The sequence below is a fragment of the Mycolicibacterium madagascariense genome (assembly GCF_010729665.1).
GTDB lineage: Bacteria > Actinomycetota > Actinomycetes > Mycobacteriales > Mycobacteriaceae > Mycobacterium > Mycobacterium madagascariense.
Genome location: NZ_AP022610.1, coordinates 1824762 through 2049775, shown reverse-complemented (window position 1 = coordinate 2049775; position 225014 = coordinate 1824762). Strand labels below are relative to the sequence as shown.

The following is a 225014-nucleotide window of genomic DNA, read 5'->3' as shown; positions in this document are numbered from 1 at the left end:
GGAGACCAGTCTGACCAGGGGTCGCAGGCCCAGTGCCGCGGCCTTCTCGGGGGTGGTGACGATGCACGCCGACGCCGCGTCGTTCTGCCCGCTGGCGTTGCCCGCCGTGACCGTGGCCGCTGAATCCTGCTTTCCGAGAATGGGTTTGAGCTGACCGAGCGATTCGACGGTGGTGTCGGCCCTGGGGTGCTCGTCGACGGTGATCACCTCCTCACCGCCGCGTGTGGTCACGGTGACCGGCACGATCTCCTCGTCGAGGATGCCGTTCTTCTGGGCGGCCACGGCACGTTCGTGCGACGCCGCGGCCAGCTCGTCCTGTTCGGCCCGCGAGATGCCGTACTGCCGGCGCAGGTTCTCGGCGGTCTCGATCATCCCGCCGGGCACCGGGTAGTCGCGCCCGCCGGCAGTCGTCCGCCCGCGGTTCAGCGCGTCGTGCACGGTCACCCCGGTGCGCGCCCCGCCCCAGCGCATGTCGGTGGAGTGAAACACGACGTTGCTCATCGATTCGGCCCCACCGGCGACGACGAGCTCGTGCTGACCCGAGCCCACCTGCAGGCACGCCTGGATCACGGCCTGCAGACCCGATCCGCAGCGCCGGTCGAGCTGCATGCCCGGTACGGTCACGGGCAGGCCCGCGTCCAGTGCGACGACGCGGCCGATCGCCGGGGCCTCCATGCTTGGATAGCAGTGCCCGAGGATGACGTCCTCGACGTCGTCGGGCCCAATTCCGGTGCGCGCCAACAGTCCTCGCAGCGCTGCCACACCGAGCTCGACCGCGGTGAGCGTCGTGAACATCCCGCCGTAGCGACCGATGGGCGTGCGGACCGGCTCGCAGATGACGACGTCCGACATCAGATGTGCCGTCCGCCGGTCACTTCGAGCACGGTGCCCGTCATGTAGGACGAGAGGTCCGATGCGAGGAACAGGGCCACCTTGGCGACCTCGTCGGGCTCACCGGCTCGGGCCATGGGGATCTCGGCGAGCTTCTCGTCCCAAATGCGTTGCGGCATGGCCTCGGTCATCGCCGAGCGGATGAGCCCGGGCTGAATCGCATTGATCCGCACCCCGAGGTGGGCGACCTCCTTGGCGGCGGCCTTGGTCAGACCGACGATGCCGGCCTTGGCGGCCGAGTAGTTCGTCTGGCCGATCAGACCCACCTTGCCGGAGATCGACGAGATGTTGACGATCGCGCCGCGCCCGTTCTCGCGCATGATGCCCGCGGCCAGGCGGGTGCCGTTCCACGTGCCCTTGAGATGGACCGAGATCACCTGGTCGAACTGCTCCTCGGTCATCTTGCGCATGGTGGCGTCGCGGGTGATGCCCGCGTTGTTCACCATGACGTCCAGACTCCCGAACGTGTCGACCGCCGCGGTGACGAGCGCCTGAACCTGCGCCGCGTCGGTCACGTCGCAGCGCACCGCGGTCGCGACGTCACGCCCACCGAGTTTCTTGACCGCCGCCTCGGTCGCGGCCAGGTCGAGGTCGCCGAGTACGACGCGCGCACCCTCGGTGGCATAGCGCTGCGCGATCGCGAAGCCGATCCCCTGGGCGCCGCCGGTGACCACCGCGGTTCGTCCCTCGAGCAATGCCATGTGCGGCCGTCCCTTCTCGTCGTTCCCCCGGTCTGCGATCAAACATAAAATATGATGTCGCTGCAACCCACCCCCAGCAGTCAGGAGAAGCGCCCCATGACGGCGTCCACGGTCAGCTCAGCGGTCGGCGAACAGGACTTCCGGGAGATCCTGGCCGCGACGCGCGACTTCGTCCGGTCGGCGGTCGTCCCCCGCGAGTCGGAGATCATGAACGGCGACCGGGTGCCCGACGACATCCGCGCACGGGCCGCGTCGATGGGCCTGTTCGGCTACGCCATCCCGCAGGAGTGGGGCGGTCTGGGCCTCGACATCGCCCAGGACGTCGAGATGGCGATGGAGCTCGGCTACACCACGCTCGCGCTGCGGTCCATGTTCGGGACGAACAACGGCATCGCCGGCCAGGTCCTCGTCGGCTTCGGCACCGACGGGCAGAAGGCCCGCTGGCTCGAGGGCATCGCCTCCGGAGACGTGGTCGCCTCGTTCGCGTTGACCGAGCCCGGCGCCGGATCGAACCCTGCGGGCTTGCGCACCAAGGCCGTTCGCGACGCCGCCGACGGAACCTGGGTGATCACGGGCCGCAAGCAGTACATCACCAACGCGCCGACGGCGAATCTGTTCGTCGTGTTCGCGCGCACCCGGCCCGCGGACGACGACGGTCCCGGCATCGCCGTGTTCCTCGTGCCTGCCGACGCGCACGGCGTCGAGGTCGGCGCCAAGGACGCCAAGATGGGCCAGGAGGGCGCGTGGACGGCCGACGTCGTCCTCGACGGGGTGCGGGTGGGCGACGACGCTCTGATCGGCGGCGCGCAGGACATCGGCTACCGGGCCGCCATGACGTCGCTCGCAAGGGGTCGCATCCACATCGCGGCACTGTCCGTCGGGGCCGCGCAGCGCGCGCTCGACGAGTCGGTCGCCTACGCCGCCACCACCACGCAGGGCGGGACGCCCATCGGCGAATTCCAGCTCGTGCAGGCGATGCTGGCCGACATGCAGGCCGGGGTCATGGCGGGCCGGGCGCTGGTCCGCGACACCGCGCGACTGTGGCTGACCGGGGAGGACCGCAGGATCGCGCCGTCCACGGCCAAGCTGTTCTGCACCGAGATGGTCGGCAAGGTCGCCGATCTCGCCGTGCAGGTGCACGGCGGGGCCGGCTACATGCGCGACGTCCCCGTGGAACGGATCTATCGCGAGGTCCGGTTGCTGCGTCTGTACGAGGGCACCAGCGAGATCCAGCGCCTCATCGTCGGCGGCGGCCTGGTCAAGGCCGCTCAGCGGCGGGCTGGGTCCACCTAGGTCCGGCTAGGCGATGTAGCGAACGATCGACTGGACGACGGCGGCGGGCTTCGCCGAGTCCTCGATTTCCACGGTGATCGTCGTGGTGGCCTGCACGGCGCCGTCCAGCTGGGTGACGGTGGAGATTTCGCCCCGGGCCCGGATCTTCGCGCCCACCTTCACCGGGCTGACGAAGCGCACCTTGTCGTACCCGTAGTTGACCGCCAGGGAGATCCCGTCGACGCGGTAGAGCTGCTGGGAGAAGTGGGGCAGCAGCGACAGCGTCAGCAGCCCGTGCGCGATGGTGCCGCCGAACGGACCGTCGGCCGCGCGTTGGGGGTCGACGTGAATCCACTGGTGGTCGTCGGTCGCATCGGCGAAGAGGTTGACGCGGTCCTGGTCGATCTCCAGCCACTCGGTGGGTCCGAGTTGGCTGCCTTGGGCCGCCGCAAACTCGTTCAGATCGTTGAAGACTTTCACGCCAGCTCCTCTATCGGGGGTTGCGACCGCATGTCGCGAAGGATATTACTTCTCGTCTTCCGGACGGCCAAAACGTAACGATAACAATCGTATTTATTTGCCAACCACAAACGAGCTAGGTGCACTTTCGATATTCCGCAATGGCCGAACAGGGCTTATTGACGATAGCGAAATCAGCACAAACCGAACGTAATTAGCCGGTAATGACGCCTGTTGACGGGTCACCATCACCGCCCCGACGAGCACCTCAGATGACGGCTGGAGTCCGGTGATGGCGGCATTGATACTGATTTTGCGATTGGTTTCACCCCCTTGTAATTGACCGCAGTCATCGGTGACTTCGCCACCTCACTGACTGCCCGACGAATTGGATCAAGAATGCGCCTCCAGCCCCTCGAATTGGGTTTCTCCGACCGCCCCTTCACCGACGACATCAGTTGGTGGGACCCGGACGCCGAGTGCACGACGGTGATCGCTCAGCCCGCCTCCAACCCGGACCTGTGGGAGGAATATCTGCGTGGCGCCGAGCGCAGCTATCGACACCACGGCGTCGCGCACGCACTGGACGTCGACGCGATCCGCGACGGCTCGGACACCGCGATGTTCTGGGCGACCGTCGACACCGCGGGTCGGGTGATCGGCGGCGTGCGGGCCAAGGGTCCGCTGCGGTCGGCGGACGACTCCCACGCCACGGTCGAATGGGCCGGCCAGCCCGGTTTGCCCGCGGTGCGCAAGATGATCGACGACCGCGTGCCGTTCGGCGTCCTGGAGATGAAGGCCGCCTGGATCACCGACGACAGGGAGACCGCACGCCGGTTGTCCCGGGCATTGGCGCGCAGTGGGTTTCACGCAATGGCCCTGATGGGAATACAGTTCTGCATGGCGACCTCCGCCCCGTACATCCTCGACAGCTGGCGGACGTCGGGAGGGGTCGTCGCACCGATCGCGGCGACGCCGTACCCCGACGAGAGATACCGGACCAAGATGATGTGGTGGGATCAGCGCACGTTCGCCAAACACGCCGACCCCGAGCAGGTTTCGCGCATTCTGCTCGAGATGGAGATGGCGTCGAACCAGCAGACCGCTCAGCTCTCGGGCCGGACCATGGCACGGTGAGCGAGCTCGACTCGGCCCGCCTCCTCGACGAGGGCGACGACGGCGACGCGCGCCTGCTGTCCGCACTCCGCGCCGATCCCACGGTCGAGTTCCTCGATACGTGGGACGCACAGAGTGCCGCGCTGCGACGGCTCGGTCCGACGCTCGACCCCGAACTCCTCGACGAGCGTGCGCGGTTCGCCCACTACCCGTGGCGCCGCATCGTGGTGAAGGTGCTCGGGCCCCGCTCGTTTCGACGACTTCGGTTGGACCGCAACCGGAATCTGATCACCAGCGAGGAGCAGGACCGGCTGGGTCGGCTGCGCATCGGCGTCGTCGGGTTGAGTTCGGGACACGTCATCGCGCACACCCTGGCCATGCAGGGGGTGTGCGGTGAACTGCGACTGGCCGACTTCGACGAGCTCGAGCTGTCCAACCTCAACAGGGTGCCCGGCAGCGTGTTCGACCTCGGCCTGAACAAGACCAGCGTGGCTGCCCGCAGGATCGCCGAACTCGACCCCTACCTGACGGTGCGGACGGTGCCCGCCGGGGTGACGGCCGAGGACGTCAACGGCTTCCTCGAGGGCCTCGACGTGGTGGTCGAGGAATGCGACTCACTCGACGTGAAGGCGCTGGTGCGGGCCGAGGCCAGGGCGCGTGGACTGCCCGTCGTGATGGCCACCAGCGACCGCGGGATGGTCGACGTCGAGCGGTTCGACCTCGAGCCCGACCGTCCGCTGTTCCACGGGATGCTCGGCGACCTGGACCCCGCCACGCTGGCCGGTCTCAGCGGTCCGGAGAAGGTCCCCTACGTCATGCGGCTGATCGAGGTCGGCGGTCTCACGGCGCGAGCCGCCGCCTCCCTGCTGGAGGTGGGCCATACGCTCTCGACGTGGCCCCAACTGGCCGGTGACGTCACCCTCGGCGCGGGTGCGGTCGTCGAGGCGGTGCGCAGAATCGGCCTGGGCGAACCACTTTCGTCGGGACGCGTCAGCCTCGACGTCGGCGCCCTGTTCGACCACATGCGAGCACCGACGCCCCCTCCGGCCGAAGAGCGTTGGGAGACAACCGAACCCGAGGATCAGCCCGATGATCTCGTCGAGAGCGTCGTGGCCGCCGCCGTCCGCGCGCCGTCGGGGGGCAACGTGCAGCCGTGGACCATCGTCGCCGGACCTGACGCCGTCACCGTCCGTCTGGCCCCCGAGTACACGACGACCATCGACGTCGGATTGCGCGGCAGTGCGGTCGCGGTGGGTGCCGCGGTCTACAACGCCCGTGTCGCGGCAGCCGCCGGTGGCGCCGTCGGCCGGGTCGACTACGCCGAGTCCCCCGAGGCGCCATGGCTGCAGGCGAAGATCGACCTCGTCGAGGGCGTCGACGACGACCGGGCCGGTCTCTATCCGGCGGTGCTCGAACGCGAGACCAATCGCAACCACGGCAATGGTGCCGAGCTGCCCGACGCGGTGCGCGCCGAGTTGGTCGCCGCGGCCGAGGCCTAGGGTGCCGGGTTGCAGATGCTGTCCTCCCGCCAGTCCATCGACGAGATGGCAGCCATTTGCGCCGCCGCCGACCGCATCCGGTTCCTGACGCCCCGCCTGCACGCCGAGATGACCTCCGAACTCCGGTGGCCCGGCGACCCCGACCCGGACGCGGGCATCGACGTGCGCAGCCTCGAATTGGGCCCCGGCGGCGATCTCGCGCTGACCATCCTGCGCCGACCCGAGGTGATGGCCGATCTCGCGGCGTGGGACGCCGGGGGCATGCTGGGAGCGGAGACCAGTGCGCGCATCAAGAGCAGTAGCGCGCTCGTGGTGGTGACCGCTCGGGGCCACGCCTTGACCGACTACGCCCGAGGCGGGTCGGCCGCCGAGGCCGTCTGGGTCCTCGCCCAGTCGCACGGGCTGGCGGTTCAGCCGATTTCACCGTCGTTCCTCTACGTCGTCGACGAGCGGGAGCTGCAGGACGTGGCGCCCGACCACGTCGGCGAACTGACCGAGCTGCGATCACGGTTCCTGCGCGCCGCGGGTCTGGACACGGCGGCGGGCGAGGTGCCGATCCTCGTGCTGCGGCTCGCCTATGCGGCACCGGCTTCGGTGCGTAGCCGCCGACGGCCCCTCGCCGTCGACGCGCCGCAGCTACGCTAAGGCAGTGTCCGCCGATTCCCCGCCGATCAGCCTCGACAGGCTGGTGACCACCGTCGCCGCGCGACTCATGGCGGCGAACGCGGCGACGTCGGTGGTGGTGTCCCAGGAGGTGTTGGCCGTTCTCGTCGAGTACTTCGACGTGGACTTCAGTTTCCTGCGTCACAACGACCACTCCGTCAGGGCGTCGGTCCTGATTGCGGAGTGGCCCCTGCGACCGGACGTGCCCGACCCCGATCCCCTGAAGGTCGTCTACTTCGCCGACGCCGACCCGGTGTTCGCGCAGGCCGAGCACGCCAAGACGCCAACCGTGTTCCGGCCCGACGACGACGACTACCAGAAACGCATCGCAGAGGGGCGCAGCCTTCCGCAGACCTCGATGGCCGCCGCGCCGCTGGTGTCGGGCGACGTGACGACGGGCGTGCTCGGCTTCGTCAAGATCGGCGACCGGGAGTGGAAGCCCGAGGAGATCAACGCGCTGGAGGCCATCGCGTCGCTGTTCGCCCAGGTTCAGGCCAGGGTGGCGGCCGAGGAACGGCTGCGCTATCTGGCCGAGCACGACGACCTCACGGGGCTGCACAACCGCAGGGCGCTCATCGAGCACCTCGACGAGAGGCTCGCCGAGGGACGGCCGGGCCCCGTGGCGGCGCTCTACGTCGACCTCGACCGGTTGAAGACGATCAACGACTACCTGGGCCACAGCGCAGGTGACTGGTTCATCCGCGTCCTCGCCGAACGTCTGCGCGAGGCCACCGAGACGAGCATGATCGCCAGGCTCGGCGGCGACGAGTTCGTCGTGGTGCCCGCGGCGCCGACCTCCGCCGAGGAGGCCGAACGCCTCGCCGGACGACTGTGTGCGCTGTTGCGCCAGCGGGTGTCCGTGGACGGGGAGATGCTCACCAGGACGGCCAGCATCGGGGTCGCCCTCGGCTCCCCCGGCCGCGACAGCACCTCCGATCTGCTGCGCCACGCCGACCAGGCCGTCCTCACGGCCAAGGGAGCCGGCGGCAATCAGGTGGCGGTGTTCTCCGACGAGATGTCGCTGCGCACCGACTACCGCAACGACATCGAGCTGCATCTGCAGGACGTCATCGAGAACGGTGCGCTCTTCCTGCAGTACCTTCCCGAGGTCGACATGCGCACGGGAGAGGTCCTCGCGACCGAGGCACTGGTGCGGTGGAACCATCCGACCCGCGGCCTGCTCTCCCCCGCCTCGTTCATCGCGGTCGCCGAGTCGATCAACCTCGCGGGCGACCTCGGGCGCTGGGTGCTGCGCACGGCGTGTGCCGAGTTCGCGCGGTGGCGGGCCCTTGGAGTGGCCGAGGGAATCGTGTTGCGCGTCAACGTATCTCCCGTGCAGCTCGTCACCGACGGCTTCGCCGCGTCGGTCGCCGACGTCCTGCGCGAGTTCGATCTCAACCGTGGCTCGGTGTGCCTGGAGATCACCGAGAGCGTCGTCGTTCAGGACATGGAGATGACGAGCGTGACGCTGGCCGGCCTACGGGACGCCGGGGTGCTGGTGGCGATCGACGACTTCGGCACCGGCTTCAGCGTGCTGTCACACCTCAAGTCGCTGCCGGTGGACGTGTTGAAGATCGACCGCGGGTTCGTCGCCGATCTCGGCACCAACCCCGACGATCTGGCGATCGTCCGCGCGGTGATCGCCCTGGCCGAGGCGTTCGAGCTGGAACTGGTCGCCGAGGGTGTGGAGACCGAGGTGGCGGCGCGGACGCTACTGCACCACGGGTGTCACCGGGCGCAGGGCTTCCTGCTGTCGCGGCCGCTGAGCGGCGACGACATGGCAGCGCTACTAGCCAAGGGCCGGGTAGCCGTGCACTACTCCGCATCGCCATCCGTCTAGGGACTGCTGCCGCGCGTCGTGCAGGCCGTCACGCAGCTGCCTGCGCGAACCCGTGCAGACGGGGCGCGACGGCGCTGCGGGTTCGGTAGCGAGCAACTCGACCCGTCCGTACCGGCTCGCGGTGCGGCCCACCAGGCAGACGTGCAGGCGGTCACTGGCGCCGAGATCCACGGCGCCGCTCTCGTCGCCATCCTGGTCCGCCGGCGCCAGGCAGATTCCGGCGCGGGTACGCACCGCCCACGGTCCGTTCGGCGTCGACAGCACGATCCCGACGATCACGCCCTCTTCGAAGACGATCCGGTCCAGCGTGGTGGACCGTTGCACCTCGATGTCGCGGTCGTCGGCCTGCGCGGCCAGCCACTGGTGCAGATCGCGTTCGCCGAAACCGGGGGCCCAGTCGATGGCACCGACAGAGCACACCTCAATCGACTCGCCATTGCCGGACCGCATCGTCGTCGTCGACCAGTCCCGCATGCTGGTGTACATCAACCCGTAGGGCGACGTGATGCATTGTTCGGCCCACGAGTTCAACCGCGACCCGAAGAAGGGCTCGACCGTTCCGAAGGCTTCCTCGGACGAGAGGTTGCGCGCGTTGCGGCGGGGCACCGAGGCCTCGCCCGACGGGTGCGGCAGCTGCGGGATTCCCTCGGACACGGCAGCGAAGTACTCGTTGGTCTCGCAGTCGACGGTCTCGGGGAGCAACGACCGGGAACGGACCTCGACCCGCTCGCGCAGTACCCCGGGGTGGCTGCCGCCGAAGGCGCGCGGACGGGCGTCGGCGACGAGCACGTCGCCACCTGCATCTACGGCCGCAATGGCGTTGGCGAGCCCACCGATACCGGCGCCGACCACTGCGACATCGACCTCTTCATCCCACATGCGTCTGATTACTCCGCGTTAGCTCGTTGTATGAATGATGCATTGCCAGGGCAGGTAAGAACTTCGCCTCCGAAGCGGTTCCGCAGCGGAGACATTTGGTACAGCTTCGCACGTCGAGGCACATTCTCACGGAATGTACCGCATCTGGAGCGCGTCGTCGCCGGTACTGATATTGACGTTGCTGTAGTAGCCGTGAGGGAAACGTGACGTTTGCCACTCATGGGGCTGACGAGGTTCCGGCCGCCGCGGGCACCAGCACCCGACGGCGACGTGCACCACGCCGCCGGTGCGCCTGCACCGAGCAGCGCAGGACGCGCCTGCTTCAGACCGGAAGTCGCCACGTCGGTCACTTTACATACTTTTGGAATGAACTGCAGCCCTAGATTTGACGAATAGTCTGGAGCAAAATTGGTCACGGGCGCGCCCAATGGGCGTGGCAACCATGACGTAGGAGCAGTGAACGCACCCGACGGGGGTAGCGGGGTGTGAGACGGGACACCCTCGGGGTAGCCGTCAGAGGAGGCCGGGATGCGCGCTCGCGTGTCCACCACGACAGACGACAAGAGGCGATCCGGTGTCCGTACTCGCCGATGAAAGAGGTGACGCCGCGCGGCGGCAAATTCTGCGAGCCGCAGCGCGGCAGTTCGCCAGCATGCCCTACAGCCAGGTCAACCTGGACGACATCGTGTCCATTGCCGTGGTCAGCAAGGGCGTGCTGTACACCCACTTCCGATCCAAGATGGCGCTGGCAACGGCGCTGGTCGAGCACCACCTGGAAGTGTCCTGGCAGCTCTCGGCCGAGCGGATCACCGTCGGCCTCGACGGCCTGGAGGCACTCATCGACTACGCCTACTCCATCGCCGTCGACGACGTCAGCCATCCCCTGACCCGGGCGGCGTTCAACCTCTTCGAATCGGTCGGCCGGTTCGACGGCTTGCAGGCCAGGGTCTCCGACAGGTGGGTCCACACCTTCGCCGACATCGCGCGGCGCGCCGTCGACGGGGGCGACATCCGCAGTGACTGCGACACCGAGCAGGTCGCACGACTGCTGACCTCCCTTTACCTCGGCCTGCGGCAGACGAGTAATCTCGACGACGCCGAGCAGTTCATTGGGGACTTCGAGGCCGTTCTACTGCTCGCCCTCCGGGGCTTCGCACAACCAGATCGAGTCCCGTACTTGACGGATTTCGTCAAGCGCCGCACGGCACTCGCCACAAGGAATGCGGCGCCCCTGGGTGCGGACGAACTATGATCCCGTCCTACGACCGCCGCGCGGATGGATCGATGGAGGTGCTGGAAAATGGTGCGCCAGGCTCGATCCGAGGCGACACGTAGGAAGATCATCGACTCCGCGGTCGATCTGATCAACGAGATCGGCTATCCGGCCGCCGGGCTCGGCGACATCATCGAACGCGCCGAACTGACGAAGGGTGCGCTGTACTACCACTTCGACTCCAAGGAAGCCCTGGCGACCGCGATCATCGAAGAGGGTTCGGAGACGCTGCTGGAGGCATTCCGAGCAGCGGGGCGGGCCAGCTCCCCCGCCATGGAGAACATCCTCCACGGCTCCTTCGTCGTGACCGACGTGCTGGCCAGCGACCGGGTCGCCCGGGCGGGCGCTCGGCTACTTCGCACCTTTGGCGCCTTCAATCCTGCAGCAAAGCGCACCGTCGAGATTTTGGTGAATGAGTTGGTCGAGCGGATCAAGACCGCGACCGCCGAGGGCGACCTGCGGCCCACCCTCGATGCCGAGACGGCGGGTGCGTCGATTCTGGCGGGCATGCTGGGCAGTGAGTTGCTATCGAGCACGCTCGCCGAGGGCAGCGACCTCCGCGCCCGCTTCGCACGGACCTGGGAACTGCTGCTTCCGGCCATCATCGCCGACGAGTCGCTGAACTACTACCGGGAGTTCCTGGCCCGTCAGGCGACGCGTCCGACTTCCCCCGGATAGCTCTCGCCCCGGGTCCCCGTCGACGTCGCGGGGCGCGACGGGGCCCGTGCCAACCGGCGGCGAGCGATCGCACCGGGAACCGCTGAACGCGTCGCGGTGGACACCTGTCCGTTCTGAGCGGGATCATGCGCGTGACGCCGCGTCCGCCGAGCTCTGGATCGAGCACGCCGATCGAGAAACCGTTGTCGCCGAACGTCGCAACGACACGATTGCCAACGCCTACTCCCTCCGATAAGTTGGACACATGTCCAGCGGGCTGCGGGGTGAGGCCGCGATCGTCGGATTCACCGAGCTGCCGGCGACGCGGCGACCGACGGGACCGCCGGAATTCAACCTCGAACAGTGGGCCAGGCTGGCGGCCGCGACACTGGCCGACGCCGGTGTGCCGGCCACCGAGGTGGACGGCATCTGCGCCGGATACCTGCAGGAGTCGATGATCTTCGTCCCGTCGACGATCATCGAATACCTGGGCATCCGCGCCAACTTCGCGGAGATGGTCGACCTCGGCGGGGCCAGCTCGGCGGCGATGGTGTGGCGCGCGGCCGCCGCGATCGAACTCGGCATCTGCAATGCGGTGCTGTGCGTGGTGCCGGCCGCCCAGCTCACGCCGGTGTCGGACAAGAAGCCCGTCGACTTCGGCGACATGCTGTACTTCGGTGCCTCCAGCAATCGCTACGGATCGCCGCAGGCCGAGTTCGAGATCCCGTACGGCAACCTCGGCCAGAACGGTCCCTACGGCCAGGTCGCCACCCTGTACGCCGCCACCTACGGCTACGACGAACGCGCCATGGCCAAGATCGCCGTCGATCAGCGCGTCAACGCCAATCACACGCCGGGAGCGGTCTTCTCGGACAAGCCGCTGACCGTCGACGACGTGCTCGCCAGCCCGATGATCGCCTCGCCGCTGCACATGCTCGAGATCGTCATGCCGGTGCTGGGCGGGGCGGCCGTGCTGGTCACCAACGCCGACCTGGCCCGCCGCAGCCGCCACCGCCCGGTCTGGGTCAAGGGGTTCGGCGAACGGGTGCCCTACAAGACCCCGACCTACGCCGAGGACCTGCTGCAGACGCCGATGGTGAAGGCCGCGGAGTCGGCGTTCGGGATGGCCGGGTTGGGCCCCGCCGACATGGACATGGTGTCGATCTATGACTGCTACACGATCACCGCGCTGCTCAGCCTCGAGGACGCCGGCTTCTGCGCCAAGGGCACCGGGTTGGACTTCGTCGCCGAACACGACCTGACCTTCCGCGGCGACTTTCCGATGAACACCGCGGGCGGGCAACTCGGCTACGGCCAGGCCGGAACCGCGGGCGGCATGCACCACGTGTGCGACGCCACCCGGCAGATCATGGGACGCGCCGCGGACGCCCAGGTGCCCGATTGCCACCGGGCATTCGTGTCGGGCAACGGTGGCATCCTCTCCGAGCAGACCACCCTCGTCCTGGAGGGCGACTGACCGATGACGGCCATGGCCAAGCCGATGCCGGTGCCGACGCCCACCACCCAGCCGTTCTGGGATGCGTTGCGCGAGCACCGAATTCGGATTCAATACTCCCCCTCGACGGGACGCTACGTCTTCTATCCCCGGATCCTCGCGCCCGGCACGCTCGCCGACGATCTGCAGTGGCGCGAGATCAGCGGTGCGGGCTCGCTGTACACGTTCACCGTCAGCCATCGCCCGGTGTCCCCACACTTCGCCGACGACGTGCCGCAGCTCCTCGCCGTCGTGCAGTGGGACGAGGGTCCGCGATTCTCGACCGAGATCGTCGAGGCAGACCCCGGTGCACTGCGGGTGGGCATGCGGGTGCGGCCGGTGTTCTTCGACTACCCCGCCGACGGGGTCACCATGCTGCGCTACGCGCCCGCGGAGTGACTCACCGCACGTAAAGTGTGACGTCGCAGCATGATTCAGTTCCTGCGATGAGGTCGGCGTTGGGCTGATCGACGACATCCACCCACTTCGCGGCGTCGCAGGGGGTGCGCCCACCGGCGACGTGGCGCGCGATCAACCGCTCTCGACGCACCTCCGGCGGCCCACCCAGGTAGTACAGCCGGTCGATCTCGCCGCGGACCGAACCCCAGGCACCGTCGGCGAGTGCGAGGTAGTTGCCCTCGGTGATCACCAGCCGAGCCTCGGCGGGAACGACGAGACCGGCGGCGACCGGCTCGTCGAGCCTGCGGTCGAAGTCGGGGACGTAGACGTCCCGGTCGGCGGCCGCCGCCCTGCGCAGCGTGGCGAGGTACCCGTCGACGTCGAAGGTGTCCGGCGCGCCCTTGCGGTCCCGCCGACCCAGCCGCTCGAGTTGTCGATTGGACAGGTGGAAGCCATCCATCGGCACGAACGCCGCGGTGGACCCGATGGTCCGCAGCAGGAATTGCGCGAACGTCGACTTCCCGGTGCCCGGCGGGCCGGTGATGCCGACGATCAGCCGATTCGCTGACCGCTCGAGTCGTTCGGTCACCTCGGCCGTCACCACGTCCAGCGCCTCGCGGTCGGTCAGCACGTGCGGCATCCATGGAATGTAGCGGGCACGGCGATCACAGCGTGCCGGGCTCGGCCACCCAGCGATGTGCGAAGTTCAGCAAGGTCGCCGCCGTGTCGAAGTCACCGTCGTAGTGGACCACCGTCAACCGGTTGGCCGCGGCGACCGCTGCGGTCAGCAGGTCTGCGACGCCCACCGATCGGTGCGCTGGTGTCGACGAGGAAACGCGCCGTCATCCCCATACGTCGTCCCTCGCAGCACGGTCCGCCATCTCGGCCATCCCTCCGGCCGCAAGCCATTCGAACTCTCTGATCCGCGCCGAACGCGTCGCGGCGAGTTCGAGGGCGGAACGCACGGTGTCGGCGATCCCGGAGGTGTCGAGCTCCCGTCGCGCTGACTCCAGGAGCTCGTCGTCGATCTCGATGAGGCGTGTGGTCACGTTCGTCACCGTATAGACCTCGGGCTGCGTTCGTACATACCGCGAGCTGGCTGGCGCACGCTCGAGTCGCCGTTCTCCACGACCACCATGTTGGCGCGATTGCCCATCTCGATCTCCTCGTCGTAGTTCTACGACGACGATCACCGAGGGGTCCGACACTTCGCGCCGACCACCTCCCGCTCATCCACAGAGAGGATTCGATCCACAGGCCGAGCGCGGGCGTCAGGCCTTGGCGAGCTGCTTCTCCTGGTAGATCCGCGCCCACTCCTTGCGTGGCCGGATGGACACGTCGACGTCGGCGCCCTTGGCGCGCAACGCCCCGACCTTCGCCTCATCCTTCGGGGTGAGCTTGAAGGGGTCCCAGCCGAAGAACCGGCACGAGTTCTGCCAGGTGATCTTGTCGATGTCGGAGTCGTCGGCGCCCGCGCCGTTCAACTCGGCCAGCACTTGCTCGGGAGCGTCGGGCCAGAAGCAGTCCGAGTGCGGGTAGTCGCACTCCCAGGCGATGTTGTCGATGCCGATCTCGTGGCGCAGGCGCAACGACGTCTTGTCGGTGACGTAGCAGGCCAGTGAGTGCTCGCGGAACACGTCGCTCGGCAGCTTGTCGCCGAAGTCGCGCCGCAGCCACTTCTGATTCGTGTAGTGGCGGTCGCTGCGATCGAGGTAGAAGGGAATCCAGCCGATGCCACCCTCGGAGAAGGCGAACTTCAGGTCCGGGTAGTTGCGCATCGCGGGTCCCCACAGCAGATCCTGCGCGCACATCGCCGAGACCTGGGTGGCCAGGATGATGAGGTTGTCGATGGGCGCGTTCGGCGCCATGCTGATCGCGCCGAACCCGGTGCCGATGTGCAGGCACATCACCACGTTCTCCTCGGACAGCGTGCGGAAGACCGGGCCCCAGTAGTCGTCGTCGTGATAGCTCGGCAGCCCCTCCAGATGCGGCAGCTCCGGCATCGTCACCGCGCGGCAGCCCTTGGCCGCGACGCGGCGGATCTCGGCGCACATCGCCTCGGGGTTCCACGTCGGCAACACCGCGATCGGGATGAAGCGGTCGGGGTAGGAGCCCGCCCACTCGTCGATGTGCCAGTCGTTGTAGGCCGACACCATGACCAGCGTGACGTCTTCGCGGTGCATGTTGAGGTGGCGGGCGGAGAAGCCGGTGAACGTCGGGAAGCACATCGACGCGAGGATCCCGTTGCGGTTCATGTCGCGCACGCGCTCGTGGACGTCGTACACGCCGGGCCGCATCTCGGCGAACCCCGCGGGGTCTCGGCCCCACTCCTCGGCCGGCCAGGACACCACCGCGTTCAACCCGCTGACACCCTGCGGCCTGCCCTGATACATCCACTGATCGACGCCCTTGTCGTCGGTGACGACGACGGGGGCCTCCGACTTGTACTTGGCGGGCACGTGGTTGAGGAACATGTCCGGCGGTTCCACGACGTGGTCGTCGATGCTGACGAGGATGAGGTCATTGGTCTGCATGCTCAACTAGTACCCTCGGAAACCGTGACCGTCTCCGCGCTATCGGACAAGGGTTTAGCCGAACCGGCCAAGATCCCCCGGCCCGTCATCGAGCTGCGCCGCGGCGGCCGCGCGACGGCCGGCAGCTACCTCTACGAGGGCGAGGGCCTCATCACCGGCTGGCACTCCCACGAGGTGCACCAGATCGAGTACGCCATGCACGGCGTCGTCGAGGTCGAGACGGATTCTGCGCACTACCTCCTGCCCCCGCAGCAGGCGGCGTGGATTCCCGTCGGCCTCGAGCACCAGGCCGTGATGAGCCCGGACGTCAAGACCGTCGCGGTGATGTTCGATCCGGAACTCATCCCCGACGCCGGTGGACGGGCGCGAATCATCGCGGTGTCACCGCTGATTCGGGAGATGATGATCTACGCGCTGCGGTGGCCCATGAACCGCGCGTCCGGAGATCCCGTGTCCGACGGCTTCTTTCGCACGCTGGCCCAGCTGGTGTCCGAGGCCCTCGACCACGAGGCGCCCCTGAGTCTGCCGACGTCCGCGCACCCCATCGTGGCCGCGGCGCTGGCCTACACCAAGCAGCATCTCGACGGCGTCACCGCCGAGGAGGTGAGCCGCGCGGTCGCGGTGTCCGAGCGGACGCTGCGCCGCCTGTTCCAGGACACCCTCGGATTCTCTTGGCGCACATACCTTCTGCACGCTCGCATGCTGCGCGCGATGGCGCTGCTCGCGGCTCCGGGACAGTCGGTCCAGGCGACGTCGTCGGCCGTCGGATTCGAGAGCCTCAGCTCGTTCACCCGCTGCTTCACCCAGTTCTGCGGTGAGACGCCGAGCGCCTACCGCAAGAGGGTGGCCGGAGGACGCGGGTGAGCGGCGCCCGCATCGACCTCGTCCACGAACTGGTGTCGGCCGCGGCGGCCGCCGTCCCCGACCGCCCCGCCATCGTCACGGCCGACGGTGCCGCGATCACGTTCGCCGAGTTCGATCGCCAGGTCGGTTCGGTCGCCGGTTGGGTGGCCGAGCGAACCCGACGTGGGGACCGCGTCGCCGTCATCGCCGACAACGGCGCCTCCTACGCCCGGCTCTACTACGGCGTCCCCCGCTGCGGCCGCGTGCTGACGCTGATCAACCAGCGGCTGAGTCCCGGTGAGCAGATCGCACAGTTGACGACCGCCGCGCCGACGGTCCTCGTCGGGGACGCGCGGTATCTGCATGCGCTGCCCGACGTCGGGCGGGCCGTCCCGCCACTGCGGCACGTGCTGGCCTTCGACGACCCGCAATGGCAACGCGCAGAACGTGATTCGCCCCCCTACACCGGGCCGGTCGACCCCGACGGACCCGCGTGGCTGCTGTTCACCAGCGGGTCGACCGGCACCCCGAAGGGCGTCCTGCACACCCACCGTTCCCTCACCACCGCGGTCCGCGGCACCGTGGCGGGGCGCTCGGTGCGCCCCGGCGGGGTGTACCTGCTGCCGTTCCCGATGTGCCACGTCGCGGGGTACAACCTGATGGTCCAGCACCACGCCCGCAATACGGTGCTGCCGGTCGCGGCGTTCCGGCCCGACGCGTTCGTCGCCGCCGTCCTCGCCCACGGCGTGACGTCGTGCTCGCTGGCGCCGACCATGCTGCACGCCCTGCTCGATCACCTCGAGGACACCGGGACCGAGTTGCCGACCCTGCGCGACGTCGCCTACGGATCGGCGGCGATCCCCGCCGACCTGCTGCGGCGGGCGCTGGCCCGGCTCGACGTCGAATTCCATCAGGGATACGGCATGACCGAGACCGGTGGCAACGTCACGTTCCTCGGACCGGCCGAGCATGGCGCCGGCGCGGACGGCGACCCCGCCCTGCTGCGGACGGCGGGCCGACCGCACGGCGAGGTCGAGGTGCGCATCGACGGCACCGGCGAGATCCTGATCCGCGGTGAGCAGGTCGCCACGGCGTACTGGCCGGATCGCGCCGCGACGACCGACGGGTGGCTGCACACCGGCGACGTCGGTCGCATCGACGACGCCGGCCGGTTGGTCGTCATCGACCGGCGCAAGGACGTCATCATCTCCGGCGGGGAGAACGTGTCCTCGCGCGAGGTCGAGGACGTGCTGTCGACCCACCCCGACGTCGACCAGGTCGCCGTGGTCGGCGTGCCCGACGAGTACTGGGGTGAGGCCATCTGCGCCGTCGTCGTCGCGCGAGCCGGAAGCAATCCGTTGGAGGAGGACCTGGTGCAGCACGTCCGTGCGCACCTCGCCGCCTTCAAGCGGCCCCGGCTCGTCGTCTTCATCGACGCGCTACCCCTGACGAGCAACGGCAAGGTCGCCAAGGAGTCGGTGCGGCGACTCGCGGCCGCTCACGCCTCCAGTGCGACGGGGAACACCTCGTAGCTGCCGGTAAAACCCTTGAACTCGACGATCTCCGCGTCGGTCACCTCGAGCCCCGGCACGCTCCCGATCGCCTCGCGCACGGCGTCGCTGACGAGGATCTCACCGCCGTCCGCGTGACCCGCGATGCGCGCCGCCATCGCGACGTTGAGACCGAACAGGTCGTCGCCGCGTCGCACCGACGGCCCCATGTGAATTCCCATGCGCACCTTGATGTCCTGCCAGCGCCGGGGATGGCCGGTGAGCTCGCGCTGCACGTCCACACAGCACCGCAGCGCGCCGACGGGATCTGCGAACGCCAGCATGAACCCGTCGCCCTGGTTCTTGACGACCTGGCCGTGGTGCTGCTGCACCGAGGACCGGACGAGCTGCTCGTGCCGTTGCAGCAACCGCACCCAGTCGCGGTCGCCCAGTTCTTCGTTGCGCCGGGTGGACCCCTCGATGTCGGAGAACACCACGACGACGTCACCGTCGGCGGTCAGCCTCGCCAGATCCGGCCGCTCGACGCTCGCCCAGCCGGCCAGGTCTTCGATCGAGTTGCGGACGGTGGCGCCAATTCCCTTGGTGCGCACCATCTCTGCGGTCTTCAACGTCGTCCTGACCGCGAACGGGGCCAGGCCGCGACGCCGGCGACGGCGGCGCGGTTGCGCCTCCCGGGCGCGTTCCAGCTGCCGCCGAGCAGCCGACAGCTTGTTCGACGTGACGATGAGCAGGACGGCCAGGGTGATGACGGCGACGACCGCGACTCCGAGCAGGATCGACAGTACGAGTGACGTCACCCGCGCGATCGTAGCCGCGAGTTAGGACGAGACGGCACAACTCCCGCGGTCGGCCCGCACCGGACCCGAGGCCGACGGCCGGATGTCGACGTCGAAGATCGCGGTCGGCAGGTACAGCGAGCAGCAGGCATTGGGGATGTCGACCACGCCGCTGACCCGACCCTCGATGGGCGCCGCGCCGAGCAGCAGATAGGCCTGGGGGCCCGAGTAGCCGAACTTCTGCAGGTATGTCACCGCGTTGAGGCAGGCGTTGCGGTAGGCGACGGTGGCGTCGTTGTACAGCTGCGTGTCGGTCTCGTGGTCGACGCCGATGCCGATGAAGGTGACGAACTCGGTGTAGCGGGGTTCGACGTTGCCCGGCATGAAGATTGGATTCGTCGTCACGCCGAAGGTCTGCATGCCGCCCTTGATGAGGTCGACGTGGAAGTCGATGAAGCCACCCATCTCGATCGCCCCGCAGAAGGTGATCTCGCCGTCGCCCTGGCTGAAGTGCAGGTCACCGCCGGAGAACAGCGCACCCGGGACGTGGACGGGGTAGAACACCCGCGATCCCCTGGTGAAGTTCTTGATGTCGTGGTTGCCGCCGTTCTCGCGGGCGGGCACGGTACGCGCACCGTCCCTGCCGATCGCCGCGAGCGTGTCGCCGGTCGCGGTCCCCCCGAGCACCGACTCCTCCAGCGGCGGCAGCGCCAGGGCGGGAACCCGGTCGGGATCGGTGGCGATGAGGGCACGCTCGCGAGAGTTCCAGCGCGCCAACAGTTCTGGTGACGGCGCGGTGCCGAACAGGCCCGGGTGCGTGATGCCGGTGAACTCGACACCGGGCAGGTGTCGCGAGGTGCACTTCTGCCCGGAGAAGTCCCAGATCGCCTTGTACGCATCGGGGAAGTGGTCGGTCAGGAAGCCGCCACCGTTCTCCTTGGCGAAGATGCCGGTGTATCCCCAGCCCTGGCCGGGCAGGTCACCGACCTCCTGCGGCACGGGCCCGAGGTCGAGGATGTCGACGACGAGCAGGTCGCCCGGTTCGGCGCCGTCGACGTAGATCGGTCCGGAGAGCATGTGCGCGTGGGACAGGTCGACGTCGCGGACGTCGTTGGCGGAGTCGTTGTTGCCGATCTGGCCGTCGGTCCACTCCCGACACTCCACCCGGATCGACTGTCCCGGCTTCACGTGCACCGCGGGCGGGATGTCGGGATGCCAGCGGTTGTGACCGGGCACTGCCTGGTCGCGCATCGAGCGGGCCTGGTCGACCGTGAACACGACGTCGGGCATGGCGAACTCCTTTGGCGGTCAGGGGCGGGGCAGTCGGGCGTGCCGCGGATCCCGGGTGACCGGCGTCGGCCTGCGAGACCGGCCGGGCACGCTCGAGACGACCGCTGGCTGCTCGGCACTCTTGGCGCTGGCGTCCAACGCACGCCGCACGTCGGGGTTCAGCGTGCGCAGCCCGGGCGAGCCGAAGATCCGGCGGGCCACGCCGCCGCATTGGGGGCAGGCGGCCGTCGCCGTCGCGTCGGCCATCGGTCGCATCTCGTCGAACGCGCCGCAGGGCCGGCACTCGTAGCCGTACGTGGGCACGAATCACACCTCCGTGGGGTCGGCTCCATTGCAGCACGGCACCTCCCCCGACGCATCCCGACGCGACCCCTGCCCGCGGCGCGCTCCACGACGGCGATACTGGCAGCGTGCTCATCGGTGTGATTGCCGCGTTGCTGGCGTGCTTCGGCTATGGAACGGCCTCCGTGCTGCAGTCCTACGGTGCACGCAAGGCCGCCGCCGCGGAGGGGCCGGGTGACGGCGCGACACCCGCCGACGACGCCCCGTCGCTGACCGAAACCGTCAGGGCCGCAATGACGCCCGCGTTCCTCGCCGGCATGGCGCTCGACGGTCTCGGCTTCCTCGGCAGCGTCGTGTCGGCCCGGCTGATCCCCCTCTTCCTGGCGCAGACCATCATGAGCGCCAACCTGGTCGTCACCGCGGTGCTCGGCGTGGCCGTCCTCGGCCTGCGCCTGCGAGTTCGCGACTGGGTGGCCATCGTCCTCGTCGTCATATCGCTGTGCGTGCTCGGCGTCACCGCGGGCTCGGTCGGCACCGACACCTCGTCGACCGTCGTCCACTGGGGGGTATTGGGATTCTCGGTGGTGTTCGTCCTGCTGGGCCTCGGGCTCATCCACCTGCTCGGGGGCAGGGCGGCGGTCGCCGCCGGTCTGGTCGCGGGTGTCCTGTTCGGAGCCATGGCCGTCGCGGTCCGGGTGGTGCACGGGATCGATCCGCTGCGCCCCGCCGTACTCGTCGCCGATCCAGCGGCGTGGGCGGTTGCCGTCGCCGGGATCGGGGGCTTCTACCTGTTCACGGTGGCGCTGCAGATCGGTTCGGTGACCGGGGCTTCGGCCGCCCTGGTCGCCGGCGAGACGGTGGTGCCCGGCATCGTCGGAGTAGTGCTGCTCGGTGACACGTCGGCGCCCGGACTTGCCTGGTTGGTGGCTTTGGCGTTCGTCACCGCGGTCGGGGGCGCGGTGGCGGTGGCGCTGTTCGGGGCGGCCGAGAACGCCCAGCCCGCCGACGCCTCGGCACGCTGACACGACAGCGCCCGCGGCGAACGGTGAGTTCGCCGCGGGCGCGGTGTCGTCGGGCCGGGTGTTAGCCGGGCAGGCCCTGCTCCTCGGTCGGCAGCGGCGCGGGCCCGGTGATCTGCGGAGCCGCAGACTCCTCCGAAATGGTGCTGGGCGCGGCCGACTGCGTGATCGTGGCGCCGGTCTCCATGTCACCGGCGACCGAACCGGATGCCGGTCCCTGCAGGAGCGCCACGCCGAGCGCACCCGCTGTGACTGCCGCGCTGGCGCCGACGACGGCGAAGACCTTGATGTCCTTGACCTTCATGATTCCCCATATCCTCGAAGTGATCGGGCTCCGTTTCGTTACCCTAGGTAACCTAATTCCACGTCGACGGCATCTTCAAACCAACTTGACGGAAATCCTTCAGCTTCACCGTCGCGCGTGGTGGGCACGGAGGCAAGGGAATACGCCGGCCCCCTCCCCCGCTGACCATGCCGAGCGATTCGCCGACGAGTCAGGAGACCACCCATGAGCGAGGCCATCGACTTCGACGAGATGAATCGACGGGTCATCAGCGAGTTCCGCGAGAGCGGCGGCAAGGCGGGTGGCATGTTCGAGGGCAAGCCGCTGGTGCTGGTCCACCACGTCGGAGCGAAGTCGGGAACGGAGCGGATAGCGCCCCTGGTGCCGCTGCTCGACGGGAGCCGCGTCTTCATCTTCGCCAGCAAGGGCGGCGCCGACACCAACCCCGACTGGTACCACAACCTCGTCGCCCACCCCGAGACCGTCGTCGAATTGGGCAGCGAGACGTTCCCCGTCACCGCCCGCCTGCTCTCGGGCGCCGAACGCGACGAGATCTATGCCAAGCAGGTCGAGGCCCAGCCCCAGTTCGGGGAGTATCAGCGCAAGACGACGCGCGTCATCCCCGTCTTCGAACTCCAGCGCAAGGGCTGACGTTCAGTACAGGGTGTAGCCGCCGTCGATGACGACGACCGATCCGGTCATGAACGCCGACGCGTCGGAGGCCATGTACACCACGGTCGGGGCGATCTCCTCGGGCAGCGCATACCGTTTCATGGGCGCGTCCTCGATCCAGTGCCGACGGAACCGTGGTTCGTCGACCGGCGCCATCTCCGTCTTGACGTAGCCGGGCGCGATGGCGTTGACCCTGATGCCGTAGGGCGCCCACTCCGCCGCCAGCGATTTCGTCAGCTGGTGCACGGCGGCCTTCGAGGCGTTGTAGGACGGCTGCCACTGCGGCCGGTTCACGATGAGCGAGCTGATCGAGCCGACGTTGAGGATGTTGCCGCGGCCATGATCCCTCATGTGGGCGCCCGCGCTCCGGCTCAACCGCCATAGCGAGCGGGTGTTGACGTCGAACACGCGATCCCACTCCTCGTCGGTGATCTCCAACGCGGGCTTGTGGATCGCCAGTCCCGCGTTGTTGAGCAGGAGATCCAGTCCGCCCAGCCGGTCGAGCGCGCCGTCGATCGCGGCGTCGGGACCGTCGGACGCCGTGACGTCGACCTCGAAGGCGCTCGTGGTGAGGCCCTCCTGCGCCAGCGCGGCGACGGCTGCCGCGTTGCGTTCGGCGTCGCGCGAGACGAAGACGACGTCGGCACCGGCCTCGGCGAGACCCCTGACGAACGCCAACCCCAGCCCGCGGTTGCCTCCGGTTACCAAGGCGCGCTTGCCCTTCAGCATGAAGGCGTCGAGGACGGTCATGGGTCTCCACTTCGTCGAGAGCTAGTCACCGCCGCGGAAGCGGCGGGTGGTGAATCCGTTCAGCAGGGCCGACAGGACGAGGACGGCGCCGAGCGCGAGCAGTTGGAACTGAGTGCCGGTGTTGCCCTCGAAGTACAGGATGATTCCGGCGTCGAGCCACACGATGAGGAGTGCGGCGAGCAGGACGCCGGCCAGCCGCCCGATGCCCCCGGTGATGGCCACTCCCCCAAGCACGGCGATCGTGATCGCCGGCAGCGCCAGACCGTTTCCGGAGGTGCCCGCGTCGGGCCGGGCCGACGCGAACTCCGCGGTGACGTAGACCGCGACCACACCCGAGAGCACCCCGGACAGCACGTAGGCCCGCATCCGGGTGCCGGCGACGTCGATGCCGGCCCACCGCGCCGCGACGTCGTTCGTCCCGACGGCGTAGAGCCGGCGCCCAAAGGTGCCGCGCCCCAGGGCAAGCCACAGCAGCACCAGCGCGGGGACCAGGAAGGTGAACACCCCGAGTGGGACGTCGGGGATGTAGTCACCGATGATCGGCACGCGCACCGAGCCCGTCAGCGGGTAGAGGTTCTGGATCTGCGGGCTGTTGATCGGCTTCTGGTCGTTGACGACCAGGGCGATCGACCGGTAGGCGTAGTAGGTGGCCAGGGTCGCGATGAGGGCGGGGAATCCGATTCTGGCGATGAGGAATCCGTTGATCGCCCCCAGCAGACCGCCGACGACGACGGCCACCACGATCGCGGCCGGCAGCGGCCAGTTCCAGGTGCCGTGGGCGAAGCCGAACACCATGCCCACCAGCGACACCATCGCGCCGACCGACAGATCGATGCCGCCGCGGCCCGACACGATGACGACCAGCTCGGCGAAACCCAGCAGCGCCAGCGGAACGGCGTCGATGAGACTGGCCGACAGGTAGTCGAAGTCGTAGTCGCCACTGAGATATCCATTGGCGCTCAAGTACATCAGCCATCCGACCACCACGACGATCAGCACGGCCAGCAGCACGATCCGCTGGGTCAGCACCGCCTCCCAGACCCGGTCGACGCGGCGGCGGCCGGCCGGTGCCGTAGCGGGCGGGGCGGGGGTCTCGACGCTCACGGGTTCCTCCTCGCACGCCGTCGCAACAGATCCGTTCCCACGGCGACGACGATGAAGACACCGACGAACAGATCGGACAGCTGAGACGGCCAGCCGAGCTGTGTCACACCGGATTTCACGGTTTGGACGAGCAGCGCTCCGAGTACGGTGCCGAACACCGAGCCGCGTCCACCCATGATCGACGTACCGCCGATCACCACCGCCGCGATGACGGCGAGCTCCTGGCCCGACCCCACGGACTGGTCGAGGCTCGAGGTCCCCTTGGCCAGGGTGAAGATCGCGCCCAGGCCGACGAGGACACCGGTGATGACATAGGCGATCAGGATGCGACGCTGCACCCGAATGCCGGCGAGACGGGCGGCCAACGGATCGCCACCGACGGCGAAGAAGTGCCGCCCGCCGGGAGTGAGGCGCAGATACCACCACGCGAGCGCCGCGAGCACGACGGTGATGGCGAAGCTGTGCGGCACCCCCAGCGTGCGGCCGTCGACGCCACGACCGAACCAGGACAACGTGTTCGGCATGCCGCTGATCGGTTGGGAGGCGAAGATCTGCAGGCCGACGAACAGGAACAGGTTCGCGGTGCCGAACGTGATGATGATGGCGTGCACGCGCCCGTAGGCGATGAGTGCGCCGTTGACCGCTCCCAGTACCGCGCCCGTCGCGACCGCCACGAGCACGCACCACACCATCGGCAGGGACTGATCCCGCATGAGCTTGGCCGTGACGACCGCACACACCATGATGGCGCCACCGACGGAGACGTCGATGCCTCCGGTGACGATCACGAACGTCATGCCGATGCCGATCAACGCGACCGGGGAGAACTCGACGAGCAACGGGACGATCGAGCCCGCGCTGAGGAATGCCGGCGTCGCGAAGGCCAGCGCGATCCACAGCACGACGAGCACCGCGATCAACGCAATCTCGGCGGGCGTCACCGGTGCGGGCAGCACCCGGGCCCGCGTACGCACCGAGGCGGCGATGGATTCCGCCGTGGCGCTCACGTCCCCACCCCTTCCCGGTCTCCCGCGGCGGCGGCCAGGACGTCGACCTGCCGGGCGTCCGGACCGAACTCCGCGGCGACGGTGCCCGCGCGGATGACGAGCAACCGGTCGGTGATACGCAGTGCCTCCTGCAGATCCGACGTCACGACGAGGACTGCGGTGCCGCTGTCGGCGAGATCGGTGACGATGCGGTGGATCTCCTCCTTGGCCCCGATGTCGACGCCCTGCGTGGGCTCGGCCAGGAGCAGCAGCGTGGGCCGCTCGACGAGCTGGCGGGCCAGCATCACCTTCTGCGCATTGCCACCGGAAAGCGTTCCCACGGGCTGGTCTTCGTCCTGGGCACGTACCGACAGGCGCTTCATCAGCTCCTTGACGACCGACCGTTCACGGCGCCGGTCCACGAACGCCCGCCCGCGTGACAACCGGTCCAGGTGTCCGATCGAGACGTTGAACGCGATGGACTGAAACGAGAACATGCCCTCGGTCTTGCGATTGGCGGGCAGCAGCGCGATCCCGGCCCGCTCGGCCTCCCGTGGTGAGCGCGGCGCGATCACGCGTCCCCGGATCACGATGTCGCCCGAGCTGGTCTTCGCCAAACCGTGGACGCACTCGGCGATCTCCGCGACGCCGGACCCGACGAGCCCGTAGAGACCGAGGATCTCACCGGACCTCAGCGTCAGGCTCACGTCGTGGAAGGCCCCCGTCCTGGCCAGCGAGCGGAGCTCGAGGACGGGTTCGCCCGTCGACACCGCACGTGGCCCGGCGTGTTCTAGAAGAGCTTCTCCCACCATGAGTTCGGCCATCCGGCGCACCGTCATCTCGGCGATCGGATGGGTGCCGATGGTGCTGCCGTCCCGCATGACCGTGACCTGGTCGGCGATCGTGACGACCTCGTCGAGCCGATGGGAGATGTAGACGATCGCCACACCGTCGGCGGCAAGACGGCGAATGATGCCGAACAGCACCTCGATCTCGGCGTCGGTCAGGATCGCCGAGGGCTCGTCGAGGATGAGGATGCCGCACTTGCCCGCCAGCGCCTTGGCGATCGACACCTGCTGCTGGGTCGCGACCGAGAGCATCCCGACGGTGGCCGTCGCCAGCGTGGCGGGCAGGTCGAGGGCGGCGAGCAGGTCGACGACCCGGTCGTTCTGCGCGGCCCAGTCGACGCGCCCCCGGCTGACGAGTTCGCGTCCCATGAACACGTTCTCGGCGACGGTGAGTTCGGCGAACAGCTGCGGTTCCTGGTACACGGTCGCGATGCCGAGGGCGATCGCGTCGACCGTCGAGGTGATGGACACCGGCCGACCGTCGTACCTGACGGTGCCCGCGTCGGGCATCGTCGCACCGGAGATGATCTTGATCAGCGTCGACTTGCCTGCGCCGTTCTCACCGACCAGCGCGTGCACCTGCCCCGCGCGCAGCTCGAGGTCGGCATGCCTGATCGCGGACACTGCGCCGTAGCTCTTGACCACCCCCGCGAGGGTCAGTCGCGGCTCGTCCGGCATCGCGGTCAGTAGTCGAACTGGTCGACGTTCTGGGTGGTGATCAGCAGCGGATCACCGAGCACCAGGGTCTTGGTGGCCTCGTCCCACTTCACCTGTGGCAGTTGAGCATTGACCGCATTGGTGGCTTGGAACGCCTTGCCCGTCGCGAGCTGCTCGCCGGCCCACGCCGTGAGGTAGCCGAGATTCTGGACGTTCCACAGGATCGAGCCGGACGACGAGCCGTCGGTCAGATACGGCTTCATCGACTTCGGGGTGCCGATCCCGACGGTGAAGACCTGACCGATCTTGCCCGCGTCCTTGACGGCCTGCGCGACGCCGACGGCCGAGGTCGTGCACTGTCCCAGCAGGCCCTTCAGATCCGGGTGGGCACTCATCAGATCAGTCGACATCTGGGTGCCCTTGGCCTGGTCCTCACCGGAGTAGACCACGTCGACGAGCTGCGCCTCCGGGTACTTGGCCGACACGTAGGCCTTCTCGGCGGCGATCCACGAGTTGAGGTTCTCGGCGGTCTCACCGCAGGACACGATGGCCCACTTGCCCTTTCCGCCCATCGCCTTCATCAGGGTCTCGGCGGTGGTGGTGCCGATGCCCTCGGCGGTGGCCTGGTTGACGAAGGCCTCGCGGACCGAGTTGGGCGCGTCGGTGTCGGCGGTCAGGACCTTGATGCCGGCATCCTGCGCCTGCTTCATGAGCGGCGCCATGGAATCGGGATCATTGGGAGCGATCACCAGCGCGTCGACCTTCTGCTGGATGAAGGACCGGACGATCTGCGCCTGCGCCGCGGCGTCGGCGGACGTCGGCCCCTGGTAGAGCCATTCCACGTTGCCGAGAGCGGTCGCGGCCTGCTTGGCTCCGGTGTCCATGGCCTCGAAGTAGGGCGAGCCCTGCAGTTTGGGGACGAACGCCACCTTGACCTTGCCGCCGGAGGCGCCCTGCGAGGCGCTCGAGCCCCCGCCCGCCGAGGGGGTGTTCTCGTTCTTCTTGGTGCATCCACCGGTCACCATCGCGATGGCCAGGACCACGCTGATCGCACCGACGACACGCTGGGAAATCGCCATCGACTTCTCCTTCGACATGAGCTGCGGACCGCGTATCGACACGCGCGGCACTCGGCGCCGCGTTTCATATGTCGTACTCAGCGTCGAGTGATGAAACACACAGTAAGCACGCAGGTGAGACGTTGTCAACAACGCCGGTTGCTCTTGCCTTGCGGCCGAACACTTCCCGCTCGGGGCACCGAACTCGACGGTTAGCCTGCGTCGTCTACGCTGAGCCGGTGCCGGACCCATTGGCGGGGGCCAGTGATCATCGGGAACGGGAGCGCGTCCCCGCGCTGGCTCGCGCGGCCACCGTCCTTCGGCTGGTGAGCGACGCCGAGCGCCCGCTGGCCCTGGCCGACCTGACGCATCGCAGCAGCCTGCCCAAGAGCAGCGTCATGGGCATCTGCCATGCCCTCACGGCGGAGGGCCTCCTCGCCAGGGGCGTCGACGGCACCTACGTGCTCGGGTCGCGCGTCTACGAACTCGCCTCTGCGGCAAGGGCGCAACGCTGGCCGGTGCACGACATCGGTTTCAGCTACCCCCTCGACGAGAGCTTCTTCCTCGCCGAGATCGCCGCCCTCCGCGCCGAGGCCGACACGCTCGGCGCGCGCCTGCGGGTGCACAGCGCGAGGGAGGACAGGGCGACGCAGTCGCGCCAGATCCTCGACTTCGTCGACGCGGGACTCGACCTCATCCTCGTCGAACCCGTCGCGACCGAAGGCTTGGAGGAGGCCTGCGCCCGCGCCCGGGCGGCCCGAATACCCGTCGTCGCCATCGGTTCGGCGGTCAGCGGCGCCGACGCCGTCGTCGCGACCGACAACACGAAGGCCGGCTTCCTGGCGGGGTCGGCCTTGGTGAGGGCGTTAGGGGGTCGGGGTCGGGTCGCGATGGTGGGTGGCATTGCGATCACCGCCAACTCCGACCGCGTCGCCGGCTTCTTCGCGGCGATCGCCCCGCACCCCGGGTTGACGGTCGTCGCGACCAGCTATGGCGAGCTCGATGCCCACTCGGGGGAACGTGCCGCACGCGAGATCCTGGCGGGCGACTCCACCGTGGACGGCTTCTTCGCGAGCAATGACCAGATCGCCATTGGCATCTCGCGGGTGCTGCGCGCCCGCGGCATCGCGGTGCCGATCGTGGGGGTCGACGGAGCGAGGAACGCGATCGAGGAGATCCGCTCGGGGGGACCGATCGTCGCCACGGCGACGCAGGACCCGGCGGCCCTGGTGCGCGCGGCGATGGACATCGGTAGCGCCCTGCACGGCGGTGGCCGCGTCGCCCCGCCGTCGCGGTACCTCGCCCCCCGGCTGATCGACGCCGACACCGTCGGGGAGTATCGACCGTGGGGGTAGCCGGACCGCGCAGCCCCGCCGTGCACCGGGGTGCCCGCGTCCTGGAGGCGATCGCCTCGGGCGCCGCGAGCACCCCGGCCGCCCTGGGCGGGCTGCTCGGACTGCCCACGAGCTCGATCGCCGACCTGCTGAGCACCATGGGCGACGCGGGCCTGATCGCCCGCGATCACGACGGGACCCTGCACACCGGCCCCCGCTGGTCCGAGCTCTCCGACCCCGGCGGCATCGCGCATCGTCTCTTTCGCGCTTGTGCCACAACAGATCTCGACGGTCACACCGTCTCGCTGGCACGGCTGTTCGGCGACCAGATCATCGTCGTCGACGTGCGCCTCGGCAGACATCCGTTGCCGCTCACCCCCCGCCCGGGCCAGCGCCAGCGCGCGACCGACGGGGCTGCGGCGGCGGCCATCCTCTCGTCGATGACGCGCGCCGAGGCGGCCGGCGCCGTCGCCGTCGCCGCCGCGCATCTCGGGCTCACCGACGACGCGATGGACGCGACCCTGGCCCTGCGGGTCACGCGGCGGCGCAAGGTCTACGAGTCGCTCTCACCTCTCGTCGGGCGCCAACTCGCGTGCGCCGTGCGCGACGATTCATCGGCCTGCCGCCAGGCCCTCGTGCTGCACGTCCCCGAGCGCTGGGGGAACGCCCGCAGGGCGGCCGCCGCCTTGCACGCCGCAGCCAACGACTACTGAGCTGCACCGTCCTCGGGACGGTTCTCGCCGTGATCGTCGAAGTGCACGCTGATCCGCTGAAAGCTCTTGGCGCGCTGCGCCTTTGCCTGTGCGGTGTAGGTGCGGCGGTCACCGCCGGTGAGGTGGACGTCGTCGGTGAACTGGGTGAGCAGGGCCCGCGGATGCAGGCGGTCGACGGCCACCACGTTCGCCGTCGCACACAGCAGCAGGGCGGTCGCGATCAGGTACAGGAACGCGAGAAGTCCCAGCACCAAGGCGAACACGCTGTTGGTCTCGCTGGCACTCTTCACCACGTGGGACACGTAGATCGCCCCGAACCATTGCAGCAGCTGCCACATCACCGCCGCCGCGATGGCCCCCGGTGCGATCTGGCGGTAGGTCACGTCGCGCGCCGTCGCGACCCGGAACGCGATCAGGGCCACGACCGAGTTGAGCGCGACCGCGGCGACGACCGAACCCGCAGTGCTGAAGAATCCCAACGACTTCGACGCGTGCGCCACCGCCGACAGCGCCGTCGAGGCCAGCAGTCCCCCGCCGAGCGCGACCAACATGAGCAAGCTGCGCAGCCGAGACCGCAGCGGATCGGGTCGGTCGTTGCGCGGCACCGCCCACAGCGTGTCGAGGGCGTTCTGGACCGCCTGGCCCACGCCGAGCCCGCCGTAGATCGCGACCACGATGCCGATGGCGACGCCGGCGGGTCCGCCACTGAGTCCCTGCGGGCGGTACAGCTGACCGCCGATCACCGGGAACTGCGCGACGGCCGAGTGCAGCACCTGCTGCTGCAACTGCGGGTGCCCCACCAGGATCACGCCCAGCACGGTGGTTAGGAGCAGCAAGGCGGGAAACAGCGACAGGAACGCGTAGTACGTAATCAGGGCAGCGAGGTAGCTACCCTGCTCGTCCACGTATTTGTAGATGACGGCCACCACGAAGCCGACAGCGCGGTGGCGGCGCTGGAAATCATCCAGCCATGCCCACATCACATCCTCCGCGGCTCGGGTAGGGGAACGACGAATGCAGCGTCAATACCCTGGCACGGCCAATGCCAATCGCCGGAGTTCGGTGACGCACAATCGACCGATGCAACGGGCATCGCTGGCCAGCACGACGCGACTGCTGGTCATGGCCGATCCCGGCCGCGTCCGGCTGCGCACCGCGGCGACGACGACGCTGTCCCTGGTCGTCGCGCTGGTCGCCATGCTCGCGTTCACCAGGGCCGCGAACCAGCCGGTCACCGTCGCCATGCTCGGCACGATCGTCGCGATGCAGTCCTCGGCCGCGGTGAAGGACCGCCTGCAGCGCGACCGCATCGTCACCATGGGGTTGCTGTTCTTTCCCGCCGTCGGGGCGGTGACGTTGGCCGCGCTGCTGTCCCCGCTGGGCAAGATCGCCGACGTCGGTTTCATCGTCGTCCTGTTCTGCGCCGTCTGGGTCCGCCGGTTCGGCCCGAGGGGCAACGCGCTGGGCATGATCGCCTTCATCTGCTACTTCTTCTCGCTCTTCCTGCGGGCGACCCCGGCTCAGATCCCCGTGCTGGCCGTCGCGGTGCTCGTCGGCCTGAGCGCCTCCCTGGCGGTGCGGTTGCTGGTGTTCCCCGACCGTCCGCGCGTGGAGGTGCGCCGCCTGCTGCGCGCGCTGCGTGGCGTCTCGGTGGCGCTGCTGGAGGTGGCGACGAGACCCGACGTGTACGACGTCACCGTCCTGCGCAGGCGACTCGACCAGCTGGGTGACACGGCACTGTTGATCGACGACTGGCTGGATCGCCACGACGCGGCTCAACTGCTCAGCATCACCAACCAGGACCTGGCGTTGCGGGTCTTCGACGCCCAGATCGCGCTGGAGCAGCTCGCGAGGATGCTGTGGACCCTCGACGCCGACGAGGAATGGCCCACCGGGCTCGCCGACGCGCTCACGGCGCTGGGAACCTGCCTGCGGAACCATCCCACCGAGGGCGAGTTGCGGGCGGCCCGCAAGTCGGCTGCCGCCGCCGCCGACCGTGCCGACCCGTCGGCCACGAGCGGCATCGCCACCGTGATCGCCTACCGCACCGTGCAGGCCCACCTGGCGATCCACCACATCACCACCCACGCCCTCGGTGCCGTCGCCAATCCCGCACCGGACCCGGACCCCGACGAGGACGACGACGCCCAGGGCGAGGGCGGGCTCAATCCCAGCACCAAGGCGGCGATCCAGGTGGCCGTCGCCACCAGCGCAGCGACCATCCTGGGCGAGCTGATCTCCCCCGACCGCTGGTACTGGGCCGTGCTGACCGCCTTCCTGGTGTTCACCGGGGTGTCCACGCGCGGGGAGATCCTCACCAAGGTCGGCCATCGCATCGTGGGCACCATCGCCGGCGTCGTGGCGGGCGTGCTGCTGGCCGCCCTCGTCGGGCACGATCCCCCGCTGCAGATCATCCTGCTGGTCGTCTGCGTGTTCTGTGCGTTCTATCTCGTCACGGTCGCCTACGCGTGGCTGACGTTCTTCGTCACCGTCCTGCTCGCGATGCTCTACGGCCTGCTCGGCGACTTCAGCATCCACGTGCTCGAACTGCGCATCGCCGAGACCGCCGCGGGCGGCACCGTCGGCATCGCGTCCGCGTACTTCGTCCTCTCGACGGGGACCCGCGCGACACTCGTCGCCAAGGTCGACGACTACCTGGAGCAGATGTCCGAATTAGTCTGCGCTGCAATCGATTCGGTGCTCGTCCCGGGAACGGAGACCGATCTGGTCGCCAAGACGCGTCGGCTCGACAACACGCTGCAGGACGTCGCCACCGCGGCCAAGCCGCTCGCGATGGGGCTCACCTCGCGCAGCAGGCGGGGCGTGCAGCGGCTCATGCGCGGACTGCGCGCCAGCAACCGGTCGGCGCATGCGTTGGCGCGCGCGGGCGTCAACGCCGCCAACGCCGAGTCGGGGACCGCCCCGCCGGAGGACACCGCCGCCGCGCTGCGCGATGCCGCCGGACACGTCCGCGCGACGATCGACGGCGTCAAGGCCCTCGTCGCGGGCACCGATGCCGATCCGCCGCAGACGTCGACGGACTCGATGGTGCTCGACGTCATGCAGTCCTCGACGATTCCCCCGGGACCGGTGCGCGCGGCCGTGCGTGCTCTCAACACCCTCGAGCGCGCGCTGCTCGAGGTCTCGACGCGGGTCTGACCGAGGGGCTCGACCGCATCGGTCGCACACTCGGCCTCGAGGAGTCCCGGCTCGGGATCCGACCTCCCGCCATGACTAGGGTCGGACCCGACGAGGAAGGGAGCACGGCATGCGAAGCGCCGTCACCGTCGCGGCCGCCGCGGCCGTACTCGCGCTGGCGTCGGGCCTGACACCGCTGACGGCGGCGCCGGTCGCGCTGGCCGATCAGACCACGGCCGTCGGGCCGCCCGCCGACCCCGGTGACGGTTCGCTGCCGAACGGCGGCACGCTCTCGCCGTTCGACGTGGGCGATCCCGCGATCGGACGGCTCGACCCGCAGTTGCGCAGCGCCATCCAGGACGCCGCCACCGCCGCCCGCGCGGACGGGGTCACGATGACGATCACCTCGGGCTGGCGCTCTGCCGAGTTTCAGCAGCGACTCCTCGACGACGCGGTGCACACCTACGGCAGCTTGGCCGTCGCGCGCGAATACGTCGAGACGCCAGAGCATTCCAAGCACGTCATCGGCGAGGCCGTCGACGTCGGGGGAACCGGCGCCGATCAGTGGCTCATTGCCCACGGCGCCCGGTTCGGGCTGTGTCAGATCTACGCCAACGAACTCTGGCACTTCGAGCTGGCGACGGACGCCGCGGGAGCCTGTCCCCCGCTGCGGCCCAACGCCGCATAGTGACGGCTCAGTCGTCGTCGCAACCGAAGAAGCCGATCCCGAAGCAGAACTCGGGCACCACCCTGACCACGTTGCCAGGTCCGGAATCGTTGCGCGCGTTGGGATTTCCGGTGCAGGTGTCAACCTCGACGCCGGCCTGCACGCTCGGCCGGCAGATGGCGGGCCCGTGCCCGGGGTCGGCCGCGGCACTCGGGGCGCTCGCCAGGGCGGCAGCCACGGCAAGGACGGTCAACGCGATCGACGAACGACCGGGACGCAACGAGTCGGACATGGCGGCTTCTCTTCGGCAGGGGCTCCCACCGAGGGTACGCGCCGGGTCAGCCCACGACCTCGGCGTCGACCCAATCCTGTGATCCGGCAGCCTCTCTCATCTGACCCAGGACGCGGTTCACGACCTGCGCGGCCAGCCACAGCGCGAGCTGATCGTCGGGGGACACCGCGGGCAGCAGCGCCGCGATGCGCTGTCGGCGCAGCGCCGCACGCGCCTCCCAGTTCGCGAGGCCGGCGTCGCCGAGCATGACGAGGGACGCGCGTCCGTCGTCGGGATCGCTCCACCGCTCCAGCAGACCCTGCCGTTCCATCCGCTGGACGAGCTGGGTCATGCCCGACTGGCTGGCGCCCTCGGCCTCGGCCAGCGCGGTCAGACGCATCGGGCCCTCCCGGTAGAGCCGGTTGATCACCAGCGCAGCGCTCGCACTCAGGGTGTCGCGGTCGATCAGATACCGCCACATCAGGTCGGTCTCCAGCTCGATCATCTCTGCGATGGCGTCAACGCTGTCGGCGACCGCTCGTTTCATGACGGCTTTATATCATCGAAGTGATGCAACCGTGGCGCACCGCGACGGGCGGCCCTTCCGGCCGTGATCCATTGTCGGTGACGCACTCGTCGAAAGTACCTGTATCGACGGATCAGTCGGCCTACTGATGTGCTGTGGGGTTGCTGGGAAAGCTGCCAGGAATCTTCCCCCGGTTGAGCCATTCATCGTGTATGGGATATAAATCGCTGCATGGCGTTGGAGATCGCGTGAGTCCACGGTCCCGGGGCAGGACGATCCTGGCAAGGGTCTGGTTGCCCCTGGTGGTGGTCGTGGCACTCGCCGTCGGCGGGCTGGGCATGTACAAGGCGCACCAGTCCTCGCAGCCCGGACCGGTCATGGCCGTGCCCCCGCCGCAGGCGCCGGAGGAATTCACGCCCAAGCACATGACGTACGAACTGTTCGGTGACGTCGGCAGCGGCGGGATGTTGTCCTACATCGACATCAACGGCTATCCCCACGAGGTCAACCTGACCGACCTGCCGTGGTCGCACGTCGAGACCACCAACCTCAGCGTGGTGTCGGGCAGCATCTCCGCTCAGGTGCACGGCGGCGAACTGGGGTGTCGGATGCTGGTCGACGACGTCGTCCGCGACGAGCACACCGCGACCCGCCAGGACGCCGACGTCACCTGCCGCGTGAAGTCCGCGTGAGCGCCCATCAGGCCAAGCGGCCGTTCTTCCCCAGAACGGTGCGCATGCTGGCCATTCCGATCATCATCTTCTGGGCGCTGTTCGCGGTCACCACCAACACCTTCGTCCCCAAGGTCGAGGACGTCGCCACCGAGCTGGCAGGCCCGGAGGTCCCGACCTATGCGCCGTCGCAGTACGCCCTGCTGCACATCGGCGCGAAGTTCCAGGAGTCCAACTCCACCAGCCTGACGATGGTCGTGCTGGAGGCGGACAAGTCCCTCAACGAGGCCGACCATCAGTACTACACCGACCTGGTCACCCGGCTGAAGAACGACAGGGAGCACGTCCAGTACGCGATGGATCTGTGGGGCAGCCCAGTGACGGCCGCCGGCGCGCAGAGCATCGACGGCAAGGCGACCTACCTCCTGCTCCGCCTCGCGGGCAACGTCGGCCAGATTCAGGCCAACGAGTCGGTCGACGCGGTGCGCACCATCATCAAGAACGACCCCCCACCGCAGGGTCTGAAGGTCTACGTCAGCGGGTCGGCGCCGATGGCGTCGGACACCCTGTCGATTGCCAATAACAGCCTCAACAACATCACCATCGTCACGATCATCTTGATCCTGGTGATGCTGCTGCTGGTCTACCGGTCGCTGAGCAACGTGGCCGTGCCCATGTACAGCGTGTTGTTCGAGATCCTGATCGCCAAGGGCGTCGTGTCGACCCTCGGGCACTACGGGTACATCCCGATGTCGTCGTTCGCCGTCAACATCGTGGTGTCCCTGACCCTGGGCGCGGGCACCGACTACGGCATCTTCCTGATGGGCCGCTATCACGAGGCCCGACAGCTCGGCGAGAGCCGCGAGGAGGCCTACTACACCGCCTATCGGGGGGTGTCGCCGATCATCATCGGCTCCGGTCTGACGATCGCCGGGTCGTGCTTCTGTCTGACGTTCGCGCGGCTGGACTACTTCCACACCATGGGCCCCGCCGTAGCGATCAGCATGCTGTTCACCATCGCCGCGGCACTGACGCTGGCGCCGGCGTTGCTGACCCTGGGCAGCCTGTTCGGGCTCTTCGATCCCAAGCAGGCGCACCGCGGCCGGCTCTACCGACGGATCGGCGCGAGCGTCGTGCGCTGGCCGGTGCCCATCCTGGTCGCCAGCATGGTGGTGGTCCTGATCGGCGCCATCTTCGTGCCCACCTACAGCGTCAGCTACGACGATCGGGCGTATCAACCACCGACCGGGCAGGCGAATCAGGGATTCGAGGCCTCGGATCGCCACTTCTCCCAGAGCAAGCTCTTCACCGAGATGATGATGGTCGAGTCCGACCACGACATGCGCAACTCGGCGGACTTCATCTCCCTCGACCGCGTGGCCAAGGAGCTCGAACGACTGCCGGGGGTCGCGATGGTGCAGAGCGTGACCCGGCCCCTGGGCCGACCGCTGGACCACGCCAACGTGCCGTATCTGTTCACCGTGCAGGGCGGCGCCTCGGGCCAGCAGTTGCCGTTCAATCAGCACAACAACGACAACACCGATTCCCAGGCGCAGGTCCAGGCCGAGACGGTGGCCACCCTGGGCAAGACCATCGACCTGACCCAGAAGCTCGCCGACGATCTGCACACCACCGTGTTGACGTTGGAGAACCTGCAGGCCGTCACCGACGAGGTCAACCAGGACATCTCCAATCTCGACGACACGTTCCGCCCGTTGAAGGCGTACTTCTACTACGAGCCGCACTGCTTCGACATCCCGGTGTGCGACGCGATGCGATCGCTGTTCGACTCCCTCGACGGCATCGACGCCCTCGACGAACAGATCCACAACGCCGTCACCGACTTTCAGGCCGTGGATGCGCTGATGCCCCAGATGGTCGCCCAGCTCAAGATCAACCGCGACGAGACGCAGGCACTGCAGACCATCATCGTCAACACCTACGGTCCGGCGCACCTGCAGGCCACCCAGACCGACCAGACCTACTACGACCAGGTCAACGTCGGCAATGACTTCGACATCTCTCGCAGCGACGACTACTTCTACATGCCGCGGGAGGGCTTCGACAACGAGGACGTCAAGACCGACGAGCGGCTCATGATGTCCCCCGACGGCAAGGCCGCCCGCTTCGTCATCACCCACGAGGGCAATGCCATGGCACCGGAGGGCATCACCCACGTCAACCAGTTCCCGGACGCGGTGAAGGCCGCGCTGAAGGAGACTTCGCTCGCGGGCTCGCGGATCTACATTGGCGGCGCGGCGTCGCAGAACAAGGACATCCAGGAGTACGCGGCCTCCGACCTGACGATCGTGGCGATCGCGGCCTTCGTGCTGATCTTCCTGATCATGTTGGTCCTGACCCGCTCCCTGATGGCCGCGCTCGTCATTCCCGGCACGGTCGCGTTCTCCTTCGCCGGAGCATTTGGGCTATCAATCCTGGTGTGGCAGCACCTGATTGGGCTACACCTGCACTGGCTGGTGCTGCCAATCACCTTCGTCATTTTGGTCGCGGTCGGATCGGACTACAACCTGCTGCTGATCGCCAGGGTCAGGGAGGAGATCGGCGCGGGCGTGCAGACCACCGGACTGCACACCGGTCTCATTCGCGCCCTCGGCAGCACCGGCGGCGTGGTGACCTCGGCGGGTCTGGTCTTCGCGTTCACGATGCTGGCGATGCTCACCAGCAACCTGCACACCATTGCTCAGGTCGGCTCGACCGTCTGCATCGGCCTGCTGCTGGACACGCTGATCGTTCGCTCGTTCATCGTGCCCTGCCTCATCCGACTGCTCGGACCCTGGTTCTGGTGGCCGGTGCTGGTGCGGTCGCGGCCCCGCCGACTCAGTGAGCCCACCGACTTCCCCGGAGTGACCCGATGACGTTCGACACCAGTACGCACACCACGGGTCTCGGGCTGTGGGGCCTGTTGATGTTCGTCGCCCTCGGCGTCGAGGCGCTGCTCGCCACGTGTGCTTTCATCTACGTCCGACGCCTACTCGCACTGCGGGCGCTGCCGGGCGCCGACGAGCTCAACAGCTACCAGAAGGCGTTGCGCAAACTGCGCAAGGACGAGCCGATGACCCGGGACGAGCACGCCCTCGCCGAGCGCATCATCGACATCCGCCGATCGCCGTTGGCCTTGACCGTGCCCTTCTGCTTCATGGGCATGGGCATCTTCTACGTGCTGGGCAGCCTGGAGTACCTGCACGGTCACACCCCGTCGGAGCGCACCTTCCTGGGCGTCATCCCGATGTTCACCGCCACCAACCTGATCCTTCAGATGCGCAAGACGGCGCGGATGCGCAAGCGCCTGCCGCACGCCACGATCGTCGAGGAGCGCGACGTCGACACCGCTCCGGTCCCGACGTCGAACGCCTGAATCCCTCGACGGCCGGCACCGTCCGTCGTCGTCACATCAGCCTCGTGCGCCTCGTACGACTCATGAGTCACATTTGCCACAATTGCCCGTGATTCATCACATGTCACTTTGGACTCTCAAATCACAGAACGATGAACTGTGGCGGCAAATGGTGTGCACGAGAATGCATTTCTCTTAATTTGTGTTGCCGTTCGAATGACACGATTGACATTTACCACTAAATGCGGTTGACCGGTGCCGACACGTCGCCTGAGCAGTGCCAACGCGCCCCACAGGCACCACGGAAAACAGCAGTATTAAACAGACTCAGAGAAACCACTGAGACTCATCCGTGGCTCTGTTCAACTCTGGCCCCATCCGTAAACTCATGATCACGATTTGAGCAATGGATCGCGTCGCCAAAATGCGGCTGCGCCTCACGATTCGCGCGAAGGGTTCGACATGGGTTTGCGCAACACCGCCGCCGTCCTCGGCACGGTCGGTGTGGTCACCGTGGGACAGATGACCGTCGCCGCGCCGTCGGCTTGGGCCGATCCGAATTGGGATGCGATGGCTCAGTGCGAGTCGGGCGGCAACTGGGGCGCCAACACCGGCAACGGCTTCTACGGCGGGCTCCAATTCACCCCGGCGACGTGGGCCGCCAACGGCGGCTCCGGCTCCCCTGCGGCCGCCAGCCGCGAAGAACAGATCCGCGTCGCCCGCAACGTCCTGCGCACCCAGGGCATCGGTGCCTGGCCCGTGTGCGGCGGGCCCATCGGCCAGGCCGCGCAAGCTTGTCGCCTGCTGGTGGGCTGGATCCCGCTCGGCAACCTGCCCCATCTGTGCTCGCTCGTCCTCAATCCGTTCGCGTAGGGCGCTGGACCGCGGTTCCGTGACGCACGCCCCGACGGCCCCTGACGCCCGTCGCACGTGCACGCGATAGATTCGCTGGTACCGGGTACTCCCGGTTGCGGTCTGCACCGACGGGCCGTCGAGAATCGGAGGTTGCACAGTGAAGTTGGCGCTCAGTGACGCCGAAGCCGCCTTTCGCGACGACTTGCGAGAGTTCTTCACCACCAAGATCCCGCAGGACATCCGCGACCGCGTGCGCGACGGCGAGATTCGCTTCCCCGACGACGTCGTGACGGCGCAGCGGTTGATGAACGAGCGCGGCGTGGCAGTGCCGAACTGGCCGGTGGAATGGGGCGGTCAGGACTGGACGCCGCTGCAGCGGCAGATCTGGTCCGACGAGCTGCGCCTGGCGTGCGTGCCCGAACCGCTGGCGTTCAACGCCAGCATGGTGGGCCCCGTCATCGCCCGCTTCGGCTCGCAAGCCCTCAAGGAACGGTTCCTGCCGAAGACCGCCAATCTCGACATCTGGTGGTGCCAGGGCTTCTCCGAACCGGAGGCCGGCTCGGATCTCGCGTCGTTGCGCACCACCGCCGTGCGCGACGGCGACTCCTACGTCGTCAACGGCCAGAAGACGTGGACCACCCTCGGCCAGTACGCGGATTGGATCTTCCTGCTCGCGCGCACCAATCCGAATGCGCCGAAGCGGCAGGCGGGCATCTCCTTCCTCCTCGCCGAGATGTCCACGCCGGGCATCACGTTGCGACCCATCAAGCTGATCGACGGCGGCGTCGAGGTCAACGAGGTCTTCTTCGAAGACGTCCGCATTCCCGCCGACCAACTCGTCGGCGAGGAGAACAACGGCTGGACCTACGCCAAGTTCCTGCTGAGCAACGAGCGCACCGGCATCGCGCGGATCGGCACCACCAAGGTGTGGCTCGCGCAGGTCAAGGAGCGGGCCGCCCAGACTCCGACCGGGCAGGGCACGCTGCTACAGGATCCCCTCTTCGCCGCCCGCGTCGCGGAGCTGGAGAACGAACTGCTGGCGCTGGAGCTCACGCAGCTGCGCGTCAGTGGTTCAGAAGCCGACGGCAAGCCCAACCCGGCGTCGTCGATCCTCAAACTCAAGGGCAGTCAACTGCAGCAGGCCGTCACGGAACTGGGCGTCGACGTCGCCGGTCCGGACGCCCTGCCCTTCGACGGGGGCGAGGACGTCGCGTCGCCGTCGTGGGCGCAGCACGCCGCGCCGAAGTACCTCAACTACCGCAAGACCTCGATCTACGGCGGTACCAACGAGATTCAGCGCACCATCATCGCCTCGACCATTCTCGGACTGTGAGGACACCATGGACTTCGCTCTGACCGAAGAGCAGACCCTGCTGGGTGACGTCACCCGGGAGATCCTGACCCGCACCTACGACATCGAGACCCGTCTGAAGACCATCGACGGCGATCTCGGCTGGAGTCGTGACGTGTGGTCCCAGTTGGCCGAAACCGGCATCCTCGCACTGGGTTTCGATCCGGAGGAGGCCGGCCAGATCGAGCTGATGGTCGTCATGACCGAGGTCGGTCGGCGGCTGGCGCCCGAACCGATCGTGCATGCCGCGTTGATCCCCGGGGCCCTGGTCGCCGAGCTCGGCGACGACGGGCAGCGGGCCCTGCTCGACGACGTCGGCGAAGGCCGCACCCTGCTGGTGCTCGCCCACCAGGAACCCGGCATGCGGGGCACCTCGGTCGCCGCCACCACGAAGGCCGATCGGGACGGTGACACCTGGACCCTCACCGGGGTGAAGAACCCGGTGCTCTTCGGCGACAGCGCGGACGTGTTCCTCGTCAGTGCCCAGCTGCCCGGCGGCGGACTGGGTCTCTTCGTCGTCGCGGCCGAGGACGTCAGCCGTCACGGCTACCGCACCTTCGACGGGCAGCGGGCCGCGCAGCTGACGCTGGATTCGGTTGCGGCGCAACCACTTGGCGCCGGCGGCGACGTCACCCCCGCAGTGGGCAAGGCGCTCGTCCGCTACCAGTCGGCGCAGTGCGCGGAGGCGGTCGGGGCCATGGAGGAGGCCCTGCGGCTGACCACCGAGTACCTCACCAGTCGCAAGCAGTTCGGCGTACCGCTGAGCAACTTCCAGGCGCTGACGCAGCGGGCCGCGGACATGTACGTGTCCCTCGAACTGGCTCGCAGCATGAACTTCTACGCGGCGATGTCGATCGCCGACGGCAACGTCAGTCCCGTGATCGCCGCGCGTGCCAAGCTGCAGATCGTCCGGTCCGGCCGACACATCGCGCAGGAGGCCATTCAGCTGCACGGTGGCATCGGCGTGACGGCGGAGTATCCCGTCGGACACTACGCCGCGCGGCTCACCGCCATCGGTCAGACACTGGGCTCGGCCGACGACCAGCTGCGCACCCTGATCGACGGCATCGACGCCTACACGACGGTGTCGTTGTAGCCGACGGTTGCACCGGCGGGGTGGCGCGCGGATGCTGGAGTCATGGGATGTCTTGGTCGATCGTTTGCGGTCGCGCTGCTCCTGACGGGCGCCGCGGCGTCGGCGACCGTTGCCGCCCCACTCGCGGCGGCCAGCGGCGCCGACACCGTCATCTCCGACCTCGAGGCGCAGGGCTACCTGGTCAACGTCAACTACGTCAACGGCGCGAGCAAGGCGCTGTCGCAGTGTTCGGTGACCAACGTCAACAACCCCTCCAGCTCGCCGAAGCCGGGTGACACCGTCTACGTCGACGTCACGTGCCCGAACCACGACGACGACGGCGGCGGGTTCGGCATCGGAGTCGGGATCGGCTGAGCCGTCGGCCGCCATCGCTGTTGATCTTCGCGCACCTCTGATAGGCAGGTAGGCGCGCCGACGTGTGGGCGGCCACCAGCCGAGGGGGATGCATGCGACGCGCAGCGCGGAACACGATCATCGCTGCGGCGGCAGTGCTGCTCGCGGTGTTGCTGACGAGTTTGTCGACGGTGACGGCGGCGGTGACGATGGCTGCGACCACGGCCCTCGTCATGGGCGGCAGCGGTCTCGGCAATCCGGTGGTGACCACAGACGCCGGCATCTCCATTCCGATTCCGAACTATCTGCCGAACGTCGAGAAGTACTACATCGCACCTAATTCGACGTGCCAGCCGTCGACCTGTCGACTCGTCCCCGTCATCACGCCGGAGGGGCTGTTACCGCCGATCATCGGGCCGATCACCTACGACCAGTCGGTGGCAGAAGGCGTCACCGACCTCGCGACGGCGTTGCAGACCCAGCTCGCGAGTCACCCCCGCGATCAGGTCGTCATCTTCGGGTACTCGCAGAGCGGCGACATCATCACCAAGACGAAGCGCACCTTCGCAGACAATCCCTCGGGAGCGCCGTCCACCAGTCAGGTGTCGTTCGTCGTGGCCGGCAATACGAACCGCCCCAACGGCGGCATCCTGGCACGGTTCCCGGGAGTCCACATCCCCGGCCTGAACATCACCTTCGACGGTGCCGCACCCACCGATACGGGTTATCGAACGACGGACATCGCCTTCGAGTACGACCCGGTGGCCGACTTTCCGGAATACCCCATCAACCTCCTCGCGGACATCAATTCACTGGCCGGGGCCCTCGGGGTCCATGCGACGTATCCGAACCCGTATCTCCCCATACCCCCGGGCGTCCCGTTCTTTCCGACCGCGCTGCCCGACGGCTACAGCCCTGCCGAACTGCAGCAGGCCATGAGCGACCCCGCGAACCGCCAGACCACCGGTGACACCACCTACATCACCATCCCCACCAAGAATTTGCCCCTGCTGCAACCCCTGCTCGACATCGGTGCCGACACCCACACCAGCTTCGTGATCAAACCAATCGTCGATCTCGTCCAACCGACGTTGCGGGTGCTGGTCGACCTGGGATACGACCGCACCACGCCGTACGGTGTGCCGACTCCGGCCCGACTGCTACCCACCATCGACCCGGGCACCCTCGCCGCCCATCTGGCGCAGGCGGTCGGCCAAGGCGTCCGCCAGGCGCTCACCGACGTCGGCGTGCCCACCGGTGCCACCCGAAAGGCCAAGACTCCCATCACCTCCGCGGTGTCGGTCACGTCGGCCAGCGTGGCATCGGCGGCACCGGACGCACCAGCGAGGGCCTCGGCGGTATCGGCGGCGTCGGGCCCACCGGCGACCGCGGAATCGGCGAACGCCACCGCGCACAAGACCACCCACCGTGCGCTGGTCGCGGCCAAGGCAGGCGATCCCCCGACCCCGAGCACGCGCACGTCTCGTCCGCACCGCTGCGCGCACGCCGACTCCGCGAAACACACTCAGCGGCTCCCGGCCACCCCGCGGGCGTCGTCCACGGACGGCACTTACACCGCCGGCGCGAGCAAGCACGCGAAAGATCGTTGAGCCCACGAGGAGCCAATCCTCGTTTGCGCGTTGATGTCTCGCGCGGCGTAAGTGACTATCTGACGGGATCTAGGTCCGCACCGGCCGACGGTAGGTGAGCTTGTCGAGTTCGCGGCCATATTCGTCGATCGCCACGACGTCCATCTCGCTGACGAGTGTCCCGGGACGCACGTCGACCCGGACGAACGCGTAGCCGCGATACCGGACCCGTGACCAGCCGACGGCCTCGGCCTGCTTGCCGCCGTCGGAGGTCCACACGTAGCTGTTCGGGACGAACGTGTCCGGTGCGACGTTGCCGCGGTAGCTCTCGCGTTCATCGGGCTGGAATTCGTAGCGCGGCCGCCCGCCGCATCCGACGGTGTAGTAGACGGTGCCGTCCGTCTCCGGGTCGACCACGCCGTTGTCGGCGGCGACGGTTGTTGGCGCGTTGGCCCGGATCGGGTCGGTGCGCTCGAAGACGTGGTTGTGCCCCTGGAGCACCAGGTCGACCTGATGTTGATCGAAGAGCGCCGTCCATGCCGCGCGGACCCCGCCGTCGCTGGCGTGGGCGGCCGTCGTCGAGTACGCGCAGTGGTGGAAGAAGCACACGATGAAGTCGACGTTCGGGTCGGCGCGGTAGGCGGCCAATGTCCTTGCGGCCCAACGGTCTTGGTTGCCATGCGAGTAACCGGTGTTGGCCGTGATCTCATAGGACACGTCGTTGGCGTCCAGCGACAGGACCGCCACGTTGCCGTAGACGAACGAGTACGCCGACGGGCAACCCGCCGGACCGTTGCCGGGAAAGTCCAGCCGCGCCTGGTGGCCGCCGTAGCCGTGGTTGGCGTAGGCGGCCTCCATGTCGTGGTTGCCGGTGGCGAACATCCACGGCGTGGTCGACGCGCTGGCTTCGATCGAGCCGAGGTACACGTCCCACACGAACGGATTGAACTTGTCGAAGCCGGTGGCGAGCTTGCCGCCGGAGGGCACGAACGTCGCCGGCTTGCCCGCGCCGGAGGGATCGGCGTAGGCGATGTCGCCTGCGAGGACGTGGAAGTCGGGATTGGCCGCGATGATCTGGTTCAGCACGTTGGCCGTGTGCGGGGCGCTCGGGTCGTCGTCGGACTTGTAGTAGGAGTCGTCGTAGTCGCCGGGCGCCAGGCCGGGCGGGAGCACGGGGGTGTCGTCGGTGCCCTGGTCGCCGATCATCGTGAACCTGAAGGGCGCCATGGCTTCTCGGCTCCGCGGCATCGCCGTGGCCACCGATCGGACGTCGGTGGTGAAGCCGTCGTCGGTGCGCCACCGGTAGTAGTGCGGTGTGCGCGCCGCCAGTCCGTCCACGGGTACGTGGGCGTAGAACTGCTCGGCCGACAGCACGCCACCGCCGCTGGCGGGGAAATGCGTGAGTAGATTGCGCACCTCGGCCTGCGTGGTGGCACCCAGGGCCGGGGTCGGACCGTGGTCGAGGAAGATCTTGCCGGCGCGCGGGTTTCGCGAGAGCTGGGCCGACAGACGCAGTTGACTGGCGGCGTCACCGCCGTACCCGACGTGGCGGTTCGCCACCGACAGGGGCGCATCCTGCGCGTAGGCGCGTCGACCGAACGGCGAGACGCCCACCGCGGCCACTGCGGCCGCCGCGGCCGACCCGGCCAGGAAACTCCGTCGCGTCACGCGGTGCCGCCGGAGGTTGTCACGGTGCCAGTCGTACTGCTCGGCCATGGTCATCTCGGCCGCGATGGCCGCGGGGATGCCGGTGTCGGGGAGGTCTCCAGGTTTGGCTGCCACGCAGACGATGCTCTCCGAGACCGGGCCGGACCGTCACCCCGGGGCCGACATTGCACGGTGAACATTCGGCTAACAGCCCGTGCGCCGGACCCCGCGCCGACCCGGACGTGACTGACATCACACGATGTCATATTCTGTCGCGGTCGTGGAGCTACCCCGCGACCGAGTGTCGAAGGGGACGTCGATGACGGCGCATGCTGCTGAATGGCCGACCCGACGCCGTCTTCTGGTGGTCGTCGCGATGGCCCTGGGCATCGCAGCCGCGTCGGCACCCGGAGTGGCGTGGGCCGCGCCCGAGTCGTCGGGGTCGTCCGCGTCCGAGTCGTCGGGGTCGTCCGAGTCGTCGGGGTCGTCCGCGTCCGGCACCTCGCATCCGTCCGCGGATGCGACGCAGCACCGTCGGCGTGCGTCGCGCGACGCCGCGTCGGCGGCCGGTTCCGGGAAGACGGGAGCCGCCTCGGATCGACCGGCGAAGCCCCCGATCGGCGCCGGGGCCGATGATGCGTCGAGCGCGCAGCCCGCAGGTACCGCCCACACCGGTACGACGGAGGTCGGCACGGCCGGCGCGGGCTCGACCCCCGACGCCGGGACCACGGTCCGGCCGAAGAACTCCACTTCGCGAAAGAGCCTGCGCAGCAACGACATCGGACCAAAGACCGCCGCAGCCTCGTCGACCGCGGATGAGCCGCAAGGCCCCACCGTCAAGAAGAACACGGTCACCAAGGACATCGTCACCAAGAACACGGTCACGCAGGGCACGGTCACCACGGCCGCCGTCACCACGGCCACCGTCACCGCGGCCGCCGTCACCAAGACCACCGTCACGACACCGACTCCACCGGGGCCGCTGTCCCCGATCGCGACGCTGATGGCCCTGCCGGGCCGCATCGTCGACACCGTGCTGCAGGCGCTGGATCTGACCGTCTCGGCGAGCGGGCCCAAGAGTCCATTGAACTTCGCCCCCATCGACGAGATGTTGTTCGCGGCGTTCCGCGGCGTCGAGGAGGCACTCGGACTGCGCCGGACCCCTGCCGTCGTACCGGTCGTGGCGACTCAGACCTACACCGGAGCGACGACGGCGCTCACGCCGACGGTGACGCAGTTCCTCGATGCCGCGGCCGCCGAGTACGTATTGGGCGGGGTGCCAGGAGGTCTGGTGCCGTTCACGGTCGACGGTGTGCAGATGACGTCGACGAACCTGTTGTCCGGCGAGGCCGCAAAGGCGTGGGTGACTCCGCAGCAGCAGATCGTCATCGCCTACCAGGGGACGACGGGCGGCACCAACCTGCTGTTCGATCCGCTGATCGCCATCTCGCAGATCGTCGCCGACGCGCAGGTCATCTTCACCGATACGACGCCCTCGGCGTTCGCGGACTCGCTGACCTTCGCGCAGCGCGTTCAGACCCAGGCCGCGCTGCAGGGCTACGACGCCGACGACGTCTTCGTCACGGGTCATTCGCTGGGCGGCTGGGAGGCCGAATACGTCGCGCAGCAGACGGGCCTGGGTGGGATCGGCTTCGAAAGCCCCGGCCTCAACACCGTCGTCGCGGGCAATGGCAACGGCTCCGGCTTCGTCAACGTCGAGACCTACGGCGACACGGCGGCCTACCTGGCCACGGATCTGCCTGCGCTGCAACCGTTCTTCCCCGCCTACGTGCCGGGCGGTGGAAGCAAGCCGCACTTCGGCTCCCTGGTGATGATCGGCGACCCCACGGCCACCAACCCCCTCGTCAACGCGGCAGCGCTCTGGGGTCCCAACCTCATCGGTGACGCCATCTTCGCCGTGGACGTATTCGGCAACTTCTTCGAGCATCACCTACCCGGGATGCAGGCCTACAACCTCGGCATTAGCCCCGATCCCGGGGTGGTCCCCTGGCTGGGCGCCCCGATGGGTCCGATCGACGCCGGCTGGGGCGCACTCACGATCTCCCAGTTGCAGCTGGCCGCGTCGATGGCAGGCACGCTGATCAAGGCCTAGGCCAGCTTGGCAGGATATTGCCGGACCGAGTCGCCTCTGCCACTGTTGGCAGTGCTTTGCCCATCGCACAATTACTGCCATGACCTACCTCGCGAATCTGCTCCTGATCGTCACCGTCATGTCCGCGCCCTACCTCGTCGCCGCCGGGTTGACGGCGGCCTTCCCGAATCTGCGACGCGGCGCCGGTCACCTCCCCCGCACCGGCGAGGTCGGCGCACGGTTCTTCGACGGCCGCGCCGACGAGAACGCCGGCCGCGACCCACGCAGGGTGGACGCGGCCGGCGCTCGCTGACGTGCGGTTACTTGGCAGGTGCCGTCAGGTCGTACACGGTGTCAGAACCGATCTGCTTCGGCGTGAAGGTCGCGGCCACCCAGTCGCCGATGTCGGAGTGCTGATTGCCGCCGTGCCCACCACCGTTCTGGTTCGGCGCGATGTAGTAGGTGACCTGATGGTTGGCCACGTACTGCTGGAACTGGCTCAGCGTCGGGACGGGGTCGGATCCGGTGAACCCGCCGATGGCCATGACCGCGGTGTTGGTGGACAGTTCGAGACCCGCGGCCGTCGACGATCCGTCGACCGCTGCCGACCACTCGGTGAGCGTGCCGTCCAGTTTGGCGTCGAGCGCGGCGTTGTCCGCACTCTGTCCCCACATGCCGTGACCCGCCTGAGCCGGCGCCGCCGGACCCACGTTGGCGTTGCCGCCGCCATGGGGCTGACCGATGGTGGCCACCGCGTAGGCAGCCGACCCCGCGAGTGCCACGGTCACGCCGAGGAGCAACGCTCCCGCGGCGAGGCGTCGGCGCGTCGGGGCCGAGGGCAGCAGTAGTCCGACGAACGCGACGACGCTGAGAACCAGGATGGCCCAGCGCAATTCGGGCAGCCACTGCGCATTGCGAGCGAGGATCCACCAGCTCCACACCCCGGTGCCCCCCACCAGCGTCGCCAACCCGAGGCGACCGAGCCACGACGACCGCTGCATCCACATCTCGTGGACGCCGATCGCGAACGTTCCCGCGACGGCGGGCGCCAGGGACAGGTCGTAGTACGGGTGGATCATGCCGCTCATGTAGCTCAGCACCAGCCCGTCGACCAGCATCCACCCGCCGAACAGCAGCACGCCTGCCCGGGCCAGGTCCGTTCGAGGCGCACGGCGCCGGGCGATCAGCACCAGCACCACCGCGAGCAGGGCGGCAGGCAGCAGCCAGCCGATCTCGAAGCCGAACTCACCGGAGAAGAGTCGGGCCAGCCCCGCCGCCTGGCGCCCCGGTCCGCCGAACCCACCGTGGTGGGCGGCCATGTCGACCGGCGCATGGCCCGTCGGCGCGTGTCCGCCGCCACCGTGGTTGCGGCCGAGGACGCGGGCGAATCCGTTGTAGCCGAGGACCAGGTTCATGAAGTTGTTGTCCGTCGACCCCGCGATGTAGGGCCGCGACGAGGCCGGCCACAGCAGCGTCAGCGCGACGAACCACCCCGCGGAGACCAGGAACGCCGCCGCGGCGCCGACGAGCTGCAACAGCCTGCGACGGACCGAGGTGGGGGCGGCGATCAGGTAGACCAGGCCGATCGCGGGCAGCACCATGATGCCCTCGAGCATCTTGGCCAGGAAGGCGAAGCCGAGCGCGACGCCCGCCAACGCAATCCAGGTCGTGCTGGCGCGCTCGAGCGCACGGACGGTGCAGTAGGCGGCCGCCATCATCAGCAGCACCATCACCGCGTCGGGGTTGTTGTAGCGAAACATCAACGCCGCCACCGGCATCAGCGCCAGTGCCGCGCCCGCCAGCAGCGCCGCACGCGGCCCGCTGATGCGGCGCACCGCGCCGTAGAGCAGCGCCACCGCGGCGACCGCCATGAGGGCCTCCGGAATGAGCATGCTGGCGCTGCTGAAGCCGAAGATCTGGCCGGACAGGCCCATCACCCATTGCGACACCGGGGGCTTGTCGACGGTGATGAAGTTGTTCGGGTCGAGCGACCCGAACAGCAGGGCCTCCCAGTTGCGCGAACCGGCCTGCGCCGCACCGGCGTAGAACTGGTTGCCCATCCCGTTGATGGTGATGTTCCACAGGTACATCACCGCCGTGGCCACCAGCAGCGTGCCGTAGCCGAGCCGGTCCCAGAACCGAGCCGTGAACCGAGCCCGCCGGTTCGATGCATCGTCATCCGCGCTGGGCGCCGGCGCGGGAGCTTCCAAGATTGCAGTCATGACACCATTGGGCCACCGCAGCTGATGCACGCTCTTTGAGTTGGTTTTGGATTGGCTATGAAAGCCGCCGTGCGGTCCGCGACGTCGCCAGTCAGAATCACTGTCGTCGGACGGGAGCGTGCCGCCCATCAGGACGCCGAGGCGTGACGTGCTCATTCCCCCGGCGCGAAGCGGAGGTCATCGTGGCAGACCGATCGGAGCCCAGCGGCGAGGTCGACGTCGTGGTGGTTGGCGGTGGCCAGGCCGGGCTCGCGATGAGCGAACATCTCGGCGCGTGCGGCGTGCCACACGTGATCCTCGAACGCCACCGCATCGCCGAGCGCTGGCGTTCGGAACGCTGGGACTCCCTCGTCGCCAACGGGCCGGCCTGGCACGACCGCTTCCCCAACCTGGAATTCGTCGACGTCGCCCCCGACGGCTTCGCCGGCAAGGACCGCGTCGCCGACTACTTCGTCGCCTACGCCGAGAAGATCGACGCCCCGATCCGGTGCGGCGTCGAGGTGACGTCGGTGACCAGACACGTCGGTCGCCCCGGCTTCGAGGTGCAGACGACCGACGGCGTCATCGACGCCCGCGTCGTCGTCGCGGCGACAGGACCGTTTCAGCGGCCCGTCCACCCCGCGATCATCCCCGACGGCGCCGTGCCCCTGCAGCTTCACTCCAGCGGCTACCGCAACCCTGGACAGTTGCCCGACGGCGCCGTCCTGGTGGTCGGCTCCGGATCGTCCGGCGTGCAGATCGCCGACGAACTCCGCCGGTCGGGTCGGCGGGTGTTCCTATCGGTCGGGCCGCACGATCGTCCGCCGCGGCGCTATCGCGGCCGCGACTTCTGTTGGTGGCTGGGCGTTCTCGGGCTGTGGGATGCCGAGACGCCGCCGCGGGGCGCCGAGCACGTCACGATCGCGGTCAGCGGCGCCCACGGCGGTCACACCGTCGACTTCCGCGAACTGGCCCAGCGGGGCATCCAGCTGGTGGGCAGGACGTCGACCTTCGACGACGGCGTCCTGCACTTCGCACCCGACCTCGGCACGAACATCGCCAACGGTGACGCCAGCTACCTGTCGCTACTCGACCAGGCCGACGCCTACGTCGCACGCAACGGGCTCGACCTGCCCGCCGATCCGCAGGCGCGGGCGCTGGGTCCCGTCCCCGACGCGGTCACCGACCCCGTGCTCGAACTCGATCTCGCGGACGCCGGGGTCTCCTCGGTCGTCTGGGCGACCGGGTACGCGACCGACTACCGCTGGCTACGGGTCGACGCGCTCGACGAGCACGGCCGACCGCGGCACCGCCGCGGGGTGTCCTCCGAACCCGGCGTGTACTTCGTTGGCCTGCCATGGCTTTCGCGACGCGGGTCGAGTTTCATCTGGGGCGTATGGCATGACGCCAAGTACCTCGCCGACCACATCAGCACCCAGCGCGGCTACCTCGCCCAGCTGACGGAGCGCGGTCACGGGTCGCCCGGGACGCCGTAGGAGGGTGCGACGGTGGGGTCCAGCCCGCGGGTGCGGTAGTCCCGTTTCTGGGGTTCCCACACGTCCCAGAGCCGTCGCAGTTCGGTGACGGGATCGTCGTGCCAGTCGACCCGCAGGTCGGTGACGGGCCACGGCACGTCCTCGACGACCTGCAGGCCCGCGCTGCGCACCGGCCCGGCCTCGCCGCCCGCCGCGGCGGCCGCGACCAGACCGTCCAGCAGGCGGGCCTCCAGCGTCGCCGCCGCCGAGTCGACGTATCCCGCGAGCAGCGCCTCGACGACCGCGGCGTCGCGCAGCATGTTGCCCGCCGCGGCCGCGCCCGTCGTCTGCGCGTGGTGGTTGATGCCGAGCGCGTGCGTCCCGGTGTGCACGGCGGTGCCGCCGCGGCCGTCGACGATCACGACCTGCCGATGGTCACGGTGGGGTTCGGACGCCAGCGTCGTCGCCAGCGCGCCGGCCGCATCCCGCCCATCGGCCAGCGCGTCCAGGGCGACGACGCCCAGCTGGGGATTGGTGACGTTCTGACTGCAGACGGCACCGACACCGGTGCGCAGATGCGCGCACCGCGCGGCGACCGCCGGGCTCGAGGAGCTGATGACGATGCCGAAGGCTCCCGACCCGTCGCGTGCGACGAGGGAGAACGTCACGCCGGGCTCCCCGGCTCGGAGAGCACGGCCGTGGCATCGATCTCCACGAGCCATTCGGGCCTGGCGAGGGCGCTCACCACGAGCCCGGTGGAGACCGGATGCACGCCCTTGAGCCACCGGCCCATCACGCGGTACACCGGCTCGCGGTACCGGATGTCGACGAGGTAGACCGTCACCTTCACGACGTCCTGCAGCGAGCTGCCCGCCTCGTCGAGCAGCATGGCGATGTTCGCCATGGCCTTCTCGGCCTGCGCCTCGACGTCGCCGATGCCGACCGATTCCCTGGTGTCGAGGTCCTGGCCGATCTGACCGCGTAGGTACACCACGCCCCCGGCCACGACTGCCTGGGCGAGGTCGTTGTCCAGGTTCTGCTCGGGATAGGTGTCGCGCGTGTTGAACGGCCGGATTCGGATGTGGTGCGCCATGGCGTCCATCGTGGGCTGCTACCGGCAGCCGTACAACGCGGACGGCCGACACTTTCGCGCGAGGGGCGGTGGGGTTACGTGGCGGCGTCGGCGAAGACCGTCCTGGCGGCCTCGTCGACCCGACCGTTCCTGCGGGCGCGGGGGGCGCGGGGCACGTAGTCGGTCGTGATCGATCCGAGCGGCAAACGGTAGGCCAGTTCGAGGGCGCGCAGCACCTCCGATGACGCCCCGCGGTGGCCGTTCTCGATAGCGCTGATCGACCCCCGTGAGTACGTCCGTCCGGTCTGCTGGTGAATGCGCGCGATCACCGCATCGATGGAGAGGTTGGCCGCCAACCTGATGTACTTGATGGGCACGCGAGGGGGATCCTTGGCTCCCCGCCGCGGGACGGGCTTGGCCGATGCTTGGGTCACACACCGATTCTATTTGGCTTCCAAGCGTCGACGAAGCACCTCTTCGCGGAAAACCAAGGTCATGCGCTCGCACGCTGGCGTACCGGCGACAGCCGCGATGGTCGTGCGCAAGCCGGTTTGCGGGACCGCGCTTGGGTTTGCCTAAGAAAATTGCGACGCTATGGCCATGCCTCAGTGGAGCCAGGACGCGGTCGACGCCCTCGCCACCGCAGTCAGCGAACGTCGGCGTTACCTCGGCCGGTCGCAGCTCGAGGTGTGGCACGACGGCGGACCGGCCAACAGCACCATGACGAGCCTGGAGGCCGCCGCGTCGCAGTCGGTGACCCGGTCCACGCTCACCAAGCTCGACATCGGCCTGGCATGGGTCCCCGACACCGCGGCGAAGGTCGTCCGCGGCGAGATCACCGCGACCGCGGCGGTGCGCGATCCGCGCTTCGACGCGCGGCCGAAGTCCGATGAGGAGCCGGTGGCGACGGACGGGGCGGCCGCCGCGATTCACGACGACGTCGCCGCACTGGTCGCCGCTCTTGCGGTGGACGCCGACGACGTCCGGTTGTCCGCACGCGCCGTCGACACCGACGTCGACGCGGCGGTTCCAGAGCAGGTGCAGTCGTTCCTGTCCCGGGTGCACGACGTCCTCGGGGACGTCGACGACCTCGCCGGGGCCGTGGACGAGGTCGCGCGGGCGGTGTTCGGCGGTGACACCGAGCGCCTCAGGAGGATGAAGCGCGAGACGAAGCGTCTGCGACGAATGAGGGTCGCGAGTGGCAACGGTACCGCCGCCGGCATCGGCCATGGTCCGCCAGGGCAGGACACCCTGCGGGCCGCGCGTACGGCACCGCCCGGCTACCAACCCGGCCGACCGGACCAGGACGACGCGGACGCCGGCACCGCCGACGGAGGCTGAGCACGGGACCACTCTGTCGTACCCCGTTCGTAGGCTCCCCGGCATGGGGAAAGGGCCTTGGCACCCCTGGCGGGTGCTGCGCGACCATTACGGCGACGTCGTCGTGTCCTGCCGGTACGGGCTGCCGGACCGGATCATGGGACTACAGCTGGACGATCGAATCTGGTTGTCCCGCATATTGACTCAGGCCGAACGGCGGTGCACGCTCACCCACGAACTCGTCCATCGTGAGCGCGGCCCGGTGCCGCTGGATCCGATCGCCGCGGCCCGCGAGGAGCGGGTGGTCGAGGAGATCTCGGCGCGCAGGCTCATCACCGTCGACGCGCTCGTCGACGGGTTGCGCTGGACGCGACAGCCGCGCGAACTGGCCGAGCGACTCTGGGTCGACGAGCCGACTCTGGACGTGCGCCTCAGCACCCTCGGGGACATCGAAGCCGCAGAGGTCTCCGAACTGCTTCGCGACGACTGTCTGTGGACGCCCTGACCCGCGACCACGCCGTGCAAACGCAGCGTTTGAGCGGTTGGACACGCTGGCGTTCGCTCAGCCGCCAAGGGAGTTCGCCCCGTCGATGATGAGCGTGGTGCCGGTGACGTAGGACGCCCCCGGCGTTGCCAGGAATGCCACGCCCGCGGCCACCTCGGCGGCATCCGCCGAGCGGCCCACCGGGGTGGCGTTGCCCGCTTCGACCTCGGAGGGCAGCTGCGCCGCCGTCGCGATCCACCCCGGTAGGACCAGGTTGGCCGTCACCCCGCTTTTGGCGAAGTCCACGGCGACCGAACGCGTCATCCCCAGCATCGCCGCCTTGGCCGTGTGGTACCCGACGTCGCCGGTGTAGGCCGTCAGCACCCCTGCGGTCGAGCCGACGTTGACGATGCGACCGTAGCCGCGATCGACCATCCCCGGCAGCACCGCGCGCGTCACGAAGAATGCGCTGTCGAGATTGCGCCGCAACACCAGTGACCACTCCTCGTCGGTCATGGCGTTCGCCGGATTGGGCTGCTCGGGACTGTTTACCGACGCCAGCCCGGCGTTGTTGACCAGCACGTCGACCTTGCCGAACGCCGACTCGGTCGCGTCGACCAAGCCGCGGGCCGCGTCGGGGTCCATCAGATCGGCCACGTGGGACTCGGCCGAGATCCCCTCCGCCCGAAGCTCGTCGGCGCGCAGGGCGGCGCGGTCCGTGGTTCCCGTGACCATGACCGAGGCGCCCAACTGACCCAGCAGTCGCGCCGAGGCGAACCCGATGCCGATGTCACTGCTCGACCCGGTGATCAGCGCGACGTGTCCGCTGAGGTCGAAGGCTGCCGGTACCGCACTGGGCATTGCGTTCCATCCGTTCACGTTTGGGCGAGGAGAGCGACGTCGGACGGTGTCCGTGGCTGAACCCTAGAACGGCTTTCCCACGATTTCCCGGTCGATCGTCCAAATCTTGGTCGTTCGTACAAACTGGTAACGGCCGCGTCACGTGCGCGAAATGCGATGTGGCGAAACTCGACACGTCGCCAAGCCCAGGAGTCCTCGATGCCACGCACGACCGGGCTCGCCGCCCTCGCCGCCACCCTGCTGCTGTTGTCGAGCACCGCGTGTTCGGGGTCGGCCCACGACGGGGCCGGCAGCGCAGCGCTCACGTCATCGGTGCGGACCCCGCTATTGAGCGATCCACCGCCGTTGGATCCCGACACGTTCTATCAACCCGAGGGCCTACTCATCATGACCTCCGCCTATCAGGGGTTGGTCCACTACGCGCCAGGGTCGACGACCATCCAAGGCCTCCTCGCGACCGGGTGGACGGTCTCCCCCGACGGACTGACCTACACCTTCGCGCTCCGACCCGGCGTGAAATTCGCGGACGGCACCCCATTCGATGCGGCCGCCGCGAAAGCCAGCTTCCAACGTCGCATCGACATGGCGGGCGGACCGTCCTACATGCTCGCCGAGGTCGCCGACATGCAGAGCCCCAACCCGCTGACGTTCGTCGTCACGTTGAAGAAACCCGTGGCGCCGTTCCTGGACTACCTCGCCTCCCCGTACGGTCCGCTGATGACGAGCCCGACCGCGGTGGCGCAGCACACCGCGGGCGGCGATCACGCCACGGCCTGGCTCGCCGCCCACACCGCGGGCACCGGGCCCTACGAGCTGACCGAGGCCATTCCCGCCGACCACTACACACTGAAGGCCAACGCGAACTACTGGGGCATCGCACCCCGGATCACGACCGTCACCCTGCCGGTGATCTCGGCGACCGCGGTCCAGCGTCTGCAACTCGATCAGGGCCAGCTCGACATGATCCTGCACGGGTTGTCGAAGGGCGACTACGAGGCCGTGGCGTCGGCATCCAATACCGAAGTGCTGCAACAGAATGCATTGGTCAAGGCCATGGTCATGGTGAATCCGGCTTCACCGGTGTTCGGCCCGGTTCCCGCACGGGCGGCGCTCAGCGCCGGACTCGATCAGACGGCCCTGACCACGGACGTCTTCGGTCAGCAGGGTGCCCCGTCAACGCAGTTCTACCCCAGCGGCATGCTGCCGGACGGCGCGGTCCCCGACCGCCATCAGTACGACCCCGCCGCACTGAACACGCTGGGGAGCAGGGGCGGCGCGGTGTCCATCGGCTACCCGACGGGCGACAGCACGCTGCAGGATCTGGCCAACCACGTCCAGGTCATCCTCCAGCAGGCCGGGTTCACCCCCACCGTCCGAGACTTCCCGTCGGGACAGTTCTTCGCCCTCAACGAGCACCCCGAACAGCGTCCCGATCTCCTGCTCGCCTCGTTCAATCCCGATGCGGCCCACCCTGATACCTGGTCGCGCATCTACCAATACACCAACGCGCCGGTAAATCTGCAGGGCTGCTCGGTGCCCGCCGCCGACGCGCTGTTGGACCAGGGCAGCGCCGAGCCCGATCAGGCACGCTCGCGCGCCCTGTACGTCGAGGCCGCCAAGGCCTACCGCGATTCGCTGTGCTGGGTGAACCTGGCCGACCTGCACAATTCGATCGCCACCCGCAAGGGCTACTCGAATTGGCAGAGTCAGCCCGCCTGGATGTGGGACACCGACTTCTCCACCCTCACGTTCGCGGGATGACGGGCACCACGGCACGCGGAGCCGCGCGGCGCGTCGAGATCATCGACGCCGCCATCGAAGTCATGGCCCGGGTTGGACTGGCCGGGCTGTCGATGCGCACGGTGGCCAGCCAGGCTCGGATTCAGCTCGGCGCGCTGAGCTACTACTTCGAGGACAAGTCCGACCTCATCGCCCAAGCCTTCCAACAGCTCTCCGATCGCGAGATCGAACGGGTGGTCAGGACCGCGGAACGCCTCGATCCCACCATGACCGCTGAGCAACTCGCAGACCTGTTCGCCGACATGATCATCGACGGTTTCACCTCACCCCAGGGTGCGATCGTCACCCGCTACGAACTCGTCACCGAAGCGAGCCGCGACGAACGGCTGCGACCCATGTTCGAGGCGTGGTACGCGGCGATGGTCCCCGCGCTCAGCCGACTCTTTCGCGAACTCGGTTCGCACTACCCCGAATTGGACTCCCGCACCGTGATGGCGGTCATGGCGGGCTTGGAGATCGACAACCTCTACCGACCCCTGGGCCCGGTGGACAAGCGGCGGATCCGCGCGACACTGCGCCACGCGTTTCGCGCCGTCACCGCCCTGCACCGCAACCCGTGAACGATCGACGAGAGGCTTGAGCACATGGTAGGCAGCGCATTTGGTCCCGACATCACGTTCCTGGGGGTGGATCGGTGCGACCTCGCCGATCGGGCGTCCTACGCCGACGCCGACGTCGTGATCCTCGGCGCCCCGCTCGACGGCGGCACCAATTACCGGTCGGGCGCGCGCTTCGGTCCGTCGGCTCTGCGCCAAGCGTGCTATCTGCCCCAGGACGGTTCGCGGCCCAGCCTGGCGCTGCGCGTCGACGGTCTGAAGGATCTGCGGGTCTACGACGCCGGCGACGTGCCGCTGTACAACGGCGACATCGCCCAGGCGGTCCGGCTCATCGAGGAGGACGTGTACGCGATCGCGTCGTCGGGTGCGATCCCCATCGTCCTCGGAGGCGATCACACCATCGCCTGGCCGGACCACACCGGCGTCGCCAGGCACCTGGGCTTCGGCAAGGTTTCGATGATCCACTTCGACGCGCACGCCGACACGGGAGACATCAGCAACGGATCCCTCATCGGGCACGGCACGCCGATGCGACGGCTCATCGAATCCGGCGCCCTGCGCGGGGACCGGTTCCTGCAACTGGGACTGCGCGGCTACTGGCCCGACGAGCCGGTGCTGCAGTGGATGGCCGCCCAGGGGCTCCGTTCTTACGAGATGACCGAGATCGTCGCCCGCGGTTTGCCAACCTGTCTCACCGAGGCCTTCGGCATCGCCACCGACGAGTGCACGGGCGTGTTCCTGTCGGTGGACATCGACGTCTGCGATCCCGGGCACGCTCCCGGCACGGGAACGCCTGAGCCAGGCGGCTTCTCGGCTCGGGAGCTGCTGGATGCGGTGCGGCGCATCTGCTATGAGCTGCCCGTCGTCGGCGTCGACGTCGTCGAGGTGTCCCCGCCCTACGATCACGCCGACATCACCGCGCTGCTGGGCAACCGCGTCATTCTTGAGGTCCTCTCAGCCATCGCGCGGCGCCGCAGGGACCTGGCCTCGGGCACCACCTGGGACCCGAGTCAGCCGCTGCTGGAGGGCCGCGAGGCCGACGAACAGTTGCGCCTCATCGCCGAAGGCGAGCAAGCCAGGCGCCGCGGCGAGGGTGTGCCGCGCCCGCACCAGCACTGAGGATCCGGTCCGCCCCTTCGAGGGTTGATCGACGCGCCGTGGGGGTAACCGCGGTGCGACGACGCGACGACGCTGCGGAGGAGGAGTCCTGACCATGCTCACGAAAACAACGGCGGTCACGGAAACCACGGCACACCCCACGTGCTGCCCGAGCTGTCAGGGCGCCTTCGAGTACCGGCTGGACGTCAACCCCGGCGGCGGCCTTCGGTACGAGGTGTCGTGCTCGGCGTGCGGTGAGGTCTACTACGACACCTCGTCGGCTCCCCTGACGAGCGTCCCGCTCGCCGCCTGATTCACGCGCTAAGCTGGACACGTGTCCAGCAAAAGCCCGGCCGACGTCACGGATCTCTCGGTCCAACGTCGCAGGAAGTCCCTCGCCGACGCCTCGGCCAGGCTGCTCGACACCACCGTCGAAGTCCTTCGCGACACCCCGTTCGATGCCCTGACGGTCGACCAGGTGGCCGCTCGCGCGCACGTGCCACCCGCCACCGCGGCGGACCTGTTCGCCTCCACCAGCGACCTCATCGTCGAAGTCTGTCTGCGCCGCATCCGCGGCATCGACGTCAGCACGGGGGCGAACTGCGGCTCGACCGCGAGGGTCGCCGGGCAACTGAGCCGAATGATGCTGGTGGTCGCCGAGGAACCCGCGATCGCCGCGGCGTGTGCGGCGGTGTTCCTCGACAGCGGCCCCACCGCCGACCGCGCCCACGAACAGATCGGCCTGCACATCCACCAGCTCATCGCCTCGGCCGTCGGGCCGGGATCGTGGCCGGAGGTCATCACGACACTGGAATTGGTGTTCTCCGGGGCGCTCATCCAAGCGGCGGCGGGCACGATGACCTTCCAGCAGGCGGCCGACCGGGTCGAGACGGCGGTCAGCCTCATCCTCGAGGACGCGCCACCGCGCTGAAGCGGGCGTCCGGTCGCACACCATGCCGGCTTTTCATGCGAACGCCGCGCCCGGTAGCTCACCCGGGCGCGGCGGTCGACGAACGTGTCAGGCCTTGGTGGCCCGCTGTTCCTGACGCTTGTCCTTCTCCTCTTCGGCCAACTGCTTCACCCGATCGGCCTGGGCCCGCTTCTCATCGGCTGCACGCTGCTTGGCGGTGGCGTCGTCGAGTTTCGCACTGGCCGCCTCGGTGGCCTTCTTCTCGGCGGCCTCGATGCGCTGGTCCTCGCGCTTCTTCGCAGCCTCCACCGACTCCGTGCGCTGCGCGGCGATCTCGTCGGCGTGCTTCTTGGCGGCCGCGGCGCGTTCCTGGGCTGCCGCGTCGGCCGAGCGCTTGCGTTCGGCTGCAGCACTATTCGCGTCGGCGACCGCCTGCTCCTTGTTCGTCCGCGCCGCGTTCTGCTCGTCGACGGCCTCCTGTCGGCGCGCCTTCAGGTCGGCATCGGCTTGCTGCTGCTTCATCTTGGCGGCCGCGTCCAGCGCCGCGGCACGTCCCCGGTCCTGACTGCGTTCGGCGAGCGCGGTGCCACGGCGTCTGAGCCTGGGATCACCCAGGGCGCTGCCCACGGTCGCGTCGAGTACGCCCAGCGAGCGTTCGTAGATGAGTCGGGCGGGCGCTTCGGTGTCCATCCGCGCCACGAAGCGATCCTCGATGAGCGCGAGTGGCACCCGGATGAATTGATATTGGAACCGCAGGATGGAACGCGGGACGGTCGTGATGTTCATGCTGAACTCCTCGATGGTGCGTGGGCCTGGCGCAATGCTCAGGACAGGTCGGCTTGGTCGGACACCTTGTCGGCGCGGGCCCGCAGCTCGTCGGCCTTGGCCTCGTCGTCGGCAGCGTCCTGCACCGCGGCCCGATGGTCGTCCGCGGCGTCGACGACCTCACTCACGGCCGACCGCACGTCGACGCGTTCCTGGCTCTCTGCGCGCTGCACGTCGCGTTGGGCGGCGTCGTCGGCCGCAGCCTTGGCCTGGGCGGCTTCCTGCTGGGCGGCCCGTTCTGCCGTGACCTTCTGAGCGTCCTGCTGCGCTTCGACGACGTTCTCGGCCGCCGCCGTGCGTGCGTTCTGCGCGATGCGCTCGCGTGCGCCTTCGGCTCTCGCGTCGGCCGCTTCGGTACGGGCCTGCTGGGCCTCGGCATCGGCGACGGCCTCCACGCTGTTCGCCTCCCTGCGCTCCTGCGCCTGGGTCTGCTCGAGCTGTCCCTCGGCGGTCAGCGAGTCGTTCCCGAGCACCGCGCCCGCGACTTCCTTCGCCTTGCCCTTGATCGAGTCGACGAGACCCTGACGGGCCTGGTCGGACTTTTCGTGTTCGGTCATGCATTCACTCCAATGTCGTTGTCGCGCAAGCGGGATGAGGGTTTGGTGATCAGTCGCGGACGCGCTGCGCCAGCGTGGTGCCGAGTCCGGCGATGATCTGGCTGGGACGCTGCTGCTCGCCCTGCTGGGCACCGAGGACGACGATGGCACCGGTCAATACCGGCAGCGCCCACTGCAGGTAGCGCAGCTTCTGCTGGGCGGCGGCGACGTCACTGGGCGTGCCGGCCGAGGGATCGGTCGCGCCGTCCACCGAATGTCCGTCTCCCTGAGCGGTCTTCGCGCCCAGGGCGCCGCTGTAGGCGGTCGCGCCCAGCGCTGCGGCCGTGAGCGCGATCTTCACGACGGTGTTGGACCGCACCCCGGCCTGGTGCACGGCGCGACCGCGGTTGGCGTAGAGGATGCCGCCGCCCCCGACGAGGTGCGCGCCGATGGCCACGGCATTGACCGGAGCCCACTTCGCCCATCCCATGGCCGCGACGCGGGCGCGGTCCTTCGGGTCGCGAACGGCGTCTGCTGCACCGTTGACACCGACGGCACCCATCAGCGATCCGCCGAACCAGGCAGCGGCACCGAGATCGTGCAGGGAGCGGATGACCGTATTGCGTGAAGACATAGAGATCCTTCGATGTGCGTCGTGAAGTGAGGCCGAGTTGCCCGCGTCCGTGGAAGACAGACGCCCAACGACAGGATGCTCGCCGTGGCCCATCTGAAACCCGTTCCGCCGCGCGCATTTCACATCGAGTCGACCCGACCGGCCGCCATCGCCCCCTGACCCCGGCGTGGCGTCGCGACGAGAGACGAGAGTGCTGCCTCTAGAAGGGCAGGTCGACCTCGCCGTTGGCGGTGACGCCGTTGTCATGGTCGCGGTCGACGTAACCCGGCGTGACCGGTGGCTGCGGATCGGTGCCGAACGGCACCAGAGGATCGGCGCCGAATGTGGCATCGCCCAGTGGAGCGCCGGTCTTGCCCGAGATCGGGGCCGCGGGATCCGTCGCCGTCGTCACGGGTCCGTCCGCCAACGGCACCGCGACCGCTCCGGCCAGCGATCCACCGACGATTCCTGCCGTGAGCAGGCAGCCGACGAACAGTCGGGCCGCCGGCGCAGTGATCGTGATCATGTTCTCTCCTGACCTGTGGTCGATCATCGACACCATCGATGATGTCCGTCGCGGCTGGTGAATTCACGGTGAACGGCCACCAAAGTGCTGATGACGCAATCGATGTCGAACCGACCGGGAACGCAGCGGCGGGGACGTCGCCGGCGGGTGGTCCCGGGCACCGATGTCGTGGGGCCGGGCGGCCCGTGTGAGACACGGCGGCTTGGGTATATCTGGGACCGTGCCCCACCTCCTGCGTCCTCGTGCGCTCGTGCCAGGTCCCCTCGTCGCGCTCCTCACGGTCGGAAACCGCTGGTGACGCAGTCGCCGTTGCCCGACGACCTTCGCCGACTGGCCGCGGAGTACGGGGTCGCGACCACCTACCGCAACGAGCGGCGCGAGCCGGTCCACGTCGACCCCGAGGTCGTGATCCGGGTGCTCGGGCTCCTCGACATCGCGGCGGACACCGAGGCCGACCGCGCCCGCGCGCTGGACGGCATTGCCGAGCGTCGCCGCGCCGGGGTGGTGGCGCCCACCATGGCCGTGCGCGTGGACGGCCGGTCCCGCCCGCTTCCCGGTGCGGTCGCGTTGATCGACGAGGCGGGCGACCGGATCGACGTACGCGACGAACTGCCCGGCGACCTCGCGCCCGGGTGGTACCGCCTGCAGTTCGGTGACGGACAGGAGACCACCCTGGTCGCCGCGCCGCCGCAGGTGCCCCAAACCCCAGTGACCTGGGGCTGGATGCTGCAGCTCTACGCGCTGCGTTCGGCCCGTTCGTGGGGTATCGGCGATCTTGGCGACCTCAGGGAGTTCGTGGACTGGACCGCCCGCGAGCACGGCGCGGGTGCGGTGCTGCTCAATCCGCTGCACGCGCCGGGTCCGACGCATCCGGTGCAACCCTCGCCGTACACCCCGTCGAGCCGGCGCTTCGCCAATCCACTGGCGTTGCGCATCGAAGACCTCGACGCCTACCGCGCCGCCGACGCGGACACCCGTGCGGAGGTCGACGCGCTGCGCGTGTCGGCAAGCACGCCGCGCATCGACCACGATCTGGTGTGGGCGGCCAAACGCGATGCGCTGGAACTGCTGTGGCGTTCCGAAGGTCGGCCCGACCGGGCGGATACGCGGACCGACGCACTGCGCGACTGGGCCACCTACTGCGCGCTGGCCGAGCGGCACGGCGGCCGCTGGAGCCGCTGGCCGGAAGACCTGCGCGACGTGTCCGGGCCCGCGGTGGCGGCCGCACGACGAGAGTTGGCTCCCCGGGTGGCATTTCACGCCTGGGTGCAGGAGCGGTGCGCCGAGCAGCTCGGGGCCGTGCGGACCGCCGCGCGCGACGCGGGCATGGCGCTGGGCGTGCTGCACGACCTTGCGGTGGGGGTCGATCCCGACGGCGCGGACGCCTGGGCACTGGCCGACGTACTCGCGACCGGGGTCAGCGTGGGGGCGCCGCCGGACAACTTCACCCCGCGCGGCCAGAACTGGGGACTGCCCCCCTTCCGGCCCGACCGCCTCGCCGCGACGGGGTATGCCGCACTGCGCGACATGCTGCGCGCCGTCCTGGCCCACGCCGACGGACTGCGCATCGACCACGTCGCGGGGTTGTGGCGGCTGTGGTGGGTACCGCCGGGTGAGGGCCCCGACCGGGGTACCTACGTGCACTATGACGCCGACGTGATGCTCGCCGTCCTGGCGCTGGAAGCGCACCGGGCGGGCGCCATCGTCGTGGGAGAAGACCTCGGAACCGTCGAGCCCGAGGTCACCGAGGCGCTGGCCAGCAGCGGCATGCTCGGATGCGCGGTGGCGTGGTTCACCCGTGACGAGTCCGCCCCCAATGAGCCGCTCCTCCCGTCGGCGGCCTGGCCCGAACGCGCGGTGGCCAGCCTGTCGACCCACGACTTGCCCACGGCAGCAGGCTATTTCGCCGGTGAACACGTCCGGGTGCGGGCCGAGCTCGGTCTGCTCGACGACGTCCCGGCGGAGGAGGCCGCCGCGGCCGAGGAGCGCGCCGAGTGGCTGGCGCTACTGAGGGCGGAGGATCTGCTGCCGCCCGAGCCGGACGATCCCGACGAGTCGGCGATCGTGCTGGCCATTCACCGATTCCTGGCCGCCACGCCCAGCCAGCTGACGCTGATCTCGCCCTACGACGTGATCGCCGAGCGGCGACAGCCGAACCTGCCGGGCACGGTCGACGAATATCCGAACTGGCGACTGCCGCTGCCCGAGACGCTGGAAGAGTTGCGCCAGGACCCCAGGGTCGCTCGGATCACCGCCGCACTGTCCGCCGCGTCAGCGCGAGAAGAGGCGTGACACCGCGCGATTCACCTGTCGCCGTGGCCAACCGGTGACGCCGTCGGCGGCGAGTGCCGCGCGGGCGGCGTTGCGGCCGCAGACGCCGTGTACCCCGCCGCCCGGCGAGGCGCCCGCACTGCCGAGGAACACGTTCGGCACGGGCGTCTCGGCGCGGCCGAACCCCGGTGCCGGACGAAAGATCAACTGCTGGAACAACTGTGACGTGCCGCCGTTGACGGCGCCGGTGTGCAGGTTCGCGTCGTCGACCTCCAGGTCCGACGGCCGCTGGACGGTCTTGCCGACGAGCTGGGACGCGAAGCCGGGAGCGTGGGCCTCCAGCACCTCGTCCACCCGCTCGGCGAGCGCGTCGGCGGATGCGTCGTCGGCCAGCCCGCGCGGCAGATGGGTGTAGGCCCAGGCACTCTCGGTTCCCTCGGGGGATCGCGTGGGGTCCGAGGTGGTCATCTGACCGAAGAGCAGGAACGGGTGGGTGGGCAGGGTCGCGGTGTTGAGGTCGGCCATCCAGCGGATCAACCCGTCCCGATCGGCCCCCAGGTGCACGGTCCCCGCTTCGGCCAGATTCTTCGAGCGCCATGGGATCGGCGCGTCGAGGGCGTAGTTGACCTTCAGCACGGGGGTGTCCCACACGAACCGGTCCAACCCACCGCGCAGCGCCGACGGCAGCGCGTCGGCGGGCAGCAGACGCTGGTAGAGCTGCGGGGCCGAGGTGTCGGCGATGACGGCCCGCCGGCATCGCACGGTGGTCCCGTCCGCGGTCCGCACCGCCGTGGCCCGGCCACCGCTCACCACGATGGAGTCCACGGCCCGTCCACACTCCACCCGGGCGCCCGCCGCCTCGGCGCGGCGGACCAGTGCGGCGGTCAGCTCGCCCGCGCCCCCGACGGGGACGGGGAAGCCGCCGCCCTGGGCCATCATGACCAGCAGGTAGCCCATGACCCCGCTGCCGGGGGCGTCGATTGGCACGTCGGCGTGCATCGCGTTGCCGAGCAGCAGCAGGCGCGCGGCCTCCCCCTCGAAGAGGTTCTCGGCCATCACGCTCGCGGGCATCAGCATCAGCTGGGCCAGGCGCAGCGCCTCGGCGGTACCGAGTCCGCGCAGCAGTCCCACGGGCCCGCGCAGCGGAGGAAACGGCGCGAACAGGGTCTGCAGCAGGGGATCTCCGATGCGCTCCCACTGCTCGAAGAGGTCGCACCACCGTCGACCGTCACCGCGGGCAAGTCGATCCAATTCACTTGCCGTGCGGTCGATCTCGGGATAGAGGACGGCGGCGTCCTCGTCGTCGGCGGATCGGGGGTGCCCGACGACGGCCGGGGCATGGGACCACCGCAGGCCGTGATCCTCCAAGTGCAGGTCCCGCAACGCCGGCGACGCCACCGACAGCGGGTAGAACGCGCTGTAGAGATCGCTGACGTACCCCGGTATCAGTTCGGCGCTCTTCACGGCACCGCCGGGGACGTCCTGCGATTCGCACACGATGACGTCCCAGCCCGCGTCGGCGAGCGTGGCCGCGGCGACCAAGCCATTGTGACCGGCGCCGATCACCACCGCGTCGGCGCTGTCGTCCGCCATCGAGCTAGTCACCGGCCTCGGGCACCCGGCGTTCGGCCAGAGCCGCCAACCGCCACGTGCACTCCCGGTTGCGAGGGACCGCGGCGGCCAGCGCCAGACGTTTCGGCACCCATCCCATCGGTATGCCCACGGGCACCTCGGCCATCTCGATCCGACATCCTCCGTCATCGAGATCGAGGAGCCGCAACGTGATTCGCGCCTTGCCCAGCGGACGACCCTTGGCGAGCAGCACCAGCCGTTCCAGCGGACGGCACTCCAGCACGACCGTCACGTCGTCGAGCACCAGCGGCCAGATGCCGACCGAATGCCGAATCGTGGCGCCCACCTGGGGCCAGTGTGCATCGACGGCGCGCATGCGGCTGTTGCCGACGACCCACTGCGAATAGGTCCAGCCGTCGGCGATCACCGCCCACACCTGGGCTCGTGAGGCAGCCGTCTCCCGCCTGACGACCAGCGAGCTGTCGACTTCTCCCGGATGTTCCGGCACGCTCCACCTCCTCGTCGTTCGGTTGGTCCTACCCGGGGTCGACGGGGCCAAACCTGGCCCGCCGCTCTCGGCGGCCAAGGCATAATGAGCGGCGTCGAGCAACGACGAGAGCAACGATGAGAAAGGCAAACGCACCGTTCATGACACCCTTCGCTGACCGCGAACTCGCCGTCCGCATGGCGGAGATGGCCAGAACGCTGGCAGGAGAGCGTAGCCTCGACGCGGTTCTGGCGGAGGTCACGTCCGCCGCCGTGGAGCTCATCCCCGGCGTCGACACCGCGGGCATCCTCCTGATCAAGAAGCGCGGCGAGTTCGAGTCGCTGGCCACGACGTCGGAGCTGCCCCACCAGCTCGACATCCTCCAGATGACGTTCGACGAGGGGCCCTGCGTGCAGGCCGCGCTGGCCGACACCGTCGTGCGGACCGAGGACTTCCGCACCGAGACGCGGTGGCCGAAGTACTCCCCCGCCGTCGTCGAGATCGGCGTGCTCAGCGGCATCTCGTTCAAGTTGTACACCGGTGACCGAACCGCCGGCGCGCTCAACCTGTTCGGCTTTGCGACCAGGGACTGGACCGCCGACGACGAGTCGACCGGCACGGTGCTCGCCGCGCACGCCGCAGCGGCGATCATCGCCACTCAGCAGGAGCAACAGCTCAAGGCCGCGCTCCTGTCGCGCGACCGCATCGGGCAGGCCAAGGGCGTCATCATGGAGCGTTTCGGCGTCGACGACGTGCGCGCATTCGAGATGTTGCGCCAGCTCAGCCAGGAGGCCAACACCAAGCTGATCGACGTGGCCGAGCGCGTGATCAGCACCCGGCCCAACGGTGCGACGAGCTAGCCCGTCAGACCCGATCCGCCCGGACGACGACGAGGCGCTCCTCGCGCCTGCCCGCCTCGAGCAGACCCACCCGTTCCAGCCAGTGCGCCCTGGCGGTCAGCACCGGACCGAACGGAATCCACTGTTCGGCAACGACTTCGGCGTGTAGACCACCGGCGCGCAGGCCGCCGACGGTGCGGTCGGCATCGGCGAACTCGGAGTGCACGATGAACATCGTTCCGCCAGCGGCCAATAGGTCCGGAGCGCTCTCGCACAGGGGGTCGAGCACCTGGCGTCCGTCACGACCGGCGTTCCATGCGGTGTCGGGTCCGGCCGCACGCGGGATCTGACGATCGTCGGCATCCTCGGCGAAGGGAACGTACGGCGGATTGCAGGTGATCACGTCGAACGGGGCGAATTCGGCTGCGCGGGTCCACGATCCGCGGTGAACGCGGACGTTGGCTCCGGCCGCGGCGGCGTTGGCCCGCGCACACATGACGGCCCGCGGGCTGCGTTCGAAGGCGGCCACCGAGGCAGCGCCCTGGGCGGCTGCGGCCAGCGCGACGACGCCGCTTCCCGAGCAGAGGTCGGCGACACGACTGCCCTCGGCGCGTCCCGCGTCGAGCAGCGTGTCGATGAGGAGAGCCGAATCCTCTTGCGGGCGATAGACGCCGTCCGCGACGCTGATGGCCGCGGGGCCGTCGCTTGCCTCGGTACGAGCGAACGCGTCGTCGGTGTAGACGCCAGGAAGGACTGTGGTCACTGCGGTGCTCCGTCGTGTGTGAGTAGCTGTCCTCGCACACATGCCCCGTAACCCAACCGTCGAACCACCGAAACGCAGACGAATCAATACCGGCGGCTAAAGCTGTTCGCGCAGTTGCCGAAGCGTCCGTTCCAGGATCCGCGAGACGTGCATCTGGGAGACCCCGATCTGCTCGGCGATCTGACTCTGCGTCAGCGAGTCGAAGAAGCGCAGGTAGAGCACCGTCTTCTCGCGCTCGGGAAGCGCCGCCAGCAGTGGCCGGACGGTTTCGAGGTCACAGATCCTGTCGAAGCCCGCGTCGACCGAGCCCATGGTGTCGGAGACCATCCGCGGCGCGGAGTCTCCTCCGGAGAGCGGGGCATCGATCGAATGCACCCGGTACGCCTCGGCCGCCAGCATGCTGTCGACGATGTCCTCGCGGCTCAGCCCGAGGACTTCGGCGAGTTGGCCGGCACTGGGCGCCCGACCCAGCGTCTGGGTCAGGTCCACGGTCGCCCTGGCGATGTCGCCGTGGCGGTCCTTGAGCCGGCGTGGGACGTGCATCGACCAACCGTGGTCGCGGAAGTGCCGTCGCACCTCGCCCATCATGGTGGGAATGGCGAAGGCGACGAAGTGCGAACCCTTGGCGGGATCGAATCGGTTGACCGCCTTCACCAGTCCGAGCCGGGCCACCTGGGTGAGGTCCTCGATGTCCTCGCCCCGCCCGCCGTAGTGGCGGGCGATGCGGTCGGCCAGAGCCAGGCAGCGGTCGAAGATGAGCTCGCGTTGGCGCTGAACCTCGCGCGATTCGGGGATGTCGCAGTGCAGTCCCGCGAACATGTCCATGACGTCGGCGAATTCGTCGTTGACATAGCCGGGGCGGGTTGTCGTGGTGGTCGAAAGAGCATTCACGGAGGACCCCTCACAGGCGTCCGGGGGCACGTCGAACGAGCGACGTGCCAATCCGCCGTAGGACGGAACCGGCGATTTGCCGTAGCGCGCAACACCAGAAGCGTTGCGGTGCCTTGAATCCGCTTTGCACTAAACGGCGTGTCCAGACTGGACGGTTCCCACCCTACCCCCTCCGAGTGGCGTCGAGAAGGCGATCCGTGGGGCCGCTTCCGTCAGCTGCCGGACGTCAGCCGGATCGCGCCGTCGACGACCTCGACCGGATGGGTGCTCAGGGTGAACCGGTTGGCGACCGCGCGGACGGCCTTCGAGTACGGTGCGATGCCGAAGAGCAGGCCCTTGGGGCCGCTGCGCATGGTGCCGTCCTCGACGTCGAAATGTGCTCGGTGCCAAGGACACTCGAGACATCCGTCGTCGGTGACCCGGCCGCGGCCGAGCCTGGCGAATTGGTGGCGGCAGACGTCGCCCACGGCGAACGGGACGCCCTGCGGCGTCATGCCGACCGCCAGGATCCCGTGCTCGGCCGTGTGCACCTCGACCACGCCGCGCGCTCCGAGCGCGGCGACGTCGACCAGGTGGTCACCGCGCGCCTCGATCACGTCGGCGGGGAGCACCGGTGGCAGCCAGCCGGTGTGGCCGCCGGCTGCTGCGCTGTCGTCAGGGGATGCCGTCATCGTGACACTGACCTACCCGCAGACGGTCCGGATAAACGGCCGACGCCCGCGGGCATCGGACAACCGCCCGATCACGTCCGCGGTGGTCGCCAGATCCATGCACTCGTCAGTCACCGACTGCCCGTAGCGCAGCTCGCCGCCGAGCGGCTGCGACCCGGCGACCAGGAAGCTCTCCAGCATCAGCCCGGCGATGCCGCGCTCCCCCGCCGCGATCCTGGCAGCGAGCTGGTCGGCGACGTCCGCTTGGCGGCGGTGATCCTTGCCGGAATTGGCGTGCGAGCAGTCGACGACGAGACGTCCCGGCAACCCGGCGGCGCTCAGCCGTCCGACGGCGGCGGCGACGGACGCCGGATCGTGGTTGGGACCGGTCGAGCCGCCCCGCAGGATCACGTGGCAGTCGGGGTTGCCCGCGGTGCGCACGGCGGTGCCCCGGCCCTGATCGTCGATGCCGAAGAACACGTGCCCGGCGGCTGCTGCCGTGACGCCGTCGATGGCGACCCCGACGCTGCCGTCGGTGCCATTCTTGAATCCGACGGGCATGGACAGCCCCGACGCGAGTTGCCGGTGCACCTGCGACTCGGTGGTACGGGCCCCGATGGCGCCCCACGCGACGGTGTCGGCGATGTACTGCGGGCTGGTCGGTTCGAGGAATTCGCATCCGACGGCAAGGCCCAGCGCGCCGATGTCCAGCAGCAGACGCCGCGCGGTGCGCAGCCCACGCTCGACGTCGAAGCTGCCGTCCATCCCGGGGTCGTTGATGAGTCCCTTCCACCCGACCGTCGTGCGCGGCTTCTCGAAGTACACCCGCATGACGATCTTGAGCCGGTCGGCGTGGGCCTCGGCCAGCGGAGCCAGCCGTCGTGCGTAGTCCATGGCCGCGACGGGATCGTGCACCGAGCACGGCCCGACGATCAGGAGGAGACGGTCGTCCGCGCCCGAGAGGATGGCGCCGCACGTCGTCCGCGGCCGCGGCGGACAGCGGGAGTTCGGCGCGGATCCGCGCCGGGGTGGGCAACGGTCGCAAGGACACGATGCGCTGGTCGCGGGTCGGTTCGACGCCGGTGGGTTCGACGACGTCGGGATGCTGGGTGATGGTCACGATGGATGCGGGCTCTCTGTCTCCGAGGGGTGCTCAGGACAGCCGCGCCGGATGCCCTGAAATGACGAAAGCAGTGACCTGGTGGTCACTGCTGGGCTCCGGGTGGGGGTGGTGGCGTGCTGGCTACTGCGCCTCGTCCGCGGCTCCGCCCGGAGCCGGGATAAAGCGCCACATGCCGCGCGCACCGATGTTCACGGCACACACCATACGCCCCGCCGGTGCCATCGCCGAACCTCGGGCGCGCACCCCGGGGGTGGGGCGACGCCTACGCGGTGACGGCGACGAGTCGCGACAGGAACGTCTTCAGCACCGGAGAGGTATTGGTTCGGTGATACCCCACCGCGACGTCGATCGTGGGTGGCTGACCTACCAGTGGGCGGCTGACGACGGCGTGCGGGAGGAGGTTCAGGGCATAGGCGGGCATGAGTGCCAGGCCGCGGGTCGACGCGACCAGCGACAGGGCCATGGCGATGTTGTCCACGCCGTGGTCCAGGCTGACGTCCACCCCGCAGCGGCGCAGATAGTCCTCGGTGACCGTCCGCAACACGCCGGCCTTGTTCGCCCCGCCGATGAAGGTCTCCCCCGCCAGTTCCTCGGGGGCGATCGCGTCACACGCGGTGAGGCGGTGATCGCGCGGCATCAGCACGACGAGCGGCTCGCGGTCCACCACGACGTACTCCAGCGGATAGTCCGGCTCGGGGCGCATGAAGGCCACGTCCATCCGGCCACGGGTGAGTGCCTCGCCGAGGCGGGGTGAGTAGTCGCTGGACACCGCGACCTGGATGTCGGGCAACTGATCCTGCAGCGCGCGCATCGCCAGGGGCAACCACGTCACCTCCAGTCCGGTCAGGAAGCCCATGCCGAAGCTCCGCCGGACCGGGTGCGCGGCGGCGCGCGCCGCCTGGACTCCCGCGTCGACCTGAACCAGTACCGCCCGCGCGTGATCCAGGAAGACCCGTCCCGCTTCCGTCACCTCGACCCCACGTGCGCTGCGGCTGAGCAGCTCGACTCCCACCTGACGCTCGAGGTCGCGGATCTGGCGACTGAGTGAGGGTTGCGAGGTGTGCAGACGTCGTTGCGCGGCCTCGGTGAGGCTGCCCGTCTCGGCGACCGCGACGAAGTAGCGAAGGTGTCGCAGCTCCACGGCTCCCATGCCTCCAAGATATGCCCCCAGCCTCGAAAGACCTTGTCGCAGCCCGTGGGGGCACCTAGCGTCATGTCGAGCACCCCTCAGCCACCCGTCACCGAGTTACGGAGGACCGCCATGCCCGACCTGACCGGCAAGGTCGCCCTCGTCACGGGGGCCTCGCGCGGGATCGGCGCGGCCATCGCCGTGCGTCTCGCCGCCGACGGCGCCAGTGTCGCGATCACCTACTCGAAGGGCGCCCAGGACGCTGCTCGCGTCGTCGAGACCATCGAGGCGGCAGGCGGACGGGCCGTCGCGTTCCAGGCCGACGCCACCGATCCCGCTGCCGTGCGATCCGCGGTCGACGGCGTGGTCGACGCCTACGGACGGCTCGACATCCTGGTCAACAACGCGGGCACTGCCATCCCAAAACCGTTCGAGCAGACGACGATCGAGGAGATCGACCTGGTTCTCGACCTCAACGTCCGTGGCCTGTTCGTCACCACCCAGGCGGCACTTCGGCACCTACCCGATGGGGGGCGCATCATCTCGATCGGATCGTGCGTCGGCGAGCGGATGCTGACACCCGGCCTCGTCACCTACTCGGCGACGAAGGGTGCGGTGAAGATGTTCACCCAGGGGTTGGCTCGTGAAGTGGGACCGCGGGGCATCACCGTCAACAACGTGCAGCCCGGCCCGATCGACACCGACCTCAATCCCGCCGACGACGAGTGGGCGGAACCGCAATTGGCGGCAACCGCGCTCAAGCGCTACGGCCACGTCGAGGACATCGCCCCGATGGTGGCGTTCCTCGCGGGTCCGGAGGCCGGGTACATCACCGGTGCGAGCCTCACCGTCGACGGCGGCACCAACGCCTGACGGTCCCGCGACGCATGTCGCACCCGTGGGCGCGTTGCTACCGTCGAAGGCCATGGACCTTCGCCTGCTGAGGTACTTCGTGGCCGTGGCGGAGGAACGACACGTCGGGCGCGCAGCAAGCCGGCTGCACATGACGCAGCCCCCGCTGAGTCGCGCCATCCGCCAACTCGAGGAGCACCTCGGCGTCGTCCTGATGGAACGCACGCTCCGCGGAATCACGCTGACCGCGGCGGGAACCACCCTGTACGACGGCGCTCGCGCGGTGCTGGAGCAGGTCGACCGTCTCGAGCACCAGGTGCTGGCCGCCGCTGGAGCGCGCCATCTGGTCGTGGGCACGTTGGCCGACGCCGCCGAACGGCTCGGTCGCGTCCTGGTCGACGAGTTCCGACGACGTCACCCGGAGATCGGCATCTCCATCCACGAAGTCGACCTCGGCGACCCCTCCGCCGGACTGCGATCCCACCTCGTGGACGTCGCGGTGACGCGAACGCCGTTCGCGGACAACGGGATCAGTACCCATCGGCTGCGCACCGAAGCGGTGGGCATGGTCGTGCGCGACGACGATCCGCTGGCCGGGCGCGAGTCCGTGCGCGTGGCCGAACTGGCCGACCGCACCTGGGTCCGGCTGCCGACCGGCACCGACGACCTGTGGTGCCGGTACTGGACGGTCGCCCCGGACGCGACGGCGGGCCCGGTCATGCGCACCATCCAGGAATGCCTGCAGTCGGTGATGTGGAACGGGACCTACGCCCTGGCGCCGCTCGATCAACAGCTGCCCGAGGGACTCACCCTGCTGCCGGTCGACGATCGCCCACCGAGCCACCTCGTGGTGGCCTGGAGGACCCCGATGCACGATCCCGCGATCCAGGCGTTCATCGACGTGGCGTCCGACGTCTTCTCCGACGAGCGGTGACGACTCGACCCTGTCACCAGTGTCGATGCCGACGCGGTATCGGCCCGTCCCAACCGGTCTTGGCGCCGGGCTGCGCTTACCCACGACGATGAACGCACGGCCGGTGACGACGGAAGGGCGTGCCATGAACCACACACTCGACATCGCATTCTGGGACTACGACCGGACGCAGGCCCTGGTCGACGGCTCCGTGCAGATCGACGGCGTCGACGCCCGGTTTCACGGCGGGCGAATCGTGACCGACGTCTTCGAGGCGATGATCCGCGACCGGGCCTACGACGTCTCGGAACTGGGCATGACCTACTTCCTACGCTTGATGGAGGTCGACGATCCGCCGTTCCTGGCGATCCCGGTGTTCCCCGTACGCGCATTTCGACATTCGGCCATCTTCGTCAACGCGCACAATGGAATTCGGCGTCCGCAGGATCTGGCCGGCAAGACCGTCGGGGAGTTGGCCGTCTACGGACACGACGCCGGAATCATGGCCAAGGGCATCCTCTCCGACGAGTTCGGCCTGACCCCGGACCAATGCCGCTGGGTCGTCGGCGGTATCGACTTTCCGCTGAACCCCATCGACTTCGTCGCCACCCCTCATCCAGCCGAGGTCGACGTCCGCCAAGCCGGTCCCGACGAGGATCTCGGACGGATGCTGGAGTCCGGTGCCATCGACGCGCTGATGTCCGCCGACGTCCCCGAGTGCGTCCTGCGGGGGTCTCCCCACGTGCGACGGCTCTTCGAGGACTACGACGACGTCGAACGCGAATACCACCGGCGCACCGGCATCTTCCCGATCATGCACGCGGTCGTCGTCCGCCGCGAGCTCGCCGTCGACCATCCCGACGTGGTCCGCGCCGTCTACCGCGGGTTCTGCTCGGCCAAGGACGCGGCGGCAGAGCGGCTGATCCGCGGGATGACGTTCAACAACATGCAGACGATGATCCCCTGGCTGAGCAAGCTGCTCGCCGACGACCGCAGGGCGCTGGGGCAAGACTGGTGGCCCTACGGCATCGCGGCGAATCGCGCTGCGCTGCAGGCGATCTTGCGTTACCACCACGAACAGGGCATCACCACGCGGGAGTTCGCGGTCGAGGACGTGTTCGTCGACTGTCTGGCCGACACCTAGGGCGGAAGCGGGGTACGTTGAGTCGATGACCAAAGGCTTGCGATGACTGCGAAGCCTCCCGACGAGGAGACCCGCGACGAGGCCAGCCCGCCGCCTTCTCGCAACTGGAGGAAGACCCTCAACAGGGTGCTGCTGGGCGTTGGGCGTGCCGACACGGCCGAGGATCGGGCGCGGCGATGGCAGCGCTTCAGGGAGGACGTTGCCGAGGTGGCGTCCTCGTTGCGGCCCTGGACGTAGTCCTGGGCCGCGCACCGTTTCCCGCAAGGGTCAGACCGAGAACTCCTGCCTTGCAGGGTCAATCGTGGTGCAGGTGCAGAGCAGCGTCCAGGGTGGGGTACATGTCCAGCAGATCGTCGATGCCCAAGAGCTGCATGGGACGTGCGGTCATCGGGCCGGTGGCGACGACCCGTAGTTGGACGTCGAATTCCTGGCTGCGGTACTGCGCCTGCATGAGGATGCTCATCCCGGCGGTGGTCAGAAAGTTCACCTTGCTCAGATCGATGATGAACACCGCAGGGCGCCGACGCAGGACCGTCCCCACCTGCCTGGCGAGGGCCGGTGCTGCCGCCATGTCCACGTTGCCACCCACGCTCAGGATCGTGGCGTCGCCGTCGTCGCGCTCGCTGATCGCCACGCCGCGAGGATCGTCCTCGGTGGCCGCCGGACCCGTCATCGGTACGAATCCGACGCGGTACACGGCGGTGGGAAGAGGTGCGCTGGAATGATCATGCGGTGGCTTCGGCGTCGGTGAGGCGCAGCGCGGGGCAGCGGTGGAAGTGCAGGCACACCGTGGTTCCGTCGTCGCGACCGTCGACGGTGAAGTCGTCGGCGAGTGCCCTCATCAGGATCATGCCCCGGCCGCGGCTGGTGGCGAGGACGGCGGGGTCGATCCAGCGGCCCTCGTCGGTGACGCAGATCCGCACCACTCCCTCCCCGCCGTCGTGGCTGACGCGCAGCGTCATGGTGCCCCGGGTGGCGTGGTCGCGGTAGGCGTGATCTGCGCAGTTGGAGAGAGCCTCGTAGGTGGCCAGGGCGATGTCGGCGTGGCGTTCGGCGTCGATGCGCACCGTGTCCGCCAGCCATCGGCGGGTCGACTCGGTGAGGGCGCCGACCGCCTCCGGGGTGGCCTGCGTCGTTTGACAGAGGTCACCGCGGCGAGCGGTGTGGGTGGTGTGCGCCGACATGATGTTCCTCGTAGTACCCGGCTGGCGGGTGTTTGAAGCACCCCGCCGGACCCCCTGGTGGTCCGGCGGGCCGAGCGGCGTTGGAAGCGCCAGGTCCAGTACGGCTAATCACGTTGCACGCCAACATGATTGGCGCGCTACGTCAATTCGCGTTCACTGCTCCCGCCAGTTGCGCGACCGGCGTGGATTCACGTCCGCGACCGTCGGCGCGCCCCAGCTTGCCGACGACGAAGTCGGCGGCCTGGTCGGTCATGCCATTGACCTTGTACGCGCTGTGGGCCGCCCGGTCGGTGCCGCCCGGGGCGCAGATGGGATCGCCGTCGGCGCAGTACTGCACGGTCTTGCCCACGAAGGTCGACCCGATCGTCAGGGGCGGCGCATCGTGGTCGAGCAGTCCGAGGACCCCAGGCGACGGTGTGCCGAACAGCGTCACCGCCGCGATGTGCCGTGCGAGTTCCGGCGCCAACGGAGTGGTCATGCCATCGGGCGCGACGTACCCGTCCGGCACCGCATCGGCGGTGACGTACCCCGCCACCGCGGCGCCTTGGGAGTACCCCCCGAGGACGATCGCGGTGTGTGGGCAGCGAGCGACGGTGGACTGGATGACGTTGCGCGCGTTGAGAACTCCGTCAGCGGCGCGGGCGAAGTCGAGGGAGGCGGGATAGTCGACCGGCTGCACCTGCAGCGTGCGGTCGCCGAGGCGGCCGGTCAGCGACTGGGTGAGGGCATCCCCCACGGCGCCCGCGCCGGGCGCCTCGAAGGTGCCGCGCGCGAAGACGAGCGTGACGTCGGAGCAACCCGTGTCCGCGTCTGCGCGCGCGGACGGGGCGGTGAGCCCCGTCCACGCCGCGCCGGTGGACACCAGTACTGCCGCCGACAGTGCTGCCCACACCCGCGAACTCATGTTCTTACAGGCCATTTCCGCCGACCGGGGCGGTGTCACCGGCGGGGCCGTAGGGGCCGTTCTGCGCGCCGTCGCCGACCTGGGGCGGCGTGGCCACGATGGCGGCACTGCCGTCGGACTGACACACCGTCGCGGTGTTGTCGACGGCGCAGTTCGAGTCGTCGGCGGCGGCCATCGGCGCGGCGACGAGGGGTGTGATGGCCACGGTCGCCGCGGCGGCAGCGGTCCACCAAAACTTTGCAGACATTGTTGCTCCTGAGTGAAATGCATTGGTAGTCGATGAATTCGGCAGTTCTCTTAGTTGCCGACGACAAGAGTTAGATAGCCCGACTCGACGTCACCCAAACCATTCACGTGCGCCGGATCTGAATCACACCCGCGGCGCACGTCCTCGGCTAGCGTGATCCCGTGCGCTGCACCGAACGTCGCCGTCCAAACCGTGGTCCCGTTGACGCCAGCGTCACGGACGCTGGGCGGTCGGCGTCATGGTGAGCAACGCCGAGCCCATCCTGGGCCCGGGTCTGGTCATCGTCTGCGTCGTGATGGTCGTCGCGGCGGCCCTGGTCTCGCGCTTCCCCTTGCGGGGCTCGTGGTGGCCCGCTCCGGTGGCCGCGGTGCGGGCGGCGATCCAGCTGGCGGCGGTCGCGACCGTGCTGGCTGTCGCGTTGTCCCGATTGTGGTCGTCGCTGCTGGTACTGGCCGTGATGTTCGCGGTGGCGTCGGTGACCGCGGCCCGCCGCAGCGAGGCCACCCGCGGCTCTGCCTGGTTGGCACTGTCCGTGGCGGCCGGCATGGCCGCGGTCATCCCGTTGCTCCTGCTGTCGGGCGTGGTGCCGCTGACCGGCGTCGCCCTCGTTCCGGTCTTCGGCATCGTGCTGGGCGGGACGATGACGGCCTCCTCCGTGTCCGCGCGGCGCGCCCTCGACGCGCTGAGCCTGCGTGCTGGCGAGGTCGAGGCGGCGCTGAGTCTTGGCCTCTCCGAACGAGACTCGCGCATGGAGGTCATGGAGCGACCGCTCTCGGACTCCCTGCTCCCCAACCTGGATCAGACGCGCACTGCGGGTCTGGTCACGTTGCCGGGCGCGTTCGTCGGGGTGCTGCTGGCCACCGGTTCCGCCGCGCAGGCCGGGGCAGTCCAAGTCCTGGTGCTCATTTCGCTGCTGCTGTCCCAGGCGTGCGGGGTCGCGGTGACGGGTGAGCTGGTGTCGCGTGGTCGCATCGTGCGGGTCGAGAGGCAGGCGCCCCGGGATGCGCGTGCGACCGCGATGCGAAAGCTCTTGCGGCGGCGCTAGTGCCGATGTCGGCCGGGGTCGGGCAGGGCACCGAAGCGGGTGGTGTCGTCGGTGAACGGCGCCCTTAGGGTGGGCAGCAGATGGCGGCGATTCACGACGAGGGCGCCCAGAGCGATCGCAGTATAGAGCCCGCAGAGGATCAATCGTCCGGTGGTGGAGGTGATCGGGAACTGAACGACGAACAGGGTCAGCAGGGCCCAGGCGGCGTAGCGGTGAAAGCTCAGCGCCAAGATCATCGCGACGCCCATCAGGGTCTGCGTCGCGGTCAGCAGCATCTCCTCGACCTGGCGTTGGTCCAGCACCAGCGAGGTGCCACCGCCGCCGGCGAGATGCGCCAGCGGCAGGGATCCGACGAGCAGCGTCCACTGGTTGACCTTCGAGGAGATCAACGTGGCGATCGCGTTGGTGCCCTTGCCGCGCGCGGCGAAGATGATGGCGATGATGAATTCGGGAGCCTCCGAAGCGAGCGGCGCGAGCCACTGCACGAGGAGGAACTGGTCGATGCCCAACTGGGTGCCCGCGGCGATGAGGCTGTTGGCGAACGGTTCGGCGCACAGCAGGATCACCGCTGCCGCCGCGACGAACATCGTCACCACGGTGAAGCGACGGGCCCGCCGTGGCAGGCCGCCGATGGCAGCCGCAGCACCGATGAGGTCGGGTTCTTCGACGTCGCCTCGGGTGAGTTTGAACAGGTAGAAGCCGAACCAGGCCAGCAGAGCCACGCCGAAGATCAGGTGGATGCGGCCGGTGGCGGGGATCAGGAACGCGGCCATTCCGGCGACGAGCAGGAAGCCAAGTTCCACGCGATTGCTCTGCTCGAGGGTGAGCCTGCGGACGCTCGTACCCGTTGCCTTGGTTGCCACGGCGACGGCGATGAGGACCACGACCGGCCAGCCCAGGCCCATCAGCAGCCGATTGGAACCGGTCATGTTGGCCGCGGCGAACTGGACGTAGGCGGCGTCGTGACCAGAGGTGTAGGCGTAGTACAGGTCCACGGCGTATTCGGGGAGGACGGCGATCAGCGCGAGGACGGCGATGGCCAAGCCACCGGACACGTCGATCTGGGCGGCCTCGGCGGCCCACGCCAGCAGGAAGCTGGCACCGACGACCGCAGCCCCGTAGATCAGCAGGGACAGCAGCGGCGTGGGATGAAAGCCGATGCCGCGCACCACCAGAGCCGGAATGATGCAGACCAGTGCGATGCCCACCGAGCGCGCCAGGATCAGCCATGGCGACGAATCGCTGGTCGACGTCGCGCTGCTGTCGTGTGCCGTCACCGGACGTTCTCCTCGTGCAGGTCGGGCCACCGCCCGAAGTGGAACGGGCCGAACGACGTTGGGTGGGCCCGTCATGACGAGGCGCGGCGACGCTGTACGTCATGGCGTGGACGTGTACCAGGAACACGGTACGCACCATCCGGGCAGCGTATTTCGTCGCACTGTCCTGACATCTGCGTTCGGACAGTCGAATTCGAGGAGTTAGGCACCCCGAACATCGAGGTCGGGATCCTCGACATCGGTTGGCGGGCCGCACGACGCGGTGACGGGCGTGGGGCTGCTAGGTCACCGAGATGAGCAGGATGCCCGCGATCATCACGGCCGCACCCATCAGGCGCTGAGGTCCCGCCCTGACCTTCTTCATGCCGAGCCAGCCGAAGTGGTCGAGGATGATCGACGCCAGCAGGTTGGCGGTGATCAGGAGGCCGTTGAAGGCCCCGGCCCCCACCTTGTCGACGAGCAGGAGACCGGCGAATACCGCGACGCCGCCGGCGATTCCGGCCAGCGGCATCCACCAGCGGACCCCCTCGACGTCGTCTCGACGCGGCAGTGGAGTGGGACGGAGGATGAACATCAGCGCCATGATGAAGGTCACCGGGAGGAACGACGCCGTCGACGCGAGCCACGGGTTGACCAGCGCGCCACGCAATTCGGCGTTGAGCACCGCTCCCAGTGCCTGGCAGGCACCGGCCACCAGGATGAACGGATAGAGCGCCGTGGCACCGAGCCCGCCGCCGCGGTCCTGCGACCTCGTGCCACTCGATCGGGCGACGAGGACGACGCCCACCACCATGAGGAGGCCGCCGAGCCAGGACATCGCCTTGAAACCCGAACGGTGCAAACCGAATACGCCGAACGCATCCATCGCCAGTGAGGTCAGGATGTTGCCCGTGATGGCCAGCCCGTTGAACGGGCCGGCGCCCACCCTGTCCACGAACAGGAGCCCGCCGAACACCGCCACCGCACCGGCGACGCCGCCGAGGGCCGAATACCAGTGCATTCCGCGAATCGACTCCGCGTTCGGCAGCGGCGTCGGCAGCGCGATGAACAGGGTGGCGAACAGGAAGACCACCGGGAGGAAGGACGCCGTGGCCGCCAACCACGGATTGACCAGCCGGTCGCGCAACCGTGCATTCATCGAATTGCCCAGTGCCTGAAGCACTCCGGCGACGAGGATAAACGGATAGAGCAGCGAGGCCGTCACGAACGCCTCCTCAGTGCGCGAGTATCGAGGGTAGGAGCAGAGCGCCCAGGGCCGTGATGAGCGCCGGCGGCATCACCAGGGCACCGATCTTCAAGAACTGCCACGCGCTGACGTCGAGCCCCTCCCGCCGGATCGCGGTGAGCCAGAGAATGGTGGCCAGTGAGCCCGTGACGGACAGGTTGGGTCCGAGGTCGACGCCGATCATGATGGCGCCGGACACCTTCTCCGAGACCTGCGCGCCGTGTACCGCGGCCCCGGCGATGAGACCGGCGGGCAGGTTGTTCACGAGGTTCGACGACACCGCCACCACGGCCCCCGCAGCCCAGGCGGCCGCGGTGACACTGGCGGCGGCCGCATGCTGCAGGACGTCGGCCAGGCTCTGCAGGACGCCGGTCTTCTCGAGCGCTTCGACCAGCACGAACAGCCCCGCCACGAGGGGAAGGACGCTCCAGGAGACGTCCTTGACGATCTCGACGGCGCCGCCGCGCTTCACCAGCAGCACGGCAACCGTCGTCGCGAGGCCGGCGACGAAGGTGGGCAAACCGAGGTCGAGTCCGAGCGCCGAGGCGGTGATGAGGACGCCGCCGGTCGCCACGATGCCGAAGCCGGCGAGCATGCCGGTGCGAGAGAGGGTCCGGAGTTCGACCGTCGTCGCCACGGTTTCGTCGTTCAACGCGCTCCGCTGGGTCAGGCGCAGCACGGCAAAGGTCACGACGATCGCCAGCACCGAGGGCAGGCCGAAGATCGCGAGCCAACGGGTCAGGGGCGGCATGTTCTGCGCAAAGACCACCAGGTTCGCGGGATTCGAGATCGGCAGCACGAAGCTCGCGGCATTGGCGATGAACGCGCACACCAGCAGGTAGGGCAGCGGATTCTGCACCTTCGCGGCTCTGGTCGCGTAGTACACCGCAGGCGTCAAGACGACGGCGCACGCGTCGTTGGACAGAAAGACCGTGACGACCGTGCCCACGACGTAGACCAGCAGGAACAGCCGCGTGGGCGAGCCACGCGCGGCCCGCACGGCGATGGCCGCCAGCCAGTCGAACAACCCCTCCTTCCTGGCGACCTCCGACATCAGCATCATGCCGATCAGGAAGAGGTAGACGTCGCTGCCCTTCAGCACGCCCGCCCACGCGTCGCCGACGGGCAGCAGCCGACACACCACCAGCGCCAGGGCCCCCGCCACCGCCCAGATCGCCTCCGGCCAGCCGCGCGGCCGCAGGATCACGCCCAGTGTCGCCACGGCCGCGATGCCCCACACCAGCCAGTTGTGTATCAAGGTCGATCCGATCGTGGTGCGGACAATGCAGCGGGCAGCGCCCTGCCCAGGGGAAACGACGTCCTGATGCCGTCGTCAGCCGACCGGGCTGGGCGAGGACTCGGCGTCGACGGTCTCCGGTGGCTCCTGGGCGGGTGTCCGCGTCTCGGGAACAGTGAACACCAATAGGCCCAACGCGACGATCGCGATCGCCGTGAGCGACAGCATCGCGGTGGTGTAACCGAACGCCTGGTCGATCGCCCCGGCGAGAGCCGGGCTGAAGGTTCCACCGATGCCCTGCACCATCGTGGCCGCGCCGAAGGCGACGTTGAAGCGTCCGCTGCCGCGGGTCAGGTCGGCGACCATGATCGCGAAGAGCGCACCCTGCAGACCCGCGCCGATGCCGTCGAGAGCCTGCACCGCGATGACCTCCCCCGGGTTGGAGGCCAGCACGAAGAGCACCCCGCGGATGGGTAGGACCAGGAATGCCGCCACCATCAACGGCTTTCGGCCCCACTGGTCGCCCCGCTTCGAGACGAGCAGAGCCATCGGGATCATCACGACCTGGGCGACGATGATGAGCGCGGCCTGATAGAGGGCGCCGTCACCGGTGTTGCCGACCGCGAGCTTCTGACCGGTGATCGGCAGCATCGCAGCGTTGGCCAGCTGCCACAGCCCGACGACCGCCGCCAGGAGCAGCAGGGGGCGGTTGCGCAGCAGCATCCGGAACCCCGAGGGCTTGTCGTCGCCGCCGTCGTCCTTGGGTTGCAGACCGCGGGCCACGTCGTCGTCGATGAGGTTCGACTTGATCAGCATGGTCGCCAGCACGACGAAGATGCCGAACAGGCTCGCCAGCCAGAAGCCCATCTTGAGGCTGATGAGGTAGCCCGCCAACCCCGCCACCGCCGAGCCCATCACGTTGCCCGCGTGGTTGAAGGCCTGCATGCGGCCGGTTTGCGACGCGTAGCGCTTGGGTCCAACCATGCCCAGGGCGATGGCCGCGATCACCGGGCCGAGCACCACCCCGGCGATCCCCGTAAGCAGCTGAGCGGCGGTCACGATGGCGAACGTCGGCTTCAACGTGACGATGAACGTGCCGAAGGACGTCAGCGCCGCCGCCCCGGCGAGCAGGGCGCGCTTGTGCCGGGTGGCGTCGATCAACGCGCCGGCCGGGGCGTTGAGCAGCAGGCCGACGGCCCCGCCGAGGGTCAGGATGAGCCCGATGTTCGCCGGGTTCCACGTCTCCTTGTTGATGAGGTAGACCCCGAGGAACGGCCCGAGGCCGGCTTGGACGTCGGCGAGGAAGAAGTTGACCCCGTCCAGGGCCCACAGCGAGCGCTTCAGCTCCGGGCTGTCGGTCGTCGTCATCGCCGACCGCCGGTGAGCGTCCAGGAACCGTAGCGGGTGGTGCAGGTGCCGTTCGGGCTCATTCCGAACAGGGCGAGATCGGTCAGCACCCCGTTGAAGTCCGCGACCGGCGGCAGCAGGCCCAGATCGACGCGGGTCGTCTCGTCACGCGGCCACGTCAACGTCACGTGCGGGTCGAACCGGTCGTCGAGTTCGTCGGAGACGTCGTCGAAGCCGTACCGACGCAGCTGGCGGACCCGCGCCGGGTCCTCGGGATCGGGGTCGGCGACGATGTCGGCCAATCTCTCACCGCCAGGGCCCAATTCACGCAGCCGCCCGCCGCGCAGCGGCTCTGCCCCGGCCACCACCGCGCGCTGCACGTCACGGAATTCGTCGGACCGGGCGAAGAAGACCTCGGGCGCACCCTCGTGATTGTGGCGATACTCGACGGCCGTCGCCGACACGGGTCCGACCGTCTGCGCGGCCTCGGCCACCGCGCGGGCCACCTTGGGCACCTCGTGGTCCTCGACGGCCATCATGAACAGCGACACGTGTGGTTCGCAGGGGCCGTCGACGCGGTCGGGAAAGTCGGCGCCGAGCCGGAAGCACGCCCCGCCGTGCGCCTCCATCGCGTCGGCCAGCCGGCTGCTGTGGTCCACCGCCAGGCGGCGCAGTGGCGGCGGAAGGATCAGGACGGCGTCCAGTGTCACCAGGGTCATGGCCGTCTCTCTGCTGAAGGGTGAGCGGTTGCCATCGGCATCGCTGCGGGTTCGCTGAGCACGATGTTGACCGATCAATCTGAATTCAAACTGAAGAAGTCGAACCTGGCAGGTTGCTGAATCCATTGGTAGTCAATGCTTTACGGCCCGTCCGAGCGAACGACGGCTGTCGCCACCGAGTGGACGTGACGTGTGCGGCGCCGGATCTCGCAGCTGAAAAGGGTTGTCGCACATGGTCACCGGTGAGTCTGGACGACCGCTACGAGGCGTCTGCGGCCGGGAAGTACCTGATCGCCGCTAGTCGACGCACGGGATGCCGTGGCCGTCGACCGGCTGGCCCTGGTTCGGAGCGTCGGTGGGGGCAGTCCCGTCGACGCTGGCCGCCGACACCGTTGACGGTGGCGCAGAATCGATGTCGGCGGGCAGCGTGAAGCTTGGTCCCAGCACCACGCGGACGTGCCCGGCGCCCAGCGCCGGGTCGGCCTGGACCGGGCCGGTGACGTTCAGCAGCTTCGCCAGGGCGTCGGCGTCGCCACCGGCCCCGTCGCCGTAGCCGATGGCCGTCGAGGTGGGCTCGCCCGCCTCGGCGTTGCGTACCTCTCCTGCGGCATACCCCTGTTCGCTCAGCCACTGCGACACGGTGCCTGCCAGCCCCGAGGTGTCCCCGGCGTTGATCACGTCGACGGTGCTCGACGGCTTCGGTCGAGGCGTCGAGCTCGCCGCGGCACCGGAGAACGCCGCCGCGACCTCGGCCCGGATCGCGGCCGGATCGACGATGTTGACGTCCTGGCCGTCGACGGAGTCATACCGCAGCACCGGGAGCGTCTGAAACGTGACGTTGCTTCCGGCGATCGCGCTGATGCGGACGAACTGTGCGGGACCCCATCCGCTGGAGAGGACGACGTCGCGCTTGGCGACGTCGACGAGGGCGTTGAACTTGCTCATGTCGGTGACCGCGCCCCCGTCCTGTAGTTGCCGCAGCACCGACACCAGGAACGCCTGCTGCCGGTGGGTGCGGTCGAGGTCGCCGTTGTCCAGCCCGTGGCGCTGCCTGACGAACGCGAGGGCTTGTGACGCGTCGAGACTCTGCGGGCCGGCGGGGAAGTCGGCACCCGAGAAGTCGTCGTAGACGGCATGATTCAGACACACCTGGATCGAACCGAGCGCCGATGCGAGGTCGTAGAATCCCGCGAGATTGACCTCGGCGAAGTAGTCGATGGGTTGGCCGGTCAGATCGCGCACCGCGCGGAGGGTGGCCGCGCGGCCGGCCTCGCGTCCCTTGCGCTCCAGCTCCTCCTGGTCCCCGACCCCCTGGTCCACCAGGGCCTGCTCGGCATTGGCCTTGGCCAGCCCGTAGGCCTCCTTGATCTTGATGTGGTCATATCCGGGTATGCCGTCGGCCGCCACGTAGTCATCACGCGGGATGGAGAACGCCGTCACCTTGTTGTCGGCATCCAGGTGCGCCAGTATCAGGGTGTTGGTGTTGTACCCGCCGGTGTCGGAGTCCCCGGCGTGCAACTGGTCGAGTATCTCCTGCGGCAGCTCGTTGCCCTGCTGATCCCGCCGCGAATCCAACCCGATCAGCAGGACGTTCATCGCCCCGCCGTTGGAACGTGGTGACGTCAGCCCCAGTGCCTGCGAGATGGTCATGCCGCTGAGCGCGTGATCGGTTGTCCACCAGCCCATTCCAGACAGTGCCAGTACCGCGGCGGAGAAGAGGCCCACGCCGGCACGCGCGAGTGTCACCGGGCGCCTCCTCCACCGCGTCGTCGATCGAACGCTCAAATGTTCGTATTAACGTCCGACAAAGCTACCTTGACACACGGTACGGCGAGATCACGGTTCGACGTCATCGCATGCCGCCCAGGTGTCGCGGGCGATCGGCCCGCCCGGCCGACGGTGCGAGACGCGGGAAGCCGACTGACGGCACGTCCTCAGGAAAGCTGCAGGGAATCCCCTGATACTCGCATCCGTGGATCGAGTGTCACGGGTGTCGAGGTCAGGCCCGCCGACGGCGGCTGCTGCGTTTCTGGTCGGCCAACTTGCGCTGGATCACGCCGACGACCAGCTCGACGACGTCGGGGTCGGCGGCGACGTAGATGCGGCGCTTGCCATCGCGCTGGTCGCGGACCAGTCCGGCCAGTTTCAGCTTGCCCAGGTGGTGGCTGACGGTCGCCAGCGTCTGTCCGGTGTTCTCGGCCAACGTGCCGACGTCCTGGCCGCCGTGCGCCAGCAGCCACAGGATGTGGACGCGAACGGGGGTCGCCAGCATCGCGAACATGCTCGAGGAGTCTTGCAACAACTCCGGTCCGAGCGCCTGCGCGGAGGCGTTGCCGGCTCGGGCTGGGGGCACGTGGGATCCTTTCCTGGCTCGGTCCAGCCTGATCTGTCGACGACGATTATGCAAGTGTGCGAACGTGGGTCGGGAGCGGGCGCATAGTGGTCGACTCGTCTGCGGCCATCGGCGTCGAACTGGCCTCGGGGATCGACGCGCTCCAGGACAGCGCGGCAGCCTCGGAATTCGCGCTCTTCAAGGCAGCCGATAGCTCACCGCGCGGACTGACCGAGGAACAGGCCGTCGATCGGCTGGCGCGATTCGGCGAGAACGTCAGCACGCAGGATCGCCGACAGTCGTGGCCCGCCACCCTGCTGACGGCGGTTCGCAGCCCGTTCGTCTTCCTCCTCGGCTCGCTCGGCGTGGTGTTCGGCTTCCTCGGGGATGCCCGAGGAGCCCTCACCGTCGCGGTCATGGTGGTGGGTGCGGGCTCACTGCGAGCCTGGCAGCACGGACGCGCGGCGCGGGCCGTTGCCGCCCTGTGCGCCCCGGAGCCGGCGACGGCCACGGTGCGCCGGCGCAGCGCCGAGGACGCGATGCCCGTCGTGCGCGAGGCACCCGTGACCGAGATCGTCGTCGGCGACGTGGTGCTGCTGCAGGCCGGTGACGTCGTTCCCGCGGACGTCCGCATCATCTCCGCGACGGGACTGAGCGTCGATCAATCGATGCTCACCGGTGAGACCCTGCCGGTCGGCAAGGCCGCCCGCAGTGCGGATCCGGCACCGACGCTGGCCGTCGTCGCCCACCCGCGGCTGTGCTTCGCCGGTACCACCGTGGTCGCAGGGAGTGCCACGGGACTGGTGATCGGAACCGGGTGGCGCACGTACTCGGGTTCCGTGCGCCGCAACGGCATTCGGCACGATCGTCGATCGAGCGTCGACCGTGGCGTCCGTTCGGTCGGCTGGACGCTGGTGCGATTCATGCTGGTGATGGCGCCGGTGGTGTTCGTCGTCCGCGGCATTCACGACGGGCAGTGGTCACACGCGGCAGCGCTGGCGGTCACCGTCGCCGTCGGCCTCACGCCCGAGATGCTGCCGGTCCTCGTCACCACCACCCTCGCCCGCGGCGCCACCCGGTTCGCCGCCAGGGACGTGATCGTCCACCGCCTCAACGCCATTCAAGACCTGAGCGCCATGGAGGTGCTCTGCGTGGACAAGACAGGAACGCTCACCGAGGACCGGGTGGTGTACGCCCACGGCGTCGACGCCTGCGGACGCCCGGACGGCCTGGCCGCCGAACTCGCCGTCGCCGCGGCGTCGTGCTCGGAGATCACCGGCGGCCGGTTCGACGATGCGATCGCCTTCGTATCCGAGACCATGGTGGACGAGCCCGGCCCGCAGCGGCGACTGGTCGCCGAGATCCCGTTCGACCATCGCCGCCGCCGCGCGAGCGTCGTCGTCACCTCCCCCACCGGTGGTCATCAGATCATCTGTCAGGGCGATGCCGACGTCGTCGTGTCGTGCTGCAGTGCGATGTGGGTGGACGGCGCCGCCGTCGCCATCGACGAAGCGCGGCGCAGCGAGGTGGAGGGCCTGGTCGCCGACTACCGCGGCGTCGGCATGCAGGTGCTCGCCGTCGCCGTCCGCGATCTCCCCAGACGCCTGGAGCGTCATTCCGACGACGACGAACACGACCTGCTACTGGCCGGTTTCGTCGCATTCGTCGATCCGGTCCGGGCCGGCGCCCGCGGCACGATCGAAGAGCTCTCGCACCTCGGCGTGGCATTGAAGATGATCACCGGCGACGCGCGGACCGTGGCCATGCACACCGCCCACCAGGTGGGCATCGCCACCACCGCGGTCCTGGTGGGTGAGGACCTCGACGACCTCGACGACGACGCACTGCAGGCCGTCGCTCACACCACGTCGATCTTCGCCGAGGTGTCGCCGTCCCAGAAGGCGCGCGTGGTCGCCGCGCTGCGACGAGACGGGACGACGGTCGGCTTCGTGGGCGACGGCGTGAACGACGTTGGCGCACTGCGGTTGTCCGACGTCGGCATTGCCGCGGACACCGCGTCGGCAGCGACCAAGCAGGCAGCGGACCTCATCATGCTGGATTCCGACCTGCGAGTGATCGCCGAGGGTGTGGTCGAGGGCAGGCGCACGCTCGGCAACACGATGAAATACGTGCGCATCACGGCCAGTTCGAACTTCGGCAACGCGCTGTCGGTGATCGTCGCCGGGCTGCTGCTGCCCATGCTGCCGATCCTGCCCACCCAGTTGCTCGTACAGAACCTCCTCTACGACTGCGCTCAACTGACCCTGCCGTGGGATCGGGTCGACGCCGACTACCTGCGCGCCCCACGGCGCTGGCGGTCCGATGGACTCGTCGGGTTCATGATCATCTTCGGGGCGCTCAGCTCGATCTTCGACGTCGCCACCTTCGCCGCACTCTGGTGGTGGTTCGGCGGCGCCGCGTCGTCCGGGCTCTTCCGGACCGGCTGGTTCCTGGAGGGGCTGCTGTCCCAGCTCCTCATCGTCATGGTGCTGCGAGGTCGAGCCGCACCGTGGCGGTCCCAGCGTCCCGTCACCGTGCTGGTCCTCGCGTCCTGTCTGGCGGCCGCCGTCGGTCTGGCGCTGCCGTCGAGTCCGCTGGCCGGCGTACTGGGCATGCAGCCGTTGCCCATCACGTACACGGTCTGGCTGGCCGTGGTCCTCGTCGGCTATGCGGCGAGCGCGTCGTGGGTCAAGCGCCGCTACGTGCGGTACGTCCACGACTATCCCTGACGGGTTCGCACGGGGTTCGGCCGTCGGGTAAACAGTTGTAGATTCGTTTGACTGTTTGAGTCACGGTCGGCACACTGTGGGCATGTCCGAGACGTGCCCGGCCGCCCATTGGAGCTGGGCACCCCCGTTGGTCGCCGTCTGAGCACTGCCCCAGGCGTGGAGTTCGCCTGCCGCGGAAGCGCATTCGACGACCAGGGACAGGAGAGGAGTTGCGGCAATGAGTGCACTGCCATCGCCCGAGGCGTCCGATGCGCCCACGTCGCCGTCGCGTGGGGTGATTCACCTGTCCCAGGTTCTGGGTCGTCCCGTGGTCGCCCGGTCGGGTGACCCGGTGGGCCGCGTCGACGACGTCGTCGTGAGCCTGCGGGGCGAGCGGGGCCATCCCCCGGTCACCGGCTTGGTGGTCGGGATCGGCGCACGCCGGGTGTACGTGCCGTCCCAGCAGATCACCGATCTGGCCCAGGAACGCATCGAGTTGACCAAGAACAAGGTGGATCTGCGGGAATTCGAACGCCGTGACGGTGAGGTCCTGTTGCGTGCCGACGTCCTCGATCACCGTCTGATCGACGTCTCGGCGGCGGAACTGGTGCGCGCCTACGACGTCGAACTCGACGACGTCGGAACGGGCTGGGCACTGGCCCGGCTCGACACCCGCCGGCCAGCGCGGTTGTTCGGCTTGATCAAACGCGGCAGCGGGCACGCTCGCCGCGACTGGAAGGCCTTCGAACCCCTCATCGGGCACCGCCAGAGCATCGGCGACCGGCGGGGCGACGCACGGATGTCGAGGCTCAAGGCGGCCCAGATCGCCGACCTGCTCGAGGATGCCGACCGCAAGGAGGGCGGGGAGATCCTCGATCGCCTTCACGGCGACCCCGAACTGGAGGCCGACGTCTTCGAGGAGCTCGACCCCGACAAGGCCAGCGAGATCCTCCGCGACATGGACGACGCCCAGGTCGCCGCCGTGTTGGCCAGGATGCGCGCCGACGACGCCGCGGATGCCATCGCCGACCTCCGTCAGTCCCGGCGTCGGCGGGTACTGGAGATGCTGCCCGCGGGTCAGCGCACCAAGGTCGTCACCCTCATGGGATTCAATCCGGACAGCGCGGGCGGGTTGATGAGCGTCGACGTCGCCTCCTGCGCGGTCGAGGCGACTGTGGCGCAAGCACTTTCGGTGATCGCCACCGGCCGGTCCCTGCAACCCGAGGCGCTGCTGAAGGTGCACGCCGTCGACGCGAGCGGAGTCCTCGTCGGTGTCGTCTCGGTGATCCGACTGCTGCAGTCCGATCCGGACGCACCGGTGCTGGACCTGCTCGATCTCGACCCGGTGCGAGTCACCCCCGAGGCGGACGTCACCGACGTCGCGCTGCTGATGGCGGACTACAACCTGGTTCTCATCCCGGTGGTGGACGCGGGTGACCGGGTGCTTGGCGTCGTGACGTTCGACGACGTCCTCGAGGCGACCATTCCCGAGGATTGGCGCCGCCGCGAACCCGCTGCCCGCCCGGTTCGCGAAACGGTCGGCACCACGAGCGGATTCGATCGTGACTGAGGGCGAGCTGGACGGAACGTCGCGGGGCGCATCCGCGGTGTTGGACTCCGCACACCTGGGTGACATCGAGGGCGCGTTCGGTCGAATCGCGATCGGTGACACCACCCAGGGGCGCACGTTCAGGACCCGCCTGCTCACACTGCTTGCCATCGTCGGTCCCGGGCTGATCGTGATGGTCGGTGACAACGACGCCGGCGGCGTAGCCACCTACGCGCAGGCCGGGCAGGACTACGGCTACAGCCTGCTCTGGGTCCTGGTGCTGCTCATTCCCGTCCTCATCGTCAACCAGGAGATGGTGGTTCGCCTCGGCGCGGTGACGGGGGTCGGCCACGCCCGACTGATCAGCGAACGCTTCGGCCGCGGCTGGGGGTGGTTCAGCGTCGGAGACCTCTTCCTGCTGAACTTCCTGACCATCGTCACCGAGTTCATCGGGGTCTCTTTGGTGGCGGACTACTTCGGGGTGTCGAAGTACGTCGTCGTTCCCACCACCGGCGTGGCGTTGGTGGCGATCATGGCGTCGGGAAGCTTCCGCCGTTGGGAGCGAGCGATGTTCGTGTTCATCGCCATCACCACCCTGCAGCTTCCGATGCTGCTGTGGTCCCATCCGCAGTGGGGTGCCGCGGCTCGCGACCTCGTCGTGCCAGGCATCAGGGGCGGACTGAGTTCGGATGCGGTGCTGTTGATCATCGCGATCGTGGGCACCACCGTCGCGCCCTGGCAGCTGTTCTTCCAACAGTCCAACATCGTCGACAAACGCATCACCCCGAGGTTCATCGGCTACGAGCGCGTCGACACCACTCTCGGAGCGTTCGTGGTGGTGATCGGGGCTGCGGCACTGGTCATGACCGCCGACTGGGCCGCGCGATCCACCGGCAGTACGGGTGACTTCGTCGACGCGGGACACGTCGCCACGCTGCTGTCCCAGCACAGCAGCGTGCTGGGACCGATCTTCGCCATCGTGCTCCTGGACGCCTCCATCGTCGGTGCTGCCGCGGTGACGCTGTCGACGAGCTACGCCTTCGGGGACGTGTTCGGCCTCAAGCACTCTCTGCACCGCGGGTTCTCCGACGCCAAGCCGTTCTACCTGTCCTACACCGCGATGGTCGCCGCGGCGGCGGGCATCGTGCTGATCCCCGGCGCACCGCTGGGACTGATCACCACCGCGGTACAGGCGCTGGCCGGACTGCTGTTGCCCAGCGCCAGCGTCTTCCTGCTCCTGCTGTGCAACGACCGAGAAGTATTGGGGCCGTGGGTCAATCGCCGTTGGCTCAACGTGGTCGCGGTGCTCATCGTCTCGGTGCTCCTGCTGCTGTCGGGGATCCTGATGGCCACCACGTTGTTCCCGACGCTCGACGTGGTGACCGTCACGACGTGTCTGGCGGTCGGTCTCGTCGTCCTCGGCGTGCTGGCGACCGGCGTCCTGCGGTGGCGGAGCCGGCGTCAGCCTGTCGGCACGCCGCCGCTCCCCGGGATGTCCCGGCAGGACGCAATGCACTGGCGGATGCCACCGCTGGCACTGTTGGAACCCGTAACGTGGTCGGCGGGAACGAAACTCGGCATGCTGGCCCTGCGCGGCTACCTGGTGATCGGCGCCATCCTGCTGATCGTCAAGGCCGTGGAGCTGAGTCGAGGGTGACGGCGTCATGCACGCCGAGCGCGCGCGGCAGCGGGCTCCCGGCGCAGAGTCCACCATTCGATGGTTGTTCATCCATGATGATCATGCAATCGTTTGACCGTATGGCATTGGTTGGGCACACTGTCGGCATGGCCGATCGACGGCGTGGGGGCGTGAGCCCGGAGACGATCTCCTTCGTCATCCCGACGCTCGACGAGATCGCGACGATCGAACGAACCCTCCGGTGCCTATCGCAGTACTCCGGCGCTCGCGAGATCATCGTGTCCGACGGCAACAGCACCGACGGGACCATCGAGGTGTGCCGCAGGTATGCCGACGAGGTGATCGTCTACGACGGGCAGGCCCGACAGACGATCGGCATGGCGCGCAACATGGGCGCCGCGCGGGCCCGGGGACACTTCGTGGTCTTCCTCGACGCCGACGTCATCATCCACGACGTCGACGCCTTCTTCGCCAGGGCACGGGCGGAATTCATCCGTCGGCCACGACTGGTGGCGCTGACGGGACGCTACCGCGTCTTCCGCGAGGTGAGCACGTTGTTCGATCGCTACGTCTTCTTCACCCTGGGATTGCAGTTCGCCCTGCAGAACAACGTGCTTGGCGTGGGCGGTTCGGGTGGGGAATTCCAGATGATCGACCGCAGGGCCTTCGACCGAGTCGACGGATTCGACGAGCGACTCACGGCGTCGGAGGACATGGATCTCTTCCGGCGACTCTCCAAGATCGGTCAGACGAGGTTCGTCAACCACCTGACCGTGTGGCACACGGGCCGCCGCGCCCACGCGGTGGGATGGCCCCGATTGCTGTGGGCCTGGTTCTCCAATTCCGTGTCGGTGTTCTTGTTCCGCAAGTCCGCCAGCCGGGAGTGGACACCGGTCCGCTGAGTCGACGAACCCCGACCCCGTCGGGTGGGCCGGCTACCAGGTGGTGCCCTCGAGCCCGGGAATCACGCAGCGACCGTCTGCGGCCACGCGTCCGATGATCATGCTGTCGTAACCGGTGCAGGACGAGTTGAGCGGCTCACAGGTGTTGATCGACGTGATGACCTTGTCTGGGCCGCACGCAGACCCCGGAGCGGGAGGGTCGGCTGCGGCGACGGCACTGCTCACGGAGAGCGCCAGCATCGCTGCCGACGCGGCGACGAGTGAACGGGTCGAATGAAACGTCATTGTTGACTCCCCTGTCGATGGCCCCCCGACCTGGCCGCCATGCTACGCCCGCTGCGGGCGGGTCCGACCGACTGAGCGCCTAAGACGTTGCCGCACAATGACATTGGACGGTGCCGTCATCGACGTCCGCCGCCGTGCCCGTCGAGGTGACGACTGCGATCCTGCCGCGGCGGCGGCTCAGCTGGTGAGGTACCGGCCGCTGTTGCCGGCGGCACCGTTGCCCGCCGCCCCCGTACCACCGTCTCCACCGTAACCGACCAGGTTCAGCCCAGCAGAGGGCGTGATGTCGCCGCCGTTGCCCCCGTCGCCGCCGTGCCCTCCCGGCAGGATGGCGTTGCCACCGTCGCCGCCGTCACCGCCGATCTTCCCGAATGCCGTGGCGCCGGGATCGACGATTGCGGCACCCCCGGTGCCGCCCTTGCCTCCGGTGAGCAAGGCGGGTCCGCCGTCGCCGCCGTCGCCGCCGAAGGCTTCATAGACCTGCGCACCGACCGCGGTGCCCTGCCCGCCCATGCCACCGGCACCGCCGGTCATTCCACTGCCCCCGGTGCCACCGTCACCGCCGTAGGCGTCGGGAGCGGGGACCCCCAGCGCGCTGCCCACGGCATCGCCGTTGCCGCCGTTGCCACCGGCGCCACCCGTGCCGCCGGTGCCGACGGACGAACCTCCGGCGCCCCCGTCACCGCCGCGGGATGAGACCCCCACGAATCCCGGCACATCCGTGAGGGAGCCGTTGCCTCCGTTGCCGCCCATGCCGCCGGCACCACCCGCGCCCGTGGCACCGGTGCCGGACGGCGTCCCGCCGCTCCCGGGCTGACCGCCGAGGCCTCCGGCCCCACCGTCCCCGCCGGCCCCTCCGTCGCCGCCGACGACATGGGTGGCCACATCGCTGGTGGCCGAGGCGTCGCCACCCACGCCGCCGGTGCCACCCGCCCCTCCGGTCCCGCCGACCCCGCCCACGCCGTCGACGCCGTTGGCGCCGGTAGTGGCGCCGGCGCCCCCGTGGCCGGCATTGCCCCCGGTGCCACCCACCCCACCGGTGCCGCCAGCGCCGCCCGCGCCTCCGGCACTGCCGGAAAGCTGGTCACCGGTCTGCACGGCGTCGGGAGCGCCGGCCGTCCCGGTAGCGCCGGTCGCACCGGTGCCACCCGTACCTCCGATTCCCCCGTTGCCGCCGGTGCCGCCGTCACCCTGGGTGTTGGTGGCCCCGACGGCGCCGTCGGTGCCACCGGAACCACCGCTTCCGCGTCGTCCGCCGGCTCCACCCGTGCCGGCCGCGCCGCCGGTGCCGCCATTGCCCCCCGTGCCGCCGGTGCCGCCACCGCCGCCGGTACCGCCGGGCAGCACACCCACGCTGCCGGTCTGGCCGGTGCCCCCGGTCCCGCCGGTGCCGCCGGTGCCACCCCGACCGGCAGTGCCACCATCACCGCCATTGCCATTGACGCCGGCGATGCCGCGAGTGCCGAACACCCGCGCCCTGACCGCCGGCGCCTGCGTTGCCGCCGGTACCGCCGACACCGCCGTTGCCGCCCGTGCCGCCCGTGCCGCCGGTGCCCCCATCCAGATTCACCGAGGTGCCCGCGAATCCCGTGGCGCCGGTCGCCCCGGTCGCGCCGTCACCACCGCGGCCACCGGTGCCTCCGTTGCCACCGGCGCCGCCCGAACCGAGCAGCAGACCCGCCGCCCCACCGGCTCCACCCGCCCCGCCGGTGCCGCCGGTACCGCCGGTGGCACCGGGCTGAGTTGCCGTGGATCCGACCAGGCCCGTGGCGCCACTGCCGCCACGCCCACCCGAGCCGATCAGCAGTCCACCCGCGCCGCCCGCACCCCCGGCATTGCCCGCGACGACGGCATCTCCGCCGGCGCCGCCGTTGCCGATCAAGATCGCGCTGCCGCCGCGGCCGCCGTCCGCCCCGGCGCCCCCGTTGCCGAAGATGCCGCCGTTACCGCCATTGCAGCCCGCCGCGACGCATCCGGTGGTGGCGCTGTACCCGGTCCCGAAGAGCAATCCCCCGTTGGGATGAGCCGCGGTGCCGTTGCTGATGAACACCGCGATCAAGGCCGCCAGCACCTCATCGGGGGTCTGGGCCACCGGAGTCACCACCGACACGGTCGGCACCACCAAAGCCGTTGGCGCAGTGGTGTTTATCGTGCCAAGCGACGTCGACGACGTCATCGGCGTGACGGCCTTCACCGCGGTCTGCGCGCCGACGTGAGCGGTGGAGGTCGTGGTCGACGGCGACGACGTGAGCCCGGTCGAGGTCGATGGCGAGGTCGTCGACGGCTCCTTGGTGGAGCGCGACGGTGCCTTGGTCGACGGCGAACCCGTCGACGGCGTCTTGGTCGACGGCGTCTTGGTCGACGGCAAACCCGTCGACAGCGCTGGTGACGAGTGCCTTGTCCCGGTGGAACGCCCCGCCGACAGCGGGTCCACCCCCGGGGTCGTCGCGTCCTCCGCCGAGGAGGGTGAGGTGCTCGTGTCGGAGCGCGCAGATCCCGAGGTGCCCTGAGCAGAGGTCTTCGTGTCTGCCGCCGCCGACCCCGCGTGCGTCGTGCTGCCGGACGCGACGGCGTGCCGCGCGGACCCGCCGTCGTCACGAGGTGCGGTTGCCGACGAACCGGACCCACTGTCGGCATGGGCCACGCCGCCCCCGCTCGCCAACGCCGCACCCACGCCCAGCGTGATGGCGCCGGCGCCCAGCCAGGATGACACCGCCAAGGTGCGCCGCTCCCCGCGACGACCCTTCGCGCCAGCCTTCGCGCCCATCCGGTGACGACCCGCCATGAAATGTCCACCCCTTCATCAGGCATCCCCCAATACGGTGATGCCATCCCCCCGAGGATCGGTCGATCCCTAGGACTTCACGTCGCGTTCATCGCTCGTCGGCAAACACCGTAACACGCATATCGAACCGCTCAGCAATATACGACATCGCACCTACGTTGGTGCATCGATGGGAGGAATTCTGGCCACCGGCGTGTTTCCGGCATGGCTTGGAACGTTGCCGGCCGTGCGGGTGACGGACCAACCACCCCGGCTCGCGCGAAGTCCCTGACGCCGACGAGAGGCACATGGCACCTTTGAAACGCGGTTGGGGAAATATACTGTTGGACAATGTTTTTGCAATGCCGTCCCGGCCCGACACGGCGACTGACCGCCGTCGGTACCGGTAGATGTGGGTCGCGCCCAGGGGCGCCCCGACGATCCTGGATCAGCACGCTTGCTCGCGTCGTCATTGTGATTCAAGATCAAATTGACGCGCTGCAGGCTTCACGGATCGCCATGGACAACCGTGCAGTTCAGCTATCGTCGGTTTATATGGAACCTGCTCTGTAGCAAATACCATTTGACCGCATTCTGGGCATCCGTAGTGCGCTACGTAGGTTTGGTTCCACCTCCGCGGAGCCGTCCTTCTACACTGCCCTTGATGACGGGGTGGGTGATCGACGATCGCGCGGGTTTGAATGCGACGCTCGATGCCGCCCTGACCGATCCCGACGGTTCGGGCATCGCGTTGTTCGGTGCGGCGGGCGTCGGCAAGACCGTGCTGGCGCGAGCAGGAGTCCGGCGGTGGTCGTCGGCTCAGGGCGCCGAAGCGCTTGTGCGGTGGGTATCGGCGACGGCGTCGACCCGTGAGATCCCCTTCGGTGCCTTCGCCCACCTGATCGACGTCCCCCCGGGGTCCAATCCCGCCGCGGTGCTGCGGACGGCCAAGGCCGAGCTGTGCCCACCGGCGGGCCATCCAGTGCTGCTGGTGATCGACGACGCCCATCTGCTCGACGGGTACTCCGCGACGCTGGTCCATCAGATGGTCACGACCAGCCGGGCCCGAGTGCTGATCACGTGTCGCAGCGGCGAACCCACCCCCGAGGCGATCACCGCGGTCTGGAAGGACGGCCATCTGCCGCGCCTGGACGTCGGCTCCCTGACCGCACGGGAGGTGACCAGGGTGATGGAGTCAGTCCTGGGAGGCCCCGTGTCGGTGGGGGCCGCGGAGCGGGTCTTCACGCTCAGCCAGGGCAATCCGCTCTTCCTGCGTCACCTCGTCGAGGGCGCCCGCCAGCACGACGGTGTGCATCTCCAGCGCGGGGAATGGCAGTGGACAGGCCCGACGACGCTCAACGATCCGCTACTCGACCTGATCGACACCGCGTTGCGCGACCTGCCCGCCGGGACGTTGGAGGCCCTGAGGTATCTGGCGATCGAAGAACCACTGCCGGTCGCGGTGCTCGCCAGCCTCGTCGACGAAGAGGCACTCGAGGACGGGGAACGCGTTGCGGCACTGCGCATCACGTCCCACGCCGGTCAGCTGCACGCCTTCTCCGGTCATCCGCTCTATACCGAGCGCCTGCGCGCGGCGATGGGACACCTCCACGCCCGCCGCCTGCGTACCGAGCTGGTGCACGCGCTGACCCAACGAGACGTGCCGGTGCCTGCGGTGTCGCCGGTGGACCGATTGCGGTTGACGGCCCTGGCCCTGGACAGTGACGCGCCCCCACCACTGGCCGATCTGACGGGCGCGGCGTGGCAGGCGATGTTCCTGGGGGACTTCGAGCTGACCGAACGGTTGGCCAGCGCCGCCCTGGCGCGCAGCGGTGATCTCGCTGCGCGTATGACCCTGGCCCAGGCGGTGTGCTGGCAGGGCCGCGGCAGTGACGCCGAAGAGATCCTCGACGCCGTCGACCCTGCAGACCTGTCTGGTTTCGAGTTGGTGTATTGGGCAATCTGCAAGGCCGCCAACGAATTCTGGATGCTGCGCCGCGCCGAGCAGGCCGCGTCGTGGCTCACCCAACTGCGCGCCCGGATCACCGAGCCGACACAATTGGCGACGATCGATGGGCTCGCCTCGCAGTTCGCGATGAACCTCGGACGTCTCGACGACTGCCTGCGCCTCGCCGACGCGGTGCTCACCACCCCCGGTGTGCAAGACCTGGCCGTGGCGTGGGCGGCCTCGGCGGCCGCGCTGTCGTGCGCGCGGCTGGGTCGCCTCCAGGACGTGCCGCAGCACGTCTCGCGCACCGCCAGCGTCGAACAACCCGACGGGGTCCGTTACGGTGCCGCCCTCGGCGAGGCACACACCGCAATCCTGCAGGGCCGCGTGGACGTTGCCGCCAACGTCGCCACCCACCATCTGCAGATCTCCGAGCGTCGCCAACCCGCGCACGCGAGCGGTCAGGTCCTGGTCGGTCACGTGCAGGTGATCGCCGGCGATCTGCCCGCCGCCATCGCTCACCTACGGGGAGCCACCGAGTACTACCAGCAGACCGGCAACGCGTGGGGCGCGCTGAACTCCTCGTGGTTGGCCACCGCGCTGGGTCAATTGGGCGACGCAGCTGGTGCGGCGGCCGCGCTGGCCGACGCCGACCGCCTCCACGACGCACGCACGACCATCCACCTACCCGAACTGCGCCAAGCCCGGGTATGGACGCTGGCCGCCGAGCGCAACCTCGTCGGGGCCCGGGCCGCCGCGCGCACTGCGATCACCACCGCCACTGCCACAGGGCAATTGGGCCCCGCACTGCTGGCCCATCACGACGCCCTACGCCTCGGCGACGTCACCGCCCTCGCTGAGCTGATTCGCCTGACCCGCCGAATCGACTGTGCCTACGGCACTCTCGTCCTCGCGCACGCACAGGCCCTGGCCGCCAATGACGGGAAACGTCTCGAGCGGGTCGCCACCCAACTGGAGGACGCTGGGCTGCGATGCGCCGCCGCGGACGCCGCCGCCCAGGCCGCCACCGCCCACGGCTCAGCCGGCCACACCGGCGAGGCGCTGCGGGCGCGCGCCACGGCCGCCCGCCTCCGCCAGGGCTGCGGTCAGCCGATGACGCCCGCTCTGCAGGCGGCATTGCAGCCGCTCCCCCTGACCGGGCGGGAACACCAGATCGCCGTGCTGGTTGCCGCGGGTCACACGAACAAGTCCATCGCCGAACAGCTCACGCTGTCCGTGCGCACCGTCGAGACGCACGTACTACGCGCCTGCACCAAACTCGGCGCCGCGAACCGCGCCCAACTCACCTACGCCGTCAACGCCGCGCACGACCTCTGAATCGTCCTGGCGCGGCGACTCGGATCGACCGTGCGAATACGGCCACCGGCGCACAGCGTCGAAGCGGCACCGCAGGCGCGGCGCCGCTTCGACGGGCGGACGGGACTAGTAGGTCGGGACGAACACGCCGTTCTCCCAGACCCCCCAGTGGTTCCACCCTTCGTCCCACACCTGCGGCTGACCGTTGGCCCACACCGGATCCACCGGCTTGGGTGGCGCCCACGCCGGCGGCGTACCTGCGTCCGGACCGGCCGGCGGCAGCACTGGGGCCCCGGGCTGACCAGGGGCCGGAGCGGCCGCCGCGTCGACAGCTCCCCAACCCATCATCACTCCGGCCGCGATGGCAGCGCCAGCAGCGATACGACGAAACATCATGTTACGCACTCCATCCCATGTAGACGTACAAGAGAGCGATCAAGACATATCCACCCCGGGAGCCCTCAAAACCTCCCTCCCACGAGAACCGTCCCCCGCGTACGACGGCCCGGCCGATGAGCCCGGCGCCTGGGGTCGGCGTCGCCCGCAGATGCCGTCGTGGGCGTCGTGCCGCCCCTCGCGCGAAGACGTGTTGGGCACCAACACGTTGCGCGATCGCGACGTCAATCGCGCTGCGAGACTGGACGTTTGGAACACCTAAGCCATCCAACGTCGAGACGCCCGGCCCGAGGGTCCGCATTCGAGCCGTCACCCCGTCGACGAGCCGCTGGTGTCACGCGGCCGCCGAGGCCGACCCATCGTTAGCTGTGAGTTTTGCGACTGACCTTTGGCACGCGGGTCGCCCATCATGGACCGGGTGGTGTCGCGGCAACGACAGCCGTCGACCCGAATTGGATGGCGTTTGCGGCTCATCCCACCTGGCTACCGCCGTCGTCAGCGTTCATCGGCGCACTGAAACGGTTCCGGCAAATTCATACTAGGCGTCCGATGTTTTGCGGTTTGCAACTGCCGCGATCGCCGGCCTGAGACCCAGATAAGTAGACGCTGAGGACGCTCACCCGCGAGCGACGATGGTTCCTACCGTTGAGCGAGTTTGCTGCTGCTCAATCGAATCGAGGTCGTCATGTACGCCATCTCCGCACGGTCGGCCCGATCCGCGGCCACCCGACTTCTCGTCGCGACCGTCGCCACGGCCACGGTGTGCACGCACTGCGCGGCGCTGCGCAACCCACCGGTGCAATCGTCGGCGGCCGTCGCCTACACCGCCTCGATCGTCGACTCCGCCTCCACCATCGGCATCGCCGACTCCGACCTGTACGGCGAGTCGGTCGCCGACATCGACACGACCCTCGACACCCTCGAATCGCTGGGGGTGACCAGTATTCGGGTCTTCGTCCCGTGGGCGTTGATCGAACCGGCGGAGGGCACGTACAACTGGACCTACATCGACGAAGTCATGGCGGCCGCCGCCGCGCGCAACATGAGCGTGCTGGCCGGAGTGACCTCCACACCGACATGGGATGCGCCGAGCGGCACCATCCTTGGCGCCGGTACGCCGAACCCGACCGATTACGCGGCGTTCCTCACCCAGGTGGCCGAACGCTACGGCAACGAGATCTCGGCCTACGAAATCTGGAACGAACCCAACTCCGTGGCGTCCTACGATCCGATCGACCCGGCGACCTACACCGCACTCCTCAAGGCGGGCTACACCGCCATCAAGGCGGTCGACCCCAGCGCGAGTGTGATCGCCGCGGGGTTGGGCAGCGTCGTCAGCTTCGGCAATCTCACCCTCGACCCGGTCACCTTCGTACAGGAGATGCTCGCCGACGGCGCCTCGGGGTACTTCGACGCGCTGGCATTCCACCCCTATGAGACCTCGCTCGAATTCTCCGCGGGGGCAGGGGTAGCCAACTCCCCCCTGACCCAGATCGAAGCCATCGAGGCCATGTTGGTCGCTGCCGGCGATCCCACCAAGATCTGGATCACCGAGTACGGCGTCCAGACGTCCGACGTCAGCCAGCAAACCCAAGCCAATTACATTCAGGACCTCATCGACACCTGGGAGACCCTCACCTACGCCGGGCCGGTCTACATCTACACCGCCCAGGACGGCGTCGACGGCACCTACGGAATCTACGAAGCCGACTGGACACCCAAACTCGCCGTCGCCGTCCTGGCCGCGGAGATCGCCAAGTACGCCACCACGGTCGTCACCACCACGATCACCACGCCGATCGCGGCCGCCGCCCAGCAGATGGCGGCGTTCGTCCAATCGGTGAGCAAGGCCGTCGCCGCGATGGGTCAGCAGATCAGCGCCACCGTCACGGCGGCAGCACAGGCCTTGGCCCACCTCGGGCAGCAGATTTCACAGGCAATCACCAAGGCTTTCACCGCACTGGCCGCCACCTTCGAGAAGGCCGCCTCGTCGAAGGCGACGTCGACTTCCACCGCAAACGCCACGACCAAGGCCGCGTCCGCAGCCGTCGACGCGGCCCCCGCCACCGTCACGGCATCGGTCGTCAAGGCATCCGTCGTCACGGCGTCCGCCACCACCACCGACGACGCGAAGTCCGGCACGACCACCGGCGACGCCAAGTCCGGCGTCGAGAAGTCCGTCGTCAGGAAGACCACCGCAACCACGCCCACCGCAACCGCCGCGACCGCAACCGCGACGACCACCGAGCCGAGCACGACCACCGCCGCTGCCGCCACCGAGCCGAGCACGACGGACGCAGCAACCCCGACGCGTCCCGCGCACACGGCGACGAAGGGCACCCATCCCGGACATCCCGACGCGGCCACCCCCGCCACCCCGAGTGCATCCGCCGCCGCGGCCAAGCCGACTGGCAAACACCGTTCGTCCTCCGCGCACGCCGCCACCTCGGCGACCTCGGCGAAGGCCGACAGCTGATCGAACACGCGGCGGGGCGGGCTGTGAAGGTCCACAGGCTGGGGTGGCGTTCCCTCGTCGGGCAGTACTATCGGGTCGCTGGAGGCCGTCTCATTCGGCGTGGGTCGTCGCCGCCGCCCTCCGCGACGAAAGGTGGCCGCCGTGCCCGCGCAGGCGCCGGACCCCACGGGGACGAAGATTCTCGAGGCCGCCTCGCGCGTACTCGCGGACTTTGGGGTCAAGCGTGCCACCGTGGAGTCGGTCGCGAAATATGCCGGCGTGTCCCACATGACGGTCTACCGCCGCTGGTCCAGCAAGAACGAACTCCTGCGCTCAGCCGTGTTACGCGAGCTGTCGACGGTTCTCGACACTGCGTTCGCCGACGCCGCCGAGCGAGAACCCGAACACCGCGCCGTGCGGGCCTTCTCCGACGTCGTATGGTCGGTGCGCAACCATCCGCTGGTCGTCCGACTGTCCACCACCGAGCCCGAGATGATCACCAGTCTGCAGTCGACGGGGCCGGCCTCGATCATGGAGACCGCGCGGCCGCTGGTCGCCGCTCGGCTCGAGCCCATCGTCGGCGACCCCGACGATCTGGACGCCCTGGCCGACGTCTTCGTGCGGATGGCGCACTCCCTGGTGGTGGTGAACGACCCGGACAACCCCCTTGCGTCACGACACGACGTGGAGGCCTACGCCGCGAGGTGCTTCAGCCCATTCGTGGGTGACGGCTCGACGAGTGCACCCGAAGCCGAGCTCGTCACCGCGCCCGCCGCCCGTCGCGGGCCGCTCATGGCGGCGAGCCTGTTGGCCGTCCTGCTCGTCGGCGCGGGACTCGGCGCGACCCTGGTGCAGACCGGCAACGCGCCGATGTCGCCCGACCTGATCAGGACCGAGCAATCCCCAACCCCCTCGGTGTCCTCCTCCTCGGCGGTGAGAATCACACCGTCATCAATCGTTGACGACGCCCCGGTCGACCCGCCGTCGTCATCCCCGCCGACGGACGCGCCCTCCCCGTCGGCGTCGTCGGCGACGTCGCCCACCCTTTCTGCCACCGAGGCGCCGCCCGGGCCCGCGCTCGCCGCGCCGCAACCGACGGGCAATGGCGCGGCACCCCGCCCGAGCGCTCCGCCGCCGCGGACCGGGTTCTCGTTCAGTCCCCCGCCGCCGCACGTGCCGAACGGCCCGGGCCCGCGGGGACCGGGTTCCCTCCCCGGACCCGGAGGCGGTTTTGGGGGCGCCGGTTCCGGCGGCGGGCCCGGCGGAGGAGGCGGCCCCGGTGGCCCTGGCTCCGGCGGTGGAGGCGGCCACCCGTAGTTCGCTGGACATGCCGTCGGGCCGCACCGATGACCGCGTCGAGACGGGCCTTGCCTGCCGCGGCCGACGATCGCCAGCCCGTACCCGGGACACCCGGGCCGCCGTCAAGGACGGGCGTCGAACCTGAGAACTCTGTGGATGACATCTGAATCTGTCCATAAATAGCCAGTTCAGCGCCGCGTTACGATGCTATTCGATTCCTAACATGCTACTTTCGCCCTGTCTTTGGGGGTCAGCAGGCAGGAGTCCGGCACGTGACAGTCGATGAGCGACGCACACCGCAGCGCGCAGGTGCGGGGTCCTCGTCCACACATCGGGTCGTCGATAGCTGGCAGCCCCCCGCACTGGAGTTCGCCACCGCGCTCACCGTGCTGGCTCGAGTCACGACAAGCGCGACCCACCGGCCTCCGGCGGCGCCGTGACGATCACCGAAACGCGTGACCGATCGATGACCTGGAACGACGAGACACGGGTGGTCCGTGCCGACGGCACGCCCGTCAAGGTGCTCGTCGTCGACGACGAGCCCTTGATTGCCGAGTTACTGACGATCGCGCTCCGGCGGGAGGGCTGGCACGTGTCCACCGCCCGCGATGGGTCCAGCGCCATGTCCGCGGCGACCCGCGAACAGCCGGATCTCGCCGTCCTGGACATCGCGCTACCCGACACCGACGGCTTGACGTTGATGCACGCGCTGCGGGCTCTCTCCCCCAAGCTGCCGGTGCTCCTCCTGACGGGACGGGCAACTGCCGAGGATCGCATCGCCGGCCTGGCGCAGGGCGGCGACGACTACGTCACCAAACCGTTCAGCCTCGAGGAGGTCGTCCTGCGGATGCGCGGGCTGATCAGGCGCAGCGGTGTCGTCACCGACCTGGACCGCGGACGTCTCGTCGTGGGCGACCTGATCCTGGACCTCTACAGCCACGAGGTCACCCGCGAGGGTCGCAAGGTCGAGCTGACGATGACGGAGTTCAAGCTTCTGGGCTACCTGATGCAGAACTCGGGCCGCGTCGTCACCAAGCCCCAGATCCTGCGCGACGTGTGGCACTCGGACTTCGACGGAAACCCGAACCTGGTCGAGATCTTCGTGTCCTACCTGAGGAAGAAGATCGATTCGGGGCGCCGACCCATGATCCACACCGTTCGAGGCCGTGGATACCTGCTGCAACCACGGTGACCGACCATTCCGGACACGCCAACCCCACTCCCACCCGGAAGGAAAGCATGCCGACGTCATTTGCGGACCGGTTGAACCGACTGTTCGCCACGGTGTATCCGCTGGGCGGATCCCCCCACACCGGAGCCGAGCTCATCGCGGCGTGCCACACCGCGGGCATCACGATGTCCGCGCCGTACCTGTCGCAGCTTCGCCGGGGACGGCGCACCAATCCGTCCGGGGCCACGATGGCGGCGCTCGCGGCGTTCTTCCGCGTCGACGTGCGGTACTTCACCGACGACGACTACTACCAACGGGTCAGCCGCGAACTGACACTGCTGGCGGGGTTGCGCGACGAGGGTGTCCGCCGGATCGCCTCACGCGCCGTCGGTCTTTCACCACAATCCATGCAGGAACTGGAGAACCGAGCCGACGAGCTGCGCCACCGTGAACACGCCGCAACCTAACGGGATCGGTCCCACGACAATGCCGCGGAACCAGAGCGACGGCCGTCGAGCGGACGTCCCCATGATGCGATCGGACAAGAGATACGAGAGCATGCGCCCGACACGCACCCACGCAGAGGTACAGACCGCCTTCCTCACCGGTCTCGGGCTCGGCCTGACAGTCCTGTGCGTGACACGCACATGGCGGTGTCGACGATGACCGTCAGCGCCGAATAGCGCTGCCCCACAGACGCTTCCGGTGCCGCCACCCCTCCCCCCATGTTGGTGGCGGTGCCGGAAGTCCACGACGACCCAAGCCGCCCCGTCGCACGTGATCACCGCAGGTCGTGTTCGAGTTCGTCGCGTCGCAGCCGCCCCGCCACCATGGCCACCGACGCGGCGAGGATGGGCAGGCACGCGGCCACCCCGAAGATGACGCCCATGGGAACGACTTCCGACAGCGCGCCGGTCACTGCGGTCGAGACCGGGAGCAGCGCCAGGGTCGCCAACACGTCGGCACTGGCCACCCGACCCAGACTCTCGCGAGGCACGCGTCGCTGCAGCAGTGTGGCGCGGATGACGACGGAGATTCCCTGTCCGACACCGACGACGGCCGCCGACCCCGCCATGACGAGGAAGATCGAGACATTGCCCAAGACGGCGAGCGGCATCATGGCGACGGCGCCTCCCAGCACGAGCGCGGAGAAGTAGCGGCGCGGCAGCCCGCGCGAGGACACCGCGATCGCGCCGATGGTCGAACCGGCTCCCACCGCCGCCACGATGGCGCCGAACGCCAGGGGCCCGTCCGAGAAGTGCTCTTGGGTGAGGTAGGGCAGGAGCACCTCCACCGGTCCGGCGACCGCGAAGGTCGAGACGGCGTTGGCGGCGAGAGTCCAGCGCAGCCAACGGGTTCGAACCACTACCCGGAACCCGTCGCGCACGTCGGACCACGGCCATCCCCTTCGCGACGCCACCGCGGGCGCCGGGCGGGACGGTCTGAGCGTGATCAGCAGGGCCAGGCTCACGACGTAGAGGGCCGTGATGATGACGAGCCCGGTGTCGGGGTAGGCGGCACCCAGGAGCACGCCAGCCAGCGTGGGGCCGACGGCCTGCTGCAGCGTCGAGCGCATGACGCCTTCGATCCCGTTGGCTGCCATCAGTTCTCGCTCGGGCACAAGCGTCGGGAGATAGGCGGTGAACGCGGGAGCGAACAGACCGCCACCCATTCCGACCACTGTCGCCGCCAGCGCCAACTCCCAGAGTTGGAGACGATCGAGGACGGCGAGCGGTGCGATCGCGAGCAGGCACACGAAGTTCAGCGTCTGCACGCCGATGATGATCCGTCGCTGCGGCAGGCGATCGGCTGCCACACCGCCGATCAGTGCCGCCACCACCGCAGCCGTGCTGAGGCAGGTGGCCACCACCGAGAGGGCCCTCGCGTCGTCGCGCATGTCGAGCACCTGCATGGGCATCACGACGGTCCACATCCCGGCCCCCACGACCGAGACGGCCAGAGCACCCACCAGACGGCGATATTCGGAGTGGCGCAAGGGTCCCAGCATCGTCACACCGCGTCCCAGAAGACGGCGACGCCGGGCCAGCATGACGACATTGTCTGACCGCACGACTGCCACGGCAAGCCTTGGCAACCACCCCGCCTCGTCGCGTCGGCCGAAGTACTGTCAGGTGTCGTGCGTGCCCTCGTTGCGATCGCCACCGCTACCGCGTTGCTCGCGGCAGGAGTGGGCGCCGTCCCCGCCCGGGCGAGCACCGACCTGGCCGCGGTCCTGACCGACGTCACGGCCGACCAACGACTGGCGGGCGGCGTCGCCGTGACACGCGACGGCACGACGGTGAGCCGGTTCTCCGCCGGTTATTCCGACGTCGACACGCACGCCGGGTTCGGACCCCACATCCGCATCCGCGCCGCCAGCGTCACGAAGACCTTCGTCGCCGCCACGATGTTGCAGCTGGTCGCCGAGGGCAAGGTCGACCTCGACGCGTCGGTGGAGTCCTATCTGCCCGGCCGCATTCGAGGCGCCGGGATCGATGCCACCGCGATCACGGTGCGCGAACTGCTGCACAACAGCAGCGGCTTGCCCGAGTACTACTACGACACCGACCCGCACGGGCCGCCTCAGACCTCACAACAGCTGCTCGACCTGGCGTTGAGGAAACCCGCCCAGTTCTCCCCCGGCGCAATGATCAAGTACACCAACACCAATTTCGTCGTGGCCGGCATGATCATCACCGCCGTCACCGGACGCGACCCGGCCGACGAGATCACCCGTCGAATCATCGTGCCGCTGGGGCTGGCCGACACGTACTTCCCCGCCGCAGGTGACACCACGCTGCGCGCCCCCTTCGCGCACGGATACGAATTACTCGGGGGCCCTTACCTTCCGGCTTCGGGAGATCTCGACCCGGCCTCGGCGGCGCCGCATGACGGCGCCGAGCCTGGGCCGCGCGTCGACGTAACCCCTTACGAGCCTTCGAATTCCGACATGGCCGGAGCGCTCGTCTCCAGCGGCGAAGACCTCACCACGTTCATGGCCGCATTGGTCGGCGGACGGGTGATCCCGCGGCCGCAGTTGGCTCAGATGATGGCCACCGCGCCGTGGCCCGAGGGTGGTCGCGGAAGGGGTTATGGGTTGGGCCTCATCAGCATCGCACTGCCCTGCGGTGTCACGGTGTGGGGCCACGGTGGTGATCTGTTCGGCTATCACACGCTCAGCGTTGCGTCGGACCAAAGACGCGCGCTGTCGGTGACGTTCAACCAAGCCGGCGCCCCGGGCTCGATCGACCCGCGGGACCGCGTGCTCGAGGCCACGTACTGTACGCCCGGCGCCTAGCACCGAAAACATTGCGCCGCAACGCAACTCGCGTCGCGGCGCCCGACTTCCAGCACGACGTCGACCACCATCCCGCCCCTAGCTGTGAACCGTCTGCGTGCCAGCCGCGAAGGGGCTGCCGATACCGGGGCGCGGGGCGACCAACCGCTCGCTCGCCGCCGCGACCGTGTCACGCTGAGCAGGTGTGTCAGTCGTTCCCGTGCCACCACGTTGCGCAATGGGTGAGCGCGAATCCCGCCGCACTGTACGTCGGCGTCCTCTTCGCCGCCCTGACGCTGTTCCGGCTGGCCCGGCGCGGCCGGTGGATCGTCGTCTTCGCCGTGCTCATCGTCTGGGCGATCGCCGGAGGCATCGTGCTCCTACTCGGCTGAGGTAGACCCGCCGCACGACCGAAAACGGCTGGCGCCGAAGCGATTTCAGTCGTCGGCCTCGGCGTCGTCGCGCTCGTCCTTCAGCCGGTCCTTGCTGCGAATGAGGCGCAGCAGCGTGACGAGCGCCAGCCCACCGGCCATGTTCGCGGGCGCGGTGTAGGCGAACCAGGCCAGCCAGTCGAAGTAGCCGAACGGCGCGTCCCCCGAGATCAGTGCGCCAAAGATCAGCAGCGAGTCCAGGATTGAATGAAACATCTGCAGCCCCGCCAGCAGGAACGCACCCGCGATCGCGGCAGCGATCTTGCCCGGTACCGAATCGGTGCCATGCTGCATGCGGGTCATCAGGGTGATCACCATTCCACCGAGAATCCCCAGCGCCAGGCTCTCGGCCCCCAGCGGTGCCTCGATGAAGTGCTGCGCCGACTCGATCGTCTGTGCCCTCAACTTCGGGAACCCCGTCATGATGAGCCACATGATCAGCCAGCCGCCGATCAGGTTGGCCACCAGCGTGCCGCTCCACAGCTTGAACAGCTGTCCCGGGCTCGCGCGCTTGGCCACGACCGTGGTGACCGGTATCAGGAATCCCTCGGTGAACAACTCACTGTGGCCGAGCAGCAATGCCAGGAAGCCGACGGAGAACGCCAGGCCGGCGAGCAACGGATTGTGGGTCGCGCTCAGCACCGAGAGGTAGGCCAGCACCCCCAGGGCCACTTCGGTACCGCCGAAGAAACCCGTCGTCAACACTTCGCGCCACGGTCGGTGCAGCCGCTGCGTCCCCTCTCCGATCATTCGGCTGAAGGCGTCTTCGAGTTCGTCTTCGATGGGGCTGTCGGAATCGCCGAGATCGCGCTGTTCGGTTCGTGGCATCAGTGCCACATACCCGTTTTGCCGAGAGACCCGCTGTCGCCGCCGACCGGCCGCCCATGCCGGTGATTCACCGCGCGGGCAGCTCACCCCCTGGGTGGTTCGAACGAGCCGATGCCCAGTATCTGATGAACGTTCCAATCGATGACCTCGACGCGGACTCCCTCGGCCAGGGACAGGGGGTCGGTGCCAGCGATGTCGGTAGCGCGCTGGAAGGACGCGGCTCGGATGACGTAGATGCCCAGGGCACCGTCGGCGCTCGGCCCCGAGATGAGCACGGTGCCGCGTTCGTGTTGGGCGCGCATCCAGGCGAGGTGCTCGCCGACACTCTCGGGGTTCTTGTTGGATGCAGTGTCGTGGCGAAGCACGAGATAGAAGCCCGCTGCCGTCGTCGCCTCGCCGGAATCGTCGGGCATGGGCCTACCTCCCACCGTGTGGCGCCTTCGAACGCCAAGGTACGCGAACTCGCTTGGCGGCGTTTCGCGTCGTGCGCCCGCCGTCGCGGTGTGTCGATACACTCTTGCCCATCGCAGCACGCCGCAAGAACGATGCCCAGGCCCGGCGCCGCCAGCTGGCGGACGTGGCCATCGAGTTGCTCGGCACCGGGGGCGCCCGCGGCGTGAGTCATCCCAAGGTCGACGTGGGCGCCGGCGTTCCGGCGGGTACGGCGTCGTTCTACTTCCGGACCCGTCGCGCACTGCTGCTGGGCACCGCCGAGCGACTCACCGAACTCGACCTGGAGGATCTGCAGCGACTGACCGAACTCTCCAGCGACGCGGCCGGCGGGTTCACCGGAACCGCCGGGTTCGCCGAGCTGGTGATGTACTCCGGCACCGCGCCCTACCTCACCCGCACCAGAGCCCGGTACGAGCTCATCCTGCACGCTGGGCGCGACGAGGAGCTGATGGCCGCGCTGCGGTCATCGGTCGAGAGCTTCTACCGTCTCATTCGAGACGTCGTCGCTGGCTGGCATCGGGGGCAGGGCCCGGTGCCCGATGACGTCGTCGATGCGCAGGCGCGGGCGACCCTGGCGCTCGTCAACGGGGTCATGTTGAGCTTCGTTGCCGGCCGGCCGCTGGTGCAGTCCGCTGCCGAACTCGAGCATCTCCTCGACGGACTGATCGCCGGCCTGGCGCAACCTCGCACGTGATCGCACCGGAGCCATCACGAAAACTCTAATAAATTAGAGAAACTGCCCCCGTCCTGGCCCGCGTCTAGTTACTGTCCAGTAATGCGTTGGTTGGCAGGCATTTTCGCGGCGTCACTTGTGGTGTCGCTGCTGTTGGCGGCACCCACCGTGCGCGCCGACAATGGGTACCACGGCGACTTCTACACGCCGCCCGACCCGTTGCCCGCGGGCGCCCCGGGAGACGTCATCCGCACGGAGCCGTCCGACGTCCACCTCGCCGACGACCGCCCCGACCTCCTCGGCATCACCGCAACCCGGATTCTCTATCGCTCGACCAACACCCACGATCAGCCGGTCGCCGTCAGCGGCACCTTCATCGAACCGACCGCACCGTGGCCCGGTCCCGGCCCACGGCCGCTCATCTCGTTCGCCGTCGGCACCCACGGCCAGGGCGACCAATGTGCGCCCTCGCGATTGATCGACGTGTACCTGTACCACTCCCGCCCGCTGGACGTGTTCCTCGAATACGAGCTGGTGATCATTCAGCGCATGATCAAACGCGGATGGGCCGTGGTGATGACCGACTACATCGGCCTGGGCACTCCGGGGGTTCACACCTACGTCGTCCGCGCCGACGAAGGGCATGCCGTGCTGGACGCCGCCCGCGCCGCCTACCGTCTGCCCAACACCGACCTCGATCCCCGCGGGCCCCTCGCCCTCTACGGCTATTCCCAGGGCGGCGGCGCGACTGCCGCCGCTGCCGAACTCGCGCCGACCTATGCGCCCGAGTTGCCGATCGTCGGCACCTATGCCGGCGCTCCACCGGCCGACCTATCCACCGAATTCCCTTATCTGGACGGCAGTTTGGCGGCGGGCATCCTCGGTTACGTCATCAACGCGGCCATCGCCGCCTATCCCGAGGACGCCGACGCCATTCATGCCGTCCTCACCCCCGACGGGGAAGACCTCATCGCCAAGACTCAAAATCAATGCCTGGGCGAAACCATCGCCAACTTCATGTTCCGCCACATCGCGCGCTACCTCACGATCGACGCCGACACCGCGATCACCACCGAGCCGTTCAAGACCATCTTCGACCAACAACGCATCGGACGCCTCAAACCCACCACCCCGGTACTGATCAACAGCAACCGATACGACCCGTTGGTGCCCTACGGTCCCGCGCTCCAACTCGGCCACGACTGGTGCGCACTCGGCGCCAACGTCGAATTCAACACCAACGAGGAACCGCCGCTGTTCAACAAGCTCATCCTCAACCACGGACTGCCCATCATCGTCGATGCGCACTGGGTTCTGGACTGGGTCGCCGACCGCCTGGGCGGCGTACCCGCCACCCCCAACTGCGGCGACTTCTAAGCCGAGGAACCGGCTTCGAGCATGGCGACAAGGCGTGACCCGGCCACACCCGCCGTGCGAACCACCATGTCCGCCAACGTCATTGGGCCCACCACGACGATGATCCGGCACCGCCGATGTCGGTCAGGCGCTGCGGTCTTGCCGAGCCCGGTGCATGCGGTTGCCGCCACCGCGCTTGGCCTCGTACATCGCGCGGTCGGCGTCCTCGATCAGCCGGTCGATGAGGGCACCCGGTGGCGAGGCGTGGACGTCGCCGGCTCCGGTCGCGGCCACCCCGATGCTGGCGGTGATGCCGCACTCGGCGCGGATGGCCTCACACAAAGGTGCCGTGACGTCGATGGTGTCGTGTGCCGGCGAGCTGGTGGCGATCAGGAACTCCTCCCCGCCGCTGCGGCACAGCACCGCCCCGGCGGGCAGTCGCGCCCGCAGCAGCTGAGCCACCGTCGACAACGTGCGATCACCAGCGGCGTGCCCATGGGTGTCGTTGACGCGCTTGAAGTCGTCGAGATCGATCATCGCCACGATCAGATGCGCTCCGGGGGTCGTGCGCACCTCGTCGAGGAGGCGACCACTGACGGCTTCACCGAACCCCCGCCGGTTGAGCAGTCCCGTCAGTGGATCCTCACCGGAGCGGATGGCGAAGTGGGTCATCGCATTGGACAGGCAACGCACCCCCAGGGGCAGGGCGAAGTTGGGCAGCAGCATGATCCAGAAGGCAGCCAAGCCACTCGCCACGCCGAGGTCGTGGCCCAGCCTGATCGCGGCCACGACCGCAGCACCCGCGGCGAGGGCGGCGTTGACCAACACGCATCGAAAGTTGTGCAGAAAGGCGAGGTAGCCCCCGGTGACGGTCAACGTCGCACACGCCAATGCGGCCATCGCCGGGCTGGGTTGAGTCACACTCCAGGCCGCCGCGCACGCCGACCCCAGCAACGCCGCGCACAACGACACCCAGCGAGTGGGCCACCGCGTGAACCAGTACCACGTCATGGCTGCACACAACGTCGCGCCCACCACCCCCACCACGAACGACAGCGCGCTCTGGTGACGCGACGGCACCATGGCCGAGATCGGAATCAACGCCGCCGACCCGACGACGACCGCCATGACCATGCGCGTGGGTCCCATCAGACCGCGGTGCCGCAGGAACGCACTGACCCGGTCGAATTGGTCGGCCTCCGCCCACCAGGCCGACATCACTCCCGACATCACCACCCCGCCCCGAGAATCGGCAACCGTTCAGCAAACGCCCACCGAGGATCCAGACCACCATCAGTTGTTAGCCAGTGATCTTGCTGGTCGAACGAAACGATATACCAGTGCCGGGCGCTGATGTGGTTTCACAATCGAAGGATCGTCGACCGCAGGGTTCGTACGCGACCGAATGGGGCTTTGCCTCTGAACTCCGGGTGCTGACGACTCCTCGCGTTAGGCAAACACCATGGAGCCGGTTCTGCGGTGCGTATCGCCCCACCGTCGGACCCTGGGGCTCCGCGGCGCCGTCGTCACGACGACGGGGACGCCTCGTCCCCGCAGGCGGTGAGCAACCGGTGCGCCAGCGCCAGCACACCGTCGCGTAGCTCGCCCGGGCCCTCGACGACGAACTCGGCATCGAGCGTGGCGAGCAGCGCAGGCACCCAGTCGAGCCGTTCGGCACGGAGCTCGACGCGCGTCCATTCGGTGTCGTCGGTCAGCGGCGTCACGGTCGCGAGGCCCCGAGGCAGTCGAGATCGGATCGCGTCCGGGTCGGCGTGCACCCGTACCGAGACGTGGTGGCGCCATGGGGTCTTCGCGAGCGCACCGAGCACCTCGTCCTGCGGTCGGAAGTTTGCCGGGACGTCGAAGGTGGCGGTCCCCGTCGTGGCCTGCGTCATCCGGTCCAATCGGAACGTTCGGATGTCCTGCCTCGCGGTGTCGTGTCCGGTGAGATACCAGTGGCCGGCGTGGGCGACGACACCGTACGGCTGCACCGTCCGCGCGGTGGTGCGTCCGTGTCGGCTGACGTAGACGACGTCGAGCGTGCGCCGATCGCGGGCAGCCTCGGCGACCTGCAGCAGCACGTCGGTCTCGGTGGCAGGTGCAGCATCGGACCGGGCCGGGAAGTGGGCGGTGTCGAGCACCGCGCGTAGCCGCGCAGCCAACTGCTTCGGCAACACTCGCTGAATCTTGGCGGCCGCACTCTCGGCCGCGGCCCGCGCCTGGCCGACACCGGATCGCGGACCGCCGACGAGACCCACCAGCACGGCGAGCGCCTCGTCGTCGGTGAGCATGAGCGGCGGCATCCGGTAGCCGGGGCTCAGCCGGTAGCCACCGTAGCGGCCCCGTACCGACTCCACCGGAACGTCGAGCTCCAGCAGATGCGCGACGTAGCGCCGCACCGTCCGCTCATCGACGCCGAGCCGGTCTGCGAGGTCACCAACGGTGCGGGTACCGCCGTTCTGCAGGAGTTCCAGTAGCGCGAGGACCCGTGCAGTGGGGCGAGGCATTCGACGAACCTAGCAATACCGGGCGGTTCCTGCCCTGTATTGGCTCTAGCGTCGACCGCATGAACCTCGTCTCAGTGCGCATCATCACCGCCGACGTCGACCGGATGGTCGACTTCTATGCCCGGGTCACCGGTGCCGCGGTCGACCGACCCGTCCCCGACTTCGCCGAACTACGCACGCCCAGTGGAACACTCGCGTTGGGCAGTACCCGCACCGTCGGGCTGTTCGGCGCCGACACCGCCGAGCCCGCGGCCAATCGCTCGGCCATCGTCGAGTTCCTCGTGGAGGACGTCGACGCCACGTACGCCTCGTTGCGGCCGTGGGTCACGACGTTCGTCAACGCACCCACGACGATGCCGTGGGGCAACCGGTCACTGCTGCTGCGCGACCCGGACGGCAACCTGGTCAACCTGTTCACCCCCGTGACGCCGGCGGCGCAGGAGAAGTTCAGCCGGTACGAGCGCTGACGGCGATCAGCAGCGAGATCGACCGACGCCAAGGATCAGTGCAGAGCCCGGGTGGTGCTGAACGGGTCGAAGTCCTCTGCCCAGGCGGGCAGTGCCGAGGAGTCGGCGACCTGGCCGCCGCTGCGGATGAAGGGCACCAGGTCGCGCCCGAGGATGCTGCCGGCAGCGTTGACGCCGCTGAGCATGGAGCCCACCGTGCCCGGCCCCCACGCGGTACTGGTTCCCACGGTGTACAGACCGGGGATCGGCGTGGTGTCCCGGGGCCGCAACGGTCCGGTTTGGGAGAGCCGCAGCTGCAGGCCGAAGGGGGCGCCGTCGGTGTTGTTGACGAAGCGCGTCTGCGTCGCCGGTGTGCCGAGTTCACTGAGTGTCACCTTCGACGACGATCCGGGGAAGGCCTGCTCCATCCGGTCGAGCATGCCGTCGACGATGATCTTCTTGACCTCCAGATAGCCGGAGTCCTGGCGGTATCCGCCGCCGGCGACGTCGTAACCGCCGTACCCCCACAGCCGCGGGTCCGACGGCGTGACGGTCTGCACCTCGATGGTGGCGTGCCCCGGCGGTGCGGCGCGGTGGTTGTCGGGATCGCGCCTCGACGAGGACTGCACGAACATCGGCTGGCGTCGCGCCAGGTCGCGCGCCCACTCCGAACCGACGTCGAAACCCTTGCCGCTCAACGTGTTGCGACCGAATGCCGCCATGTGACCGTAGGACTTCGCCGGCCCCCAGTCAGGGATGGAGAAGTAATTGCTGTTGGGCCGATCCGCGAGATCGATCTGCACGCCGAAGAATCCGTTGATCAACGGCTGCGACATCTTCCACCCGGTGACGCGGCGCCGGAACAGGCGCGGAAGATGGTGTAGGCCAATCAGGTCGGTGTAGGTCTTGACGATGTCGGCGTCGGATACGACCGTCGCGGAGGAGTGCACGTCGCCGCCCGCCAACCGCACACCCTGGACCCGGCCGTCGCCGAGCAAGATGTCGGCGACCTCGCTGTTGGTGCGGATCTCGCCGCCATGGGCGGTGATGACCGCGGCGAACCCGGCAGCCAGGATCTGTCCCCCACCCTTGGGGTAGTAGGACCCGGTGCCGACGTAGTCCTGGAAGAACGCTGCCATCGCGGCGGTGGGCAACACCGTGGGGCTGCACGCCACCGCGCCGGACTGCACCGACAGCGCATACGCCATGCGCGGGGAGAGTCCCAGCGCCGCCAGCGTCGCCCCGTAGGGCAGTGCCATGAATGGTGCTGCCCGTCCGGCTCGGGCCGCCCAGCGGGCCATCCCGCCGACGGTCGCCATGTCGTTGCGGTCGTGCGCCTCCCCGATCCGTCGCATCAGGCCGTGGAAGCGGCGCACCGATCTGCGCTCGCCGGGAAAGGCGTCGATCAGGTTGGCCTCGTAGGCATCCCAACCCACGGGGGTGGCCAATTCGAAGCCGGGGGCGACGATGCGGTCGAAGCCGCTCTGATCCATGGGCAGCCACCTGATGCGGTCCTCGAGTCCGATTCCGCGCATCATCGCCGTCACGATGCCGTCCGGGCCGCAGTGGCTCACGTAATGCACCCCGCAGTCGAACTCCCACTGACCACGCCGACTGAAGACGTGCGAGGTGCCTCCCAGCGTCGTGTAGCGCTCCAGCAGCAGGGTCTTGCGTCCCGCTGCGGCGAGATACGCCGCTGCCGAAAGGCCCCCGAGCCCGGCTCCCACCACGATCGCATCCCACTTCGTGCCCATGCGTTGCAACCCCTTTCGGATGACCCCGATTCGATCGCTATACCGATCGTTATACCGACTTGCCGAGGACCGTAGTACATCGATTGGTATAGTCGCAACCACCCGACGTCGGTTCGGGACCGACGGGATTCGGAGGGTCAACACGTGAAGGTCCGAGACATGTTGGTGCTCAACACGATCGAGCTGGTACGCCGCCACGGGGTCGCCGGAACCGGGATCGCCGCCATCCTGGAGCGCAGTGGAGTCTCGCGCCGCTCGATCTATCTCAACTTCCCCCACGGCAAGACCCAACTGGTCCAGGAAGCGACCCGCGCGGCAGGCGACTTCATCGATCAACAGATCGCGACCGCCTTGCAGCAGCCCACTCTGCAGAAGTCCTTGGACGCCTTCATCGCCGGGTGGAAGGAGGTGGTCGCCGGCAGCGACTTCACCGCGGGCTGCCCCATCGCGGCCGCCGGCCTTGCGCGATCTTCCGAACCCGAGATCGCCGACACTGCGGGGGAAACCTTCACCCGATGGCGCGATGCGATCACGACGTCACTGCGTGATCACGGCATCGCGAAGGGCACCGCACGCGCACTGGCCAACACCATCCTGGCCGCGGTAGAGGGTGCCGTCGTCATGGCCCAGGCCGAGAAGTCCCTGGCACCCCTCGACGACGTGCATCGCCAACTCCGCGTGCTGCTCAACCATCACGTGGACCGCCCAGCGCACTAAGCCTGCGGCATCGCCCCCGTCGTCCCCGTCGTCCCCGTCGTCCACGCGACGCCGACGTCAGAGTTCACCCCGGTCCCGTCGCCGGCGGGAATGGATCGACCGGCAACCCGGTTTCACACTCCGTCGAACAGTAGACAGACAGGTCTACTCAATTAGAGGAGTCATCATGGCAGAGCATTCCGGCGGTCAGCCACCCGTGGCGTTGGTGACCGGCTCGACGTCGGGCATCGGCAGGGCCGTCGCACTGGACCTGGCGCGCGACGGATTCGAGGTGATCGTGCAGGGTCGCGACGCTGCGAGAGGTGCGGCGACGGTCCAGGAGATCCACGACCACGGCGGTCACGCCCGCTTCGTGGCGGCCGACCTGGCCGACGCCGACGCGGTGACCGCTCTGGCAGAGGACGTCGGGGAGGTCGAGGTGCTGATCAATAACGGCGGCATCTCCTGGTTCGGTCCGACCGACGAGCTGGACACCACGACCTTCGACCACATGTACGACACCAACGTGCGCGCCGCCTACCAACTCGTCGCGGCGCTCGCGCCGGGTATGGCCAGGCGTGGTCACGGCAGCATCGTCAGCGTGGACAGCATGGCCGGCCACGTCGGGCTGGCCGGCGGAGCTGCCTACGGCGCGACGAAGGCGGCCCTGACGGCGATGACCCGAGCATGGGCCGCGGAGTTCAGCCCGTCGGGGGTACGGGTGAACACCGTCGCTCCGGGACCGGTGTTCACCGCCGAGTCCAAGCGGGACCTGATCGAGAATCTCGCCAGCACCACTTTGCTCGATCGCGGCGCGCAACCCCACGAGATCTCCGAGGTCATCGCCTTCCTCGCCTCGGACAAGGCCAGCTACATCACCGGCGCGGTCATCCCCGTCGACGGTGGCCGGACGGCGGTGTGAGACATGAACGACACCTATGAGCCCAGCCCCAGTGATCGGGTCCGCGAGCAGGTCGCGCTCTATGAAGCCACCGATGGCCGAGAGGGTGGGACGTTGGAGGATCGGCCGGTGGTCATCTTGACCACCATCGGCGCCAAGACGGGCAGCATCCGCAAGAACCCGGTGATGCGCATCAAGGAGGGTGACACCTACGTGGCCGTCGCTTCGGCGGCAGGTGCCCCCAGCCACCCGGCCTGGTACCGCAATCTCGTCGCCCACCCGCAGGTGACGCTGCAGGACGGCGCGACGGTGTACCACCTGCGGGCGCGGGAAGCGCAGGGCGACGAGAAGGCACATTGGTGGGAGGTCGCCGAACGCTTCTGGCCGCACTTCCCCGAATACCGCGCCAAGGCCGGCAGCCGCGAGATCCCGGTGATGCTGCTGGAGCCCACCGACGCGTCGGGAGAGGAGCGCTCGTGACCTCGACTGCTCGACCGCGGCGCTCCGCGCGGGATCGCCTGCTCGAGGCGGCGAACGAACTCTTCTACGACGAAGGCGTTCAGACCGTCGGCATCGACCGGGTCATCGAACGCGCCGGGGTAGCGAAGGCGTCGCTGTACAACACCTTTGGCAGCAAGGAAGAACTGGTTCAGGCGTATCTGGAATCCCGCCACGCGGGCACCCTCGCGCGTCTCACCGCCGCCATCGAAGAGCACACCGACCCCACCGCACGCATCTTCGCCGTGTTCGACGCCCAGGCCGACATCGTCTCCCAGCCCAGCTTCCGTGGCTGCGCCTTCATGTCGGCGAGCGCCGAGGCTCCGCCGGGCGGAATGATCGAAGACGCCGTCCAGTCCTACCGCGCCGACCTGCGCGACGTGTTCGTCGGCTTGGCCAAGGATGCCGGGGCGCCAGACCCCATCCGGCTGGGGCGTCAGCTGCACCTCGTCTACGACGGCGTCATCATCGCCGCGCAGATGGACCGCGACCCTTCGATTGCCGCCGCGGCCCGCGCCGCAGTCGGCGAATTACTTACGGCTGCCTCGTCATCCACGGTCGGCGGGGACGAACGATGACTCACGCGGACCTCCTGGGCACACGAGTCGCCGGGCATGTGGTCCGCGGACGGCATGCGACCGAGGCCGGCAGTTCACCGCGCCGTGAAACCGCCGTCGAGTAGGAGGCAACTCCCGGTCGCGAACGAGCTGTCGTCGCTGGCGAGGAACAGCGCCCCCTTGGCGATCTCCCGAGGATCGGCCACCCGCAGCATGGGCGCCCAGGTCGCCTGCTCGGCGGCGGTCTTGGCGGGGTCGGCGCTGTCGTCCACCTCGGACTGGAGAAGCGGGGTACGGGTGATTCCCGGGCACAGCGCATTGACGCGAATGCCGTACCGAACCAGGTCCAGCGCAATGGATTTGGTGAACATGACGACGGCCCCCTTGCTCGCGTTGTAGGCCGGTGACTCCGGCACCGCCACGAATGCCATCTCGGATCCGAGCGTCACGATCGTGCCGCCGCCCGCGCCCTTGAGGTGCGGGATGGCGTGCTTGATGACGGTGAACATGCCCTTCACGTTCGTCGCCAGCACGGCGTCCCATTCTGCTTCGTCCAGGTTCTCGATGGATCTGACGCTGGTGATGCCGGCGTTGCAGACCACGACGTCCAGTCCGCCGAACTCGTCGACCACCGCCTGCACCATGCGGCCGGCGTCGACCATGCTGCGCACGTCCCCCTCCACGGCGCGTACCGACCCATGAGCGGCGAGCTCTCCTTGCGCGGCGGCCAGCTTGGCAGAGTCGACGTCCGCGATGACGGTGCTGGCACCGTTCTCGAGGAACAGCTGCGCGATGGCGTATCCGATCCCCGAGGCACCCCCGGTGACGAGTACCCGCTTGCCTTCGAGCTTTCCCACCGCGGCCTCCCATCGACGATCGTCGACGTTCAGACTAGGTAGTGCTCGAGATATTCGACACTCGCGCGACACATTTCGGCGACCACGTCCTTGTCGCCGCACGGGTCGTTGCGATAGGCGACGTCGAGGCCCTTGTCGAGCATGCCGACGAAGATCTGGGTCACGACCCCGAGGGGTACGTCGGGGGCGTCGGGCCGGACCGCGGTGATCGTGGCGGCGAGATACTCGGCCAGGGCGTCGTCGTGCAACCGGTTGGCGCGCAGCATGCGGCCGCTGAAGTCCGCGGAGAACCACAGGGACCGAAAACCCGGCGAGGCGTCGAAGAAGTCGATGACGATCTCGAGGCCAGCCTTGACCCGCTCCCGCCAGTTCGGGCCCGAAAGGCTGAAACCCGCTGCCTCCCAACGCTTGTCGAGCTCGATCAACCCGCTCACCATCAGCTCCTCGAGGAGGCCCTGGCGGTCGTCGAAGAAGTTGTACAGCCAGCCGATGGACACCTCGGCGCGTCCCGCGACGGCGGTCGTCGTGACGGCCTCGGCTCCACTCTCGTCCAGGAGTGCGGCGGTGGCCTGCATGACCCGGCTCATCTTGTCCTGGCTGCGCGACTGAGCGGCCGAACGCCGGGCCCCGACGTGGGAGAAGGCCGCAAACGTCACCTGTGACAACGACCCTTCACTAACGCGGTCGTTACGGGCGCGCAAAGACGGAGAAACGTGAAACTGTTTCACTTTCATCGTCTACCCACTCCGCCTCATCGGCGAGGCTGTCAGCGCGGTTCGCACGCACGTCACCTTACCTGCCAGCAACACACCGATCGGAGTTGCCGAATGCCCAAGTACCATCTGCCCCCCACCGCCACGTCAGCCGAGGTCTCGGCAGCGATCCGCGCCGACGGCTTCGTCATCGTCGACAACCTGGTCTCCGACGAGGTGATGGATCGCGTCGCCGAGCAACTCGACGAGTACATCGACGTGACGCCACTCGGCGGTGACGACTTCATCGGCAGACTGACCCGACGCACGGGCTCGCTCATCTCGCGTTCGGAGGCCAGCCGCGAGTTGGTCACCCACCCACTGGTTCTCGACACCACTGCGGATCTGCTGCACAAGGCGACGGCCTACCAGTTGCACCTCACCCAGGTGATCACCGTCCTTCCCGGCGAGACGCATCAGCCGCTGCACCGCGACGAGATGGCGTGGGACTTCTTTCCCTTCCCCCTCGACTACGACGTGCAGTGCAACACCATGTGGGCGATGACCGACTTCACCGAGGAGAACGGTGCAACCCGCATCGTGCCGGGCAGTCACCTGCTCGAGGGCAAGCAGACCTACGAGGATGACGACCCCAGGATCATTCGCGCCGAGATGGAACGCGGTTCGATGTTCTTCTACTCCGGCAAGGTGTATCACGGTGCGGCGGCCAATGTCTCGGACAAGGTGCGCCAAGGCATCAACATCACCTACTGCGTCGGCTGGGTCCGGCAGGAGGAGAACCAGTACCTCTCGACGCCCATCGAGGTCGCGCGCACGCTCGACGACGACCTGCTCAAACTCATGGGTTACAAGATGGGCGGGTTGGCCGTCGGATACATCCGCGACTTCGAAGACCCGATGGCAGCGATTCGCGACGACATGCCCAAGAAGCAGTACGACCTTGCGGCCCTGACCAAGAAGTCGGACCACGCCAACTCCGAATTCATGGACTCGTTCCACGACGAATTGATCAACGCGGAAACCCCCGTGGCAGCGGGAGGCGTCTCGTGATCACCCCTCCCGCACCCGACTGACGGTTTCGACGAAACCGACCCCGACGTCCGCGCAGCGCCGAGGTGCTGCACACCGTCTCCGCGACAGGGAGTTCGATGGCCACCGTTCTGCTCATCGGCGAGAGCTGGTTCACCCAGCTGATGGAGGTCAAGGGCTTCGACTCCTTCACCGTCAGCGGGTACGAGGTCGGCACGCAATGGATCGAGCCGGCACTCACCGGCGCCGGCCACGTCTTTCGCCATCTGCCATCGCATCTGGTGGACGGTGCGTGGCCCGACCTCTCCGACGTCGACGTCGTGTTGGTCAGCGATTGCGGCGCCAACACGTTCCTGCTGGGCACCGCGACGTTCACCGGCGGGGAGCCGGCCCCCAACAAGTTGATTGAGCTCGTCGAATTCGTCCGCGGCGGAGGCGGTCTCGGCATGATCGGCGGTTATCTGTCGTTCAGCGGGATCGACGCCAAGGCCCAGTTCGCGGGATCGCCTCTCGCCGACGTCCTGCCCGTCGTGATCGGGCGCACCGACGACCGAGTCGAAGTCCCGCAGGGCGTGAACCCGGTCGCGACCCAGCCCGATCACGTCGCACTCGGCGGCGCAACGACTTTCGGGCCGCTGCTCGGCTACAACCAGGTTGGGGCTCGACCCGAAGCCGACGTGCTCGCGGTGTGTGGCGACGACCCACTCGTCGCCCTGTGGGAGGTCGGGGCGGGACGGGCCTTCGCGTACACCAGTGACTGCGGTCCGCACTGGGCCTCGCGCACCTACGCCGACTCGGCCGACTACGCACTGCTGTGGCAAGGCCTCGTCGGCTGGGCCGCAGGCACGAGGTGAGACGAAACGTCCTGAACTACGCCCCCTGCACGCCGTCTCCGACGAGCTTGCGGGGGTCGACCACGTCGTCGAAGGTCTTCTCGTCGACGGCGCCCGACTTCAGTGCTGCCTCCTTGAGCGTGGAACCGTCGGCGTTGGCCGTCTCGGCGATCTGTGCGGCCGCGTTGTAGCCGATGACCGGCGCGAGCGCGGTGACGAGCATCAGCGAGTCGCCGACGGCGGCGTCGATGCGCGAACGGTTCAGCTCGGTGCCCTCGATGGAATAGGTGCGCATCTTGTCGCACACGTCCCCGATGATGCGAATCGAGTGCAGCGCATTGTTGATGATGATCGGGCGCATCGCGTTGAGCTCGAAATTGCCTTGGCTGCCGGCGAACCCGACGGCGTTGTCCTCGCCCATCACCTGGATGCAGACCATCACCATCGCCTCGCACTGAGTGGGGTTGACCTTGCCCGGCATGATCGAACTGCCCGGCTCGTTCTGGGGAAGCAACAGCTCACCCAGACCGCAGCGCGGACCCGAGGCGAGCCAGCGCATGTCATTGGCGACCTTCATCAGGGCGACCGCGACACCGCGCACCGCCGCCATCGCCGCGACCATCGCGTCGAGCGATCCTTGCGCCGCGAACTTGTTGGGTGCGGTGACGAACGGCTCGTCGGTGAGGTCGGCGATGACCTTGGCGATGTCGGCCGAAAAGCCCTCGGGCGCATTGAGTCCGGTGCCCACCGCGGTGCCGCCGCAGGCCAGCCGGTACAACCCGTCCAGCGAGCGGTGCACGTTCTCCATCGCGTCGCGCACCTGGGCGGCGTAACCCGACCACTCTTGACCGACCGTGAGCGGCACGGCGTCCTGCAGATGAGTGCGGCCGGTCTTCACCACGTCCATCCATTGATTCGCCTTGGCCTCGATCGCGGTGGCGAAGCGGTCCAGCGCGGGCAGCAGGTGCTCGGTCAGTGCGAACACCGTGGCGATGTGCATGGCGGTGGGAAAGCTGTCATTGGACGACTGGCCCATGTTGACGTGGTCGTTGGGGTGGATCGGGGTCTGCGAACCCAACGTGCCGCCCAGCAGTTGGATCGCACGATTGGCGATGACCTCGTTGACGTTCATGTTGGACTGCGTCCCCGACCCCGTCTGCCAGACGTAGAGCGGGAAGTGGTCGTCGAGCTTGCCGGCGATGACCTCATCAGCGGCGGCGATGATCGCATCGGCGCGCCACTGCTCGAGCCGGCCCGCCCTGGCGTTGACGAGCGCAGCGGCCTTCTTGACGTAACCGTAGGCGTGGTAGACCGCCGCGGGCATGTGGTCGTCGCCGATCGAGAAGTGCTGCAGCGAGCGCTGTGTCTGGGCGCCCCAGTACCGGTCGGCGGGGACCTCGACGTCACCCATCGAGTCGAATTCCTTGCGGTGCCCGGTCGCATCGATGCCAACCGGCATCTCCTCGATCGTCTCGTGGGTGGCAGAGTCCTTGGTCTCTTCACGAGCCATCTGCTGCTCCTCGCCGTGCGGACGGTGATTCTGATTGCAAGCCAACGGTTTTGGTACCGGTGTCAGTAGGTGGGAGTGTAGGTCAGGCCCTTGATCCAGGAGCGGATGTCGTCGGGCCGGTCGACGGTCGCGAGGCCGCGGTCGAAGATGTGCTCGGCGATGCGCGTGGCCGTCGTGATCTCGACTTCGAGGATCCTGTCTTGGTTGGGGAACAGCATTCCCGCATCCCGCGATGCCTGGTCGATTTGATCTGCCGAGCCGCGTGCCCCAGCGATCCACATCTGGTCGTCGATGCGCGTCGGCTTGGTCGCATATATGGCCAGACCGAAGGCCGGAAAGACGTAGAAGTTGTTGGCCTGTCCCGGGTGGAAGGTCTTCCCGTCGATGGTGACGTCGGGGAACTGCACGCCGGCGGCGAAGAGCGCCTTGCCGTCGGTCCATTCGTAGGCCTGCTGGGCAGTGCACTCCGCCTTGTCGGTGGGGTTGGACAGCGGAAAGATGATGGGGCGATCGGTGTTGGCGGCGACTCCCTTGACGACCTCCTCGCTGAACAGGCCCTGGGTCGTGCTGACACCGATGAGAACCGTCGGCTGAAACGACGCCACCGCTTCGGCCAAACTCCGAGTCGCGGGAAGGTCCTTGGCATAGACCTGCTGAGACGGGCTCAGGTCATCGCGGGTGGCGTCGAGGAAGCCGTTCACGTCGAACATGGCGATGCGTCCGCGAGCGTCGTCTCGTGAGGAGCCCTCGTCGATCATCGCTTCGACGATCATGCTGGCGATGCCGATTGCCGCCGATCCCGCACCGGCGAACATGATCTGCTGATCGGCCAACGTCTCGTCCTTGATCTGCAGCGCCGTCGTGAGCCCGGCGATGGTGACGCTGGCCGTACCCTGGATGTCGTCGTTGTAGACGAGGTATTGGCCTTGGTACCGAGCGAGCAGCCGGATCGCGTCGGTGCCCTTCCAATCCTCGAAATGCACGCAGACGCCGGGGAAGACCTCGGTGGCGGCGGCCATGAACTCGTCGACGAGCGCGTCGAGCTCATCGTCGGACGGGGGTGTCTCACGAAGCCCGGTGTAGAGCGGGTCGGCGCGCAGCGCGGCGTTGGTGGTGCCGATGTCGAAGTGTATGGGCAGCAAGCATTCTGGCGGCACCGCCGCGCACGCCGTATAGAGCTGGAGCTTGCCGATCGGGATGGGGGCACCATTGGCCCCGATGTCCCCGAGACCCAGGATGCGCCCGCCGGAGGTGACACAGATGAACCGAATGTCTCGCGTGGGCCAGTTGGCCAACACCTCGGCGAATCGCCCCTGCATCTTCTTGGTCAAATACATCCCTTGGGGCCGGCGATAGATGTGGCCGTAGGTCAGGCAGGCATCGGCGATGGTGGGGTCGTAGACGATCGGGATGAAGCGCGCCGGATCGCTCATCAACAACGCGTAGAAGAGCGTTGAATTGCGGTCGCACAATTCCTGGAGATAGATGTAGCGCTCCAAGTCACTCGGCTTGGCCGCGAGATGGTCCAGTGCGCGTTCGACGTGCACGTCCAGCGTGTCGACGGCAGCAGGCAACAGGCCTTCGAGGTGCAGGGCGGACCGCTCCTCGGCAGAGAAGCCAGTTCCCTTGTTCAGTGCTCTATCGAGCAGGACCTGCAGACCGACACGAGGGTGCTCGCTCATCGCATTCTCCTCTTTTCGGAACTCTCGCGTGGCTCCGCGACGTCGGCCAGGCGGCGTGTCCTCGTCACGGGGCGGGGATGGGGTCTTGGTCGTCGCGCAGTTGCTCGGGAGTCATGTCGAAGGACTTCTGAATACCGTCGTTGCGGGTCCCCAGCCCATCGGTGGTCTTCTTGGTCCACGGCGCCTCGATGAGCTTCTTGGTCTCCTCGATCATCGACGTGGGCTCCAGGTTGCGGTAGCTGTCGATCTCGCCGGCGGCGAGGGCGGTCAACGTGGCGTACACGGGCTCGGGGTTGAATTGCGCCCGAGGGAAGGCGAGTGTGGCGTAGTCGAACAACCGCTGCTCTGGGTCGTCCTCCCAGCTCTCCCACGTCTGGAAGATGCGATCGTTGAAACCGGTCAGGAACGGCCCCGGATTCATCGTCGCCACTTCCACGCCGAATTCCTGCAGCTCGTCCTTCATGCTCTCGGCGATGGCCTCCACGGCGTGCTTGGACGCGGAGTACAGACCGGTGAACGGGTTGACGTTGAGCCCTTCTCGCGAGGACACCCAGATGATGCGTCCGGACCCACGCTTGGCCATCTGCTTGGCGATGCCCTGGGTCAGCAGCAGCGGTCCGGTGACGTTGACCTCGAACTGATGGCGGATGTTGGCGGCGGGAATGTCGACCGTGGAACCGCCCTCGCCGACACCGGCGTTGTTGACCAGGATCTCGATGCCCCAGTCCAGCGCCTTGCGGCGGTCACCGGAATGGGTGACGTCGAGCTTCTCCACCTGAAGACTCACCCCGCGTTCGGCGGCCTGCCGCTTGAGGGTCTGCACCTGACCGTAGATCTCGACGGCAGCGACCACGTCGAAGCCCTTCTCGGCCAGTCGCATCGCGACCTCGTAACCAAAGCCGGTGCCGGCTCCGGTGATGAGCACCTTCTTCAAAGTCGTTGCGGGACTTGCCATGACGCGTCCTTTCCGGGTCGAAGAGCGCCGACCGACTGCCGGCGCCAGTCCAGCGTCCTACCAATGTGCCCGCAATGGGCAGAAATGGTCGGACGGAGGCGGTCCACCGCGGTGGGCTCCGCGAGGACCGAAGCAGCTGTCGTCAGTCCGGGATGGAATTGGGGTCGAGGCGGTCGGAAGGCACACCTCTGACATAGGTCGCCACCCCCAGACCCATGGAGAAGTCCGCGGGCTGAACCGTCACGAGGTTGAAGAACACGTCCTCGGGCCGCACCTGCAGCTTGTCCTGCAAATCGTCGACGACGGCACGGTAGAAGTCTGCCTTCTGCTCGGCGCTGGCGACGTCGAGGAAGATCAACTGGATGAAGATGCAGTTCTCGGAACGGTAGATGCCGAGATAGTCGGCATCGAAGAGGAAGTTCTCCGCCTCGTGCTCGTGAATGGTCTGAAATCGATCCTCGGGGACGCCGAGGCATTCGATCATCCTGTCGTACACGACGTCTGCGATGGTGCGGCGATAATGCGCTGACTTGCCCTTGATGAGATCGATACGAGCCAGCGGCATGGATACTCCTTCACGAGTTGGCAGCGCGTCGCCCGCATGTCACAGTCACTGACGTCTGCCCCCAGGCAGACAACGGGACGTGCTGGGCCGTGAATAGCGGTATGAACCCAGGGCGACCGTCGACACGGCGGCGTGCGAGGTCGGAAAGGGCTCGATGTGAAATTAGGTCGACCAACGACGGATTCTCAATGCCCAGATGCGCACACGGAGCCCGCAATAATGCACGCGACGGCGAGCCAGGGATTGCTGCGTTGAATGACCCACGGTCGGTGCGAGCCGATGACCTGCGCTATCTCGCGGCCGTCGCCGACACCGGTCGGTTGACCTCGGCGGCAAAGCACCTGGGTGTCGATCACTCGACGGTGTCGCGGCGCCTGCAGGCGCTCGAACAAACCCTGGGCGCCCGATTGCTGGCCCGCGTCGACGGGGGGTGGGTACTCACCGAGCCGGGCCGCGCCGTCGTCGAGCACGCGAGGTCGATCGAGCGCGCCGTTGGGCTCGCCGCGCACGCCGCCCGTTCGTCGGAGCCACCAGCGCTGGCGGGCACCGTCAGGATCACCGCGGCAGACGGCTTTGGCACTCTCTTCGTCACTCCGGCAATGGCGCGTGTCCGCCAGCAGCACCCAGGACTTCGCATTGAATTGGCGACGGGCGCGCGGGAGCTGACCCTGCGCGACACGACGTTCGACGTCGCCGTGACTCCCGGACCGCCGCCGGCCTCGACCCGGCTGCACACCGAATTGCTCTGTGAATACGACAATGCGTTCTACGCGAGTGAGAAATATCTTGCAGAGCATGGCAACCCGAGTTCCGTGGCCGAACTCGCCGAGCACCCCATCATCTCGTTCGTCGAGGAATTGGAGAAGGTGCGCGAAATAGACTTGGCGTCCATCCTTCCCAACGTTTCCCTGGGTTTCAGTTCGACGAATATCTTCGCCCAGCTCGAGGCCACCCGCCAAGGCATCGGAATTGGACTTCTGGGCAAGTTCGTTGCGCACACCGCGCCAGAATTGCAGCAGGTCGCGACCTACCTGCGGCCCACTCGAGTAGCAGTCCTCTTGGCGGCTCGCCGGGATGCGCTGAAGCGGCCGGAAATACAAGTCGTGCGGGATGCACTCCACCGGGAGGTGCGGGTCCGACGCGACGAGCTCGTCTAGGCACGGCAGGCTGCGGTGCGCGCACGACTCGGACGCCCGCCGGTACTCGATACCCGGCCCACCGTCAGGTGTCGTCGGGTCCTTGGAGGAACGCCACCGACCGGGCGACGTCGGGGCTGAGATTGCGGTCCGCGTCCAGGAACGGCACCACTCGGCGGTACGCCTCGAAGAACGGCCGGGTTCCCCGACCCAAGGGCAATGCCCCGTTGGTCCGCAGCCGGAGATCGACCGCCTGGGCGGCGTGCATCAACTCCACCGCCAGGATCGCGAACGTATTGTCGGCGATGTCACCAAGATTCGTCGCCGCTGCCGCCGCGTTGGTCGAGGTGTCTTCGATGTCGCCGGCCACCGGGATCACGTCCAGCGACGCCCCCTCGGCCAATCGTCGGTTCCTCGCGCTCAAGTCAGCCGGAATCTTCTGGATGGCGGCGTAGCCGATCATCGACGGGTTGGCGGTGAGAAACCGCGATAGGTGGGTGAATTCGGGTGTGCCGAGACGCAGGATGCGCTCGGTCGCCGTGCTGGACACGTGCGCCAGGGCCGCCGAGAGCGACTCCAGCTGCAACACCCACGCAAGCGGCTCGAAGTTCGCGGTGGGAATCACCGCACCGCGCACGCCGTTGCCGTCGACGTAGTAGGCCCGTTCCTGTGACGCGGCATCCGGCGGTGGAACCGCCCCGATGAGCACGGTGGGATTGTCATCGGCACTGTTGAGCTGGGTCTGCAACAGATTCACGAGGCGCGCGAGGTCGTCCTCGGCGCTGCCGGACACCTGACTGAACGTCCGGTAGCTCAACGGATCTTGAAGCGCGCGTGCAGGATCCACCGAGTAAAGGAAGCTGCCGCGGAGTTCGTCGCGCACGGCCGCGGCGGCAGCCGCCTGCCCAGGGAAGGCCCGCACCTGCTGCACCTCGGCGAGGAACGGCGCCACGTTGCCGTTGAGCCCCTCCATGCTCAGCGCGAAGACTTGCCGCGCCCGTGCCAGCACCGTGCCGGCGTCGTAGGTCGAGAACACCGCGACGGCCGCTGAGTAGGCGTTGGAGCTGAACGTCGACAAGGCGTCCTTGCCGAACGGGGTCACCGGCCGCAACCCCTCGTCGCGCAACGCAGTCGCGGCGGGCACCGTGCGCCCCCGATAGGACACGTCGCCCTCCCCCATCAGCGCCAGACCGACGTGCGCCAGAAGGTCGATGTCCGCCTCGCCGACCGTTCCCTGCGTCGGCACCACCGGGGTGATGCCGCGGTTGAGGAAGTCGACGAGCCCTTGCACGACGACGCCCCGTACGCCGGTGTGCCCGACGAGCATGGCGTTGAGCCGAATGGCCATTGCGGCGCGGACGATCTCGACGCGCGCCGGCGGTCCCGTCGCCGTCGCCTGCACCCGTAACAGGTTGGCGTTGAACGCCTCCGACAGTGATCGTCCTTCGTCGGTGATCTGGCCGCCGGGGAAGACCGTCTTGTCCTTGTTCTCTCCGACGCCGCGCGTCAGGCCGTAGATCGGCTTGTCTTCACGGGCCGCCTCCAATAGGACGTCGAAGGACTGCTGCACCCGTTGCATCGCCGAGGCAGGCATGTCGACGCACGCTCCCCCTCGGCCGATCGCCACCACGTCGGCGATCGTGAGGTGAGCTCCGTCCAGCGTGACGGGGGCGCCGCCGTGCTCGCACGGTATCCGTGCCGCCTGCGTCACCGGCGCGCCCGCCCCGGGACCCATTGCGGCAGCGACCAATACGACGGCGACGGCCCCGATCAGCAGCCGGGAGGCCCCCGATGCACGTCGAACGCTCATGGGCTCTTCCTCCGACCAGACCAACGACGTGCTCGTCGGGGTCAGACGCGCTCCGTGCGGGCAGGCTATCGCGCGCCGAGACCACCGACGATCACGGCGCGCCGCCGATCGGGGGCGCGGCCGTCACCGGGGACTGGCGCCCCTTCGTCGTGCGGGCTTTCGCCGGTACCGCTTATAGGCGTTGCCCCGCGCGATTCCGAGGGCCTCGCCGATGATGGACCAGCTCACCTCGGCGTCGCGGGCAGCCTCCGCTGCAAGGCGAAGGTTGCGGTGCGCCGCTTCGGCTTCCTGCCCGCCAGTGGCCTGCTCACAGGCCTGGCGGGCGCGGATCAAACGCTGCAGTACAGGGTTGTCGTCAACGACGTGGTGCATCATGCGCGGTCCTCATGGCTGAACGGGGTCTGGGCTAGCCTGGGGTTTGCTGACGGTGTACGTCTTCGCGTCAAGGATGACACTGCCAGCGGCAGGATTCAGCCCTTTGACAGGATTGGGCTGGCGGGAAACATTCGAGCGAGCGGGCGCAGAGCAAACAGTGACAAACGGGCCGTCGGCCAGTCGTTAGTCGTTTCCCTCCGCCACGGCTGTTCGACACGAGGGGCGGTCTCAGCTGGCCTAGGACGCCTCAGACGGTCAACGACGTCGTGGGTGATCTGACCGGCATCGTTGGCCCGGACACATCGTTGTGCCGTTGCGCATCTGGGCAAGCTCCAGATTGAGATTTCGGCCGCACAAGTCTTCGGACGGATGCCGGACCCCCGCCTCGGCATCGACGAGGACTCGGTGGGTGTGCGAGTGCATTCGGGTCTCGAACTTTGCATACCGTCGCCGCCCGTTCACTCGACGACACGATGACATGCACCTAAGAGCGCCACCCAGCGATCCCACCCTCGACAGATCTCGGTCTGCTTTGGGCTGCAGCACGAAGATGTCCCATCGCAATCGGCGTTATGCTCGTCTCACCATTCTGGTCCGATGAGTCAACTATCTATGCTCGGCGCGGGGGCAGTTGCCGTCGGTCGAAGTAGCAAGGGGGCCAACATGGTGTTGGCATGGCACCGGCGTGATACCGCGGTACGGAGGATCTGACCGTGACCATCGATGACGACATCGCCCGGTTCGCGGCAGCCGCAGCGGTCGAGATCGACGAGAAGGTCGCGAAGATCCTGCCCACGGTCCGCGCGCGTTCGTCGGCCGACCACCTCGACGACCGCGAGACCGCGTGGGCGTTGACCATGACGCTGCGGGAGCTGTTGGAGGTGTTGCAAGGCCAACACGCCTACGACGCCAGCGCCTTGGACGAGGTCATCTCCCGCCGGTTCGATCAAGGTGTGACTCTGCTGGACTTGCTGCACACCTATCGGATTGGTGTCGCTGCGATCTGGGAGGAGTGGGCCGCGATGGTCGACGACGAACCCGCCGACAGCAAGACGCTGCTCGCGGCGACCCCGCGCATCTTCGAGATGGTCGATCGCATCTCCCAGCGCGCCAACGAGATCTACCGAGATCTGGCCGTGAACAGTGCACGTCGCCGAGAACAGGTGCGCGCGGCTCTGCTCGACGTCCTGTTCGGCGGTGACCCAGCACAAGGGGCGCCCTATTGGGACGCGGTGGGCACATTGGGGATCCCGCGACAAGGGCAGTTCTGCGTGATGGAGGTGACCGCCGCGAACACGACGGTGGTGGAAACCGACTGGGAGAAGATCGTCGCCGGATCGAACGCCGTTGAGGCGGCGTGGTTTCGGCTCGGCCCACGCTCACAGGTCGGCTTGGTCTCGCTGAACGCCAGGAGGTGCGATCTGACCTCACTGGGACAGTCCGTGGCAGAGCGTGCCTCGGCGACGGTGGGATTGAGTGCCCCCTTTCGCGCGGTGTCGGACTGTCGACGAGCGCGTGTGCAGGCAGCTACTGCTGCTGCGGCGACGTCGACACAGCGACCCGTGATGCGTTACGGCCAGGACGTGCTGGACGTCTTGATGGCGAGCTCGCCGGAGGCCGCGAACAGCCTGATCGACGCCACCATCGGCAGCGTCTTGCAGCTTCCGGCGGATCGGGCCCTGCCCCTCATCGAGACGGTACGGGCGTGGCTGGAGAACGAACAGTCGGTGGCGTCGACGGCAGTGGTGATGCACTGTCACCGCAATACCGTCAATTACCGGCTCCGGCGGTTCGAGGCGTTGAGCGGACGATCGCTGTCCGACAACACCTGGCTCGCACAGGTACTGCTCGCCGTCAGGAGCCCCGGGTTGACCCTGTCCGATGCGAAGGGCACACGCGAACGCGAGTGAACCGCCCCCGACCGGCGGTCACCGAGAGCCCCAAAAGTGGTGGAGGGCGGTGGCCGCACGCCGCGGCTCCTGGGCGAACCACCAGTGACCCAGCCCTGGTAACTCCGCCACCCGTGCGCCTGCGCGGCGGGCCGAGCGCACGACGTCCTCCCGGGTCCCCGAGTTGTGGTCTTCGGTGGGGTGGATGGCCAGTCCTGGGCGTGCTGCCGCTGCGGGCAACGACCCCGCTGCTTCGGCCATCGCAGGCTGAATCGCGGATCGGTAGAGCGACAGAATGCATCGACTCATGGTGGCGTCGATCGCACATTCGAGACGGCCGGCAAGGTGTCGCGGCATGCCCTGGCCGCATAGATAGGCGATGCGCTCGTCATCAGACATGGACACCAGTGCACTCAATGCCTGCTCGCCCGCGCCGGGTCGTTGCCATCGTCGCGCCAACGGATGCCACCGGTACCCGGGGTCGAAGATGCCCACGACGTCCGACACCCAGGACTCGATGAGGTCAGGCCTGGTCATGGCTACCCCCACGACGTGCAGACCGCCCCAATCGTGCCCCACCAGCCGCACCGGTTCACCGAGCGATTCGAGCTCGTCGATCAGCCACCGGACATAGCCTTCACGCGTGGGCTCGAATCCTTGCGGGATGGGGACGCCAAACCCCGGCGGCGACAGCCGAATTGGTGCAACAACGCCGCCCTCGCACAATGCCGCGACCAGCTCGTCCCACACCAGCGACGTCTCGGGCACCCCGTGAACCAGTACTACCGTCACGGCGTCCTCCCGAGATGACAGATCACGTCGCCGTCGAGCGCTCATCGGCGTGTCTCCTAAGCAGAGCGCCAACCTAACCCAATGCGTGTGTCGCCGAACCTGATTCGACATAGTCGCGAAGTCGGCCGATGAGGATTCCCCACAGGGTGTTGCAGGTGGGGATGGCGTCATCCTCCTCGCTCCACCCATCGTGATCGACCTCCACGGCCGTCCGACCGTCATCGGTCTCGGAGAGCCGGTGCATGACTCGGGTTCCGGCCGATGATCCGGGGCCGGACACGCACTCCCACTCCGCGGACGTCCCGGGGTTTTGACTCAGCAACTTCCAACGGAACACCTCGCCGTCGGCTGCCTCGGCGACGATCTCTTCGTGGACCGCGAGCTCACCGGTGACCCGAGGGGCATACCAGCCCTGCAGACCCTTCGTCGTCGCGATGGCCTCGAACACCTCGTCGCGGGGTGCGCGGATCCGGATGGCATGCGAAATCGTGGACATGTGGTTCTCCTCCTTCGGTGGTGGCATCCGTTGGCTCATGCCATCGGATGATGTTGGTAGCCATTGCCGTTGAGCTCGGTCGCATTAGGGACGGTTGGTCCGCCAGGTCCCGACCACCGCGGGAACAGGTCGGCGGGAAGGTCGATGTCCATCAGGTCCAGTGCGCGGTTCACCGTCTGATCGATGACGTCGCCCAGGGTGCGCGGCCGGTGATAGAACGCCGGGACAGGGGGCATCACGATGGCGCCCATCTCCGACACCTGAGACAGGAGCCGCAGGTGTCCTTGATGCAACGGCGTTTCGCGAACCAGCAGGAGCAGGCGCCGGCGGTCCTTGAGAACCACGTCGGCCGCGCGTAGGAGCAGGTTGTCGGAGTACGAGGTGGCGATTCCCGAGACCGTCTTCATCGAGCACGGGGCGACGATCATGCCCGCGGTGCGAAACGACCCCGACGAGATCGAGGCTGCGATGTCACCGGGCTTGTGCACCGCATCGGCCAGCGCCTCGACCTGTTGGGGCGAGGTATCGGTCTCCAAGGCAATGGTCCGGCGCCCGGCCGCGCTGATCACCAGGTGGGTCTGCACGTCCTCGACCCGGCGCAGGACCTCCAAGAGCCGGATGCCGTAGATGGCGCCGCTGGCGCCGGACATCCCGATGATGACTCGCCGCGCCACCGTCATCGTCGGCTCCCCTCACTGGTCGTCCACTGCAGGAACGTGATTGCGGTTCCGTCGGGGTCGCGGATGCCGAAGAGACTGGCGCCCCAGGACGTCGCCGCGGGCGCCGGTGCGTCGATCGACAGTTGGGACCACGTGGCGTGGACGTCGTCCACCTCCACGACGACGTGGACGCGATCGCCGCCCTCGCCCAGCGCGCGGGGAACCGGTTCGCGGGAATTGTCGAGGATCTCCAGACGAAGTCCGCCGCCGAGGTCGAACCGAGTTCCCCGGCCCCGTGGTCGATCCCACTCGGTGACCACGTCGAAACCCAGGACCTCGCGGTAGAACTGGGTGACTTCGTCGAAGTTCTGCGTGGCCAACGCGACGTAACTCATCGAGGGCCCCCGGTGACACCCGCGGGACGGGGCATCGCGCACGTGGGCAGGACCTCGTTCACCAGCAGATGCAGGCTGCGATCCCACTGCTCGAACTCGTCGGTCGCATCGTAGGACACCATCAGGAGATGACCGAAACCACCGGTGGCGCTTTGTAGTTCGTTGATTCGCGTCGAAACCGTCTCGGGTGAGCCGACGAACCATAGGTGCCCGGCCACGTAGTCGACGTCGACGTCGTCGTCGCAGACCGCCTGGTCATGCTTGAGCAGCGGTGTCAGTCCGCTGGCCTTGTAGAGGGGCAGGAGGAACTCGCGCCAGCATCGGCCCATGATGCCGTTGATCGCCAACGATCGGGCCTCGGCGTCCGAGGGTGCGACGTAGACGTCGCGCACGACCCGCCACTGCGTGCGATCCGCGATCCGGCCGGATCGCGCTGCTCCTTCGGCCACTGAATCCCAGTGGGCTGCGGTGACAGCCGGGTCGGGGCTGATGCCGAAACTCACTGGGAGATAGCCCTTCTCACCGGCGAGCTTGAGGTTCTGCGAATCGGGTGTCATTCCAGAGATCGCGATCGGCGGGTGTGGCCGCTGATACGGCAGGAGGTGGTGGCGGATGTCCACGGGCCAGCGCCCCGGCTGGTTGCTGGTCCAGAACTCACCCCGGAACGCTCCCCCACCGTCACGCCAGAGCGTCGTCATGAGCTCCAGCGCCTCGAACGTCATGCGGCGATTGCGTCCGCCGCTCGGGTCGAGTCCGAAGATGTCGTGGTCGGTGGGCAGTGCGCTGATGCCGACGCCCAGCTGATATCGCCCTTGCGCCATGTGGTCGAGATAGGCGACGCGGTGGGCCAATTCGACCGGATGATGATACGGAAGCAGGTGACCCAGCGGACCCAGCAGGATGTCGTGCGTACTGGCGAGGGCTTGGGCGATGAGCAGGTCGGGTGCGGGGCACGGCTCCCAGGGAGCCGTGAAGTGCTCACCGATCCAAGCTTCACTGAAACCGTAGCGATCCAATCGGACGAGCTCCTCGAGATCCCACTGTTGGCCTCGCCGGATGGATCGTCCCGGCGGATGCGACGGCATCAGTAGCGCACCCAGCTTCATACCCGAGCACCTGCGCGGGGCATCGTTGTTGGCATCGACCTCTCCCTTCATCTGATCGACGGTGTGTCAGTCACTCTGAGCCGGTGTCGATGAATCGGTAGGGGAACGTGGGCGAGTCCTCCTCACGCCGCCCGAGCCGATCCCGTAGCCGACCGAAGGCGTGATAGAGCGCCGGGTAGGGGTGCCCGGCGAATTCGGCCACCACCTCGCGCCACGCCCGGGGCGCCTGACGGATGAACTTCTCCAGCGCGTCGGTCAGCTGATCGGTGTCCAGAATGGTGAGGTCGTCGGGCACGACGGCTGGGGGCACGACCACCGCCCGGTCGAATCGACTCAGGTCGCCCACCGTCGGCTTGGTGCAGTCGAATCCGATCTTGGAGATGAAGAACGGTGGCTCGGACGTGGTCAGGCTGGGGTCGAGGAAGTTGACGTTCTGCCGGGGCAGGATCAGCGTGCCTTGTTCGGGGTTGAACCGCAGGCCGAACGCCCAGGAGACGTCGCCTGGATCGCGGATGTCGACGTCGTCGTCGAACACGTAGGCGATCTTGGGGACCATCTGTCGCGAACAGGTCAGCATCAATGCCAAGGCGTTGTTGGCATCTCCCGCGCGATGGGGTCGAATCTTGAGGTAGGCGATTTGGCTTACCGCGTCTGGGGGCAAGTAGAGGTCGACGACGTCGATGGCTGCGCTCTTGAGCGCATCGTAGATGTCGGCGGCGAGGGTGAAGGTCATGTCGACCATGTCCGACCTACCCGGGTGAAGGCCCGCGATGGACGCATACTCGTAGATCGCGCCGTTGCGGTGAGTGATGCAGTCCCACACGATCCGCCACATGTGTTGCAGGCCCCCGCCGTAGGTGACCATGTACTCGCCGTAGGGCCCTTCGTCGTGAACGGGGCCCTCGCTGACCATCATTCGGCCCTCGAGCACGATGTCGGCGCTGGCCGGCACCATCAGGTCATTGGTCTCGCATTTCACCAATTCGACGGGCTCGCCGAGCAGCCCACCCAGCACCTGCCAGTCGTCGTAGCCCTCGACGGTGTACATCTGCGAGAGTTTGAGATGCGGGGTGCCGCCAATCACGCACGCCACCGGCATCTCTCGACCAGCATCGACATAGGCCTGAATGTTGAGCCGAGTGTTGCGCGACGGGTTCGACAGCGAGATGCCGGTCTCGTTGCGCTTGCGCCATTGCAACCGGTACTCGCCGGTGTCGAGCAGGCCGGTGCCGAGGTTGCGGCTGACGACGTTGCAATCGTTGATGAATGCATGGCCGTCGTGCTCGTGGTGGCAGAACCACGGCAGCATCGCCAGGTCCAGGTCGTCACCGGTGATGACGTTGTCCTTCAACGGCGACGTCTGGACCGTCACCGTGTCGCGGGGAGCCTTCTTGCGGCGCGCGATCTCCGCGGGTAGCTCTTCGGCCGTGCAGCCCAGCGCCAGAGTGAACATCTCCTCGGTGGCGTAGGCATTGGACAGGAAGGGAACCTGGCAGTCCTTGACGTTCTCCACCAGCACGGCCTGGGAGGGGTTGTCCTCCATGATCTGTGGGAGTTCGTCGACCCGGGTCTCGTCGGTGATCCGGTTCAACAGGCCGGCGTCGTCGAGCTTCTGCACCCATTCCTTGAGCGTCATGTTCGCCATGAAGTTGCTTCCCGCCTCTCGAGATGGCGCGTTGGTGCGCGCTGATGGTTGAGTGTCGGCACGACGTCTCGTCCGTGCCGAGTTCGCGCGTCACGAGCCGGGACGCGACGAGGCATCACCTGCCGTGCCCTTCGTCACTCGGGCGACGGCGACGGCGACGGCGCGGCCCCGATGGTGCGTTTTGGGCAAACACCGCGAGCGTCCCGTTGGGCCATCCTGGTCAACGTTTCGACCTCGGTGTCGCGGGACTGTGACGTGACGGCTGCCGAAGGATCCGATCCGGATGCCATCACTGACCGAAGTTAGCCCACCGCACAGGGCGCTGTCTTTGTGCTGGAGCACGAGAATCGGAGCACGTTCTTCGACGTCACGACGCGCCACGCGTTGACAACGGTGTGTGGCGAACCGGTCCGCGACACGAACGGCGACCGATCGATCATGGCGCCGCACGGCCGCCAGGCAGCGACCTCCAAGATTCGACACAACCGGCCTTCGGTTTCGACAGCTAATATTTGGCAATGTCCTCCACCGCGGATGTCGAGAGCCTGACCCGGCGCGCGTCGAGCGGCGTCATGGACCTCGTCGACGACGTCGTCACCACCTTGCGCGCCGACGACGTTCCCGGCTGGCAACCCGACGATGGCCTCGGCGAGGCCGTTCGTTTCGTCATGCGAGACGTCTTCACCGAGTTTCTCGGTTCAGTCGGCAGAGGGTCCGAACGCATGACTGCTGCAAACATCGAAACGATCGACAGGGCGATCCATCTCCGACTGGACCAGGGCGCGACGCTGCCCGACGTGCTGCACAGTCATCGCGTGGGCGGGGCCGGCATCTGGCGACACCTCGCCCGACAGGTGAGCGACGAGGTAGCAGACGGCAAGGCCCTCATCGCGCTGACGCCGCGGATCTTCGGATTGCTCGACCAATATTCGCTACACGTGGAGGCCAGGTACTCAGAACTGGGAGGCCCAACGGCTCGCCGGCAGGCGGATGTGAAGGCGTCTCTTCTCGACACCGTCCTCTCCTGCACACCACTGCAGGACCCGAAGTACTGGGACGGCATTGCCGCGCTTCACATTCCACGACGCGGCCATTTCGTCGTCCTCGACGTTGCACACCACACCTCTCCTGCGGCACAGACTGATCTGGAGCTCTTCATGAGTGCCCTGAGGGCAGTGGACTCGGCCTGGGTGCGACGCGGAACTCGCTCTCAGACCGTCCTTCTGTCGTTGCGCCACGCCGCAGCGCGCATCGAGGACATCGCATCGGCGGTGTACGAGCGCGCCGCGAGCCCTGTAGGTCTGAGCTCCCCGTTCACGTCCATCGAACACGCAGCGGCGGCCTGCGCCGAGGCAGGAGTCGCGGTAGCCAGCACGTCGGCACGCAAGCCCGTCGTCCGCTACGACACAGACATCCTCGACATCATGCTGGCAAGCTCCCCCCGCGTTACCAACACCCTGGTCGTGACGAGCCTGGGACAGGTACTGAACCTTCCCCCCGAGCGGTCTCACCCGTTGGTGGACACGGTCCGAACGTGGTTGCGGCACAACCGATCCGTGAATGCCGCCGCCGCGGCTCTCTACTGTCATCGCAACACGGTCAATTACCGGTTGCGTCGATTCGAGGTCCTCGCCGGTGGCCGCTTCACCGACGAATCCTGGACTCGGCGGGTCGCACTCGCCGTGAACTCCCCACAACTGGTCACCGCTCTCGAGCGCGAACGTCGCCACTCATCCTCGCGCCCATAGCATCTCGCGCAGGCGGACCGACGCGACACCGAACACCGCACCGGCGACGGTGAAACATTGGTCGCGGGACCCTTCCGCGATGTGCAGAACGAGTCGTCATGTCTGTGCTGCAGCACAATGACCGGGCACCAACCGCGGCGCTACTGTCGGTTGGTACAGCTAGCCCAGAGTGTCGGCACCTCACCCGGGGTGCGGTAGACGGTGGCGAGGACTATTCGGCCACCGCAGCGGCATGGCCACGACGACGAGACGTCACGCCTGCGAAAGTGTCTGCCTCTGAACGGCTTCAACATGGTGAAGGAGCAAGAGTCGCAATGGCAGATGTCATTTCGGTGTTCGACGAAGGCTGGCTCGAGGGTGTGGAAGACCGCAAGATTCGTACCCGGCTCGGTGTGATCCACGTACGCCTCGGCGGCACACCCGACGGCCCCGTCCTGTTGTTCTGGCCATCTCTGATGATGGACGGCACGATGTGGCGTTACCAGTACGAGCACTTCAAGACCCGCTACCGCATCATCCTGCTGGACTCTCCCGGCCACGGTCAGTCCGATGCGTTGCGCAAGAACATCGACCTCAAGGACTCCGCCGACGTGCTCGTCGAGGTACTCGACGCACTCGGGGTCGACAAGATCGTCCTCATCGGCAACAGCTGGGGCGGCATGCTGGCCGGGGTATTCCCCGCCTACTACCCAGGGCGGGTTCACGCGACGATCGGCATGAACGCCACGGCGTCGCTACCCACCACCTACGAATCCATTTGGGCCACTTCGCTGGCCACGTTCCTCTCACTGCACGAGCGGATGCCGAAGTTGATCGTCACCGCTGCGACCAACGCCTTCGCCGGACCCACCGCCCGCGCGACCCGCCCGGAATTCCTGCAATTCCTGTCCTTCCCGCTGCGCGATGATCCCAAGTCCGTGGCGTGGGCGCTGCGCAGCATCCTCATTGGGCGGCGCGACGAACACAGCCTGCTCGCCACCATCACCGACACACCGGTGATGATCGTGGCCGGCGAGGAAGACAGCCAATTCCCCGTGCACGTCGTACGGCGCATGGCCGAGGCCATTCCGAACGGCCGCTTCGAGATCATCAAGTACACCGGCCACCTCGCCGCCCGCGAGAACCCCGACGCGGTCAACGCCCTCATCGACGACTTCCTCAGCGGTCTCACCCTCTAGCACCGCCGAAGGATTGCGACGATGCCGACCTCGACACGGCATGACCGGCACCCCAGCCGCGGACACAATGGGTTTGGGGCACGGCGCACCGTCACGGCGGCTGAGCGCGCGATGTCCTGAAGCACGCGCAGACCCAACCTGACCCGAAAGGCTTGTCGCCATGCTGATTCCGACCGATCAAGAAACCCTGCGCCTGGTATTGGCCCGTGGGGGGACGAGCAAGGGACTGTACTTCCACGAACAGGACATCCCGCCGGCCGGACCAGAACGCGATGCCGTGCTGTGCCGCTTGATGGGGTCACCGGACCTCAACCAGATCGACGGACTCGGCGGCGCCAAACCGGTCACGTCCAAGCTGGCAATCGTCGCCCCTTCGACCCGGGACGACGCCGACGTCGAGTACACGTTCGGGCAGGTTCAGCTCGACCAGGCAAGCGTGGACTACACCGGCAATTGCGGCAACATCTCCGCCGGGGTGGGCCCTTTCGCCATCGACGAAGGACTGATCACGCCGACCGTCCCCGTGACGACGGTGCGCATCCACAACACCAACACCGACAAGATCCTCGTCGCCGAGGTCCCGGTCGTCGGTGGACGCGCCGCGGTGCTGGGCGATGCCGCCATCGCCGGCGTCCCGGGAACCGGAGCGCCGATCACGATGGACTGGAAGGGCACCGTCGGTTCTGCCACCGGGTCGCTGCTACCGACCGGAAACGTGACCGACGACATCACCCTGGAGTCGGGTGACACGGTGAGCGTGTCCATCGTCGACGCGGGCAACATCACCTGTTGGATCACCGCCGCCGACGTCGGGCTGACCGGCAGCGAGCAGGCCGCCGAGATCGAGAAGGACACCGCGGCCATGAAGACCCTGTTCGAGATCCGCGCCAAGGCAGCCGCTGCGGCAGGCCTGGTCGATGAGTGGACCGAGGCCAACAGCCCCAACCGTGGTCTGCCGCTGACCGGGGTGGTCGCCGGCCCCGGGGACTACACCGCCGCCAACGGCGACGAGATCCCCTCCACGGCAATGGATGTACGCGTGCGGCTGATATTCCTGGACCGGCTACACCCCACCATCGCCGGAACGGGGTCGATCGCTTTGACCGCCGCCTCCCGTGTCCCCGGTTCGGTCGTGGCGCGGGCCAGCGCCGCCTCGGCTGATTCAGGGGAGCTCCGCATCGGACATCCCGGCGGGGTGATGACCAACCAGGTCCAGACCGCCGCCGAAGAGGGCGACGAGGTGCCGACCTTCACCAAGCTGGCCATGATCCGCACGGCGCGGCGCCTCATGAGCGGCGCGGCCTACATCCCTCGCGAAGACCACCCCATCCCGACCGCCGCGCCGACCGGAACGGGCGCCGTCCACGAAGGCGATTGAGTCGTCATCGAACAACGATCCGCGAAGGAAGCAGTCGATCATGAAGACCCACCACGTCACGACGGTGAAGGCCGGCGCCCAGATCCCCCGGGAGCGGCAACTGACGTTCCTGCTGGCGCAAGCCGCACTGCGGGCCGGTGACATCGAGGACGACGTCACCGACTTGGTGATCGACCGGGTCATCGACTCGGTGTCGGTGGCGATCGCGGCGCTGAGCACCGAACCCCCGGCCCGGGCGCACGCCGCCGCCAAGGGACATCCACGTTCCGGCGGCGCCACGCTCATCGGACTGACCCCAGATGTGACGGTGCACGCCGAGTGGGCGGCGTACGCGAACTGCACGGCGGTGCGTCATCTGGATTGGAGCGACGCGTTCGGCGGCCGCGACCTCTCACACCCCAGCGACGTCATGGGCACGATGATCGCGGCGGCCCAGCAGTCCGGACGCACCGGCCGCGACGCCATCCGCGGCATCGTGCACGGCTACCAGGCCATGCTCGGGCTGGTCGCCGGTTTCGATCTGCACCATCACGGGGTCGACCAAATGTGCAACCTAGGCACCGCCGTGCCGGTGGGACTCGCCGCCCTGCTGCAGGTACCGATCGACGTTGCCTACCAAGCCGTTCAGCTCAGCTCCTTCCTGTCCACCATCACCTTTCAAATGCGCACCGGCTTGATCTCCACCTGGAAGGGCAATGCCCCCGGTTTCGTTGGCAAGACCGCCATCGAAGCGATGGACCGCGCGCTGCGTGGCGAGGAGTCCCCCACACCGGTCTACGAGGGTCCATTCGGCACGATCGCCGTGCTCCTGGACGGCGCGGACTTCACGGTCGAGATCCTCGAACCTGGAGAGTCCCCGAGATACATGACCCAGTCCATCCCCAAGCAATGGTCCGCGGACTATCTGGCCCAACCATTCATGGACCTGGCCTTCGACATCCGTTCGGAGATCGGTGATTTGACCCTGATCGACTCCATCGTCGTGACCGCCTCGGAGGAGACCCACGACGTCATCGGCTCCACCGATCCGCTCAAGTACGACCCGGACGCCCCGCGCGGCACCATCGACCACTCGTTGCCCTACATGCTGGCCGTGGCACTGCAGGACGGTACCTGGGATTTCGAGAAGTCCTTCAGCAACGAACGGATCCACCAGCCCAGCACCAGGGAACTCTGGCGCAAGATCCGCACCCAAGCCGACCCAACGTGGACGAAGGCCTACTCATCGCCCGACCTCACCAAGCGCAAGTTTGGCGGCCGAGTCGACATCACGTTCGCCGACGGCACCACCAATACCTACATCAAGGACAACGCGAACGCGTTCATCTATCCCACCCCGTGGGGGCGCGCAGATTACATCGACAAGTTCATGACCGTCGCCGACCGCTACCTCGACGACGGCGAAAGCGCCCGCTTCCTCACCTTGGTCCAACGATTGCCCCAACTGAGCAACGCCGAACTGCACGACCTCTACCCCATCGTCAAGCCCGGCGTCATCCGTGAGGGCGGTCGTGGACTCTTCTGACCCTAGTGACGATCGGACTGCTGGCCCCACATGACCGAAAGCCGAACGGCACTGCTGCTACTGGACTTTCAGGTTGGTCTGGGCGATCAATCGTGGGCCCGCGACGCGGTCGCCAACGCCCACATCGCCCTGACCGCCGCCCGCAACGAAGGACTGCTGGTGGTGTTCAGCAAGGTCGCCTTCGAACCGGGCTACGTGGACGTGGCGCCGTCCAGTAAGGCGTTCTGGCCCAATCGCGAAAAGGACGCACTGGCGCCGGAAGCCAGTCTATTGATCGACGAATTCGCCCCGACGGCCGGTGAGGCACTCGTCGACAAGAACAGGTTCAATCCGTTTGCCGGAAGCAAGCTTTCGTCGATCCTGCGGTCTCAGTTGGTGACTCACGTCGTCTTGGCCGGGGTGAGCACCAGCGGCGTCGTCCTGGGTGCCTTCACCGAGGCCGAAACCCACGATCTGCACATGACCGTGCTCTCTGATGCCTGCGCCGACCCCAACCCCGGCGTCCACCACGCACTCACCGAGACAGTGTTTCCCCGATCGGCAAACGTGCAGACCACCACACGATGGACAGGCACCTAGTCGACGCAGAGACCACACCTTGCCGGCAGCAAGACGCCGTGCAGGGTTCGGTACCCGAGCACTGCACCACCCCAACCTCCGAGGAAAACCCCGACACGCTGGACCTCCCTGCTCGGTACGTCTCCTGACTCGCTCGCGCAGTACGCCGCATCGCTACCGCCGTGATGACCATCGTGGCGAGCCGTCAAGCCCGCGGACAATTCTCCACACACCTCCCTGCTGCTGCTCTGCGAGACGTACTCGCAGCCGCGGCAACAGCCCTGCACGAGGCATCAGCGACCGACCCGCTCATCGACGCCCAACACGTCGCGATGACCGCACTGCTCATCGTCGGCGTCGACCGCACGCGCGCACACGACACCGTCATGAGGCTGAATGTTGTTTGAAGACAACAGTATTCGATGGCGCAGCCCGAAGACGGGTCGAGTGCCGTTTCCGGCCTGACACGCCGAGCGGACGGCTGCTGCGTAACCAGATCCTCAGTACGCCAGGGTCGGCGCGCGGTGGATCCAGTCGACGGAGTCCACCTGGTCGACGGTGAAGGCCGCGAGATCGGCTCGCGATATCGACCAGCCCCTGCGCGGGTTGTGACCATCCTCGATGCGGTAGCCGCCGCGCGCCGGACCGTCGCGCAACCGAGGCGCCCGTATCAGTGTCCACCGAAGGTCACTGCCCCGCACGATCGACTCCATCTGCTGCATGTCGGCGTAGACCTCGCCCAAGAACAGGGGACGGATCACCGCGCGGTACGGCAGCGGCAAAGCGGGATCGTGGTAGTTGACACCCCGCGAGGAGATGCAAATGAATCGCCAAACCTGCTGACGTTGAAGGGCATTCACGATGTTGCGCGTGCCCTCGGAGAACACTCGGTCCGGATGACGGCCCGTGGACGCGATCGCCGAGATCGCGGCCTGCGTGCCCTCAACGGCGGCCTCCACCGCAGCCGGGTCGCGTACGTCTGCTGCGACGATCCTCAACCGGTCGGTATGCGCCCACCTCGCCATCGAGTCGGCGAGCGACTCGGGACGGCGGGCGACCGCTACGACGTGATGACCACAGGTGAGTGCTCGATCCAGCAGCAGAACACCCGTGCGGCCGGTAGCGCCGAATATCGCAACAGTGCCCATCTCGCGGCTATCTCCAATCCGTGGTGGTCGACACGTGTGGCGCCGCGAAGGCGGTGCTGTCGTGGCCCGAGGTGGGGTCCCGGAAACGACTCGCGATCGACATCATCGCCGTCCTTCAAGGGTTCGAAGAACCTCGTAGGAGGTCACCGTGGACGTCGAGTAATGGCGGCGACGTCGACATGCTCTTTGAACCGGTGGTCGTGGAAGGCAGCGCTGAAGTGACCGAACGATCTCCATTGCACGATCTCGGCGAGTCGCTGACTGTCTTCGGCGGCGAAGAAGCTCGCGGATACGAACCCCGGAAGATGGCGAATGTGGTCACTGGTTTCGCTGTGGTGGTATTCCGCGAGCCAACCTCGCTTCCCTGGCGCCGGCTCGGTCACGATGATCGCAGTAGCCACTTGGGTCCCCGTCGGCTGCACCTCGAGAACCGCGCGGTCGCGACCGTCCTCGCTGATCACGGCGTCCAGCCGGTAGAGCTCAGAGCAGGCGGCGGAAATCGTGGACGAGAACCCCTGCAGACCGGCCTGCGGAGAAAGGGACCCCGGGTCGGCGAGGACATTCCGGGCGGCCTCGGGGTCGTCCCATTGCAGGATCTGTACGACACCCGCCGCGGCACTGCTCTCCGACTGGCCGGGCCCAGGCAACTGCGCCAGCCAGGCCACGCCAGCGAAGCCGCGCAGGGTTGCAAGGTGGTCCTCGGCATGCGCGGCCAGGGACGTCACCAACGATTCTTGGTCGTCCACGAGCACGTCGTACGTCGTCAGAATCTGCAGCCGGTCGACGTCACCGATGATCATCGCTCGACACTCCGGCTGGGGAGCGACGTGTCGCCTGCCACGTCTTCGCCTGTGAGGCATGACGATTCGCGCGACGGACCGGTCCGCTGGGGATCGCCGGGTCGCACTTGTTGGGTAGCTGGGCCCATCTGAGATCGCTGCCGGTCGAAGTAGTTCACCTTGTGCGGCGTGATGCGGATCTGCGCGACGTGCACCCCAGCGGGGATGCGCGCAGCTTCCTCCGGAAGCGCGTACTTCTCGGCGTGTTCCTTCAACGGACCCAGCTTGCTCTGGTCATCAGAGATCTCCTGCAGCGTCGCCGTCCCACGTATCTCGACGTATCGCATGGGGTTGACGGGATCTACGGCCAGCACGTCGATGCGCGGATCGTGGCGGAGGTTGCCCAGGCGCCGGGCAGCCGCCTTCTGGCGATTGGCCTTCCGAACTTGCGAATCAACGATGAGTCGCGTCGAGCGCTGCCAGTCGCGACCAGCCGGGCTAAAAAATGGCGCTGTCGTCAATAGCACGCCTTATTGCGCATCCAGCGAGGCAATTTAAGGGCGGTCGGCGACCAGGCCCTGTGAGCGGGACGAGATCGCCACGCGGGCCATCAGCGTCGTCCGATGAACGTTGCGGACCCCACAACCAACACGCCGAACACTTGCGAGGCCATAACCGACCCTAATCCCAAAAGCGCCACTCCTCAGCGCATAGAATGCGCTGCGCAGATCAGCACGGGCAATGCGATCGCCGGGGGGCAGTGTGAGGTATGTCGTTGAGCTAAACGGCGATGTGGACTTCGACATACGAACGCACCGCCGGTGGCAGTCCGGTGCGCGACGGGGGGCGGCTGCAGCGCCAAGAGCTCGGTTTGAGGTCGCGGAGCGCGAACTGCATAACGTGCTTGAGATGACGACCGACGAAGAGTCAGGCCGGCCTAGGACTCCTCCGTGGAATCCAGGCGCAGCTTTCGTGCCTGCTGACGAACCATGGAAGCGCGACTGGTGGCCTTCCAGGGGGAGACGAACGCGTATAACCTGGGAATTCATCAGATCGGCCGTCCTGACTGGGACATCGATCGCGTCCATGGGAACCGCAAGCGCGAGGCGGAGGAACGACGGGTATGGAACGATCAACGGAAAGTCACTCAGGCGGCCGACGAGCGTGGCCTTGGAAGCGTTCTTCGTCAAGCGGAGCCCTGGGGACGGGACAGCGGTATCGACTGGGGTGCCTTCAACGGACGCCTCTTAAAGCTGTTGCAAGACAACGTTGTTGCGTCGCTGGATGATGTCGAGACGGCGCTTGCTGATTTTGTTCCGGACGCGGCTAACTTGACACCGACCGACGATGAGGAGCCGCACCAGCCGGCCGCCGCCCGTACGGCTCCGGCGGGCTACACGCCCGGCCAATCTGAGCAGAGCGACGGTGGCGGTGAGGTAAGTCAAGACGGTGAGGAAGGTTGACAAACTACTTATCGACTGTCCTTGCCGCACTCACCAACCCTCAGTGGATGGCCGACACAGGGCTTCCACTTTTCGCGACATTGATCGGTCTTCTGATTGCGTACTTTTTCCTCCGGCGCCAATTGCGCAGCGATCGAGAGCTTCGACTCGCCGACCAAAGACGGGAGGCCGCTACCCGGCTCGGCAATTTCATTCTTGAGGCGCTGGATGACTTGGAAAGTCGGAGAAGGGCCCAACTCGATTGGTTCGCCGAAGATTGGCCGCCTTATCGAGAAATTCATCGGGCTTGCTACGATGCTGAGATCGTTTTGACTTGGCGCGTGGTCGCACATTTGAGTGACTGCGCCGCTGCCGTCGCCGGCGCTTGGCGACGTTGCCAGGAAGCAGGGTCACGACTAAAACCTACTCACACTGTCCATGCATTCGGTGTTGGCTACGTTGTAAGCAAGTACTCGGTACCTCTCAAGATTTCCGCAAGATCTTTAGTCGCCTGGACGGGGGAGGGTGATTTGCTCGCTCACATGACGGAACGGATTCCCCTTAACGAACTTGATCGTTTGCGCAAAGGGAACTCAAGGTTTGAATGGACAGAACAGGCTGATACCGCATATGAACGGGCTTTAACCAATCCGATGGCCCACTTCCCGCGACTAAAACCGTCTCGACGATGGCTGGACACCGAACTACTCGCAGATAGCTCTTCTACGGCCGACGTACGTCCTGCCGACAAACCTGACGCCGTCGAGTCGTCGGGCACTTCTAGCGGGCACAAGACGGGCCTGCGTGCTGTCCCCCAAACAGACGAGGAACTCCCGCTGGAGGCGGCCCACCCGACTGGTGGTCAGGTGCTACTTGATCAACAGGACGCCGAGACTGAGATCGAAGACATCCCGCTCCCCGGCTACACGCCAGGCAAGTCCGAGCAAGGCGAAGCGGGCGGCGAGGGATCAGAGGACGCGGAGGGGCGGGAGTGACGGAGACCACACCAGCTGACGACGGCGTTGCCGCCGCCGACGCGATGATTCTGCGGTTCGTCGGGACTGACCAGAACGGCGTCGCGCTCCAGGAGCTACGAGCCGCGCACGTCGCCGAAGTGCTGCAGGGCCTCGTTGGACTTACCAGCGACTTCGAGAAGGCTGGCGTCTTTCATGAAGACGGCCCGAGTGGTTCCGAAGTTCTGGTGAGACCCCCCAGAGAGGGGTCCTTCATTATCGAAGTTGTACGGATGGCGACGGACAACTGGGACGCCGCGAAGATCGCAGCCGCCACCGCCGAAGCAGCGGTGGTCGGGGTGCCGTCATTGTCATCCATACTCTGGTGGGCGACGAAGTCAACGCGAGCACAGGTCAAAGACGTCACGTACTTGGACAACGGCAACGTCAAAATCAATTGGCAAGACGACACAGTTGACGAGGTGCCGGCCGCTGCCTGGAATGAACTTAAGACGCGCAAAACCCGGCGAAAGAAGCAACTGCGACAGATCATGGCGCCGCTCTCGGACACGCGAGTGACTGAGGTTGACGTCGCGAACCCGTCCGCCCCAGACCACTACGAAGCAACGGACAAGAACGCACAAACTACGGCCAGCCCACAGTCGTTCGTGCTCAGACGCAGCGACTACGACGCCGTGCGACCCGAAGACGAGGTTCAGCAAAGTTCTGAGATCTTCAGCGCAGAGGCCCAGATGGCGGCTATCAATTTCGACGATCCCACCAAGTGGAGGGTGAAAACGAGAAATCGAACCCGTAACGTAGCTGTGGAAGACTCAGCATTCCTTGGGCGCGTTGCGCACGGTTTGGCCATCCGTCGCACCGATATCTTCTGGCTTCGGATACGAGAAGACAAGACCGTTACGAATGGGCGCACGCAAACGCACTGGACCGTTGAGAAGGTCGAGACGTACAGAAGGGCGGCCGGTGACAACGAATCACAGGAAGCCAACCCAACTTCGGATTGACCTGGCCAGCTTGTCTCTGGCGCTAGTGGGGATAATCTTTGGTCTTCTCGCATACTGGCTTGTCGCTGACAGGCACATGAACGTACTTGTCATCGTCCCATCTGTTGTCGCCGTCACTCTCGGCCTGTCGAATCTGCTGAAGCGAGAGCCGCCTCGCAAATGAGTGTCGCCACACTGAACGTCGAACTTCAAAGGTGTAATTCGTTGGTGGCGGTCATCTGAGAGGTCTCCCCTAGCGTGCGTTGTCATGGGGGAGTTTTTGGCATCCGTGGCGGATGCTCCGCGATCATCACGATGACGTCGTCGTGTCTTGCCGCTACCGGTTGCCGGACCGGATCATGGGGTTGCAGCTGGGCCGGCGGATCTGGTTGGCGCGCGGTCTGACGCAGGCGGAGCGCCGCTGCACCCTCACCCATGAGCTGGTGCACCGCGAGCGCGGGCCCGTGCCGACCGAGCCGACAGCCGCGGCGCGCGAGGAGCGCGTCGTCGACGAGATCGCGGCCCGCCGACTGATCACGTACGAGGCGCTCGCCGAAGGTCTGCGCTGGAGTCGCCATCCCCGCGAGCTCGCCGAGCACCTGTGGGTCGACGAACCCACCCTGCAGACACGCATGACGACACTCGACCCGATCGAGGTCGCCGACCTCGAGCACGACCTTGCGGACGACTGGCTATGGATTCCCTGACCAACCAAGAGCGCGCGATGCTCGACCTCGAAACGCGGTGGTGGCAGACCGCCGGCGGCAAGGAACGCGCCATCCGCGAGCTCGGCATGACACCCGTCCGGTACTACCAGCTGCTCAGTCGGCTCCTCGGTACCGAGAAGGCAATGGCCTACGCCGCCGTCACGGTCCATCGATTGCAGCGGGTCAGGCGCCCAAGTCGCGACGGCTAAGGCGCTTGCGCTTGCCGAGCTTACGGAGGACGGCAACGGGTTCTTTAGTCGAGCGGCCCGACCCACGGCGCTTGTGGGGCTTGCACATTGCGCAGCCACGCCATGAGCGCGACGGATGATGATTGGGCATCGGACTCCATGTGGGACTCCACCGGAAGTGAAGGGTTCAGTCTAGGGCCTGACTCGCGGTGGGCAACTCGTGGCCAAAGTGCACAAGGTTCGGCAGCGGGCCTAGCATCGGCGAATGCCCGATCAGCACAAGAGCCCGATTCCGCGGATCTACTCGCTGGCGGAGGCCGCAGAAACGCTCGGGGTGGGCAAGACCTGGCTTCGGATTCAGTTGGCGGAGCGCCGGTTTGCAGCCATGAAGCGCGCCGGCAAGTGGGCCATGACCGAACATCAGGTGCTCGCGGCCATTGAGCAGATGAGCACCACGGCTAGACCGAGTCAGGCACCAAAGGAGCCCATCGATCTGGACGTTGATGACGACTTCTTATCCGGGTTGTCCGCGAGGTCGCAGACCTATTGGAGGAACAAGAAGATCACGGGTTCGACGAGAAGCCCAGGCCGCTAACCCAAGTCAGGATGAGGTCTGCGGCGTGCTCTTGCTCAGGCGTCGTCGAGCATGGCGTCCAGCGCGTCGGCGTTGCCGCGACCAGAGGACCGGTCGAGGTGGCCGTACACGCCGACCGTCGTGGAGATCGACTCATGGCCGAGGTGTGCCTGCACGGCCGGGAGCGGCCGGCCCGATTGAATCAGCCACGACGCGCACGTGTGGCGGAGATCGTGCACGCGGGGCTTCTTGCGCAGCCCTGCCTGTCGGGCGCGGTCGATCGCCGGCGCCCACACGTTGGGGTGGAACGAGTGGATCCGGACGGGTCCGTCGTCGTCACGGACGAGGCCGTCGGCGAATTGTCCGCGGCCGCGGCCGGAGTTGGTGAACACCCAGTCCCCGGAGAGGTCGAGTAGGTCGAGGGTGCGCTTGGGCACGTTGATGGTGCGCACCGACATCTTGGTCTTGGGTACGCCGAGGACGTAGCCGCCTTGCCCGGTCTTCCATGCCTTGGTGATGCGGACGGTACCGGCGGCGAGGTCGACCGCTGCGGGAGTGAGCGCGGTCGCCTCAGACCAGCGGCAGCCCGACATGACGAGGAACTGGACCAACGGTTTCCAGTAATCCGGGACGGCTGACAGCAGTGTGCGGAATTCCTGGCGCTCGAGGAAGACCATCTCGTCGCGATCCCATCGGGGAAGCTTGTTCCCGTCGCAGGGATTGGACTTGAGCTTGCCGTCGCGGACTGCGGCATTGAGGGCACCGGCGAGGAAGCCGTGCTTGTTGGCGATGGTCTTGCCGGACGCGCCGGCGGCGTGCTGCTTGGCGATCCAGTTGGCGACGTCGTCGCGCGACAACGCTGTCAGCGGGATGTCGGCCAGGGCGCCGTAGTCGTTCTTCACGTAGGCCCGGTAGCGGGCAGCGGTGCCGGCCTCGACGCCGGTCAGGTGGTCGATGTGTTTGAGCAGGAACTGCCGGACGGTCTGGGCTTGGCGAGGGGCCTGGACGATGCGCAGAATCTCGCGGGCCTTGTCCGGACCGACCTGCTCGACGAGCTGCTTGCAGTGCACGGCGTCGGCATAGTCGTTCCACGACAGGCATTCCTGGCGACCTTGCCGACCTCCGTCGCGCCAGTAGACGGAGAAGTAGGCCGAGCCGTCCTTGCGGGTGCGGTTGCGGATGTATGCCATCGGGCCGGAACCCCGTTCAGGCTTTGGGCTCGTCGGGCGCCGGTGCCGCTGCCGGTTTCGGTGGTATCAAGTAGAGCGTGCCCTTCGCGTGGGTGATCACGCCAAGGAGGGCAAGCCTGTTTGCCTTTTGCTGGAGCGCCGCTTCGCTCACGTCCGGCGCCGGCTTGAGGGTGTCAGGCACGCCGTAGTCGGACAGACGCCACGCGATCTCATGCAAGTGGACGTAGCCCCCGCCTGCCTGCCAACCGGCCTCGAGGAACGCTTCGGTGCTGATGTCGGACGGCTTGGCGTACTCAGCGGAACCGGTTCCGTGCTGTCTGCGTCGTCAGTTGGTGAACCCACGTGAACAGCATAAACCCGTACGTGCTGTCGCGACGGTGCTGTCGCGCTATGCTCGGACTGTGTCCGGGTCATCTATCAGGCGTTTCCCGCCCGTTTCGGGTGGAGCTAAGGGGATTCGAACCCCTGACCCCCACACTGCCAGTGTGGTGCGCTACCAACTGCGCCATAGCCCCTCGTGTCGTGCTGGTCGACGGTACACCAACCACCGCGCGGGGTTCAAAACCGGTCGTCAGGGGACCTCGCCGCCGACCTCCGGACCCAGCGGCCGGGCCGGCGTGTGCTCGGCGCTGGTCTGCTGGCGGGTCTCCGGTGCGATCGACCAACCCACCGCGGCCGCCGCCAGGATCACACCGCTGATCACGAAGGCCGACCCGTAGGTGAGGTGTTCGGCGATCTGGCCGACCGCCAGCGAGCCGAGGATGGCCCCGAAGTCCGACATCATCTGGAACGTGGCCACCGCGGTGCCGCCGCGGGACTTGCTGCCGATGATGTCCGCGACGGCGGCCTGCTGCGGCGAGATGAACATGCCGGTCGCCAGGCCGGTGACGAACGCGGTCGCCAGGAACAGCGGCAGCGAGTCGGTGAACCCGACCAAAGCCGTCGTCACCGCCGACACGGTGAGCCCGACAAGGATCAGCTTGCGTCGACCGATCCGATCGGACAGGTAGCCACTGGGGATGACGGCCGAGACGTTGCCGATCGCGAAGGTCGCCAGCGCCACGCCGGCCATCCGGGGACTGCGGTGGAGCACCTCGACGACGAGCAGCGGCACCAACGCGACGCGCAGGCCAAGCGCCGTCCATCCCGTCGAGAAGTTGGAGAACAGCGCTGCCCGGTAGGCGCGGTTGCCCAGGGCGACCCGCAGCGCGATGGCGGGTTCGGTCTGCACGTCCACCGCGGCGAGCGCCGAATGCCGAAGCCGAATGAACACCACGGCCGCGGCGATCAGCAGGGCGATGCCGTAGATGACGAACGGCGCCGACAGGCCGAGTCCCACGGTGAGGCTGCCGAGGATCGGCCCGCCGACGGAGCCGACGAGGAACGCACTCGAGAACATCCCCGAGACCCGGCCCCGCGCATCCGTCGGCGAGATCCTGATCATCAGGCCCAGCGACGACACCGAGAACATGGCCGACCCGAAGCCACCGAGGGAGCGGAACACCAGCAGCTGCCAGTAGGTCTGGGCAAACGCGCAGGCCCCCGTCGACAGCGCGACGATCAGCAGGCCGGTGAGATAGATGCGCCGCTCCCCCAGCTTCTGCACCAGGACGCCGCTGGCGGGCGCCGCGCAGAGCCGCATCAGGGCGAAGGCGGTGATGACGAACGTCGCGGCGGCGATGCTGACGCCGAAGTTGCGCGCGTACTGCGGCAGGACCGGCGCGACGACCCCGTATCCGAGCGCGATGACCGCGTTCGCCGTGACGAGCACCCAGACTTCGGAGGGCAGCTTGGGCTTCGAGGGAGCCGGACAGTCACCCTCCGCAACCGAGCTCATGCGCGATCCCGCTTCGCTTCTCGCTGGCAACTCACCCTATGACTGTATTCACCAGCTCCTTGGCCGCCGCCTGCACCTCGGCCAGATGCTCGGGACCGTGGAACGACTCGGCGTAGATCTTGTACACGTCCTCGGTGCCCGACGGCCGCGCCGCGAACCACGCGTTCTCGGTGGTGACCTTCAGTCCGCCGAGCGGCGCGCCGTTGCCGGGTGCGGTCGTCAGCTTGGCGGTGATGGCCTCCCCCGCCAACTCGGTCGCGCTCACCTGATCCGGCGACAGCTTCGCCAGGCGCGCCTTCTGCTCGCGGTCTGCGGGCGCGTCGATGCGCGCGTAGGTGGGCGCGCCGTACTTCTCCGCCAGCTCGGCATACCGCTGCGAGGGCGAAGTTCCGGTCACCGCAAGGATTTCCGAGGCCAGCAGGGCGAGGATGATGCCGTCCTTGTCGGTGGTCCAGACCGAGCCGTCGGTGCGCAGGAACGATGCGCCCGCACTCTCCTCGCCGCCGAATCCGATTGTGCCGCTGATCAATCCGTCGACGAACCACTTGAAGCCGACGGGCACCTCGATCAGCTTGCGCCCCAAGCCTGCCACCACGCGATCGATGATCGACGAGCTGACGGCGGTCTTCCCGACGGCGGTCGAGCCCGGCCAGTTCGGCCGATGGGAGTAGAGATAGTCGATGGCAACGGCGAGATAGTGGTTGGGGTTCATCAGCCCGCCGTCGGGGGTGACGATGCCGTGCCGGTCGGAGTCGGCGTCGTTGCCGGTCGCGATCTGGTACTCGCCGATCTTCCCGATGAGCGACGCCATCGCGTTGGGCGAGCTGCAGTCCATCCGGATCTTGCCGTCGGTGTCCAGCGTCATGAACCGCCAGGTGGCGTCGACGAGCGGGTTGACGACCTCGAGGTTGAGCTGGTGCCGTTCGGCGATCGCACCCCAGTAGTCGACGCTGGCCCCGCCCAGTGGGTCGGCCCCGATCCGGATGCCCTCGGCCCGGATCGCATGGATGTCGACGACGTTGGGCAGGTCGTCGACGTAGGCGTTGAGGTAGTCGTGGCGCTGCGCGGTCTGCAGTGCCTTCGCGAGTGGGACCCGCTTCACGTCGGCAAGGCCACCACGCAGAATCTCGTTGGCGCGCTTGGCGATTGCCCCGGTCGCATCGGTGTCCGCGGGGCCGCCGTTGGGCGGGTTGTACTTGAAGCCGCCGTCGCGGGGCGGGTTGTGCGAGGGGGTGACGACGATGCCGTCGGACAGAGCACTGTCACGGCCGCGGTTGAACGACAGGATCGCATGGCTCACCACGGGGGTGGGCGTATAGCGATCGGCGCCGTCGATCATCACGACGACGTCGTTGGCGGCGAGCACCTCCAGCGCGGACACCCAGGCCGGTTCGGACAGCGCATGGGTGTCGCGGCCGATGAACAGTGGGCCGGTGGTGCCCTGGGCGGCGCGGTATTCGGCGATGGCCTGCGTCGTCGCCAGGATGTGCGCCTCGTTGAACGCGGCATCCAGGCTGGACCCGCGATGCCCCGACGTCCCGAAGGCGACCTGCTGATCGACGTTCTCCGGGTCGGGCACCACGCTGTAGTAGGCGGTGACCACCTGGGCCACGTCGATGAGGTCTTCCGGGAGCGCCGGTTGTCCGGCACGGGGGTTGGCAGCCATGGATGAGATTCTGCCCCTTCACCGCGCCCCACACGTCGGCGTCACCAAGAATTCAGCCGGACGCAGGCTTGCGGAGCGTCACAGCGCCCACACCAGCGCGAGGCCGACCGCACACGCGGCCACCGACAACACAAGGGAGCCAACCGCATTCAGCAGTGCCAGCAGACGACGGCCCTGCTCGACCAGCCGCACCGTCTCGAAGCTCGCGGTGCTGAAGGTCGTGTAGCCACCACAGAAGCCGGTCCCGATCACGGTCTGCCACGTGGTGGGCTGGCCGTGGAACAGCACCAGGCCCGCAAGGATCCCGAGCAGCAGCGATCCGGTCACGTTGATGAGCACGGTGGCCCACGGGAACGGCGATTGCCATCGCCGTTTGATCGACGAGTCGAGCAGGAACCGCGCCACGGCACCGCACGCACCGGCGACGAGGGTGAGGAGGGGAATCACGCGCGCCTCCGGGCGTGGACGGCTGCGGCGAGCACGATGCCGAGCCACGCGGTCACCAGCCCGCCGACGACGCTGCCGACGCCGTAGCCGATCGCCATGCCGACGTGCCCACTCCTGCCGAGCAGCGCCGCCTCCAGGGCCAGGGTGCTGTAGGTGGTGAACGCCCCGCAGCCGCCGGTGCCGACGCAGAGCCGGGCACGCTGGCGCCACCCCGAGTCGTCACCCAGACGTGCGAGCGACTCCAGCAGACCGCCGAGGACGAAGGCGCCGACGAGGTTGATCAGGAAGGTCGCCCACGGCCACCCCGCGGCATCGTGGGGCAGGAGGTCCTCGACGACGTACCGCAACCCCGTGCCGACGACGCCACCCGCGAACACCAGGGCCAGGGCCGACGGCCGGAGATGAAGCGGCCGTCCCGCGGGACCGGTGTCGGGATCCGACGGCAGTTCGCCGTGCGAATCCGTCCCACCTGAGTCGTTCACGGGCACGCGGCACGCCAGTCGTCGGCGAGTGCGGCGATCCAGTCCGCCGCCCGGTGCGCATCGTCCGGCGGACCCACGACGAGCACCAACTCGTCGACACCCAGAGCGGCGAGCGGCTCGACGTCGGACGGTCGCGGATCGCGCAGGGCCACCGCAAGACTCAACTCCGTCCCGTCGCGGCCCTGCTCGTCACACCGCGCGCGGATGCAGGCGACGTGACGCTTCGCTGCCGCTACGTCCTCGACGTTGAAGCCGTACCAGCCGTCACCCCAGTCGGCCACGCGGCGCAGGGCGGCATCACTGTTGCCGCCCAGCACTATCGGGATGCGACGATCCCGGACGGGCTTGGGGTTGACCCGCACGGAGTCGAAGGCGACGAACTCGCCGTCGAACGTGGCGACGTCGTCGCGCCACAGCGTGCGCATCGCGGCGACGTACTCGGCGGTCCGCGCCGCCCGTCGCGCGAAGGGAACGCCGAGCGCGTCGAATTCCTCGCGCGACCAGCCGACCCCGATGCCAAGGGTGAACCGACCGCCGGACAAAGTGTCAAGGGAGGCAGCCTGTTTGGCGACCATGACCGGATTGTGTTCGGGGAGCAGGAGCACACCGGTCGCGATCTCGATGGTCGACGTCGCCGCGGCCGCGAAGCTCAGCGCGATCATGGGGTCCAGCCAGTCCGCTTCGGCCGGAACGGCTATCTGGCCGTCGGCGGAGTACGGATAGCGCGAGACGGACCGATCCACCATCACGACGTGTTCGCCCGCCCAGAGTCGTGCGAAGCCGCAGCGTTCGGCCGCCCTCGCCACGGCGTCGATGACGTCGCGTCTGGCACCGGAACCGATTCCGAGCGCGTGCAACCCGAGGCGCATTCGTTCATCGTCTCACGCGCCGACGGGCAGCATGAATGATCCCGACCGGACGACGTTCCACCGCAGACCGCGACCGGCGACGGCGTGCTGCGGCTACGTTCGGGGGGTGGCCCCGACACGACACGGTCGACGATGGCAGCGGCTGATGCTCCCCGCCGCAGGAATGCTCCTGGGCGCAGGCTGCACGGCGAGCACGCCGCCCACGTCGGTCACGACGTCGACATCACCTGCGCCACAACCGCGTTCGAGCACGGTCGCTGTACCCCCAGCTCCGCGCTCGGTGGCCTGGTTCGACCTGGACGTGGGCGACTGCCTGGCCGACCCGCCGCCCACCGACCCCAACGTCGTCACCGTGGCCGTGGTCGACTGCACCAGCCCGCACCGGGCGGAGGTCTACCGCCGCGCGCCGCTGGCGGTGAACGCCGCCGTCGTGAGCGTCGCCACCCGCAAGTGCAACGAGGGGTTCACCGCCTACACCGGCGAGCCCGTCGGCAACGGCCGGTTCGCGATCACCTACCTCATCGACTCCAATCAGAACCGGACCGCGTCCGACCCCGAGCCAAGCACCGTCATCTGCCTGCTGCAGGCTCCCGACGGCGGCCCGCTGACGACGTCCGCCCGCCGGTGAGCTACTCCGCCTCCTCCTCGGGAGGCGCCTCGACGAGCAGCGACATGCCGTGGTGGCGCGGCATTTCCACGGCGAAGCTGTGCAGATCGTCGACCGCACCGACCGTCTTGCCGGTGAACATGTCCATCACGCGACCCTGCGGTGGCAGGTGCTCCGAGCGCACGGTGCCGGCGATGTCCTCCCCGGCGAAGTTCAACAGCGTCAACTGATGCTGACTGGGATCCTCGAGCTGGTGCACCATGACCAGCATGCCGCGGTTGGAGACCTCGGGGATGTCGACTTGGCGGCTGGTGGCGATGCCGTAGTGCGACCGCACCCGCAGGATCGCCTGCAGCTGCCGTAGGAAACTCGTCTCGTCGGCGAGCTGCTCGGGGATGGAGCCGTAGAGGCTGCGCCCGCGCGGCATGCCCGCCATCGATCGCGTCGCCCCCTTGTTGACGCCCATCAGGTCGTGGCCCGCCCGGTGGATCCACCGGGTGTCCCCGCCGCGCAGCAGTTCGGAGACCTCGGCGGGCGGGAGCGTGAGCATCCCGCACATGTCCCAGCCCGACAGTGCGAACACCCCCGGCTGAAGCGCGTTGAACATGGCCAGCAGCAGGTGGGCGCGACGGATCGGGTCGATGTCGGTGATCGAGTCGAGGTCGGAGATGCCCAGCGACGCGGCGACGACGGTCGCCGTCGTGGAGGCGATGCCGTTGGTCGTGAACACCTGGTTGTACGGCGCCTTCGGACCGGTGAGCGCGTCGAGCAGATCCTGGCGGACGGACTCCCCCAGCTCCTCGCCGGTCATCTGCTCGCCCTTGTAGGTGTAGACGTCGTCGCGGTGCCCGGTCGACCAATGGACCAGCTCGTAGGTCAGCTCGTCGTGGTTCTGCAGTGCGTGCACCAGCGAGGCCGGGTCGACGCCGAGTTCGTTGGACGTGTTGAGGGTGAGCCGGAGGAACTCGGTGTCACCGGTCGCCAGCGCGTGCTGGTAGGCGGGCCGGTTGATGAAGTCATAGGACAGGTCGGCACCCGCCTGGCTGGTCTCGCGGATGTCGTCGATCGTGAGGTTGAGCTCCTGGAAGGTGAATCCGCCGACCTTGCGAACCATGCTGGCGATGAGGTGGTTGGCCGCCTCGGACAGCGGATGGCCCTCCGACCAGGCGGGGTTGCCCTCGCCCGTGCTCTTCTCCACGCCCAGGAAGCCGTTGGCGTCCAGGCGCAGCGCGCCGGTGCCCAGGTCGGTCAGCGAATGCAGCGCGTCACCCATCACCATGCGCATCCCGGCGAACGTGGGGTCGAGCCAGTTGATGGACGGTTGGCCGTCCTTGAAGTAGTGCAGGTACACCCAGCGACGTTCGACGCCGTCGACGCCCAGCACGGGCCGGGTGACGCTCCAGTTGGTCTCCTTGACGCCCTCGGCGTAGAAGATGACGCGCTGCAGTCGGCCGATGATGTAGCCGGCCTTGTCGAGCCACTCCTCGGTCGCGGCGTCGATGTTCACCGAGTCCACCCCGGGCGGGGTCTCGGGCAGCTCGTGCCAGTCCCGCGGGTCGATCTCGACCATGTGATAGATGCCGGGATAGTCGGCGTACTTCATCTCGGCGAGCCGGAAGTCCGCGCCCTTGCCGGTGTGGCCGGGCACGACGTCGTCGATGATGGTACCGCCGTACCAGTTCGCCGTCGCGCACATCTTGCGGAACTCGTCCTCGGTGCCGAAGGCCGGGTCGATCTGGGTGCTGATCCGGTCGAAGTGACCATCGACGCTGGGGGTGTACTCCCAGCCGGAGATGCCGCCCGCCCGCTTGACCGGGCCGGTGTGGATGCCCTCGATGCCGATCTCGGCGAACGCCTTCCACATCTCCTCGTCGGCCATCGCGGTGAGGAACGACTCCTCGGGCCGGGTGATCAGCGACAGCGGATAGGCCGTGAACCACACCGACGCCGCGGTGACGGCGGCGCGTGGGTCGGGGTTGGCGAACGGGTTCTGCCACATCGAGCCCTGGCCCGAGAACTGCTGACTGATCTCGTTGGCGTCGGAAAGCATCGACTGACTCAGCAGCCACGACACGTAGGCCGGGTTGTCGCCCGTCGCCGACCCGTCGTGGGCCACCGACCGACGCGCGAACGGTGCCCGCACCCGCGGCCGGAAGCGCAGCGTCCGCGGCCGAGCGGGGTATTGATGTTCGTCGTAGGTGATGTCGGTGGGTTCCCGCGCCTGGTCGTCACCGGCCGTGTCCGTCATGTACTTCCTCACCGTGTCGTTGCACTCGCGGACGAGTTTGCGCCGTGGCCCGCCCGTGCGCGGTATAGCCGTTGATTGGAGGTTGAAACGCGTGCGCCTACCGGGACGGTTCTACCCCAATCGGGTCGCGTGCGAGTGACGGCAGACCTCTACCAGGCACGGAGGCGAGCGACCGGGCAGCGCGTCCCCGGTTGACAAACCGCTCGCTAGGTAGAATATTACCCATTACCGGCTACCGGTGAGCTAGGACACGTCGCTCAGCCGCGCCACCCCATCACAGGTCCAGAGAGGCGACTCCCGTGCTCCACGACGACTCCCGCAGCGCAGACGCCGAGTACTTGCAGAAGTACGGATACAAACAGCAGCTCGATCGCAAGCTGGGGTCGTTCTCGACGTTCGCCGCGGGCTTCAGCTACATCTCGATCCTCACCGGGGCGTTCCAGCTGTTCTACGTCGCTTTTGGTTTCGCAGGCCCGGCGTTCCTCTGGACCTGGCCGGTGGTCGTCATCGGCCAGCTGGCCGTGGGCCTATGCTTTGCCGAATTGTCGGCCCATCACCCGCTGGCCGGCTCGGTGTACGCCTGGAGCAAACAGCTGGCAGGGCGGCTGGTGTCGTTCATGGCCGGCTGGCTCATGTTCATCGCCTGCACCGTGACCGTAGCCGGGGTCGCACTGGCGATGCAGGTGGTCCTGCCCGCCATCTCGCCGGTGTTCCAGCTCGTCGGCGACGGTACCGGCACCTATGACTTCGCGGGCAACGCCGTGGTCCTCGGCTCCATACTCATCATCGCCACCACCGTCATCAACGTCGTCGGCGTTCGACTGATCTCGATCATCAACAACATTGGCGTCGCGGTCGAACTCGTCGCCTCGATACTGCTGATCGTGCTCCTGGCCATTCACGTCAAGCGCGGGCCGGGCGTCATCACGAGCACCGCGGGCCACACGTCCGGCGGCTCCGGTGCGATCTTCGGCGCGCTGCTGGCCTCCAGCCTGCTCGCGACCTACATCCTGTGGGGCTTCGACACGGCGGGGTCCGTCGCCGAAGAGACCATCGACCCGCGGCGGCGCTCTCCGCGGGCAATCATTCAGGCGCTCTTGGCGGCGGGCATCACCGGCGGGCTCATCATGCTGTTCGCGATGATGGCCGTCGGCGACGTCAACGCCCAGGAGCTGTCGGTGTCGGGCCTGCCCTACGTCATCACTAACGTGCTCGGCGACGTGCTCGGCAAGATCTTCCTCGCCGCGGCCGCCACCAGCATCTTCGTGTGCTGCCTGACGGTTCAGACGGGCACGGTGCGCATCGCGTTCGCTCTCGCGCGTGACGGGGCACTCCCCAAATCCGAGTACCTCGCGAAGGTCTCCGAGCGCACCCGCACGCCCGTCGTCCCGACCCTCGTCGTCGGCGTCGTCGCCGTTGTGATCCTGCTGATCAACATTCGCCAGCCGCAGATCTTCACCGTCGTCACCAGTGTCGTCGTGGTCTTGGCCTATCTGGCCTACCTGCTGGTGACGGTGCCCATGTTGGTGCGCCGCTTCGGCGGACGCTGGCCGGTGGCCGGCCGCGGCGACCAGGAGTACTTCGGCCTGGGCCGCTGGGGGGTGCCGGTCAACCTCGTCGCGATCGCGATGGGACTGTTCGCCGTCGTCAACATGGTCTGGCCGCGCCAGGAGATCTACAACCCCGTCGCACCCTTCCACTGGTACCTGCAGTGGGGCGGAGTCATCACGGTCGCGGTCGTCATCCTCGCCGGGCTCGCCATCTACGTCGCGCGCCACCGCACCACCGCTGCGCCCGCCTCCGCGGTCGGGCTGACTGACCGGCGGGAATCGGTGGGATGACCCTCGCGGGGTACCCGTGCTGAACCGCGCCACCGATGCGACTCGAGACACCAAGGAGTCTTCTCCAATGACCGCAACACTTCCCACGACGGTGCAGACCCGTGCCTACGTCGACGGTCGCTTCGTCGACGCCGTCGACGGGTCGACGTTCGACAACGTCAACCCCGCCACCGGGGCCGTGCTGAACGCGGTCGCCGCGTGCTCCGAGCGCGACGTCGACGCCGCCGTCGCCGCGGCCCGTAGCGCCTTCGACGCCGGAACGTGGAGCCGGATCGCCCCCGCCGAGCGCAAGGCGGTGCTGCTCCGCTTCGCCCAACTGATCGAGGAGAACGCTGCCGAGCTTGCCCTCATCGACGCCATCGACGCCGGCAAGCCGATCAGCGACTGCAACGACCTCGACATCCCCGACGTCGTACTCACCATCCGCTGGTACGCCGAAGCCATCGACAAGATGTTCGGCAAGGTATCGCCAACGGGCACGGACAATGTGGGCCTCGTCGTACGGGAGCCCGCGGGTGTCGTCGGAATCGTCGTGCCCTGGAACTTTCCATCCAACACCCTGTCCTGGAAGATCGGGCCTGCGCTGGCGGCCGGTAACTCCGTGGTCGTCAAGCCCGCCGAGCTGTCGCCGCTGAGCGCACTGCGGTACGCCGAATTGGCAACGCAGGCAGGCATTCCCGACGGTGTCTTCAACGTCGTGCCCGGCCTCGGCCACGTCGCAGGCAAGGCACTCGGACTGCACGCCGACGTCGACGTCATCAGCTTCACCGGGTCCACCGAGGTGGGCAGGATGTTCCTCAGGTACGCCGCGGACAGCAACCTCAAGCAGATCGCGCTCGAGATGGGCGGGAAGAGCCCGCAGATCGTCTTCGCCGACATGGCAGACGAGCTCGACTCCATTGCCGAAGACCTTGCGGGAGCGGCGTTCTGGAACGGCGGACAGAACTGCTCGGCGGGTAGCCGGATCCTGGTGCACCGATCGATCAAGGACGCGTTCGTCGACAAGCTCGCCGCGCTGGCCGCTGCGCGCCGGGTGGGCGACCCGCTCGATCCGAGCACCGAGATCGGCCCGCTCATCGAGGCGTCGGCGCGCGACCGCGTGCTGCGCTACCTCGAGGCCGCGAGGTCCGACGGCGCCACCGTGCACGGCGGCGGCGCGATACTGCCCGACACCGGAGGCTTCTTCGTCGCGCCGGCGGTCGTCGACGACGTCTCCCCCGCCTCCGCGGTCGTCCGCGACGAGATCTTCGGACCGGTCGTCGCCGTGCTCGGTTTCGACACCGAGGAAGAGGCCGTCGCGCTCGCCAACGACACGGAGTATGGCCTGGCGGCGAACGTCTGGACCCGCGACGTCAACGTCGCGCTGCGGGTGGCCAAGGCCATCCGGGCGGGCACGGTTGCCGTCAACGGGTTCAGCGAGGGCGACATCTCCACTCCGTTCGGAGGATTCGGCATCTCCGGCTTCGGCGGCCACGACAAGGGCCTCGAGGCGTTCGACCAGTACACCGAGCTCAAGACCATCTGGATCAGCATCCGCTGACTCCGCCCACCATCGATCGAAGGCAACGCACATGACCACTACTCCCTGGCGCGGCATCGTCGTCGCCGCCACCCTGCCCTTCACCGCCGACTTGACCGTGGACTACGACCGTTACCAGGACCACGTCCGCTTCCTCGCCGAGAACGGCGCCGACGGCATCACCCCGAACGGGTCCCTCGGCGAATACCAGGTGCTGACCGCGCAGGAGCGGGCCCGCATCGTCGAACTCGCGATCGAGGCTGCGCCGGAGGGGTTTTCGGTGATTCCCGGGGTGGGAGCCTACGGCTCGGCGGAGTCCGTCCGCTGGACCGAGCAGGCGCAGCAGGCCGGCGCGCATGGTGTGCTCGCGCTGCCGCCGAACTCCTACCGGGCCAACGACGACGAGGTCGTCGAACATTACCGGGCGCTCGATCGCGTCGGTCTGCCCATCGTGGCCTACAACAACCCGTTCGACACCCGGGTCGACTTGACTCCAGAGTTGTTGTCGCGCATCGGCGAATTCGACAACGTCGTCGCGGTCAAGGAGTTCTCCGGCGACGTCCGTCGCATTACCGCGATCCAGCGGCTGGCGCCAGGAATCGACGTGCTCTCCGGCGCGGACGACAACGTGCTGGAGGCCACGTTGATGGGCGCGGTCGGATGGATCGGCGGCTTTTCGAACTCGCTGCCGAAGGCCTGCGCGAAGATCTACGAACTGGGCACTACCGGCCAGGTCGAAGAGGCCCGCGAGCTGTACTCGCTGCTGCAGCCGGCGTTCCAGTGGGACACCAAGCACACCTTCGTCCAGGCAATCAAGCTGTCGCAAGAGGTCGCGGGCGGTTACGGCGGACCGACCCGGCCGCCGCGGCTGCCGCTCAGCGACGAGGACCGCGCGCAGGTCATCAAGGACGTCGAACTGGCACTGACCGCCGTCGTCTGACTCCGGTGGGGCCACCCGCCCGGCGTAGGGTTGCCCGAGAAAGGAAGCGAGTTCGTGAAGATCACCGGTGTCGACGTCTACCGCTACGACGTGGGCTACGCCCATGGCGTGTACGTGATGTCGGGTGACCGGGCGGCGGCCACCGAGGACGGCACCCTGGTACGCATCCGCACCGACGAGGGTCTGGACGGCTGGGGCGAGATCACCACCCTCGGGGCCACCTATCTTCCGACCTTTCCCGCGGGCATCAGGGCCGCGCTCGGTGAGTTGGCGCGGGCGGTGCTCGGCTCGGATCCGACCAACCTGAACCAGATTCACGCGACCATGGACGCCACGCTGATGGGCCAGACATTCGCGAAGAGCGCGATCGACATCGCGTGCTGGGACCTGCTCGGCAAGAGCGTCGGATTGCCGATCTCGGCGCTGCTCGGCGGCGTACTGAACGACGACTTCGCGCTCTACGAGGCCGTGCCGCTGGGTACGCCGGCCACGATGGCCGAGTTCGTCACGGCGCGCCGCAGCGCCGGCATCAACCGGTTTCAGCTGAAGGTGGGCAACCACCCCCGCGATGACGTCGCACGGGCGAAGGCGTGCGTCGAGGCCGGTGACGGCAATACCGTGGTCGTGGCCGACGCGAACGGCGGCTGGAACGTCGCCGACGCCCAGATCGCGTTGCGCGGTATGGAGGAGCTGCCGATCTTCGTCGAACAGCCCTGCCGCACTACCACGGATTCCATTCTGGCCCATGCCCATTCGACCCTGCCCCTGGTGCTGGACGAGTCGATCGTCGACTCGGCCGGGGTGTTTCGGGCGAAGTACGAGGCGCGTGCCGCATCGATCAACATCAAATTCGGCAAGCTGGGCGGTCTGTCGAACGCGGCGCGGATGCGCGATCTCACCCAGGAGCTGAATCTGCTGGTGTCCGTGGAGGACATGTGGGGTGGTGACGTAATCACTGCTGCGACCAGTCATCTCGCCGCGAGCACCCGCACCGAGGCACTGCTCATGACCCCGTTCTTCAACGATTGGACCGACGGCCACGTCGCGGGCCACCTGCCCCGCTCGGTCGATGGGCGCGGGTCGGCGCCCACCGGCCCTGGGCTCGGCATCACCGTCGACGTCGGCAGGCTCGGCGAGCCGCTGACCGTCGTCGAGTTTTGATGCCGTGAAGGAATTCCTCGACTTCCTCGGCGCGCAGTCCCCCTACGACCGCCTCGACGACCTCGACCTGAACCGTCTCGCCAAGGCGGTCGACGTGGAGTACTTCGTGGCGGGCACGGTGATCGTGGAGGCCGAAGCCGCTCCACTGGACTGTCTCTACGTGGTGCGGGTCGGCGCGGTGGAGATCGTCGACCGCGGGCGCGTCACCGACGTCCTCGGCCCGGGGGAGACCTTCGGCCACATCTCGGTGCTGTCCGGTCTGCCCCCGCCCCTGCAGGTTCGCGCCGCCGAGGACACGCTCTGCTACCGGTTGCCCGATCCGCGGACGCTGCTGGCCCACCCCGAGCGCCTGCGATTCGCCCACTACGGCGGGTTGGTGGCCAGGGAACGCCTGCTCAACCCGGCGGACGCCGCGGCGCGACTGGAACGTCCCATCGGCAGCGTGGCGCACCCGATCACGTGGTGCGAGGCCGACGACTCGATTCGCACCGTCGCGGCGACCATGACCGAGGCGGGCCGGTCGTGCGCACTGTTCCTGCGCGACGGCCAGATCGGCATCGTCACCGACGACGACTTCCGCCGCCGGGTGGCGACGGGTGAGATCGGCGTGGACGCCCCCATTTCGGCGATCGCGAGCACCCCGGCGATCGCGATGAGCGTCGACCGCACCGTCAGCACGGCCTATCTGTTCATGGTCGAGCAGGGCATCCACCACCTCGTCGTGGTCGACGCGGTCGGCACCGCCGTCGGCGTCGTGCGGGTCGTGGACATGGCGGCGGCGGAGGTCCGCAACCCACTGGTGATTCGCTCCGCCGTCGCCGGGGCGACGACGATGGACGAGCTCGTCGAGGCGTGCCGCCTGCTGACCCCCACGACCGTCGAGCTGTGGGACGCCGGCCTGCCCGTCGAACACGTCGGCGCCCTGCTGTCGGCGATGATCGAGGCGATCTACCGCAAGATCATCGAATTCCATTCGACGACATCACCATTGGCGGAGTTGGATTGCGCGTGGCTGCTGATGGGTTCCCTCGGCCGCCGCGAGCCGCTGCCCAATTCCGACGTCGACACCGCGTTGGCGTGGGCCGTGCGGGGCACGTCCGACATCGAGTACACCCGCGAGCAGGTGGCCGCGGCGACCGCCCCCGCTGATGACCGCCCTGACCCGGTGCGGGCTGGCCACGTGTCCACAGGGGCTCAACGCCTCGACGCCGCTGTTCAACCGCTCGCAGCGGCAGTGGCGCGAGATCGCCGACGTGTGGCGGGCACACCCGGACAACGTGGACTATTTGTTGATGGCCTCGACGGTGCTCGACGCCCGGCCGATCACCCGGCCCGTCCTGATCCAGCCGCTGCGCAGCGCACTCGTCGGTGGCCTCGGCCGTGACGGCTTCACCAGGGCGTTGAGTCGCTTCTCGATGACCGACCGACCGCCGAGCGGCTTCGTCCGCGGGTTCGTCGTCGAGCACTTCGGGGAGCAGAAGGGCCACCTCAACCTCAAGAAGTCCGGGCTGCGGCCGGTGGCCTCCTTGGCGCGTGCCCTGGCGCAACGGACCGGCGACCCAACGGGTTCCACGCCGCAACGGCTCGAGCGCGCCCAGCGCAGCGGCCTGCTCACCGCCGACGAGGCCGATGCGCTGACGGGCGCCTTCAGCCTCTGCTACCACCTGGTCTTCGACAGCCAGATCGCCGCGATCAAGGTGGGCGCGCCGGTGGCGTCGTCGATCGACCCCGCCACGTTGGACCCGCTCGAGCGACGCCACCTCAGGAATGCGTTCCGCACGATCAACGGCATCCAGGAACGGTTGAGCCGCAAGTGGTTCGACTACGAGGGTCGGTGAGCGTGGCGACCGACTGGACGCGTCGCCTGCGTCGGCCGCGCCGGTCCGCCGCGGCCGACGTCGACTGGCGCGCCGACACGTTCGTGGTGATCGACCTGGAGACCACGGGCCTCGACGCCCGCCACGATCACGTCGTGTCCTACGGCGCGGTGCCGATCCGCGCCGGGCGGGTCATGACGTCGGAGTCGGTCTATGGCCTGGTGCACGTGCCCGGTGACGTGCCGGGCAGCTCGATCATGTTCCACGGTCTGCGGACCCAGGACCTCGACGGCGCACCCCCGCTGGCGGACTGCGTCGCGACCCTGGACGGCCTCATCGGCGAGCATCCCGTGGTCGCGCACTGCGCATGGATCGAACGGTCGTTCTTGCGCAAGGCCTTTCGACGTTCATACCTGAGCTTCACGAGTGCGATGATCGACACCGCCGTCCTGGCCCGCCGCGTGCTGGAGGTGGAGTTGGACCCCGGGCAGGCGGTGTCGCTCGAATACGCCGCGACCGAACTCGGTCTCCCCGTGCACTCCCCGCACCACGCCCTCGGCGACGCCGTCACCACGGCGAGCCTGTTCCTCGCGCTGGCCGGCCGGCTCGAGCGCGACATCAGCCTGACCACCGCCCACCTGATCGCCCTGTCGGAAGGATCGTCATGACGGACACCGTCGCAGTCTTCGGAACCAATCCCCGCACCGGTGCGAAACTCCCACCGGTCGCCGTCGAGACCACTGGCGCCGAGGTGGCCGCGCTCGTCACCGCGGCGGCCGCATCGGCTCCGGGGCTGGCGGGGCTGGACCGCGCGGCGCGCGCGCACGTGCTGGACGCGGTCGCCGACGGCATCGAGGACCACCGCGACGAACTCATCGAGATCGCCTCTGCCGAAACGGGATTCACCACCGCCAAGCTGGCGGGTGAGCTCACCCGCGCGGCGTTCCAATTCCGCTTCTTCGGCGACGTCGTGCGCGAGGGCAGCTACCTGGAGGCGGCGATCGACCCGGCCGCCGAGACCCCGATGGGGCCGCGGCCGGATCTGCGACGCATCCTCACGGCGATCGGACCCGTAGCGGTGTTCGGGTCGAGCAACTTCCCGTTCGCGTTCTCCGTGCTCGGCGGCGACACCGCGTCGGCGCTCGCGGCCGGTTGCCCCGTCGTGCTGAAGGCGCACCCGTCGCACCCCGCGACCTCACAGCGGTCCTTCGAGGTCCTCGCGACGGCCGTGCCGGACGGTGCCGTCGCCATCGTCCACGGCACCCAGGCCGGGATCGCGCTGGTGGCGCAGCCCGCGATCAAGGCCGTCGGCTTCACCGGATCGCTGCGCGGCGGCCGGGCACTGCTCGACGTCGTCAACGCCCGCGACGAACCCATTCCCTTCTACGGCGAGTTGAGCAGTCTCAACCCCGTCGTCGTCACACCGGCGGCGGCAGCCGAACGCGCCGAGGACATCGGTGCGGGTCTGGTCGGCTCGTTCACTCTCGGGTCGGGTCAGCTCTGCACGAAGCCCGGCTTCGTGCTGGTGCCCGACTCCGCCGAGGGGGATCGCCTCGTCGCCGCCGTGCGAGCCGGGGTGGTGCAATCCTCGGACCACGTGCTGCTGAACGAGGGCATCCACGCCGCCTACGCCGCGGAGACAGCTGCCCTGCGGGGCCGGGCGGACGTGCGTACCACCACGGGGCCGGGTGGTGACGGCGCCGGGTTCGCCGTGGCGCCAATGGTTGTCGAGACGGCGCTGGCCGAATTGGACCCGCACCTCGTGCACGAGGTGTTCGGCCCCGTGACGGTCATCGTCAGGTACCCGGCTGGCGCCGTGATCGATTCGGCGACAACGGCTTTGGAGAGCCTGCCGCCGTCGCTGACGGCGACCGTGCACCACAGCGAGTCCGACGACGCGCTCACCGCACTCACCGCGCTCGCGTCGGCCCGGGCGGGCCGCGTGGTGTTCAACGCCTTTCCCACCGGCGTCGCGGTGTCGTGGGCGCAGCACCACGGCGGTCCGTGGCCGTCGACGAACGCGTTGCACACTTCGGTGGGCGCCACCGCCATCCGACGTTTCCTGCGGCCGGTGACCTACCAGAACGCACCCGCGCACGTGCTACCCGCAGAACTGCGCGACGGCTACGACCGCATCCCGCGCCGCATCGACGGCGTGCTGCATCCTGCAGGGTAGTATCTTACCGATTACATCTTACGGAGAGGCGACTCATGACCAGGCAGACCGGTGGCCACTGGGACAACTGGGGCGGCAACCAGGGTTTCGACTACGACGAGTTCGTCGACGCCGCAACGGAGGACGACGTCGTCCGGGCCGTCACCCGCGCGGCCTCCACGGGACGCGGCGTCAGAGTCGCGGGCAGCGGCCATTCGTTCACCCCGATCGTGCAGACCGACCACACCCTGGTGACCATGGAGCGCCTGACGGGGCTCGTCACCGCCGACGACGTCACCCTGCGCGCGAGGCTCCGCGGCGGGACGCGACTGTGGGACGTCGGCGCGCCCCTATGGGAACACGGGATGGCGCTGGCCAATCAGGGTGACATCGATGCCCAGTCGATCGCGGGCGCCATCGCGACCGGCACCAAGGGTTCCGGGCCCGCGTTCGGCAACCTGTCGTCGATGGTGCGTGGCGTCCGGCTGGTCGACGGATCAGGTGAGATCGTCTCGATCACCGAGGACGACGACGACGCGTTGCACGCCGCTCAGGTGTCGATCGGCATGCTCGGGGTGTTCCTCGAACTCGACCTGCAGGCCGTGCCCGCGTACAAGATTCGGGAACAGAACGCCGTCCTACCGTTCGACGAGGTCGACGCCAACTGGGCTCGGTTCCTCGCCGACTACCGCCACTTCTCGTTCTGGTGGATGCCGACACCCGCGTCGTCGGCCATGTACGACCTCGGCACGGTGCCGCAGGATCACTGCGTCGTCAAACTGCTCAGCGAGGCGCCTGCGGACGCCGACGACGTCGACGCCGAACCGGGCGCCAGGACCGGTCGCGCCCACCTCATCTATCCCGACGCCACCACCGAGGCCCGTTTCCACGAGCTCGAGTACATGGTGCCCGCCGACCGCGGTCGCGAGGCGCTCGACGTGGTGCGCGACCTCATGCTGACGCGGCACCCCGAGCAGATCTCCCCGGTTCAGGTCCGGTGGCAACGGGCCGACGAGGCGTACCTGTCGGCGCAGTATCAGCGGGACACCATGTCGCTGTCGGTGTCGGGGCAGGTGGGCACCGTCTACGAACCGTTCCTGCGCGAACTGGATCGCGTGCTGCAGCCGTTCGACGCTCGCCCGCACTGGGGCAAGGTGCACTTCCTCACCCGCGATCGCGTCGAGGCCCTCTATCCGCGGTACGACGACTTTCAGCGTCTCCGCAAACAGTTCGACCCCAGCGGCATCTTCCTCAACCCACACCTGCGCGCACTGTTTGGTTGACACTCGGCCGCCACCAGGCCTCTGACGCTGTGTACGACGTAACATAGTACGTTCACCGCGATCGGAGGCACGATGCTCAGCAACACCCCCAGCCTCAAGCGCGCGAGCCTGCGGGACCAGGCGCTGGCCGTGCTCCGCGAAGGCATGGTTTCCGGTGAACTGGCGCCGGGCGAGATCTATTCGGTCACCGCACTAGCGAATCAGTTGGGCGTCTCGGCCAGCCCCGTCCGCGAAGCGATGCTGACACTGGTGAACCAGGGACTGATGGAGCCGATCCGCAACCGCGGATTTCGCGTCCTGCCGATCGACGACTCGGATCGCCGGGAGATCTTCGAGTTACGGGTGCTGCTCGAGATTCCGGCCATGGAGAAGCTCGCGGGCAACGACGCCATCACCGCCGAATACGCGAAGCACGCGGCCGTGGCCGCCGAGATCGTCGACGCCGCCCGCGACGGTGACCTCATCGACTATCTCGACGCCGACCGCCGCTTCCACATGGGCCTGCTCGCACACACCACCAACGAACGCCTTCTCGAGCTCGTCGACGGGCTACGCGACCAGACCCGGCTGTTCGGCCTGAAGGAACTCTCCGACCGCGGCACCCTCACCGCGTCCGCCGAGGAACACCTGCCGATCCTCGACGCCATCGTGGCAGGCGACGCCGAGAAGACGCGCACGCTGATGCTGCGCCACCTCGAACACATCAAGGGTGACTGGGGCGACGCCCCGCTGCCTCCAGCGTGAGCAGCGTGCGTTTGGCGTCGACGCCGCCGAGGTAGCCGCCCAGGGCGCCGTCGCTGCGCACCACCCGGTGACACGGCACGACGACGGGGAGCGGGTTGGTGGCGCAGGCGCTGCCGACCGCGCGCACGGCCTTCGGGTTTCCGGCCAGTTGGGCGACGGCGGCGTAGCTCGCGGTGCGTCCGTAGCCGATCTCGGGCAGGTGCCGCAGCACGGTGGCGCGAAACCCCGACGACAGCCGCCAGTCCAGCGCGACGTCGAACGTCGTTCTCGCACCGGCGAAGTACTCGTCGAGCTCTCGTGCCATGGCGTCGAGACGGCCCGGTGCGGCCGACACTCGCGGGCTGATCCGGTCGGCCAGGTGCTGCAGCACGTCGTCGTGCCCCTCCACCGCGAACGCGACGCGGACGAGACCGACGTCGGTCGCCGCGACCAGCAGCGGTCCGAGCGGGCCGTCGACGGTGCGGTAGACGACGTCGACGATGCCGTCGCGTTCGGCGTCGGCCAGCGCATCGACGGCTCGGCCGGTCACGGTTGCCATGGTCGGGTCTCCTCCCTGGTCGGTCTCGTCCAGTAGACGGGAACGACGGCGTGCACGCGCGATCAGCTGGGATGTCCGTTGCGCAGGGCGTCGACGACGGCCACGACGGCCTGCGACGGCCGGCCGGGCAACCGCGCGACCAGGGCCCTGCGGCGTTCCTCGGGTCCGCCCTCGACGCGCATCAGCTGCACGCCGTCGGGCAGGACGTCGGCCAGACTCGGCGAGATGGTGGTCATACCGCATCCGGCGGCGACGAGCTGGAGCTTGGTCAGCCAGTCTCTGGCCGTGTGGGCGATGCGCGGGCGTCCCGCCACCCCGGGCCACACCCCCATCAGCGGGTCACCGCCACTGGCCGGGCTCGCGATCCAGTCGACGTCGGTGAGTTCCTCGACGCGGACGGACGCCCGACCCGCGAATCGACCCGTCGCCGGCGCGGCGAGCACCAGACCGGTTTTGTCGATCACCTCGACCACCAGCGCGGGTAGTTCCGCGTCGGGGGCGCGGTAGGGCGCCCTGGCGGAGATCACCGCGAGGTCCAGGGTGCCCGCCCGCAGGGCCCGCACCAGCGCCGGCGTGGTGCCCTCGCGGGTGGTCACCCGAATGTCCTGCCTGCGCTCGCGCAGCGCCCGCAGGGCGCGGGGCAGCAGGAACGCACCGGCGCTGATGAACGCACCCACCCGCACCTTGTGCACGTCGGGTGCCGCGCCGTCGAGTTCGGCTGCGGCAGCGTCGATTTCATCGAGTGCGACGCGCGCGTGCCGGAGCAGGATGAGCCCGCCGTCGGTGAGCCGCACCCCGCCGCGGTGACGTTCGAAGAGTGCGACGCCCGCCTCGCGTTCGAGTGCGGCGACCTGACGTGACACCGCGGACTGCGTATAGCCGAGCTCCGCAGCGGCGGCGGTGAAGCTCCCCCGTTCGGCGGTCGCGCGCAGGACGCGCAGAGCGGTCATCGACGGTTCCATGCTCATACGTCATACCACCCATGCGCAACTGTCGGCATCCGCATGGCATGGCCACGCGTTCGCGACGCGTTGTCCCCGGCATCGACGACGAAGGAGAGAACTCGTGCTTGCCGCCCTGCTCGAACGCTTTGGAACGCCACTGACCATCACCGAGGTCGAGGACCCGCAGATCGGGACGGGCGAGGTCCTCGTCGACGTCCTGGCCACGTGCATCCCGCCCTATGCCGCCGAGGTGTTCAGCGGCGCCCGCCGGTATCCCCTTGAGCCACCGGTCATCTCGGGCGTGGGGGCGATCGGCCGGGTGGTGCGCACCGGCCCCGACGCCACCCGGCTGCACCCCGGTGACCTGGTGTGGTGCGACGCGACGGTGCGATCGCGGGACGACGCCGCGGCGCCCGACATCACCCTGCAAGGCTGGAGTTCGGCGGGCGAGGGCGGGCTGACGTTGTCGCGCTACTTCCACGACGGGCCGTTCGCGCAGCGGATGCGGGTGCCGACCGAGAACGCCGTCGCACTCGGCGACGTCGACCTGGCCGACGTGGCGCGGTGGTCGGCCCTCGGCATCCTGCTGGTGCCCTACGGCGGCCTGCTCGCCGCGGATCTGCAGGCGGGCGAGACGGTCGTCGTCAGCGGCGCCACGGGCAACTTCGGCAGCGCGGGCGTGGCGGTCGCACTCGCGATGGGCGCCGCCTGCGTGGTGTGTCCCGGTCGCAACGCCGCCGTACTGCGGGACCTCGAATCGCGGTTCGGCAAGCGGATCCGGACGGTCACCCTGACCGGGGACGGTGAGGCGGACCGGGCGGCGATACAGGCTGCGGCCCCCGCGGCGGTCGACGTCGTGCTGGACCTGCTGCCCCCGAGCGCGGGCACCGGTCCGGTGCGGGCAGCGGCGCTGACGGTGCGTCCCTATGGCCGCATCGTCCTGATGGGTGGCGTCGGAATGCTCGGCGGTGACGATCTCGCGCTGCCCTACCCGTGGCTGATGCGCAATTCGGTGACGGTGCGCGGCCAGTGGATGTATCCACGGATGGCCAACCACCAGCTGATCGCCATGATTCGCAGTGGCGTCCTCGACCTGTCCCACGAAGCGGTGACGGTGTTTCCGCTCACGGCTGCGAACGAGGCGGTCGAGCACGCCGCGGCGCACGGTCTGCCCTTCCAACGGACCGTCCTGGCGCCGTCGGGAGACCTCGCAGGGGAGGCTCAGACCTAAGGCCACAGTGAGATTCGGCTCATCCGGCCCCCGCATGCGCGGCAATCGCGACCCCGGGCGTTTCGGCCCCCTGGGGCGTGGGAACATCCTGGCCACTGCTCACGTTGTGAGGACGCCAACACAGCTCCCGGAAGGACGAATATGGCCACTGATTACGACGCGCCCCGCCAGAAGGAAACAGACGACGTCGTCGATGAGTCGCTCGAACAGCTGGCCGGTCGTCGCAACGACGCCGCGACCGCGGTGCTCGACGTCGACGACGGCGACGAACTGGAGGACTTCGAGCTTCCGGGCGCCGACCTGTCCGGTGAGGAATTCACCGTCCGCGTCATCCCGAAGCAGCGCGACGAGTTCACCTGCTCGAGCTGCTTCCTGGTGCAGCACAGCCACCGCCTGGCCCGCCACGTCGGCGACCGGCTGATCTGCACCGACTGCGCCTGACCCCGGGCCGGCTCGGACGCCCCGGTCGACCGGCAACGGTCGGCCGGGCGTCATCGCCTCGGTCCCGTGGCGGCCCGCCGCGCCCAGGTGTGTACGGCGCCTCGCCGACGGCAGCCGCCGTGCCGAGGTAGCCGCGATCACCGGGGCGGCGTTCGTTCCTCTTCGAGAGCTGTGCGACGGCACCGTCCATTGGCATCCAACCTCATCACGACAACGAGAAGGGGCACCCGCAGTGCGGGTGCCCCTTCTCAGTTGCGTCCTGTGACAGGCGGTCTAGCCGTGTGCCTGGGTGCTGACCGACGGCGTCGACTGGCTCGTCTGGTTCTGCTGGTTGGCCCAGATGTTGTGGCTGAGGTCGGCCTGAGCCGGCGCTGCGAGTCCTACGACCGCCGCGACCAGTCCACCTGCGACGATGCCAGCGAATCCGAACTTCTTCATGGTGATGCCTTCTTCTTCATTATTTAGGTGTAAGTCGTATCGCGGTTGGTGCGATTCGACCCGGTAGCTCGGTGGTATCTCCGACCCAATGGGTGAAACCGATTGACCCCCCGGGACATTCCCGAACCGGGCGGCCCATTCCGCCGGTCGGCGGCCGGCGAGGGCCGCGCGCGGCAGGTCCGACCAAAACGCCTGTTGGACGGCGGCTTTGGCGAACCGGCCGCCGTCTCCGACGCCCAGTCACGCGCGCGGTGTGGTCACCATCACGAGCTGGGCAGGCGCAGCAGTAGCCGCGCGCCCCCGAGGGGGCTGACGTCGAGCTGCGCGGTCCCCCGGTGCAATTCGGCCTGCTGTGCGACCAACGCCAAACCGAGACCCGAGCCCGACCGTGACGCGGTGCTGCCGCGGGCGAACCGTTCGAAGACCGCTGCGCGCTCTTCCTCGGGGACGCCCGCCCCATCGTCGTCGACCGCTATCTCGACGCCGGCGCTCGAGCTGACGACGCTGAGGCGGATCTCGGTGGCGCCGCCGTGCTTGACGGCGTTGGCGATGGCGTTGTCGATCACCAGCCGCAGCCCGGCGGGCAGACCCACGATCAACTTCGACGGCGACGGCGTCAGGGTCACCCGCAGACCCGGATAGATCCGCGCGGCGTCGTGCGCCGCCCGGTCGAGCATTTCGGTGACGTCGAACGCCACGAAGTCGTCGGTCGTCGTCAACTCGCCCTGGGCGAGCCGCTCCAGCGCCGTCAGCGTCGCCTCGATCCGGCCTTGCGTGCGCACGACGTCACCGATCACCTCGTCGCGCTGCTCGGGCGCCAGGTCCAGGGTCGAGAGCACCTCGAGGTTGGTGCGCATGGCGGTCAGGGGCGTCCGCAATTCGTGCGAGGCGACGGCGGCGAAGTCGCGCGCGGACTCCAGCGCCGCCCTGGTGCGCTGCTGCTCCCGGCCGATGCGCGCCAGCATGCCCTCGACGGCCTCGGCGATCTCGACGGCCTCCCGCACGCCGCGCACCTGCACCTCGTCGGGCATCGACTGGGCGTTGATCGCGCGGGCCTGCTGGGCCAGCAGGCGGAACGGGTTGATCATCAGCAGCGAGATGACGTAGCCGACGAGCACGGTGCCCAAGATGACGCCGCTGCAGATCAGCAGGACCCTCAGGTGCAGCTCGTCGATACGGTGCTGCGTCTCGGCCACGGGTGCCCCGAGCGCAATGGATCCCACCCCGGCGCTGAACGTGCGCACCCGGTACTGCACGCCCCCGATCTCGGTGGTGGCGTAGCCGTCGGGCAGCACGGGCAGCACGACGTCGCTGGGCACCGAGACCGTGATGCCGCCGATCCTCGCGGTGCGCACGACGTTGCCGTCCGGCATGGGCTGGGAGGCGGTGTTCGCCGGCGTGCTGTTCAGCAGATCGCTCACGTTGCCGAGGCTGCTGACCGAATCCAGCCGCCGGTCGAGTTGGCTGTACTGGTCGTCGGTCACCCCGACCCACACCCACGTGCCGAGGACGAGCACCAGCACGATGACCGCCAACGCGGCCACCACGACGATCGCCCGCAGCGACAGCACGCGAATGAGCGGGCGCAGCAACCGGTACACCCGGTCGTTGAGCTCCACTATCGCTGCCACGGAAGCAGTCCCGGGCCGGTCACCGCCACCACGTTACTGATCGGGGGCCACCATCCACGATCCGCCGCGCAGCACGCGCGCCACGCGCAGGTCCTCGTCGAGCACCACGGCGTCGGCCGCAGCGCCGGGTGTCAGACCACGACCGGGCAGTCCCAGCGCCCGGGCGGGGTTGAGCGACGCCTGCGCGACGGCGCACCGCAGAGCGTCGTCGCGGGGCAGGCCCGCGTGCTCGACGGCGAACCGGAACACCGCGTCCATCGTCGCGGTGCTGCCTGCGATGGTGTCGGTGCCCGCCACCGTGGCCACCCCGTCGACGACGTCGACCTCCAGCGGGCCCAGGCCGTACCGGCCGTCGGTCATGCCGGTCGCGGCCATCGCGTCGGTCACCAGCGACACCCTGTCGGGGCCTGCGCTGCGCACGACGTGGCGGTAGACGGCGGGGTGGACGTGAACGCCGTCGGTGATCACCTCGACCGTCACCCGCGGATCCTCGAGCAGCGCGACGATGGGACCCGGCTCCCGGCGGTCGATCGGGCGCATGGCGTTGAACAGGTGTGTGGCCACGGTGGCTCCGGCGTCGATCGCCACCGCCGTCTGGGCGTAGGTGGCCTCGGTGTGGCCGATCGCGGCGACCACGCCCGCGCCGACGATCCGGGCGATGGCGTCGAGCGCACCCTCGCGTTCCGGCGCGAGGGTCACCATGCGCACGGCCCCCCGGCCCGCCCGCAGCACGCGGTCGATCTCCCCCGGGTCGGGGTCGCGCATCAGGTCCGGCTGGTGGGCGCCGCACCGCGCGGTCGACAGCCACGGCCCCTCGAGGTGGATTCCGTCGATGCGGCCGGCGTCGACGTCGTCGGCCAATGTCGTTACCTGCCTGAGCATTTCGTCGGGGGCCGCGGTGACGAGGGAGGCGATCAGCGCCGTGCTGCCGTGCGCGCGGTGCACGTTCACCGCGGTTTCGGTCGCGGTGGACGAGGCGGCGCAGAAGTCGACCCCGCCACCGCCGTGCAGGTGGGTGTCGACGAACCCCGGCATGACCGTCACCGCTCCGAGGTCGTGATCGGCGACCCGTGGCGCCGCTCCCCCTCCGATGGCCCGAACGACGCCGTCGGCGACGTCGATCCAGCCGGGCCGCAACAGGTCTCGGCCCGTGAGCACCGTGTCGGCGGTCAGGAGCATGGCGGCGCTCAGATGCCTTGCCAAGCGGGTTTGGAGCGGTAGGTCTCCCGGTAGTAGTCGATCAGTTGGAGCCGGCGGGCGGCGGCCTCGTCGAGCAGCACCGTCACGTGCGGATGGTGCTGCAGGATGGTCGCCGGCCACATCGCGCTGACCGGTCCCTCCACCAGGTGGTGCACCGCCTCGGCCTTGCTGCGGCCGGTCGCCACCAGGATCAGATGCCTGGCCTCCATGATGGTTCCGAGCCCCTGGGTCAGACAGTGGGTCGGCACCGCGTCCAGGTCGCCGCCGAAGAAGCGGGCGTTGTCGATGCGCGTCTGCTTGGTCAGCGTCTTGATGCGCGTGCGGGACGCCAGCGAGGAACCGGGTTCGTTGAAGCCGACGTGCCCGTCGGTGCCGATGCCGAGGATCTGGAGGTCGACGCCCCCGGCCGCCCTAATCGCCTCCTCGTAGGCCGCGCACGCCGCAGGCACGTCGCTCGCCGCGCCGTCGGGCCCCTGCACCGCCCCCGGGGCGAAGTCGACGCGCGAGGCGAAGACGGTGTCGATGACGGTCCGGTACCGCTCGGGGTGGTCGATCGGCAGCCCGACGTACTCGTCGAGGGTGAAGCCGCGCGCCTGCCGGAACGAGACCAGCCCGGCGTCGTAGCGCGCCGCCAACTCGTCGTAGATCGCCAGCGGTGACGACCCGGTGGCCAGCCCGAGAACGGCGTCGGGCCGGCGGTCGAGGAGGGCGACGATGGCGTCGGCGGCGATGTCTCCGATCTCCGCGGCGTCCTGGCAGACGACGACCTCCATCTAGCTGTTCACCGTGAAGAGGTCTGTGCCACAGGCGATCTCGGTGCCGACCGACTCGGCCGGCACGACGTTGCCCTCCTCGCGTTCGTCCATCACCACGACGGGCACGACGGGGCGCAGTCCCTTGGCGACGATCGCGGGCACGTCGTAGGTGACGATGCGCTGCCCGGCGCTGACCTGGTCGCCCTGTTCCACGTGCACCGTGAAACCCTCGCCCTTGAGCGCGACGGTGTCCAGTCCGAGATGGACCAGGACGCCGACGCCGTCGGCGGTCATGACGACGTAGGCGTGCGGCAGGAGCCGGACGATGGCGCCGCCGACCGGGGCCACCGCATCGAGGACCTGGTGCGGCGGTTCGATCGCGGCGCCGTAGCCGACCATCCCCTGCGAGAACACCGGATCGGGCACGTCTCGAAGCGCGATCGCGCGGCCGGGCACCGGGGCAAGGATTCGTGTCGGACTCATGCGCCCAACAATACGAGGGCCGATCAAGCGGGTCTCGCAGTCACGTCTTCTCGTCTAAGCTCTCCCGCAGCCTGGGCGGCGCCCGGCCGGCACGGCGAAGAAGGGGCTTCGAGGATGAATGAAACCATGAATGACCCTGCGGCACAGCCCAAGTCGGGTCTACGCATACCGGGGTTCGCGCAACTGCAGCGCCTCGGCAAGAGCCTCATGCTGCCGATCGCGGTGTTGCCCGCGGCGGGAATCCTTCTGCGCCTAGGTCAGGACGATCTGCTCGGCAGGATAAAGGCGCCCGTCATCGGACCGTTCTTCCACGCCATGAGCGCGGCGGGCGATGCCATCTTCAGCAATCTGCCGTTGCTCTTCGCGGTCGGTGTCGCCATCGGATTCGCCAAGAAGGCAGACGGTTCCACCGCGCTGGCCGCCGTCGTCGGCTACCTGGTGGTGCAGGCCGTGTTCAAGACCATGTCGCCGATCGTGCTGGCCGGACAGGTCGACAAGGCGGGCGAGCAGGCGCAGATCAACTACAGCGTCTTCGCGGGCATCGTCGTCGGCGTGCTCACCGCGTGGCTCTTCGATCGCTACCACACCATCCAATTGCCTTCGTATCTCGGTTTCTTCGGCGGCCGCCGCTTCGTTCCCATCGTGGTATCGCTGGCGTGTCTGTTCCTGGCGTTCGCGATGAGCTACTGCTATCCGCTCTTCGATGCGGGCCTGACCGGTCTCGGCGAGTTCATCGGCGGCTCCGGCGCGATCGGCGCGTTCGTCTACGGCTTCGCCAACCGCATGCTGATCCCGGTCGGCCTGCACCACATCGTCAACTCGTACGTGTGGTTCATCTACGGCGACTACCGGGCTCCCGACGGCAAGGTCGTCACCGGCGAACTCACCCGCTTCGCCGCCGGTGATCCGTCGGCAGGTCTCCTCACGTCGGGCTTCTTCCCCATCCTGATGTTCGGCCTGCCCGCGGCCGCGCTCGCCATGATCCACGTGGCGAACAAGAAACAGCGCAGGGTCGCGGTCGGCATCCTCTCCGCCGCCGGCCTGACGGCGTTCCTGACGGGCGTGACCGAACCGCTGGAGTTCGCCTTCATGTTCGTGGCGTTCCCGCTGTACGTCATCCACGCCGTCCTCACGGGTCTGTCGCTGGCGATCGCCTACCTGCTGGACATCCACCTCGGGTTCTCGTTCTCGGCGGGACTGATCGACCTCCTGCTCTACGGCACCGCCCCGGCGGCCAAGAACGTCCCGCTGCTGATCGGCATGGGCGTGGTCTTCTTCGTCGTCTACTACGTCCTGTTCCGCTTCGCGATCACTCGGTGGAACATGCGCACGCCCGGCCGGGAACCCGACGACGAGTTCGAGACCGAGGAGCAGGCCAACCTCGGCGACGGCACCGACGCCGCCACGGTCGTGTCGCCGACGACCCCGACGACCGCACCGACCGGCAGCACGGCCGAGCAGCTCATCGACGCCTTCGGCGGCCGGGCCAACCTCGTCACCGTCGACGCCTGCATCACCCGGCTGCGCATGGAGGTGGCCGACCCCGGCAAGGTGGATCAGGCCCGGTTGAAGAGCCTGGGAGCGGCTGGCGTTATCGAGGTCGGCAACAGCGTCCAGGCCGTCTTCGGCACCCAGGCGGAGGCCCTGAAGAACGACATCACCGCGATCCTCTGACGGCCGGGCGGACGGCCCGCGGGTCAGCAAAGGCCGCCCGCCGCCGAGGCCCTAGGGTGGTAACGGTATTGCCGTTATCGAGAAGGTGGTTTCCGGTGAGTGCTGCACACGAGGCGTCGAAGGGTCTGCGTCTGCTCGTCGTCGGGGCATCGTCGGGCATCGGCCACGCGGTCGCCGCCAGCGCGGCCACCCGCGGCGCCAAGGTGGCCGTCGCCGCCCGCCGGATGGACCTGCTGACCAAGCTCGCCGACGACATCGGCGGCACGGCCTTCGAGCTCGACGTCGAGGACTCCGCGGCCATCACGCGCGTGGTCGACTCCGCCGCCGACGTGCTCGGCGGACTCGACGCCGTGGTCTTCACCAGCACCGTCGTGCCGATGGCCCACATCGAGGACACCGACGTCGCGACCTGGATCCACGCCTTCAGCGTCAACACCCTCGGCGCCAACGGCGTCGTGCGCGCCGCACTGCCGCACCTGTCGGAGAACGGCGTCGTGCTGGTCGCCTCCAGCAATGACGTCGGCAGGCCGCGGGCCGGCGTGGCGGCCTACGACGCCAGCAAGGCCGCCCTCGAGGAGATCCTGCGATCGTGGCGCGGCGAGCATCCCGAACTCTGCATCGTGCGCGTCGGCATCGGGCCCACCCAGGACACCGAGATCCTGCGCGGCGCCGACCGCGAGCTGCTGGCGCAGCTGTTCGAGTCGTGGGTGGCGCACGGCCAGCTCCCGGCTCAGATGTCGGCGCTCGAGGACGTCGCGGACGCGCTGGTGTCGCTGGTCGACCTCGCCTACCGCAACCCGACCGTCGTTCCGGAGGTCGTGCAGCTGGCGCCGCGGATCCGCACGCGAGACGCCTGAGGGCTGCGACGCTTGACCCCGCCGAGCCGCGGGTGCTAAGCAAGTGCTCAGCAATACGCCGACGACGGGAAGAGAGCACCGATGACGCTGCAGGACGTATTGGACGACATTCGCAAGCGCCCCGGCACGGGTGACGTCATCCCGATCATCGACCCCGTCACCGAGGAACAGCTCACCGAATTCACCGACTGCGGCGCCGCAGGGGTCGACGAGGCGGTCGCCCGCGCCAAGGCGGCGTTCGAGGCGGAGGTCTGGTCCGGGCTGCCGGGCGCCGAGCGGGCCAAGGTCATGTGGCGCATCGCCGACCTCATCGACGAGCACGCCGCCGAGTTCGCCGAGATCGACTCCGCCAACACCGGCATGATGAAGATGCAGTCCGAGCTCGTCGTCCCCACCTGCGCGGAATTCTTCCGCTACTACGCAGGCTGGTGCACGAAGATCAACGGCACCGCCTACGACGTGAGGTCCACCGGCATCGCCGGAGCGGGGTACGTCGACCATCACGCCTACACGCTCAAGGAGCCCTACGGCGTCGTCGGGCTGATCTTCCCGTGGAACGGACCCATCTTCAACGCCTGCGCCAAGATCGCCCCCGCGCTCGCCGCGGGGTGCAGCAGCTTGGTGAAACCCGCTGAGGAGACACCCCTTTCGGCCCTGCTGCTGGACCGGTTGATCCACGAGGCCGGCGTGCCCGACGGCGTGGTCAATCTCATCACCGGCTACGGTCACACCGCGGGCGCAGCGATCAGCGCCCACCCCGACGTCGAGAAGGTCGCCTTCACCGGGTCCACCGAGGTCGGCAAGATGATCGTGCAGGCCTCGACGGGCAACCTCAAGAAGGTCATGCTCGAACTCGGCGGCAAGTCACCGGTGCTCATCTTCGACGACGCCGACCTCGACAAGGCGATCTTCGGCGCGGCGATGGGCATCTTCGTCCACTCCGGCCAAGGGTGCGTGTGCGGTTCGCGGATCTTCGTCCAGCGCGGCGTGTACGACCAGGTCGTCGAGGGCATCGCCGGGGTCGCGAACTTCATGAAGTACGGCGGGCCCACCGAGGAGGGCGTCATGAGCGGGCCCCTGATCAGCGCCAAGCAGCTCAGTCGCGTCCTCGGCTACATCGACGAGGGCAAGCGCGACGGCGTCGAGGTGGTGACCGGCGGCTTCCGCCTCGACCGCAAGGGCTACTTCGTGCACCCGACGGTGCTCACCAACGTCGACCCCGCCACCAGCAGGCTGTACAAGGAGGAGATCTTCGGGCCGGTGGTCTCCATCATCCCGTTCGACGACGAGGACGAGGCCGTCGCGATGGCCAACGACACCACCTACGGTCTGGCGGCCACCGCCTGGACGACGAACGTCACGCGCGCCCATCGGATCGTCAAGCGGCTGCAGGCCGGCAGCGTTCAGATCAACTGCCAGCTGGTGTTCGACCACGACGTGCCGTTCGGCGGGTACAAGCAGTCGGGCTGGGGCCACGAGTTCGGCAAGGACGGCCTCGACGCCTACCTGAAGCAGAAGACGGTCTGGGCTCAGCTCTAAGAAGGCACAGCTCTCGCCACCGGGACGGATCGCGGGTAAGTTACTGCGGACAACTCAATAGCCGTCAACGCACAGCGGGAGATCCCGACGTCGGGTGCCGTAGGAGCAATGTCCTCCCCAGGAATCTCTCAGGCCCAATACCGCAGTGCCGAGGCAACTCTGGAGAAAGCGCGGACCGAATCCGCGCTTACCGAAGGTGAATGGTGCGCTCCGGCGTCGCCGAAACTCTCAGGTCACCAGGACAGAGCGGGGAGGTGACCCGTCCCCGCAGACGAGAGGTTCACCGTGCCCATGACCATCAGCGTCTTCGAGCTGTTCTCGATCGGCATCGGCCCGTCGAGTTCACACTTCGTCGGTCCGATGCGCGCCGCGGTCCGCTTCGCCGAGGAATGCACCCGACGCGACCTGGTCGGCACGACAGCTACCGTGGCAGTGGACCTGTTCGGGTCGCTGGCCGCGACCGGCGCCGGGCACGGCACCATGGCGGCGATCCTGCTGGGGCTGGAGGGTTTTCATCCCGAGACCATCGACACCGACGAGATGGAGGCGCGGCTGGCGACCGTGCGCGAGCAGGGCTGGATCAGCTTCGCCGGCACCCAGCGCATTCCCCTGACCGAGGATGCGATGACGTTGCGCCCGTTGACCGTTCACGACCGGCACGCCAATGCCATGACCCTGAGCGCGCTCGACGCGCACGGGCGCGAGCTGCATGCCCGCACGTACTTCTCCGTCGGCGGCGGATTCGTCGTGACCGCCGACGACGAGGCCGCCGAGCCCGCGCCCGCCGACGTCCCGCTGGCATTCGCGAGCGCTGAGGAGCTGCTGCGGATCGCCGAGACGCACGACCTGTCGGTCAGCCAGATCATGCTCGCCAACGAATGCGCCACCAGATCCGAGGACGACGTGCGCGCGGGACTGCTGCACGTCTACGACGTCATGGTGCAGTGCCAGCGCAAGGGCATCGAGCGCACCGGTGAGCTACCCGGCTCGCTCGGCGTGCGTCGGCGGGCCCACGAGTGGCACGAACGCCTCGCACTCGACGACCCCGACCGCGACGTGGCGTTCGCCGAGGACTGGGTCAACCTCGTCGCGCTCGCCGTCAACGAGGAGAACGCCTCGGGCGGGCGGGTGGTCACCGCGCCGACGAACGGTGCGGCGGGCATCATTCCGGCCGTTCTGCACTACGCACTGCACTACACCCGGCAGGGCCGCGCCGACCGCGACGGCACCGTCGTGCGGTTCCTCCTCACCGCGGGCGCGGTCGGGTCGCTGTTCAAGCAACGCGCGTCGATCTCGGGCGCCGAGGTCGGATGCCAGGGCGAGGTGGGGTCCGCGGCGGCCATGGCCGCGGCCGCGCTCGCCGAAATCCTCGGTGGCACACCGCAACAGGTCGAGAACGCCGCGGAGATCGCCATGGAGCACAGCCTGGGGCTGACGTGCGATCCCATTGCCGGGCTGGTGCAGATCCCGTGCATCGAGCGCAATGCGATCTCGGCGGGCAAGGCGATCAACGCCGCCCGAATGGCGTTGCGCGGGGACGGCTTTCACCGCGTCAGCCTCGATCAGGTCATCGAGACGATGCGGGCGACGGGCCTGGACATGAACTCCAAGTACAAGGAGACGTCGACCGGCGGGCTGGCCCTGCACGTTCCGGTCAACCGCGTGGAGTGCTGATCACCTGCCGTGCGCGGCGAAGAACTGCGCACTGGCCAGCGATGCGTCCGTCCCCGTCGTGGTCGGTCCGACGTCGGGCAGCGCGAAGCTCCCCGACGGCCACGTGTGGCCGCCGCCATCGATGCGGATGAACACCGCGGCCGTGCCGGGCGCGCAGCCGACCGAGCTGAAGCGGTGCAGGTCGGTGCCGTCGCCCGTGGCGGGCAGCACGTCCTCGACCGGCGCGTCGGCGCACCCGTCGATCGCGCGCCACCGCGCCGCCAGCTCGGGTGCGGAGAGGATGTCACTCGCCCCGCCGCGACCCACCATGCCGCCGCCGCCGAACGGCACGACGGGGTCGGCGGTGCCATGGAACTGCAACACCGACACCGGTTGCGACGGTGCGCACGGCACGTTGGAGCCCAGCGTTCCCGACACCGGAGCGATCGCCGCGACGACGTCGGCCCGGTCGCAGGCCAGCCGGTCGACCATGAACGCACCGGCCGACATGCCCGTGGCGAAGACGCGCCCCGGTGGGATGCCGTAGTCCTGGACGAGTCGGTCGCGCAGCGCGACGAGGAAGCCCACGTCGTCGAGGCCCTGACGGTCGGGGGTCGAGGCACCGCGTCCGTCGGCCCAGCTCTCGTCGATGCCGTCGGGGTAGGCGACGACGAAGCCCATGGCATCGGCAGCGGCGTCGTAGTTCGAGACGGCCTCCTGCGCGGCGCCGGTCTGGCCCGCGCCGTGCAGGTTGAGCACCAGGCCCGACGGGTGAGCGTCGGCGGCCGGGGTGTGGACCAGGTAGGTGCGCGTCAACCCGCCGTAGTCGAGCTGGCCGCTGGTGGTGCCCGCGGCCGCGGCGAGCCCCGTCGACCCGAGGACGCCGCCGAGAACGGTGAGGACGACGAGCAGGAGGCGCAGCAGGCAGCTCACGGCAATGAGCCTACGGCCGAGACCGCAAACGGGTGCGCCGCGCTAGAACGGGCTGCTGTTCGCCTGGAACTTGGCCGACTCCGGGCGCGGACCGAACCGGCGCACGTAGTCCTCGTGCAGCCGCGCATCGCGCTGGCGCCGGATGGCGTCGACGAGGTTGGGGTCCAGCCCGTGCTGCGCGAGCCGGTGACGCCGCCAGATCTTGTTGAGCGCCATCGACATCAGCAGCGCCCAGACGTAGATCGGCACCGTCATCTCCAGGTGCACGTAGAGCGACGCAGGCAGCAGCCACAGCGGCGCGAGGACGAGCAACGGCGGGATGGCCATCCGGATCATGTGCCTGCGCACCGCGCCGTAATCGGCCAGATCGTGGGCGACCCACTCCTTCATCGAGGCGGGCAACCGCCGGCCGTAGGAGTAGCCGAGGTACTGCAGGGGGTTGGGGCGGTCGGTCATGGGTCCTCCTCGATCAGACGGCGGCAGCGTCGGCCGCGAGCGCGGCGGCGTTGATTCGGGTCAGCACGCTGCGCAGTTCCTCGAGCTCGGTCATCGCGACGCCGAGTCGTGCGACGACCGCCGGCGGGATCTCCAACGCCCGCGTGCGCAGGGCTCGCCCGTCAGCCGTCAACTCGACGTGGGTGGCTCGCTCGTCGGAGGAACTGCGGGTGCGCGTGATCAGACCGAGCGCCTCTAGCCGCTTGAGCATCGGCGACAGCGTGGCCGAATCCATCTGCAGCGCAACGGCGATCTGCTTGACGGTCAGCGGCGGTCGATCCGAGGTGCGGTGTTCCCACAGTGCGAGCATCGCCAGGTACTGCGGGTGCGTCAGGCCCAGGGGTTCGAGCAGGGGGCGGTACACGGCCAGCACGGCCCGATTGGTCACCGCCAGCGCGAAGCACACCTGCCGTTCGAGGGCCAGTACGTCGGTCGTCACGGTTTCCATCGTACGCTTTCCATCGTACGCTAATCGTTAGGGCCCTAACATTCCGAGCCGGCGCCGCCCAGCCGACCTCGGCCGGCTACGCACGGGCCGGAACGACCGCCTAACTCGGGTCGTAGCGGTGGTAGGTCACCGCCATGGCGCCGTCGGGGTCCAGGCGGCCCAGGATGGCCTCGGCAATGACGGCCAACTGGTCGATCTGCTCGGGCGTCAGCGCATCGATGACGAGGTGCCGCACGTGCGCGGCGTGACCCGGCGCGGCCGCACGGACCTTCCGCCATCCCGCGGCGGTGAGCCGGGCGTTGGTGGCGCGGGCGTCGTGCGCGTCGGAGTATCGCTCGACCAGGCCGCGCTCCTCCAGCCGCCGCACGACGTGCGACAGCCGGGGTGGGGTCGAATTCGTCTGCGCCGCAAGTGCACTCATCCGGAGCGTGCGCTTGGGCGCCTCCGACAGCATGGCCAGCACGAAGTATTCGAAGTGCATGAGGTCCGCGTCGCGCCGCAGCTGCGCGTCGAGAGCACCCGGCAGCAGTTCGAGGACGGAGGCGAGCCGCACCCAGGCGGCCAGCTCGGCGCGGTCGAGCCCCTTGGCGTTCACCCAACCATCATCGCATGATGGTTGTAGCTACAACTGACTTTCTGCTACGGTTTTGCCGGTAGCGTCGACTACCTTCCCGACGGAGGTGCAGCCCATGGTCGTCTCACCCGTCCGCCTGAACCACGCGGTGCTCTTCGTCGCGGACCTCGACCGCTCGACCGCCTTCTACACGACCGTGTTCGGCATGCAGCTGATCAGCCGGGAGCCCGACATCAGCGCCGCGTTCCTGCGCCTGCCCCGGTCGGGCAACCACCACGACCTCGGCCTGTTCGAGATCGCCGGCGCCATCCCGCGCCCGCCGCGATCGGTCGGGCTCTACCACCTGGCCTGGCAGCTCGACACCGTCGAGGAACTCGTCGAGTTCCGTCGCATCCTGCTCGACGCCGGCGCCCTGCGCGGGGAGTCGAGCCACGGTGCCACGAAGAGCGTCTACGGCGTCGACCCCGACGGCAACCAATTCGAGGTGATGTGGATGCTGCCGCGTCGAGAATGGGGCCGCTACGAGGACACCGCCGTCGTCGAACGGCTCGATCTGACAACGGAATTGCGGGACTGGCCCGATACCCGGACCGCAGGCGAACTCACCCACCCCACCAAGGAGCACCGACCGTGACCACCACCAACCGCAACCTCGACGCCCGTCTGACGTCCTACGCGCCCGCCATCCTCAGCCTGTATCGAGTGGTGTTCGGGTTGCTCTTCCTGTGCCACGGTTCCGCACTCCTGTTCGGCTGGCCGTCGGGTCCCGCGGCACCCGCAGGCCAGTGGCCGAGCTTCTACGCCGGCGTCCTCGAATTCGTCACCGGGGTGCTGATCACCGTCGGGCTGTTCACCCGCATCGCGGCCTTCATCGCCTCCGGGGTGATGGCCTTTGCCTACTTCACCGTCCACCTGCCCAAGGGGTTCGTTCCGCTGATCAACGGCGGCGAGCTCTCCGTGCTGTACTGCTTCGGCTTCTTCCTGCTGATCTTCACTGGTGCAGGGGCTTTCGCGCTCGACGCCAGGCGCCGTTGACCCACACCCCGGCCGACGCCGACCTCGCGGGCGCGGCGCAGGAACAGTGCCGGGTGTGGGGGTTGCGCCAGGACGGGGCCGCCCACGACGGCGCCGTCGCGCTGACCCTGCCGGTGCGGACCTCCGAGGGGGCCGCGGCCGTGCTCAAGGTGAGTTCACCGACCGCGGGGTCGGGGCAGGCACATCTGGCCCTGCGACGCTGGGGCGGCGATGGCGCGGTGCGCCTGCTGCGCGCCGATCCGCACCGCCACGCCGTCCTGCTCGAGCGGCTGCGGCCGCGCACCCTGGACGACCTGCCCGACGCGGCGGCCTGCGAGGTGGTGGCAGGCCTCTACCGGCGTCTGCACGTCGCGCCGCTGCCCCAAGTGCCCTCGCTCACGACGGTCGTCGCGCAGTGGGCGCACCAGGTCGACGAGCGGCCGCGCAACGCGGCGCTCCCCCGCCGGTTGATCGAGCAGGCCGTCGCCTCGACGCGTGAACTCGCCGTGGAGACGGCCACCACCGACGTCCTGCTGCACGGCGACCTGCACCACGGCAGCGTGCTCGCCGCGGATCGCGAACCATGGTTGGCCATCTCGCCACGACCGGTGAACGGCGATCGGCATGCCGAACTCGCCCCGATGCTCCTGCACCGCCTCGACGACCTCGGCGGCCGGCTGCGCGACGGCATCCGGGCCCGTTTCTACGCCCTGGTCGACGCGGCCGGTCTCGACGAGGACCTGGCCCGCGCCTGGACCTTCATTCAGGTGGTGCACGCCGCGACCCGCGCGATCGACGACGGCGCCGACCTGACCCGCTACGTGGCGATCGCCAAGGCGCTCCAGGACTGAGCGGCCTCCCTGGGAATCGGCTGCCAACGGCGCGATCCCGCGATAGTGTTCGATCGCCCGCCGGAGGTGCGGCTCGTCGAAAGGTCAGGCATGAAGACATCACGGCTGCTCGCAGCCGCCGCGTCCACCTTCGTCGTCGTCGGGTTGGTGGCGTGCGCGCCCCCCGAGAAGGAGACCCCCAAGACCCAGTCGGGCGTGGACGCCAACGCGGCCACGTCGGCCGCCGACTTCGGCGGGATGGACGGTCTGGTGAAGGCCGCCAAGGACGAGGGCGGCCTGAATGTCATTGCGCTGCCCCCGGATTGGGCCAACTACAAGGAGATCATCGATACGTTCTCGGCGAAGTACGGCATCAAGGTGAACTCCGCACAGCCCGACGCCAACAGCCAGGACGAGATCAACGCCGCCAACCAGCAGAAGGGCAAGAGCACCGCGCCCGACGTGTTCGACCTGGGCCAGGCGATCGCCCTGGCCAACACCTCGATGTTCGCGCCCTACAAGGTGGCGACGTTCGACGACGTCCCGGCCACGTTCAAGGATCCCAACGGCACCTGGGTCAACGACTACGGCGGCTACATGTCGATTGGCTACGACTCGGCGAAACTTCCCGCCGTCACCGGGGTCGACGACCTGCTGCGTCCGGAGTTCAAGGGGCAGGTCGCACTCAACGGCGACCCCACCACCGCGAACGCCGCCGCCAACGGCGTGCTGATGGCCGCGATCGCCAACGGCGGCTCGGCCGACGACATCGCCCCCGGCGTCGACTTCTTCGGGAAGCTCAAGGCCGCAGGCAATTTCCTGCCGGTCGACCCGACGCCGGCGACCATCGAATCCCGGCAGACGCCCGTCGTCATCGACTGGGACTACCTCAACTCGGCCGAGACGAAGAAGCTGCCGAGCTGGAAGGTCGTCGTGCCGTCCAATGCGCTCGTCGGCGGCTACTACTTCCAGGCCATCAACAAGGACGGCCCCCACCCGGCGGCGGCGCGGCTGTGGCAGGAGTTCCTCTACAGCGACGAGGGCCAGAACCTGTTCCTGAAGGGGCTCGCGCGGCCGGTGCGCGCGGACGCGATGGAGAAGGCGGGCACGATCGACAGGGCCCTGCTCGCCGCGCTGCCCCCGGTGCAGGGCACGCCCGTGGTGGCGACCGACGCGCAGACCAAGAAGAACGCCGACTACCTCGGCGCCAATTGGGCCAAGGCCATCGGCTAACCCGTCGCGACCCGGGTGCGCTGGGCAGCGACCAGCGTCGGTCAGCGCACCACGATCGGTCGGAGTGCAGGGCGATGTGACGGAAATCGCCCGTCATGGGCTGGCCGCGGCGCACCACGATGCGGGACCATCGAAACATGCGCGTAACAATTGGACCGCGCCGGTGAGGTCACGTTCGCGACGGTGGTGGCTGGCCCGGGCGCTGGGCCGCAGCCGTCTGGTGCGCAGGATCGACCGCGTCGAGGCGTGGGCCGTCGTCGCCGGGTTGGTCGTCGTCCTGGTGGCCGCGCTGTACTGCTCGACCGTCTCCGACGACATCTACGCGGCGCGGTCGCGAGCCATCGCCGCCGAGGCGTCGACTCGGCACCAGGCCGAGGCGGTGGCCACGGCCGCCAGCACCCCGGACAAGAAGGCCGCCCAGCAGGCGACCCAGCGGCACACCGTCCACATCCAGTGGCTCTTCCAGAACGCGACGCACGACGAGGTCGTCAAACTCGACCACGCCGTGAAGGCCGGTGATCACGTGCCCGTCTGGCTGGACGATCGCGGCAACGCCACCACGCCCCCGCTGACCGACGCCGACGCCAGGGCCGACGCGGTCGGCGGCGCCATCCTGCTGTGGATCCTCGTCGCGTCCACGATCCTCGGTGGCGTCGCGTTGCTGCGACGGGTTCTCAACCGGTTCCGGTACCGATCCTGGGACCGCGGCCTGCGGTGGCTGCTGGTCGACGGCGGCGGACCGGGCGCGCACCACCGCTAGCCTGACTGCCACCCGGTGGCGGTCCGGGGTTTGGCAGGCTGTGCGCATGGCCTTCGACGACGACGCATGGGGTGGTGAATGCCGACACTGCGTGTCGTGACCTTCAACATCCTGCACGGCCGGACCGTCGGCGGCGGCGTCGATCCGCTGCTGCTGCGTGACGCCATCCGCCGGCTGGGTCCCGACATTCTCGCGCTGCAGGAGGTCGACGTCGACCAAGAACGTTCCGGCAGAACGGATTTGACCGCGGTCGCCGCCGAGGCGATGGATGCGGTCGCGCATCGCTTCGTGGCGGCCATCGCGGGCACCCCGGGGTCGACCTGGGCCGCGGCGACAGGAGCCGAACGACCAGGAGCGGCGGCCTACGGCATCGCGCTGCTGTCGCGCTACCCGGCGTCCGACTGGCGGGTGCTCAGACTGCCGCCCGTCCCGCGGCGCGTGCTCATCGCCAGCGACGAACCCCGCGCGGCCGTGATGGCCGGCTTCGACACTCCCCTGGGTCCGCTGACCGTGGCCACCACGCATCTGACGTTCGTGCCCGGGTGGAACCGTCGTCAGCTACGCCGGGTCGTCGCCGCGGTGAATGAACGACCCGGACCCCGCCTCGTCGTGGGCGACCTCAACCTCCGCGCGTCGGTGGCACGACGGGAATCCGGGATGCACACGCTGGCGGTCGCCCCGACCTACCCCGCCCACCGTCCGCGGCGCCAACTCGACCACGTCCTCACCAACGACCCCGGGTTGAGCGCGCGGCACTGGGAGGCTCCGGCGATGCCGATCTCCGATCATCGACCCCTGGTGGTCGACCTTCGGCGCCGCTGAACCGGTCAGAGACCGCGCAACTTCTGGTACAGCGCGACGACCGGCGAGTGCCGCAGCGGCCACAGCGCCACCGCTTCGACGAGCTTGAGCGTGCTCACGGCGATCGACGCCGGCACGTGGTCGGGGTCCATCAGATCGTTCTCCGCGAACGGACTCTCATCGGCCGCCATCATCGTGTCGGTCAGCTTGCGCAACGACCGGCCCCTGCCGCGCAACTCCTCGATGCCGTAGCGGAACGTCCCTCTGCGCTCGACTTCGTCGCGGAAGCCTGCGACGGTGGCCCCCAGGTGCTCGGCCACCAACCGATCGCGGGTGAAGAGGATCTCGCGTTGCACCTCTTCATGATTCGGCAGCGCAGGGTCGGCCTCGATGGCGACGTCGCACTCGCTGTCGAAGCCCAGTGACCGGTTGTTGAAGTTGGACGAGCCGATGCGGAGCAGCCGGCCGTCGATCACGATGATCTTCGAGTGGACGTACACCGAGACCCCACCGCCCGCCGCGGGCCAGTAGATGCCGAGCCGGCCGTGTAGGTCCGCCGCCCTGAGCAGCCGGACGAGGCGCTCGCGGGCGCTGTCCATCGACTCCACCTCGAGACGGCTCTCGGAACTGCGGGGCAGGACGATCACCACCTCGGGGCCGTCCTCCTCGCGCAGGCGCGCCGCGATGGCGACCGCGATGCTGCGCGACGCGAAGTACTGGTTCTCCAGGTAGATGACGTCCTTCGCCGCCGCGATGGCAGCGAGGTCGAGCGCCTCGATCTCGCGAACCTCGGTGCGCTGCGGTAGCGCAGGCAACGTGCGGGCCACGGCCACCTCGACGTCGCACAGCGACGGACGCAGCCCCTCGGGCCACGGCGAGGCGTACGGGATGTCCTTGGCGAGCGCCTCACCGGTAGCCGCACTCCACCGTTCGTGGGCCTGTTGGGCGAGCAGCTGGGCGGCGGGGCCGTCGACGGCGGCGGCGACCTCGTGACGGGGACCGTACGGATCTCCGGGGCCGTGTCGGCGCGTGTCGGCGGGCAGGTGCGCGCTGGTGTCCCAGCGGCCGATCGTCAGGTCGATGCCGCCGCAGAACGCGACCGCGTCGTCGACCACCACGATCTTCTGGTGGTGTACCGCGCCCGTGGGATGCACCCCGTCGACGGCGAAGTGCATGCGCGGCGAGGTGAACTGGTTGAGCAGACTCACCGGCGCGACGCCGAACCAGAAGCCGTCGAACGCGGGCAGCAGGCGCAGGTTCGACTTCAGCAGGTAGACCTCGAGCTCGGGCCGCTTCCACAGCAGCCAATGCAGGAAGGGCCCCAGACGGTTGGGCCCCTCCAGCGTCGTCGTGCCGCGCTCGAATGCCGTGCGGTAGTCCAGGTCCCAGCCGATGATGACGATGCGGCGGCGGGCGCTGAGCATCGTGGCCTTGACGTGCCGCAGGTAGTCCGCGCCGTCCACGATGACCGCATAGCGGTGGGCCTGCGCCGACCCCCAGCAGGTCTGCCCGGGCACCAGCAACGGACCCTCCGTCGGCACGGACATCGCCTCCCTCGAGTACACGGACGCACGGCGGTGGGCGCGACCTCGACTGCGATCCTCCCTCGTGCGCACGACGAGACGGGACCGGTGTGACGAAGCCAGTCCTCCACCGCCGAGTAGGGCCCAGCCCTCAGTCCCGTCTCAGCACACTATTAGCCGCCACGGGCAGAATCGAAGTGGTTGGAAGGAGCATGCGATGGTCGCAGGCCTGCTGGGATTCGTTCTGCTGTTGTTCGAGTTCGCTCTCATCGCGCGGATGATCGTGGACTGGAGCGGTCTGCTCTCCCCCGGCGGCGCCGGCGGCGGGATGTATCAGGCCCGCCGGATCACCCACGGCATCACCGAACCGGTGCTCGGTCCGGTCCGTCGCGTTCTCAAGCCCGTACGCATCGGTTCGGTCTCCGTCGACCTCGCGTTCACGGCAGTCTTCGTCTTGGTCCTGATCTTGCGCACCACCGTCGTTCCGGCGCTACCGTTCTGAGTGGTCCACCCTCACCGGAGAAGGAGATTGCCATGATTCTGCACATCATCTGGATGATCATCATCGGCCTGATCGTCGGAGCCATCGCCCGATTGCTGGTGCCGGGGCGGCAGGCCATGGGGTGGATCGCCACGGCGGTGCTCGGCATCGTCGGCGCCTACGTGGGCGGCACCCTGGGCAGCCTCATCTTCGAGCACCAGTTCACCATCACCCCGCCCATCAAGCATTCTTTCCTTGGCGCTCTCGTCGGCGCGGTGATCCTGCTGCTGATCTATCGCGCCGTCACGGGTCGCAGCGCGCGCCGCTAACTCGGCGGCCTCGGCCAGCAAACGCCTCACCCGGGACGTCGCGCGCCCTTACCCTAGGTCGGTGGCCGCGAGTCGACGTCAGTCCGTCGTGACGCTGATCGGCGTCAGCGCCGTCGCCGCGCTCGCCTTCGGGCCGCCCGCGCACGCGGAGTCGGTCGGCACGGTGCGGGCACCGACGCAGCGCTCCACCGCACCGGATCTGGCGTCGCAGGCGGGCACCTACGACGTCGGCAACGCGGTGGTGCTGGTCTGCTCGACGCACGGCCAGCGCGTGGCGGGCCCGACGGGCAGCGGGGACGACCTCTGGTACCGCACGTCGGACGGCGACTACGTGCCCGGCGTCGACGTCGAGACCACCGCGGGTCCGGTGGCGCCGGACTGCGGCGTCCTCGACGCGGCTGGGGCGGGACCCGCGCCGCAGCTGGCCGCCTCGCGGGAGGACCGCGCCATCGCCTGGGCGAACGCCCGCGTCGGCTCCGACGACTACCCCTTCGCGTGCGGCCAGTTCGTGGCCAATGCGTACGGCCGTCCCGGTCTGGGGGCCATCTCCGCGCTGGCCTTCCACGACCAGTTGGCGCAGGCCGGCCAGATCCACCTCGACGGCGACATCCCCAAGGGCGCACTGGTGTTCTCGCATAGCGGCTGGGACAACGTCGACGGCGTCAGCTACGGGCACGTCGTCATCGCCCGAGGGGACGGAACCTACGTCTCGGGCGGCATGACCGCGTCGGCCGGAGTCAGCCACACCGTCCAGGTCCTGACCTCCTGGAACCCCTCCGACGACGCGCAATACCTGGGCTGGGCGACCGCGCCGGCCGACTGGCCCGGCGCCTGACCACTCGATCGACGAGTCGGAAGTCCCCCGCTACCCACGCGTGCCAACGATAGAACATTCATCGGTGAATCTTTTTCCTTCACAGATGAATGTTCTTCGTCTATGGTCGAGCGATGAGCAAAGCCATCCGCACCTCGCTGCGAACCCCGGACGTCACCCCGCACCAGGACTACGGCTTCTTCGGCCCCGACTCGGTGACCTGGAGGGTGTGGAGTTATCCGTCCTCGCTCACGGTGGGATTCCAGCGAGCCGTCGTGGTCGAGGAATTGGACCCCAACCTGGTCGCGGCGGTCGACGAGACGCACGACATCTACCGGCGCCCGCGCACCCGCTATGACCGCACCGTGCGTTACTTCGCCATGGTCGCGTTCGGCGGATCTCGCCAAACTGCCACTGCCGCAGACGTGTTGGTGAAGATCCACTCCAAGGCGATCGGCACGGAACCCTATGGCGGCGGTCGCTACGACGCGAACGATCCCGACTCGCAGCTGTGGATCCACCTGACCGCCTGGCACTCGATCCTCTACTGCTACGAGAAGTACGGACCGGGGCCCCTCTCCGCGGACGACGAGGCCCGGTACTGGCAGGAATGCGCCGTCGCCGCCGAATTCCAGACCTGCTCACCGCAGGACGTGCCCCGCACCCGCGAGGGCGTGCGCCATTACTTCGAACGGATGCGGCCGCAGTTGGCGGCCAGCGAGATCGCGGTGGAGGCGATGAACCACCTACTGAACGCCAAGGTGATGATGCCGCCCCTGCCCAAGGCCGCCCGCCCGGTGGCCCGCATCGCGGCGGAAGTCCTTCGGGCGGGCACCATTGCGACGATGCCCCACTGGATGCGGCAGATGAGCGGCATCGCCCAACCCCGCATCGTCGACGTGCTGGTCCGCCCGGTGCTGTGGACGGCGTTTCACCTCGCCAAGCTCAGCCCCCGCGGCCAGGTGCTGCTGTTGGGCCTGCTCTCCCCGTCGACCGTGCCGATCGCCGCACCCATTCTGCTCGGAGTGCCACCGGTGAGCCCGGAGATCCTCACGCCCGCCGACGCCCGTAGCCGGTACGGTTTCGACGCCCCCGCCGTCGCTCATCAAGACCTTCGCGCCCGCCAGGCTGCCCGCGTGTTCGGCGAGCGCATCGCTCCCAGCGACGAGGGGCTCATCGAATCCGAGCCGATTCTGGGCTCGATGCGATGACGCGTTCCGACCAATCATGCTGTCGCCCAAAGTGATCGAGCCAGCAGAGGCCTTGGCATGAGGCGCCGCGCCAACGCCCGGGTGGCCGGGCTCGTCCTCGCCGCCATCGGGGTGGCCCAGCTGGCCAACCCCCACCTGTTCGACCCCTTGGCGCGCCGCGTGTTTCCGCGACGGACGCGGCTGCAGACCTACGTCAACGGGGCCGTGCTGACTCTGGTGGGTCTGGGCATTCGCCTGCCACGCACCCGCGGCCTGGCCACCATCGTGGGCGTCGGCTACGCAGCGCACGTCAGCCGTCGGGCGACCCGCACCGCACGTCGCGCCGAGCGAACTCTCGGATACCGAACCTCGGCGCTCGGTGACGCCTCACCCCTGCGCTAGCTCTGCACGCGTCTCACACCGCGGGGCGGCAGTCACCGACGCCCGGGTCGGCAAACGGTCATTCGCCCGCCGCGGCCGCCCCGTCGAATGCGCGGCAGCGCGGCGACCGCACGGCCCTACCTACGCGACTGGGTGCTCCAATCGCCCGAAATGCGTTCTACGCCAATGACTCAACGCACCACTGTATGTTTGCCTCCGCAGTGGCTACACTCTCGTCTAGCGAACTAGACCAACCTGCTCGGTTGTCCTGCCAGCAACCTGTGAAGGAGATGCGCGTCGAGTCGTGGCGATAGGCCGACCTGGACATGTCGTCAGCGCATACTCGACGTGGGAGGGGGTGACCCGCGTGCGCCACAGGTTTGGCAGGCAACGCCGCCCCACGGCCGAACCGGGGCATTCGGCAAGCGGTGCTGCGCGCGACCCCGGGCTCATCGGCGGGCAGCGCGAATTGGGCCTCGTCGAAGCCAGCCTGCGGGTGCCCGAGCGGCGGATCCGCTACTCCATCTCGGCCATGGTGCCGACGTTCGGCCTCATCGCCGCGGTCATGATGTGCGGCAGGGAGGGCCCCGCCTCGGCGGCTGCGCGGGCCGTGGTGATCGTGGTCGTGGTGTCGACCCTCCCGGTGGGCGTCATCATCGCGCGCTCGCACCTCGCCCCGATCTGGTGGACCCGCCGCAGCGCGCCGAGGGCCCTCAGCACGCTGTTCGTCCTCTACGGCGACGCCGGGGTGAGCATCGTGCTGTTCACCCTCACGAGCCCCGAGGCCGCCCTGTCCGGCACGCCGCTGCTGGCGATCCTGTCGGCCTATGCCGCCTACTTCTGTTCCCCTGCCACCCGCAACCTCCACATCGCCATCACCACCACGGTCATCACCGTGCTGACCGTGATGACCTACCGGACGGGTGAGTACGACGTCGCGTCCACCGTCGGCCGCTTCCTGGTGGCGATCGTCGTGGTCAACGGGACCGTGCTGTTGGAGAGCATGTTCGCCACCGGCGTGCGCCGCGCCATCCGCGACACGCTCGTCCACGCCCATCAGGATCCGCTGACCCAGCTGTGGAATCGGCGCGGGTTCACCCACTGGGCCAGGGCGACGGTCGAGGCCAGTCGCGGGCCCGTCGGGATGCTGTTCGTCGACATCGACGAATACAAGGCCATCAACGACACCCACGGTCACCGCGTCGGCGACGACGTCCTGCAGTTGGCGGCGCGTCGGCTCGCCGACGCCGTCGGCAGCCGGGGCGTGCTGGCCCGTACCGGCGGCGACGAGTTCGCCGTCGTGGCCGAACTGGATCTCGAGGAGTTGACCGCCCTCGCCCACACGATCCGGACCGGAATTCACCGTCCCGACGACGCCGTCCCCCTGACCGCCAGCATCGGCGTCGCCGCCGGCGTTCTCGACGCTGCGGCCATGAGCCGGTCGGGCGCCGCCGAACGAGTCATCTCCGCCATGCTGCACGCCGCCGACACCGCGCTCTACCGAGCCAAGAAGGCTGGCCGCAACCGCGTCGCCTACGTCGACCTCAACGAGGTCGACCAGACCCCCCGCATCGTCGAATCCGATTGTCCGCCAACACATCGACGACCGGGGACCGGGCGGGGTCGTCAGCCGTTTCCTCCGCCGTCCTGAGCTGGTGGTCGGCGACGAGTGTCATTGGCGAGTTGGCGTCGGTCCCGGCTTAGTTGATCCGGAGCCGGCTGGCTGCTGAGGGCCGAACCGCCCTGACTCGAATTTGCGGTGTTTCCGAACCAGCAGCTATCGCGCCCACAGACGGTCTACCCGAAGAGCTAGCAAAAGTGGCACCAAGAGGGGTACCGCGCACAGCTCTCTCTAGATGGCGTACTAGATCGTTCGGCCGCTCGTCATCCGACCCGATCCCTAATGAAGTGAGTCTGCACGGGTGAGGTTGAGCTAGTTTAGATCGTCATTGCTGGTTCGCTGCAGGCGGCCCTGAACCTCGGAAAATCGGCGTCACGCACGATATGCTCGTTGACTTGAGCGTCGCGGTTCCGTTTGAGGCCGCTCCGCTGATCAAGTAAGGGGTTTAACGGGGTGCACGAGCAGCAATCATGATTATCGGCATTGCACCCGCCCGTCGCGAGGTCCCCGGGCGTTGACAGCGACGAACTCGCGTGCCGGCACTAATTTCGGCAAATACCATCTGATCGCTCTGCTCGGCAAGGGCGGAATGGGCGAGGTTTATGAAGCGTTCGACAACGACAAGGGTAGAGCCGTCGCGCTGAAGATCCTCCCTGACCAATTTTCCGACGACGAACGGTTTCGGGAACGCTTCTCACGCGAATCTCGTTCTGCCGCAATTCTTCAAGAGCCCCACGTCGTGCCCATCCATGACTGGGGTGAGATCGACGGGCGCCTGTTCATCGATATGCGACTGATCCGAGGTCAGACACTTCAGGAGCTGACACGGACAGGCCCTCTCGAACCAGATCGAGCCGTCTCGATCATCGAACAGGTCGCTGCAGCCCTAGACGCAGCGCACGCCGAGGGGCTGATTCACCGCGACGTCAAGCCACAAAACATCATCGTCACGTCCGCTGGTTTCGCCTACCTCGTCGATTTTGGCATCGCCGAAGCGATGGGTGACAGTCGGTTGACGATGGATGGAACTCAAATTGGCTCTCTCGCCTACATGGCTCCCGAACGCTTCAGTGACGAGCGGTGCACTTCCGCCGTCGACGTCTATTCGCTAGCGTGCGTCCTCTATGAGGCGCTGACCGGCGACAATCCCTTTCCTGCGGACAGCTACGAACGGCTTATCGCCGGGCACATCACCGCTGCACCACCACGTCCGAGTGTGGGAAATCGACGTGTCCCGTTAGCAATGGACGGCGTCATCGCCCGCGGTATGGCGAAAGAACCGGACGATCGATACGGGAGTGCGGGTGCCTTGGGCCGAGCCGCGCAACGCGCCTTGCAGGCAAATACCCTAGGAGACGTCGACCCCGACTCCGATACCACGGAGAGGCCGCGCGAATCTGCCGCCGAAGGCGATAATGCGGCAAATATGCCGAGCAGTGGTAGTGGCAATGGGGCCAGTTCGCCGTCCGAAACGTCGACCGCGTCCGGTTCTCGATTTGGGCTCGTCCCTTTGGCGGTGATCGGGGTGACCTGCGCTTTGCTCCTAGGCGCGATTGGTGTCGTGGTCGGCATCCTCGTTACGAGAAACACAGCCCAAAATACGACTTCAGCGCCGCCACTGAGTGTCGCCTCCTCAAGTGCGTCGGTCTCGTTACCGCCCGCCTATCAAAGTGTCTCGGCGCCGGTGCCGACGGTCACCTCAACGATGACCACCCCTCCACCGCTCGACCCCGAAGCCTCTGGCTACCAACAATTGCGACAGATTGCAGACGCTGACCATCCGTTCGTAGCCACCTCAGTCGCAGAACGATGGGTCCCGCAGTTGAGTTCGAAACGCCCAGGTGTCGTAGACGAGGGCGTTGTTTGGGGAAACGCCTTGACGCTGCAGGAGCATCTGCAACTAAGGCAGCGCTTCGGCGCGCGATTGCTATGGTCGGGCGACTGGTCCACTTTCGATGCCCCGAACTTCTGGGTCACGATCGTGCCGGTCACATTCAACGATGCAGACGGTGCGCTGCAATGGTGTATGGCGGAGGGTTTTGACTCAAATCACTGCTATGCCAAGCTGATCAGCAGCACTCATCCCGTTCCCGGAAGCACAGCGCGCTACTGACGGTCAGTCAAGACATTCCGGTTCCAAGCAGCCGGTTCTAGTTGGTCGTTACATGGGTGCCATCTTTAGGGGCACCAGAGGCACAGAGCAGCGACCGCTCATCCCGAGCCTTGTCCAGCATTCGTCGCGACATGACCAAGCTGCCCTGGACGTCGTCAGCCCGCGATCGCCTGGAGCAGAGCCGTGTGGAGTTGCTCCCAGACCACCTGTTGATCCGTGCCTTTGAGTACTTCGATGGTCAGGATCGGAATGCCGCGATCGCGACCGACGTAGCTGCCCAGCGAGCCGGGTGTCGGAGCAAACGACGCCGACGCTTCTACGGGCAGCCCGCTGGCTGCGGAGAAGCGGTCAGCCAACTCTTGGGCTGGCCCGTCGAAGTTGATGAATTTCCGACCAGACCATGCGTGGGCGACCATCACGAGGTTCGGATCAACTCGGTCGATCGTGTCCTTCAATGCGCGGGATTCGGGTTGACTCAACGGTTCTCGGCCGTAAATCGGATTGTTCTGGTCGAAGTTCGAGGCAGGAAAGTTCCGATTTATGTCGACACCGTTGGCATTGACCCTGGTGCCAGCCGCCCGGCCATCGGGATTGGCATCCTCGAGGATGGTCAGGGTGACCGTCTCTGCGAGTCCGGCATTGGTGAACGCCGCTGGAAGCTGACTAGTTGAATACGCACCCTCGGGCTCGTCGCCGTGAATTCCCCCGACGAATAGCACCCTTCGCGGGCCGTGGCCAATGGTCAGGGATCGGATCGGGCGTCCTTGCACTGATGTACCCACCACTTCCCACGTTTGGGTATCAGGCGGGCTAGATTCCAGCGTCGTCGCCGTGGCCGGCACGGTTAATCGCGACGCAGTTTGAAGCATCGTCGTGGTCGTCGCTGGCGTCACCGTGTGTGATGGCGCTTGGTTGCAGCCCGCCGCAATCACGCAGACAAGAAATGAGACAAACGGAGCCACCGCGGCTGGAGGTCGTCGTTTCACCAAGCTGCCGTCAGCACGTCGGAATTTCGGCAGTGGACACGTTTAGGTAGACCGAATTCACATATGCACCGTTGATGAGCCGGTACCAGTAATAACTCGATCCGTGACCCTGGCTCGCGCGCACGTCTCCGGGTGCCTGGCACACAACGGTCACCGACATGCCGTCTTGCAGCACGAAGGGGTACAGCGGCGGGGCGTCGTTGTAAGGAGCGTTCCGCTGTTTCACGCCGCAGGAGCCACCTTCGTCACAGGTACCAGCCACGAGACCGGTCGCGCCAGACAGGCTTTGCATCGCGGTCGGAGTCGGCGTCGAGGACGCCATGACGGTGGCCGTCTGAGTTATCGTCTCGGGCGCTGCCGTCCGCGTGATTGTTGCTGGGGCTACGGTTTGGGTAACCGCGGCTGACTCGGGAACGGTGTAGGTGGGCACTGCGGCCGTCGGTGCTTGTGCCGAGGTCGAAACCGGGTTCCGGGTCACGAGCATGCCGATCACCAAGCCCAGGACGCCCAATAGGAGAGCGGCAGCTATCCCCACGCTTACCAAGAGGGTCGGCGACCGACGTCCCGTTTCCAACTGTGGTTTCTCGGGCGCACCGGTCCCCGGGGCATCCCGGTAGTTGGCATCGGATGGACCCCCGCGCGGCGAGCCCGGGCACGGGGCCTCCTGGGTTTCCGCACTGGATGGATCGTCATGCTCGAGGGGCTGTAGTGCACGAGCCGCCGCTCGAGCCAAGGCTCCGGCACTGCCATAGCGGTCGTCGGGTTCCTTCGCCATCCCTCGGGCAATGACGGTGTCCAGCGCCGTGGGGACACGAGGATTCACGGCACTTGGTCGGGGCGGTGGCGCCGATAGGTGCGCCGAGATCAGATGCTCGAAGCTGTCTGATCGGTACGGGGTGCTTCCTGTGAGCGCTTCGTAGAGCACACAGGCCAGCGAGTAGATGTCGGCGGCTTGCGTGCACGGAGCGTCGCTGAAACGCTCGGGGGCCATGTAGGCCAAGGAGCCGATTTGAGCTCCCGCCATTGTGAGCCGGGTGTCGCCTTGCGTCGCAACGATGCCAAAGTCCACCAGGTACGCGAAGTCGGCTGACGTGACGATGATGTTCTGCGGCTTGACGTCGCGATGGATCAAGCCTTCGGCGTGCGCGGCGTCCAGCGCGGCCCCGATCTGATCGACGATGCGCACCGCACGGTCTGCCTCCAGCGGCCCGTGCTCTGCCAGCTCGTACAGTGTCTGACCTTGGACGAGCCTCATATCGATGAAGAGGTTGCCATCAATCTCCCCCCAATCGTGGATGGGAATGACATGAGGCTCCTGAAGAATTGCAGCAGCGCTTGACTCGCGCAAAAACCGGGCTCGGAACGCCTCGTCGTTCGCGAATTGCTCCGGCAAGATCTTCAGGGCGACGAACCGGCCCTTGACTGTGTCAAAGGCCTTAAAAACCTCGCCCATGCCCCCCTTGCCGAGCAGGCCCCTCAGCTCGTATGCGCCGAACGTCGTGCCGACGCGAGAATCCATCGAGTTCACTTCTGAAACCTCGGCTGACGAGTCATGATCACCTTCGACGCTGCTGCAGATTGTCCGAAGGGTCCGGTCGCCAGCCGATGAGTCCCCCGACAGCAAAAGAAACCGCACCCCCGCGGCTTTGCCAGCATAGCTGACGGACTGCACCGCACGCACCGTTCCGACGATCCCTGGTTCAGACGGTAGGCCCAAGTTGGTCGAGCCTGCTTTCATCCACTGGCTCACCGGCCCGAGACTGATCAGGGCACACTGATCACCGTGACAATTGCAGTTGAACGCGGAGGGAAGATTTCCAACGCGCACTCCGGGGGCTTGGTGAAATCACCCGACTGGTCCCGGAAACGTAAGCGGCTCGCAGGATCGGCAGCGGTAGCCACGATGCTTCTGTTCTCACTTCTCTTCGTGGCCTATGTTCCGTCCGCGCGGGCTACAGGCATTGCGGGCTTGTCGGTCTTCCTCGATCCAGGTCATAGCGGCGTCAACGACTCCTCCATCACGCGGCAAGTTCCGACCGGCCGCGGCGGAACGAAGGATTGTGAGACGACGGGGACCTCCACCGACGACGGATACCCCGAGCACGCCTTCAACTGGGACCTGGCGAACCGCATCGCCGCCGAGCTCACCGCAATGGGCGTCATCGTCGAGTTGTCGCGTTCCGACGACACCTCCGTGGCGCCCTGCAACGATCAGCGCGCCGCCGCCGCCAACTCCATGCACCCCGACGCTGAGGTCAGCATTCATGCCGACGGCGGCCCGGCCACCGGACGTGGCTTCCACGTCAACTATTCGGATCCCCCGCTAAATTCAGCCCAGAGCGGCCCGGCGATTCAGTTAGCCGAGACCATGCGCGATTCCTTGGTCGCTTCCGGGATGCAGCCGTCTACCTACATCGGCAATGGTGGACTTTATGGCCGTGCCGATCTGACGGGCCTCAACCTCGCCCAGTACCCCGCAGTCTTGGTCGAGGTCGGCAACATGCGCAACCCAAACGACGCCGCCCAGATGGAAACCAGCGACGGGCGTCAGCTGTACGCGGATGCCATTACCCACGGGATCGTCGCCTTCCTGATGCAAAGATCCGGCTCGAGCTGAACCTCGGGGCACGAAGCGAACCCAGGGGGCGGTTGCGAACTCGGATTACTGCGGTCGATCGACGGCGTAGGTACCCGTGTCGTCTTCCACCACAACTCTGACCTGCTGGGCCGTTCCGTCTACGGTCACCGCGCAGGTGAAACTATTCCCTTTGTTCCCGCTTGGGTTGCGTCCGTGGTTGCAACTGACCGAGGTAACCGCGTGGCCACCGTAACCGTATACAGGGTCACTGAGGATGCGTTGTACTCCGGCTTGCACCTTGACCACGTCGAGTTGGTCGCCCCCGAATGCGCCTAGCTGGTTTACCCCAAGAATTAGCGCTACGGATTCTGCGACCAGGAGCAAGATGCCGATGCCAATGACGACCCGCCGAAGCGAGAACGCACCCGGCCGTTTCGGATCACGCTCGCCAGGCGTTGCCTGCGCAGACGAAGGGACTGACATTCGGCGGTCACGCAATTGGGTCGCTCGCGCCCAATTTGCTTGTGCGCGATACGTTCTCGATGGCGGAGACGCTGGACTTGGAAACCCTTGGCCGGCCTGGTCGCGACGGGAAAGACTGTCTTTCGTCTTGTCCTGCCACCACTGGCCCTGACGACCGGCAGGCCTCGGGGTCTGAGGGTCGTTCACGGGAAAACCTGGTAGCACTTGTCGGCGTCGCCGATGAGTCCGGAACGGAAGGCGTCGATTCGGGTGAAACCTGCTGGGACACTTCTCCCGTCGGTGTCGCTGGCGACGAGGTGGTTCGACAGCAGACCCGACACTGCCTCGTCGAGATCGCCCGCGGACAGCACGAGTGACTTGCCCGATGCCAGGGTAATGGGCCTTGCCATCGCCTTCTGCGCGACACCGGTCAGACAGGCGGTCCGCAATGCGGCTTGTTCGGTGTCCAATGCGGCACCCTGCTCGCGCTCGACCGCAAGTGCGTATCTAGAGGTCACCATGGAGAAGGCAGTGTCATCGCCTTGCAAGATGTGTTGGTCATGTTGTTCGTCCTTCACCTCGGCCACCTTTTGCAGGCCAGGCAAATTGATATTTATGGTGTTGGTCGCAGGACAATACGACGCAGGCGGACTTGCCTTCGCATTCTGACAGGACCCGTCGCCGCCGACGGTCAGCGTGGGTGGATGGGCCGGATGGAAGATCTCGCCGAGGAGTTCCAGCAGGGTCGACAGCGAGTCATCGTCTATAGGTGTTTCGCCCCCGTCCCCCGCTGGCAACGCAGGGAGTCCCCGGCCTCGCTGCGCAATCTCCTGCTCGTCGATATCGGCGCATACTCGAGGACCGCCTTCGAATCCCTTCTGAAATGCGCTAATTCGGTCGAATGCCGATCCATGTCCGTCCGCCGGGTCAGACACGTCACCGGGCGCATCACGAATGTAAAGCGCGCCAGCCAGTACGCGATCGAGTCCATCCGTCGTGCTTATCGTAAAGCGACGAGAGTGACCTTCGGCCACCCAACGTATATAGACTCCAGAAAAGCAATCGGCCTCCTGCTCCTTCACGATCGTTCGAGTCACATCGTCGTCCACCAACCGTGCCCGATGCTGAATCTCATGTCCGTACTCATGCGCTAGCACAGCGACGATGGCCACATCGGAATAAAACTTTCGTCCCACCGGGATGAGCGCGCCGCGGTCCCAGCTCATTGAGTCGCTGGTTGGACAATAGTGGGCGTTGGGGTCCCCGTATGACGGCTGTCCACAAAGGTCGGGGGCCAGTGGATCAGTTGAGTCGTAAGAGACTAATTCGCTCACCGGGGTGAAGCGGCCCGGCCACTCCGGCAGGTAGTGGCCTTCCCAGAACTCCTGGATGTCGTCAACGGCAAGAAGCGCCAGCCGGTCGGCGTCGCCGCCGTCGGACCCTATGACCTTGCCCGCCGGTTGCGGAGCGTCGGGACGAACTCCGCTCGGTCCGTCGGCGACTGGAAGACCGCCAGCTCGCTCGGGGTCGTAAACCATCGAGATTGCTTGTCCCGCCATGACATTCGTAGTACAACCGGCTACTAACAACGCTACGCATAGCAGTTCGGCCAACCGCACAGACCGGTCATGGAAGGGCCCGCGTGCGCCACTCATTAGTCGCTACCGCGGTCCGTACGGGCCGCGCCGATAGCCGGGCGGAGCCTGAGTCCGGTCGTAAGGCCCTATGGTCTGATTTGGGTCGCTCGGCGGCGGCACACCGTACGCCTTTTGCGGCCGACCTCCGATGATTCCGGCGCATACCAGCGACTGGATGACGGCGAGCGCGGTCTGCAGGAACGCGGCAACGAGTACCAGAATGAGACCCACCCCAGCCTCGAGACCCTGCTCGAGCCCTACCAGCAGAAAAAGAAGCGTCACTGACCCGGCAAGCGACAAGCCGGCGACGACGGAATTGTGATCACGCTGACCGGGAAGCATTCCGAACGCGGCGACGGTTGCCGCGGCCAGCAATAGCGCCAGACACGTGGTGCCAGCGCCGCTGAACCCGTTGAAGAAGAAGTTTTCCGAATCGGGGAACGTGTTGTCACCGCCGCCCCCAGTCTTCGCGTAGGGGGCGAACCCCAGAAAGAAACCGACGACCCCCAGCACGATGACGCCAAGGTTGGCGATGAAAGGGAAACCGCGAGGTTGACTCGTCGGTGCCCCCGCACGAGTTCCTGGTTCTGACCGCTCGTAAATGGGCTGCCCGTGGGGATCGCGTCGTGGCGGATAGTTCATCGAAGCCCCTCCCCTTCGACCGCGCATCGATGAATCTGGCCTGCAATGCGCGCCTTGCTACCGACGCTAACGCAGTCGACGTTCGTCCGCGTTGCAAACTCGTCTTCGTCATAAGCACTCAAGATCAGCTGGCGGCTTCGCAAGAGGAGCGTTCCGACGTCCTGCCTCCTCGTCCACGATCGCGTTGAGCAAACCCGAGCGCTTCCGGCGCGCGCACCCGATAATCCTCTGTGGAGGGTGAGGAGGGGGACGTGGCCAACGCGCAATTGCGCATCGGTTCGAGGTTTGGCAAGTACGACATCATCAGCTTGATAGGCCAAGGCGGTATGGGTGATGTCTACGAAGCTCACGACACGCAGAAGAACAGAACCGTCGCGCTGAAGATCCTGTCGCCACAGCACTCCGGAAACGAACAGTTTCGGACCAGGTTTCAGCGGGAGTCCCATGCCGCCGCCGTGCTGCAGGAGCCCCACGTCATCCCCATTCACGACTGGGGGGAAGTCGACGGAAACCTCTTCATCGACATGCGGCTCGTACGGGGCCAGAACCTGCATGAATTACTTGCAGGGGGACCTCTGCAACCAGCGCGTGCCGCGTCGATCGTGGTACAGGTCGCCGCGGCGCTTGATGCCGCCCACCAGGCGGGTTTGATACACCGCGACGTCAAACCGCAGAACATCGTCGTCAACGAAGCCGACTTCGCCTACTTGGTGGACTTCGGTATTGCAGAGGGGCATGGCGATTCCCGCTTGACGATGGCTGGCACCGCGGTTGGGTCCTTCGCCTACATGGCCCCGGAACGATTCGACGACGCTCCTGCCACTCCCGCCGTCGACGTCTATTCATTGGCCTGCGTCCTCTACGAGGCGCTGACCGGCGACCGACCATTTCCAGCCAACACCGTGAGCCAGGTGATCGCGGCCCACGTGAGCAGTCCGCCACCTCGGCCCAGTGCGGTCAATCACCGAGTACCGGAGGCTTTCGACGACGTCGTCGCCCGCGGCATGGCAAAGGATCCCGACGACAGGTACGGCAGCGCCGGCGCGCTCGGCCGGGCTGCCGAGCGTGCGTTGCGCAACGACTCGTTTTCCCGGCCGTCGTCAGGACCGATGACGGCCGCATCGGCGCCGACAATGCATGCAAACGTCCCCCCGCCCCCACTCTCGGAACCTCAGGCGCACTGGCCCACTGACGTGGTGGCGCCCGCGAGCGCGGCAGCGTCAGCCGCACCAAATGCTTCCCGGCCATGGTTGATACCCACGATCATCGCCGTCGCGGTAGCCCTGCTGCTCGGCGGCATCGGCGTCGTCATTGGCATGCTGGCCAACCGCGACACCGCGCCCGCCACCACCTCCTCGCCCGGCAACGGCTACACCGTGCCAATCGCTTCCCCCAGCCAGTCGAATCCTGCACCAGCACCCAATCAGGCCCCCTCTCCGCCCCCTCTCATCCCGGCAATACCACCGCTGGTCGGCGGCCTCGATGCCGCCAACGAGTCGTGCAATGCCGGGCTTTCGCTGGACGGCCACACCGGCTTTGGCACGCACTCCGGACGCGGATCCGCCGAGACCACCTGCCTCTTCGCCGGCAATGTATTGACGGCGTACTGGAATCAATACGGCGGAGTCGACCGGACACCGCGCACGGTGTACGCCGCAGGTGCAGTGCCGTGCGGCACGGTGCCGGGCGCCAGCTGTAATGGGTCGAACTTCGTAATGCAGTGCGCCGCATTCGGATCCGACGGCTGGATCACCTGCACCGGAGGTCGCAACGCCCGCGTCTTCATCTTCTGACCCGCTTGTCGGTCACTGACGATCAGGAACCACATTGTGCGGCTGGCAAGTCGGCGAGATGCTCACCAAGCCATTGGGCGACGCGGGTGAGTACCTCCGTACCGTCGGCGAATGAACCCGAATTGGGTTCCGCCGCAATCGTGATGGCGGTGAAACCACCAGGTGTGGGGATGACGCCCATCTGACGGACGAGGTAATTCCCGGAGGGCGCTGGGCCCCAACCGCCCTTGAATTTGGCGCCGGCGATGCTGCCGAGTCCCCAACGCTGGTCGTCTTCGACCCGCCCCATGAGGTCGATGACCTGAGAGTTGTTGGGATCGCACATCGCTCCGGCCATGAAGTGGTTTTGGTCGACCAGCGGCCACACCGTCTGCCCGAACGCGGTATATTCCGGTCGCACTTTCGTCGACTGGACGATGGTCGGATCGCCATATTGGCGCAGCACACCCTGCACTTGCTCGGCTGCCTGAGTGGGATCGCCTAGTCCTTCCCAAATTGATTCTGCGGCAGCGTTATCCGATTCCGTGATCGCCTTCGTCATCGCTTCGGTGATCTCAGATGAATCCTGCAGCCGCAGCGCCGCGACGACCAAGGGCACCTTGCTCGTGGACCATGCGACCCCGCTCTGCCAGTCTCCCAAGATGATCGGATCGTCTGGCGCCGAGCCCACGGCGTGGATGACCACCCCCACACGCGCATTCAATGTCGGGGACAGGGCGGCGAAATCTGCCGCAAGTCCCTTGTCAATGCCCGGCGTGGGCATTACCGAGGGCGTAGGTAGAACTGGCGGTTGAGCGGCAACGGTGCTGGTAGGGGTAGCGGCGGGCTTGGAAGCCGCCCTGCGAGGCGTCACGTGCTCTCCGAACGCAATGCCACCAAGGATCACGCCCACTCCGACGACTATCGAACCAATGGTTACGACCATTCGAATAACTTGCCTGCGGTCACGGCGCGGGGCTTTGGCGTGTCGAGCCCGAGTTGGCGGCTTGTCGTCGTCGTGGCGGTCCCGCATGGACCCAGTGTCGCCTATGCACGCCAGCCAGTCGGTGCAAACTGACGCTGGAGTAGCGGCCAAAGCACTTGATGCCCCAAAACCTGGCAGGAACTCCCCCTCGAGAACAAGCATCAATAACTCTTGAGCGCGTTGCCGCACATCCTCTTCATCGAACGGTTGTCGACTTGCTCAAGCCACACGGCGCGTGTCCGTGCTCGCTAGCATTCATGCATGCCTTTGACGCCCGGCTCCGTCTTTGCCGGTTACACAGTGCAGGCTCTGCTGGGCTCCGGCGGTATGGGCGAGGTATATCTCGTCCGCCATCCTCGATTACCGCGAAGAGATGCCCTCAAGGTTCTGCCGCTGTCATTCGCCGAGGACGTCGAATATCGACGCCGATTCGATCGAGAGGCTGACGCAGCGGCAGGGCTGTGGCATCCCAACATCGTAGGAGTGCATGACCGCGGCGAATTCGACGGACAGTTGTGGATTTCGATGGATTACGTCGAGGGATCAGACGCTAGTCAGCTGTTGCGGGATCAGTACGTTAGCGGATTGCCTTTGACAGAGGCGGTTGCAGTCGTCACCGCCACGGCCGACGCCCTTGATTACGCGCACGCGCAAGGCTTGATGCATCGGGATGTCAAACCCGCCAATATTTTGCTCACATCTCCTAGATCAGGAAAACGTCGCGTTCTGCTCACTGACTTCGGAATAGCGCGCCGCTTGGACGACACCCGCGGGCTCACCGCGACCAACATGACGCTTGGCACGTTGCATTACGCGGCGCCCGAACAATTGCTTGGAGACTCGATCGACGGTCGCGCAGATCAATACGCATTGGCCGCCACAGCATTTCACCTGGTAGCCGGTCGAGCACCGGATGCAACATCCAATCCGGCAGCGCTGATAAACCGTCGCCTCCATTCATCGGCGCCCCGCCTGACGGACGTGCGCTCGGACTTGGTCGACCTCGACGCAGTATTGGCACGTGGGATGGCCCGAGACCCCGCCGAGCGATTCCGCACTTGTGAGGAATTTGCGAAGGCTCTCGCCGACTCGTGCAATGCGGCGGTCGCCAGGCAATCGGCATTTCACACTGCGTTTCCTCCCACCCATACCGCACAGCCTGAAAAGAGCCGAATGGCTTCGACTCCATACGAGCCGAGACCAGCCCCGCCGGAGTCCGTTTCAAACGCGTCGGACGGACGGCGATCACTTATCGTGCCCGCGCTGATCGCGCTTGGCGTTGTGCTGACGATAGGGCTGGTCCTCGTCTCACTCCTGCTGATACTTGGGCGCCCTCAACAGAGCGCGACGACTTCGCCGACGGCGGTTGCCCCGGACACGTCGCCAACGGCGAGCGCATCCCCGTCGACAGTGACGGTCACGTCGTCGTTCAACGTCGAGACACCGTCTGCCAATGTGCTACCACCGCTCCCAGCCGACGTAGATGCCCATGGATTCACCACTTTCGGCGGGGGCGCCCGGTGCTTGGACAGTGATGACTCAGAGTTGTTCGTGCGCACTGCCCAATCGGCCCTGGTGGTATGTCGCAGCGAGACGAATCAGCTGTATTACCGCGGTTACCGTCTCTCCGACGGCGCGGGGATCGAACTCGACACCGTCTATCCGCAAGGGAATGGGTTCGTCGCACTCAACTCTCCCGAGAACGCTCAGTACGAAATTAGTTCTACCGGGCTACAGATCATTCAGAACGGAAACGTCATCTCCAGCGAACCTGCTATTGAATCCGGACTTTGATGTTCTCCACCGCCCCGCCCCGCACCGCGCCATCCCTTGACGGTGGTGTTGTCTCCTTCACAAACTTCTAGCCTTCTCCGTAAAGGCCGAACCGGCTCAACCAGCCTCCGACATGGCGGAATCCAACCGTCTCAACAGGGAACGACGTATCCAGGATCAGTCGTCGTGTCCAGAAACTTTCCGTAGGCATCCCCGCCAGCACTGCGAACCGCCGCGCACAGGTCACTCTGATTGGAACCACCCAGCTCGTAGACCGCGTAGATCGGATTCCCCTCCGGTGTGGCTTGACGCAGGGAGGGGCATGTTCGATCCGTCCGGAGATAGAACGAACCCGGATGGTCGTTCAACAGGCGTTGAACGCTTGCGGCATAGAGCCCTGGGGTTGTCACTGAACCCAAGATGACGATGCCCTGGCCGTTGCAGGCCGGGTAGCTCATCGGAGTGCTCAACCCCAGGTCGCCAGGAGGCGTGGTCGGAGGCAAGCTCGGCGGCGGGGCCGTGACTGTTAGGGGCGGAACCGTTTGAGTCACCGTACGAAGTGGTTCGAGAGTCGTCGCGGGTTGGAGGGTGGAGGTCGGCTGCCCGGCAAACGTCGATGGAGCAAGGTCCGTCTTTCCCAACCGAGCGCCGACGAACGCCACCAGCCCTACCGCGACCAACGCAACGACGATGCCGCCTGCGGTGAGCGCCGCACGCCGAGGTGGCGTGGGCGAATCCCTTGCCTTGGTCGGCAAGGATCCACGAGGTGGGCCACCGCCGGCGTCGGGCGAAATTCGGATGTCGCGCTGCGTAGCATCGTTCGGCCCTGGAGCACCGGCATTGGCGTCCGCAAGCGCGGCCGCGAATTCACGGCACGTATCGAAGCGCTGAAACGGCGTCTTGGCCATTCCCGCGCCCAGGGCGCTCTCGAACGAGGCGAGGTCGGGACGAATCTCCCCGATCCGTGGGGGCGGTAGTGATAAGTGGTTGCTAATCACGACTGCTGGGTTGGTGTTCGTGAATGGTGGCCTGCCCGTGAGCAGATGAAATGCCGTGCATGCGAGCGCGTACTGATCCGCACGCCCATCGAGCGACTCGCCCATCAGTTGCTCTGGTGCTGCGTAGGCGACAGACCCTACGGCCACGTTGGTCGCCGTCAGCCCGCTGGTCTCATTCATAGCCCGAGCGATACCGAAGTCAGCCAACAAGATTCGACGATTAACGGAGCTCGGATGGGTAATCAAGATGTTCGCCGGCTTGACGTCGCGGTGTAGCAAATAGCTTTCGTGGGCGTAGTCGAGAGCATCAGCGATGGCTGAGACAATCTCAACGGCTTCTCTACGCGGCATGCCATGCGGGTACCGATCCCGAACCAGTTGGGCCGCATCGGTTCCCTCGACGTAGGCCATTGCGATCCATAACTGGCCGTCGTCCTCGCCTTGGTCGTGGACCGCAACTATGTGGCTGTGAGACAGGGAGCTGGCAAGTTCGGCTTCACGTACAAATCGTTGGCGATATTCCGGATTCGCACTGACGTCCGCGGGCAGGATCTTCAACGCATCACGGCGGGGCAACCGCGGATGCTGCACGAGGTAGACCTCCCCCATCCCTCCGGTGCCCAAGAGACGAATGATGGTGTAGCCAGCAAATACCGCACCATCAGCAATGGGCATGGGGGAATCCTACAGAATCTGCTTCTACCAACACTGCGAATGCGAGCGCAGTAGGCGGCGTAGAGGGGGATGACGGTCGGCACGACAACCGAGCTCGTTCACCATCACCTGTGGACCAGACGCTGCTACCAAACCGGACGGCAGTTCACGGCACGCTTCAACCCCCACCTCGAAGGCTGTCACGGCTGTCATCAGACTCCCCCACGACGCACGATCTCGGTGGCGGCAAGGACGGTATCGCTCGCCGGGACGTCGGACGCCCGGCCGCCAAAATCCCAGCCGGTCGAACTCACCATCACCCGCATGACGGCGCATCGCCCTGACGCGACGCCTGTGAAAGCCTCGGACAACGTCAAGGACCTGCGCTCAACGAACTCCACAGGTGATACCCCAACGGACTACGCCCGCCAGGAACGTCCTCCTCCTCTGCGTGACAACCCCATCGAAGAATTCGTGTCGAAGCACGACTCAACGCGCCACGCAAAACGGGCCAGGGACTCTCGTCCCTGGCCCGTTCTCAACCGGTGGAGCTGCCGGGAATCGAACCCGGGTCCTACGGCATTCCCTCGAGGCTTCTCCGTGCGCAGTCCGCTATGTCTCTACTTGGATCTCTCGGTCACGCAGACGAGCCGAGATGACGATCCCAGTCGCTGTTTGATGTCCCCGTACGTCCCGCGACCGGACGTATAGGTTTGTCCCTCTAGATGACGCCAGGCTCCGGGTCGAGGGCACTCCCGGTCTGACGGACACACCGTCGCTTAGGCAGCGAGGGCGTAGTCGCGCTGATTGGAATCGGCGCTTAATTGGTTGCAACGACGCTTACGGTGGTCATTTGCCTGCACCGGCACGCTTCCCTTGATTCGATGCGCGAAGTCGAAACCGTTCAGCCCCTCGCGCCCTGCCGAACTTCAGCAGGAAGGTCGATTCTACCCACCTATCTGACAACGGCCACCCATTTTTCATTCCCGACGCGCGCTACCCCACGGCGATCATCGCGACGGCGGCCAACGCCAGCACCATGCCCGTCGCCTGCCAGCGCGTCACCCGCTCCTTGAGCACCAGCAGCGCGAGCCCCACCGTGGCGGCGGGGTAGAGCGAGATCAGCACGCTCGTCAGCGACAGCAGTGAGGCGTGCAGGGCCAGGAGCATCGACACGTTCGAGACGGTGTCCAGGGCCCCCGCCGCCAAGGCGAGCCGCAGCGGCACCCCCGACGGCGGCGCCAGGTTTGCGGTGGCCGTCGCGATGACGACGACCACCACGGTGGCCGACGCCCGCGCGAACACGAGCGGCCACAGGCCCGCGTCGTGCGGCGCCTGGTGGATGAGCACGAAGTTGAGACCGAACGCCAAACCCGAGCCGAGCGTCAGCCATGCCACCTTCGCGGTGAAGCGGTGTGGTCGCTGGTCGTCGGCGTCGGGGCTCTCGCGGCTCACCAGCACGACCGCGACGAGCGCGAGGGCGATGCCGACGCACGCGACGCCGCTGGGCCGCTCACCGAGCAGCACGGTGCCGACCACGATCGGCACGGCGGATACCAGGACGGCAGTGAGTGGGGACACCAGCGACATCGGCCCCGCGGCCAGCGCGGCGTAGAACCACCACACCCCGAAGGCCTGACTGAACCCGCACAGCGTGCCCCACACGACGGCCGGCGTCGACACGTGACCGCCGACCACCGTCGCCAGCACGGTCAGCAGCGTCAGCGCCACCGGATAGGACACCAGCACCACCCGCAGCGCGGGCACCCGCCGCGAGGCGATGCCTCCCACGAAGTCGCTGATGCCGTAGCCGAATCCGGACGTCAGGGCGAACAGGACCCCGATCAGGTCATGCCCTTGGAGCGCCTACCCAATTCGCGGGTGATCTCGCGTTCGGCGTCACGCTTGGCCAGGCTCTGACGTTTGTCGTGCGCCTGCTTGCCGCGGGCCAGCGCCAACTCGACCTTCACCTTGCCGTCGAGGAAGTACAGCGACAGCGGCACCAGCGACAGGTTGCCGTCCTGAATCTTGCCGATCAGTGTGTCGATCTGGCTGCGATGCAGCAGCAGCTTGCGGTTGCGTCGCGGCGCGTGGTTGGTCCACGACCCGTGGTGATATTCGGGAATGTGGACGTTGCGCAGCCAGATCTCGCCGTCGTCGACGGTGGCGAACGCGTCGGCCAGGGAGGCCTGGCCATCGCGCAGGGCCTTGACCTCGGTGCCCATCAGCGCGATGCCCGCCTCGAAGGTGTCGAGGATCGAATAGTTGTGGCGCGCCTTGCGATTCGTGGCGACGACCTGGTTGTTGCGGGACTTCTTGACCTCCGCGGCGGACTTCTTGGCCACCGCTAGCGCCGCACGTACAGCCGCAGGGTGACGTACCCCGTCACACCCGCCATCGCGACACCGAGGAACAGCAGGATCGGCGCGATGTAGAGGATGTCGGCGTAGTCGATCCTGGCGATCAGGTTCGCTTGATAGAACTGGTCGAGCGCGCGTTCGAGGAACAGCGCGCGCACCAGGATGAGCCCGATGATCGAGATCACCACCCCGATGAACGCGGCCAACATGGCCTCGACGAGGAAGGGCAGCTGCGTATACCAGCGGCTCGCGCCGACCAGTCGCATGATGCCCACCTCCGTCCGGCGCGTGTAGGCCGCGACCTGAACCATGTTGGCGATCAACAGGATTGCGCCGATCGCCTGTACCAGCGCCACCGCGAAGGCCGCGGCGCTCAGCCCGTCGAGGACCGCGAACAGACGGTCGATGAGCTCCTTCTGGTTCAGCACGTTGAGCACCCCCGGCTGATTCTTCAACGCATCGTCGAAGGCCCGGTGTTGCTCAGGGTCGTCGAGCTTGACCACGAAAGAGGCTGGGAAGGCGTCCTTTCCGGCCACGTCCTTGTACTGGGGGAACTTCTTGATCGCGTCGTCGTAGGCGTCCTGCTGATTCAGGAACCGCACCGACTTCACGTCATTGCGGTCCTCGATCTGCTTGCGCAGCGCCTTGCACGGGTCGACGTTGCACGACGGGTCGTTGGCGGACACGTCGTTGGTCAGGAAGACCTGGCTCTCCACCCGGTCCAGATAGATGTTGCGGGAACTGTCGGCCAGCCGGACGACGAGCAGTCCACCGCCGAACAGGCCGATAGAGATGGCGGTCGTCAAGATCATGGCGACCGTCATCGTGACGTTGCGACGAAGCCCGGTCAGGACCTCGTTGACGAGAAAGCCGAAGCGCACCTAGCGATCCATTCCATAGACACCGCGTTGTTCGTCGCGGATGAGTCGTCCCAGCTCCAGTTCGATGACTCGCTGGCGCATCGAGTCGACGATGTGATGGTCGTGGGTCGCCATCAACACCGTCGTACCGGTGCGGTTGATCCGCTCGAGCAGATCCATGATGTCCTTGCTGGTCTCCGGATCGAGGTTGCCCGTCGGCTCGTCGGCCAGCAGCACCAGCGGCCGGTTCACGAAGGCCCGCGCGATCGCGACCCGCTGCTGCTCGCCACCGGACAGCTCGCTGGGCAGCCGATTGGCCTTGCCGGACAGCCCCACCATCTCCAGCACGTCGGGCACGACGCGGTTGATGACGTCCGAGCGCTTGCCGATCACCTCGAGCGCGAAGGCCACGTTCTCGAACACCGTCTTCTGCTGCAGCAGGCGGAAGTCCTGGAAGACGCAGCCGAGCACCTGACGCAGCCCGGGGATGTGCCGGCTCGCCAACTTGTTGACGTGGAACTTCGACACCCGGATGTCACCGTGGGTCGGGGTGTCCTCGGCGAGCAGCAGCCGCATGAACGTCGACTTGCCCGATCCGGACGGCCCGATGAGGAACACGAACTCACCCTTGTCGATCTTGAGCGAGACGTTGTCCAGAGCTGGCCGTGCCGAGGATTTGTACTGCTTGCTCACGTGGTCGAGGGTGATCATCACGGCACGCCAGTGTAGCCGGATGGCCTCCGAGCCCCGGACTACCCGGGTGGCAGAGGGAACGGAGCCGGCAATCCCACGCCGGGCGCGACGGTGGTCGTCGTGGTCGTCGACGTGCCCGACCGGTTCGGCACCGGTATGCCCGGCGACGTCAGCGGGGTCTGCGTGACGGTCGTCGGCGGCAGCGGCCCCGGGCCGTCGGGATCGACGATCGTGGTCGCCGTCGGCGGTCCGCTCGTCGAGGGCGTCGTGCTGGGCCCCGAGGTGGACGTGGTGGACGTCGGGCTCGTCTCCGAGGTCGTCGTCTCGGTCGTGGTGGGCGTGGTCGTCGGCGTGGACCGGTACGTCGTGCGCGGAGCGGTCTGCACGTTGGTGCGCGGCACCCACGTGTACTCCGGGTCTGGCATGAAGCCCGGTGGCACGACCTGGGTGGCCTCGGGCGCGGCGGGCGGGGGCGGCGCGGGCTGGTAGGTGTTGTGCACCCAGGACACGACGATGAACGCCAGCACCAGCGCGGCGGTCGAGGTGCGGATCCGGCCGTTGACGAGGTAGGCCGGCCAGCCGCGGTCGGTGCGCCTGCGGGTCACCCAGTTCCAGAAACTCATGGCAGGTCCTGCGGGTCTTGGCCGCCGTCCGGGCGGGCGTCGGCCTGCCGGGCGGTGGCCGGCGCGGCCTCGGACGGGGTGACCACCGCCGGACTGGGAATCGTGTTCACCGACGGCGACGTGTCCGCGGAGGTGACGATGCCGGCGCGGATCAGACCGGCGACCACCAGGACGCGGATCCGGCGGCCCACCTCGAACTGCTTGCCGGGCAGGGTGCGCGCGACCATCCGCAGGTTGACCGTCTCGACCTCGATGCTCTCCACGCCCATCACCTGCGGCGCGTCGAGCAGCAGCTTGCGCAGGCTCGGGTCCTTCATGGCCGCGTCGCTCACCCCGCGCAGCACTTCGTCGACCCGGGTGAGGTCGGCGCTCGTCGGCACCGGGATGTCGATGACGGCGCGGGCCCAGTCCTTGGACAGGTTCATCGTCTTGACGATCTGCCCGTTGGGGATGGTGAACACCTCCCCCTCAGTGGACCGGAGCTTGGTGACGCGCAGCGTGACGTCCTCCACGGTGCCCTCGGCGGGCAGGGCGATGCCGGCCACGGTCAGCGCGACGAGGTCACCGAAGCCGTACTGCTTCTCGGTGATGATGAAGAAGCCCGAGAGCAGGTCCTGCACCACCCGCTGCGCGCCGAAGCCCAGCGCCGCGCCGAGGACCGCCGCCGGCGCCACCAGCGAACCGACCGGCACGGCGAGGACGTCGGTGATGTCCACGGCGACCACGACGAACAGCACGGCGATCGACACCCAGGAGATGACCGACGCGACGGCTTGGCGGTGCTTGGCACTCTCCGTGCGGACGATCTGGTCGGTCTCCTGGAAGTCGGCGTCGATGCGCCTGGTGACCTTCTGCGCGGTCCAGTTGATGAACCGCGCGGCGAGCACCGCGAAGATCACCAGCAGGGCGATCTTCAATCCCCGCGTGAGGATCCACGCGCCGATCTCCCCGCGCCAGAAGTCGTGCCAGCTTTGGGACCACTCGCCTGCTGAATATCTAGTCGTCATCTTTCCTATTGCGCCAACGGATCCCGGCTTCCAGGAATCCATCGATGTCGCCGTCGAGTACTGCTGCGGGATTTCCGACTTCGTATTCGTTGCGGAGGTCCTTGACCATTTGGTACGGGTGCAGCACGTAGGAGCGCATCTGATTGCCCCACGAGCTGCCGCCGTCACCCTTGAGCGCGTCCATCTCGGCGCGCTCCTCCAACCGCTTGCGCTCCAGGAGCTTTGCCTGCAGCACGCGCATCGCCGACACCTTGTTCTGCAGCTGCGACTTCTCGTTCTGACACGTCACGACGATGCCGGTCGGGATGTGGGTCAGCCGCACCGCGGAGTCGGTCGTGTTGACCGACTGGCCGCCGGGACCGCTGGACCGGTAGACGTCGACGCGGACGTCCCCGTCGGGGATGTCGATGTGGTCGGCGGTGTCGACGACGGGCAGCACCTCGACGTCGGCGAACGAGGTCTGCCGCCGGCTCTGGTTGTCGAACGGGCTGATGCGGACCAGGCGGTGGGTCCCCTGCTCGACCGACAGCGTGCCGTACGCGTAGGGCGCGTGCACCGCGAAGGTGGCGCTCTTGATGCCCGCCTCCTCGGCGTAGGACGTGTCGAACACCTCGACGCCGTACCCGTGCTTCTCCGCCCAGCGGACGTACATCCGCATCAGCATCTCGGCCCAGTCGGCGGCGTCGACGCCACCGGCCCCCGACCGGATGGTGACGACGGCCTCGCGCTGGTCGTACTCCCCGGAGAGCAGGGTCCGCACCTCCAGGCCGGCGATGTCCTCGCGCAGCTTCGCCAGTTCGCCGTCGGCGTCGGCGAGGTCGTCGGCGCCGCCCTCCTCGGCCGCGAGTTCGTACATCACGGGGAGGTCCTCGAGACGCGAACGCAGCTCCTCGACGCGGCGCAGTTCGCTCTGGGCGTGCGACAGATCGCTGGTGACCTTCTGGGCGTGCGGCTGGTCGTCCCAGAGCTTGGGATCGGACGCCTCGTCCTCGAGTGTCTTGATCCGATCACGCAGACCGTCGACATCGAGCACGCGCTCCACCGTCGTCAAAGTGGTGTCGAGTGCTGCGATGTCTTCTTGCCGGTCGGGATCCACGGGAGTTCAGGGTACCGACCGCCCGTCCGGGCTAGCATCGGCTAGGTACCCAGGCCGACGATGTCGACGATGTCGCGACAGCCCCTTGCGCATCGATGGCACGAGACGGCTTCCCGTCGGAAGGTCCATGCCCTTGCATCCGTATCGCGTCGCCATCGTTGGTTCCGGTCCGTCCGGCTACTTCGCGGCCGCCTCCCTGCTGAAGTATGCGGACTCGATGGAGGGCTCCGACGAGCCACGGGACGTCCGGGTCGACATGCTGGAGATGTTGCCGACGCCGTGGGGCCTAGTGCGTTCGGGCGTGGCCCCCGACCATCCGAAGATCAAGACGATCAGCGCCCAATTCGACAAGACCGGCAGCGATCCACGGTTCCGCTTCTTCGGCAACGTCAGGGTCGGTGAGGACGTGCAGGCCGAGGAACTGGCCGAGCGCTACGACGCGGTGATCTACGCCGTCGGCGCGCAGTCGGACCGCCCGCTCGGCATACCCGGGGAGGATCTGCCCGGCAGCGTGGCCGCGGTCGACTTCGTCGGTTGGTACAACGCCCATCCGCACTTCGAGGAGATGACGCCGGACCTGTCGACGGGACGCGCCGTCGTGGTCGGCAACGGCAACGTCGCACTCGACGTCGCGCGCATCCTGGTGAGCGATCCCGATGCGCTCGCGAGCACCGACATCGCCGATCACGCGCTGCAGTCCCTGCACACCAGGGGCATCGAGGAGGTCGTGATTCTCGGCCGCCGCGGCCCGCTGCAGGCCACGTTCACCACGATGGAGCTCCGCGAACTCGCCGACCTGGAGGCGATGGCCGACGTGGACGTCATCGTCGGTCCCGCGGACTTCGACGGCATCACCGACGAGGACCTCGACGCGGCAGGCAAGACGGTCAAGCTCAACGTCAAGGTGCTGCGCGGGTACGCCGAGCGGCCACCGCGAGGGGCCAAGCGCCGCATCGTGTTTCGCTTTCACACCTCGCCCATCGAGATCAAGGGCGACGGTGCGGTCTCCTCGATCGTGCTCGGGCGCAACGAGTTGGTGAACGACGGCGGCCGGCTGGTGGCCAAGGACACCGGGGTGCGCGAGGAGCTGCCCGCCCAGCTGGTGGTGCGCGCCGTCGGCTACCGCGGTGTGCCGACGCCGGGGCTGCCGTTCGACGAGCGTTCGGGAACCATTCCGCACACCGACGGCCGCATCGACGGCCGCCGCAACGAATACGTGGTCGGCTGGATCAAGCGCGGCCCCTCGGGCGTCATCGGCAGCAACAAGAAGGACTCGCAGGAGACCGTCAACACGGTGTTGGCCGACCTCATCGTCGCCGGCGAACTGCCCGACGCCACCGACGATCCCGCCGAGTGGCTGCTGTCGCGGCAGCCGAAGATCGTCACCGACGACCACTGGAAGCTCATCGACGCCCACGAGCGCGGCGCGGGCGAACCGCACGGCAGGCCACGGGTGAAGTTGGCGAGCCTGGCGGAGATGCTCCGCATCGGGCACGCCTGACGACGATGGACGCGGCTATCCGCCGGGGGGCGGCGTGACCTTGTCGGCCTCGATGGTGACGAGCAGGCGCGTCTCGTTCGGGTTGCCGCTGAAGTTGGGGTACGGGATGCCCAGGTACTTGTGCGAGATCTCGTCGATGCTCTCCCGGCCGCCCTCGGTGGTGGTCTTCACGACCCGACCGCGCACCGCGTAGAACCGCGCGACGTCGTCGGGGTCGACGACGTTGACCGCGACGCGCGGGTCGCGCGCGATGTTCCTCGCCTTCTGCATGCCGTCGACGATGTTGATGACGACGTTCTCGCCGTCCGTGGTCACCCAGGTTTCGGTGAGCTGGGGTGAGCCGTCGGGCATGAGGGTCGCGATGAAGCAGGGGCTGGGACGGTTGAGCAGGTCGAGCAGGCCGGCGGGCAGCGGTTCGGACATGGTTGCGGCATACCCGTTTTCGACGACGCCGCGCGTCCGTCGCCTAGGTGAGCTCGGTCGCCGACGGCGGAGGGGGCGGAGGCGGCGGCGCGTCGGTGGGAGCGAAGCCCCACTTGTCGGGATTCTTCGGCGAGTACACGACCGGCAGCAGCTGACCGATGGCCGGCGAGGCGCCCACGTTCATCACCATCCGGCTGTAGACCTCGTGCTCGCGCACGGTCGGGCCGTTGATGACACCGGTGATCGTCACGTTGTGCGACCCATTGGACTCTGGACCCGCGGCGACGCCGGTGACCAGCAGCGTGCCCTGCGCGGGCTGGGCCCCCGGACCGCCGAGGCCACCTCGCCCTCGTCTGATCCTCGGTGCCAGGAGCAACACGATGGCACCGACGATGAGCAGCAGCACGACGAATTCGAACACCCCGCCATGGTAGGACTGCAGCCATGAGCACAGTCGCCGACGACCTCAGCCTTGCGCTCCAGATGGCCGACGAGGCCGACGCGCTGACGCTCGACAGATTCGGTGCGCTGGATCTGCGGATCGACACCAAGCCCGACCTGACGCCGGTCACCGACGCCGACGAGTCCGCAGAAGAGCTGCTCCGCGGCCTGCTCGTGGCGAACCGACCGGACGACGCGGTGCTCGGCGAGGAGTTCGGGGGGACGGCTGCGTTCGCGGGCCGTCAGTGGGTGCTCGACCCCATCGACGGCACCAAGAACTTCGTCCGCGGCGTCCCCGTGTGGTCGACCCTCATCGCCCTGCTGGAGGACGGCGTGCCGACGGTCGGGGTCGTCAGCGCCCCGGCGCTGGCGCGGCGCTGGTGGGCGGCCACCGGCGAGGGCGCCTTCGCCTCCTTCAACGGCACCACCCGGTCCATCGCGGTGTCCGGCGTCGCCGACCTGGACGCGGCCAGCCTGTCCTACTCCGACCTCACGACGGGTTGGGAGGACCGTCGCGACCGCTTCGTCGAGCTCACTGACGCCGTCTGGCGCACGCGCGGCTATGGCGACTTCTGGTCCTACTGCCTGCTGGCCGAAGGGGCGATCGACGTGGTGGCCGAGCCCGAGGTCAAGCTGTGGGACCTGGCGCCGCTGGACGTCCTGATCCGCGAAGCCGGTGGCCGATTCACCAACATCGACGGCGCACCGGGACCGCACGGCGGCAGTGCCGTGGCCACCAACGGCCTGCTGCACGACGAGATTCTGGCCAGGCTCGCGCTGCCGTCGGCCAATGGCACGAAAGAGTAGGGAAACCCCCGATTCATCGGACCCAGGTTTTCTCTACGGTCGTGAGCCATGAAGAAGACCTTGATCGTGACGGCGGCCGCCGTGGCCGGGTTCGGCGCCGCGCTGGTGGCTCCGTCGGCGGTAGCTGACCCGCGGGTCAGCGTGCCATTCGTGCCCGTGACCGTGCCGGTGGAGCCGCCGATCACGGGAAGATGAGCGCAGGCCCCGGGGCCGCCGGGGCGTGACGTAGGTAACACCGGATACCGACCTTACTCCAGAGTAAGATACGGTCATGAAGCACTGCCCCGACGACGTGAGGCTGCCGACATGACCCATACATCCGAGAGCGCCGTAGGCCTACAGAAGTACGAGCGCTCCCCCACCGGCGTCGCCCTGGCGCTACTGACCCCGCTGCTCGGGCAGGAATTCCTGGACAAGTACGGGCTGCGCAAGTCCTTGAACCGCGGTCTGCGCTCGGGCGTGAAGACGGCGTTCTCGGCCATGGCCGCGTCGAGTCGCACCTTCAAGCGGGTGCAGAACACCGGCAAACCGCCCACCCGCCTCAAGCCCAGTGGCGCTGACTACTTCGACCTGACTCCCGACGACGAGCAGAAGATGATCGTCGAAACGGTCGCGGAGTTCGCCGAGGAGTTGCTGCGGCCCGCCGCCCACGACGCCGACGCCGCCCTCACCTATCCCGTCGACCTGGTCGCCAAGGCCACCGAGCTCGGCGTCACCGCGATCAACATCCCCGAGGACTTCGAGGGCATCGCCGCGCACCGGAGCACGGTCACCAACGCGCTCGTCGCCGAAGCGCTCGCCTACGGGGACATGGGTCTGGCGCTGCCGATCCTCGCGCCCGGCGGCGTCGCGTCGGCACTGACGCACTGGGGTAGCGCCGACCAGCAGGCGACCTACCTGCCCGAGTTCGCCGGTGAGAACGTTCCGCAGGCCTGCGTCGCCATCGTCGAACCGCACGCCCTGTTCGACCCGACGGCACTCAAGACCGTCGCCGTCCGCACCCCGAGCGGCTACCGCCTCACGGGCGTCAAGTCGTTGGTGCCCGCGGCTGCAGCGGCCGAGCTGTTCGTCATCGGCGCGCAGCTCAACGGCAAGCCGGCGCTGTTCATCGTGGAATCCTCGTCCGCGGGCCTGACGGTGAAGGCCGATCCCAGCATGGGCGTGCGCGCGGCGGCTCTGGGCCGCGTCGAGCTCAACGACGTCGCGGTCCCGCTCCACAATCGACTCGGCGAGGACGAGGCCGGCGACGGCGACTACTCCCAGGCGATCGCCCTGGCCCGATTGGGTTGGGCCGCGCTGGCAGTCGGCACGTCGCACGCGGTGCTCGACTACGTCGTGCCCTACGTCAAGGAGCGCGAGGCGTTCGGCGAGCCCATCGCCCGCCGGCAGTCCGTGGCGTTCATGTGCGCCAACATCGCCATCGAGCTGGACGGGCTCCGGCTCGTCACGTGGCGCGGCGCGGCGCGCGCCGAGCAGGGTCTGCCCTTCGCCCGCGAGGCCGCGCTGGCCAAGCGGCTGGCGACCGACAAGGGCATGCAGATCGGCCTGGACGGCGTGCAACTCCTCGGTGGCCACGGCTTCACCAAGGAACACCCCGTCGAACGCTGGTACCGCGATCTGCGCGCACTCGGCGTCGCCGAGGGCGTCGTCGTCCTCTGAGCCTCCCGCCACACGAAGAACTAGGGAACGGAAAACCCCGTCATGGCAATCAATCTCGAAATGCCGAAGAAGCTCCAGGCCGTCATCGAGATGGCACACGAGGGCGCCGCGGAGATGCTGCGGCCGATCTCGCGCAAGTACGACCTCTCCGAGCATGCCTACCCGGTCGAGCTGGACACCCTGGCCGACCTCTTCGAGGGGCTCACCGAGGCCAACACCATCTCGTTCGCGGGCACGGACGCCTTCCGCGGCTCGGACGGGCCGAAGGAAAACGTCAACGGCGCCAACATGTCTGCGCTCGTCAACGCGATCGAGATAAGCTGGGGTGACGTCGCGCTCCTGCTGTCGGTCCCGTACCAAGGCCTCGGCAACGCGGCCATCTCGGGCGTGGCCACCGACGAGCAGCTCGAGCGGCTCGGCAAGGTGTGGGCGGCGATGGCGATCACCGAACCCAGCTTCGGCTCCGACTCGGCCGCGGTGTCGACGACCGCCAAGCTCGACGGCGACGAATACGTCATCAACGGCGAGAAGATCTACGTCACCGCGGGCTCCCGGGCCACCCACATCGTCGTGTGGGCGACGCTGGACAAGTCGCAGGGCCGCGCGGCCATCAAGTCCTTCATCGTGCCGCGCGAGCACCCCGGTGTGACCGTGGAGCGCCTCGAGCACAAGCTCGGCATCAAGGCCTCCGACACCGCGGCGATCCGCTTCGACAACGCCCGCATCCCGAAGGACAACCTGCTCGGCAGCCCAGACATCCAGGTGGACAAGGGTTTTGCCGGTGTCATGGAGACCTTCGACAACACCAGGCCCATCGTGGCCGCGATGGCCGTCGGCGTCGCGCGCGCGTCCCTCGAGCAGCTCCGCAAGATCCTGACCGACGCCGGCGTGGAGATCTCCTACGACAAGCCCGCGCACGCCCAGAGTGCGGCGGCCTCGGAGTTCCTGCGCATGGAGGCCGAGTGGGAGTCCGGCTATCTGCTGACCCTGCGTTCGGCGTGGCAGGCCGACAACAAGATCCCGAACTCCAAGGAAGCCTCGATGGGCAAGGCGAAGGCGGCCAG

The 225014-nt window shown here is 67.8% G+C and carries 223 protein-coding genes, 1 tRNA gene, 1 other RNA gene, 4 pseudogenes and 1 riboswitch (2 of these 230 cut by a window edge); of the genes and pseudogenes, 116 read left to right on the top strand and 113 right to left on the bottom strand.

All coding sequences use genetic code 11. The features are described from left to right. On the bottom strand, positions 1–852 hold the 5' portion of the coding sequence (locus G6N60_RS09705; RefSeq protein ID WP_163735856.1) for an acetyl-CoA C-acetyltransferase. It extends 360 nt beyond the left edge of the window; the window shows 852 of its 1212 coding nt (coding positions 1–852); it begins with the start codon at positions 850–852; its stop codon lies off the left edge, out of view. Next, positions 852–1592 (bottom strand): 3-oxoacyl-ACP reductase FabG, encoded by a 741-nt coding sequence (fabG, locus tag G6N60_RS09700; protein WP_163735854.1) that lies wholly within the window; start codon positions 1590–1592, stop codon positions 852–854. Before fabG ends, G6N60_RS09705 begins: the two co-directional genes overlap by 1 nt. Before the next feature lie 96 nt (positions 1593–1688). Here fabG and G6N60_RS09695 point away from each other — a divergent pair, with 96 nt between their 5' ends. Beyond that, positions 1689–2885, top strand: a complete 1197-nt coding sequence (locus G6N60_RS09695; protein WP_163735850.1) for an acyl-CoA dehydrogenase family protein — start codon at positions 1689–1691, stop codon at positions 2883–2885. 6 nt (positions 2886–2891) lie between these two features. Here G6N60_RS09695 and G6N60_RS09690 read toward each other — a convergent pair whose 3' ends face one another. Then, positions 2892–3344, bottom strand: coding sequence for a MaoC family dehydratase (locus G6N60_RS09690; RefSeq protein WP_163735847.1), 453 nt, complete (start codon positions 3342–3344; stop codon positions 2892–2894). Between the two features lie 378 nt (positions 3345–3722). Here G6N60_RS09690 and G6N60_RS09685 point away from each other — a divergent pair, with 378 nt between their 5' ends. From G6N60_RS09685 to G6N60_RS09675, 4 genes are all read left to right on the top strand, one after another. Continuing rightward, positions 3723–4460 (top strand): hypothetical protein, encoded by a 738-nt coding sequence (locus G6N60_RS09685; protein WP_163735843.1) that lies wholly within the window; start codon positions 3723–3725, stop codon positions 4458–4460. After that, positions 4457–5938, top strand: a complete 1482-nt coding sequence (locus tag G6N60_RS09680; protein ID WP_308206288.1) for an Rv1355c family protein — start codon at positions 4457–4459, stop codon at positions 5936–5938. Before G6N60_RS09685 ends, G6N60_RS09680 begins: the two co-directional genes overlap by 4 nt. 9 nt (positions 5939–5947) lie before the next feature. Then, positions 5948–6583 (top strand): nitroreductase family protein, encoded by a 636-nt coding sequence (locus tag G6N60_RS28970; RefSeq protein WP_308206287.1) that lies wholly within the window; start codon positions 5948–5950, stop codon positions 6581–6583. Positions 6584–6650: 67 nt separating this feature from the next. Beyond that, a complete protein-coding gene (locus tag G6N60_RS09675; RefSeq protein WP_246241214.1) occupies positions 6651–8441 on the top strand; it encodes a putative bifunctional diguanylate cyclase/phosphodiesterase in 1791 nt (596 codons plus the stop codon). On the opposite strand, the gene G6N60_RS09670 is transcribed toward G6N60_RS09675, so the two are convergent. Then, entirely contained in the window at positions 8391–9320 is a 930-nt protein-coding gene (locus G6N60_RS09670) for an FAD-dependent oxidoreductase (protein WP_163735837.1), read from the bottom strand. The two genes, G6N60_RS09675 and G6N60_RS09670, sit on opposite strands and share 51 nt — an antisense overlap. Positions 9321–9894: 574 nt before the next feature. Between G6N60_RS09670 and G6N60_RS09665 the strand changes: the two genes are divergently transcribed. The 4 genes from G6N60_RS09665 to G6N60_RS09650 all read left to right on the top strand — a co-directional run bounded on the left by G6N60_RS09665 (position 9895) and on the right by G6N60_RS09650 (position 13144). Then, the gene (locus G6N60_RS09665) at positions 9895–10572 is read left to right on the top strand and encodes a TetR family transcriptional regulator (protein WP_163735834.1); all 678 of its coding nucleotides are present in this window, start codon (positions 9895–9897) and stop codon (positions 10570–10572) included. Between the two features lie 48 nt (positions 10573–10620). Then, entirely contained in the window at positions 10621–11271 is a 651-nt protein-coding gene (locus tag G6N60_RS09660) for a TetR family transcriptional regulator (RefSeq protein ID WP_163735832.1), read from the top strand. A 244-nt stretch (positions 11272–11515) separates the two neighbouring features. Beyond that, on the top strand, positions 11516–12727 hold the full coding sequence (locus tag G6N60_RS09655; protein ID WP_163735829.1) for a thiolase family protein: 1212 nt from the start codon (positions 11516–11518) through the stop codon (positions 12725–12727). Positions 12728–12730: 3 nt separating this feature from the next. After that, a complete protein-coding gene (locus G6N60_RS09650) occupies positions 12731–13144 on the top strand; it encodes a Zn-ribbon domain-containing OB-fold protein (RefSeq protein ID WP_163735826.1) in 414 nt (137 codons plus the stop codon). Between the two features lies 1 nt (position 13145). Here the strand turns inward: G6N60_RS09650 and G6N60_RS09645 are convergent, their stop codons facing one another. From G6N60_RS09645 to G6N60_RS09630, 4 genes are all read right to left on the bottom strand, one after another. Continuing rightward, the gene (locus G6N60_RS09645; protein ID WP_163735823.1) at positions 13146–13784 is read right to left on the bottom strand and encodes a nucleoside/nucleotide kinase family protein; all 639 of its coding nucleotides are present in this window, start codon (positions 13782–13784) and stop codon (positions 13146–13148) included. 25 nt (positions 13785–13809) lie between these two features. After that, positions 13810–13950, bottom strand: a complete 141-nt coding sequence (locus G6N60_RS09640) for a PIN domain-containing protein (protein WP_163735821.1) — start codon at positions 13948–13950, stop codon at positions 13810–13812. A gap of 36 nt (positions 13951–13986) precedes the next feature. After that, a complete protein-coding gene (locus G6N60_RS09635) occupies positions 13987–14193 on the bottom strand; it encodes a DUF2191 domain-containing protein (protein WP_163735817.1) in 207 nt (68 codons plus the stop codon). 222 nt (positions 14194–14415) lie between these two features. Then, complete coding sequence (locus tag G6N60_RS09630; protein WP_163735814.1) at positions 14416–15678, bottom strand: amidohydrolase family protein; 1263 nt, start codon at positions 15676–15678, stop codon at positions 14416–14418. A gap of 24 nt (positions 15679–15702) precedes the next feature. On the opposite strand from G6N60_RS09630, the gene G6N60_RS09625 reads away from it, so the two are divergent. Continuing rightward, complete coding sequence (locus G6N60_RS09625) at positions 15703–16542, top strand: AraC family transcriptional regulator (RefSeq protein WP_163735811.1); 840 nt, start codon at positions 15703–15705, stop codon at positions 16540–16542. Further along, positions 16539–18053, top strand: coding sequence for an AMP-binding protein (locus tag G6N60_RS09620; RefSeq protein ID WP_246240525.1), 1515 nt, complete (start codon positions 16539–16541; stop codon positions 18051–18053). Before G6N60_RS09625 ends, G6N60_RS09620 begins: the two co-directional genes overlap by 4 nt. On the opposite strand, the gene G6N60_RS09615 is transcribed toward G6N60_RS09620, so the two are convergent. The 3 genes from G6N60_RS09615 to G6N60_RS09605 are packed head-to-tail and all read right to left on the bottom strand — an operon-like array spanning position 18020 to position 20401. Next, a complete protein-coding gene (locus G6N60_RS09615) occupies positions 18020–18829 on the bottom strand; it encodes an adenylate/guanylate cyclase domain-containing protein (protein WP_163735807.1) in 810 nt (269 codons plus the stop codon). The two genes, G6N60_RS09620 and G6N60_RS09615, sit on opposite strands and share 34 nt — an antisense overlap. Positions 18830–18850: 21 nt before the next feature. Beyond that, positions 18851–20098 carry a formamidase gene (gene fmdA / locus G6N60_RS09610; protein WP_163735804.1) on the bottom strand — a complete coding sequence of 416 codons (1248 nt, stop codon included), beginning with the start codon at positions 20096–20098 and terminating at the stop codon, positions 18851–18853. A gap of 18 nt (positions 20099–20116) precedes the next feature. Next, positions 20117–20401: an FmdB family zinc ribbon protein gene (locus G6N60_RS09605; protein WP_163735800.1), complete on the bottom strand. Its 285-nt coding sequence runs from the start codon at positions 20399–20401 to the stop codon at positions 20117–20119. A 107-nt stretch (positions 20402–20508) separates the two neighbouring features. Here G6N60_RS09605 and G6N60_RS09600 point away from each other — a divergent pair, with 107 nt between their 5' ends. Beyond that, positions 20509–21402 (top strand): hypothetical protein, encoded by an 894-nt coding sequence (locus tag G6N60_RS09600; protein WP_163735797.1) that lies wholly within the window; start codon positions 20509–20511, stop codon positions 21400–21402. 61 nt (positions 21403–21463) lie between these two features. Here G6N60_RS09600 and G6N60_RS09595 read toward each other — a convergent pair whose 3' ends face one another. After that, positions 21464–21703 carry a hypothetical protein gene (locus G6N60_RS09595; protein ID WP_163735794.1) on the bottom strand — a complete coding sequence of 80 codons (240 nt, stop codon included), beginning with the start codon at positions 21701–21703 and terminating at the stop codon, positions 21464–21466. A 204-nt stretch (positions 21704–21907) separates the two neighbouring features. Between G6N60_RS09595 and G6N60_RS09590 the strand changes: the two genes are divergently transcribed. Further along, positions 21908–22333, top strand: coding sequence for a nitroreductase family deazaflavin-dependent oxidoreductase (locus tag G6N60_RS09590; protein ID WP_163735791.1), 426 nt, complete (start codon positions 21908–21910; stop codon positions 22331–22333). A 3-nt stretch (positions 22334–22336) separates the two neighbouring features. Here the strand turns inward: G6N60_RS09590 and G6N60_RS09585 are convergent, their stop codons facing one another. Genes G6N60_RS09585 through G6N60_RS09565 form a run of 5 tightly spaced genes read right to left on the bottom strand, consistent with a single transcriptional unit; the run spans position 22337 to position 27778 of the window. Next, on the bottom strand, positions 22337–23104 hold the full coding sequence (locus G6N60_RS09585; RefSeq protein ID WP_163735787.1) for an SDR family oxidoreductase: 768 nt from the start codon (positions 23102–23104) through the stop codon (positions 22337–22339). 21 nt (positions 23105–23125) lie between these two features. Next, positions 23126–24208, bottom strand: a complete 1083-nt coding sequence (locus G6N60_RS09580; protein WP_197746930.1) for an ABC transporter permease — start codon at positions 24206–24208, stop codon at positions 23126–23128. Further along, positions 24205–25215 carry an ABC transporter permease gene (locus G6N60_RS09575; RefSeq protein ID WP_197746929.1) on the bottom strand — a complete coding sequence of 337 codons (1011 nt, stop codon included), beginning with the start codon at positions 25213–25215 and terminating at the stop codon, positions 24205–24207. Before G6N60_RS09575 ends, G6N60_RS09580 begins: the two co-directional genes overlap by 4 nt. Then, positions 25212–26720, bottom strand: a complete 1509-nt coding sequence (locus tag G6N60_RS09570; RefSeq protein WP_163735784.1) for a sugar ABC transporter ATP-binding protein — start codon at positions 26718–26720, stop codon at positions 25212–25214. The genes G6N60_RS09575 and G6N60_RS09570 overlap by 4 nt, the downstream gene beginning before the upstream one ends. A 5-nt stretch (positions 26721–26725) precedes the next feature. Continuing rightward, a complete protein-coding gene (locus G6N60_RS09565) occupies positions 26726–27778 on the bottom strand; it encodes an autoinducer 2 ABC transporter substrate-binding protein (protein WP_163735780.1) in 1053 nt (350 codons plus the stop codon). Positions 27779–27996: 218 nt separating this feature from the next. Here G6N60_RS09565 and G6N60_RS09560 point away from each other — a divergent pair, with 218 nt between their 5' ends. Then, a complete protein-coding gene (locus G6N60_RS09560; RefSeq protein WP_163735775.1) occupies positions 27997–29112 on the top strand; it encodes a substrate-binding domain-containing protein in 1116 nt (371 codons plus the stop codon). Then, positions 29103–29804, top strand: coding sequence for a helix-turn-helix domain-containing protein (locus G6N60_RS09555; protein ID WP_163735772.1), 702 nt, complete (start codon positions 29103–29105; stop codon positions 29802–29804). The genes G6N60_RS09560 and G6N60_RS09555 overlap by 10 nt, the downstream gene beginning before the upstream one ends. Here G6N60_RS09555 and G6N60_RS09550 read toward each other — a convergent pair. Next, positions 29798–30784, bottom strand: a complete 987-nt coding sequence (locus G6N60_RS09550; protein WP_163735769.1) for a YihY/virulence factor BrkB family protein — start codon at positions 30782–30784, stop codon at positions 29798–29800. The two genes, G6N60_RS09555 and G6N60_RS09550, sit on opposite strands and share 7 nt — an antisense overlap. A 100-nt stretch (positions 30785–30884) precedes the next feature. On the opposite strand from G6N60_RS09550, the gene G6N60_RS09545 reads away from it, so the two are divergent. Next, positions 30885–32963: an FUSC family protein gene (locus tag G6N60_RS09545; RefSeq protein ID WP_163735764.1), complete on the top strand. Its 2079-nt coding sequence runs from the start codon at positions 30885–30887 to the stop codon at positions 32961–32963. A 109-nt stretch (positions 32964–33072) separates the two neighbouring features. Beyond that, entirely contained in the window at positions 33073–33630 is a 558-nt protein-coding gene (locus G6N60_RS09540) for a M15 family metallopeptidase (protein ID WP_163735761.1), read from the top strand. A 7-nt stretch (positions 33631–33637) separates the two neighbouring features. Here G6N60_RS09540 and G6N60_RS09535 read toward each other — a convergent pair whose 3' ends face one another. Beyond that, positions 33638–33901 carry a hypothetical protein gene (locus G6N60_RS09535; protein WP_163735759.1) on the bottom strand — a complete coding sequence of 88 codons (264 nt, stop codon included), beginning with the start codon at positions 33899–33901 and terminating at the stop codon, positions 33638–33640. 46 nt (positions 33902–33947) lie between these two features. Beyond that, positions 33948–34427, bottom strand: a complete 480-nt coding sequence (locus G6N60_RS09530) for a MarR family winged helix-turn-helix transcriptional regulator (RefSeq protein ID WP_163735756.1) — start codon at positions 34425–34427, stop codon at positions 33948–33950. A 227-nt stretch (positions 34428–34654) separates the two neighbouring features. On the opposite strand from G6N60_RS09530, the gene G6N60_RS09525 reads away from it, so the two are divergent. The 8 genes from G6N60_RS09525 to G6N60_RS09490 all read left to right on the top strand — a co-directional run bounded on the left by G6N60_RS09525 (position 34655) and on the right by G6N60_RS09490 (position 43677). Continuing rightward, positions 34655–35098, top strand: a complete 444-nt coding sequence (locus G6N60_RS09525; protein ID WP_170312553.1) for an MmpS family transport accessory protein — start codon at positions 34655–34657, stop codon at positions 35096–35098. A 44-nt stretch (positions 35099–35142) separates the two neighbouring features. Then, positions 35143–37953, top strand: a complete 2811-nt coding sequence (locus tag G6N60_RS09520; RefSeq protein ID WP_163743731.1) for an MMPL/RND family transporter — start codon at positions 35143–35145, stop codon at positions 37951–37953. Then, the gene (locus tag G6N60_RS09515) at positions 37950–38453 is read left to right on the top strand and encodes a hypothetical protein (RefSeq protein WP_163735750.1); all 504 of its coding nucleotides are present in this window, start codon (positions 37950–37952) and stop codon (positions 38451–38453) included. Before G6N60_RS09520 ends, G6N60_RS09515 begins: the two co-directional genes overlap by 4 nt. 501 nt (positions 38454–38954) lie before the next feature. Then, entirely contained in the window at positions 38955–39305 is a 351-nt protein-coding gene (locus tag G6N60_RS09510; RefSeq protein ID WP_246241211.1) for a transglycosylase family protein, read from the top strand. A gap of 139 nt (positions 39306–39444) precedes the next feature. Further along, positions 39445–40620 carry an acyl-CoA dehydrogenase family protein gene (locus G6N60_RS09505; protein WP_163735744.1) on the top strand — a complete coding sequence of 392 codons (1176 nt, stop codon included), beginning with the start codon at positions 39445–39447 and terminating at the stop codon, positions 40618–40620. 7 nt (positions 40621–40627) lie between these two features. Next, positions 40628–41734, top strand: coding sequence for an acyl-CoA dehydrogenase family protein (locus G6N60_RS09500; protein ID WP_163735741.1), 1107 nt, complete (start codon positions 40628–40630; stop codon positions 41732–41734). A 42-nt stretch (positions 41735–41776) separates the two neighbouring features. Beyond that, positions 41777–42088 (top strand): hypothetical protein, encoded by a 312-nt coding sequence (locus tag G6N60_RS09495; protein ID WP_163735738.1) that lies wholly within the window; start codon positions 41777–41779, stop codon positions 42086–42088. Positions 42089–42180: 92 nt separating this feature from the next. Then, a complete protein-coding gene (locus G6N60_RS09490; protein ID WP_163735734.1) occupies positions 42181–43677 on the top strand; it encodes a PE-PPE domain-containing protein in 1497 nt (498 codons plus the stop codon). A 69-nt stretch (positions 43678–43746) separates the two neighbouring features. Here G6N60_RS09490 and G6N60_RS09485 read toward each other — a convergent pair whose 3' ends face one another. After that, positions 43747–45378, bottom strand: coding sequence for a metallophosphoesterase (locus G6N60_RS09485; protein WP_179969778.1), 1632 nt, complete (start codon positions 45376–45378; stop codon positions 43747–43749). A 244-nt stretch (positions 45379–45622) separates the two neighbouring features. On the opposite strand from G6N60_RS09485, the gene G6N60_RS09480 reads away from it, so the two are divergent. Further along, complete coding sequence (locus tag G6N60_RS09480; RefSeq protein ID WP_163735733.1) at positions 45623–47416, top strand: alpha/beta hydrolase family protein; 1794 nt, start codon at positions 45623–45625, stop codon at positions 47414–47416. Between the two features lie 79 nt (positions 47417–47495). Next, positions 47496–47708, top strand: a complete 213-nt coding sequence (locus G6N60_RS09475) for a hypothetical protein (protein ID WP_163735730.1) — start codon at positions 47496–47498, stop codon at positions 47706–47708. Between the two features lie 7 nt (positions 47709–47715). Here G6N60_RS09475 and G6N60_RS09470 read toward each other — a convergent pair whose 3' ends face one another. Next, positions 47716–49617: an ArnT family glycosyltransferase gene (locus G6N60_RS09470; protein WP_163735726.1), complete on the bottom strand. Its 1902-nt coding sequence runs from the start codon at positions 49615–49617 to the stop codon at positions 47716–47718. A gap of 254 nt (positions 49618–49871) precedes the next feature. Here G6N60_RS09470 and G6N60_RS09465 point away from each other — a divergent pair, with 254 nt between their 5' ends. Next, positions 49872–51092: a flavin-containing monooxygenase gene (locus G6N60_RS09465; RefSeq protein ID WP_163743727.1), complete on the top strand. Its 1221-nt coding sequence runs from the start codon at positions 49872–49874 to the stop codon at positions 51090–51092. On the opposite strand, the gene G6N60_RS09460 is transcribed toward G6N60_RS09465, so the two are convergent. From G6N60_RS09460 to G6N60_RS09450, 3 genes are all read right to left on the bottom strand, one after another. Beyond that, positions 51068–51739 (bottom strand): DUF1028 domain-containing protein, encoded by a 672-nt coding sequence (locus G6N60_RS09460; protein WP_163735723.1) that lies wholly within the window; start codon positions 51737–51739, stop codon positions 51068–51070. The genes G6N60_RS09465 and G6N60_RS09460 overlap by 25 nt on opposite strands. Further along, complete coding sequence (locus tag G6N60_RS09455) at positions 51736–52164, bottom strand: RidA family protein (RefSeq protein WP_163735720.1); 429 nt, start codon at positions 52162–52164, stop codon at positions 51736–51738. Before G6N60_RS09455 ends, G6N60_RS09460 begins: the two co-directional genes overlap by 4 nt. 74 nt (positions 52165–52238) lie before the next feature. Continuing rightward, positions 52239–52577 (bottom strand): helix-turn-helix domain-containing protein, encoded by a 339-nt coding sequence (locus G6N60_RS09450; RefSeq protein WP_246240522.1) that lies wholly within the window; start codon positions 52575–52577, stop codon positions 52239–52241. A 166-nt stretch (positions 52578–52743) separates the two neighbouring features. On the opposite strand from G6N60_RS09450, the gene G6N60_RS09445 reads away from it, so the two are divergent. Both G6N60_RS09445 and G6N60_RS09440 read left to right on the top strand, forming a co-directional pair. Beyond that, positions 52744–53484, top strand: a complete 741-nt coding sequence (locus G6N60_RS09445; protein ID WP_163735717.1) for a hypothetical protein — start codon at positions 52744–52746, stop codon at positions 53482–53484. 43 nt (positions 53485–53527) lie between these two features. Beyond that, positions 53528–53968, top strand: coding sequence for a hypothetical protein (locus tag G6N60_RS09440; RefSeq protein WP_163735714.1), 441 nt, complete (start codon positions 53528–53530; stop codon positions 53966–53968). Positions 53969–54025: 57 nt separating this feature from the next. Here the strand turns inward: G6N60_RS09440 and G6N60_RS09435 are convergent, their stop codons facing one another. Beyond that, positions 54026–54808 (bottom strand): SDR family NAD(P)-dependent oxidoreductase, encoded by a 783-nt coding sequence (locus tag G6N60_RS09435; RefSeq protein ID WP_163735710.1) that lies wholly within the window; start codon positions 54806–54808, stop codon positions 54026–54028. A gap of 198 nt (positions 54809–55006) precedes the next feature. On the opposite strand from G6N60_RS09435, the gene G6N60_RS09430 reads away from it, so the two are divergent. The 5 genes from G6N60_RS09430 (at position 55007) to G6N60_RS09410 (ending at position 59194) form a co-directional block, all read left to right on the top strand. Further along, on the top strand, positions 55007–56569 hold the full coding sequence (locus tag G6N60_RS09430) for an ABC transporter substrate-binding protein (protein WP_163735707.1): 1563 nt from the start codon (positions 55007–55009) through the stop codon (positions 56567–56569). Further along, positions 56566–57168 (top strand): TetR/AcrR family transcriptional regulator, encoded by a 603-nt coding sequence (locus tag G6N60_RS09425; protein WP_163735703.1) that lies wholly within the window; start codon positions 56566–56568, stop codon positions 57166–57168. Before G6N60_RS09430 ends, G6N60_RS09425 begins: the two co-directional genes overlap by 4 nt. Before the next feature lie 24 nt (positions 57169–57192). Then, positions 57193–58284, top strand: coding sequence for an agmatinase (gene speB, locus G6N60_RS09420; protein ID WP_163735699.1), 1092 nt, complete (start codon positions 57193–57195; stop codon positions 58282–58284). Positions 58285–58378: 94 nt separating this feature from the next. Next, complete coding sequence (locus tag G6N60_RS09415; RefSeq protein ID WP_163735696.1) at positions 58379–58576, top strand: hypothetical protein; 198 nt, start codon at positions 58379–58381, stop codon at positions 58574–58576. A gap of 21 nt (positions 58577–58597) precedes the next feature. Further along, positions 58598–59194: a TetR/AcrR family transcriptional regulator gene (locus G6N60_RS09410; protein WP_163735693.1), complete on the top strand. Its 597-nt coding sequence runs from the start codon at positions 58598–58600 to the stop codon at positions 59192–59194. Positions 59195–59281: 87 nt separating this feature from the next. Here G6N60_RS09410 and G6N60_RS09405 read toward each other — a convergent pair whose 3' ends face one another. The 4 genes from G6N60_RS09405 to G6N60_RS09390 form a co-directional block, all read right to left on the bottom strand. Beyond that, the gene (locus tag G6N60_RS09405; protein ID WP_163735690.1) at positions 59282–59959 is read right to left on the bottom strand and encodes an IF2 family translation initiation factor; all 678 of its coding nucleotides are present in this window, start codon (positions 59957–59959) and stop codon (positions 59282–59284) included. A gap of 38 nt (positions 59960–59997) precedes the next feature. Next, a complete protein-coding gene (locus G6N60_RS09400) occupies positions 59998–60555 on the bottom strand; it encodes a CsbD family protein (RefSeq protein WP_163735687.1) in 558 nt (185 codons plus the stop codon). Positions 60556–60604: 49 nt separating this feature from the next. Then, positions 60605–61168 carry a hypothetical protein gene (locus tag G6N60_RS09395; protein ID WP_163735683.1) on the bottom strand — a complete coding sequence of 188 codons (564 nt, stop codon included), beginning with the start codon at positions 61166–61168 and terminating at the stop codon, positions 60605–60607. A 199-nt stretch (positions 61169–61367) separates the two neighbouring features. Continuing rightward, on the bottom strand, positions 61368–61673 hold the full coding sequence (locus G6N60_RS09390; protein ID WP_163735679.1) for a hypothetical protein: 306 nt from the start codon (positions 61671–61673) through the stop codon (positions 61368–61370). A 294-nt stretch (positions 61674–61967) separates the two neighbouring features. Here G6N60_RS09390 and malQ point away from each other — a divergent pair, with 294 nt between their 5' ends. After that, positions 61968–63965 carry a 4-alpha-glucanotransferase gene (malQ, locus tag G6N60_RS09385; RefSeq protein WP_246240519.1) on the top strand — a complete coding sequence of 666 codons (1998 nt, stop codon included), beginning with the start codon at positions 61968–61970 and terminating at the stop codon, positions 63963–63965. Here malQ and G6N60_RS09380 read toward each other — a convergent pair. Beyond that, complete coding sequence (locus G6N60_RS09380; RefSeq protein WP_163735676.1) at positions 63945–65537, bottom strand: phytoene desaturase family protein; 1593 nt, start codon at positions 65535–65537, stop codon at positions 63945–63947. The two genes, malQ and G6N60_RS09380, sit on opposite strands and share 21 nt — an antisense overlap. A gap of 4 nt (positions 65538–65541) precedes the next feature. Next, positions 65542–66024, bottom strand: coding sequence for an SRPBCC family protein (locus G6N60_RS09375; protein ID WP_163735673.1), 483 nt, complete (start codon positions 66022–66024; stop codon positions 65542–65544). Positions 66025–66164: 140 nt separating this feature from the next. Between G6N60_RS09375 and G6N60_RS09370 the strand changes: the two genes are divergently transcribed. Continuing rightward, on the top strand, positions 66165–66863 hold the full coding sequence (locus tag G6N60_RS09370) for a GAF and ANTAR domain-containing protein (RefSeq protein ID WP_163735670.1): 699 nt from the start codon (positions 66165–66167) through the stop codon (positions 66861–66863). 4 nt (positions 66864–66867) lie between these two features. Here the strand turns inward: G6N60_RS09370 and G6N60_RS09365 are convergent, their stop codons facing one another. The 5 genes and pseudogenes from G6N60_RS09365 to G6N60_RS09345 all read right to left on the bottom strand — a co-directional run bounded on the left by G6N60_RS09365 (position 66868) and on the right by G6N60_RS09345 (position 71419). Beyond that, a complete protein-coding gene (locus G6N60_RS09365) occupies positions 66868–67605 on the bottom strand; it encodes a HemK2/MTQ2 family protein methyltransferase (RefSeq protein WP_372511066.1) in 738 nt (245 codons plus the stop codon). A gap of 96 nt (positions 67606–67701) precedes the next feature. Next, entirely contained in the window at positions 67702–68496 is a 795-nt protein-coding gene (locus G6N60_RS09360; protein WP_163735662.1) for a SigB/SigF/SigG family RNA polymerase sigma factor, read from the bottom strand. Between the two features lie 212 nt (positions 68497–68708). Continuing rightward, positions 68709–69167, bottom strand: coding sequence for a Rieske (2Fe-2S) protein (locus tag G6N60_RS09355; RefSeq protein WP_163735659.1), 459 nt, complete (start codon positions 69165–69167; stop codon positions 68709–68711). Between the two features lie 12 nt (positions 69168–69179). Next, positions 69180–70260: pseudogene (locus tag G6N60_RS09350) on the bottom strand (3-deoxy-7-phosphoheptulonate synthase). A 271-nt stretch (positions 70261–70531) separates the two neighbouring features. After that, positions 70532–71419: a LysR substrate-binding domain-containing protein gene (locus tag G6N60_RS09345; protein ID WP_197746928.1), complete on the bottom strand. Its 888-nt coding sequence runs from the start codon at positions 71417–71419 to the stop codon at positions 70532–70534. Between the two features lie 111 nt (positions 71420–71530). On the opposite strand from G6N60_RS09345, the gene G6N60_RS09340 reads away from it, so the two are divergent. The 4 genes from G6N60_RS09340 to G6N60_RS09325 all read left to right on the top strand — a co-directional run bounded on the left by G6N60_RS09340 (position 71531) and on the right by G6N60_RS09325 (position 74544). Beyond that, positions 71531–72271: an SDR family NAD(P)-dependent oxidoreductase gene (locus tag G6N60_RS09340; RefSeq protein ID WP_246240516.1), complete on the top strand. Its 741-nt coding sequence runs from the start codon at positions 71531–71533 to the stop codon at positions 72269–72271. Between the two features lie 52 nt (positions 72272–72323). Next, the gene (locus G6N60_RS09335) at positions 72324–73184 is read left to right on the top strand and encodes a LysR family transcriptional regulator (RefSeq protein ID WP_163735654.1); all 861 of its coding nucleotides are present in this window, start codon (positions 72324–72326) and stop codon (positions 73182–73184) included. A 124-nt stretch (positions 73185–73308) separates the two neighbouring features. Continuing rightward, positions 73309–74307, top strand: coding sequence for a type 2 periplasmic-binding domain-containing protein (locus G6N60_RS09330; RefSeq protein WP_163735651.1), 999 nt, complete (start codon positions 73309–73311; stop codon positions 74305–74307). A 42-nt stretch (positions 74308–74349) separates the two neighbouring features. Next, positions 74350–74544: a hypothetical protein gene (locus G6N60_RS09325; RefSeq protein ID WP_163735648.1), complete on the top strand. Its 195-nt coding sequence runs from the start codon at positions 74350–74352 to the stop codon at positions 74542–74544. Between the two features lie 58 nt (positions 74545–74602). Here the strand turns inward: G6N60_RS09325 and G6N60_RS09320 are convergent, their stop codons facing one another. The 4 genes from G6N60_RS09320 to G6N60_RS09305 all read right to left on the bottom strand — a co-directional run bounded on the left by G6N60_RS09320 (position 74603) and on the right by G6N60_RS09305 (position 76642). Beyond that, on the bottom strand, positions 74603–74980 hold the full coding sequence (locus G6N60_RS09320) for an STAS domain-containing protein (RefSeq protein WP_163735645.1): 378 nt from the start codon (positions 74978–74980) through the stop codon (positions 74603–74605). Positions 74981–75032: 52 nt separating this feature from the next. Beyond that, positions 75033–75491, bottom strand: coding sequence for an ATP-binding protein (locus G6N60_RS09315; RefSeq protein ID WP_163735642.1), 459 nt, complete (start codon positions 75489–75491; stop codon positions 75033–75035). 142 nt (positions 75492–75633) lie between these two features. After that, positions 75634–76395 (bottom strand): cutinase family protein, encoded by a 762-nt coding sequence (locus G6N60_RS09310; RefSeq protein ID WP_246240514.1) that lies wholly within the window; start codon positions 76393–76395, stop codon positions 75634–75636. A 4-nt stretch (positions 76396–76399) separates the two neighbouring features. Continuing rightward, entirely contained in the window at positions 76400–76642 is a 243-nt protein-coding gene (locus tag G6N60_RS09305; protein WP_163735637.1) for a hypothetical protein, read from the bottom strand. 241 nt (positions 76643–76883) lie between these two features. Between G6N60_RS09305 and G6N60_RS09300 the strand changes: the two genes are divergently transcribed. Continuing rightward, positions 76884–77687, top strand: a complete 804-nt coding sequence (locus tag G6N60_RS09300; RefSeq protein WP_179969777.1) for an ABC transporter permease — start codon at positions 76884–76886, stop codon at positions 77685–77687. Here the strand turns inward: G6N60_RS09300 and G6N60_RS09295 are convergent. The 7 genes from G6N60_RS09295 to G6N60_RS09265 form a co-directional block, all read right to left on the bottom strand. Beyond that, on the bottom strand, positions 77684–78964 hold the full coding sequence (locus tag G6N60_RS09295) for a calcium:cation antiporter family protein (RefSeq protein WP_372511065.1): 1281 nt from the start codon (positions 78962–78964) through the stop codon (positions 77684–77686). The genes G6N60_RS09300 and G6N60_RS09295 overlap by 4 nt on opposite strands. A gap of 280 nt (positions 78965–79244) precedes the next feature. Further along, a complete protein-coding gene (locus tag G6N60_RS09290; protein ID WP_163735627.1) occupies positions 79245–80168 on the bottom strand; it encodes a DMT family transporter in 924 nt (307 codons plus the stop codon). 10 nt (positions 80169–80178) lie between these two features. Beyond that, the gene (locus G6N60_RS09285) at positions 80179–81447 is read right to left on the bottom strand and encodes an arsenic transporter (RefSeq protein ID WP_197746927.1); all 1269 of its coding nucleotides are present in this window, start codon (positions 81445–81447) and stop codon (positions 80179–80181) included. Positions 81448–81522: 75 nt separating this feature from the next. Next, a complete protein-coding gene (locus tag G6N60_RS09280; RefSeq protein WP_163735625.1) occupies positions 81523–82794 on the bottom strand; it encodes an MFS transporter in 1272 nt (423 codons plus the stop codon). Then, the gene (locus G6N60_RS09275) at positions 82791–83492 is read right to left on the bottom strand and encodes a hypothetical protein (RefSeq protein WP_163735621.1); all 702 of its coding nucleotides are present in this window, start codon (positions 83490–83492) and stop codon (positions 82791–82793) included. Before G6N60_RS09275 ends, G6N60_RS09280 begins: the two co-directional genes overlap by 4 nt. Positions 83493–83789: 297 nt before the next feature. After that, complete coding sequence (locus tag G6N60_RS09270; RefSeq protein ID WP_372511064.1) at positions 83790–85238, bottom strand: LCP family protein; 1449 nt, start codon at positions 85236–85238, stop codon at positions 83790–83792. Positions 85239–85491: 253 nt separating this feature from the next. After that, on the bottom strand, positions 85492–85845 hold the full coding sequence (locus G6N60_RS09265; protein WP_246240512.1) for an ArsR/SmtB family transcription factor: 354 nt from the start codon (positions 85843–85845) through the stop codon (positions 85492–85494). Between the two features lie 86 nt (positions 85846–85931). On the opposite strand from G6N60_RS09265, the gene mgtA reads away from it, so the two are divergent. The 4 genes from mgtA to G6N60_RS09245 all read left to right on the top strand — a co-directional run bounded on the left by mgtA (position 85932) and on the right by G6N60_RS09245 (position 92622). Next, on the top strand, positions 85932–88553 hold the full coding sequence (gene mgtA / locus G6N60_RS09260; RefSeq protein WP_197746926.1) for a magnesium-translocating P-type ATPase: 2622 nt from the start codon (positions 85932–85934) through the stop codon (positions 88551–88553). Positions 88554–88770: 217 nt separating this feature from the next. Further along, positions 88771–90102, top strand: coding sequence for a magnesium transporter MgtE N-terminal domain-containing protein (locus G6N60_RS09255; protein WP_163735618.1), 1332 nt, complete (start codon positions 88771–88773; stop codon positions 90100–90102). After that, positions 90095–91738 carry an NRAMP family divalent metal transporter gene (locus tag G6N60_RS09250; RefSeq protein WP_246240509.1) on the top strand — a complete coding sequence of 548 codons (1644 nt, stop codon included), beginning with the start codon at positions 90095–90097 and terminating at the stop codon, positions 91736–91738. Before G6N60_RS09255 ends, G6N60_RS09250 begins: the two co-directional genes overlap by 8 nt. A 128-nt stretch (positions 91739–91866) precedes the next feature. Then, positions 91867–92622 carry a glycosyltransferase family 2 protein gene (locus tag G6N60_RS09245; RefSeq protein ID WP_163735615.1) on the top strand — a complete coding sequence of 252 codons (756 nt, stop codon included), beginning with the start codon at positions 91867–91869 and terminating at the stop codon, positions 92620–92622. A gap of 33 nt (positions 92623–92655) precedes the next feature. Here G6N60_RS09245 and G6N60_RS09240 read toward each other — a convergent pair whose 3' ends face one another. The 3 genes from G6N60_RS09240 to G6N60_RS28875 form a co-directional block, all read right to left on the bottom strand. Further along, positions 92656–92907, bottom strand: a complete 252-nt coding sequence (locus G6N60_RS09240) for a hypothetical protein (protein ID WP_163735612.1) — start codon at positions 92905–92907, stop codon at positions 92656–92658. Between the two features lie 177 nt (positions 92908–93084). After that, positions 93085–94377 (bottom strand): hypothetical protein, encoded by a 1293-nt coding sequence (locus tag G6N60_RS28880; RefSeq protein WP_163735609.1) that lies wholly within the window; start codon positions 94375–94377, stop codon positions 93085–93087. After that, a complete protein-coding gene (locus G6N60_RS28875; RefSeq protein WP_163730765.1) occupies positions 94331–95017 on the bottom strand; it encodes a hypothetical protein in 687 nt (228 codons plus the stop codon). The genes G6N60_RS28880 and G6N60_RS28875 overlap by 47 nt, the downstream gene beginning before the upstream one ends. A 109-nt stretch (positions 95018–95126) precedes the next feature. On the opposite strand from G6N60_RS28875, the gene G6N60_RS09225 reads away from it, so the two are divergent. The 3 genes from G6N60_RS09225 (at position 95127) to G6N60_RS09215 (ending at position 98957) form a co-directional block, all read left to right on the top strand. Next, positions 95127–95417 (top strand): hypothetical protein, encoded by a 291-nt coding sequence (locus tag G6N60_RS09225; protein ID WP_163735607.1) that lies wholly within the window; start codon positions 95127–95129, stop codon positions 95415–95417. A 12-nt stretch (positions 95418–95429) separates the two neighbouring features. After that, positions 95430–95681 carry a hypothetical protein gene (locus G6N60_RS09220; RefSeq protein WP_163735604.1) on the top strand — a complete coding sequence of 84 codons (252 nt, stop codon included), beginning with the start codon at positions 95430–95432 and terminating at the stop codon, positions 95679–95681. Between the two features lie 654 nt (positions 95682–96335). Next, a complete protein-coding gene (locus G6N60_RS09215; RefSeq protein WP_163735600.1) occupies positions 96336–98957 on the top strand; it encodes a helix-turn-helix transcriptional regulator in 2622 nt (873 codons plus the stop codon). 105 nt (positions 98958–99062) lie between these two features. Here the strand turns inward: G6N60_RS09215 and G6N60_RS09210 are convergent, their stop codons facing one another. Further along, positions 99063–99332: a hypothetical protein gene (locus tag G6N60_RS09210; protein ID WP_163735597.1), complete on the bottom strand. Its 270-nt coding sequence runs from the start codon at positions 99330–99332 to the stop codon at positions 99063–99065. A 685-nt stretch (positions 99333–100017) separates the two neighbouring features. On the opposite strand from G6N60_RS09210, the gene G6N60_RS09205 reads away from it, so the two are divergent. The 4 genes from G6N60_RS09205 to G6N60_RS09190 all read left to right on the top strand — a co-directional run bounded on the left by G6N60_RS09205 (position 100018) and on the right by G6N60_RS09190 (position 104724). Then, complete coding sequence (locus G6N60_RS09205; protein WP_163735594.1) at positions 100018–101808, top strand: beta-galactosidase; 1791 nt, start codon at positions 100018–100020, stop codon at positions 101806–101808. Between the two features lie 141 nt (positions 101809–101949). Further along, on the top strand, positions 101950–103104 hold the full coding sequence (locus tag G6N60_RS09200) for a TetR/AcrR family transcriptional regulator (protein WP_163735591.1): 1155 nt from the start codon (positions 101950–101952) through the stop codon (positions 103102–103104). Positions 103105–103576: 472 nt separating this feature from the next. Next, positions 103577–104278, top strand: a complete 702-nt coding sequence (locus G6N60_RS09195; protein WP_170312589.1) for a response regulator transcription factor — start codon at positions 103577–103579, stop codon at positions 104276–104278. Positions 104279–104325: 47 nt separating this feature from the next. Then, positions 104326–104724, top strand: a complete 399-nt coding sequence (locus G6N60_RS09190) for a helix-turn-helix domain-containing protein (RefSeq protein ID WP_163735588.1) — start codon at positions 104326–104328, stop codon at positions 104722–104724. Positions 104725–105038: 314 nt separating this feature from the next. Here the strand turns inward: G6N60_RS09190 and G6N60_RS09185 are convergent, their stop codons facing one another. Further along, complete coding sequence (locus G6N60_RS09185) at positions 105039–106265, bottom strand: MFS transporter (RefSeq protein WP_163735585.1); 1227 nt, start codon at positions 106263–106265, stop codon at positions 105039–105041. Positions 106266–106394: 129 nt separating this feature from the next. On the opposite strand from G6N60_RS09185, the gene G6N60_RS09180 reads away from it, so the two are divergent. Both G6N60_RS09180 and G6N60_RS09175 read left to right on the top strand, forming a co-directional pair. Further along, positions 106395–107555, top strand: a complete 1161-nt coding sequence (locus tag G6N60_RS09180) for a serine hydrolase domain-containing protein (RefSeq protein WP_246240506.1) — start codon at positions 106395–106397, stop codon at positions 107553–107555. Between the two features lie 221 nt (positions 107556–107776). Beyond that, a complete protein-coding gene (locus G6N60_RS09175) occupies positions 107777–107926 on the top strand; it encodes a hypothetical protein (RefSeq protein ID WP_163735582.1) in 150 nt (49 codons plus the stop codon). A 45-nt stretch (positions 107927–107971) separates the two neighbouring features. Here G6N60_RS09175 and G6N60_RS09170 read toward each other — a convergent pair whose 3' ends face one another. Both G6N60_RS09170 and G6N60_RS09165 read right to left on the bottom strand, forming a co-directional pair. Beyond that, positions 107972–108793: a formate/nitrite transporter family protein gene (locus G6N60_RS09170; RefSeq protein WP_163735579.1), complete on the bottom strand. Its 822-nt coding sequence runs from the start codon at positions 108791–108793 to the stop codon at positions 107972–107974. 83 nt (positions 108794–108876) lie between these two features. Beyond that, positions 108877–109206 carry a YciI family protein gene (locus G6N60_RS09165; protein ID WP_163735578.1) on the bottom strand — a complete coding sequence of 110 codons (330 nt, stop codon included), beginning with the start codon at positions 109204–109206 and terminating at the stop codon, positions 108877–108879. 176 nt (positions 109207–109382) lie between these two features. Between G6N60_RS09165 and G6N60_RS09160 the strand changes: the two genes are divergently transcribed. Both G6N60_RS09160 and G6N60_RS09155 read left to right on the top strand, forming a co-directional pair. Next, positions 109383–109940, top strand: coding sequence for a TetR/AcrR family transcriptional regulator (locus G6N60_RS09160; protein WP_163743705.1), 558 nt, complete (start codon positions 109383–109385; stop codon positions 109938–109940). Positions 109941–110021: 81 nt separating this feature from the next. Continuing rightward, entirely contained in the window at positions 110022–111296 is a 1275-nt protein-coding gene (locus G6N60_RS09155; RefSeq protein ID WP_163735572.1) for a lipase family protein, read from the top strand. A 123-nt stretch (positions 111297–111419) separates the two neighbouring features. On the opposite strand, the gene G6N60_RS09150 is transcribed toward G6N60_RS09155, so the two are convergent. Both G6N60_RS09150 and G6N60_RS09145 read right to left on the bottom strand, forming a co-directional pair. Next, entirely contained in the window at positions 111420–112505 is a 1086-nt protein-coding gene (locus tag G6N60_RS09150; protein ID WP_163735568.1) for a GGDEF domain-containing protein, read from the bottom strand. 296 nt (positions 112506–112801) lie between these two features. Further along, entirely contained in the window at positions 112802–113782 is a 981-nt protein-coding gene (locus G6N60_RS09145; protein WP_163735565.1) for a helix-turn-helix transcriptional regulator, read from the bottom strand. Positions 113783–113841: 59 nt separating this feature from the next. On the opposite strand from G6N60_RS09145, the gene G6N60_RS09140 reads away from it, so the two are divergent. Next, positions 113842–114249, top strand: a complete 408-nt coding sequence (locus G6N60_RS09140; RefSeq protein WP_163735562.1) for a VOC family protein — start codon at positions 113842–113844, stop codon at positions 114247–114249. A gap of 35 nt (positions 114250–114284) precedes the next feature. On the opposite strand, the gene G6N60_RS09135 is transcribed toward G6N60_RS09140, so the two are convergent. Then, the gene (locus G6N60_RS09135) at positions 114285–115982 is read right to left on the bottom strand and encodes a phytoene desaturase family protein (RefSeq protein ID WP_163735559.1); all 1698 of its coding nucleotides are present in this window, start codon (positions 115980–115982) and stop codon (positions 114285–114287) included. A 144-nt stretch (positions 115983–116126) separates the two neighbouring features. Between G6N60_RS09135 and G6N60_RS09130 the strand changes: the two genes are divergently transcribed. From G6N60_RS09130 to G6N60_RS09115, 4 genes are all read left to right on the top strand, one after another. Next, positions 116127–116699, top strand: coding sequence for a TetR/AcrR family transcriptional regulator (locus G6N60_RS09130; protein WP_163735556.1), 573 nt, complete (start codon positions 116127–116129; stop codon positions 116697–116699). 166 nt (positions 116700–116865) lie between these two features. After that, positions 116866–117600: an SDR family NAD(P)-dependent oxidoreductase gene (locus G6N60_RS09125; protein WP_163735553.1), complete on the top strand. Its 735-nt coding sequence runs from the start codon at positions 116866–116868 to the stop codon at positions 117598–117600. Between the two features lie 3 nt (positions 117601–117603). Beyond that, entirely contained in the window at positions 117604–118059 is a 456-nt protein-coding gene (locus G6N60_RS09120; protein ID WP_163735550.1) for a nitroreductase family deazaflavin-dependent oxidoreductase, read from the top strand. Beyond that, on the top strand, positions 118056–118655 hold the full coding sequence (locus G6N60_RS09115; RefSeq protein WP_163735547.1) for a TetR/AcrR family transcriptional regulator: 600 nt from the start codon (positions 118056–118058) through the stop codon (positions 118653–118655). The genes G6N60_RS09120 and G6N60_RS09115 overlap by 4 nt, the downstream gene beginning before the upstream one ends. Before the next feature lie 74 nt (positions 118656–118729). On the opposite strand, the gene G6N60_RS09110 is transcribed toward G6N60_RS09115, so the two are convergent. Then, the gene (locus tag G6N60_RS09110; RefSeq protein ID WP_163735544.1) at positions 118730–119491 is read right to left on the bottom strand and encodes an SDR family NAD(P)-dependent oxidoreductase; all 762 of its coding nucleotides are present in this window, start codon (positions 119489–119491) and stop codon (positions 118730–118732) included. Between the two features lie 29 nt (positions 119492–119520). Further along, a complete protein-coding gene (locus G6N60_RS09105; RefSeq protein ID WP_163735542.1) occupies positions 119521–120147 on the bottom strand; it encodes a TetR/AcrR family transcriptional regulator in 627 nt (208 codons plus the stop codon). Positions 120148–120318: 171 nt separating this feature from the next. Here G6N60_RS09105 and G6N60_RS09100 point away from each other — a divergent pair, with 171 nt between their 5' ends. Both G6N60_RS09100 and G6N60_RS09095 read left to right on the top strand, forming a co-directional pair. Continuing rightward, complete coding sequence (locus G6N60_RS09100) at positions 120319–121254, top strand: phytanoyl-CoA dioxygenase family protein (protein WP_163735539.1); 936 nt, start codon at positions 120319–120321, stop codon at positions 121252–121254. 98 nt (positions 121255–121352) lie between these two features. Then, complete coding sequence (locus G6N60_RS09095) at positions 121353–122087, top strand: glutamine amidotransferase (protein WP_163735536.1); 735 nt, start codon at positions 121353–121355, stop codon at positions 122085–122087. Positions 122088–122103: 16 nt separating this feature from the next. Here G6N60_RS09095 and fumC read toward each other — a convergent pair whose 3' ends face one another. From fumC to G6N60_RS09075, 4 genes and pseudogenes are all read right to left on the bottom strand, one after another. Further along, positions 122104–123576: a class II fumarate hydratase gene (gene fumC / locus G6N60_RS09090; RefSeq protein ID WP_163735533.1), complete on the bottom strand. Its 1473-nt coding sequence runs from the start codon at positions 123574–123576 to the stop codon at positions 122104–122106. Between the two features lie 62 nt (positions 123577–123638). Continuing rightward, a pseudogene (locus G6N60_RS09085) lies at positions 123639–125264 on the bottom strand (NAD-dependent malic enzyme); the annotation flags it as partial. 58 nt (positions 125265–125322) lie between these two features. Next, the gene (locus tag G6N60_RS09080) at positions 125323–126213 is read right to left on the bottom strand and encodes an SDR family oxidoreductase (RefSeq protein WP_163735527.1); all 891 of its coding nucleotides are present in this window, start codon (positions 126211–126213) and stop codon (positions 125323–125325) included. A gap of 142 nt (positions 126214–126355) precedes the next feature. Beyond that, positions 126356–126778: a tautomerase family protein gene (locus tag G6N60_RS09075; protein WP_163735524.1), complete on the bottom strand. Its 423-nt coding sequence runs from the start codon at positions 126776–126778 to the stop codon at positions 126356–126358. 269 nt (positions 126779–127047) lie between these two features. Between G6N60_RS09075 and G6N60_RS09070 the strand changes: the two genes are divergently transcribed. Beyond that, the gene (locus tag G6N60_RS09070) at positions 127048–127935 is read left to right on the top strand and encodes a LysR family transcriptional regulator (RefSeq protein ID WP_246240500.1); all 888 of its coding nucleotides are present in this window, start codon (positions 127048–127050) and stop codon (positions 127933–127935) included. A 64-nt stretch (positions 127936–127999) separates the two neighbouring features. Here the strand turns inward: G6N60_RS09070 and G6N60_RS09065 are convergent, their stop codons facing one another. Both G6N60_RS09065 and G6N60_RS09060 read right to left on the bottom strand, forming a co-directional pair. Next, positions 128000–129724, bottom strand: a complete 1725-nt coding sequence (locus G6N60_RS09065; RefSeq protein WP_163735517.1) for an HAL/PAL/TAL family ammonia-lyase — start codon at positions 129722–129724, stop codon at positions 128000–128002. Positions 129725–129847: 123 nt separating this feature from the next. Next, positions 129848–130099 carry a hypothetical protein gene (locus G6N60_RS09060; protein ID WP_163735513.1) on the bottom strand — a complete coding sequence of 84 codons (252 nt, stop codon included), beginning with the start codon at positions 130097–130099 and terminating at the stop codon, positions 129848–129850. A gap of 713 nt (positions 130100–130812) precedes the next feature. On the opposite strand from G6N60_RS09060, the gene G6N60_RS09055 reads away from it, so the two are divergent. Continuing rightward, positions 130813–132009, top strand: a complete 1197-nt coding sequence (locus tag G6N60_RS09055) for a helix-turn-helix domain-containing protein (RefSeq protein WP_163735510.1) — start codon at positions 130813–130815, stop codon at positions 132007–132009. An 18-nt stretch (positions 132010–132027) separates the two neighbouring features. Here G6N60_RS09055 and G6N60_RS09050 read toward each other — a convergent pair whose 3' ends face one another. From G6N60_RS09050 to G6N60_RS09025, 6 genes are all read right to left on the bottom strand, one after another. Further along, positions 132028–132780 (bottom strand): alpha/beta fold hydrolase, encoded by a 753-nt coding sequence (locus G6N60_RS09050; RefSeq protein WP_163735507.1) that lies wholly within the window; start codon positions 132778–132780, stop codon positions 132028–132030. A 73-nt stretch (positions 132781–132853) separates the two neighbouring features. Further along, on the bottom strand, positions 132854–133276 hold the full coding sequence (locus tag G6N60_RS09045) for an SRPBCC family protein (protein ID WP_163735503.1): 423 nt from the start codon (positions 133274–133276) through the stop codon (positions 132854–132856). A 35-nt stretch (positions 133277–133311) separates the two neighbouring features. Further along, positions 133312–133956, bottom strand: a complete 645-nt coding sequence (locus tag G6N60_RS09040; RefSeq protein WP_163735500.1) for a UbiX family flavin prenyltransferase — start codon at positions 133954–133956, stop codon at positions 133312–133314. Beyond that, positions 133953–134330 carry a VOC family protein gene (locus tag G6N60_RS09035; RefSeq protein ID WP_163735498.1) on the bottom strand — a complete coding sequence of 126 codons (378 nt, stop codon included), beginning with the start codon at positions 134328–134330 and terminating at the stop codon, positions 133953–133955. The genes G6N60_RS09040 and G6N60_RS09035 overlap by 4 nt, the downstream gene beginning before the upstream one ends. Continuing rightward, on the bottom strand, positions 134327–135487 hold the full coding sequence (locus G6N60_RS09030) for an LLM class flavin-dependent oxidoreductase (RefSeq protein WP_246240497.1): 1161 nt from the start codon (positions 135485–135487) through the stop codon (positions 134327–134329). The genes G6N60_RS09035 and G6N60_RS09030 overlap by 4 nt, the downstream gene beginning before the upstream one ends. Before the next feature lie 19 nt (positions 135488–135506). Further along, entirely contained in the window at positions 135507–137081 is a 1575-nt protein-coding gene (locus G6N60_RS09025) for a UbiD family decarboxylase (RefSeq protein WP_163735495.1), read from the bottom strand. 518 nt (positions 137082–137599) lie between these two features. Here G6N60_RS09025 and G6N60_RS09020 point away from each other — a divergent pair. The 5 genes from G6N60_RS09020 to G6N60_RS09000 all read left to right on the top strand — a co-directional run bounded on the left by G6N60_RS09020 (position 137600) and on the right by G6N60_RS09000 (position 143489). After that, positions 137600–138829, top strand: a complete 1230-nt coding sequence (locus tag G6N60_RS09020; protein WP_163735492.1) for a helix-turn-helix domain-containing protein — start codon at positions 137600–137602, stop codon at positions 138827–138829. A 314-nt stretch (positions 138830–139143) separates the two neighbouring features. Continuing rightward, positions 139144–140007 (top strand): alpha/beta fold hydrolase, encoded by an 864-nt coding sequence (locus tag G6N60_RS09015; RefSeq protein WP_163735489.1) that lies wholly within the window; start codon positions 139144–139146, stop codon positions 140005–140007. Positions 140008–140167: 160 nt separating this feature from the next. Next, positions 140168–141385: a 2-methylaconitate cis-trans isomerase PrpF family protein gene (locus G6N60_RS09010; protein ID WP_163735486.1), complete on the top strand. Its 1218-nt coding sequence runs from the start codon at positions 140168–140170 to the stop codon at positions 141383–141385. Positions 141386–141425: 40 nt separating this feature from the next. After that, complete coding sequence (locus tag G6N60_RS09005) at positions 141426–142910, top strand: MmgE/PrpD family protein (protein WP_163735483.1); 1485 nt, start codon at positions 141426–141428, stop codon at positions 142908–142910. 30 nt (positions 142911–142940) lie between these two features. Continuing rightward, the gene (locus G6N60_RS09000) at positions 142941–143489 is read left to right on the top strand and encodes a cysteine hydrolase family protein (protein WP_163735480.1); all 549 of its coding nucleotides are present in this window, start codon (positions 142941–142943) and stop codon (positions 143487–143489) included. 479 nt (positions 143490–143968) lie between these two features. Here the strand turns inward: G6N60_RS09000 and G6N60_RS08995 are convergent, their stop codons facing one another. From G6N60_RS08995 to G6N60_RS08985, 3 genes are all read right to left on the bottom strand, one after another. After that, a complete protein-coding gene (locus G6N60_RS08995; protein WP_163735477.1) occupies positions 143969–144616 on the bottom strand; it encodes an NAD(P)-dependent oxidoreductase in 648 nt (215 codons plus the stop codon). 143 nt (positions 144617–144759) lie between these two features. Then, entirely contained in the window at positions 144760–145416 is a 657-nt protein-coding gene (locus G6N60_RS08990) for a hypothetical protein (protein ID WP_163735474.1), read from the bottom strand. Then, positions 145413–145922, bottom strand: a complete 510-nt coding sequence (locus G6N60_RS08985; RefSeq protein ID WP_163735471.1) for a pyridoxamine 5'-phosphate oxidase family protein — start codon at positions 145920–145922, stop codon at positions 145413–145415. The genes G6N60_RS08990 and G6N60_RS08985 overlap by 4 nt, the downstream gene beginning before the upstream one ends. A 462-nt stretch (positions 145923–146384) precedes the next feature. On the opposite strand from G6N60_RS08985, the gene G6N60_RS08980 reads away from it, so the two are divergent. The 6 genes from G6N60_RS08980 to G6N60_RS08955 all read left to right on the top strand — a co-directional run bounded on the left by G6N60_RS08980 (position 146385) and on the right by G6N60_RS08955 (position 150284). Then, entirely contained in the window at positions 146385–146858 is a 474-nt protein-coding gene (locus G6N60_RS08980; RefSeq protein ID WP_163735469.1) for a hypothetical protein, read from the top strand. A 47-nt stretch (positions 146859–146905) separates the two neighbouring features. After that, positions 146906–147832 (top strand): hypothetical protein, encoded by a 927-nt coding sequence (locus tag G6N60_RS08975; protein WP_163735466.1) that lies wholly within the window; start codon positions 146906–146908, stop codon positions 147830–147832. Continuing rightward, positions 147829–148815 (top strand): LAPAL motif-containing putative phage structural protein, encoded by a 987-nt coding sequence (locus tag G6N60_RS08970; protein ID WP_246240494.1) that lies wholly within the window; start codon positions 147829–147831, stop codon positions 148813–148815. Before G6N60_RS08975 ends, G6N60_RS08970 begins: the two co-directional genes overlap by 4 nt. Positions 148816–149120: 305 nt before the next feature. Beyond that, the gene (locus G6N60_RS08965; RefSeq protein ID WP_246240492.1) at positions 149121–149501 is read left to right on the top strand and encodes an ImmA/IrrE family metallo-endopeptidase; all 381 of its coding nucleotides are present in this window, start codon (positions 149121–149123) and stop codon (positions 149499–149501) included. Further along, complete coding sequence (locus G6N60_RS08960) at positions 149489–149710, top strand: DUF3263 domain-containing protein (protein ID WP_163735461.1); 222 nt, start codon at positions 149489–149491, stop codon at positions 149708–149710. Before G6N60_RS08965 ends, G6N60_RS08960 begins: the two co-directional genes overlap by 13 nt. A gap of 244 nt (positions 149711–149954) precedes the next feature. Beyond that, on the top strand, positions 149955–150284 hold the full coding sequence (locus G6N60_RS08955) for a helix-turn-helix domain-containing protein (protein WP_163735456.1): 330 nt from the start codon (positions 149955–149957) through the stop codon (positions 150282–150284). A 35-nt stretch (positions 150285–150319) separates the two neighbouring features. Here G6N60_RS08955 and G6N60_RS08950 read toward each other — a convergent pair whose 3' ends face one another. The 8 genes from G6N60_RS08950 to G6N60_RS08915 form a co-directional block, all read right to left on the bottom strand. Continuing rightward, positions 150320–151453, bottom strand: a complete 1134-nt coding sequence (locus tag G6N60_RS08950; RefSeq protein WP_163735454.1) for a site-specific integrase — start codon at positions 151451–151453, stop codon at positions 150320–150322. 16 nt (positions 151454–151469) lie between these two features. After that, positions 151470–151670: a hypothetical protein gene (locus tag G6N60_RS08945; RefSeq protein WP_163735451.1), complete on the bottom strand. Its 201-nt coding sequence runs from the start codon at positions 151668–151670 to the stop codon at positions 151470–151472. A 225-nt stretch (positions 151671–151895) separates the two neighbouring features. Continuing rightward, positions 151896–151968: transfer RNA gene (locus G6N60_RS08940), tRNA-Ala, on the bottom strand. A 56-nt stretch (positions 151969–152024) separates the two neighbouring features. Next, complete coding sequence (locus G6N60_RS08935; RefSeq protein ID WP_163735447.1) at positions 152025–153290, bottom strand: MFS transporter; 1266 nt, start codon at positions 153288–153290, stop codon at positions 152025–152027. A gap of 31 nt (positions 153291–153321) precedes the next feature. Continuing rightward, the gene (gene pgm / locus G6N60_RS08930) at positions 153322–154956 is read right to left on the bottom strand and encodes a phosphoglucomutase (alpha-D-glucose-1,6-bisphosphate-dependent) (protein WP_163735444.1); all 1635 of its coding nucleotides are present in this window, start codon (positions 154954–154956) and stop codon (positions 153322–153324) included. Positions 154957–155034: 78 nt separating this feature from the next. Then, positions 155035–155403, bottom strand: a complete 369-nt coding sequence (crcB, locus tag G6N60_RS08925; RefSeq protein ID WP_163735441.1) for a fluoride efflux transporter CrcB — start codon at positions 155401–155403, stop codon at positions 155035–155037. Then, positions 155400–155891, bottom strand: a complete 492-nt coding sequence (locus G6N60_RS08920) for a fluoride efflux transporter FluC (RefSeq protein WP_372511061.1) — start codon at positions 155889–155891, stop codon at positions 155400–155402. The genes crcB and G6N60_RS08920 overlap by 4 nt, the downstream gene beginning before the upstream one ends. Further along, positions 155882–156754, bottom strand: coding sequence for an LLM class F420-dependent oxidoreductase (locus G6N60_RS08915; protein ID WP_163735437.1), 873 nt, complete (start codon positions 156752–156754; stop codon positions 155882–155884). The genes G6N60_RS08920 and G6N60_RS08915 overlap by 10 nt, the downstream gene beginning before the upstream one ends. A gap of 145 nt (positions 156755–156899) precedes the next feature. Between G6N60_RS08915 and G6N60_RS08910 the strand changes: the two genes are divergently transcribed. Then, positions 156900–157382 carry a hypothetical protein gene (locus G6N60_RS08910; protein ID WP_163743696.1) on the top strand — a complete coding sequence of 161 codons (483 nt, stop codon included), beginning with the start codon at positions 156900–156902 and terminating at the stop codon, positions 157380–157382. 1 nt (position 157383) lies between these two features. On the opposite strand, the gene treS is transcribed toward G6N60_RS08910, so the two are convergent. Next, a complete protein-coding gene (gene treS, locus G6N60_RS08905) occupies positions 157384–159609 on the bottom strand; it encodes a maltose alpha-D-glucosyltransferase (RefSeq protein WP_163735435.1) in 2226 nt (741 codons plus the stop codon). A 299-nt stretch (positions 159610–159908) separates the two neighbouring features. Here treS and G6N60_RS08900 point away from each other — a divergent pair, with 299 nt between their 5' ends. The 11 genes and pseudogenes from G6N60_RS08900 to G6N60_RS08855 all read left to right on the top strand — a co-directional run bounded on the left by G6N60_RS08900 (position 159909) and on the right by G6N60_RS08855 (position 171069). Next, a complete protein-coding gene (locus tag G6N60_RS08900) occupies positions 159909–161450 on the top strand; it encodes an APC family permease (protein WP_163735432.1) in 1542 nt (513 codons plus the stop codon). Positions 161451–161517: 67 nt separating this feature from the next. Further along, positions 161518–162990: an aldehyde dehydrogenase family protein gene (locus tag G6N60_RS08895; RefSeq protein WP_163735425.1), complete on the top strand. Its 1473-nt coding sequence runs from the start codon at positions 161518–161520 to the stop codon at positions 162988–162990. A gap of 31 nt (positions 162991–163021) precedes the next feature. Then, complete coding sequence (locus tag G6N60_RS08890) at positions 163022–163909, top strand: dihydrodipicolinate synthase family protein (RefSeq protein ID WP_163735422.1); 888 nt, start codon at positions 163022–163024, stop codon at positions 163907–163909. A gap of 54 nt (positions 163910–163963) precedes the next feature. Then, positions 163964–165070 (top strand): mandelate racemase/muconate lactonizing enzyme family protein, encoded by a 1107-nt coding sequence (locus G6N60_RS08885; protein ID WP_163735418.1) that lies wholly within the window; start codon positions 163964–163966, stop codon positions 165068–165070. Positions 165071–165074: 4 nt separating this feature from the next. Then, positions 165075–166124: pseudogene (locus tag G6N60_RS08880) on the top strand (cyclic nucleotide-binding domain-containing protein); the annotation flags it as partial. Between the two features lie 94 nt (positions 166125–166218). Next, positions 166219–166284: pseudogene (locus tag G6N60_RS28870) on the top strand (hypothetical protein); the annotation flags it as partial. A 78-nt stretch (positions 166285–166362) separates the two neighbouring features. Next, positions 166363–166908 carry a putative nucleotidyltransferase substrate binding domain-containing protein gene (locus G6N60_RS08875; RefSeq protein ID WP_163735413.1) on the top strand — a complete coding sequence of 182 codons (546 nt, stop codon included), beginning with the start codon at positions 166363–166365 and terminating at the stop codon, positions 166906–166908. Then, positions 166905–167555 (top strand): 3'-5' exonuclease, encoded by a 651-nt coding sequence (locus G6N60_RS08870; protein ID WP_163735409.1) that lies wholly within the window; start codon positions 166905–166907, stop codon positions 167553–167555. The genes G6N60_RS08875 and G6N60_RS08870 overlap by 4 nt, the downstream gene beginning before the upstream one ends. Next, the gene (locus G6N60_RS08865) at positions 167552–169063 is read left to right on the top strand and encodes an aldehyde dehydrogenase (NADP(+)) (RefSeq protein ID WP_163735406.1); all 1512 of its coding nucleotides are present in this window, start codon (positions 167552–167554) and stop codon (positions 169061–169063) included. The genes G6N60_RS08870 and G6N60_RS08865 overlap by 4 nt, the downstream gene beginning before the upstream one ends. Positions 169064–169098: 35 nt before the next feature. Further along, a complete protein-coding gene (locus G6N60_RS08860; protein ID WP_163735403.1) occupies positions 169099–170325 on the top strand; it encodes a D-arabinono-1,4-lactone oxidase in 1227 nt (408 codons plus the stop codon). Positions 170326–170397: 72 nt separating this feature from the next. Beyond that, positions 170398–171069, top strand: coding sequence for a GntR family transcriptional regulator (locus tag G6N60_RS08855; protein WP_163735400.1), 672 nt, complete (start codon positions 170398–170400; stop codon positions 171067–171069). Here G6N60_RS08855 and G6N60_RS08850 read toward each other — a convergent pair. Then, on the bottom strand, positions 171029–171607 hold the full coding sequence (locus G6N60_RS08850) for a methylated-DNA--[protein]-cysteine S-methyltransferase (protein ID WP_163735396.1): 579 nt from the start codon (positions 171605–171607) through the stop codon (positions 171029–171031). The genes G6N60_RS08855 and G6N60_RS08850 overlap by 41 nt on opposite strands. A gap of 62 nt (positions 171608–171669) precedes the next feature. Beyond that, positions 171670–172557 (bottom strand): LysR family transcriptional regulator, encoded by an 888-nt coding sequence (locus G6N60_RS08845; RefSeq protein WP_246240487.1) that lies wholly within the window; start codon positions 172555–172557, stop codon positions 171670–171672. Positions 172558–172672: 115 nt separating this feature from the next. Between G6N60_RS08845 and G6N60_RS08840 the strand changes: the two genes are divergently transcribed. Both G6N60_RS08840 and G6N60_RS08835 read left to right on the top strand, forming a co-directional pair. Then, on the top strand, positions 172673–173782 hold the full coding sequence (locus G6N60_RS08840) for an alcohol dehydrogenase catalytic domain-containing protein (RefSeq protein ID WP_170312552.1): 1110 nt from the start codon (positions 172673–172675) through the stop codon (positions 173780–173782). Between the two features lie 141 nt (positions 173783–173923). Then, complete coding sequence (locus G6N60_RS08835) at positions 173924–174223, top strand: DUF4193 domain-containing protein (protein ID WP_163735390.1); 300 nt, start codon at positions 173924–173926, stop codon at positions 174221–174223. Between the two features lie 273 nt (positions 174224–174496). On the opposite strand, the gene G6N60_RS28125 is transcribed toward G6N60_RS08835, so the two are convergent. From G6N60_RS28125 to G6N60_RS08815, 5 genes are all read right to left on the bottom strand, one after another. Then, positions 174497–174661 carry a hypothetical protein gene (locus G6N60_RS28125; protein ID WP_170312551.1) on the bottom strand — a complete coding sequence of 55 codons (165 nt, stop codon included), beginning with the start codon at positions 174659–174661 and terminating at the stop codon, positions 174497–174499. Between the two features lie 263 nt (positions 174662–174924). Next, positions 174925–176238, bottom strand: coding sequence for a sensor histidine kinase (locus G6N60_RS08830; RefSeq protein ID WP_163743692.1), 1314 nt, complete (start codon positions 176236–176238; stop codon positions 174925–174927). A gap of 87 nt (positions 176239–176325) precedes the next feature. Beyond that, complete coding sequence (nagA, locus tag G6N60_RS08825) at positions 176326–177471, bottom strand: N-acetylglucosamine-6-phosphate deacetylase (RefSeq protein ID WP_163743690.1); 1146 nt, start codon at positions 177469–177471, stop codon at positions 176326–176328. Positions 177472–177479: 8 nt separating this feature from the next. Beyond that, the gene (nagB, locus tag G6N60_RS08820) at positions 177480–178265 is read right to left on the bottom strand and encodes a glucosamine-6-phosphate deaminase (protein ID WP_163735386.1); all 786 of its coding nucleotides are present in this window, start codon (positions 178263–178265) and stop codon (positions 177480–177482) included. After that, the gene (locus tag G6N60_RS08815; protein ID WP_163735383.1) at positions 178266–178730 is read right to left on the bottom strand and encodes a PTS sugar transporter subunit IIA; all 465 of its coding nucleotides are present in this window, start codon (positions 178728–178730) and stop codon (positions 178266–178268) included. A gap of 126 nt (positions 178731–178856) precedes the next feature. Here G6N60_RS08815 and G6N60_RS08810 point away from each other — a divergent pair, with 126 nt between their 5' ends. The 4 genes from G6N60_RS08810 (at position 178857) to G6N60_RS08795 (ending at position 184474) form a co-directional block, all read left to right on the top strand. After that, the gene (locus G6N60_RS08810; RefSeq protein WP_372511059.1) at positions 178857–180404 is read left to right on the top strand and encodes a PTS transporter subunit EIIC; all 1548 of its coding nucleotides are present in this window, start codon (positions 178857–178859) and stop codon (positions 180402–180404) included. Between the two features lie 95 nt (positions 180405–180499). Next, positions 180500–181261 (top strand): SDR family oxidoreductase, encoded by a 762-nt coding sequence (locus G6N60_RS08805; RefSeq protein WP_163735377.1) that lies wholly within the window; start codon positions 180500–180502, stop codon positions 181259–181261. A gap of 81 nt (positions 181262–181342) precedes the next feature. Beyond that, positions 181343–182800 (top strand): aldehyde dehydrogenase family protein, encoded by a 1458-nt coding sequence (locus G6N60_RS08800; RefSeq protein ID WP_163735374.1) that lies wholly within the window; start codon positions 181343–181345, stop codon positions 182798–182800. A 149-nt stretch (positions 182801–182949) separates the two neighbouring features. Continuing rightward, a riboswitch (glycine riboswitch) is annotated at positions 182950–183055 on the top strand. A 36-nt stretch (positions 183056–183091) separates the two neighbouring features. After that, positions 183092–184474 (top strand): L-serine ammonia-lyase, encoded by a 1383-nt coding sequence (locus G6N60_RS08795; RefSeq protein WP_163735371.1) that lies wholly within the window; start codon positions 183092–183094, stop codon positions 184472–184474. On the opposite strand, the gene G6N60_RS08790 is transcribed toward G6N60_RS08795, so the two are convergent. From G6N60_RS08790 to G6N60_RS08775, 4 genes are all read right to left on the bottom strand, one after another. Continuing rightward, positions 184475–185392, bottom strand: coding sequence for a CE1 family esterase (locus tag G6N60_RS08790; RefSeq protein ID WP_163743688.1), 918 nt, complete (start codon positions 185390–185392; stop codon positions 184475–184477). Between the two features lie 36 nt (positions 185393–185428). Beyond that, on the bottom strand, positions 185429–185842 hold the full coding sequence (locus G6N60_RS08785) for a DUF5313 domain-containing protein (RefSeq protein WP_163735368.1): 414 nt from the start codon (positions 185840–185842) through the stop codon (positions 185429–185431). Between the two features lie 13 nt (positions 185843–185855). Next, complete coding sequence (locus G6N60_RS08780) at positions 185856–186320, bottom strand: MarR family winged helix-turn-helix transcriptional regulator (protein WP_372511058.1); 465 nt, start codon at positions 186318–186320, stop codon at positions 185856–185858. A 109-nt stretch (positions 186321–186429) separates the two neighbouring features. Further along, entirely contained in the window at positions 186430–186924 is a 495-nt protein-coding gene (locus G6N60_RS08775; RefSeq protein WP_197746924.1) for a MarR family winged helix-turn-helix transcriptional regulator, read from the bottom strand. Between the two features lie 94 nt (positions 186925–187018). On the opposite strand from G6N60_RS08775, the gene G6N60_RS28530 reads away from it, so the two are divergent. The 6 genes from G6N60_RS28530 (at position 187019) to G6N60_RS08745 (ending at position 191562) form a co-directional block, all read left to right on the top strand. Then, on the top strand, positions 187019–187537 hold the full coding sequence (locus G6N60_RS28530) for a VOC family protein (RefSeq protein ID WP_163735359.1): 519 nt from the start codon (positions 187019–187021) through the stop codon (positions 187535–187537). Next, a complete protein-coding gene (locus G6N60_RS08765) occupies positions 187534–187938 on the top strand; it encodes a DoxX family protein (protein ID WP_170312534.1) in 405 nt (134 codons plus the stop codon). Before G6N60_RS28530 ends, G6N60_RS08765 begins: the two co-directional genes overlap by 4 nt. Further along, positions 187935–188768 carry an aminoglycoside phosphotransferase family protein gene (locus G6N60_RS08760; RefSeq protein WP_246240482.1) on the top strand — a complete coding sequence of 278 codons (834 nt, stop codon included), beginning with the start codon at positions 187935–187937 and terminating at the stop codon, positions 188766–188768. The genes G6N60_RS08765 and G6N60_RS08760 overlap by 4 nt, the downstream gene beginning before the upstream one ends. A gap of 90 nt (positions 188769–188858) precedes the next feature. Further along, on the top strand, positions 188859–189980 hold the full coding sequence (locus tag G6N60_RS08755) for an ABC transporter substrate-binding protein (protein WP_163735353.1): 1122 nt from the start codon (positions 188859–188861) through the stop codon (positions 189978–189980). 163 nt (positions 189981–190143) lie between these two features. Beyond that, complete coding sequence (locus G6N60_RS08750; protein WP_163735351.1) at positions 190144–190740, top strand: Rv1733c family protein; 597 nt, start codon at positions 190144–190146, stop codon at positions 190738–190740. 87 nt (positions 190741–190827) lie between these two features. Beyond that, complete coding sequence (locus G6N60_RS08745; protein ID WP_163743681.1) at positions 190828–191562, top strand: endonuclease/exonuclease/phosphatase family protein; 735 nt, start codon at positions 190828–190830, stop codon at positions 191560–191562. Positions 191563–191567: 5 nt separating this feature from the next. Here G6N60_RS08745 and G6N60_RS08740 read toward each other — a convergent pair whose 3' ends face one another. Further along, positions 191568–193088 (bottom strand): phospholipase D-like domain-containing protein, encoded by a 1521-nt coding sequence (locus G6N60_RS08740; protein ID WP_163735349.1) that lies wholly within the window; start codon positions 193086–193088, stop codon positions 191568–191570. 193 nt (positions 193089–193281) lie between these two features. On the opposite strand from G6N60_RS08740, the gene G6N60_RS08735 reads away from it, so the two are divergent. From G6N60_RS08735 to G6N60_RS08705, 7 genes are all read left to right on the top strand, one after another. Next, the gene (locus G6N60_RS08735) at positions 193282–193566 is read left to right on the top strand and encodes a YggT family protein (protein WP_163735346.1); all 285 of its coding nucleotides are present in this window, start codon (positions 193282–193284) and stop codon (positions 193564–193566) included. 32 nt (positions 193567–193598) lie between these two features. Beyond that, complete coding sequence (locus G6N60_RS08730) at positions 193599–193874, top strand: GlsB/YeaQ/YmgE family stress response membrane protein (RefSeq protein ID WP_163735343.1); 276 nt, start codon at positions 193599–193601, stop codon at positions 193872–193874. 61 nt (positions 193875–193935) lie between these two features. Beyond that, a complete protein-coding gene (locus tag G6N60_RS08725) occupies positions 193936–194709 on the top strand; it encodes a hypothetical protein (protein ID WP_163735338.1) in 774 nt (257 codons plus the stop codon). A gap of 113 nt (positions 194710–194822) precedes the next feature. After that, entirely contained in the window at positions 194823–195899 is a 1077-nt protein-coding gene (locus tag G6N60_RS08720) for an oxygenase MpaB family protein (protein ID WP_163735334.1), read from the top strand. A 57-nt stretch (positions 195900–195956) separates the two neighbouring features. Further along, positions 195957–196280: a DoxX-related protein gene (locus G6N60_RS08715; RefSeq protein WP_163735331.1), complete on the top strand. Its 324-nt coding sequence runs from the start codon at positions 195957–195959 to the stop codon at positions 196278–196280. A gap of 346 nt (positions 196281–196626) precedes the next feature. Further along, positions 196627–197910: a GGDEF domain-containing protein gene (locus G6N60_RS08710; RefSeq protein WP_163735327.1), complete on the top strand. Its 1284-nt coding sequence runs from the start codon at positions 196627–196629 to the stop codon at positions 197908–197910. A gap of 559 nt (positions 197911–198469) precedes the next feature. After that, positions 198470–199993, top strand: a complete 1524-nt coding sequence (locus tag G6N60_RS08705; RefSeq protein WP_246241198.1) for a serine/threonine-protein kinase — start codon at positions 198470–198472, stop codon at positions 199991–199993. 155 nt (positions 199994–200148) lie between these two features. On the opposite strand, the gene G6N60_RS08700 is transcribed toward G6N60_RS08705, so the two are convergent. Both G6N60_RS08700 and G6N60_RS08695 read right to left on the bottom strand, forming a co-directional pair. Next, positions 200149–200886, bottom strand: coding sequence for a M14 family zinc carboxypeptidase (locus G6N60_RS08700; protein WP_163735321.1), 738 nt, complete (start codon positions 200884–200886; stop codon positions 200149–200151). 103 nt (positions 200887–200989) lie between these two features. After that, positions 200990–202498: a serine/threonine-protein kinase gene (locus G6N60_RS08695; RefSeq protein ID WP_163743679.1), complete on the bottom strand. Its 1509-nt coding sequence runs from the start codon at positions 202496–202498 to the stop codon at positions 200990–200992. A 384-nt stretch (positions 202499–202882) separates the two neighbouring features. On the opposite strand from G6N60_RS08695, the gene G6N60_RS08690 reads away from it, so the two are divergent. Next, positions 202883–203596 carry an Rv3717 family N-acetylmuramoyl-L-alanine amidase gene (locus tag G6N60_RS08690; RefSeq protein ID WP_163735318.1) on the top strand — a complete coding sequence of 238 codons (714 nt, stop codon included), beginning with the start codon at positions 202883–202885 and terminating at the stop codon, positions 203594–203596. A gap of 45 nt (positions 203597–203641) precedes the next feature. On the opposite strand, the gene G6N60_RS29020 is transcribed toward G6N60_RS08690, so the two are convergent. The 3 genes from G6N60_RS29020 to G6N60_RS08675 all read right to left on the bottom strand — a co-directional run bounded on the left by G6N60_RS29020 (position 203642) and on the right by G6N60_RS08675 (position 206298). Continuing rightward, positions 203642–204040 (bottom strand): DUF4333 domain-containing protein, encoded by a 399-nt coding sequence (locus G6N60_RS29020; RefSeq protein WP_163735316.1) that lies wholly within the window; start codon positions 204038–204040, stop codon positions 203642–203644. A 182-nt stretch (positions 204041–204222) separates the two neighbouring features. Then, positions 204223–205674 (bottom strand): neutral zinc metallopeptidase, encoded by a 1452-nt coding sequence (locus G6N60_RS08680; protein WP_163735313.1) that lies wholly within the window; start codon positions 205672–205674, stop codon positions 204223–204225. Positions 205675–205680: 6 nt separating this feature from the next. Continuing rightward, positions 205681–206298 (bottom strand): DUF5336 domain-containing protein, encoded by a 618-nt coding sequence (locus G6N60_RS08675; protein WP_163735308.1) that lies wholly within the window; start codon positions 206296–206298, stop codon positions 205681–205683. 251 nt (positions 206299–206549) lie between these two features. On the opposite strand from G6N60_RS08675, the gene G6N60_RS08670 reads away from it, so the two are divergent. After that, positions 206550–208091 carry a serine/threonine-protein kinase gene (locus G6N60_RS08670; RefSeq protein WP_163735306.1) on the top strand — a complete coding sequence of 514 codons (1542 nt, stop codon included), beginning with the start codon at positions 206550–206552 and terminating at the stop codon, positions 208089–208091. Between the two features lie 22 nt (positions 208092–208113). Here G6N60_RS08670 and G6N60_RS08665 read toward each other — a convergent pair whose 3' ends face one another. Continuing rightward, a complete protein-coding gene (locus G6N60_RS08665; RefSeq protein WP_246240479.1) occupies positions 208114–208854 on the bottom strand; it encodes a serine hydrolase in 741 nt (246 codons plus the stop codon). Between the two features lie 462 nt (positions 208855–209316). Here G6N60_RS08665 and G6N60_RS08660 point away from each other — a divergent pair, with 462 nt between their 5' ends. Continuing rightward, entirely contained in the window at positions 209317–210849 is a 1533-nt protein-coding gene (locus G6N60_RS08660) for a serine/threonine-protein kinase (RefSeq protein ID WP_163735300.1), read from the top strand. 131 nt (positions 210850–210980) lie between these two features. Here the strand turns inward: G6N60_RS08660 and G6N60_RS08655 are convergent, their stop codons facing one another. From G6N60_RS08655 to prfB, 9 genes are all read right to left on the bottom strand, one after another. Next, positions 210981–212501, bottom strand: coding sequence for a serine/threonine-protein kinase (locus G6N60_RS08655; protein WP_163735297.1), 1521 nt, complete (start codon positions 212499–212501; stop codon positions 210981–210983). Between the two features lie 522 nt (positions 212502–213023). Further along, positions 213024–213392: a transfer-messenger RNA gene (ssrA, locus tag G6N60_RS08650) on the bottom strand. An 84-nt stretch (positions 213393–213476) separates the two neighbouring features. Next, the gene (locus G6N60_RS08645) at positions 213477–214328 is read right to left on the bottom strand and encodes an EamA family transporter (RefSeq protein ID WP_163743677.1); all 852 of its coding nucleotides are present in this window, start codon (positions 214326–214328) and stop codon (positions 213477–213479) included. After that, positions 214325–214825 (bottom strand): SsrA-binding protein SmpB, encoded by a 501-nt coding sequence (gene smpB, locus G6N60_RS08640; protein ID WP_163735294.1) that lies wholly within the window; start codon positions 214823–214825, stop codon positions 214325–214327. Before smpB ends, G6N60_RS08645 begins: the two co-directional genes overlap by 4 nt. A 2-nt stretch (positions 214826–214827) precedes the next feature. Next, the gene (gene ftsX / locus G6N60_RS08635) at positions 214828–215721 is read right to left on the bottom strand and encodes a permease-like cell division protein FtsX (RefSeq protein ID WP_163735291.1); all 894 of its coding nucleotides are present in this window, start codon (positions 215719–215721) and stop codon (positions 214828–214830) included. Next, entirely contained in the window at positions 215722–216411 is a 690-nt protein-coding gene (gene ftsE / locus G6N60_RS08630) for a cell division ATP-binding protein FtsE (RefSeq protein ID WP_163743675.1), read from the bottom strand. A 41-nt stretch (positions 216412–216452) separates the two neighbouring features. Beyond that, positions 216453–217016, bottom strand: a complete 564-nt coding sequence (locus tag G6N60_RS08625) for an Rv3103c family proline-rich protein (protein ID WP_163735288.1) — start codon at positions 217014–217016, stop codon at positions 216453–216455. After that, complete coding sequence (locus G6N60_RS08620) at positions 217013–218023, bottom strand: mechanosensitive ion channel family protein (RefSeq protein ID WP_163735285.1); 1011 nt, start codon at positions 218021–218023, stop codon at positions 217013–217015. Before G6N60_RS08620 ends, G6N60_RS08625 begins: the two co-directional genes overlap by 4 nt. Then, the gene (gene prfB / locus G6N60_RS08615) at positions 218013–219119 is read right to left on the bottom strand and encodes a peptide chain release factor 2 (protein ID WP_163735283.1); all 1107 of its coding nucleotides are present in this window, start codon (positions 219117–219119) and stop codon (positions 218013–218015) included. Before prfB ends, G6N60_RS08620 begins: the two co-directional genes overlap by 11 nt. 127 nt (positions 219120–219246) lie before the next feature. On the opposite strand from prfB, the gene G6N60_RS08610 reads away from it, so the two are divergent. Next, positions 219247–220620 carry an FAD-dependent oxidoreductase gene (locus G6N60_RS08610; protein ID WP_163735280.1) on the top strand — a complete coding sequence of 458 codons (1374 nt, stop codon included), beginning with the start codon at positions 219247–219249 and terminating at the stop codon, positions 220618–220620. Between the two features lie 15 nt (positions 220621–220635). On the opposite strand, the gene G6N60_RS08605 is transcribed toward G6N60_RS08610, so the two are convergent. Then, a complete protein-coding gene (locus G6N60_RS08605) occupies positions 220636–221043 on the bottom strand; it encodes a PPOX class F420-dependent oxidoreductase (RefSeq protein WP_163735277.1) in 408 nt (135 codons plus the stop codon). A 43-nt stretch (positions 221044–221086) separates the two neighbouring features. Beyond that, positions 221087–221464, bottom strand: coding sequence for a hypothetical protein (locus tag G6N60_RS08600; RefSeq protein ID WP_163735274.1), 378 nt, complete (start codon positions 221462–221464; stop codon positions 221087–221089). Positions 221465–221487: 23 nt separating this feature from the next. Between G6N60_RS08600 and hisN the strand changes: the two genes are divergently transcribed. From hisN to G6N60_RS08580, 4 genes are all read left to right on the top strand, one after another. After that, the gene (hisN, locus tag G6N60_RS08595; RefSeq protein WP_163735271.1) at positions 221488–222291 is read left to right on the top strand and encodes a histidinol-phosphatase; all 804 of its coding nucleotides are present in this window, start codon (positions 221488–221490) and stop codon (positions 222289–222291) included. Between the two features lie 48 nt (positions 222292–222339). Continuing rightward, entirely contained in the window at positions 222340–222486 is a 147-nt protein-coding gene (locus G6N60_RS08590; RefSeq protein WP_163735268.1) for a hypothetical protein, read from the top strand. Positions 222487–222597: 111 nt separating this feature from the next. Beyond that, on the top strand, positions 222598–223950 hold the full coding sequence (locus tag G6N60_RS08585; protein WP_163735265.1) for an acyl-CoA dehydrogenase family protein: 1353 nt from the start codon (positions 222598–222600) through the stop codon (positions 223948–223950). Between the two features lie 42 nt (positions 223951–223992). Then, positions 223993–225014 carry the 5' portion of an acyl-CoA dehydrogenase family protein gene (locus tag G6N60_RS08580; RefSeq protein ID WP_163735261.1) on the top strand. It continues 187 nt past the right edge of the window, so the window shows 1022 of its 1209 coding nt (coding positions 1–1022); it begins with the start codon at positions 223993–223995; its stop codon lies beyond the right edge, outside the window.

What these genes read in the sequence shown, in the direction of transcription:
- fabG (WP_163735854.1), bottom strand. Translation starts at nt 1,592, where the DNA reads ATGGCATTGCTCGAGGGACGAACCGCGGTGGTCACCGGCGGCGCCCAG.
- G6N60_RS09695 (WP_163735850.1), top strand. Translation starts at nt 1,689, where the DNA reads ATGACGGCGTCCACGGTCAGCTCAGCGGTCGGCGAACAGGACTTCCGG.
- G6N60_RS09685 (WP_163735843.1), top strand. Translation starts at nt 3,723, where the DNA reads ATGCGCCTCCAGCCCCTCGAATTGGGTTTCTCCGACCGCCCCTTCACC.
- G6N60_RS09675 (WP_246241214.1), top strand. Translation starts at nt 6,651, where the DNA reads ATGGCGGCGAACGCGGCGACGTCGGTGGTGGTGTCCCAGGAGGTGTTG.
- G6N60_RS09670 (WP_163735837.1), bottom strand. Translation starts at nt 9,320, where the DNA reads ATGTGGGATGAAGAGGTCGATGTCGCAGTGGTCGGCGCCGGTATCGGT.
- G6N60_RS09660 (WP_163735832.1), top strand. Translation starts at nt 10,621, where the DNA reads ATGGTGCGCCAGGCTCGATCCGAGGCGACACGTAGGAAGATCATCGAC.
- G6N60_RS09655 (WP_163735829.1), top strand. Translation starts at nt 11,516, where the DNA reads ATGTCCAGCGGGCTGCGGGGTGAGGCCGCGATCGTCGGATTCACCGAG.
- G6N60_RS09650 (WP_163735826.1), top strand. Translation starts at nt 12,731, where the DNA reads ATGACGGCCATGGCCAAGCCGATGCCGGTGCCGACGCCCACCACCCAG.
- G6N60_RS09645 (WP_163735823.1), bottom strand. Translation starts at nt 13,784, where the DNA reads ATGCCGCACGTGCTGACCGACCGCGAGGCGCTGGACGTGGTGACGGCC.
- G6N60_RS09630 (WP_163735814.1), bottom strand. Translation starts at nt 15,678, where the DNA reads ATGCAGACCAATGACCTCATCCTCGTCAGCATCGACGACCACGTCGTG.
- fmdA (WP_163735804.1), bottom strand. Translation starts at nt 20,098, where the DNA reads ATGCCCGACGTCGTGTTCACGGTCGACCAGGCCCGCTCGATGCGCGAC.
- G6N60_RS09595 (WP_163735794.1), bottom strand. Translation starts at nt 21,703, where the DNA reads ATGAAGGTCAAGGACATCAAGGTCTTCGCCGTCGTCGGCGCCAGCGCG.
- G6N60_RS09590 (WP_163735791.1), top strand. Translation starts at nt 21,908, where the DNA reads ATGAGCGAGGCCATCGACTTCGACGAGATGAATCGACGGGTCATCAGC.
- G6N60_RS09585 (WP_163735787.1), bottom strand. Translation starts at nt 23,104, where the DNA reads ATGACCGTCCTCGACGCCTTCATGCTGAAGGGCAAGCGCGCCTTGGTA.
- G6N60_RS09570 (WP_163735784.1), bottom strand. Translation starts at nt 26,720, where the DNA reads ATGCCGGACGAGCCGCGACTGACCCTCGCGGGGGTGGTCAAGAGCTAC.
- G6N60_RS09565 (WP_163735780.1), bottom strand. Translation starts at nt 27,778, where the DNA reads ATGGCGATTTCCCAGCGTGTCGTCGGTGCGATCAGCGTGGTCCTGGCC.
- G6N60_RS09550 (WP_163735769.1), bottom strand. Translation starts at nt 30,784, where the DNA reads ATGTGGGCATGGCTGGATGATTTCCAGCGCCGCCACCGCGCTGTCGGC.
- G6N60_RS09545 (WP_163735764.1), top strand. Translation starts at nt 30,885, where the DNA reads ATGCAACGGGCATCGCTGGCCAGCACGACGCGACTGCTGGTCATGGCC.
- G6N60_RS09540 (WP_163735761.1), top strand. Translation starts at nt 33,073, where the DNA reads ATGCGAAGCGCCGTCACCGTCGCGGCCGCCGCGGCCGTACTCGCGCTG.
- G6N60_RS09535 (WP_163735759.1), bottom strand. Translation starts at nt 33,901, where the DNA reads ATGTCCGACTCGTTGCGTCCCGGTCGTTCGTCGATCGCGTTGACCGTC.
- G6N60_RS09530 (WP_163735756.1), bottom strand. Translation starts at nt 34,427, where the DNA reads ATGAAACGAGCGGTCGCCGACAGCGTTGACGCCATCGCAGAGATGATC.
- G6N60_RS09520 (WP_163743731.1), top strand. Translation starts at nt 35,143, where the DNA reads ATGCTGGCCATTCCGATCATCATCTTCTGGGCGCTGTTCGCGGTCACC.
- G6N60_RS09515 (WP_163735750.1), top strand. Translation starts at nt 37,950, where the DNA reads ATGACGTTCGACACCAGTACGCACACCACGGGTCTCGGGCTGTGGGGC.
- G6N60_RS09510 (WP_246241211.1), top strand. Translation starts at nt 38,955, where the DNA reads ATGACCGTCGCCGCGCCGTCGGCTTGGGCCGATCCGAATTGGGATGCG.
- G6N60_RS09500 (WP_163735741.1), top strand. Translation starts at nt 40,628, where the DNA reads ATGGACTTCGCTCTGACCGAAGAGCAGACCCTGCTGGGTGACGTCACC.
- G6N60_RS09495 (WP_163735738.1), top strand. Translation starts at nt 41,777, where the DNA reads ATGGGATGTCTTGGTCGATCGTTTGCGGTCGCGCTGCTCCTGACGGGC.
- G6N60_RS09490 (WP_163735734.1), top strand. Translation starts at nt 42,181, where the DNA reads ATGCGACGCGCAGCGCGGAACACGATCATCGCTGCGGCGGCAGTGCTG.
- G6N60_RS09485 (WP_179969778.1), bottom strand. Translation starts at nt 45,378, where the DNA reads ATGACCATGGCCGAGCAGTACGACTGGCACCGTGACAACCTCCGGCGG.
- G6N60_RS09480 (WP_163735733.1), top strand. Translation starts at nt 45,623, where the DNA reads ATGACGGCGCATGCTGCTGAATGGCCGACCCGACGCCGTCTTCTGGTG.
- G6N60_RS09475 (WP_163735730.1), top strand. Translation starts at nt 47,496, where the DNA reads ATGACCTACCTCGCGAATCTGCTCCTGATCGTCACCGTCATGTCCGCG.
- G6N60_RS09470 (WP_163735726.1), bottom strand. Translation starts at nt 49,617, where the DNA reads ATGACTGCAATCTTGGAAGCTCCCGCGCCGGCGCCCAGCGCGGATGAC.
- G6N60_RS09465 (WP_163743727.1), top strand. Translation starts at nt 49,872, where the DNA reads ATGAGCGAACATCTCGGCGCGTGCGGCGTGCCACACGTGATCCTCGAA.
- G6N60_RS09455 (WP_163735720.1), bottom strand. Translation starts at nt 52,164, where the DNA reads ATGGCGCACCACATCCGAATCCGGCCGTTCAACACGCGCGACACCTAT.
- G6N60_RS09445 (WP_163735717.1), top strand. Translation starts at nt 52,744, where the DNA reads ATGCCTCAGTGGAGCCAGGACGCGGTCGACGCCCTCGCCACCGCAGTC.
- G6N60_RS09440 (WP_163735714.1), top strand. Translation starts at nt 53,528, where the DNA reads ATGGGGAAAGGGCCTTGGCACCCCTGGCGGGTGCTGCGCGACCATTAC.
- G6N60_RS09435 (WP_163735710.1), bottom strand. Translation starts at nt 54,808, where the DNA reads ATGCCCAGTGCGGTACCGGCAGCCTTCGACCTCAGCGGACACGTCGCG.
- G6N60_RS09430 (WP_163735707.1), top strand. Translation starts at nt 55,007, where the DNA reads ATGCCACGCACGACCGGGCTCGCCGCCCTCGCCGCCACCCTGCTGCTG.
- G6N60_RS09425 (WP_163735703.1), top strand. Translation starts at nt 56,566, where the DNA reads ATGACGGGCACCACGGCACGCGGAGCCGCGCGGCGCGTCGAGATCATC.
- speB (WP_163735699.1), top strand. Translation starts at nt 57,193, where the DNA reads ATGGTAGGCAGCGCATTTGGTCCCGACATCACGTTCCTGGGGGTGGAT.
- G6N60_RS09415 (WP_163735696.1), top strand. Translation starts at nt 58,379, where the DNA reads ATGCTCACGAAAACAACGGCGGTCACGGAAACCACGGCACACCCCACG.
- G6N60_RS09405 (WP_163735690.1), bottom strand. Translation starts at nt 59,959, where the DNA reads ATGAACATCACGACCGTCCCGCGTTCCATCCTGCGGTTCCAATATCAA.
- G6N60_RS09400 (WP_163735687.1), bottom strand. Translation starts at nt 60,555, where the DNA reads ATGACCGAACACGAAAAGTCCGACCAGGCCCGTCAGGGTCTCGTCGAC.
- G6N60_RS09395 (WP_163735683.1), bottom strand. Translation starts at nt 61,168, where the DNA reads ATGTCTTCACGCAATACGGTCATCCGCTCCCTGCACGATCTCGGTGCC.
- G6N60_RS09390 (WP_163735679.1), bottom strand. Translation starts at nt 61,673, where the DNA reads ATGATCACGATCACTGCGCCGGCGGCCCGACTGTTCGTCGGCTGCCTG.
- G6N60_RS09380 (WP_163735676.1), bottom strand. Translation starts at nt 65,537, where the DNA reads ATGGCGGACGACAGCGCCGACGCGGTGGTGATCGGCGCCGGTCACAAT.
- G6N60_RS09370 (WP_163735670.1), top strand. Translation starts at nt 66,165, where the DNA reads ATGACACCCTTCGCTGACCGCGAACTCGCCGTCCGCATGGCGGAGATG.
- G6N60_RS09355 (WP_163735659.1), bottom strand. Translation starts at nt 69,167, where the DNA reads ATGACGGCATCCCCTGACGACAGCGCAGCAGCCGGCGGCCACACCGGC.
- G6N60_RS09345 (WP_197746928.1), bottom strand. Translation starts at nt 71,419, where the DNA reads ATGGGAGCCGTGGAGCTGCGACACCTTCGCTACTTCGTCGCGGTCGCC.
- G6N60_RS09340 (WP_246240516.1), top strand. Translation starts at nt 71,531, where the DNA reads ATGCCCGACCTGACCGGCAAGGTCGCCCTCGTCACGGGGGCCTCGCGC.
- G6N60_RS09335 (WP_163735654.1), top strand. Translation starts at nt 72,324, where the DNA reads ATGGACCTTCGCCTGCTGAGGTACTTCGTGGCCGTGGCGGAGGAACGA.
- G6N60_RS09330 (WP_163735651.1), top strand. Translation starts at nt 73,309, where the DNA reads ATGAACCACACACTCGACATCGCATTCTGGGACTACGACCGGACGCAG.
- G6N60_RS09325 (WP_163735648.1), top strand. Translation starts at nt 74,350, where the DNA reads ATGACTGCGAAGCCTCCCGACGAGGAGACCCGCGACGAGGCCAGCCCG.
- G6N60_RS09320 (WP_163735645.1), bottom strand. Translation starts at nt 74,980, where the DNA reads ATGACGGGTCCGGCGGCCACCGAGGACGATCCTCGCGGCGTGGCGATC.
- G6N60_RS09315 (WP_163735642.1), bottom strand. Translation starts at nt 75,491, where the DNA reads ATGTCGGCGCACACCACCCACACCGCTCGCCGCGGTGACCTCTGTCAA.
- G6N60_RS09310 (WP_246240514.1), bottom strand. Translation starts at nt 76,395, where the DNA reads ATGAGTTCGCGGGTGTGGGCAGCACTGTCGGCGGCAGTACTGGTGTCC.
- G6N60_RS09305 (WP_163735637.1), bottom strand. Translation starts at nt 76,642, where the DNA reads ATGTCTGCAAAGTTTTGGTGGACCGCTGCCGCCGCGGCGACCGTGGCC.
- G6N60_RS09280 (WP_163735625.1), bottom strand. Translation starts at nt 82,794, where the DNA reads ATGACGACGACCGACAGCCCGGAGCTGAAGCGCTCGCTGTGGGCCCTG.
- G6N60_RS09275 (WP_163735621.1), bottom strand. Translation starts at nt 83,492, where the DNA reads ATGACCCTGGTGACACTGGACGCCGTCCTGATCCTTCCGCCGCCACTG.
- G6N60_RS09255 (WP_163735618.1), top strand. Translation starts at nt 88,771, where the DNA reads ATGAGTGCACTGCCATCGCCCGAGGCGTCCGATGCGCCCACGTCGCCG.
- G6N60_RS09245 (WP_163735615.1), top strand. Translation starts at nt 91,867, where the DNA reads ATGGCCGATCGACGGCGTGGGGGCGTGAGCCCGGAGACGATCTCCTTC.
- G6N60_RS09240 (WP_163735612.1), bottom strand. Translation starts at nt 92,907, where the DNA reads ATGACGTTTCATTCGACCCGTTCACTCGTCGCCGCGTCGGCAGCGATG.
- G6N60_RS09215 (WP_163735600.1), top strand. Translation starts at nt 96,336, where the DNA reads ATGACGGGGTGGGTGATCGACGATCGCGCGGGTTTGAATGCGACGCTC.
- G6N60_RS09210 (WP_163735597.1), bottom strand. Translation starts at nt 99,332, where the DNA reads ATGATGTTTCGTCGTATCGCTGCTGGCGCTGCCATCGCGGCCGGAGTG.
- G6N60_RS09205 (WP_163735594.1), top strand. Translation starts at nt 100,018, where the DNA reads ATGTACGCCATCTCCGCACGGTCGGCCCGATCCGCGGCCACCCGACTT.
- G6N60_RS09190 (WP_163735588.1), top strand. Translation starts at nt 104,326, where the DNA reads ATGCCGACGTCATTTGCGGACCGGTTGAACCGACTGTTCGCCACGGTG.
- G6N60_RS09185 (WP_163735585.1), bottom strand. Translation starts at nt 106,265, where the DNA reads ATGCTGGGACCCTTGCGCCACTCCGAATATCGCCGTCTGGTGGGTGCT.
- G6N60_RS09170 (WP_163735579.1), bottom strand. Translation starts at nt 108,793, where the DNA reads ATGCCACGAACCGAACAGCGCGATCTCGGCGATTCCGACAGCCCCATC.
- G6N60_RS09165 (WP_163735578.1), bottom strand. Translation starts at nt 109,206, where the DNA reads ATGCCCGACGATTCCGGCGAGGCGACGACGGCAGCGGGCTTCTATCTC.
- G6N60_RS09155 (WP_163735572.1), top strand. Translation starts at nt 110,022, where the DNA reads ATGCGTTGGTTGGCAGGCATTTTCGCGGCGTCACTTGTGGTGTCGCTG.
- G6N60_RS09150 (WP_163735568.1), bottom strand. Translation starts at nt 112,505, where the DNA reads ATGTCGGGAGTGATGTCGGCCTGGTGGGCGGAGGCCGACCAATTCGAC.
- G6N60_RS09145 (WP_163735565.1), bottom strand. Translation starts at nt 113,782, where the DNA reads ATGCCTCGCCCCACTGCACGGGTCCTCGCGCTACTGGAACTCCTGCAG.
- G6N60_RS09140 (WP_163735562.1), top strand. Translation starts at nt 113,842, where the DNA reads ATGAACCTCGTCTCAGTGCGCATCATCACCGCCGACGTCGACCGGATG.
- G6N60_RS09135 (WP_163735559.1), bottom strand. Translation starts at nt 115,982, where the DNA reads ATGGGCACGAAGTGGGATGCGATCGTGGTGGGAGCCGGGCTCGGGGGC.
- G6N60_RS09125 (WP_163735553.1), top strand. Translation starts at nt 116,866, where the DNA reads ATGGCAGAGCATTCCGGCGGTCAGCCACCCGTGGCGTTGGTGACCGGC.
- G6N60_RS09120 (WP_163735550.1), top strand. Translation starts at nt 117,604, where the DNA reads ATGAACGACACCTATGAGCCCAGCCCCAGTGATCGGGTCCGCGAGCAG.
- G6N60_RS09100 (WP_163735539.1), top strand. Translation starts at nt 120,319, where the DNA reads ATGCCCAAGTACCATCTGCCCCCCACCGCCACGTCAGCCGAGGTCTCG.
- G6N60_RS09095 (WP_163735536.1), top strand. Translation starts at nt 121,353, where the DNA reads ATGGCCACCGTTCTGCTCATCGGCGAGAGCTGGTTCACCCAGCTGATG.
- fumC (WP_163735533.1), bottom strand. Translation starts at nt 123,576, where the DNA reads ATGGCTCGTGAAGAGACCAAGGACTCTGCCACCCACGAGACGATCGAG.
- G6N60_RS09080 (WP_163735527.1), bottom strand. Translation starts at nt 126,213, where the DNA reads ATGGCAAGTCCCGCAACGACTTTGAAGAAGGTGCTCATCACCGGAGCC.
- G6N60_RS09075 (WP_163735524.1), bottom strand. Translation starts at nt 126,778, where the DNA reads ATGCCGCTGGCTCGTATCGATCTCATCAAGGGCAAGTCAGCGCATTAT.
- G6N60_RS09065 (WP_163735517.1), bottom strand. Translation starts at nt 129,724, where the DNA reads ATGAGCGTTCGACGTGCATCGGGGGCCTCCCGGCTGCTGATCGGGGCC.
- G6N60_RS09060 (WP_163735513.1), bottom strand. Translation starts at nt 130,099, where the DNA reads ATGATGCACCACGTCGTTGACGACAACCCTGTACTGCAGCGTTTGATC.
- G6N60_RS09045 (WP_163735503.1), bottom strand. Translation starts at nt 133,276, where the DNA reads ATGTCCACGATTTCGCATGCCATCCGGATCCGCGCACCCCGCGACGAG.
- G6N60_RS09040 (WP_163735500.1), bottom strand. Translation starts at nt 133,956, where the DNA reads ATGACGGTGGCGCGGCGAGTCATCATCGGGATGTCCGGCGCCAGCGGC.
- G6N60_RS09035 (WP_163735498.1), bottom strand. Translation starts at nt 134,330, where the DNA reads ATGAGTTACGTCGCGTTGGCCACGCAGAACTTCGACGAAGTCACCCAG.
- G6N60_RS09030 (WP_246240497.1), bottom strand. Translation starts at nt 135,487, where the DNA reads ATGAAGGGAGAGGTCGATGCCAACAACGATGCCCCGCGCAGGTGCTCG.
- G6N60_RS09025 (WP_163735495.1), bottom strand. Translation starts at nt 137,081, where the DNA reads ATGGCGAACATGACGCTCAAGGAATGGGTGCAGAAGCTCGACGACGCC.
- G6N60_RS09020 (WP_163735492.1), top strand. Translation starts at nt 137,600, where the DNA reads ATGTCCTCCACCGCGGATGTCGAGAGCCTGACCCGGCGCGCGTCGAGC.
- G6N60_RS09015 (WP_163735489.1), top strand. Translation starts at nt 139,144, where the DNA reads ATGGCAGATGTCATTTCGGTGTTCGACGAAGGCTGGCTCGAGGGTGTG.
- G6N60_RS09010 (WP_163735486.1), top strand. Translation starts at nt 140,168, where the DNA reads ATGCTGATTCCGACCGATCAAGAAACCCTGCGCCTGGTATTGGCCCGT.
- G6N60_RS09005 (WP_163735483.1), top strand. Translation starts at nt 141,426, where the DNA reads ATGAAGACCCACCACGTCACGACGGTGAAGGCCGGCGCCCAGATCCCC.
- G6N60_RS09000 (WP_163735480.1), top strand. Translation starts at nt 142,941, where the DNA reads ATGACCGAAAGCCGAACGGCACTGCTGCTACTGGACTTTCAGGTTGGT.
- G6N60_RS08995 (WP_163735477.1), bottom strand. Translation starts at nt 144,616, where the DNA reads ATGGGCACTGTTGCGATATTCGGCGCTACCGGCCGCACGGGTGTTCTG.
- G6N60_RS08990 (WP_163735474.1), bottom strand. Translation starts at nt 145,416, where the DNA reads ATGATCATCGGTGACGTCGACCGGCTGCAGATTCTGACGACGTACGAC.
- G6N60_RS08980 (WP_163735469.1), top strand. Translation starts at nt 146,385, where the DNA reads ATGGAAGCGCGACTGGTGGCCTTCCAGGGGGAGACGAACGCGTATAAC.
- G6N60_RS08975 (WP_163735466.1), top strand. Translation starts at nt 146,906, where the DNA reads ATGGCCGACACAGGGCTTCCACTTTTCGCGACATTGATCGGTCTTCTG.
- G6N60_RS08960 (WP_163735461.1), top strand. Translation starts at nt 149,489, where the DNA reads ATGGATTCCCTGACCAACCAAGAGCGCGCGATGCTCGACCTCGAAACG.
- G6N60_RS08955 (WP_163735456.1), top strand. Translation starts at nt 149,955, where the DNA reads ATGCCCGATCAGCACAAGAGCCCGATTCCGCGGATCTACTCGCTGGCG.
- G6N60_RS08950 (WP_163735454.1), bottom strand. Translation starts at nt 151,453, where the DNA reads ATGGCATACATCCGCAACCGCACCCGCAAGGACGGCTCGGCCTACTTC.
- G6N60_RS08935 (WP_163735447.1), bottom strand. Translation starts at nt 153,290, where the DNA reads ATGAGCTCGGTTGCGGAGGGTGACTGTCCGGCTCCCTCGAAGCCCAAG.
- pgm (WP_163735444.1), bottom strand. Translation starts at nt 154,956, where the DNA reads ATGGCTGCCAACCCCCGTGCCGGACAACCGGCGCTCCCGGAAGACCTC.
- G6N60_RS08915 (WP_163735437.1), bottom strand. Translation starts at nt 156,754, where the DNA reads ATGCGCCTCGGGTTGCACGCGCTCGGAATCGGTTCCGGTGCCAGACGC.
- G6N60_RS08910 (WP_163743696.1), top strand. Translation starts at nt 156,900, where the DNA reads ATGCTCCCCGCCGCAGGAATGCTCCTGGGCGCAGGCTGCACGGCGAGC.
- treS (WP_163735435.1), bottom strand. Translation starts at nt 159,609, where the DNA reads ATGACGGACACGGCCGGTGACGACCAGGCGCGGGAACCCACCGACATC.
- G6N60_RS08895 (WP_163735425.1), top strand. Translation starts at nt 161,518, where the DNA reads ATGACCGCAACACTTCCCACGACGGTGCAGACCCGTGCCTACGTCGAC.
- G6N60_RS08890 (WP_163735422.1), top strand. Translation starts at nt 163,022, where the DNA reads ATGACCACTACTCCCTGGCGCGGCATCGTCGTCGCCGCCACCCTGCCC.
- G6N60_RS08875 (WP_163735413.1), top strand. Translation starts at nt 166,363, where the DNA reads ATGGCCTCGACGGTGCTCGACGCCCGGCCGATCACCCGGCCCGTCCTG.
- G6N60_RS08865 (WP_163735406.1), top strand. Translation starts at nt 167,552, where the DNA reads ATGACGGACACCGTCGCAGTCTTCGGAACCAATCCCCGCACCGGTGCG.
- G6N60_RS08860 (WP_163735403.1), top strand. Translation starts at nt 169,099, where the DNA reads ATGACCAGGCAGACCGGTGGCCACTGGGACAACTGGGGCGGCAACCAG.
- G6N60_RS08855 (WP_163735400.1), top strand. Translation starts at nt 170,398, where the DNA reads ATGCTCAGCAACACCCCCAGCCTCAAGCGCGCGAGCCTGCGGGACCAG.
- G6N60_RS08850 (WP_163735396.1), bottom strand. Translation starts at nt 171,607, where the DNA reads ATGGCAACCGTGACCGGCCGAGCCGTCGATGCGCTGGCCGACGCCGAA.
- G6N60_RS08845 (WP_246240487.1), bottom strand. Translation starts at nt 172,557, where the DNA reads ATGACCGCTCTGCGCGTCCTGCGCGCGACCGCCGAACGGGGGAGCTTC.
- G6N60_RS08835 (WP_163735390.1), top strand. Translation starts at nt 173,924, where the DNA reads ATGGCCACTGATTACGACGCGCCCCGCCAGAAGGAAACAGACGACGTC.
- G6N60_RS28125 (WP_170312551.1), bottom strand. Translation starts at nt 174,661, where the DNA reads ATGAAGAAGTTCGGATTCGCTGGCATCGTCGCAGGTGGACTGGTCGCG.
- nagA (WP_163743690.1), bottom strand. Translation starts at nt 177,471, where the DNA reads ATGCTCCTGACCGCCGACACGGTGCTCACGGGCCGAGACCTGTTGCGG.
- nagB (WP_163735386.1), bottom strand. Translation starts at nt 178,265, where the DNA reads ATGGAGGTCGTCGTCTGCCAGGACGCCGCGGAGATCGGAGACATCGCC.
- G6N60_RS08815 (WP_163735383.1), bottom strand. Translation starts at nt 178,730, where the DNA reads ATGAGTCCGACACGAATCCTTGCCCCGGTGCCCGGCCGCGCGATCGCG.
- G6N60_RS08810 (WP_372511059.1), top strand. Translation starts at nt 178,857, where the DNA reads ATGAATGACCCTGCGGCACAGCCCAAGTCGGGTCTACGCATACCGGGG.
- G6N60_RS08800 (WP_163735374.1), top strand. Translation starts at nt 181,343, where the DNA reads ATGACGCTGCAGGACGTATTGGACGACATTCGCAAGCGCCCCGGCACG.
- G6N60_RS08795 (WP_163735371.1), top strand. Translation starts at nt 183,092, where the DNA reads ATGACCATCAGCGTCTTCGAGCTGTTCTCGATCGGCATCGGCCCGTCG.
- G6N60_RS08785 (WP_163735368.1), bottom strand. Translation starts at nt 185,842, where the DNA reads ATGACCGACCGCCCCAACCCCCTGCAGTACCTCGGCTACTCCTACGGC.
- G6N60_RS28530 (WP_163735359.1), top strand. Translation starts at nt 187,019, where the DNA reads ATGGTCGTCTCACCCGTCCGCCTGAACCACGCGGTGCTCTTCGTCGCG.
- G6N60_RS08755 (WP_163735353.1), top strand. Translation starts at nt 188,859, where the DNA reads ATGAAGACATCACGGCTGCTCGCAGCCGCCGCGTCCACCTTCGTCGTC.
- G6N60_RS08740 (WP_163735349.1), bottom strand. Translation starts at nt 193,088, where the DNA reads ATGTCCGTGCCGACGGAGGGTCCGTTGCTGGTGCCCGGGCAGACCTGC.
- G6N60_RS08735 (WP_163735346.1), top strand. Translation starts at nt 193,282, where the DNA reads ATGGTCGCAGGCCTGCTGGGATTCGTTCTGCTGTTGTTCGAGTTCGCT.
- G6N60_RS08730 (WP_163735343.1), top strand. Translation starts at nt 193,599, where the DNA reads ATGATTCTGCACATCATCTGGATGATCATCATCGGCCTGATCGTCGGA.
- G6N60_RS08720 (WP_163735334.1), top strand. Translation starts at nt 194,823, where the DNA reads ATGAGCAAAGCCATCCGCACCTCGCTGCGAACCCCGGACGTCACCCCG.
- G6N60_RS08715 (WP_163735331.1), top strand. Translation starts at nt 195,957, where the DNA reads ATGAGGCGCCGCGCCAACGCCCGGGTGGCCGGGCTCGTCCTCGCCGCC.
- G6N60_RS08705 (WP_246241198.1), top strand. Translation starts at nt 198,470, where the DNA reads ATGGGCGAGGTTTATGAAGCGTTCGACAACGACAAGGGTAGAGCCGTC.
- G6N60_RS08695 (WP_163743679.1), bottom strand. Translation starts at nt 202,498, where the DNA reads ATGGATTCTCGCGTCGGCACGACGTTCGGCGCATACGAGCTGAGGGGC.
- G6N60_RS08690 (WP_163735318.1), top strand. Translation starts at nt 202,883, where the DNA reads ATGCTTCTGTTCTCACTTCTCTTCGTGGCCTATGTTCCGTCCGCGCGG.
- G6N60_RS29020 (WP_163735316.1), bottom strand. Translation starts at nt 204,040, where the DNA reads ATGTCAGTCCCTTCGTCTGCGCAGGCAACGCCTGGCGAGCGTGATCCG.
- G6N60_RS08680 (WP_163735313.1), bottom strand. Translation starts at nt 205,674, where the DNA reads ATGAGTGGCGCACGCGGGCCCTTCCATGACCGGTCTGTGCGGTTGGCC.
- G6N60_RS08675 (WP_163735308.1), bottom strand. Translation starts at nt 206,298, where the DNA reads ATGAACTATCCGCCACGACGCGATCCCCACGGGCAGCCCATTTACGAG.
- G6N60_RS08665 (WP_246240479.1), bottom strand. Translation starts at nt 208,854, where the DNA reads ATGCCCACGCCGGGCATTGACAAGGGACTTGCGGCAGATTTCGCCGCC.
- G6N60_RS08660 (WP_163735300.1), top strand. Translation starts at nt 209,317, where the DNA reads ATGCCTTTGACGCCCGGCTCCGTCTTTGCCGGTTACACAGTGCAGGCT.
- G6N60_RS08655 (WP_163735297.1), bottom strand. Translation starts at nt 212,501, where the DNA reads ATGCCCATTGCTGATGGTGCGGTATTTGCTGGCTACACCATCATTCGT.
- ftsE (WP_163743675.1), bottom strand. Translation starts at nt 216,411, where the DNA reads ATGATCACCCTCGACCACGTGAGCAAGCAGTACAAATCCTCGGCACGG.
- G6N60_RS08625 (WP_163735288.1), bottom strand. Translation starts at nt 217,016, where the DNA reads ATGAGTTTCTGGAACTGGGTGACCCGCAGGCGCACCGACCGCGGCTGG.
- G6N60_RS08620 (WP_163735285.1), bottom strand. Translation starts at nt 218,023, where the DNA reads ATGACGACTAGATATTCAGCAGGCGAGTGGTCCCAAAGCTGGCACGAC.
- G6N60_RS08610 (WP_163735280.1), top strand. Translation starts at nt 219,247, where the DNA reads ATGCCCTTGCATCCGTATCGCGTCGCCATCGTTGGTTCCGGTCCGTCC.
- G6N60_RS08605 (WP_163735277.1), bottom strand. Translation starts at nt 221,043, where the DNA reads ATGTCCGAACCGCTGCCCGCCGGCCTGCTCGACCTGCTCAACCGTCCC.
- hisN (WP_163735271.1), top strand. Translation starts at nt 221,488, where the DNA reads ATGAGCACAGTCGCCGACGACCTCAGCCTTGCGCTCCAGATGGCCGAC.
- G6N60_RS08590 (WP_163735268.1), top strand. Translation starts at nt 222,340, where the DNA reads ATGAAGAAGACCTTGATCGTGACGGCGGCCGCCGTGGCCGGGTTCGGC.
- G6N60_RS08585 (WP_163735265.1), top strand. Translation starts at nt 222,598, where the DNA reads ATGACCCATACATCCGAGAGCGCCGTAGGCCTACAGAAGTACGAGCGC.